This is a genomic window from Arthrobacter sp. NicSoilB8, assembly GCF_019977355.1.
Classification (GTDB): domain Bacteria; phylum Actinomycetota; class Actinomycetes; order Actinomycetales; family Micrococcaceae; genus Arthrobacter.
This window is the reverse complement of sequence record NZ_AP024655.1, coordinates 112,672-341,881: the sequence shown is the minus strand read 5'-3', so window position 1 is coordinate 341,881 and position 229,210 is coordinate 112,672. Positions and strand designations below refer to the sequence as shown.

207 protein-coding genes, 1 tRNA gene and 3 pseudogenes (2 of these 211 running past the window's edge) are annotated in these 229,210 nt (G+C 67.6%); 93 read left to right on the top strand and 118 right to left on the bottom strand.

Annotated elements, in window-relative coordinates; genetic code table 11:
• Positions 1–153 carry the 5' portion of a metal-sensitive transcriptional regulator gene (locus tag LDO15_RS01605; RefSeq protein WP_018774886.1) on the bottom strand. 105 nt of this gene lie to the left of the window's left edge, so the window shows 153 of its 258 coding nt (coding positions 1–153); its start codon is at positions 151–153; its stop codon lies off the left edge, out of view.
• 184 nt (positions 154–337) lie between these two features.
• Between LDO15_RS01605 and LDO15_RS01600 the strand changes: the two genes are divergently transcribed.
• The 5 genes from LDO15_RS01600 to LDO15_RS01580 all read left to right on the top strand — a co-directional run bounded on the left by LDO15_RS01600 (position 338) and on the right by LDO15_RS01580 (position 3,776).
• Positions 338–1,273, top strand: a complete 936-nt coding sequence (locus LDO15_RS01600; RefSeq protein WP_223983311.1) for an SGNH/GDSL hydrolase family protein — start codon at positions 338–340, stop codon at positions 1,271–1,273.
• Positions 1,274–1,325: 52 nt separating this feature from the next.
• Positions 1,326–1,535 carry a dodecin gene (locus LDO15_RS01595; RefSeq protein WP_223914666.1) on the top strand — a complete coding sequence of 70 codons (210 nt, stop codon included), beginning with the start codon at positions 1,326–1,328 and terminating at the stop codon, positions 1,533–1,535.
• A 98-nt stretch (positions 1,536–1,633) separates the two neighbouring features.
• The gene (locus LDO15_RS01590) at positions 1,634–2,605 is read left to right on the top strand and encodes an aldo/keto reductase (protein ID WP_223983309.1); all 972 of its coding nucleotides are present in this window, start codon (positions 1,634–1,636) and stop codon (positions 2,603–2,605) included.
• 241 nt (positions 2,606–2,846) lie between these two features.
• Positions 2,847–3,110 (top strand): GlsB/YeaQ/YmgE family stress response membrane protein, encoded by a 264-nt coding sequence (locus tag LDO15_RS01585; RefSeq protein WP_223983305.1) that lies wholly within the window; start codon positions 2,847–2,849, stop codon positions 3,108–3,110.
• 198 nt (positions 3,111–3,308) lie between these two features.
• A complete protein-coding gene (locus LDO15_RS01580) occupies positions 3,309–3,776 on the top strand; it encodes a hypothetical protein (RefSeq protein ID WP_223983302.1) in 468 nt (155 codons plus the stop codon).
• Between the two features lie 65 nt (positions 3,777–3,841).
• Here the strand turns inward: LDO15_RS01580 and LDO15_RS01575 are convergent, their stop codons facing one another.
• Complete coding sequence (locus LDO15_RS01575) at positions 3,842–4,687, bottom strand: putative protein N(5)-glutamine methyltransferase (protein WP_223983299.1); 846 nt, start codon at positions 4,685–4,687, stop codon at positions 3,842–3,844.
• Between the two features lie 300 nt (positions 4,688–4,987).
• Between LDO15_RS01575 and LDO15_RS01570 the strand changes: the two are divergent.
• Positions 4,988–6,077, top strand: a pseudogene (locus tag LDO15_RS01570) (IS110 family transposase); the annotation flags it as partial.
• A 78-nt stretch (positions 6,078–6,155) separates the two neighbouring features.
• Here the strand turns inward: LDO15_RS01570 and LDO15_RS23495 are convergent.
• The 3 genes from LDO15_RS23495 to LDO15_RS01555 form a co-directional block, all read right to left on the bottom strand.
• Positions 6,156–6,410 carry a winged helix-turn-helix domain-containing protein gene (locus LDO15_RS23495; protein WP_346655978.1) on the bottom strand — a complete coding sequence of 85 codons (255 nt, stop codon included), beginning with the start codon at positions 6,408–6,410 and terminating at the stop codon, positions 6,156–6,158.
• Positions 6,411–6,550: 140 nt separating this feature from the next.
• A complete protein-coding gene (locus LDO15_RS01560) occupies positions 6,551–6,889 on the bottom strand; it encodes a hypothetical protein (protein WP_223983294.1) in 339 nt (112 codons plus the stop codon).
• A 115-nt stretch (positions 6,890–7,004) separates the two neighbouring features.
• The gene (locus LDO15_RS01555) at positions 7,005–8,108 is read right to left on the bottom strand and encodes a TerC family protein (RefSeq protein WP_223983291.1); all 1,104 of its coding nucleotides are present in this window, start codon (positions 8,106–8,108) and stop codon (positions 7,005–7,007) included.
• A gap of 608 nt (positions 8,109–8,716) precedes the next feature.
• On the opposite strand from LDO15_RS01555, the pseudogene LDO15_RS01550 reads away from it, so the two are divergent.
• Positions 8,717–9,522, top strand: a pseudogene (locus LDO15_RS01550) (transposase).
• 317 nt (positions 9,523–9,839) lie between these two features.
• Here LDO15_RS01550 and LDO15_RS01545 read toward each other — a convergent pair.
• Both LDO15_RS01545 and LDO15_RS01540 read right to left on the bottom strand, forming a co-directional pair.
• The gene (locus LDO15_RS01545; RefSeq protein ID WP_223983288.1) at positions 9,840–10,259 is read right to left on the bottom strand and encodes a hypothetical protein; all 420 of its coding nucleotides are present in this window, start codon (positions 10,257–10,259) and stop codon (positions 9,840–9,842) included.
• Positions 10,260–11,261: 1,002 nt separating this feature from the next.
• Entirely contained in the window at positions 11,262–11,573 is a 312-nt protein-coding gene (locus LDO15_RS01540) for a hypothetical protein (protein ID WP_223983286.1), read from the bottom strand.
• Between the two features lie 496 nt (positions 11,574–12,069).
• Here LDO15_RS01540 and LDO15_RS01535 point away from each other — a divergent pair, with 496 nt between their 5' ends.
• Positions 12,070–12,681: a beta-propeller fold lactonase family protein gene (locus tag LDO15_RS01535; RefSeq protein WP_346656000.1), complete on the top strand. Its 612-nt coding sequence runs from the start codon at positions 12,070–12,072 to the stop codon at positions 12,679–12,681.
• A 115-nt stretch (positions 12,682–12,796) separates the two neighbouring features.
• Here LDO15_RS01535 and LDO15_RS01530 read toward each other — a convergent pair whose 3' ends face one another.
• The 4 genes from LDO15_RS01530 to LDO15_RS01515 all read right to left on the bottom strand — a co-directional run bounded on the left by LDO15_RS01530 (position 12,797) and on the right by LDO15_RS01515 (position 15,068).
• On the bottom strand, positions 12,797–13,756 hold the full coding sequence (locus LDO15_RS01530) for a serine/threonine-protein kinase (protein ID WP_223983283.1): 960 nt from the start codon (positions 13,754–13,756) through the stop codon (positions 12,797–12,799).
• The gene (locus LDO15_RS01525; protein ID WP_223983281.1) at positions 13,753–14,025 is read right to left on the bottom strand and encodes a hypothetical protein; all 273 of its coding nucleotides are present in this window, start codon (positions 14,023–14,025) and stop codon (positions 13,753–13,755) included. The genes LDO15_RS01530 and LDO15_RS01525 overlap by 4 nt, the downstream gene beginning before the upstream one ends.
• Positions 14,026–14,132: 107 nt before the next feature.
• Entirely contained in the window at positions 14,133–14,630 is a 498-nt protein-coding gene (locus tag LDO15_RS01520) for a MarR family transcriptional regulator (protein WP_223983278.1), read from the bottom strand.
• Positions 14,631–14,995: 365 nt separating this feature from the next.
• Positions 14,996–15,068: transfer RNA gene (locus tag LDO15_RS01515), tRNA-Lys, on the bottom strand.
• Positions 15,069–15,263: 195 nt separating this feature from the next.
• Here LDO15_RS01515 and LDO15_RS01510 point away from each other — a divergent pair.
• The 3 genes from LDO15_RS01510 (at position 15,264) to LDO15_RS01500 (ending at position 18,005) form a co-directional block, all read left to right on the top strand.
• Positions 15,264–15,917 (top strand): hypothetical protein, encoded by a 654-nt coding sequence (locus tag LDO15_RS01510; protein WP_223983275.1) that lies wholly within the window; start codon positions 15,264–15,266, stop codon positions 15,915–15,917.
• A gap of 452 nt (positions 15,918–16,369) precedes the next feature.
• Positions 16,370–16,987 carry a nuclease PIN gene (locus tag LDO15_RS01505; RefSeq protein ID WP_223983273.1) on the top strand — a complete coding sequence of 206 codons (618 nt, stop codon included), beginning with the start codon at positions 16,370–16,372 and terminating at the stop codon, positions 16,985–16,987.
• Between the two features lies 1 nt (position 16,988).
• Positions 16,989–18,005, top strand: coding sequence for an inorganic phosphate transporter (locus LDO15_RS01500; protein WP_223983271.1), 1,017 nt, complete (start codon positions 16,989–16,991; stop codon positions 18,003–18,005).
• A 13-nt stretch (positions 18,006–18,018) separates the two neighbouring features.
• Here LDO15_RS01500 and pstB read toward each other — a convergent pair whose 3' ends face one another.
• From pstB to pstS, 4 genes are all read right to left on the bottom strand, one after another.
• Complete coding sequence (gene pstB, locus LDO15_RS01495; protein ID WP_223983269.1) at positions 18,019–18,798, bottom strand: phosphate ABC transporter ATP-binding protein PstB; 780 nt, start codon at positions 18,796–18,798, stop codon at positions 18,019–18,021.
• Between the two features lie 48 nt (positions 18,799–18,846).
• A complete protein-coding gene (gene pstA, locus LDO15_RS01490; protein WP_223983267.1) occupies positions 18,847–19,956 on the bottom strand; it encodes a phosphate ABC transporter permease PstA in 1,110 nt (369 codons plus the stop codon).
• Positions 19,957–20,889 (bottom strand): phosphate ABC transporter permease subunit PstC, encoded by a 933-nt coding sequence (gene pstC, locus LDO15_RS01485; protein WP_223983265.1) that lies wholly within the window; start codon positions 20,887–20,889, stop codon positions 19,957–19,959.
• Between the two features lie 196 nt (positions 20,890–21,085).
• Positions 21,086–22,207 carry a phosphate ABC transporter substrate-binding protein PstS gene (gene pstS / locus LDO15_RS01480; protein WP_223983263.1) on the bottom strand — a complete coding sequence of 374 codons (1,122 nt, stop codon included), beginning with the start codon at positions 22,205–22,207 and terminating at the stop codon, positions 21,086–21,088.
• Positions 22,208–22,523: 316 nt separating this feature from the next.
• Between pstS and LDO15_RS01475 the strand changes: the two genes are divergently transcribed.
• From LDO15_RS01475 to LDO15_RS01450, 6 genes are all read left to right on the top strand, one after another.
• Positions 22,524–23,651: an FUSC family protein gene (locus LDO15_RS01475; protein WP_223983260.1), complete on the top strand. Its 1,128-nt coding sequence runs from the start codon at positions 22,524–22,526 to the stop codon at positions 23,649–23,651.
• Between the two features lie 65 nt (positions 23,652–23,716).
• Positions 23,717–25,090, top strand: a complete 1,374-nt coding sequence (gene radA / locus LDO15_RS01470; RefSeq protein WP_223983257.1) for a DNA repair protein RadA — start codon at positions 23,717–23,719, stop codon at positions 25,088–25,090.
• 235 nt (positions 25,091–25,325) lie between these two features.
• Positions 25,326–25,685, top strand: a complete 360-nt coding sequence (locus LDO15_RS01465) for an SHOCT domain-containing protein (protein ID WP_223983254.1) — start codon at positions 25,326–25,328, stop codon at positions 25,683–25,685.
• Positions 25,685–27,163 carry a multicopper oxidase family protein gene (locus LDO15_RS01460; RefSeq protein WP_223983251.1) on the top strand — a complete coding sequence of 493 codons (1,479 nt, stop codon included), beginning with the start codon at positions 25,685–25,687 and terminating at the stop codon, positions 27,161–27,163. Before LDO15_RS01465 ends, LDO15_RS01460 begins: the two co-directional genes overlap by 1 nt.
• An 87-nt stretch (positions 27,164–27,250) precedes the next feature.
• Complete coding sequence (locus tag LDO15_RS01455; RefSeq protein WP_223983249.1) at positions 27,251–29,413, top strand: copper-translocating P-type ATPase; 2,163 nt, start codon at positions 27,251–27,253, stop codon at positions 29,411–29,413.
• Between the two features lie 16 nt (positions 29,414–29,429).
• Positions 29,430–30,065: a methyltransferase domain-containing protein gene (locus LDO15_RS01450; RefSeq protein ID WP_223983247.1), complete on the top strand. Its 636-nt coding sequence runs from the start codon at positions 29,430–29,432 to the stop codon at positions 30,063–30,065.
• A gap of 107 nt (positions 30,066–30,172) precedes the next feature.
• Here the strand turns inward: LDO15_RS01450 and LDO15_RS01445 are convergent, their stop codons facing one another.
• Together LDO15_RS01445 and LDO15_RS01440 are read right to left on the bottom strand one after the other, a co-directional pair.
• Positions 30,173–31,426 (bottom strand): acyl-CoA desaturase, encoded by a 1,254-nt coding sequence (locus tag LDO15_RS01445; protein WP_223983245.1) that lies wholly within the window; start codon positions 31,424–31,426, stop codon positions 30,173–30,175.
• Positions 31,427–31,439: 13 nt separating this feature from the next.
• Positions 31,440–32,522, bottom strand: coding sequence for a ferredoxin reductase (locus LDO15_RS01440; protein WP_223983243.1), 1,083 nt, complete (start codon positions 32,520–32,522; stop codon positions 31,440–31,442).
• 97 nt (positions 32,523–32,619) lie between these two features.
• Between LDO15_RS01440 and LDO15_RS01435 the strand changes: the two genes are divergently transcribed.
• A complete protein-coding gene (locus LDO15_RS01435) occupies positions 32,620–33,828 on the top strand; it encodes a helix-turn-helix domain-containing protein (protein WP_223983241.1) in 1,209 nt (402 codons plus the stop codon).
• 99 nt (positions 33,829–33,927) lie between these two features.
• On the opposite strand, the gene LDO15_RS01430 is transcribed toward LDO15_RS01435, so the two are convergent.
• Together LDO15_RS01430 and LDO15_RS01425 are read right to left on the bottom strand one after the other, a co-directional pair.
• Positions 33,928–35,370 (bottom strand): GAF domain-containing serine/threonine-protein kinase, encoded by a 1,443-nt coding sequence (locus tag LDO15_RS01430; protein ID WP_223983239.1) that lies wholly within the window; start codon positions 35,368–35,370, stop codon positions 33,928–33,930.
• A gap of 162 nt (positions 35,371–35,532) precedes the next feature.
• A complete protein-coding gene (locus tag LDO15_RS01425) occupies positions 35,533–37,146 on the bottom strand; it encodes a peptide chain release factor 3 (RefSeq protein ID WP_223983237.1) in 1,614 nt (537 codons plus the stop codon).
• A 377-nt stretch (positions 37,147–37,523) separates the two neighbouring features.
• Here LDO15_RS01425 and disA point away from each other — a divergent pair, with 377 nt between their 5' ends.
• Complete coding sequence (gene disA, locus LDO15_RS01420; protein WP_223983233.1) at positions 37,524–38,600, top strand: DNA integrity scanning diadenylate cyclase DisA; 1,077 nt, start codon at positions 37,524–37,526, stop codon at positions 38,598–38,600.
• 53 nt (positions 38,601–38,653) lie between these two features.
• Here the strand turns inward: disA and LDO15_RS01415 are convergent, their stop codons facing one another.
• The gene (locus tag LDO15_RS01415) at positions 38,654–39,241 is read right to left on the bottom strand and encodes a hypothetical protein (protein ID WP_346655977.1); all 588 of its coding nucleotides are present in this window, start codon (positions 39,239–39,241) and stop codon (positions 38,654–38,656) included.
• A gap of 419 nt (positions 39,242–39,660) precedes the next feature.
• On the opposite strand from LDO15_RS01415, the gene LDO15_RS01410 reads away from it, so the two are divergent.
• Together LDO15_RS01410 and LDO15_RS01405 are read left to right on the top strand one after the other, a co-directional pair.
• Positions 39,661–40,497 carry an A/G-specific adenine glycosylase gene (locus LDO15_RS01410; protein WP_276572955.1) on the top strand — a complete coding sequence of 279 codons (837 nt, stop codon included), beginning with the start codon at positions 39,661–39,663 and terminating at the stop codon, positions 40,495–40,497.
• Between the two features lie 16 nt (positions 40,498–40,513).
• Positions 40,514–41,011 carry a hypothetical protein gene (locus LDO15_RS01405; RefSeq protein ID WP_223983227.1) on the top strand — a complete coding sequence of 166 codons (498 nt, stop codon included), beginning with the start codon at positions 40,514–40,516 and terminating at the stop codon, positions 41,009–41,011.
• A gap of 110 nt (positions 41,012–41,121) precedes the next feature.
• Here the strand turns inward: LDO15_RS01405 and dhaM are convergent, their stop codons facing one another.
• The 10 genes from dhaM to lysS form a co-directional block, all read right to left on the bottom strand.
• Positions 41,122–41,793 carry a dihydroxyacetone kinase phosphoryl donor subunit DhaM gene (gene dhaM, locus LDO15_RS01400; protein ID WP_223983224.1) on the bottom strand — a complete coding sequence of 224 codons (672 nt, stop codon included), beginning with the start codon at positions 41,791–41,793 and terminating at the stop codon, positions 41,122–41,124.
• Entirely contained in the window at positions 41,790–42,419 is a 630-nt protein-coding gene (gene dhaL / locus LDO15_RS01395) for a dihydroxyacetone kinase subunit DhaL (protein WP_223983221.1), read from the bottom strand. The genes dhaM and dhaL overlap by 4 nt, the downstream gene beginning before the upstream one ends.
• A gap of 2 nt (positions 42,420–42,421) precedes the next feature.
• On the bottom strand, positions 42,422–43,423 hold the full coding sequence (dhaK, locus tag LDO15_RS01390; protein ID WP_223983218.1) for a dihydroxyacetone kinase subunit DhaK: 1,002 nt from the start codon (positions 43,421–43,423) through the stop codon (positions 42,422–42,424).
• Between the two features lie 143 nt (positions 43,424–43,566).
• The gene (locus LDO15_RS01385) at positions 43,567–43,917 is read right to left on the bottom strand and encodes a hypothetical protein (RefSeq protein ID WP_223983214.1); all 351 of its coding nucleotides are present in this window, start codon (positions 43,915–43,917) and stop codon (positions 43,567–43,569) included.
• Between the two features lie 144 nt (positions 43,918–44,061).
• A complete protein-coding gene (locus tag LDO15_RS01380) occupies positions 44,062–44,571 on the bottom strand; it encodes an amino-acid N-acetyltransferase (protein ID WP_223987674.1) in 510 nt (169 codons plus the stop codon).
• Positions 44,572–44,710: 139 nt separating this feature from the next.
• Positions 44,711–46,834, bottom strand: coding sequence for a prolyl oligopeptidase family serine peptidase (locus tag LDO15_RS01375; protein WP_223983212.1), 2,124 nt, complete (start codon positions 46,832–46,834; stop codon positions 44,711–44,713).
• A gap of 233 nt (positions 46,835–47,067) precedes the next feature.
• A complete protein-coding gene (locus LDO15_RS01370) occupies positions 47,068–49,560 on the bottom strand; it encodes an ATP-dependent Clp protease ATP-binding subunit (protein WP_223983209.1) in 2,493 nt (830 codons plus the stop codon).
• A 387-nt stretch (positions 49,561–49,947) separates the two neighbouring features.
• Positions 49,948–50,274 carry an Lsr2 family protein gene (locus LDO15_RS01365; RefSeq protein ID WP_223983204.1) on the bottom strand — a complete coding sequence of 109 codons (327 nt, stop codon included), beginning with the start codon at positions 50,272–50,274 and terminating at the stop codon, positions 49,948–49,950.
• A 157-nt stretch (positions 50,275–50,431) separates the two neighbouring features.
• Positions 50,432–50,614: a hypothetical protein gene (locus LDO15_RS01360; RefSeq protein WP_223983201.1), complete on the bottom strand. Its 183-nt coding sequence runs from the start codon at positions 50,612–50,614 to the stop codon at positions 50,432–50,434.
• A 2-nt stretch (positions 50,615–50,616) separates the two neighbouring features.
• A complete protein-coding gene (gene lysS, locus LDO15_RS01355) occupies positions 50,617–52,149 on the bottom strand; it encodes a lysine--tRNA ligase (protein ID WP_223983199.1) in 1,533 nt (510 codons plus the stop codon).
• 131 nt (positions 52,150–52,280) lie between these two features.
• Between lysS and LDO15_RS01350 the strand changes: the two genes are divergently transcribed.
• The 3 genes from LDO15_RS01350 (at position 52,281) to LDO15_RS01340 (ending at position 54,941) form a co-directional block, all read left to right on the top strand.
• The gene (locus tag LDO15_RS01350; protein ID WP_223983196.1) at positions 52,281–53,327 is read left to right on the top strand and encodes an alpha/beta hydrolase; all 1,047 of its coding nucleotides are present in this window, start codon (positions 52,281–52,283) and stop codon (positions 53,325–53,327) included.
• 58 nt (positions 53,328–53,385) lie between these two features.
• On the top strand, positions 53,386–54,012 hold the full coding sequence (locus LDO15_RS01345) for a thymidine kinase (RefSeq protein WP_223983193.1): 627 nt from the start codon (positions 53,386–53,388) through the stop codon (positions 54,010–54,012).
• Positions 54,013–54,107: 95 nt separating this feature from the next.
• Positions 54,108–54,941 carry an alpha/beta hydrolase gene (locus LDO15_RS01340; RefSeq protein WP_223983190.1) on the top strand — a complete coding sequence of 278 codons (834 nt, stop codon included), beginning with the start codon at positions 54,108–54,110 and terminating at the stop codon, positions 54,939–54,941.
• A 100-nt stretch (positions 54,942–55,041) separates the two neighbouring features.
• Here LDO15_RS01340 and LDO15_RS01335 read toward each other — a convergent pair whose 3' ends face one another.
• From LDO15_RS01335 to dacB, 15 genes are all read right to left on the bottom strand, one after another.
• Positions 55,042–56,550: a DHA2 family efflux MFS transporter permease subunit gene (locus LDO15_RS01335; RefSeq protein WP_223983187.1), complete on the bottom strand. Its 1,509-nt coding sequence runs from the start codon at positions 56,548–56,550 to the stop codon at positions 55,042–55,044.
• A 219-nt stretch (positions 56,551–56,769) separates the two neighbouring features.
• Complete coding sequence (gene panC, locus LDO15_RS01330) at positions 56,770–57,672, bottom strand: pantoate--beta-alanine ligase (protein ID WP_223983184.1); 903 nt, start codon at positions 57,670–57,672, stop codon at positions 56,770–56,772.
• Position 57,673: 1 nt separating this feature from the next.
• A complete protein-coding gene (locus LDO15_RS01325; RefSeq protein WP_223983181.1) occupies positions 57,674–58,594 on the bottom strand; it encodes a DUF2520 domain-containing protein in 921 nt (306 codons plus the stop codon).
• A complete protein-coding gene (locus tag LDO15_RS01320; protein ID WP_223983178.1) occupies positions 58,587–60,338 on the bottom strand; it encodes a PH domain-containing protein in 1,752 nt (583 codons plus the stop codon). Before LDO15_RS01320 ends, LDO15_RS01325 begins: the two co-directional genes overlap by 8 nt.
• An 18-nt stretch (positions 60,339–60,356) precedes the next feature.
• Positions 60,357–60,869, bottom strand: coding sequence for a PH domain-containing protein (locus LDO15_RS01315; protein WP_223983175.1), 513 nt, complete (start codon positions 60,867–60,869; stop codon positions 60,357–60,359).
• On the bottom strand, positions 60,850–61,374 hold the full coding sequence (locus LDO15_RS01310; RefSeq protein ID WP_223983172.1) for a DUF3180 domain-containing protein: 525 nt from the start codon (positions 61,372–61,374) through the stop codon (positions 60,850–60,852). Before LDO15_RS01310 ends, LDO15_RS01315 begins: the two co-directional genes overlap by 20 nt.
• On the bottom strand, positions 61,371–61,925 hold the full coding sequence (gene folK / locus LDO15_RS01305; protein WP_223983169.1) for a 2-amino-4-hydroxy-6-hydroxymethyldihydropteridine diphosphokinase: 555 nt from the start codon (positions 61,923–61,925) through the stop codon (positions 61,371–61,373). Before folK ends, LDO15_RS01310 begins: the two co-directional genes overlap by 4 nt.
• Complete coding sequence (gene folB, locus LDO15_RS01300) at positions 61,922–62,281, bottom strand: dihydroneopterin aldolase (RefSeq protein WP_223983166.1); 360 nt, start codon at positions 62,279–62,281, stop codon at positions 61,922–61,924. The genes folK and folB overlap by 4 nt, the downstream gene beginning before the upstream one ends.
• Before the next feature lie 13 nt (positions 62,282–62,294).
• Positions 62,295–63,242, bottom strand: coding sequence for a dihydropteroate synthase (folP, locus tag LDO15_RS01295; RefSeq protein ID WP_223983162.1), 948 nt, complete (start codon positions 63,240–63,242; stop codon positions 62,295–62,297).
• An 11-nt stretch (positions 63,243–63,253) separates the two neighbouring features.
• A complete protein-coding gene (gene folE, locus LDO15_RS01290; RefSeq protein WP_223983159.1) occupies positions 63,254–63,898 on the bottom strand; it encodes a GTP cyclohydrolase I FolE in 645 nt (214 codons plus the stop codon).
• 9 nt (positions 63,899–63,907) lie between these two features.
• Positions 63,908–65,986, bottom strand: coding sequence for an ATP-dependent zinc metalloprotease FtsH (gene ftsH / locus LDO15_RS01285; protein WP_223983157.1), 2,079 nt, complete (start codon positions 65,984–65,986; stop codon positions 63,908–63,910).
• A gap of 197 nt (positions 65,987–66,183) precedes the next feature.
• On the bottom strand, positions 66,184–66,735 hold the full coding sequence (gene hpt, locus LDO15_RS01280) for a hypoxanthine phosphoribosyltransferase (protein WP_091255514.1): 552 nt from the start codon (positions 66,733–66,735) through the stop codon (positions 66,184–66,186).
• A 30-nt stretch (positions 66,736–66,765) separates the two neighbouring features.
• On the bottom strand, positions 66,766–67,803 hold the full coding sequence (gene tilS, locus LDO15_RS01275; RefSeq protein ID WP_223987671.1) for a tRNA lysidine(34) synthetase TilS: 1,038 nt from the start codon (positions 67,801–67,803) through the stop codon (positions 66,766–66,768).
• Between the two features lie 98 nt (positions 67,804–67,901).
• On the bottom strand, positions 67,902–69,119 hold the full coding sequence (locus LDO15_RS01270) for a zinc-dependent metalloprotease (protein WP_223983154.1): 1,218 nt from the start codon (positions 69,117–69,119) through the stop codon (positions 67,902–67,904).
• Between the two features lie 100 nt (positions 69,120–69,219).
• A complete protein-coding gene (gene dacB, locus LDO15_RS01265; RefSeq protein WP_223983152.1) occupies positions 69,220–70,716 on the bottom strand; it encodes a D-alanyl-D-alanine carboxypeptidase/D-alanyl-D-alanine-endopeptidase in 1,497 nt (498 codons plus the stop codon).
• A gap of 141 nt (positions 70,717–70,857) precedes the next feature.
• Here dacB and LDO15_RS01260 point away from each other — a divergent pair, with 141 nt between their 5' ends.
• The 3 genes from LDO15_RS01260 to LDO15_RS01250 all read left to right on the top strand — a co-directional run bounded on the left by LDO15_RS01260 (position 70,858) and on the right by LDO15_RS01250 (position 72,882).
• Positions 70,858–71,349, top strand: a complete 492-nt coding sequence (locus LDO15_RS01260) for an inorganic diphosphatase (RefSeq protein ID WP_223983150.1) — start codon at positions 70,858–70,860, stop codon at positions 71,347–71,349.
• A gap of 97 nt (positions 71,350–71,446) precedes the next feature.
• Entirely contained in the window at positions 71,447–72,202 is a 756-nt protein-coding gene (locus tag LDO15_RS01255) for a DUF429 domain-containing protein (protein ID WP_223983148.1), read from the top strand.
• Positions 72,203–72,282: 80 nt separating this feature from the next.
• Positions 72,283–72,882 (top strand): hypothetical protein, encoded by a 600-nt coding sequence (locus LDO15_RS01250; protein WP_223983146.1) that lies wholly within the window; start codon positions 72,283–72,285, stop codon positions 72,880–72,882.
• Positions 72,883–72,991: 109 nt separating this feature from the next.
• Here the strand turns inward: LDO15_RS01250 and LDO15_RS01245 are convergent, their stop codons facing one another.
• Positions 72,992–73,927 (bottom strand): HAD family hydrolase, encoded by a 936-nt coding sequence (locus tag LDO15_RS01245; protein WP_223983144.1) that lies wholly within the window; start codon positions 73,925–73,927, stop codon positions 72,992–72,994.
• A 162-nt stretch (positions 73,928–74,089) separates the two neighbouring features.
• The gene (serS, locus tag LDO15_RS01240; RefSeq protein WP_223983141.1) at positions 74,090–75,370 is read right to left on the bottom strand and encodes a serine--tRNA ligase; all 1,281 of its coding nucleotides are present in this window, start codon (positions 75,368–75,370) and stop codon (positions 74,090–74,092) included.
• A 78-nt stretch (positions 75,371–75,448) separates the two neighbouring features.
• Between serS and LDO15_RS01235 the strand changes: the two genes are divergently transcribed.
• Positions 75,449–76,513, top strand: a complete 1,065-nt coding sequence (locus tag LDO15_RS01235; protein ID WP_223983138.1) for a diacylglycerol kinase family protein — start codon at positions 75,449–75,451, stop codon at positions 76,511–76,513.
• 23 nt (positions 76,514–76,536) lie between these two features.
• Here the strand turns inward: LDO15_RS01235 and LDO15_RS01230 are convergent, their stop codons facing one another.
• From LDO15_RS01230 to LDO15_RS01220, 3 genes are all read right to left on the bottom strand, one after another.
• Positions 76,537–76,758 carry a hypothetical protein gene (locus LDO15_RS01230; RefSeq protein WP_091255530.1) on the bottom strand — a complete coding sequence of 74 codons (222 nt, stop codon included), beginning with the start codon at positions 76,756–76,758 and terminating at the stop codon, positions 76,537–76,539.
• A 94-nt stretch (positions 76,759–76,852) separates the two neighbouring features.
• Entirely contained in the window at positions 76,853–77,836 is a 984-nt protein-coding gene (gene pheA, locus LDO15_RS01225) for a prephenate dehydratase (RefSeq protein ID WP_223983135.1), read from the bottom strand.
• An 18-nt stretch (positions 77,837–77,854) separates the two neighbouring features.
• The gene (locus tag LDO15_RS01220; protein ID WP_223983132.1) at positions 77,855–78,181 is read right to left on the bottom strand and encodes a rhodanese-like domain-containing protein; all 327 of its coding nucleotides are present in this window, start codon (positions 78,179–78,181) and stop codon (positions 77,855–77,857) included.
• Positions 78,182–78,634: 453 nt separating this feature from the next.
• Between LDO15_RS01220 and LDO15_RS01215 the strand changes: the two genes are divergently transcribed.
• The 4 genes from LDO15_RS01215 to LDO15_RS01200 all read left to right on the top strand — a co-directional run bounded on the left by LDO15_RS01215 (position 78,635) and on the right by LDO15_RS01200 (position 84,120).
• On the top strand, positions 78,635–80,086 hold the full coding sequence (locus tag LDO15_RS01215) for an amidase (RefSeq protein ID WP_223983130.1): 1,452 nt from the start codon (positions 78,635–78,637) through the stop codon (positions 80,084–80,086).
• A 311-nt stretch (positions 80,087–80,397) separates the two neighbouring features.
• Positions 80,398–81,519 (top strand): alcohol dehydrogenase catalytic domain-containing protein, encoded by a 1,122-nt coding sequence (locus tag LDO15_RS01210; RefSeq protein WP_223983127.1) that lies wholly within the window; start codon positions 80,398–80,400, stop codon positions 81,517–81,519.
• 257 nt (positions 81,520–81,776) lie between these two features.
• The gene (locus LDO15_RS01205) at positions 81,777–83,246 is read left to right on the top strand and encodes a peptide MFS transporter (RefSeq protein ID WP_223983125.1); all 1,470 of its coding nucleotides are present in this window, start codon (positions 81,777–81,779) and stop codon (positions 83,244–83,246) included.
• A gap of 4 nt (positions 83,247–83,250) precedes the next feature.
• The gene (locus LDO15_RS01200; protein WP_223983123.1) at positions 83,251–84,120 is read left to right on the top strand and encodes a phosphotransferase; all 870 of its coding nucleotides are present in this window, start codon (positions 83,251–83,253) and stop codon (positions 84,118–84,120) included.
• Positions 84,121–84,142: 22 nt separating this feature from the next.
• On the opposite strand, the gene LDO15_RS01195 is transcribed toward LDO15_RS01200, so the two are convergent.
• Complete coding sequence (locus LDO15_RS01195; protein WP_223983120.1) at positions 84,143–84,763, bottom strand: DUF4190 domain-containing protein; 621 nt, start codon at positions 84,761–84,763, stop codon at positions 84,143–84,145.
• A 148-nt stretch (positions 84,764–84,911) separates the two neighbouring features.
• On the opposite strand from LDO15_RS01195, the gene pgm reads away from it, so the two are divergent.
• Positions 84,912–86,573, top strand: a complete 1,662-nt coding sequence (gene pgm / locus LDO15_RS01190) for a phosphoglucomutase (alpha-D-glucose-1,6-bisphosphate-dependent) (RefSeq protein WP_223983117.1) — start codon at positions 84,912–84,914, stop codon at positions 86,571–86,573.
• Here the strand turns inward: pgm and LDO15_RS01185 are convergent.
• The 4 genes from LDO15_RS01185 to LDO15_RS01170 all read right to left on the bottom strand — a co-directional run bounded on the left by LDO15_RS01185 (position 86,570) and on the right by LDO15_RS01170 (position 90,852).
• Positions 86,570–87,724, bottom strand: a complete 1,155-nt coding sequence (locus LDO15_RS01185; protein ID WP_223983114.1) for a GGDEF domain-containing protein — start codon at positions 87,722–87,724, stop codon at positions 86,570–86,572. The genes pgm and LDO15_RS01185 overlap by 4 nt on opposite strands.
• Before the next feature lie 163 nt (positions 87,725–87,887).
• On the bottom strand, positions 87,888–88,490 hold the full coding sequence (locus LDO15_RS01180; protein ID WP_223983111.1) for a 2'-5' RNA ligase family protein: 603 nt from the start codon (positions 88,488–88,490) through the stop codon (positions 87,888–87,890).
• A gap of 291 nt (positions 88,491–88,781) precedes the next feature.
• Positions 88,782–89,387, bottom strand: coding sequence for a malonic semialdehyde reductase (locus LDO15_RS01175; protein WP_223983108.1), 606 nt, complete (start codon positions 89,385–89,387; stop codon positions 88,782–88,784).
• Positions 89,388–89,571: 184 nt separating this feature from the next.
• The gene (locus LDO15_RS01170) at positions 89,572–90,852 is read right to left on the bottom strand and encodes an amidohydrolase (protein WP_223987669.1); all 1,281 of its coding nucleotides are present in this window, start codon (positions 90,850–90,852) and stop codon (positions 89,572–89,574) included.
• Positions 90,853–91,045: 193 nt separating this feature from the next.
• Between LDO15_RS01170 and LDO15_RS01165 the strand changes: the two genes are divergently transcribed.
• Positions 91,046–92,401: a solute carrier family 23 protein gene (locus LDO15_RS01165; protein ID WP_223983105.1), complete on the top strand. Its 1,356-nt coding sequence runs from the start codon at positions 91,046–91,048 to the stop codon at positions 92,399–92,401.
• 147 nt (positions 92,402–92,548) lie between these two features.
• On the opposite strand, the gene LDO15_RS01160 is transcribed toward LDO15_RS01165, so the two are convergent.
• Positions 92,549–93,052 (bottom strand): hypothetical protein, encoded by a 504-nt coding sequence (locus LDO15_RS01160; protein ID WP_223983102.1) that lies wholly within the window; start codon positions 93,050–93,052, stop codon positions 92,549–92,551.
• Between the two features lie 47 nt (positions 93,053–93,099).
• Positions 93,100–93,999 (bottom strand): SDR family oxidoreductase, encoded by a 900-nt coding sequence (locus LDO15_RS01155; protein ID WP_223983099.1) that lies wholly within the window; start codon positions 93,997–93,999, stop codon positions 93,100–93,102.
• Between the two features lie 229 nt (positions 94,000–94,228).
• Between LDO15_RS01155 and LDO15_RS01150 the strand changes: the two genes are divergently transcribed.
• Together LDO15_RS01150 and LDO15_RS01145 are read left to right on the top strand one after the other, a co-directional pair.
• Entirely contained in the window at positions 94,229–94,729 is a 501-nt protein-coding gene (locus tag LDO15_RS01150) for a DUF6328 family protein (protein ID WP_223983096.1), read from the top strand.
• Positions 94,726–95,436 carry a DUF6766 family protein gene (locus LDO15_RS01145; protein WP_346655976.1) on the top strand — a complete coding sequence of 237 codons (711 nt, stop codon included), beginning with the start codon at positions 94,726–94,728 and terminating at the stop codon, positions 95,434–95,436. The genes LDO15_RS01150 and LDO15_RS01145 overlap by 4 nt, the downstream gene beginning before the upstream one ends.
• A gap of 47 nt (positions 95,437–95,483) precedes the next feature.
• On the opposite strand, the gene LDO15_RS01140 is transcribed toward LDO15_RS01145, so the two are convergent.
• From LDO15_RS01140 to LDO15_RS01090, 11 genes are all read right to left on the bottom strand, one after another.
• Positions 95,484–96,608: a glycerate kinase gene (locus LDO15_RS01140; protein WP_223983093.1), complete on the bottom strand. Its 1,125-nt coding sequence runs from the start codon at positions 96,606–96,608 to the stop codon at positions 95,484–95,486.
• Positions 96,609–96,659: 51 nt separating this feature from the next.
• Positions 96,660–97,400 carry a glycerophosphodiester phosphodiesterase gene (locus LDO15_RS01135; protein ID WP_223987665.1) on the bottom strand — a complete coding sequence of 247 codons (741 nt, stop codon included), beginning with the start codon at positions 97,398–97,400 and terminating at the stop codon, positions 96,660–96,662.
• A gap of 288 nt (positions 97,401–97,688) precedes the next feature.
• A complete protein-coding gene (locus tag LDO15_RS01130; RefSeq protein WP_223987663.1) occupies positions 97,689–97,937 on the bottom strand; it encodes a hypothetical protein in 249 nt (82 codons plus the stop codon).
• Between the two features lie 130 nt (positions 97,938–98,067).
• Complete coding sequence (locus tag LDO15_RS01125; RefSeq protein WP_223983090.1) at positions 98,068–98,886, bottom strand: HAD family hydrolase; 819 nt, start codon at positions 98,884–98,886, stop codon at positions 98,068–98,070.
• Positions 98,887–99,025: 139 nt separating this feature from the next.
• Positions 99,026–99,559, bottom strand: a complete 534-nt coding sequence (locus tag LDO15_RS01120; protein WP_223983087.1) for a YbhB/YbcL family Raf kinase inhibitor-like protein — start codon at positions 99,557–99,559, stop codon at positions 99,026–99,028.
• Positions 99,560–99,597: 38 nt separating this feature from the next.
• Positions 99,598–100,623: a carbohydrate kinase gene (locus tag LDO15_RS01115; protein WP_223983084.1), complete on the bottom strand. Its 1,026-nt coding sequence runs from the start codon at positions 100,621–100,623 to the stop codon at positions 99,598–99,600.
• On the bottom strand, positions 100,592–100,813 hold the full coding sequence (locus LDO15_RS01110; protein ID WP_223983081.1) for a hypothetical protein: 222 nt from the start codon (positions 100,811–100,813) through the stop codon (positions 100,592–100,594). Before LDO15_RS01110 ends, LDO15_RS01115 begins: the two co-directional genes overlap by 32 nt.
• A gap of 30 nt (positions 100,814–100,843) precedes the next feature.
• On the bottom strand, positions 100,844–102,205 hold the full coding sequence (locus LDO15_RS01105) for an MBL fold metallo-hydrolase (RefSeq protein ID WP_223983078.1): 1,362 nt from the start codon (positions 102,203–102,205) through the stop codon (positions 100,844–100,846).
• Positions 102,206–102,234: 29 nt separating this feature from the next.
• Complete coding sequence (locus LDO15_RS01100; protein ID WP_223983075.1) at positions 102,235–102,537, bottom strand: rhodanese-like domain-containing protein; 303 nt, start codon at positions 102,535–102,537, stop codon at positions 102,235–102,237.
• 138 nt (positions 102,538–102,675) lie between these two features.
• Positions 102,676–104,046, bottom strand: coding sequence for a Na+/H+ antiporter NhaA (gene nhaA, locus LDO15_RS01095; RefSeq protein ID WP_223983072.1), 1,371 nt, complete (start codon positions 104,044–104,046; stop codon positions 102,676–102,678).
• 163 nt (positions 104,047–104,209) lie between these two features.
• On the bottom strand, positions 104,210–105,004 hold the full coding sequence (locus LDO15_RS01090) for an alpha/beta hydrolase (RefSeq protein WP_223987661.1): 795 nt from the start codon (positions 105,002–105,004) through the stop codon (positions 104,210–104,212).
• A gap of 255 nt (positions 105,005–105,259) precedes the next feature.
• Here LDO15_RS01090 and LDO15_RS01085 point away from each other — a divergent pair, with 255 nt between their 5' ends.
• Entirely contained in the window at positions 105,260–106,366 is a 1,107-nt protein-coding gene (locus tag LDO15_RS01085; RefSeq protein WP_223983069.1) for a (p)ppGpp synthetase, read from the top strand.
• Positions 106,367–106,507: 141 nt separating this feature from the next.
• Here the strand turns inward: LDO15_RS01085 and LDO15_RS01080 are convergent, their stop codons facing one another.
• A complete protein-coding gene (locus LDO15_RS01080; RefSeq protein WP_223983066.1) occupies positions 106,508–107,299 on the bottom strand; it encodes a TIM barrel protein in 792 nt (263 codons plus the stop codon).
• Positions 107,296–108,417, bottom strand: coding sequence for a Gfo/Idh/MocA family oxidoreductase (locus LDO15_RS01075; protein ID WP_223983063.1), 1,122 nt, complete (start codon positions 108,415–108,417; stop codon positions 107,296–107,298). The genes LDO15_RS01080 and LDO15_RS01075 overlap by 4 nt, the downstream gene beginning before the upstream one ends.
• Positions 108,418–108,527: 110 nt before the next feature.
• Between LDO15_RS01075 and LDO15_RS01070 the strand changes: the two genes are divergently transcribed.
• Complete coding sequence (locus LDO15_RS01070) at positions 108,528–109,523, top strand: LacI family DNA-binding transcriptional regulator (RefSeq protein ID WP_223983060.1); 996 nt, start codon at positions 108,528–108,530, stop codon at positions 109,521–109,523.
• 144 nt (positions 109,524–109,667) lie between these two features.
• On the opposite strand, the gene LDO15_RS01065 is transcribed toward LDO15_RS01070, so the two are convergent.
• A complete protein-coding gene (locus tag LDO15_RS01065; protein ID WP_223983058.1) occupies positions 109,668–111,191 on the bottom strand; it encodes a SulP family inorganic anion transporter in 1,524 nt (507 codons plus the stop codon).
• Positions 111,192–111,395: 204 nt separating this feature from the next.
• On the opposite strand from LDO15_RS01065, the gene LDO15_RS01060 reads away from it, so the two are divergent.
• Complete coding sequence (locus LDO15_RS01060) at positions 111,396–111,746, top strand: MerR family transcriptional regulator (protein WP_223983056.1); 351 nt, start codon at positions 111,396–111,398, stop codon at positions 111,744–111,746.
• Between the two features lie 96 nt (positions 111,747–111,842).
• Positions 111,843–112,910, top strand: a complete 1,068-nt coding sequence (locus LDO15_RS01055; RefSeq protein WP_223983054.1) for a bile acid:sodium symporter family protein — start codon at positions 111,843–111,845, stop codon at positions 112,908–112,910.
• A gap of 8 nt (positions 112,911–112,918) precedes the next feature.
• Here the strand turns inward: LDO15_RS01055 and LDO15_RS01050 are convergent, their stop codons facing one another.
• The 3 genes from LDO15_RS01050 to LDO15_RS01040 form a co-directional block, all read right to left on the bottom strand.
• Positions 112,919–113,494 carry a LacI family DNA-binding transcriptional regulator gene (locus tag LDO15_RS01050; protein ID WP_223983052.1) on the bottom strand — a complete coding sequence of 192 codons (576 nt, stop codon included), beginning with the start codon at positions 113,492–113,494 and terminating at the stop codon, positions 112,919–112,921.
• A gap of 145 nt (positions 113,495–113,639) precedes the next feature.
• Entirely contained in the window at positions 113,640–114,275 is a 636-nt protein-coding gene (locus tag LDO15_RS01045; RefSeq protein WP_223983050.1) for a GNAT family N-acetyltransferase, read from the bottom strand.
• Entirely contained in the window at positions 114,272–116,332 is a 2,061-nt protein-coding gene (locus LDO15_RS01040) for an FAD/NAD(P)-binding protein (RefSeq protein ID WP_223983048.1), read from the bottom strand. Before LDO15_RS01040 ends, LDO15_RS01045 begins: the two co-directional genes overlap by 4 nt.
• 246 nt (positions 116,333–116,578) lie before the next feature.
• Here LDO15_RS01040 and LDO15_RS01035 point away from each other — a divergent pair, with 246 nt between their 5' ends.
• From LDO15_RS01035 to LDO15_RS01005, 7 genes and pseudogenes are all read left to right on the top strand, one after another.
• A complete protein-coding gene (locus LDO15_RS01035) occupies positions 116,579–117,712 on the top strand; it encodes an amino acid ABC transporter permease (protein ID WP_223983046.1) in 1,134 nt (377 codons plus the stop codon).
• Positions 117,709–118,572: an amino acid ABC transporter ATP-binding protein gene (locus LDO15_RS01030; RefSeq protein ID WP_223983044.1), complete on the top strand. Its 864-nt coding sequence runs from the start codon at positions 117,709–117,711 to the stop codon at positions 118,570–118,572. The genes LDO15_RS01035 and LDO15_RS01030 overlap by 4 nt, the downstream gene beginning before the upstream one ends.
• Before the next feature lie 11 nt (positions 118,573–118,583).
• Positions 118,584–119,642 carry an ABC transporter substrate-binding protein gene (locus LDO15_RS01025; protein ID WP_223983042.1) on the top strand — a complete coding sequence of 353 codons (1,059 nt, stop codon included), beginning with the start codon at positions 118,584–118,586 and terminating at the stop codon, positions 119,640–119,642.
• A pseudogene (locus LDO15_RS01020) lies at positions 119,639–120,813 on the top strand (LLM class flavin-dependent oxidoreductase). The gene LDO15_RS01025 and the pseudogene LDO15_RS01020 overlap by 4 nt, the downstream one beginning before the upstream one ends.
• Entirely contained in the window at positions 120,797–121,717 is a 921-nt protein-coding gene (locus tag LDO15_RS01015) for a DUF1684 domain-containing protein (RefSeq protein ID WP_223983040.1), read from the top strand. The pseudogene LDO15_RS01020 and the gene LDO15_RS01015 overlap by 17 nt, the downstream one beginning before the upstream one ends.
• Entirely contained in the window at positions 121,714–122,880 is a 1,167-nt protein-coding gene (locus tag LDO15_RS01010; protein WP_223983038.1) for an LLM class flavin-dependent oxidoreductase, read from the top strand. The genes LDO15_RS01015 and LDO15_RS01010 overlap by 4 nt, the downstream gene beginning before the upstream one ends.
• A gap of 10 nt (positions 122,881–122,890) precedes the next feature.
• Entirely contained in the window at positions 122,891–124,351 is a 1,461-nt protein-coding gene (locus LDO15_RS01005) for an NtaA/DmoA family FMN-dependent monooxygenase (protein ID WP_223983036.1), read from the top strand.
• Between the two features lie 167 nt (positions 124,352–124,518).
• On the opposite strand, the gene LDO15_RS01000 is transcribed toward LDO15_RS01005, so the two are convergent.
• Complete coding sequence (locus LDO15_RS01000; protein ID WP_223983033.1) at positions 124,519–125,502, bottom strand: ABC transporter substrate-binding protein; 984 nt, start codon at positions 125,500–125,502, stop codon at positions 124,519–124,521.
• Positions 125,503–125,773: 271 nt separating this feature from the next.
• Here LDO15_RS01000 and LDO15_RS00995 point away from each other — a divergent pair, with 271 nt between their 5' ends.
• Positions 125,774–126,373: an SRPBCC family protein gene (locus LDO15_RS00995; protein WP_223983031.1), complete on the top strand. Its 600-nt coding sequence runs from the start codon at positions 125,774–125,776 to the stop codon at positions 126,371–126,373.
• Position 126,374: 1 nt separating this feature from the next.
• On the top strand, positions 126,375–126,977 hold the full coding sequence (locus LDO15_RS00990) for a hypothetical protein (protein ID WP_223983028.1): 603 nt from the start codon (positions 126,375–126,377) through the stop codon (positions 126,975–126,977).
• Positions 126,978–127,030: 53 nt separating this feature from the next.
• On the opposite strand, the gene LDO15_RS00985 is transcribed toward LDO15_RS00990, so the two are convergent.
• Positions 127,031–127,345, bottom strand: coding sequence for an antibiotic biosynthesis monooxygenase family protein (locus LDO15_RS00985; protein ID WP_223983025.1), 315 nt, complete (start codon positions 127,343–127,345; stop codon positions 127,031–127,033).
• 248 nt (positions 127,346–127,593) lie between these two features.
• Between LDO15_RS00985 and LDO15_RS00980 the strand changes: the two genes are divergently transcribed.
• From LDO15_RS00980 to LDO15_RS00970, 3 genes are all read left to right on the top strand, one after another.
• Positions 127,594–127,914 carry a GYD domain-containing protein gene (locus tag LDO15_RS00980; protein WP_223983021.1) on the top strand — a complete coding sequence of 107 codons (321 nt, stop codon included), beginning with the start codon at positions 127,594–127,596 and terminating at the stop codon, positions 127,912–127,914.
• A gap of 101 nt (positions 127,915–128,015) precedes the next feature.
• A complete protein-coding gene (locus tag LDO15_RS00975; RefSeq protein ID WP_223983020.1) occupies positions 128,016–128,306 on the top strand; it encodes a DUF4190 domain-containing protein in 291 nt (96 codons plus the stop codon).
• A gap of 107 nt (positions 128,307–128,413) precedes the next feature.
• The gene (locus tag LDO15_RS00970; protein ID WP_223983018.1) at positions 128,414–128,977 is read left to right on the top strand and encodes a hypothetical protein; all 564 of its coding nucleotides are present in this window, start codon (positions 128,414–128,416) and stop codon (positions 128,975–128,977) included.
• 127 nt (positions 128,978–129,104) lie between these two features.
• Here the strand turns inward: LDO15_RS00970 and LDO15_RS00965 are convergent, their stop codons facing one another.
• The 3 genes from LDO15_RS00965 to LDO15_RS00955 all read right to left on the bottom strand — a co-directional run bounded on the left by LDO15_RS00965 (position 129,105) and on the right by LDO15_RS00955 (position 131,184).
• Positions 129,105–129,461, bottom strand: coding sequence for a cupin domain-containing protein (locus tag LDO15_RS00965; protein WP_223983016.1), 357 nt, complete (start codon positions 129,459–129,461; stop codon positions 129,105–129,107).
• An 84-nt stretch (positions 129,462–129,545) separates the two neighbouring features.
• Positions 129,546–130,583 (bottom strand): helix-turn-helix domain-containing protein, encoded by a 1,038-nt coding sequence (locus LDO15_RS23335; protein WP_263428337.1) that lies wholly within the window; start codon positions 130,581–130,583, stop codon positions 129,546–129,548.
• 19 nt (positions 130,584–130,602) lie between these two features.
• Complete coding sequence (locus LDO15_RS00955; protein WP_223983014.1) at positions 130,603–131,184, bottom strand: recombinase family protein; 582 nt, start codon at positions 131,182–131,184, stop codon at positions 130,603–130,605.
• Between the two features lie 469 nt (positions 131,185–131,653).
• On the opposite strand from LDO15_RS00955, the gene LDO15_RS00950 reads away from it, so the two are divergent.
• From LDO15_RS00950 to LDO15_RS00920, 7 genes are all read left to right on the top strand, one after another.
• Positions 131,654–132,253, top strand: coding sequence for a hypothetical protein (locus LDO15_RS00950; protein WP_223983012.1), 600 nt, complete (start codon positions 131,654–131,656; stop codon positions 132,251–132,253).
• A gap of 9 nt (positions 132,254–132,262) precedes the next feature.
• Positions 132,263–132,577: a hypothetical protein gene (locus LDO15_RS00945; protein WP_223983010.1), complete on the top strand. Its 315-nt coding sequence runs from the start codon at positions 132,263–132,265 to the stop codon at positions 132,575–132,577.
• Positions 132,578–133,023: 446 nt separating this feature from the next.
• Entirely contained in the window at positions 133,024–133,611 is a 588-nt protein-coding gene (locus tag LDO15_RS00940; RefSeq protein ID WP_223983007.1) for a recombinase family protein, read from the top strand.
• On the top strand, positions 133,608–135,059 hold the full coding sequence (locus tag LDO15_RS00935) for a Mu transposase C-terminal domain-containing protein (RefSeq protein ID WP_223983004.1): 1,452 nt from the start codon (positions 133,608–133,610) through the stop codon (positions 135,057–135,059). Before LDO15_RS00940 ends, LDO15_RS00935 begins: the two co-directional genes overlap by 4 nt.
• Before the next feature lie 18 nt (positions 135,060–135,077).
• Positions 135,078–135,968 carry an AAA family ATPase gene (locus LDO15_RS00930; protein WP_223983002.1) on the top strand — a complete coding sequence of 297 codons (891 nt, stop codon included), beginning with the start codon at positions 135,078–135,080 and terminating at the stop codon, positions 135,966–135,968.
• Between the two features lie 452 nt (positions 135,969–136,420).
• Positions 136,421–141,205 carry a DUF6531 domain-containing protein gene (locus LDO15_RS00925; protein WP_223982999.1) on the top strand — a complete coding sequence of 1,595 codons (4,785 nt, stop codon included), beginning with the start codon at positions 136,421–136,423 and terminating at the stop codon, positions 141,203–141,205.
• Positions 141,202–141,573, top strand: coding sequence for a hypothetical protein (locus tag LDO15_RS00920; protein WP_223982996.1), 372 nt, complete (start codon positions 141,202–141,204; stop codon positions 141,571–141,573). The genes LDO15_RS00925 and LDO15_RS00920 overlap by 4 nt, the downstream gene beginning before the upstream one ends.
• A 65-nt stretch (positions 141,574–141,638) precedes the next feature.
• Here LDO15_RS00920 and LDO15_RS00915 read toward each other — a convergent pair whose 3' ends face one another.
• Positions 141,639–144,653 carry a Tn3 family transposase gene (locus tag LDO15_RS00915; RefSeq protein WP_223982993.1) on the bottom strand — a complete coding sequence of 1,005 codons (3,015 nt, stop codon included), beginning with the start codon at positions 144,651–144,653 and terminating at the stop codon, positions 141,639–141,641.
• Positions 144,654–144,956: 303 nt separating this feature from the next.
• Entirely contained in the window at positions 144,957–146,000 is a 1,044-nt protein-coding gene (locus LDO15_RS00910; protein ID WP_223982990.1) for an NAD(P)-dependent alcohol dehydrogenase, read from the bottom strand.
• A 144-nt stretch (positions 146,001–146,144) separates the two neighbouring features.
• Between LDO15_RS00910 and LDO15_RS00905 the strand changes: the two genes are divergently transcribed.
• On the top strand, positions 146,145–147,035 hold the full coding sequence (locus LDO15_RS00905; protein ID WP_223982986.1) for a helix-turn-helix transcriptional regulator: 891 nt from the start codon (positions 146,145–146,147) through the stop codon (positions 147,033–147,035).
• A gap of 57 nt (positions 147,036–147,092) precedes the next feature.
• Here LDO15_RS00905 and LDO15_RS00900 read toward each other — a convergent pair whose 3' ends face one another.
• The 14 genes from LDO15_RS00900 to LDO15_RS00835 form a co-directional block, all read right to left on the bottom strand.
• Positions 147,093–147,515, bottom strand: coding sequence for an STAS/SEC14 domain-containing protein (locus LDO15_RS00900; RefSeq protein WP_223982983.1), 423 nt, complete (start codon positions 147,513–147,515; stop codon positions 147,093–147,095).
• A gap of 680 nt (positions 147,516–148,195) precedes the next feature.
• Complete coding sequence (locus LDO15_RS00895) at positions 148,196–149,842, bottom strand: aldehyde dehydrogenase family protein (protein WP_223982980.1); 1,647 nt, start codon at positions 149,840–149,842, stop codon at positions 148,196–148,198.
• Complete coding sequence (locus LDO15_RS00890; protein WP_223982977.1) at positions 149,839–150,597, bottom strand: HD domain-containing protein; 759 nt, start codon at positions 150,595–150,597, stop codon at positions 149,839–149,841. The genes LDO15_RS00895 and LDO15_RS00890 overlap by 4 nt, the downstream gene beginning before the upstream one ends.
• 41 nt (positions 150,598–150,638) lie before the next feature.
• On the bottom strand, positions 150,639–151,976 hold the full coding sequence (locus LDO15_RS00885; protein ID WP_223982975.1) for an FAD-dependent oxidoreductase: 1,338 nt from the start codon (positions 151,974–151,976) through the stop codon (positions 150,639–150,641).
• Between the two features lie 2 nt (positions 151,977–151,978).
• On the bottom strand, positions 151,979–152,299 hold the full coding sequence (locus tag LDO15_RS00880) for a 2Fe-2S iron-sulfur cluster-binding protein (RefSeq protein WP_223982973.1): 321 nt from the start codon (positions 152,297–152,299) through the stop codon (positions 151,979–151,981).
• A gap of 49 nt (positions 152,300–152,348) precedes the next feature.
• Positions 152,349–153,170, bottom strand: a complete 822-nt coding sequence (locus LDO15_RS00875; protein WP_223982971.1) for an SDR family oxidoreductase — start codon at positions 153,168–153,170, stop codon at positions 152,349–152,351.
• On the bottom strand, positions 153,163–155,049 hold the full coding sequence (locus tag LDO15_RS00870) for a PEP-utilizing enzyme (RefSeq protein ID WP_223982969.1): 1,887 nt from the start codon (positions 155,047–155,049) through the stop codon (positions 153,163–153,165). Before LDO15_RS00870 ends, LDO15_RS00875 begins: the two co-directional genes overlap by 8 nt.
• A gap of 68 nt (positions 155,050–155,117) precedes the next feature.
• On the bottom strand, positions 155,118–156,302 hold the full coding sequence (locus tag LDO15_RS00865; RefSeq protein WP_223982967.1) for a PEP/pyruvate-binding domain-containing protein: 1,185 nt from the start codon (positions 156,300–156,302) through the stop codon (positions 155,118–155,120).
• Between the two features lie 5 nt (positions 156,303–156,307).
• The gene (locus tag LDO15_RS00860) at positions 156,308–157,585 is read right to left on the bottom strand and encodes a cytochrome P450 (protein WP_223982965.1); all 1,278 of its coding nucleotides are present in this window, start codon (positions 157,583–157,585) and stop codon (positions 156,308–156,310) included.
• Between the two features lie 151 nt (positions 157,586–157,736).
• Entirely contained in the window at positions 157,737–158,531 is a 795-nt protein-coding gene (locus LDO15_RS00855; protein ID WP_223987658.1) for an IclR family transcriptional regulator, read from the bottom strand.
• A gap of 795 nt (positions 158,532–159,326) precedes the next feature.
• Positions 159,327–160,448, bottom strand: a complete 1,122-nt coding sequence (locus tag LDO15_RS00850; RefSeq protein WP_223982963.1) for an ABC transporter ATP-binding protein — start codon at positions 160,446–160,448, stop codon at positions 159,327–159,329.
• Positions 160,449–160,457: 9 nt separating this feature from the next.
• Positions 160,458–161,285: an ABC transporter permease gene (locus tag LDO15_RS00845; RefSeq protein ID WP_223982960.1), complete on the bottom strand. Its 828-nt coding sequence runs from the start codon at positions 161,283–161,285 to the stop codon at positions 160,458–160,460.
• On the bottom strand, positions 161,272–162,159 hold the full coding sequence (locus LDO15_RS00840) for an ABC transporter permease (protein WP_223982957.1): 888 nt from the start codon (positions 162,157–162,159) through the stop codon (positions 161,272–161,274). Before LDO15_RS00840 ends, LDO15_RS00845 begins: the two co-directional genes overlap by 14 nt.
• 1 nt (position 162,160) lies before the next feature.
• Complete coding sequence (locus LDO15_RS00835) at positions 162,161–163,255, bottom strand: extracellular solute-binding protein (RefSeq protein WP_223982954.1); 1,095 nt, start codon at positions 163,253–163,255, stop codon at positions 162,161–162,163.
• A gap of 492 nt (positions 163,256–163,747) precedes the next feature.
• On the opposite strand from LDO15_RS00835, the gene LDO15_RS00830 reads away from it, so the two are divergent.
• Entirely contained in the window at positions 163,748–164,857 is a 1,110-nt protein-coding gene (locus tag LDO15_RS00830) for a M20/M25/M40 family metallo-hydrolase (protein ID WP_223982952.1), read from the top strand.
• Positions 164,858–164,942: 85 nt separating this feature from the next.
• On the opposite strand, the gene LDO15_RS00825 is transcribed toward LDO15_RS00830, so the two are convergent.
• Entirely contained in the window at positions 164,943–165,911 is a 969-nt protein-coding gene (locus LDO15_RS00825; RefSeq protein ID WP_223982950.1) for a polysaccharide deacetylase, read from the bottom strand.
• Between the two features lie 14 nt (positions 165,912–165,925).
• Positions 165,926–167,461, bottom strand: a complete 1,536-nt coding sequence (locus tag LDO15_RS00820) for a cytosine permease (RefSeq protein WP_223982948.1) — start codon at positions 167,459–167,461, stop codon at positions 165,926–165,928.
• Between the two features lie 106 nt (positions 167,462–167,567).
• Here LDO15_RS00820 and LDO15_RS00815 point away from each other — a divergent pair, with 106 nt between their 5' ends.
• Positions 167,568–169,109, top strand: coding sequence for a PucR family transcriptional regulator ligand-binding domain-containing protein (locus LDO15_RS00815; protein WP_223982946.1), 1,542 nt, complete (start codon positions 167,568–167,570; stop codon positions 169,107–169,109).
• 92 nt (positions 169,110–169,201) lie between these two features.
• Here the strand turns inward: LDO15_RS00815 and LDO15_RS00810 are convergent, their stop codons facing one another.
• The 4 genes from LDO15_RS00810 to LDO15_RS00795 all read right to left on the bottom strand — a co-directional run bounded on the left by LDO15_RS00810 (position 169,202) and on the right by LDO15_RS00795 (position 174,137).
• Positions 169,202–170,014: an IclR family transcriptional regulator gene (locus LDO15_RS00810; protein ID WP_223982944.1), complete on the bottom strand. Its 813-nt coding sequence runs from the start codon at positions 170,012–170,014 to the stop codon at positions 169,202–169,204.
• Positions 170,015–170,112: 98 nt separating this feature from the next.
• Entirely contained in the window at positions 170,113–171,369 is a 1,257-nt protein-coding gene (locus LDO15_RS00805; RefSeq protein WP_223982942.1) for an aminopeptidase P family protein, read from the bottom strand.
• Between the two features lie 62 nt (positions 171,370–171,431).
• Positions 171,432–172,841, bottom strand: coding sequence for an MFS transporter (locus tag LDO15_RS00800; RefSeq protein WP_223982940.1), 1,410 nt, complete (start codon positions 172,839–172,841; stop codon positions 171,432–171,434).
• 615 nt (positions 172,842–173,456) lie between these two features.
• Positions 173,457–174,137, bottom strand: a complete 681-nt coding sequence (locus tag LDO15_RS00795; RefSeq protein ID WP_223982936.1) for a GntR family transcriptional regulator — start codon at positions 174,135–174,137, stop codon at positions 173,457–173,459.
• A gap of 294 nt (positions 174,138–174,431) precedes the next feature.
• On the opposite strand from LDO15_RS00795, the gene LDO15_RS00790 reads away from it, so the two are divergent.
• The 5 genes from LDO15_RS00790 (at position 174,432) to LDO15_RS00770 (ending at position 180,430) form a co-directional block, all read left to right on the top strand.
• On the top strand, positions 174,432–175,787 hold the full coding sequence (locus LDO15_RS00790) for an MFS transporter (RefSeq protein ID WP_223982933.1): 1,356 nt from the start codon (positions 174,432–174,434) through the stop codon (positions 175,785–175,787).
• An 88-nt stretch (positions 175,788–175,875) separates the two neighbouring features.
• A complete protein-coding gene (locus tag LDO15_RS00785) occupies positions 175,876–177,261 on the top strand; it encodes an NAD(P)/FAD-dependent oxidoreductase (RefSeq protein ID WP_223982930.1) in 1,386 nt (461 codons plus the stop codon).
• Between the two features lie 114 nt (positions 177,262–177,375).
• Positions 177,376–178,269 carry a 4-hydroxy-tetrahydrodipicolinate synthase gene (gene dapA / locus LDO15_RS00780; RefSeq protein WP_223982928.1) on the top strand — a complete coding sequence of 298 codons (894 nt, stop codon included), beginning with the start codon at positions 177,376–177,378 and terminating at the stop codon, positions 178,267–178,269.
• Between the two features lie 74 nt (positions 178,270–178,343).
• Positions 178,344–179,852, top strand: a complete 1,509-nt coding sequence (locus tag LDO15_RS00775) for an aldehyde dehydrogenase family protein (RefSeq protein WP_223982925.1) — start codon at positions 178,344–178,346, stop codon at positions 179,850–179,852.
• A gap of 275 nt (positions 179,853–180,127) precedes the next feature.
• Positions 180,128–180,430: a DUF4193 domain-containing protein gene (locus LDO15_RS00770; protein ID WP_223982923.1), complete on the top strand. Its 303-nt coding sequence runs from the start codon at positions 180,128–180,130 to the stop codon at positions 180,428–180,430.
• Between the two features lie 109 nt (positions 180,431–180,539).
• Here the strand turns inward: LDO15_RS00770 and LDO15_RS00765 are convergent, their stop codons facing one another.
• Positions 180,540–180,878, bottom strand: coding sequence for a hypothetical protein (locus LDO15_RS00765; protein WP_223982920.1), 339 nt, complete (start codon positions 180,876–180,878; stop codon positions 180,540–180,542).
• Positions 180,879–181,024: 146 nt separating this feature from the next.
• Between LDO15_RS00765 and LDO15_RS00760 the strand changes: the two genes are divergently transcribed.
• Together LDO15_RS00760 and ppsA are read left to right on the top strand one after the other, a co-directional pair.
• Positions 181,025–181,843, top strand: coding sequence for a pyruvate, water dikinase regulatory protein (locus tag LDO15_RS00760; RefSeq protein WP_223982917.1), 819 nt, complete (start codon positions 181,025–181,027; stop codon positions 181,841–181,843).
• A gap of 151 nt (positions 181,844–181,994) precedes the next feature.
• Positions 181,995–184,400, top strand: coding sequence for a phosphoenolpyruvate synthase (ppsA, locus tag LDO15_RS00755; protein ID WP_223982915.1), 2,406 nt, complete (start codon positions 181,995–181,997; stop codon positions 184,398–184,400).
• A gap of 303 nt (positions 184,401–184,703) precedes the next feature.
• On the opposite strand, the gene LDO15_RS00750 is transcribed toward ppsA, so the two are convergent.
• The gene (locus LDO15_RS00750; protein ID WP_223982912.1) at positions 184,704–185,375 is read right to left on the bottom strand and encodes a GntR family transcriptional regulator; all 672 of its coding nucleotides are present in this window, start codon (positions 185,373–185,375) and stop codon (positions 184,704–184,706) included.
• 142 nt (positions 185,376–185,517) lie between these two features.
• Here LDO15_RS00750 and glyA point away from each other — a divergent pair, with 142 nt between their 5' ends.
• The 15 genes from glyA (at position 185,518) to LDO15_RS00675 (ending at position 204,393) form a co-directional block, all read left to right on the top strand.
• Positions 185,518–186,858 carry a serine hydroxymethyltransferase gene (glyA, locus tag LDO15_RS00745; protein ID WP_276572937.1) on the top strand — a complete coding sequence of 447 codons (1,341 nt, stop codon included), beginning with the start codon at positions 185,518–185,520 and terminating at the stop codon, positions 186,856–186,858.
• A complete protein-coding gene (locus tag LDO15_RS00740; protein ID WP_223982909.1) occupies positions 186,855–188,075 on the top strand; it encodes a sarcosine oxidase subunit beta family protein in 1,221 nt (406 codons plus the stop codon). The genes glyA and LDO15_RS00740 overlap by 4 nt, the downstream gene beginning before the upstream one ends.
• A 14-nt stretch (positions 188,076–188,089) precedes the next feature.
• Positions 188,090–188,419 (top strand): sarcosine oxidase subunit delta, encoded by a 330-nt coding sequence (locus LDO15_RS00735; protein ID WP_223982906.1) that lies wholly within the window; start codon positions 188,090–188,092, stop codon positions 188,417–188,419.
• Entirely contained in the window at positions 188,416–191,370 is a 2,955-nt protein-coding gene (locus LDO15_RS00730) for a sarcosine oxidase subunit alpha family protein (RefSeq protein WP_223982903.1), read from the top strand. The genes LDO15_RS00735 and LDO15_RS00730 overlap by 4 nt, the downstream gene beginning before the upstream one ends.
• A complete protein-coding gene (locus LDO15_RS00725; protein WP_223982900.1) occupies positions 191,363–191,998 on the top strand; it encodes a sarcosine oxidase subunit gamma family protein in 636 nt (211 codons plus the stop codon). Before LDO15_RS00730 ends, LDO15_RS00725 begins: the two co-directional genes overlap by 8 nt.
• Entirely contained in the window at positions 191,998–193,413 is a 1,416-nt protein-coding gene (locus tag LDO15_RS00720; protein WP_223982897.1) for an L-serine ammonia-lyase, read from the top strand. The genes LDO15_RS00725 and LDO15_RS00720 overlap by 1 nt, the downstream gene beginning before the upstream one ends.
• A gap of 2 nt (positions 193,414–193,415) precedes the next feature.
• Positions 193,416–194,291: a formyltetrahydrofolate deformylase gene (gene purU, locus LDO15_RS00715; protein ID WP_223982894.1), complete on the top strand. Its 876-nt coding sequence runs from the start codon at positions 193,416–193,418 to the stop codon at positions 194,289–194,291.
• Positions 194,292–194,774: 483 nt separating this feature from the next.
• Complete coding sequence (locus tag LDO15_RS00710) at positions 194,775–196,418, top strand: ABC transporter substrate-binding protein (protein WP_223982891.1); 1,644 nt, start codon at positions 194,775–194,777, stop codon at positions 196,416–196,418.
• A 176-nt stretch (positions 196,419–196,594) separates the two neighbouring features.
• A complete protein-coding gene (locus LDO15_RS00705; protein ID WP_263428408.1) occupies positions 196,595–197,500 on the top strand; it encodes an ABC transporter permease in 906 nt (301 codons plus the stop codon).
• A 3-nt stretch (positions 197,501–197,503) separates the two neighbouring features.
• Positions 197,504–199,618 carry a dipeptide/oligopeptide/nickel ABC transporter permease/ATP-binding protein gene (locus LDO15_RS00700; protein WP_223982886.1) on the top strand — a complete coding sequence of 705 codons (2,115 nt, stop codon included), beginning with the start codon at positions 197,504–197,506 and terminating at the stop codon, positions 199,616–199,618.
• Positions 199,615–200,421, top strand: coding sequence for an ATP-binding cassette domain-containing protein (locus LDO15_RS00695; RefSeq protein WP_223982884.1), 807 nt, complete (start codon positions 199,615–199,617; stop codon positions 200,419–200,421). Before LDO15_RS00700 ends, LDO15_RS00695 begins: the two co-directional genes overlap by 4 nt.
• 56 nt (positions 200,422–200,477) lie before the next feature.
• Complete coding sequence (locus LDO15_RS00690; RefSeq protein WP_223982882.1) at positions 200,478–201,407, top strand: dihydrodipicolinate synthase family protein; 930 nt, start codon at positions 200,478–200,480, stop codon at positions 201,405–201,407.
• 49 nt (positions 201,408–201,456) lie between these two features.
• Entirely contained in the window at positions 201,457–202,395 is a 939-nt protein-coding gene (locus LDO15_RS00685) for an ROK family protein (RefSeq protein WP_223982880.1), read from the top strand.
• A 52-nt stretch (positions 202,396–202,447) separates the two neighbouring features.
• Positions 202,448–203,134: an N-acetylmannosamine-6-phosphate 2-epimerase gene (locus LDO15_RS00680; RefSeq protein ID WP_223982852.1), complete on the top strand. Its 687-nt coding sequence runs from the start codon at positions 202,448–202,450 to the stop codon at positions 203,132–203,134.
• 11 nt (positions 203,135–203,145) lie between these two features.
• Positions 203,146–204,393 carry an amidohydrolase family protein gene (locus tag LDO15_RS00675; protein WP_223982850.1) on the top strand — a complete coding sequence of 416 codons (1,248 nt, stop codon included), beginning with the start codon at positions 203,146–203,148 and terminating at the stop codon, positions 204,391–204,393.
• Between the two features lie 88 nt (positions 204,394–204,481).
• Here the strand turns inward: LDO15_RS00675 and LDO15_RS00670 are convergent, their stop codons facing one another.
• The 3 genes from LDO15_RS00670 to LDO15_RS00660 all read right to left on the bottom strand — a co-directional run bounded on the left by LDO15_RS00670 (position 204,482) and on the right by LDO15_RS00660 (position 209,258).
• On the bottom strand, positions 204,482–205,264 hold the full coding sequence (locus LDO15_RS00670) for a glucosamine-6-phosphate deaminase (RefSeq protein WP_223982847.1): 783 nt from the start codon (positions 205,262–205,264) through the stop codon (positions 204,482–204,484).
• Positions 205,265–205,331: 67 nt separating this feature from the next.
• On the bottom strand, positions 205,332–206,063 hold the full coding sequence (locus LDO15_RS00665; protein ID WP_223982844.1) for a FadR/GntR family transcriptional regulator: 732 nt from the start codon (positions 206,061–206,063) through the stop codon (positions 205,332–205,334).
• A 231-nt stretch (positions 206,064–206,294) separates the two neighbouring features.
• Positions 206,295–209,258, bottom strand: a complete 2,964-nt coding sequence (locus LDO15_RS00660) for an exo-alpha-sialidase (RefSeq protein ID WP_223982841.1) — start codon at positions 209,256–209,258, stop codon at positions 206,295–206,297.
• 184 nt (positions 209,259–209,442) lie between these two features.
• On the opposite strand from LDO15_RS00660, the gene LDO15_RS00655 reads away from it, so the two are divergent.
• Positions 209,443–210,462 carry an acetylxylan esterase gene (locus LDO15_RS00655; protein WP_223982838.1) on the top strand — a complete coding sequence of 340 codons (1,020 nt, stop codon included), beginning with the start codon at positions 209,443–209,445 and terminating at the stop codon, positions 210,460–210,462.
• 63 nt (positions 210,463–210,525) lie between these two features.
• On the opposite strand, the gene LDO15_RS00650 is transcribed toward LDO15_RS00655, so the two are convergent.
• The gene (locus LDO15_RS00650) at positions 210,526–211,011 is read right to left on the bottom strand and encodes an Hsp20/alpha crystallin family protein (protein WP_223982835.1); all 486 of its coding nucleotides are present in this window, start codon (positions 211,009–211,011) and stop codon (positions 210,526–210,528) included.
• 186 nt (positions 211,012–211,197) lie between these two features.
• On the opposite strand from LDO15_RS00650, the gene LDO15_RS00645 reads away from it, so the two are divergent.
• Positions 211,198–211,791, top strand: a complete 594-nt coding sequence (locus LDO15_RS00645) for an NAD(P)H-dependent oxidoreductase (protein ID WP_223982832.1) — start codon at positions 211,198–211,200, stop codon at positions 211,789–211,791.
• A gap of 34 nt (positions 211,792–211,825) precedes the next feature.
• On the opposite strand, the gene LDO15_RS00640 is transcribed toward LDO15_RS00645, so the two are convergent.
• From LDO15_RS00640 to LDO15_RS00610, 6 genes are all read right to left on the bottom strand, one after another.
• Positions 211,826–212,644, bottom strand: coding sequence for a GAF domain-containing protein (locus LDO15_RS00640; protein ID WP_223982829.1), 819 nt, complete (start codon positions 212,642–212,644; stop codon positions 211,826–211,828).
• A 547-nt stretch (positions 212,645–213,191) separates the two neighbouring features.
• The gene (locus LDO15_RS00635; protein ID WP_223987652.1) at positions 213,192–213,692 is read right to left on the bottom strand and encodes an isochorismatase family protein; all 501 of its coding nucleotides are present in this window, start codon (positions 213,690–213,692) and stop codon (positions 213,192–213,194) included.
• A 35-nt stretch (positions 213,693–213,727) separates the two neighbouring features.
• Positions 213,728–215,254, bottom strand: coding sequence for an NAD-dependent succinate-semialdehyde dehydrogenase (locus LDO15_RS00630; RefSeq protein WP_223982826.1), 1,527 nt, complete (start codon positions 215,252–215,254; stop codon positions 213,728–213,730).
• A 32-nt stretch (positions 215,255–215,286) separates the two neighbouring features.
• The gene (locus LDO15_RS00625) at positions 215,287–215,751 is read right to left on the bottom strand and encodes a riboflavin kinase (RefSeq protein WP_223982823.1); all 465 of its coding nucleotides are present in this window, start codon (positions 215,749–215,751) and stop codon (positions 215,287–215,289) included.
• 598 nt (positions 215,752–216,349) lie between these two features.
• The gene (locus LDO15_RS00615; protein WP_223982818.1) at positions 216,350–217,780 is read right to left on the bottom strand and encodes a cytosine permease; all 1,431 of its coding nucleotides are present in this window, start codon (positions 217,778–217,780) and stop codon (positions 216,350–216,352) included.
• A gap of 101 nt (positions 217,781–217,881) precedes the next feature.
• Positions 217,882–218,820, bottom strand: a complete 939-nt coding sequence (locus LDO15_RS00610) for a flavin reductase (protein WP_223982815.1) — start codon at positions 218,818–218,820, stop codon at positions 217,882–217,884.
• A gap of 140 nt (positions 218,821–218,960) precedes the next feature.
• Between LDO15_RS00610 and LDO15_RS00605 the strand changes: the two genes are divergently transcribed.
• From LDO15_RS00605 to LDO15_RS00575, 7 genes are all read left to right on the top strand, one after another.
• A complete protein-coding gene (locus tag LDO15_RS00605) occupies positions 218,961–219,641 on the top strand; it encodes a GntR family transcriptional regulator (protein ID WP_223982812.1) in 681 nt (226 codons plus the stop codon).
• Positions 219,642–219,707: 66 nt separating this feature from the next.
• Complete coding sequence (locus LDO15_RS00600; RefSeq protein WP_223982809.1) at positions 219,708–220,316, top strand: amino acid synthesis family protein; 609 nt, start codon at positions 219,708–219,710, stop codon at positions 220,314–220,316.
• The gene (locus LDO15_RS00595; RefSeq protein WP_223982806.1) at positions 220,313–220,867 is read left to right on the top strand and encodes an amino acid synthesis family protein; all 555 of its coding nucleotides are present in this window, start codon (positions 220,313–220,315) and stop codon (positions 220,865–220,867) included. Before LDO15_RS00600 ends, LDO15_RS00595 begins: the two co-directional genes overlap by 4 nt.
• Positions 220,868–220,879: 12 nt before the next feature.
• Positions 220,880–221,617 (top strand): alpha/beta fold hydrolase, encoded by a 738-nt coding sequence (locus LDO15_RS00590; protein ID WP_223982803.1) that lies wholly within the window; start codon positions 220,880–220,882, stop codon positions 221,615–221,617.
• Entirely contained in the window at positions 221,607–223,094 is a 1,488-nt protein-coding gene (locus tag LDO15_RS00585; RefSeq protein WP_223982800.1) for an aldehyde dehydrogenase, read from the top strand. Before LDO15_RS00590 ends, LDO15_RS00585 begins: the two co-directional genes overlap by 11 nt.
• Before the next feature lie 5 nt (positions 223,095–223,099).
• Positions 223,100–223,357 (top strand): tautomerase family protein, encoded by a 258-nt coding sequence (locus LDO15_RS00580; RefSeq protein ID WP_223982797.1) that lies wholly within the window; start codon positions 223,100–223,102, stop codon positions 223,355–223,357.
• Positions 223,357–224,424 carry an LLM class flavin-dependent oxidoreductase gene (locus LDO15_RS00575; RefSeq protein WP_223982794.1) on the top strand — a complete coding sequence of 356 codons (1,068 nt, stop codon included), beginning with the start codon at positions 223,357–223,359 and terminating at the stop codon, positions 224,422–224,424. Before LDO15_RS00580 ends, LDO15_RS00575 begins: the two co-directional genes overlap by 1 nt.
• Positions 224,425–224,605: 181 nt before the next feature.
• On the opposite strand, the gene LDO15_RS00570 is transcribed toward LDO15_RS00575, so the two are convergent.
• From LDO15_RS00570 to LDO15_RS00550, 5 genes are all read right to left on the bottom strand, one after another.
• Positions 224,606–225,259, bottom strand: a complete 654-nt coding sequence (locus LDO15_RS00570) for an XRE family transcriptional regulator (protein ID WP_223982790.1) — start codon at positions 225,257–225,259, stop codon at positions 224,606–224,608.
• Between the two features lie 28 nt (positions 225,260–225,287).
• On the bottom strand, positions 225,288–226,544 hold the full coding sequence (locus tag LDO15_RS00565; protein WP_223982787.1) for an allantoate amidohydrolase: 1,257 nt from the start codon (positions 226,542–226,544) through the stop codon (positions 225,288–225,290).
• A 92-nt stretch (positions 226,545–226,636) separates the two neighbouring features.
• Positions 226,637–227,785 (bottom strand): FAD-dependent oxidoreductase, encoded by a 1,149-nt coding sequence (locus LDO15_RS00560; protein WP_223982785.1) that lies wholly within the window; start codon positions 227,783–227,785, stop codon positions 226,637–226,639.
• Positions 227,785–229,158, bottom strand: a complete 1,374-nt coding sequence (locus LDO15_RS00555) for an FMN-binding glutamate synthase family protein (protein WP_223982783.1) — start codon at positions 229,156–229,158, stop codon at positions 227,785–227,787. Before LDO15_RS00555 ends, LDO15_RS00560 begins: the two co-directional genes overlap by 1 nt.
• Positions 229,159–229,167: 9 nt before the next feature.
• A protein-coding gene (locus LDO15_RS00550) for a protein glxC (protein ID WP_223982781.1) crosses the window boundary here: on the bottom strand, positions 229,168–229,210 show its 3' end. 719 nt of this gene lie beyond the right edge of the window; only the last 43 of its 762 coding nucleotides appear in the window; its start codon lies off the right edge, out of view; it ends in the stop codon at positions 229,168–229,170.

The following is a 229,210-nucleotide window of genomic DNA, read 5'->3' as shown; positions in this document are numbered from 1 at the left end:
CTTGTCCAGGGCGCTCGAAACGGCGGCCAGCTGCGTCACGACACTCTTGCAGTCACGGCCCTCCTCGATCATCCGGGTCACCGCCGCGAGCTGCCCCTGGGCGCGGCGAAGCCGGTTGATGACAGGCTTCATGTCGGTGGGATCGAGTTCCATGGGTTCCTCCGGGATCGATGCGTCAGACTTAATATTATACCCCCCTGAGTATTCGAGCTGTCCCCGGCCGCGAGACGGGTCGGTACGGTTCGGCAAGCCCCGCAGCCCCCCGTGCGTCCGCCGGATGCCCGCTAGGGGCATAAGTACCTAGCGCGGCATGGATTATCGGCGTAATGCTGGTGATGTGAACGCCGCCAGGTTCCTTGAGCCGGGCGCCGGCCATACCGGCGCCAACATCCCCGCCGCGGGGCCGTGGCACCCGGGGGATCAGCATTCCGCGCGGGGGCGCCCTGCGGCCCGGCGGTCACAGCCTTGGAGCCGGTACGTCGCCATCGGGGATTCGTTCACGGCAGGCGTCGGCGACCCGGAACCGCTGAGTCCCGGCGGCATGCGGGGGTGGGCGGACCGCATTGCGGAAGAACTCGGCGGGGGCCGCGGCGAGTTCAGCTACGCCAACCTCGCCATCAGCGGCATGGTCATGCGCGACATCCTGGACCAGCAACTTGGGCCCGCCCTGAACCTGAAGCCGGACCTCGTCACACTCTCGGCCGGCGGCAACGATCTCGTGTTCCATCGCGGCGATCCGGACCGGCTGGCAGCCGCCCTCGATGACGCCGTGGCGGCACTCTCGGCCACCGGGGCGACGGTCGTCCTGTTCACCGGGCCGGACTGGGGCGAGACCCCCGTGTTTGGGCACATCCGGGGCAAGGTCGCGGTTTTCAATGAAAACATCCGCGTCATCGCCGCCCGGCACGACGGCGTCATCGCTGATTTGTGGGCACTGCGGCAGTTGAGCGATCCGCGGATGTGGGATCCGGACCGCCTGCACTTTTCGCCGCTGGGGCACCACACCATTGCCGCCATGGTCCTGGACACGCTCAGCGTGCCGCACCGCCTGCGGCCCCTGGAACCCAAGCCAATGCCGCCGGGCAGCTGGCGGGAAACCCGGGCCGGCGATCTGGCGTGGGTCGCGCATTACATGCTGCCGTGGATGGTGAGTCGGATCAGGCCGCGGGCCGACGCCTTTCCGCGGGAGGCCAAGCGCCCGCTGCCGGGGCCGCCGCCAGGGTTTGCCGGCCCCGGGCCCACGCCCCTAGTCCGGCCGGGTTCAGTCGGCTAGTCTGCAGGAACGGCCCGCAGCCGGGCATCGATGGCGATCATGAGGAGCGAAGTTGCCTAATCACACCTACAGCATTTCTGAAATTGTCGGAACCTCGAACGAGGGCGTCGATGCGGCCGTCCGGAACGGCATTGCGGAGGCCGCCAAGACCCTGCGGAACCTCGACTGGTTCGAAGTCAAGGAAATCCGCGGCCACCTTGAAAACGGGCAGGTCGCCGACTGGCAAGTCACCATCAAGCTCGGGTTCCGCCTGGAGCGCTAACGCCAGCCTCCGGAGCGGGGGCGGCACGCGCCGGCCCGGCGTCGGAGAAAACCGCAACGCGTCAGGACGGAGGAGGTCAGGACGGAGAGGAGCGCGTCATGCGCTACACGCATTTGGGCCGCTCCGGCCTGACAATCTCACGCCTGTGCCTCGGCACCATGAACTTCGGCCAGCAGACCGAGGAGGCTCAGGCCTTCGCCATCCTCGACACGGCGCAGGCTGCCGGCATCAATTTCATTGATACCGCCAATGTGTACGGCGGTTCGAGCCACCGCGGCTGGACGGAGGAAATCCTCGGCCGCTGGTTCGCCCAGGGTGGCGAGCGCCGTGAGCGCACGGTGCTCGCCACCAAACTGTTCGGCACCATGACGGACAGGCCCAACGAGTCGAAGCTCTCGGCGCTGCATATCCGCCGGGCGCTCGATGCCAGCCTGAAACGGCTGCAGACGGACTACATCGATCTCTACCAGTTCCATCACGTAGACCGGAACACGCCCTGGGAGGAGATCTGGCAGGCCGTCGAAGTCGCCGTCCAGCAAGGCAAGATCCTCTATTCCGGCAGCAGCAACTTCGCCGGCTGGCACATCGCGCGCGCCCAGGAAACGGCAGCCCGCCGCAACTACAACGGGCTGGTCAGCGAACAGTCGATCTACAACCTGCTGACCCGGGACCTGGAACTGGAAGTGATCCCTGCCGCCCAGCAGTACGGCCTGGGGATCCTTCCGTGGTCGCCGCTGCACGGCGGACTGCTGGGCGGGGTGCTGAAGCAGGAGCACGACGGCGTCCGGCGCACCACCGGGCGCGCCCTCGAGGCACTCAAATCGCACCAGAAACAGATCCGCCGATACGAGGACTTCGCCGAGGAACTGGGGCAGGAACCCGCGCACGTGGCGCTGGCGTGGCTGCTCCACCAGCCGGCCGTCTCCGCCCCGGTCATTGGTCCGCGGACCCTTGAGCAGCTCCAGGGAGCGATCGGCGCCCACAAACTGAAACTCGACGCCGGCGCCCTCAAGCGCCTTGACGAGATCTTCCCGGGCCACCGCACCGCCCCGGAAGACTACGCGTGGTGACCCAGGCCCGCGTGGGGCGAGCCCCCTGCGGCTGACCAATAACAATTGAACAACGTTCGCACGCGGCGCGAATTCGGTGGGAACTGTCCGGAGAAATCCGACTGTTTTAGCCGCTTTCCGCCGAAGCCCGCAGAGGGCCGGGTGGCCCTTTGATACTAAGCATGATTAGTATTAGGGCAGAAGGATGAAGCGCACCTGGCGATCCGGGTGCCTCCTCAATGAAAGAAGAAGGAACGATAAAATGGGTTTTTTCGCATTTCTGATTCTGGGCCTCATCGCCGGAGCAATCGCTAAGGCAATCCTCCCGGGCCGTCAGGGCGGTGGCCTCCTGATCACTCTGGTCCTGGGTGTCGTCGGCGCCCTGCTGGGCGGATTCATCGGCGGTGCACTGTTCGGTGTGGGCATCAACGAGTTCTTCTCGCTGTCGACCTGGCTTCTGGCCATCGGCGGTGCGATCATCGTCCTGCTTGTTTACGGCATGATCGCCAAGCGTTCGGCCCGCTAAAGCGGAGCTGACCGGAAACCGGTCCCGGGTATTTCCCGGGGCCGGTTTTTTCGCATAATTTAGACCGGCAGCGGTGCCACCACGGCCGCGAATTCCGTCCCCGGCCGCGGTCGGGCGAGTCCGCTTCGGCATCGTCTTTTCAGGCACGTCTTTTCAGCACGTCTTTTCAGGCACGTCTTCAAGGAACAGGAGCACACCATGAAGGGCAAACTTCTTTTCGGCGCCGGACTGGCCGCAGGCTACGTCCTGGGCTCACGGTCTGGCCGCGAAGCCTACGAAAAGCTCAAGTCCCGGACCGCCGGCTTCTGGCACAGCCAGCCGGTCCAGGACAAGCTCACCGCGGCCGCCGATGCGGTCAAGGACAAGGCCCCGGAGGTCTCCGAACAGCTCGGCGAGGCCGCCCGCCGCGCGGGCACGGTCATTGGCTCTGCCGTCCACCGCGATGGCGGTCGGGATAACCAGACCGGGAACAGAGCCGGGAACAAGACCGGGGGTGACGCCGCGGGCGCCTCCGGCGGAATCTCATCAAAGACGTCCATCCCGGTGGTCCCCGATGTCTCCTCCGACCCGGCACTCACCGACCAGGACGGACAGGACTGGTCGGACGAAGGCGGCGCCACCCCCGCCGGCCCCGCCACCAGTGTCGAGGCGGACAAGCGGCCCTGATCCGCCTGCAGGACCGCTGCAGCGTCATGGGTTAGGAAAAATGTAAGGGGCGGCCGTAGGAGCTCTCAGCCGGAAGGCGGGAGTTCGCCGGCCACCACCGTAGCGCCCAGTTCCTCGGAGCGCAGTACGCGGGCCGCCAGTCCGTGCCGGCGAAAAATACGGGCTGTCCGGGCGGCCTGCCGGCGGCTGGTCTCAATCAGCACGTGGCCGCCCGGCGCCAGCCATTGCCGCGCCTCCGCGGCGACCCGGCGCTGCACCTCCAGCCCGTCGGCACCGCCGTCGAGGCAGGCGCGCGGCTCATGCAGGCGCGCCTCTTGCGGCATGGTTTCGATGTCCGCCGACGGAACGTAGGGGGCATTTACGGCCAGCACCCGGACCCGGCCCCGGAGTTCCGCCGGGAGCGGAGTGTAGAGATCTCCTTCGTGGACCTCGCCGCGCAGCGGCAGGACGTTGGTGCGCGCACACGCCGCGGCTGCGGGATCTATGTCGGCGCAGTGGAGCTCGACAGGGCCGGCGAGCGCGGCCACCGCGGCGCCAACGGCACCGGACCCGCAGCAGAGATCGATCACGACCGGGGACCGGCGCCCCGGGCCGGCCGATTCCAGCCGCCCCGCATGCAGGCGCCATGCATTCAGGCGGGCCGCTGCCTGCCGGACGAGGAACTCCGTCCGGCGCCGCGGCACGAACACGCCGGCGTCGACGGCGATGCGGAGTCCGCAGAATTCCGCCCAGCCCAGAATGTGTTCAAGGGGCAGGCCGGCGACCCTTCGGCTGACCATCGCTTCGAGCGCCTCAGGCGTCGGGGCGGCGGCGATGAGCAGGCGGGCTTCGTCTTCGGCGAACACGCACCCGGCGGCCCGGAGCCGGACTGTGAGGGTTTCGTGCGGGAACTGCTGAGGGATTACTGGCATGGGAGCGCCTTTCGGTCTGGGGTCAGACGCCCTCACAGGGATCTAGCAGCGGCCGGCAGGCCGGCAGCGCCGGGAGGGCACCCGGTCTGGACTTGCGTGAATCGGACCCACCTCCCTCTGCCGCAATTGCTCGGATTCCCCATGCTACCGAAGGCTGAACGCCGCGCTGTGGTCGGACGCGCTGTGGTCAACCGAACTGTGGCCGGCCATGGGGCGGCGGTCCGGCCGGATGTTGTTAGGACGCTGCGCTACGGCGGTAGCCACGTCTTTCCGGTCCCCGGCTGGCAGGATGTCACCATGGAGTCTTTGCCCAACGACGAACCGGCCCTGCTCGAGCTCATCGCCACCGTCCTCAAACTCGGGGCCGGGGACGAGGTCCTCTGGGCGACGGACCTGAACCACGGCGGACCGGCGCTGCTGATCGCCCTGCTCGTCGCCCACGGACCGTGCACCACGCCTCCAAGCTCTACCGCGGAGACGGCAAAACGGACGCGAAAGACGCCGCCGTCATCGCCGACCAGGCCCGGATGCGCAAAGACCTCCAGCCCCTGCGCGCAGGGGACGAGATCAGCACCGTACTGCGGATCCTCACCGCCCGCCGGGCCGACAAATCCGCCGACCGGGTCCGGGCGATCAACCGCCTGCAGGCCCAACTGCTCGAATACTTCCCCGCGCTGGAGCGGGCCTTTGACTACAGCCGCTCCAAAGCCGCACTGTTGCTGCTGACCAAACACCGCATCCCGGACGGGATACGCCGCACCGGGCAGGCCAGGCTGCACGCCTGGCTGAAGAAACACGGCGCCCGCTCCTCGGCGGCCGTCGCTACTGCCGCCGTGGAGGCGGCGAAATCCCAGCACACCACCGTCCCGGCCCAGCACCTCGGGGAGGGATCGTCGCCGCCCTCGCCCGGGAAATCCTTGCCCTGAACGAGGAACTCGCCGCACTCGATGCGCTGATCAGCGAGAAGGTCACCGAGCACCGGCACACCGACGTGTTGTTGAGCATGCCAGGGTTCGGCCCCGTCCTCGCCGCCGAATTCCTTGGCGCCACCGGCGGGGACCTCACAGTCTTCGAGTCCGCGGACCGGTTCGCCGGCGTCGCCGGACTCGCCCCCGCCCCCAGGGACTCCGGGAGGATCACGAGTAACCACCACCGCCCCCGCCGCTACGACAGGCGGCTGCTGCGGGTCTTCTACCTCGCCGAGCTCTCGGCCCTGAAAAGCTGCCCCGCCTCCCGGACCTACTACGACCGAAAACACGCCGAAGGCAAGACCCACCTCCAGGCCATGCTCTCCCTGGCCCGGCGCCGGCTCAACGTCCTCCGGGCCATGCTCCGCGACGGCACCACCTACACCCCGGTCCCGGTCTCGACAGCCCGGCTGGCAGCCTGACAAGCGGCTACAGGCCGGTGAATGTGATCATTCGAATCCGCGAAATTAGGTTGCGGGATACCGTTTCCGGGGGCGGTCTTACGGTGGGGGTGAACTAATGTCCTGGGGTGGCTCCGCCGCGGTTGAGGGCGGGCGGGCTGCGAAGAGGCTGATCAGTCCGTCGACTTCCCTGGTTGCTGTGGCGGGGTGCCGGAAGTGCTGGTGGGGTTCTATGACGTAGCGGGTTCGTCGTCCGTCCCGGCTGCGGTGCAGGTATCCGCCGGCTTCGAGATCCTTGAGGATTTGCAGGGTCGATCGTGGTGTGATCCCGACCTTCTCAGCGATGTCTTTCACGCGGGCGTCTGGGTCTGTTGCCACCGCCAGAAGGACGTGGCCGTGGTTCGTGAGAAAGGTCCATGTTGGGCGCGAAGGTGTTGGCGGCGCTGCAGGAAGCGGTGGGTGCCGGCCACTTTCCGGACCCGGCGGCGGGATTGTCATGGTTTCTCCTCGCTGGCGTCTGCGATGGCGCCCGCATGCCTGTCGGGACGCAGGCGCTGCGTCTTCGTGATGATCGTTCCACCATCTTGCCTGATTGGAGTTACGAGGATGAAAGCGCGGATTCGCCGTGCGGCGGCCTTGATGCTTTTCAGCGAGACGCCACCGGTGGTCCCTGCTTGTGTGAAAAGACAGGGAACCGCCCGGACTTGGAAATCGCTGGCGGTACTTTCGAGCACCGCCCGGACCCGGGCAGCGATCGCCTCTGCGTCTGCAGTCTGCCGTATGGCTGCGAGCCGGTGGGTGAGGGGGCTGAGGCTGAATCCGGTCCGTTCCACGGGCACCAGGAGTATCAGGGGCCTGCCCTCCATTCTGGCCAGCGCCGCTGCGCGCCGCGCAGTCTCAGGGGCCCCTGCCCCGTCAAGTATCAGTGCCGCCACCGGGCGGACCGGTTCATCTTTCATGCGCGTCACCCTTTGCGGGTGAGTGCGGGGCCGCGTCTGATTTCCCGGCGTCGCCCTGTTGGGGTGGTGAGGGGGCTTTCGTGCCACGGCGTGTGCCCCATAGTGGTTCCAGGGTGGCGATCTCCTCGGGCGAGGCGGTTCCGAAGGGGGAGTGCGCCGGCCCCTCGGGAGCTTTGCGTTCCTGGCCGCGGGTGACCCAGAGACTGACGCCGATGGACACGGCGAGGATAGTGGCGATGACGGCCAGGGACAGCGGGGTGGGGATGTAGTAGACGTCGATTTTGAGGAGCATTTTGATGCCGACCCAGATCATGACGAGCGCGAGTCCGATCTTGAGGTAGATGAAGCGGTGGATCAGGTCAGCGAGCAGGAAGTACATGGCCCGCAGGCCCAGGATGGCGAAGGCGTTGGCGGTGAAGACCAGGAAGACTTCGTCGGTGACGGCGAAGATCGCGGGGATGGAGTCCACGGCGAAGATGATGTCCGTGACCTCGATGAGGACCAGCACCGCGAGCAGCGGGGTGGCCAGCAAGATGCCGTTTTTGCGGATCAGGAACCGCTGGCCGTGGAAGTCGTCAGTCATGGGCACGCGCCGGCGGAAGAGTCTCAGCGCCCGGGACTTTTCCGGGTCGAGATGGTCGTTGCGGTGGCGGATCATCCGGTAGCCGGTGATGAGCAGGAACGCCGCGAAGATGTACAGCACCCACCCGGCACTGGCAATGATCGCGGAGCCCGCCGCGATAAAGACGCCCCGGAAGATCAGGGCGCCCAGGACCCCGAAGAACAGGACCCGGTGCTGGTATTCGCGGGGGACGGCAAAGTACGTGAAGATGATCGCCCAGATAAACACGTTGTCCACTGCGAGGGACTTCTCGATCAGGTATCCGGCGAAGTACTGCTGGCCAAACTCCGCACCATAGACCTGCCATATCAGGACGCCGAAGCCAACACCGAAGGCGACCCAGACGGCGGACCAGAGCGCGGCTTCCCGGACACGGATGACGTGCGCTTTGCGGTGCGCGAACAGGTCCACGGCAAGCATCAGGACAATAAAGGCAAGAACGGCCAGCCAGACCCAAAAAGGAACATTCATCAGGGAGTACCCGCTTCCAGTCAGTTCAAACCAACTGGAGGTCTTTCCCGGTCCCGAGGGACCTGCCCCGCCGGACCGCTCAGGGTCGGCCGTACTGACGACGGGACATTCGGGGGATACTCCCCTCCACACAATTAGTGAAGCATACTTCATCTATTGCGGCAATGGGTCGTCGCTGGCCTTGCTAGCCCCGACGCCCCAGGGATTACTGCAGACTTACCGGCCAAGACAGAGGGGCGTGCTCGCAGGGCTCGCACCCGTTGGGGCGTCCGCTGGCGCGGCCGGCTGTTGGGTCCAGTGCTGTCCGTCGCAGGGCTCCGGCCTGCCCTGGTCCTGTCTTGTCTATGACGTCTTTTGGGTGCTGTCCTTATGGTGTTGACGGGTGCAGTTCCACGGCCGTTGTAGGGTCGTGGCTACCCGGGGGAGGCGGGTATGGCTTTGTTGCTGTGGCCGGACGACTCACGTCGTGACGGCTCCGGAGGATTGGCCGCCCGCCGCCCCGCGATGACCCGACCGCTGATTGAGAGACGCGACATGATCGCCGGATAAGGACACGACGGCGCGGTTATCTGCTGGGCCCTTCCCATCCAACGAACTGGAGGCTGTTCTTGGTGCACCTATGGGCCGGCATTGACGCCGGCAAAGCCCATCATCACTGCGTCGTGATCGACGCGGACGGAAACCGGCTCCTCTCACAGAAAATCCCCAACGATGAACCGGCCCTGCTCCAGCTTTTGGCCGGCGTCCTCGAGTTAGCCGGCGGGGACCCGGTAGTGTGGGCTACGGACCTGAACCACGTGGGACCGGGACTGCTGATCGCGATGCTCGTCGCCCACGGCCAGACCCTCCTTTATATTCCCGGCCGGACCGTGCACCACGCCTCCAACCTCTACCGCGGCGACGGCAAAACGGATGCCAAAGACGCGTTCGTGATCGCCGACCAGGCCAGGATGCGCCGTGACCTGCAGCCGCTGCGGGCTGCGGCTCCTGACCGCACGCCGGGCCGACAAATCCGCGGACCGGGTCCGGGCGATCAACCGGCTGCAGGCCCAACTGCTCGAATTCCTTGGCGCCACCGGCGGGGACCTCACAGTCTTCGAGTCCGCGGACCGGTTCGCCGGCGTCGCCGGACTCGCCCCCGCCCCCAGGGACTCCGGCAGGATCACGAGTAACCACCACCCCCCGCCGCTACGACAGGCGGCTGCTGCGGGTCTTCTACCTCGCCGGGCTCTCGGCCCTGAAAAGCTGCCCCGCCTCCCGGACCTACTACGACCGAAAACGCACCCAAGGAAAAACCCACCTCCAGGCCATGCTCTCCCTGGCCCGGCGCCGGCTCAACGTCCTCTGGGCCATGCTCCGCGACGGCACCACCTACACCCCAGTCCCCGCACGGATGCCGCCTGTGGCTGCCTGACCACGCCGGCTGAAGCTCGGAATCGGGTTTGAACCCCGACACGTCACGGGCAGGTCATCGATATGAACGGCCAGGCGGTCCCCACCACCCCGATGATGTGAGGGCGGGGCCGGTTCTGCGCGGACCTGCTCGCCCGCGACGTCCTTTACCCGCTCGCAAGGAGCGTGAGCAGCGCGGAGGGTTGCTGGATGATCTGTTCCGAGGGCATGGTCGAAGGTTGCACTCGGGTTCCCCAAGATCGGCGCAAACGCGCGCAGGCAGCGTCCATCAGCGCACCGGGAAGCCCGCCGATTTCGGCTGGGTGTCAGCCGAAACGCTCACGTGGTGGTTTTTCGGAGTGAACGAAGGAGTGAGCGATACACCTTCTCGTATTCCTCGTGCTGCACCAATTCGCCTTCGTCGGAACGGATCTTAGGAACACAGCCGACCCGTGTGGGTTCCTCTCGTTCCCTGAACTGGTGCCGGTACTGGATGTTGATCAGGCCGCTGAGCGAGAGTACGCCGGCCGCACGGCTGTCGACGTACTCCGACTCAAGTGGCTCGACCAGTTCCGGTGTAAGCGACGGGCTCCACAAGAAGTAGTACCACTGGCCATCGGTGGCTCTTCTCTCATCCAACTGTCCTGCTTCAACGACCCGAACCGCCTCGACGTAATGTTTGCCTTCCTTCAGCTTGGTAACGCCCAGTAGACGGTAGGGCGCCCACTCTTGCGGCAATGCCCCAATCGCGCGCTCCATTGAGTCCGCGGTAAGGCCTTCGACCTCGGCCGTGAGGCCCCGACCATCGCGATGCCACTTTCAGGGGAAGCCAGCGATCCACTTGTCATGGTTCGTACCTGAGGAAGAAGACGTGGTTGAAGTCTCCCGTCGATCGAAGGTCGTCCATCGCACGACGTTCGCGGGCGACCGGTATTCCACCCTTGGTCGTACGCCCCACTTGGACTGCAATCTGCTGATCGCCACGACTCATCACGAGATCAGGATAGCGAGACCCGTGTTTGGCTTCAGGGAGCGAACCACCGGAAACGATAGCCCAGGCTTCGCCACACAGGGTGAAGTTCTCTGCTTCGGGACTGGCGACCCAGACGGCTGCTGGGAACGCCACCGCAGCATGGGATCCGAGTTTAGCCGGTCCGTGCTTGCCACACGATCGCTCGGGCGCGACCGAGATACTCCTCTGGGGTCATCACGGATTCCTCGGCATAGTGGTGGGATACCCGGTCCAGATCTGGTTGTTCCGGGTGAGTACCTCGATCTCGACGCGTCACGAGTTCCGTTGACGAAGAAGTCGCCCGGCCGGTTTCCGGGCCGCCAGATGAGGGATGGATCAGTCGCGACGTCCGAGATCTCGTGCATAATCTTGTCATCAGACCAGCCGGCCGGGAACTAGGACTTGCCCGGGAACCCCGTTCCAGGTCGATGCCCTCCCCCAAAGGACCCATTCGGCCTTACCTCGCCATTGAGGATGTGACTTCGACGGCTTGCTGATGCAAGGTCTACGAACTCTTCAACGGTTTTTGAGGCTCTCCCGGCACCTCCCAGGGCCTTGATGCCGGTGGCGGCGCCCTTGATATGCACAAAGTCCGTCTACCCTCGGTGATGCGGGAAAGGCGGGGCCAGAGCCAGCCACGAGCCAAAGGGTATGTGCGACGACGAGCCGAATGAGCGCCCTTCAATCTGGCAAACCCTGGCCTCGGCGGTCTCGGACCAACTTCACGAAGTAGGCCCGGATTCTCTGCATCATGACACCGAGAACACTTCAAGCGTCTTCGGCCACACGACCACATAGCGATCTCCATCGGCCGGTCTGTAGGCCGCGCGTACGCCGGCCCATCTTGAATCAGGGCTCAGCAATTTCACCGCGTCCTGAAACGCTTCGAGTGGTCGGTCGGTGTGGACGAAAATGTTCATCTCGCCGGCGCCGAAGTCATGGCCGTCTACGAAGCCGTGGGCATCCGGGAGGTCTGCCTCGAGCCGATCCTCCATGGCGATGAGCGCGTCGAAGTCGGAATCCGAGGTAGCGGGCCACTGCAAAACGAGGATGTATTTCACTGCTGCCTACGAAGGGTATGGGGGTAGATGGAGACCTTTACCAATCTGCAGGACCCGCCGGCCCCACCACGACAGCGAGGAAGACCGCCAGCCACAGTTGTATCGCTGGCAACGGACGGGCTTGTCCGGCCGGCCCAATCGGCGGCGCAACAGCAGGGCGGAAAACGAAAGACAGAAGCGAACGCCGGACAGACTTCATCATCCTCGAGCTTTCTACGAAGCAGATACAAGCGATCCGGTTTCACGAAAGCTCGATCCCCCAAACGAGTAGTGCACACGACACTAAAACCCCCTCGTCCGCGCTGATCAAGAATCCTGGTCGATTGGCAGGGAAAACTGGATTGAGGCTGCGCCGCCCGACACCTCCACTTGTGTCTCAGATCTTCGGCGCCTGAAGTCGGGTCGCGAGGGTTAAAGCATCCGGCCCATAGCCACACACCCAGGAATCCCTTGACAACATCATTGAGACTCCTACGGACTCGACGCCGAGGGCACGATCCTGGACCGGGCCGCCGCCGCCCCGTCCCGCGACCCCTACGGCGGTTCGTCCGCCAGTGATGCCTCCACCAGTGATAGTTCCCCCGGTGGCGCTTCCGCAGGCCGAGAGCGGCCCAGCCGCGCCCATGCCGCGCTCATGCTTGCCGACGGCCGCGTGATGACCACCGACCTCGGTCACGACCTCCTGCGGATCTGGAATGTCCGCTCCGGACCGGTTCCGGGGCTGGTCCTGGATCACGAGGTGGTCCTGCCGGAGGGCAGCGGCCCCCGGCACCTGGTCCAGCACCCGGGCGGGCACGTCTTTGTCGTGACCGAATATTCAATCGAGGTGGCCGTGTCTCTGATGTCGCCGGCCTCCGGGGACTTCCGGCTTGGCTCCATCGGGCCGGCCACCGCCGGCGGCGCGCTGCCGGATGATTCAGCGGCGGAGATCGCGCTGGCGGCCGACGGCAGGCACGCCTATGCGGGCGTGCGCGGCTCGAACCGGGTCAGCGTGCTGGAGGTGGAGGACGGCGGCGCGTCGCTCCGCCCGGTGGCCGAGCCAGCCCAGCGGCGGCGACTGGCCCCGGCATCACTTGGTCCGGGACGGCTGGCTGCACGTCGCCCATGAACGGACCGGCGACGTCGTGTCGTTCCCGCTGGATCCGGAATCAGGGCTGCCGGCAGCCCTGCGGGCCGGCTCACGGTAGCGTCCCCAACCGCGCTGGTGCCGGCGCGTGCCGGGCTCACACCACAGAGTTGAGGGGCTGACGTCCTCGCACCGGAGGCGTCATCTTCAGGCCACCGAGGAATAGCCCGGCAGCCACGTCCCGCAGCGGCAGGGCAGGGCGGGGCAGCATCGCCGCAGCCGTCGCGGCGGCCTCTGCTGCCGTCGGCCGGTCGGCGGCGTCCATCGCCGTCATGGCCCCCAGCAACGACACCCAGCGGGGGCCCACCCCCTTTGGAATCACCGGCCCCCTCAGGGTCCGCGCCACCAGCGACTCGACCTGCGTTCCCGGAAAAGCCCTGGTTGCGGTCAGGCATTCCAGCAGAACCAGGCCCAAAGCATAGACATCCGTGGCAGGATCCGCCGGTCCCCCGCTGGCCTGCTGTGGACTCATGTAATGCACCGTACCCGTCGACGTTCCCGGCTCGAGCACCGTCCCTGCGGGGGCGGCAATACCGAAATCCGCAATCCGCACCGGGGACCTGCGCAGCGAGCTGAGCAGGATGTTGGCGGGCTTGATGTCCTGATGGACGATGCCGCTCGCGTGCACGTGGCCGAGGCCGGACAAAGCGGCCGCGGCCCAGCCGGCGACCTCGTCCGGGTCTCGGGGCCCGGCATGGATCCGCTCTGCCAGGTTCCCGCCGAAGGCAAATTCCTCCACGAGGAAGGGACGGCCCGCCCACGGGTGTCCGTCCGGGACACGGCCCGCCCCGAGGAACGAAACCACCGCCGGGTTGTCCAGTCTGGACAGTATCCGCGCTTCGTCGCGGATCCTGCTCGCGTGCCGGTCATCGGGCCCCTCGGCCACCTTGACGGCCACGGGGCGGTTGTCTGCGAGATCGGTGCCGCGGTACACGGTGGCGGTGGCGCCCCGGCCCAGGAGTTCGTGGATCAGGAAGGAGCCCTGCCCGCCAGCGGGCCGGCATGCCTGCAGAACACTGCCGGCCAAACCCGGCCGGGCCGTCGCGGGGGCGGTCAACGGCTGTACCAGTAGGCCGATGCCGGTCCGGCGCCCTGCTCGATGTCGTCCAGCTGGAACCCGCAGCGGCAGCGCCACAGGGCAGGGAGAGCCAAGGATCGATCAGCGGACCCGAACGAGTAGGAGGACATCGCCGCCGGCTCCGGGGAACGCCATTCCATGGGGGTGCCGCAGTGCTGCGGGGCCGGACCGGCAGAGGCCCGGGGCCGGACCATGTCCGGGAGGGGACTGCCGCCGGCGCCCCCGGGAAGGGTTGCGGATTCAGTCACGACGCCTACTCTCGTTTGTTAGCTGGAAACAAGTAGTAAGCATACATATAACTAGATGAACTAACTAGTTAAGCGAGTTAGTTATTTTGGCCGGGTGAGCGCAGGACCTAATGCCGCTCCTCGCTGATGGCCGCACTCATCCGGCGCAGGAACGTGATGACCACGCGGGCCTCGTCGGCGCTCATGGACTCGGCCACCTCCATCATCCGCCGGTGCATGTGGCCGAGGGTGGCGCGGACCTCGGAATCCGTCGCGACCGTCGGCACGATCACAAGCGCGCGCCGGTCGGTCGGATGCGGCTCGCGCCGGACATGCCCGCTGGCCACGAGCCGGTCGATGAGCGAGGTGGTGGAAGCGGTAGTGATCCCCAGGACGCGGCTGAGATCCTTGGGCCCTACCCGTTCACCGAGTGATTTGGCCCGCAACAAGTAACGCAAGGCCAGCAGGTCGGTCTCGCCCATCCCCATCGAGTCGCGGGTGGATCTCCTTGTCGCCACTTCCGAGGTCCGGTAGTCGCGGAGGGCCTGCAGGATGGCCGCAGGCGGATCCAGCCGATCATCGGGGCCGTACCAATACCCGGAGGCCGGGGCGCCATGGGAGTCCATCCGCCAAGCCTAGCGGAACTGATAAGTAGCCTGTCGTACTATCCGGGCAGGCTGCAGTCCGGCGCACGGGAGGGTTCCTCGGAACCCCGCAGAAGCAGCGGCGCCCGCGTCGAAGGCCGGTCCGGACAACGCCGCCCGCCGATGCGGGGCGCCTTTGGCCGCGCTTCCCGCCCTTGGGTCCGGCAGCTCAGGGTCCGGCAGCTCAGGGTCAGGTAGCCCGGGGGCCGGCGGTACGGCCGCCGGCACCCCGCTCATTTACACGCGTTCTTCTCCTACTAACCCCCAGCTCCGGGCGATCCAGGGCAAAAAAATCCCCGGCTTCCTGTTGCCAGGAAGCCGGGGATTTCCACTCTTCGCTAAAAGAGTGGGCCCTGTGGGGATCGAACCCACGACCCACGGATTAAAAGTCCGATGCTCTACCAACTGAGCTAAAGGCCCCAGCTGAAAGATTCCGCAGCCGCGGACAAATCCGTGGCTGCGGCGTGTTTCAGCCCAGTCCATTTCTGGACGATTAATACTGTACCCCAGACCGGGGCCGGGTTTTTCACGTTGCCCGGGACCGGCGTCTGTCCTTCCCTGCAGCAGCGCCAGCCGATCCTCGATTCCCCGGCAGCACTGGAGTAGCGTGGTGGCATGAGCGAGCAAGCAGGATCAAGCGCCCCCGGACCGCGGCACCACAAACCGAAACCCTTCGCGCCGATCGATTTCGAGCCGTTTGCCGGCGGGGCCGATCCCGCGCGCATCTCGGAAGCGGCCCATCTGGCCGCCCAGGCGCTGGTCCGACGCGGCCGTGACAGCGACGACCCCAAAGTCACCCGGCGGCTCGTGAAGCTCGCCGACGAGCAGGGCCTTGAGGCCATCGCCGAAATGTGGGCCGAAAGCCCTGCCCGGTCCCTCCCCGGCGCCCTTTGGCGCCTGTATGCCCTGCGGGCCGCCACCATCCAGGATCCCGAGCGGATCTCCGTGTATTTCAAGGCCGGCAAAGACAAGGCACAGGTTTCGCACGTCGTGGCCGGCGCCGCCGAACCGCCGGGCGCGGACGAGATGAAATCAATGGCGGACGCCATCCTCTCCGGGGCGTTCGACGGCGACTTTGACGTCGCGCTTGAACGATCCGCCGCGTTCTGCCGGGTGGTGGCCTTGGGCCAGGCAACCCTTGCCGACGGCGCGGAGCACAGCAACGAGAACCATGCCAGCAAGCTGACCCGCAACTCCCATCTTCTGGTCAAGACGGCGGAAGATCTTGAGCACGCCGCCAATGCGTGGCGGCTGGGCGAGCTGGACTAGCGGGCCACCCGGCATCCGCCCGGGCAACCAGGCAGTCCGCGGCGCAGCCGCGGGCCACCGGCCGGCACCGCCCGCGGGCACGCACGGCGGGGGCGGACTGTCAATGTTGACTTGAATGAACCTACGTAGAAAACTAAAAGCGGTGCCGAACCGCGAAACCCCCGGGCTTCAACATTTAGCCGCCTAGAGCGGCCTACCGCCGAGAGGCGTATCCGGTTCGGCACCATTTTCATGCCCTTTTGGGCCGTGCCTTGCCCGAGCACTGCCCTGCGTTCTGCCTGCGTTCTGGCCCGCGTTCGTAGCAGCGTTCTGGCCTGCGCCGTTATATCCGCGTCCGTCCCGTTCCGGCCCGGAGCTAACGGTAAAGTGATGCGTATGCGCTGGTCTCCGTCAAGTCACACGGCCGCCGTACTCAACCCGCGAAACTCTCCCCGGAAGACCGGTGACACCCTGTGAAGCTGCGCCTGTTCCCGCAGGAATCCGCCGGACTGAACCTGCTCTCCCAAATGGCGCGCCAGATCGTGCTGGCAACCGGAACGCTCTCGGAGATTCTCGGCGCCCCGGCCAGTGAGCATGCCCGGCTCGTGGAGGACATGCACAACCATGAGGCCAAATCGGCGGAGCTGCACTTTGCGCTCCTGACCCACATGCGGACCAGTTTCGTGAACGTGCTGCCCCGCGAGGACATGTACGCGCTGTCCCGGTACCTCAACGAGGCCATCGAGAAGCTCGATGCCGCCGCCGAGCTCGTGTCCCTGTACAAGCTGGAACGGCTGCCCAAACGCGCCGCGGACCAGCTGGAAATCATCAGCCGGCAGGCCGAACTCACGGTCGAGGCCATGCGGCAACTGGACAATCTGGACGACCTCGAGGACTACTGGATCGAAATCCTGCGTCTGGCAAAACGTGCCGAGCGCACGCACCGGGTCTGGGTCGCAGACATGCTGCGCGAGATGAAGTCAGCACAGTACGCGCGCAACCGCGACATCGCGAACCAACTCGTGGACGTCACGAAGGACATGCGCCGGGTCGCCACCCAGGTAGGCAGCATCATCGTCAAGGAATCCTGACGTGGTGATCTTCTTCTTTGCCCTGGTGCTCCTCTGCGCCGGGGCTTTCGCCTTCCTCAACGGCTTCAGGGACGCGTCCTCGTCGGTTGCCCTGGCCGTGCGCACCCGGGCACTGACCCCCACGGTGGCAGTGCTGCTGGCCAGCCTGTTCAACTTCATCGGCGCCGGGCTGAGCGCTGCCCTGGCGCTGGCCGTCAGCCAGGCGTGGCTGTCGCTGCCGCCGGGCACGAACGGCCTCACGATCCTGTTGGCCGGCCTGCTCAGTGCCATCCTTTGGGGCCTCTACATGTGGTGGCGGGGAATCCCGGCCTCTTCCACGCATGCCCTGGTCGGCGGCCTTGCCGGGGCTGGGGTCGCGAGCGTCGCCGTCGGGGGCCATCCGGTGACCGGCGTTGACGTTTCCCTCCTGTACCAGGTGGGCCTCCCGCTGCTGGTCTCACCGGTGATCGCCTACATCGGGGCGTACCTGCTGGTCTGGCCGGCCAGCTGGGCCGCCCGCTACACGCCGCCCAACGTCGTCAACACCCGCTCCCGGCGGGCCCAGGCCATTGCTGCCGGCGCCGTTGCCTTCGGCCACGGGCTGCAGGACGGCCAGCGCACCAGCGCGGTGGTAATCCTTGCGCTGCTGGCGGCCGGGCTCTCCGACGGCGGTTCCGTCCCTGCGTGGGTGGCGCTGCTGACGGCCGTTATGTTGGCGGCCGGGACCCTGGCAGGGGGCTGGCGGATTTCCTATACCATCGGCTACCGCCTGACCCGGATCGACCCCCTGCGCGGATTTGTGGCGCAGATGTACAGCTCGGTGATCCTGCTCGTGGGCGCGATCGGGCTGCACTGGCCCATCTCGACAACCCACACGGTGACCTCGGCGGCCCTGGGTGCCGGCGCCCACCAGAGCTTCCCGGGCACCAACCACCGGCTGGTGATCCGCATCCTGGCGTTCTGGGTCCTGACCCCGGTTGCCACTGGCGCCGCAGCGTTCGTCCTGCAGTTAGCGCTGTCGCCGCTCGCCAGAATGTAGGAGCGTTTCAGCCTTATCCGAAGCGGCCGGAGACGTAATCCTCGGTAGCTTTCTCGGTCGGGTTGCTGAAGATGGTCGCGGTGTCGCCGAACTCGATCAGCTTGCCCGGCTTGCCGGTACCGGCAATGTTGAAGAAGGCCGTCTTGTCCGAGACACGGGCCGCCTGCTGCATGTTGTGGGTCACGATCACCACGGTGTACTGGTCCTTGAGCTCATTGATGAGGTCCTCAATGGCCAGGGTGGAGATGGGATCCAAGGCGGAGCAAGGCTCGTCCATGAGGATCACCTGGGGCTCCACGGCGATGGCGCGGGCGATGCACAGGCGCTGCTGCTGCCCGCCGGACAGGCCCGAGCCGGGCTTGGCGAGGCGGTCCTTGACCTCGTTCCACAGGTTGGCGCCCTGCAGGGAACGCTCCACCAGGACATCGGCCTCGCCCTTGGAGATCTTCTTGTTGTTCAGCTTCACGCCGGCCAGCACGTTGTCCCGGATGGACATGGTGGGGAACGGGTTGGGGCGCTGGAACACCATGCCGATCTGGGAGCGGACCGTGACCGGGTCGACGCCGGGGCCGTACAGGTTGTCGCCGTCCAGCAGCACTTCACCTTCGACTCTCGCACCGGGAATGACCTCGTGCATGCGGTTCAGGGTGCGCAGGAAAGTGGACTTTCCGCAGCCCGAGGGGCCGATGAAGGCTGTGACTGACTTGGCGTCGATGTTGATGTTAACGCCTTCGACGGCCAGGAATTTGCTGTAGTAGACGTTCAGGTCCTTGACGTCGATGCGCTTAGACATGGTGTTCCTTCACTTGCTGGAGGTATGAACGGCGGGCGCGGCGGCGGCCTAGCGGCCGGCCTTGGGGGCGAACATGCGGGCAACCAGGCGGGCCAGGAGGTTCAGGAGCATCACCAGGATGATTAGCACCAGGGCCGCGCCCCAGGCCCGCTGGGAGGACGGGTCCGGGTTGGATGGCGAAGTGGGGTTCAGGATCTGGGTGTAGATGAACGTGGGCAGCGAGGCCATCCAGCCGCTGAACACGTTGGTGTTGATGGTGGTCGCGAACCCGGCGGTGACCAGGATCGGCGCCGTCTCGCCGATCACGCGGGCGATCGCCAGGGTGATGCCGGACGCGATGCCGGAGATCGCCGTCGGAAGGACGACTTTGAGGATGGTGCGCCACTTGCGGACGCCGAGGGCGTAGGCGGCCTCCCGGAGTTCGTTGGGCACGATTTTGAGCATTTCCTCGCTGGAGCGGACCACCACGGGGATCATCAGCACGGACAGCGCGACGGCGGCAACGGCGCCGGTCTTGGTGCCCGGCCCGACAATCGCAAAGAAGGCGGCCGCGGCGAACAGGCCCGCGACGATCGAGGGGATGCCGGTCATGACGTCCACGAAGAAGGTGATGGCGCGGGCCAGGGCGCGGTCCTCGCCGTATTCCACGAGGTAAATCGCCGTCATCAGACCCACCGGGACCGAGATGAGGGTTGCCAGCACCGTGATCAGCAGCGTGCCCATGATCGCGTGGTAGATCCCGCCCAGCAAGGGGGCGCCTTCCTCGACCGTCTTGTTGTCGAAGGCGCCGGTGACGCCGTTCATGGAGGTGGTGAGGAAGCCGGGGTCCAGCAGCCCGGGGAGCCCGTTCACCAGCACGGTCCAAATCACCGACACCAGGGGCAGCAGCGCGATCAGGAAGGATCCCACGACGAGGCACGTCGCCAACTTGTCCTTGGCCTTCCTGGAGCCTTCAACGACGAGGCTCCAGCCGACCAGCCCGGCGGCGAAGAGAATGGCGGAAACGAGTCCCCAGCCGAAGGCATTGAAGCCGATCAGCGCCAGGATCGCGGCTCCGAGGACCACCGCAACGGCGAGGACGATGTAGGGAGCGGCCTTGGGCAACTGGCCCTTGGTGAGGGCCGATCGCTTCCGGACCGGGGTCAGGGTGGAGGTCATTTAGTTGGCTCCCGAGAATTCTTTGTGCCGGGTGATGATCCAGCGGGCGATCATGTTAACGCACAGGGTGATGACGAACAGCACCAGGCCGGCGGCAATCAAGGTGCTGACCTTCAGGCCGCTGGCCTCGGGGAAGTTCAGGGCGATTTCGGCGGCGATGGTCTGGTTGCCGGACTGGATGAGGCTGGCGGTCAAGGCGCCGGAGGAAAGGACCAGCGCAACGGCCATGGTCTCGCCGAGCGCGCGGCCCAGGCCCAGCATCACGGCGCTGACGATTCCGGGACGGCCAAACGGCAGCACGGCCGTCCGGATCATTTCCCAGCGGGTGGCACCGAGCGCCAGCGCGGCCTCTTCGTGCAGCTTGGGGGTCTGCAGGAAAATCTCGCGGCTCAGGGAGGTGATGATCGGCAGCACCATGACGGCCAGCACGATCCCGGCCGTGAGGATGGTCTTGCCGGTGGCCGACGCCGGGCCCTGGAAGATCGGCAGCCAGCCCATGTTTTTGGCCAGCCAGTCGTAGGCCGGGGAGATTTCCTTGGCGAGGAACGCGACCCCCCAGGCGCCATAGACCACGGAGGGAATGGCGGCGAGCAGGTCGACTACGTAGCCGAGGCCCGAGGCGAGCTTTCGCGGCGCGTAGTGCGAGATGAACAGCGCAACGCCGATAGCGAGCGGGGTGGCAATCACCAAGGCGATCACGGCGGCAATGAGCGTGCCGATGACGAGCGGCCAGATGTAGGCGAAGAATCCTTCGCCGCCCTGGATCTTCTCCGGCGCGGCCGTGAGTGCCGGGAGGGACTGGACGATGAGGAACAGCGCCACACCGAAGAGCACGGCAAGGATCAGGCACCCTGCGGCCAGGGTGGCTGCAGAGAAGACTTTGTCTCCGGCGCGGCCTGCGTCCCGGGACGAGGTCAGGGAGGTGGTGGTCACTTCACGGTCCTTCGGTTTGGGTGGGGATTCGAACACCGGCTGCGGACGCCTCCGCGGCCCGCGTCCGGCAAGTCTTGATGCTTGGAACAAACGCGTCGGTTCCCTGCTCCGTGGCGGCCCCCGGTGGGGGCCGTTTCGGAACAGGGAACCTTCGTCAGGCTGGTGTTTCCACTATGCCTCGTGGCGCAGCGTATCCCTAGGCCTTGCCCTTGACGGCCTCGAGGGCGGTCTTTACCTTGGCCTGGAGAGCCGCGGACAGCGGCGCCGACTTAGCGGCATCGGCGGCGGCCTTCTGGCCGGCGTCGGACGCTGCGTAGCTGACAAAGGCCTTGACCAGGTCAGCGGTGGCCTGCGTGTCATAGCTGGTGCAGACGATGTGGTAGGACACCAGGACGATCGGGTAGGCGCCCGCAACCGTGGTGGTGCGGTCCAGCTTGATGGCGAGGTCGTTGGCGTTGCGGCCCTCGACCGGCTTGCCGGCGTCGACAGCCTTGGAAGCGGCCTCAGCTGAGATCTTCGTGAAGGAGTCGCCAACCTTGATCTGGGCGGTGCCGAGCTTGCCGCTCACGGCGGAGTCATCGGCGTAGGTCACGGCGCCGGGGGTGTCGGTGACGGTCTTGACGACGCCGGAGGTGCCCTTGGCGTTCTCGCCCTTCAGGCTCGCGGGCCAGACGCCGGCTGCCTTGTCGGTCCAGACCTCGGGCGCGACCGCGGACAGGTAGTCGGTGAAGTTCGTGGTGGTGCCGGAGTCATCCGAGCGGTTCACCGGGGTGACCTTGAGGTCCGGCAGCTGGACGCCCGGGTTCAGGGCCGCGATGGCGGGGTCGTTCCAGTTCGCGACCTGGCCGCGGAAGATCTTGGCAACGGTCGGAGCGTCGAGCTTGAGGTCCGTGATGCCGGGCACGTTGAAAGCCACGGCGATCGGGGAAATATAGACCGGGATGTCGAGGGCGCCGTCGGGACCGCACTTGTCCTTGGAGCTGGCGAGCTCTTCATCCTTGAGGTAGGCGTCGGAGCCGGCGAACTGAGCCGAGCCGTCGAGGATCGCCTTGCGTCCGGCGCCCGAACCGTCCGGGGAGTACTGCACAGTGGCACCCTGGTTCGCGGAAGCGAAGTTGGTCTTCCAGGCATCCATGGCTGCGCCCTGGGCGGAAGAACCGATGCCGGTCAGGGTGCCGGTGACCTTGGGACCCGAGGCGGACGGCGCGGCGGAAGTGGCCGTGTTGGTTGCGTTGTCCGAACCGCAAGCGGTCAGCGCGAGTGCGCCGGCGGCGATAACTGCGATAGCCGCGTTGCGGCCGAAGCGGAGTGCCTTCACTTAGATGTACCCCTTTCAGGGCTGTGCGTGCCGGGCCGGAGAAGGCCAGCAGGGATGCGTACGGTTTGTACCTTTACTGAAGGTAGGTGGCCCAAGTGAAGAGAATTGCGGTCCAAGGTGAACGGCCGGTTAACGACGCCGGACTATTGGCTTACATCTGCCGGGTGGCCATTGTGTTCTGTGCGTCACAGTCGTATCGGCGCAGCGTGCGATGGACGGCCCCGGGCGCAGGCGCGTGATGAAGGTCCCGCCGTTCCGGCCACGCTGCGTCCTGCCGTGAACGGCCGGGCCCGGGGCTGCAAATAGACTGGAGGACATGGCCTCCGCGACTGGACTTTCCGCAAGCGCACGATTCCTGCGCGGCCGCGTGCGCACCGGGTTTGTCCGGAGCCGGAACTCCCTGGTCCCGGCCGTCCAGATGACGGCTTGCGCCGTGAGCGCCTACGCGTTCGCCGAATATGTCCTGGGGCATTCCGGGCCGTTGTTTGCCGCCACGTCCTCGCTGATTGCCCTCGGCTTTTCCCGCGACCCCAGGTTGCGGCGCGTCATCGAGGTGGGCCTGGGCTGCACGATCGGAATCGTGGTCGGGGACCTCCTGCTGCACTGGCTGGGCTCCGGGATCTGGCAGGCCGCCGTCGTTCTCTTGTTTTCCATCCTGCTGGCCCGGTTCCTGGACAGCGGGACCATCTTCACCACCCAGCTGGGCCTGCAATCGGTGCTCGTGGTGCTCCTGCCCGCGCCGGCCGGCGGGCCGTTCACGCGCAGCATCGACGCCGTGGTGGGCGGGGTGTTCGCGCTCCTGGTGACCATCCTGGTGCCCAAGGACCCCCGCCGCGAACCCCGCAACGACGTCAAGAAGCTCCTCCACGAGCTCGCCGAAGTGCTGCGGGAATGCGCCTCGGCGCTGAGCTACAGCGATTCCACCCAGGCATGGCATGCGCTCATCCGCGGGCGGAACTGCCAGCCCCTCGTCGACGCCATGCGCCAGTCCCTGCGTTCCTCCGGCGAGGTGGCCACCCTGGCCCCCGCCTACCGGCGCCACCGGGATGAGCTGGACCAGATGGAGCAGTCGCTGGACTATATCGACCTCGCGCTGCGTAACAGCCGGGTCTTCGCCCGCCGCCTGACCAGCGCCATCAACCATGCAGCGCTCTCGGACGAGGCCACCCAGAACATCGCCGAGGTCCTGCAGGAGACCGCCGCGGCCGTCGACGAGCTCTCGCTGGGCCTGGCGGAGGTGCACGACGGCGCGCGCCGCGCCCACCTGCGGACCGCCCGTTCCGAGCTGCGGGAGATCGCCGGCCGCCTGCATCCCCGGATGCTCGACGTCCACCGGCTTGAGGGCGAAACGGTGGTCATGCTGTTCCGCCCGCTGATGGTGGACCTGCTCGAGGCCGCCGGCGTGGACTCCGGGGAAGCCCGGGACATCCTTCCCCCTCTCTAGGCGCCGGCCATCCCGGTCCCGCTCTGGTGGACGTGTTTGTCGGTGCCCCCAGATAGTGTGGACCAATGGCTACGAAGACTTCCCGGGGGCCGAAGGCACCCGGCTATAAATGCGCGGAATGCGGCTGGACGACGGCCAAGTGGGTGGGCCGCTGCGGCGAGTGCCAGGCCTGGGGCAGTGTTGAGGAGACCGGCAACGCCGTAGCGCGGACGACGGCGGCCACCATGGTCCTCGAACCGGCCCGCCGGATCGCCGAGATCGATGCCACCACGGCGGCGTTCCTGCCCACCGGCGTGGACGAACTCGACCGCGTGCTCGGCGGCGGCCTGGTGCCCGGCGCCGTGATCCTCCTCGCCGGCGAGCCCGGGGTGGGCAAGTCCACGCTGCTGCTGGACGTCGCGGCCAAATTCGCCCGCACCGCGCAGGATGTCCTGTACATCACCGGCGAGGAATCCGCCGCCCAGGTCAAGCTCCGCGCGGACCGGATCGATGCCGTGGCCGAATCCCTGTACCTCTCGGCCGAAACGGACCTCGGGCAGGCGCTGGGGCAGGTCGAGAAGCTTGAACCGCGGCTGCTAATCGTGGACTCCGTCCAGACCCTGAGCAGCGCCGACGTCGAAGGCAGCGCCGGCGGGGTGTCCCAGGTGCGCGAGGTTGCGGCCTCCCTGATCGCCGCGGCCAAGCGCCGCAACATGACCACGCTGCTGGTGGGGCACGTGACCAAGGACGGCTCGATCGCCGGGCCCCGCCTGCTGGAACACCTCGTGGATGTCGTCTGCCAGTTCGAGGGCGAACGGCACTCGAGGCTTCGGCTGCTGCGCGCCGTCAAGAACCGCTACGGACCCACCGACGACGTCGGCTGCTTCGACTTGAATGAGGACGGCATCACCGGCCTCGCCGATCCCAGCGGGCTGTTCGTCTCCCGGACCAAGGAGCCGGTCTCCGGAACCTGCATCACAGTCACATTGGAGGGCCGCCGGCCGCTGCTTGCCGAGGTCCAGGCGCTGCTCGCCGAGAGCGCCAGCTCGCAGCCCCGCCGGGCCACGAGCGGGCTGGACAGTTCGCGGGTGGCGATGCTGCTGGCTGTCCTGCAGCAGCGCGCCGGCACCCTGCTGAACAAGGACGACTCCTATGTGGCAACGGTCGGCGGGGTCAAGCTCAGCGAACCGGCCACGGACCTGGCTGTGGCCCTGGCCGTTGCTTCCGCGAAGGCGAGGAAACCGCTCCCGGAGCGGCTGATCGCCTTCGGCGAGGTGGGCCTGGCGGGTGAAGTCCGTCCGGTGCCCGGCATCAACCAGCGCATCCAGGAGGCGCACCGGCTCGGCTTCACCCACGCCGTGGTCCCGGCCAGCGCCAACGGGCACGGCCCGGTTCCGGCAGGCTTCTCCGTCCGGGAGGTCGGCCACCTGACTGAGGCATTAGGGCTGCTCATCAGCTGAGCCGCCAGGCCGTTGCCAAACTTGGCCCCGCCGGGGGCACACATGCGGCAGGCAGAGAGGCGACTTAGGACCCTACCCCGGCCGTCGCGGCGGACGCACGATGGGATGGTGGCCGCGGGGATGCGGGCGACGGATCTCACCGGCCCTGCGACCGACGCGACCCGGCCGAGCCGGCCGGCCCGCATCGGCCACGGCGTCCACGGCGGCCACGGCGGCCACGGCGAAGGGGTGCGACATGATGTGGGGTTACGGCTACGAGTTCGGCTGGATGTGGCTCTGGGGCGTGTTCCTGCTGGCCGGGATTGTGGTTCTGGTCATCCTGGCGATCCGGCTCCTGACCGGCGGCATCAGCCATGACGGCCCGGGCCGCGGCCATCTGCCCGGCCCGGGGCCTCAGGGGCAGTATCCGCCGCCCGGGCAGGGCACTCCTGCCGGCTCTTTCCCTCCTCCCCCGCCGTCTTCGCCGAATGCTCCGCCGATTTCTCCTCCCGGACGGTCCCAGGCCCGCATGATCCTTGACGAACGCTTTGCGCGGGGCGAGCTCACCGTCGAGCAGTACCGGGAGAATCTGAAGGTGCTCGGCGAGGAGCCCTAGTGCAGCCCCTTAGCCGCCGCAACGCGCTCCTTCTTGGCGGCCTTGGCGTGGCCGGAACCGCGGTGGGCGCCGCGGGGCTCGCCTGGACGCTGACGTCCCGCACCCCGCCCGTCACGGGGGCCGCACTGACTCACCCGGCCGAGCTGCGCAGCGCCGGCGGCACCCTGGCGCTCGAGTTGGAGGCGGCCCGGGGCCCGATGCAACTCGCCGGCCGGCCGGCTACGGCTCTGGGCTACAACGGAGGCAGTCCCGGCCCCACGCTGCGCCTGCGCGCCGGCGACGTTCTCCGCATCCGGCTGCGGAACCGCCTGGCCGAACCCACCAACCTCCATGTGCACGGGCTCCACGTGTCACCGCAGGGAAACGGTGACAACGTGTTTGTCGCGGTGGAGCCCGGCGCCAGCTTTGACTACGAATACCGGCTGCCGGCGGACCACCCGCCCGGCGTCTACTGGTACCACCCCCACCATCACGGGATGGTCGCGGACCAGATCTTCGGCGGCCTCTTCGGCGCCATCGTGGTCGAGGATGCCGACCCCCTTCCGGCCGCCATGGATCGCGTACTGGTGGTGTCCGACACGGACCTGGACCCCGCCGGAAACGTCCGGGGCGTTCCGCCGGCGGAGCGCATGGCCGGCCGGGAAGGCGGCCTGGTACTCGTCAACGGCCAAAGCAACCCCCTGATCAGCGCCCTTCCCGGCCAGCGGGAAAGGTGGCGGATGGTCAACGCCTGCGTGGCCCGCTACCTCCGGCTGCAATTGGACGGGCAGAGCACGCAGCTGCTCGCGATCGACTCCGGGCGCTTCCAGTCCCCGGCACCTGTGCACGAGGTGCTCCTGGCCCCGGGGAACCGGGCAGACCTCCTGGTAACCACGGTAGCGGGCGAGTCAGTTCTCCGGGCCGCCTACTATGACCGCGGCAGCATGCCCGGGATGATGGGCCGGGGTCCCGCCGGCGGGGACACGACGGGCCCTCGCCGGGGCGTCGCCCTGGCGACCCTCCAGGTTTCGGGTGAACCCGCCGCCGGCCCGGCCGCGCTGCCATCCCTCCCGGCCCCTGCAGACCTGCGCCGGGTCACCGTCGCCGCGCGCCGGCAGTTTCTGCTGGCGGCCGGCATGAGCCCGGGCGCGATGGGCGGAGCCGGCGCCGGGATGATGGCTTTCACCATCAACGGGCGGGAATTCGACGCGGCCAGGACCGACACCACAGTGGCGGCCGGCAGTGTGGAGGAGTGGACTGTGATCAATACCAGTCCCATGGACCACCCGTTCCACCTGCACGTCTGGCCCATGCAGCTGGTCTCGGTCAATGGCGATAGCCCCGCTTTACCGGCTTGGCAGGACGTGGTCAATGTGCCGGCGAACGGACGGGTGACCGTCCGAGTCGCCTTCAAGGACTTCACCGGAAAGTCCGCTTACCACTGCCACATCCTGGACCACGAGGACCTTGGAATGATGGGCGTCCTCGAGGTCCGCTGAATCAAAAACCTCTTGTGCCGAATACCCCCTGGGGGTATCTTAGGGGTAGCCGTACACACATGATTGACCATCCTCCAGGAGCACACCATGGAACACCGGCACAGCAGCCCGGCCGTCGACCGGCACAACGGCCACCACAGCCCGCACGCGGCGCCGCACGGCAGCCATCCCGCGCACCCGGCCGCCCCCGCGGCCGCAGTTTCGGCGAGAGATGACCACATGGTGCACAGCCACGGCCAGCATGCCGGGCACAGCGTCGCAATGTTCAGGGACAGGTTCTGGCTGACGCTGGCGATGGCCGTGCCGGTGCTCCTCTTCAGCCCCATGTTCGCGGATCTCCTGGGCTACGAGCCTCCCGCCTTTCCCGGCTCCGCCTGGATTCCGCCCGTGTTCGGCACGGCGATCTACGTGTACGGCGGCCGGCCGTTTCTCACGGGCGGCCTCAACGAACTGAGGACCCGCAAACCGGGCATGATGCTGCTGATCGCCATGGCCATCAGCGTCGCATTCGTCGCCTCCTGGGTGACCAGCCTGGGCCTCGGCGGCTTCAACCTCGACTTCTGGTGGGAGCTGGCACTGCTGGTACCCATCATGCTGCTGGGCCACTGGATCGAGATGCGCGCCCTCGGCTCTGCCCAAGGCGCACTGGATGCCCTGGCGGCGCTGCTGCCCGACGAGGCGGAACGGGTCACGGACGCCGGCATGGAGACTGTCAGCGTCTCCGAGCTCCGCGCCGGAGACACGATCCTGGTCCGACCCGGCGGCCGGATGCCGGCCGACGGTACGGTGAGCGATGGCCACGCCGAATTCGACGAATCGATGATCACCGGTGAATCGAAGACCGTCCTGCGAACACCCGGCGACCCTGTGGTGGCCGGTACGATCGCCACGGACAACTCCGTGCGGGTGCGGGTGTCGGCCATCGGCGAGGACACCGCCCTGGCCGGCATCCAGCGCCTTGTGGCCGAGGCGCAGGCGTCTTCCTCCCGGGCCCAGGCCCTCGCCGACAGGGCCGCGGCGTTCCTCTTCTACTTCGCCGCCGGCACCGGCGTCCTAACTTTCATCTTCTGGACTCTGATGGGCAGCGTCACCGACGCCGTCACCCGCACGGTGACCGTCCTGGTGATCGCCTGCCCCCACGCGCTCGGGCTTGCCATCCCGCTCGTCATTGCCATCTCCACCGAGCGGGCGGCCCGGGCGGGCGTCCTGATCAAAAACCGGATGGCGCTGGAGCGCATGCGGACTATCGACGTCGTGCTGTTCGACAAGACCGGGACCCTGACCAGGGGTGAGCCGGAACTCAGGGCGGTCGCCGCGGCCGCCGGCACGAGCATGGCCACGGAGGCCGGGCAGGACTCCGGGCAGAATACTGTTCTGGGGCTTGCCGCCGCCGTGGAGGCGGACAGCGAACATCCGGTGGCCCGCTCGATCGTCGCCGCCGCCCGGGGCCGGGGGCTGGAGATCCCGACGGCGGAGGGGTTCACCTCGCTGACCGGCCGCGGCGTGCGCGCCACGATCGATGGCCGCACTGTCCAGGTCGGCGGCCCGGCACTGCTCCGCGAGCTCGGTTTGCAGGAGCCGCAGGCTCTGGCCGTCGCCACCGGCGCGTGGCTGGAACGCGGCGCCGCTGTGCTCCACGTCGTGGACAGCGGCACCGTAGTGGGCGCGGTCAGCCTCGAGGATGCCGTGCGGCCCGAGTCCCGCCAGGCCGTCAGCGCCCTCCAGGCACGCGGCATCAAGGTGGCCATGATCACCGGCGACGCCCGGCAGGTGGCCCGGGCAGTAGCGGAAGAGCTCAAGATCGACGAGGTCTTCGCCGAGGTCCTCCCCGCCGACAAGGACAAGAAGGTTGCCGAACTGCAGCGCCGCGGACTGAAAGTGGCCATGGTGGGCGACGGCGTCAACGATTCCCCCGCGCTGGCACGGGCGGAGGTGGGGATCGCGATTGGCGGCGGCACGGATGTGGCAGTGGAGTCAGCCGGCGTGGTCCTGGCCGGCAACGATCCCCGGGCCGTGCTGTCGATGCTCGATCTGTCCAAGGCCAGCTACCGGAAGATGTGGCAAAATCTCGTGTGGGCCACCGGGTACAACGTCATCTCGGTGCCGCTGGCGGCCGGCGTCCTCGCCTTCGCGGGGATCGTCCTCTCCCCCGCCGCGGGCGCCGTGATGATGTCGGCGTCGACCATTGTTGTTGCACTGAATGCCCAACTGCTCCGCAGGCTCAAGCTCAACCCGGCCGCGGTCAGCTGAGCGGCCGGAGGCTCCCATGCCGCGAACCAACCGCCACGACACGTCGTTCGGAAGTTCCTATGCCCGCGCGGGTCCTCGGATGGATGCCCGCGGCGCAACGGAGCACCGCCGGCGCCTCGTCGAAGCGGCATACGGCGTCGTCGTCGAAATCGGGGCGGGCTACGGGGCCACCTTCCCGCACTACCCTGCCGCGGTGACGGGAGTGCTGGCCCTCGAACCGGACCCCACGCTCCGGGGGCTGGCACTGGCCGCCGCGCGCACGGCGCCGGTGCCTGTCACCGTGGAAGAGGGAGTGGCGGAATCGGTGCCGACGGCGGACGCCTCGGTCGACGTCGTCGTCTCCAGCTTGGTGCTGTGCAGCGTGGCTGACCAGTCTGTCGCCCTGGCGGAAGTGCTCCGGGTCCTGCGGCCCGGCGGCTTGCTGCTGTTCTATGAACACGTCCGCTCGGCGCACCGCGTGTTCGCCGCCGCCGAAGATCTGGTCACGCCGCTGTGGAGCCGGATGGCGGGCGGGTGCCACCCGAACCGCGACACCGTCGCCATGATTGCCGGGGCAGGCCTCACCGTGCGGGCCATGGAGCGCTTCGGATTTTCGGTTCTCCCCGGCAACCCGCGGCTGGCCCACGTCCTGGGCGTGGCGAGCAAGTCCTGAGCCCGCGGCGCGGCGGAAAGGCGAAGGCGCGACGCAAAAGGGGCGCCTGCCGCGATGGCAGACGCCCCTCCTCGTGGTTGCGGCCGGGCGGACCCGGCCCGGAGGGCCTAGGCCTTCTTGGGCGGCAGGGCCAGCCTGAAGATCTTGGCCCACGTGGAGCCGACCTGCTTCAGCAGCGGACCCGTGGTGTACGGCAGTCCGTAGCGCTTGCAGATCTCCTGCACCTTCGGCGCCACCTCGGCGTAGCGGTTCGACGGCAGGTCCGGGAACAGGTGGTGTTCAATCTGGTGCGAGAGGTTGCCGGTCATGAGGTGCATGAACTTGGAGCCGGAGATGTTGGCCGAGCCGATCATCTGCCGCACGTACCAGTCGCCGCGGGTCTCGCCCTCCACCATTTCCTCGGTGAAAGTGTCAGTGCCTTCGGGGAAGTGGCCACAGAAGATCACCGCGTGCGCCCACACATTGCGGACGGCGTTGGCGGTCAGGGTGCCGTAGAGGGCCTGCTTGCCGGACCCGGTCAGCATGGCGACGGCGGGCGTGGCGGCGTAGTCCTTGGTGAACTGCTTCAGGGCCTTGCGGCCGAGGGCCTTCAGGTCCTTGGTGAGCGCTTCCTTGGACTTCCTGCCCTCCTTGTAGTCCACGAGTTCGAGGTCGTAGATCGCGATGCCCCACTCGAAGATCGGTGCCAGCAGCGCGTTGTAGAGCGGGTTGCCCAGGTTGAACGGCGTCCATTCCTGCTCCGGATCCATCCGCAGCAGGTTGTATCCGATGTCGTTGTCCTTGCCGACCACATTTGTCCAGCGGTGGTGGAGGTCGTTGTGGGTGTGCTGCCAGGAGCGCGCGGGGGTGACGAAGTCCCATTCCCACGTGGTGGAGTGGATGTCCGGGTCCCGCATCCAGTCCCACTGGCCGTGCAGGATGTTGTGCCCAAGTTCCATGTTTTCGAGGATCTTGGCGAAGCTCAGCAGCGTGGTGCCGGCGATCCAGGCGGGCTTCTTGCGGCCCATCAGGAGCAGTGCACGGCCCGAGAGCTCCAGGCCGCGCTGGATCTTGATCATCCGCCGGATGTAGGCGGCGTCGGACGCGCCGCGCTTGCCGAGGATGTCGTCGCGGATGGCGTCGAGTTCGCGTCCCAGCTCCGCAACCTGCTCGTCGGAGAGGTGCGCGGCCGCGGGCGGGCGCAACAGCGGGCTGCCGGTTTCGGCGAGGGCACCGGGCCGCCTCTTCGCGGCCGTGCCTGCCTTAGCGGCGGCGCCGTTGGCTGAACCGTCCGTTAGTCCGTCTGTTAGTCCGTCGGTTAATCCGTCTGCGACGGGGGTGTCGTCTCCGGACAGATCCGGCTTGTTGGAAACAATCGTCATGCGGTGATACTCCTCAGAGGTCGAGGTTAACGGGGCCGGCGGCTGCCGACACGCACGTCTGGATTAGTTGGCCCGGCTCGCCGTGCACCTCACCGGTGCGAAGGTCACGGACGTGGCCTGCGCGCAGCGGGATGAGGCAGCTGTGGCAGATCCCCATGCGGCAGCCGCTGGGCATCAGGACCCCGGCGTCCTCGCCGACATCGAGCAGCGGGGTGTCGCCGTCGGCCTCGACCTCGCGGTCGGAGGCCTCAAAGGTGACCAGTCCGCCGTCGTGCCCGGCCCCGGCGGCGAGGCTGGTGGTGAAGCGTTCGATGGTCAAGGTGCCGGGCTTGTCCGCCGCGGCCGGCGGGGCGTCCACGGCTTCGGCTTCCCACAGCGCCTCGGTGTCGTTGAGGAATTCTTCCGGGCCGCACGCGTAGGCGGCGCGCTCGCGCCAGTCCGGGCAAAGCCGGTCCAGGTCCGCGGCAGAGGTGAAGTCCAGCCGCCCGCGCTCTCCGGTGAACCAGTGCGTGACGCGGAAGTTGGGGAACTGGTCGGAGAGCTCGGCGAGTTCCTCACGGAAGATGGCGTCCGCGGCGGTGCGGGCGGTGTGGATGAGGACGACGTCGGAGTCGGGCCGGTGCGGCACGAGGGTGCGGATCATCGACATCACCGGGGTGATGCCGCTGCCCGCCGTGAGCATGAGCAGCGGCCGGGGGTGCTCAGGCAGGACGAAGTCGCCCTGCGGAGGCGCGAGGAACAGGACGTCGCCCGGCTTGGTGTCGCGCACGAGGGCCCCGGAGACGGCGCCCATGTCGGTAACCGTGATTGCCGGGTCCTGCCCGGCGGGGGCACTGAGCGAATAGGACCGCCAGTGGCGGACGCCGTCGAGCTCGACGCCGATGCGGGCCCACTGGCCGGCAAGATGCGCTTGCCAGCCGCGGCCGGGACGGAAGAAAATGGTGGCGGAATCGGCCGTTTCTGGAACCACCCGGGTGACCACGCCGCGCAGTTGGCGGGCGGAGAACACGGGATTGAACAGCGACAGAATGTCTTCTGGAGCTAGGGGGGTGGTCAGTAGAGATGCGGCGCGCGCCAGCTTACGGAGCCGGATCATTCATCAAGCTTATGTCAGTTTGCGCCATACTTCTTCACCCAAGGCATACGATCGACTCTAGAAAACTATCCCACCGCAACAACTCCCTGGATTGTCCATGACCACTACCCCCGCCCGGGAGCCCGCCGGCCCCGCCCCCGCCTACGACCCTCCCTGGCTCGCCCTGCCGCGGGAGGTCAGCGACATGCTGCGTCCCAGGATGCCCGGCATTGTCGAGGCCATCATCGATGCCGTCCCGCAACTCGTTCCGGCGTACGCCAGGCCGATTGAGGGCCGGTTCGGCCGGGGCCTGCGAAGGGGCGTGGCCGCGGCCCTGGACCGTTTCCTGCAACTGCCCGGGACCCGGCTGCCGGCGTTGTCCGAGGAAAGCCGGGAACTCGTGGCCGGGCTGGGCAGCGGCGAGTTCCGGCAGGGCCGGAGCATGGACGCCCTGCTGAGCGCCTACCGGATGGGCGCCCGCGTGACATTCCGGGAAATGTCCAAGGTCTCGGTGGAACACCATCTGGGCCAGGCCGTCGTGGTGGATCTCGGCGAATCGATCCTCGCGTACATCGACGAGCTATCGGCAGTCAGCGCCGAGGCCTACGCCTTTGAACAGTCCGAACGCGCGGGCGCGGTGGACCGCCGGCGCACAGAGCTGCTGGACCTGCTCCTGCTCGGCCAGGCCGACGAGGCGGCCCTGCGCCAGACGGCGGCGATGGCGGACTGGTCCCTGCCGCAGCGCATGGCGGTGGTGACGCTTCCGCTGGACCGGGCTGCCGGGCTGCGGCTGCGCCTTGGGCCCGGAGCCCTGGTGATAGAGCGAGAGACCGACGTCGTTGCCCTGGTCCCGGCGCGGAAGTCCAAGTCCGCCCGGGAGGACCTGGACCGCGCCCTGAAAGGGCGCGGCGCCTCCGTGGGACCGGCCGGCGGCTGGGAAAGGGTTCCGGATTCGCTGCGGCTCGCCGTGCTGGCTGCCGCTGCCCTGCCTCCGCGCGAAGGGCCGGACGATCCTCCGATCTGGGCCGACGAGCACCTGGCCCAGGTGATTCTCGGAGCGGAGCCCTCGGCCATCACCGAGCTCGCCAACCGCCGGCTTGCTCCGCTGGAAGGGCTCCGTCCCGCGCAGCGGGAGCGGCTCGCGGAAACCCTGCTCTCCTGGCTGCGGCACTGGGGCCAGCGGGCCCCGGTGGCCGCCGAGCTCGGGATCCACCCGCAGACCGTGGGTTACCGGGCCGCGCAGTTGCGCGAACTCTTCGGCGACGCCCTCGAGGACCCGACGGCGCGCTTCGAACTTGAACTGGCCCTGCACGCCGGCCGGCGGTGAGCCGGCGGGAAGCCAAGCGCTGAGCCGGACGGTAAGCCCGGCAATGAGCCGGCCGGGAGCCGCCGGAAGCCCGGCAGTGAGCCGGCCGGGAGCCGCCGCTTACCCGGCGAGCGCCCGCCGGCTGTGGAGCCGCAGCTCCAGGTCATGCATCACGAGGGCCGCCAGGTCCTCCAGCGCCGAGGTGTCCTCATCGCTGAACTCGCGGGGCTCGCGGTCCAGGATGCAGAAGGTGCCCAAGTTGTAGCCGTCCGGGGTGCGCAGCGGGACTCCGGCGTAGAACTGCAGGCCGAACTCGCCTGCCACGAGCGGGTTGGACAGCGTCCGAGGATCCTTGGTGGCGTCCCGGACTACCCAGGCATCGCCCTGCATGATGGCGGAGGCGCACAGCCCGGGGTCGCGACCGATCGCAGTGACGTCGGTGCCGTGATGGGCCTTGAACCAGATGCGGTCATGGTCCACAACGCTGACGATCGCCACGGGCACCGAGAACATGCGTGCGGCCAGCGCCGCGATACGGTCGAAAGCGCCGTCTGCCGGGGTGTCCAGGATCCCGTACCGCCCGACGGCCTGCATGCGCCCCTCTTCATCGGTCAGTAGCGGGGCCGCGTTGCGGCGGTGGCGTCCGGCACCGTTGATGACTTCCTGGCGCAGGGCCAGCGACACCTCGCGGGCCGGCGGGCGGGCCGCCGGCTCCCGGTCCAGCATGGAGGTCAGCAGGGCCACCCACAGGGGCGCGAGCTCTTCGGGGATGTCCGGGTCGTGGAGCAGCCGGGCCAGGGCTGACTGGACCGGCGCGCCGGGGTACGCCCTCCGCCCGGTGAGGCCTTCCAGCAGAACCAGCCCCAGCGAATAGACGTCGCTGGCGGGACCGGCCGGTTCGCCCGCGGCCTGTTCGGGGCTGAGGTAGGCCGGGGTGCCGGAGCTGTCGTCAGGGTCCCCGCGGTGGCCTTCGCGGAGGGTGATGGCCACGCCGAAGTCACTGAGTTTGGCCCGGGGGCGCCGGTCCTCAACGCTGTAGTCCACGAGCAGGATGTTCGCCGGTTTGACGTCCCGGTGGATGATGCCGTGGTGGTGGATGTGAGCCAGTCCGTCGGCCAGATCGTGTCCGATCAGCGCCATGTGGGCCGCCGAGAGCGGGCCCTCGGCGGAGCGGCGGCGAAGGTCAGGGCCCCGGACCAGTTCCATCACGAGGTAGTCGAGCCGGCGGTTCGGGTCGCTGAGGTCCGCGCCGGCATCGAAAAGCGTCACGAGGGCGTGGTGGGCCATGCCCGCGAGAATCCGCACTTCGTCGTTTTGCCGGCGCGGCCGCCCTGAGTCCGCTGCCTCGTCGTCCGCCGCTTTGTCGCCCGCCACATTCTTGTCCGCAGCGTTCTTGTCCGCCGCGATCTCATACACAGCACCGTCGCGGAAGAGTTTGATTGCCACGTCGCGCCCCAGGACCTCGTCCGTGGCACGGTACACACTCGATTGGCTGCCCCGGCCGATGAGTTCTTCGATCCGGTAGCGCCCGCTGAGCAGGAACCCGGGGTCAACAGTTGTCAAAGGTCTACGTGGTCCCTCTAATGGGGCCCGCCGCTGGAATCGGGCGGATCAGTCCAACGCCGGAAACTGACCGGCGCCCGCATTATTAGCAAGGTTACTTATGATAACGCGGAAACCGGGTTCGGCAAGACGCGAAGGGGCCCTGCCCGCCAGCCTTTCGCGCTATTTGGCGGGGTTGTGGGTGCCGATCGGGACCAGGGTGAGGTCAGGGTGGTTCTTTTCGATCCGGCGCAGTGCCCAGACATCGTTGAACAGGGCAAGGTATTCCCCGTCGGACCGCAGGAGGACTTCGGCGCCGGGCACATTGGCCAGCGCCGGCATGGCGTCCGCGGTCGAGATCCGGGCAATGGAATACGGCAGGCGCTCCAGCCGCATGGGCGCGCTGAAGTCGTGGGCCATGCGGTCTTCGACCACCTCGAACTGCATCGGGCCGACGGCGGCAAGAACGGGCGCCTGGTCTCCGCGGATGTCGGAGCGGAGCACCTGAATGACGCCCTCGTGCTCGAGCTGCTCGATGCCGCGGCGGAACTGCTTGAACCGGCTTGGGTCCTTCGAGCGCGCCACCTGGAAGTGCTCCGGGGCGAACAGCGGGATCGCGGGGAACTCCACGGGCCGGTCCAGGAAGAGGCTGTCCCCCACGCGGAGGGAGGAGGCGTTCACGAGGCCCACCACATCGCCCGGGAAGGCCTCGTCGATCACCTCGCGTTCGCGGCCGAAGACCTGCTGGGCGTACTTCGTGGCGAAGGATTTTCCGGTCCGCCCCTGGGTGACCACCATGCCGCGCTCGAACATGCCGGAACAGACGCGGATGAAGGCAACGTGGTCGCGGTGCGCCTTGTTCATGCCGGCCTGGACCTTGAAGACGAACCCGGCGAACGGGGCGTCAACTGGGCGGGGATCGCCGTCGACGTCGGGCCGCGGGGCAGCGGGCGGGGCGAAGTCGACGAGGGCGTCGAGGATTTCCTTCACACCGAAGTTGAGCGCGGCCGAGCTGAAGAGGATCGGCGTCGCCTTGCCGGCGTGGAAGGCCTCGACGTCGAACGCCAGGTTGGATTCGATGACCAGCCCGGCCTCGTCCACGGCGTTGGACCAGTCCTCGCCCTGGCTGTCCGCGGCCTCGTCCGGGGTGAAGTACTCCGTGAGGGCAATGTTGGCGCCGGCGTTGTTGCGCTTGAACTGCGCGAAGCGGTCATTGCGCAGGTCCCAGACGCCGCGGAAGTCGCCCGAGATCCCCACGGCCCAGGTCAGCGGCATCGGCTGCAGCCCGGTACGCTCGGTGATCTCGTCCATGAGGGCCAAGGCGTCCAGGCCCGGCCGGTCCCACTTGTTGATGACGGTGATGATAGGCAGGTTGCGCTGTTTGCAGACCTCGAAGAGCTTCATGGTCTGGGTTTCGAGGCCCTTGGCGGCGTCGACCAGCATGACGGCGCAGTCCACGGCCGCCAGCACACGATAGGTGTCCTCGGAGAAGTCCGCGTGGCCGGGGGTGTCCAGGAGGTTGATGACGGTGTCCCGGTAGGCGAACTGCAGCGCGGCGGAGCTGATGGAGATGCCGCGGTCCTTTTCCATCTGCATCCAGTCCGAGACCGTCTCCTTGCGGTTGGCCTTGCCGCTGGAGGCGCCGGCAGTGCCGATCACCTTCGCGTGAAGTGCGAGGGCCTCCGTCAGGGTGGATTTGCCGGCGTCGGGGTGCGAAATGACCGCGAAAGTCCGGCGCCGGGCCGCCTGCTTGTGAATCTCCTGGACTCGGGCGGGGCTGAGGACTTCTTGAGACACGATGCTACTTTCGCTGCGGCTGTGGACGGGTCACGGCGCGGAGAACCCGCGGTACACCCAAGGATCCAAGTTTATCGCAGGCCGCACACCCCGCAGAAGCGGCCGCCATGGACGCGGCCATGGCGCCGCGGGAAACACCTGCAGGCTTCCGTTGAAACAGCCCCAAAATGCCCTCCGGGACAGGAGCCTCGGAGGCCGTTCCGGAGGCTCCCCGCGGCACGTCGCAATGGACCACTTTAAGGCTTGCCTGTGCGGAAGTGGGCCTGCTTTACCCCTATCATGGGGAGAGCGGGGAACTGAGTACTTTTGATCCTGCCGGTGGACCCTGGAAACCGGCATACCTGCAGGCGCCTGCCTGCACCTTTGAAGGGAAATCTATGGCTCGGAGCCCCGAAGATTCGCTCAAGGCGACTCTGGCCAGAGTGGCACCGGGCACCGCCCTCCGCGACGGCCTGGAGCGGATTCTCCGCGGACGGACCGGCGCGCTGATTGTGCTGGGCATCGACAGGACCATCGAGTCCATCTGTTCGGGCGGATTCGAGATCGGCATCGATTTCTCCCCCACCCGGCTGCGGGAACTGGCCAAGATGGACGGGGCCATAGTCTGCGACAAGGATGCCAGCAACATCCTTCGCGCAGCCGTTCAGCTCGTCCCGGACTCGAGCATCGAAACGCAGGAATCGGGCACCCGGCACCGCACCGCAGAACGCGTGGCAATCCAGACGGGTGTTCCGGTGATTTCGGTGAGCCAGTCGATGCAGATCATTGCACTGTACGTAAACGGGCTGCGCCACGTTCTGGAGGGCTCGGAGAAGGTCCTCGCCCGCGCCAACCAGGCCCTGGCAACCCTGGAACGCTACCGCTCGCGCCTGGACCAGGTGACCAGCTCGCTGTCCGCCCTGGAAATCGAGGCCATGGTGACCGTCCGCGACGTCGCGGTCACGCTTCAGCGCCAGGAAATGGTGCGCAGGATCTCCGAGGAAATCTCCCAGTACGTCCTGGAACTGGGCGAGGACGGCCGCCTGCTATCGCTGCAGCTGGACGAGCTCACCGTGGGCCGCGGCCCGGGCAGCGACGTCATCATCCGCGACTACTCCGGCCCGAACGCAACCGCAGAGGACATCGACAATGCCGTCAAGGCCCTCGTCAGCCTGGGCCCAACCGAGCTGATCGACCTCGGCAAGATCGCCGGGATCGTCGGCTTCGCCGGCGGCGAAGCCAACCTCGACGCCGTCGTGCAGCCGCGCGGCTACCGCCTTCTCTCCGGCCTCAAGGCCGTGCCGAAGGCCGTCGCGGACCGCCTGGTGGACCACTTTGGCGGCCTGCAGTTCCTGATGGCGGCCACGATTGATGACCTCATGACCGTGGACGGAATCGGTGACCAGCGCGCCAGGACCGTGCGGGAGGGCCTGAGCCGCATGGCCGAGGCAAGCCTGCTCGACCGCTTCCTCTAAACCGCGTCCGCTGCCCCGCAGCTGCCGACCTGCACCTGACTCTTCGGTCCCTATCAGTCCAGCTGGAACACGGCCTTGGGGCTGGTCTTGTTCGCCAGCCGGGCGGTGAAGACATAGTAGGCGCCGCCCGCCCCGGGCTTGACGTCGACGGGCTCGCAGCCCTGCACCGTGCGGTTGCGCTGCCACGGGAAGTTCGCCGTTTCGCTCTTGCCCGGAGCAATGGTCTTCATCAGGTCCGCGCTCTCCGCCTGGCAATCCTTGGAAGAGAAGATCCGGTCCGAGCCGCTGGTGATCATGTACTCCATCTGCGACGTCCCCATGTTGACCTCGCACGGCACCTTGTTGTTATTGGTCACCTTGAGGCTCAGCAGCGGCTTCTCACCCGCAGCGTAGCGGTCCTTGTCGGTGGAGGCGGTGACGATCACCAGATTCTGTTCACAGCCGTCGCCCGACGTTGGTGTGGGGGTGGCCGAGGGGTCTCCGGACGGCGAGGAACTAGCCGAGGCGGAGACTGCCGGTTCGCTCGCTGGCGCCATGCCGGCCCCGGTCGGTTGGCTCCCGGAGGGCTGGCCGCCGCTTATGGCGCTTGAGACGGCGACGAAGCCGCCGAAGGCCACCGCGATGACAAGCAGCAGGACCACGCCCGCAAACAGCCGGCGACGGCGGTAGACCGGGCTGAGCGGGGGCCGTCCGGGTTTGCGCGCGGATTGCCTTCCGCCGGAACCCTTCGGCCGCGAACCGCCCGTTCCTGAAGTGCCTTGCCTGACCATTCTTCTAGCCTAGAGAACCGCGCGGGCTATGGCGCCCGACCACGCCGCGGTACCCGCAGCCGTCCGGATCTCTTCCCCGGATCTACTACGCTGAATGGATCGAAACTCTAGCCCAAACCCCAGCAAGATCCGCCGTGGCACAGCCCGAACGCCGTCCGACTGAACCGCGAACCACAGTGCTGCCGGACGGCAGCGCGGATCTCCCTGTCCTCCACGCCGCCCTGGCCGGCTGGTTCGCGTCCAACGCGAGGGACCTGCCGTGGCGGGCCGCGGAGTGCACACCCTGGGGCGTGCTGGTCAGCGAGGTCATGCTCCAGCAGACGCCGGTGGTCCGGGTCCTGCCGGTCTGGGAGGAGTGGCTGCGCCGCTGGCCGGAGCCGTCCGACCTTGCCGGCGAACCTGCCGGCGAGGCAGTCCGGTCCTGGGGACGGCTCGGGTATCCCCGGCGCGCACTGCGCCTGCATGCGGCCGCCGTCGTCATCCGGGACAGCCACGACGGGACGGTCCCTGGCGCCTACGCGAAACTCCTGGAGCTCCCCGGCGTGGGCAGCTACACGGCGGCAGCTGTTGCGGCTTTCGCCTTCGGGCGCCGCGAAACGGTGGTGGACACCAATATCCGCCGGGTCCACGCGCGCCTGCTTCTGGGCGCGGCCCTGCCTTCGCCGGCCCTGACCGCGGCCGAAATGCGGCTCGCGGCGTCGCTGCTCCCGGAGGAGCCCGGCGCCTCGGTGCGCTGGAATGCCTCCGTCATGGAACTCGGCGCGACGGTCTGCACGGCGCGTGCCCCCAAGTGCGGGCAGTGCCCGGTCCGCGAGTCCTGCGCCTGGCTTGCCGCCGGCGAGCCGCCGCCGACCTATACGCCCAAGGGGCAGGCCTGGCATGGCACGGACCGGCAGGTGCGCGGCGCCGTGATGGCCGTCCTCCGGGTAGCGGAGGACCCCGTGGCCCCGGAGCTGTTCCACCGGGCCCCGGCGGACCTGGGCTTCGAACCGGAGGGAATCGGGATTCCGCTCGCGGCCCTGCACCGGCTCAATGCGGCTCCCGAGCAGCTCGAACGTGCGCTGGCCGGCCTGCTCGGAGATGGCCTCGCCGAGCTGCACCGGGGCGGCTTCCGGCTCCCGGCCTGAGGATCTACGCTGGAGCATGCGCAAGCTGGCGGCTGTGGCCGCGCTGGCCCTCACCGCCGTGCTGGCAACCTCATGCCGGCCGGTGACCGCCTGCCCGGCGATCGCCCAGGCACCGGTTGTATCGTTGACCGTGGACCGCGCCTACGCCCCGTCCGTGAAGGCGGTTCATCTCAGGGCGTGCCAGGACGGGCGCTGCAAGGAAGCGGACCTGGAGCTCATGCCGGGTAGCACCGCCGTGGACCAGGGCTGTGAACCCGGCCCCTCCGGCGGCGACGGCGTCTGCTCGGCCACCTCCTCCCCCGACGGAACTCTTACCGGCATGCTGATGATGGAGCCGTTGACCGCCAGCCGCATCGACGTGACGGCCACCGTAACGGACGCCGCCGGGCACCGCCTGCCGCCCCGGACCGCGGCCTTCAAGCCCCGCGTGGCGCACCCGTTCGGCGAGCAGTGCGGAAGCTTCATCACGGCTGGCGTGGTGCTCGACGCGGGAGGCCTTCGGCAGGCACCCTAGCCCCGGCCGAACGGCCCTGCGCGACTCTAAGCGGCTCCATGCAGCTCTAAGCGGCTCGCGCGGCCGGCAGGGGCAGCCGGCAGGCCGCATGCGGGCCGGGAGCCCGCGGCCTACGGCTCTCCGAACCCCGAGCCGACCAGTCGCTCCAGGTAGCCCACCGCTTTGGCGGCATCCGGGCCGCTGGCCTCCACGTGCAGGACGGTTCCCTTGCCGGCGGCCAGCATCATGAGCTCCGTCATAGAGGCGCCATCTGCGCCATTAACGGTGACATCGGCGTCCATACCGGACAGCCCGCCGGCGATCTTGGCCGCCGGCCGGGCATGCATGCCGGCCTGGTTGACGAGCTCGAAGTCCCCCGTGGCGTCCGGCGGCTGCCGGTGCACGTGTTCGGCCTCCGCGGGGTGGACCGGGGGCCGGTAGACGGCCTCGGCTGCGTCCTTCACCGCAGCCGCGTCGGCCCCCGTCTGAGCGGCCACCGCGGCCGCCACGAGGCCCTCCACCAGGGGTGCGTCCGCGAGCAGCACGGATTCCGGATCCGCCGCGAACTCCGCCGCTGACTCGGCCGTCATCACGGCGGATCCGAGGTCCGTGAGCACCACGACACCGTCGCCGGCTGCCTGCTCCAGCGCGGCCATGACCTTCTCCAGGCTCGTGCCGATCCGGCCGTCGTCGGTACCGCCGGCGGGGAGGATGAGGACGTCGGGCGCCATCTGTGCGGCGAGTTCGGCGGCGCCGTCCGCGATCTTGGCACTGTGCGAGACGACGACGAGCCGGACTGTCATTCGGCTGCTCCGGCCGCGGCACGCAGGATCAGTGCGCTGGAGACCGCTCCGGGGTCGCGGTGGCCGATGCTGCGCTCCCCCAGGTAGCTGGCACGGCCCTTGCGGGCGAGCATCGGATCGGTGGACACAGCGCCGGCCTCGGCCGCCTCCGCAGCGGCAATCAGCACCTTCCGGACGTCGCCGTCGTCTGCCGCAGCAGCAGCGGCCGCCTCGATCGCGGGCGTCCACGCGTCCACCATGGTCTTATCGCCTGACTCGGCCTTGCCGCGGACGACGATGCCGTCGCGGGCCGCCTGGAGGGCGGTGGCCAGGGTGGCGGCGTCGACGTCGGAGGTGTTGCCCAGCGCTGTGGCTGCCCGCAGGAATGCCGTGCCGTACAGCGGGCCGGCCGCCCCGCCCACCTTGGACATCAGCGTCATGGCCGTGAGCTTCAGGGCAGCACCCGGGGTTTCCGGCGGCGCCTCGGCGAGTTTGTCCATGACGGCCTTGAAGCCGCGGTCCATGTTCTCGCCGTGGTCAGAGTCGCCGATGGGCCGGTCCAGCTCGATCAGTTCCACCCGGTGCTCCGCCATGGCCTGCGCTGAAAGGGTCAACCAGCGCACGGCCCAGCCGACGTCCAGCCCCACAGTCAGACGCCCCAGCGAAGGGCCGGAGTGTGCACGGGGGCGTCCCAAAGCGAGGTCATTTCGTCATCGAGGCGCAGGATCGTGATGGAGCAGCCCTGCATTTCCAGGGAGGTGATGTAGTTGCCCACCAGGGAGCGTGCCACGGTGACGCCCTGCTCCGCCAGCCTCTGCGCGGCGCGGCGGTACACGATGTACAGCTCGCTCGCCGGGGTGCCGCCCATGCCGTTGACGAATAGGAGCACTTTGTCCCCGGAGTTCAGTCCGAGGTCGCTGACCACCGGGTCCAGGAGGCGGTCGGTGATGCCGTCGGCGTTTTCCATGGGAATCTTGTGCCGTCCCGGCTCGCCGTGGATGCCGATTCCGATCTCGATCTCGTTTTCCTCGAGCTCGAAACTGGGGACTCCCGCGTGCGGAACCGTGCAGGCGGACAATGCCATGCCCATGCTGCGCACGTTCTGGTTGACGCGGTCGCCGATCGCGGCGACGGCGTCCAGGTTGTCGCCGCGTTCGGCGGCCGCACCGGCGATCTTTTCGACCAGGACCGTTCCGCCGACGCCCCGGCGGCCGGCCGTGTATAGCGAGTCCTGCACGGCGACGTCGTCGTTGACCAGGACGGTGCGGACCTCGACGCCTTCTGCTTGCGCGAGTTCGGCCGCGGTTTCGAAGTTCAGGACGTCGCCGGTGTAGTTCTTGACGATGTGCACGACGCCGGCGCCTGAGTTCACGGCCAGCGTGGCCGGAAGGATCTGGTCCGGGGTGGGCGAGGTGAACACGGCGCCCGGAACGGCGGCGTCGAGCATGCCCATTCCCACGTAGCCGCCGTGCAGCGGCTCGTGCCCGCTGCCGCCGCCGGAGACGAGGCCGACTTTCCCTGCCACCGGCGCGTCCTTGCGCACGATGTACTTCGGGTCCGGGAAGACGGTCACGAGGTCGGCATGTGCAAGCCCGAACCCTTCCACTGACTCGTCGACCACGGCTTTGGGATCATTGATGAGCTTCTTCATGGCGGTGCTCCCTGGATGGTGTCCTGGCTGCTTGCTTAGACCCTACTACCGGGGCACTGCCGGCGGTAGGCTCCGGATTCCCCCGGCCGGCTGCCCGGGGCTGGGTGAAGCTGCTGTGGCGTGCGGTGGGTCCGGCCGGCGCGTCACGCCTGGCTGTCGGCCCACGCCGGGAAGTGCGGCCAGGCGTCGCCGCCCAGCCACGAGAACGGCGGTGCGGCGAGCCGGTTCTTGCGGGCACGGGTCGTGGCCGGCGGCCCCGGCGCGGCGGCCGTGCCCGGGTCTGCGGTTTGCCCGGCGCCGGTCACCCCCGTACCGGGCGACGAGTGGTTTGCTGTTTCCGGCAGCGGTACCTCCGGCGTCTCCGGTGCCTGGATCGGCGACGGTGCCGGGTTGCTGGCCGCTGCGCTGAGGACACCTGTGCTGTGGACAACTGCGCTGTTGACCACAGTGCCGGGCAAAGCGGAGAAATCGGGAAAAATTACGTCGTTATGCAATTTTTTGCCTCCGAAAGTGTGATGGCCCACCCCCTGAGCCGGCATCAGTTTATCCATCAATTTTATTGAATGGAAGACCCGGCCCCGGGGCGTTGCGGCGGACCGCGGTCGGCGGCCTGGGCAGGCCCGACAGCCTTGGCGCGCCTACAGCTCCTTGATCATCCGCGTGTTGCCCAGAGTGTTGGGCTTGACCCGGGCCAGGTCCAGGAACTCGGCCACGCCCTCGTCATGGGAGCGCAGGAGCTCCGAGTACACCACGGGGTCCACGGCGGTCTGGTCAGCCATGACTTCAAAGCCGTGCTTCTTGAAGAAGTCCACTTCAAAGGTCAGGCAGAAGACACGCGACACTCCCAGGTCCCGGGCGTCCTCGAGCAGCCGCTCCACGAGTGCGTGGCCCACGCCCTTGCCGCGCCAGGCATCCGAAGCCGCGAGCGTGCGCACCTCGGCGAGGTCTTCCCACATGACGTGCAGCGCTCCGCAGCCGATCACTTCCCCGTCGGCCGATTCGGCGATCCGGAATTCCTGCAGGCTTTCGTAGTAAGCAACCGTTTCCTTGGCCATGAGGATCCGCTGGTCGGCCAGCGGCGCCACCAAGGTCTTGATGGCAGCAACGTCGCCGGTGCGGGCAGGGCGGATGCGGATCGTTTCGGTCACGGTCTTAGTCCCAGTTTCGGTCACAGCCCAATCTTACGGGTGAGCTTGTCGCACCCCTGCCTTGGCCCAACTGGCTCGCAGCAGGGGCCGTTTTGAGCGTCCATAACGGCCCCTGCTGCGAGCCAGTTGGGCAGGGGGCTCAGAGGCCCAGTTCGTCCGGGACCGGCAGATCCTTGTCCAGCAGGTTCCTGGCCAGGAAGTGCTCCACCACGCCGTACCAGACCTTGGCGTGCTGCGGCTGCAGGACCCAGTGGTTCTCGTCCGGGAAGTACAGGAAGCGGTGGTCCGTCTCGCCGTTCGCGTCGGCCGCCAGCTGCGACTTGGCGAGCAGTTCGTACCAGAGCCGCAGGCCCTCGCCGATCGGCACGCGGTAGTCCTTGTCGCCGTGGATGACCAGCATGGGAGTCCGGATGTTTTCAACATGGTGATGCGGGGAGTTCGCCAGGGCCATCTCGGCCGTCATTTCCTTGAGCCAGTACTGCGCCGCGTCCGTAGTGGGGCCGAACTGGTCAAGGGCCCAGAGGCTGGCGTGCGTGACGATTGCCTTGAAGCGGTCCGTGTGCCCGGCGACCCAGTTGGCCATGTAGCCGCCGAAGGAGCCGCCCATGGCGGCCGTGCGGGTTTCGTCGATGTCCGGCCGCTGCACGACGGCGTCGGTGATGGTCATGAGGTCGGTGAAAGGGGCCTTGCCCCATTCCCCCCAGCCGCGCTGGATGTGCTCCTGGCCGTAGCCGGTGGAGAGGGCGGGGTCCGGCAGCAACACGGCGTACCCGCGGGCCACCAGCAGCCACGGGTTCCAGCGCCAGGTCCAGGCGTTCCAGGACCCCAGCGGTCCGCCGTGGATCCAGAGGAGCAGCGGCGCCGGGTTCGCGGCGGACGCATCGTCCGGCAGGGCCAGGTACGCGGGCACCCGGGCGCCGTCGGCCGCCGTCGTCTCCACACGCTCGAGCGTCCCCTTGCGCCGGGGGCGCTCCGCCGGTGCGGGCAGGCGGACTGCGCCGCCGCCGTCGAGGTCGATCCGCACGGGTTCTGCCGGGAATTCGTAGGAGCTGCGAAGCGCGTAGGCGCTGCGTCCGTCCGGTGCGACCACAACGTCGCTGTAGGCGGCGGCGTCGGCCGTCAGGCGGGTCACCCGGGCAGGTTCGCCGGGCTCCGCCGCCACACCGATCCGGAAGACCGGCGCGGCGCCGTCCTCGTCTGCGGTGACCAGCAGGGCAGATCCGTCCGGCAGCCAGGCGGCGGGGTGGGCCCATCGGTCCCAGTCGTGGGCCAGCGGCGTCAGCGCGCTGGCGCCTGCTGCCTGGCCGGCGACGTCGAGGAGGTGCAACTTGACCTGCGGGGCCGCGAACGGCGTGGTGTCGCTTTCGCTGACGACCACCAGGCTCCGGTTGTCCGGGCTGACGGGGCCCGGGAAATAGCTCATGCCTTCCGTGTCCAGCAGCACCGTCCGGGTGCCGGTGGCGACGTCGACGGCGACCAGCACGGAGCGTGAGTCGGCGTTCGCGAGCGGCTTCGTGAGGCTGCTGTAGATGGTCCTGCCGTCGGGGCTGATCACCGACGTGGCATCCCTGAGCCGGCTACCGGCGTCGGGGGTCAGGTTGCGGAGGTTCAGCGGCGGCGCGGCGTCGACCGTCGTCGGTTTTCCGCCCTCGAGCCGCTCTCCGGGTTCGACGGCGAACAGCCGCGGCTGCGCCGGGCCGAGGTCTGCGTCCCAGTATCGGACGGGGTAGCCGCTGTGCAGGATGGCGGCAACCTTGTTGTCCTTGCGGGCCTTGCGGCGCTCTTCGTCGTTGTCCTCGCCGGTGGAGCCGGCCAGGACCGAGGCCGCGACCACCAGGGTGTCGGCGTCCCTGGCGGCGAGGAGTCCGCTGATTCCGCCGGCGCGGGATAGCGCCACCCTGGCTTCGCCGCCGCCGGACGGGAGCATCCAGAGGGCGTTGACCGGATCTGCGTCGGGAGTCTCCGGGTCGGGACGGGCGGAGGTGAAGTAGAGGTCGCCGCTGCCGGCGAACACCGCGCCCGCCTCGCCCTTGGCGCTGCGCGTGATCCGGCGGGCCTGCTTGACGCCGTTCGGGTCCACCTCCCAGAGGGCGGTGCAGTATTCGGTGCCCTTGGCGCCGAGCGTCGCCACAGTAGTGACCAGCCGCGTCCCGTCCGGGCTCAGCGCCAAACCGCTCACTCTGGGGATTGCGAGGTAGTGGTCCAGGTCGTGGAAGGGGGTCTCGGGTTGTTCGCTCAGGGTCTCTGAGTCCTTGGCAGCCATGCACCGATTCAACACCTTTTGTGGCGCCCATCACAGCAAGTTCACTGAGAGTGAAACAGTGCTTTCAGACTCTGGGCTGCAGGCGCCGTCGGCGAGCGGTCACGCGGCAGGTGCCGCCGGCGTCGAGCAGGACGCGGGCCTTGAGCGGGACGCGGATGGCATAGCGGGACGCGGGTGGCACAGCAAAGGCCCCGCCCTCCGTTTCGGGAGAGCGGGGCCCTGGCCGTGAGTGCTTAGACGCTCGGAGCGATCTCCGGGATGCGCGGCTTGGCATTGCCGGCGAAGGTGAACTTTGCGTTGTCGCCCTCGCCTTCAACATCCACCACGACGATGTCGCCGGAGTGCAGCTCGCCGAAGAGGATCTTCTCGGAGAGCTGGTCCTCGATCTCGCGCTGGATGGTGCGGCGCAGCGGCCGGGCACCCATGGCGGGATCGTAACCGCGGGTCGCCAGGAGGATCTTGGCCGCGGGCGTGAGCTCGATGCCCATGTCCTTGTCCTTGAGGCGCTTCTCCAGCCGGGCGACGAACATGTCCACGATCTCGATGATCTCGTCCTGGGTCAGCTGCGGGAAGACCACAACGTCGTCAACACGGTTCAGGAACTCGGGACGGAAGTGCTGCTTGAGCTCCTCGGTGACGCGGGCCCGCATCCGGTTGTAGCCGGTCTGCGTGTCCGTGCCCGACTGGAAGCCGGTGGCGACGCTCTTGGAGATGTCCCGGGTGCCGAGGTTGGTGGTCATGATGATCACGGTGTTCTTGAAGTCCACCACGCGGCCCTGGGAGTCGGTCAGACGGCCGTCTTCCAGAATCTGCAGCAGCGAGTTGAAGAGATCGGCGTGCGCCTTCTCCACTTCGTCGAACAGAACAACGGAGAACGGACGACGGCGGACCTTTTCGGTCAGCTGGCCGCCCTCTTCGTAGCCCACGTAGCCCGGAGGGGCACCGAAGAGCCGCGACACGGTGTGCTTCTCCGAGTACTCGGACATGTCCAGCGTGATCAGGGCGTCCTCCTCGCCGAAGAGGAATTCGGCCAGGGCCTTGGCCAGCTCGGTCTTGCCGACGCCGGTGGGGCCGGCAAAGATGAACGAGCCGCCCGGACGCTTGGGGTCCTTCAGGCCTGCACGGGTGCGGCGGATCGCCTGGGACAGGGACCGAATGGCCTCGTCCTGGCCGACAACGCGCTTGTGCAGCTCATCTTCCATCTTCAGCAGTCGCGAGGACTCTTCCTCGGTCAGCTTGAAGACCGGGATGCCGGTGGAGTTCGCCAGCACCTCGGCGATGAGATCCTCATCCACCTCGGAGATGTCGTCCATGCCGCCGGTCTTCCACTGGCGTTCCTTCTCGGCACGCTCGGCAATGAGCTTCTGCTCCTTGTCGCGCAGCGAGGCGGCGCCTTCGAAGTCCTGCGCGTCAATCGCGGATTCCTTCTCCAGCTTCATGGCGGCGATTTTCTCGTCCATGATCTTGAGCTCCGGCGGGGCGGTCATCCGGCGGATGCGCAGCCGCGCGCCGGCCTCATCGATCAGGTCGATCGCCTTGTCCGGCAGGAAGCGGTCCGAGATGTAGCGTTCGGAGAGGCTGGCCGCCGAGGCGAGGGCGCCGTCGGTGATGGTGACGCGGTGGTGCGCCTCGTACCGGTCGCGCAGGCCCTTGAGGATCTCGATCGCGTGCGCGACGGAGGGCTCCTTGACCTGGATCGGCTGGAAACGGCGTTCCAGCGCCGCATCCTTCTCGATGTGCTTGCGGTACTCGTCCAGCGTGGTGGCACCGATGGTCTGGAGCTCGCCGCGGGCCAGCATGGGCTTCAGGATCGAGGCCGCGTCGATGGCGCCCTCGGCGGCACCGGCACCCACCAGGGTGTGGATCTCATCGATGAACAGGATGATGTCGCCGCGGGTGCGGATTTCCTTGAGGACCTTCTTGAGGCGCTCTTCGAAGTCACCACGGTAGCGGGAGCCGGCCACGAGAGACCCGAGGTCCAGCGTGTAGAGCTGCTTGTCCTTGATGGTTTCCGGGACATCGCCGCGGACGATCGCCTGGGCCAGGCCTTCGACGACGGCGGTCTTGCCGACGCCGGGCTCGCCGATCAGCACGGGATTGTTCTTGGTGCGGCGGGAAAGGACCTGCATGACGCGTTCCATTTCCGATTCGCGCCCGATCACGGGGTCCAGCTTGTTTTCGCGGGCAGCCTGGGTCAGGTTCCGGCCGAACTGGTCCAGGACGACGGACCCGGCAGGGGTTCCCTCGGCCTGGCTGGAGCCGACGCCGGCACCCGTGGATTCCTTGCCCTGGTAACCCGAGAGCAGCTGGATGACCTGCTGGCGGACCCGGTTGAGGTCGGCGCCGAGCTTGACCAGCACCTGGGCGGCCACGCCTTCACCCTCACGGATGAGGCCGAGCAGGATGTGCTCGGTGCCGATGTAGTTGTGGCCCAGCTGCAGGGCCTCGCGCAGCGAGAGCTCCAGCACCTTCTTGGCGCGCGGGGTGAAGGGGATGTGACCGGACGGGGCCTGCTGGCCCTGTCCGATGATCTCCTGCACCTGCTCGCGGACACCGTCGAGCGAAATGCTCAAGGATTCAAGGGCTTTGGCCGCAACACCTTCTCCCTCATGGATAAGACCCAAGAGGATGTGTTCGGTACCAATGTAATTGTGGTTCAGCATGCGTGCCTCTTCTTGGGCAAGCACAACTACGCGACGGGCACGGTCCGTAAATCGCTCAAACATTTCGCCACACTCCTAGCTACGACGTACTTTGATGCTACGTGGCCGGGTTCCAGATTTGGGGCTTGTTCGCCACAGGGGAAACCGGAGGGTTTGCGCACCCCGCTCCGATGCTGTCCGGATCCCCTCCCCGCCGGCCGGGAAGCCGCCGGGTGAGACGCCGCCGGGACAACGGCGAGGCGCCGGGAAGCGGGTCGGGACAACGATCGGGCCAATGCTCAGGTGCCCTGGTCGGCAACGGCGCCGCGGTCCGGGCCGCGGCCGGGAAAACCGGAGCCGGCGCACCGCCGTCGGTACGCCAATGCCCCCGCCATAAAGCGGGGGCATTGGCAATTGATGAGCAAACTTGATACCGGGCTTTGATACTGCGTCCTGGCGCGGAGTCTTGGGCTAGGAATTAGCCTTTTGGTAGGCTTCCTGAATTTCAGCCTGGATACGTCCGCGGCTGTTTACCGCATAGCCGTTGTCCCGCGCCCACTGACGGATCTGGGCAGAGTCCTGATTCCGTCCGCTGGAAATCTTGGTGCGCGTGGCGCGTCCGCTGGATGTCTTGCGTGCGTGCGCCACAAATCGCTCGACAGCGGAGCGCAGTTCCGAAGCGTTGCTTGACGACAGGTCTATTTCGTAGCTCACGCCGTCAAGGCCGAACCGGACTGTTTCGTCCGCGGATCCCCCATCCAGATCATCAACGAGGATGATTTTAACTTTCTGTGCCATAAAAGACTCTCTTTCCAAAAGGACGAGTGTTTAGAAAAGCAGGACGTATCTGTTAAAAAGTATCCTCCGCTTTACGGCAGGGAGTCAAAGCGCAAAACTCAGGCCAAAGGAAACCTACAGGTCGCAATAGGCGGCCTTTAGTTCTTTGCGGCGGGAATTAGCCCCCGACGGGCCCGGAATCCTGCTCCGGGGTGTGGGCTTCCGCTCGGGCGACCGCTTCGGCATGTGCGCGGGCTTCTGCCTGGCGCTCTGATTTGTCGGCATTGAATATGGATTTCATGGCAAACCAGAAAAGCAGGCCTACGACGATGGGGGGCAGCAATACGGCGATGTAGTCCATGCTCAGTGTCCTTCGGGCTTCAGCAGCGGGAAAAGGATCGTTTCGCGGATGCCGGCGCCGGTGAAGAGCATGACGAGGCGGTCGATGCCCAGGCCGATCCCACCCATGGGCGGCGCACCGTATTCGAGCGCGCGGAGGAAGTCCTCATCCAGCTGCATGGCCTCCACGTCGCCCGCGGCGGAGCGGCGGGACTGCTCGGTGAGGCGTTCGCGCTGGATCACCGGGTCGATCAGTTCGGAGAACGCCGTGCCACGCTCCATGCCGCCGATGATGAGGTCCCAGGCTTCGATCAGGCGGCCGTCCTCGCGGTGCTGGCGGGCCAGCGGCTGGGCGGACGGCGGATAGTCGTAGACGAACGTGGGGTTGAGCAGCGTGGGCTCCACGAGTTCACCGAAGAGTTCGACAACGAGCTTCTCGGCGTCCCAGGCGGCGTCGACCTTGACCTCGTGCTTGGCAGCCAGTTCCAGCAGGTCGGCCACCGGGGTGTCGGGAGTGACTTCCTGTCCAACGAATTCGGAAAGTCCCGGGTAGACCGCCATCCAGGCCCAGTCGCCGTCGAGGTTGATCTCCCCCGCCTCTGTCTGCAGGACCCGACCCACACCGGCGGCGTCGGCGGCATCGAGGATGATCTCCTTGATCCGGTCCGCCATGACGAACTGGTCCGCCCACGCCTCGTAGGACTCCAACGTGGTGAACTCGGGGCTGTGCGTGGAGTCCACTCCCTCGTTGCGGAAGACCCGGCCCATGTCGTAGACACGGTCGATCCCGCCGACCACCGTGCGCTTGAGGTAGAGCTCGGTGGCGATGCGCAGCGTCATCTTCTGGTCGAACGCGTTCATGTGCGTCTCGAAGGGGCGGGCCGTGGCGCCGCCGTGAACCAGCTGCAGCATGGGGGTTTCGACCTCGACGTAGCCCTGGCGGTGCAGGGTTTCGCGGATGGAGCGGGTGATCGCGGCGCGGGTGTAGACCATCTCGCGGGCTTCGTCGCGGACGATGAGGTCCACGTAGCGCTGGCGGACGCGGGTTTCCTCGTTCAGCCCGGCGTGCAGCACGGGCAGCGGGCGCAGTGCCTTCGAAGCCATGGTCCAGGAGTCGGCCATGACGGACAGCTCGCCGCGGCGTGAGGAGATGACCTCGCCCGTGATGAAGACGTGGTCGCCCAGGTCCACGAGGGACTTCCATTCCGCGAGCGCTTCCTCACCGATGTTGGCCAGGCTCAGCATGACCTGCAGCCGCACGGCCTTGCCGTCGAGGCCGCCCTCCTGGAGGGTGGCGAAGCAGAGCTTGCCCGTGTTGCGGATGAAGACAATGCGGCCGGTCACGCCGACGACGGCGCCGGTGGTTTCGTCGGGCTGCAGGTGGGCGTACTTCTCGCGGATTTCCGTGAGCGAGTGTGTACGCTCGACACCCACCGGATAAGCCTCGACGCCGCGTTCGATCAGCTTGGCGCGCTTCTCCATGCGGATGCGCGTCTGTTCGCTGGCGTCGTGCGGCTCGGCGGCTTGGATCGGGGCAGGGGTGTTTTGGGAAGTCACAATCCCCAAGTTTACCGTCGATTTCGGCCCGGTCGGGTCCGGGCAGGTCCCCGGCCGGTTCGGCCGGGGCGGCACCCGCGGATCCCACGGGCCGCGCGCGGGGGACGGGGTGCGGGAATAGACTCGGGGCTGTGGAGACGTGGACTGTGGGGACCGACGACGGCGAGGGGCACCTCGAGCTGCACACCATTCGCCCGGCGGCGCGTGAGCGGGGCGGATCCGCCGCAGCCGGCGCCGCAGCGGCCGCCCCGGCCCAAAGGCCGCGGGGGGAGGGAACCGGCGTCGTCGTCGTGCACGGCACGCTGGTCACCGATACGCTCTACCTCCCGTTCGCCCGAAGGATGGGCCGGCTGCTGGGCCAGCCGGTTCACTGCTACAACCGGCGCGGGCGCGCCGGTTCCTCACCCCAGCCCGCAGGGTATTCCGCCGCCACCGAGGTGGCCGACCTGGCAGCCGTGCTCCGCGAGACCGGCGCGAGCGACGTCGTGGCGCACAGCTATGGCGGGTTTGTGGCGCTGCAGGCCGCCCGGAGCGTGCCGATCCGCCGGATGGTGACCTACGACGCCGCCGTCAGCCTCGCCGGGAACCTCAGCCAACGCTGGCGGCCCGAGCTTGAGCGGTCCGTGGCCGCCGGGAAGCTTGACGAGGCCTGGGCCCATCTGGTGCAGGGACTGGAGACGGCGGGCCCGGTGTCCCGGCTGCCCCTGGGCGCGCTGCGCATGCTGAGCATCCTTTCGGCCCGGACCAGCCTGGGTGCCGAAATGCGGGAGCTGCTGCCCACGGCCGTTGCCGAGATGCGGGCCGTTCTGGATGCCGATGCCGAACTCGCCGATTTCGCCTCGATCACCACCCCTACACTCATGCTCAGCGGCGGCTGGAGCCCTGCATACTTCGCCGAGACGGGCCGTCAGCTCGCCGACGCAGTTCCCGCGCTGAGCTTCGCCGTCGTTCCCGGGCAGCTGCACGAAGGTCCCATCCGGCCGGGAAACCGGCTCGCCCTCCGGGCGGCACGGTTCCTACTCGGCGGTCCGGGCGCCGCGGCTCCGGCCCCCGGCCGCGGGACGGGTCTGACGGCCGGCCCGGCGGCGGGCTTCGCGGCAGGCGCCGCGGCCCGCGGAATGCCGGGCATCACCGGGCGTATCCCGGCCCGTCTGCGGCGGTCCTGGCCGGGACGCTGACGGACCGCTGACGCGGCCTGCCGCTAGAATCGGGGGCGACCCTTTCGAAAGGACCCCCTTGGCCAAGCTCTATTTCCGCTACGGCGCCATGAACTCCGGCAAGTCGACGGGGCTGCTGCAGGCGGCGTTCAACTATGAGGAACGCGGGCAGCGGGTTCTGCTGGCCAAGCCGGACGTCGACACCAAGGGCGATGCCGACGTCGTGTCCCGGCTCGGCATGACCCGCTCGGTGGACTTCCTGGTCCCTGCCGGCGCGTCGGCCCGCAAGCTTTTCACCGCCCAAGCCCACGGCGATGACCCCGACGCCCTGCTCCAGCACGTGGACACCGCGCCGGTGGCATGCCTGCTGGTGGACGAGGCACAGTTCCTGGAGCCGGAGCAGGTGGACGATCTGTTCCGGATCGCGGTCCTGGACAACGTCCCCGTCCTCGCCTACGGAATCCGCACCGACTTCCGGACGCGCGCCTTCCCGGGGTCCCTGCGGCTCCTGGAGATTGCGCACACGCTCGAAGAGCTCAAGACCATCTGCCGCTGCGGACGCAAGGCCATCTTCAACACCCGCCGGATCGGGGACCACGTGGTGTTCGACGGCGACCAGGTCGCGATCGACGGCCAGGACGTCTGGTACGAGTCGCTCTGCGGCGCCTGCTACCTCGAGGTCTCCGGCGGCCGGCTGGGCAACTAGCACCGCCTCCTGCTGCGCCGTTTACTGCACTGGTTACTGCACCGACTACTGCACTGCTTACTGCACCCGGGCGTGTGCTCGGCTAGGCTCGGATCATGACCCGCGAGAACATCAGAACCCCCGACGGCGGAACCATCGAGCTTTTCAGCACGGGCGCCGAGCTCGCCTCGGCGGGTTCGGGCATCGTCGTCGTGCCTGCCTCGATGGTGACGGCCGCCGACTACACCCGTTTCGCGCAGAAACTCAGCGCCTCGCTGGGCCGGCCGGTGCACACTTTCAACCGGCGCGGCCGGGGCTCGTCCTCCCCTCAGCCGGAGAACTACACCCTGGACGTGGACATCCACGACCTCGACGCCGTCATGAAGCACACGTCCAGCACGGATGTGTTCGGCCACAGCTTCGGCGGGGCGGTGGCCTTGCACGCGGCCCGCACACTGCCGGTGGAACGGCTGGCTGTGTACGACCCGGCCGTGTCCGTCAACCACAGTGTCACGGCGGACTGGACCCCCGAATACGAACGGGCGACGGCGGCCGGCGACGACGACCGCGCACTCGCCGTCCTGCTCAAGGGCCTGGAAACCGGCAGCGCACTGTCCCGGATGCCGCTGTCCATGCTGACGCTGGCGAACAAGCTCTCGGCCGGCACCCCGATTGGCAAGCAGCTGCGTGACCTCATGCAGACCGGTGTGCGCGAGATCAAGGCAATCATCGCCGCGGACATGCCGGCCGAACCGTTCCTGGAGCTGCCGCTGGAGACGCTGATTATTGTGGGCGAAAAGAGCCCGGCCTACTTCGGTGTCGCCTGCGCCCAGATCCACGACGTCCTCTCCGGCTCCAGCTACACGATCCTGCCGGGCATGGGCCACGACGGCGTCAACAAGGCACCGGACAAGCTGATCGCCGAACTCAGCGCGTTCTACGCAGGCTGACCCCCACCAGACACCGCCCACCAAGCAACGCGGGGTCACTTAGCGCCCATTCCGGACGTCCGGACCGGCGCTAAGTGACCCCGCGTTGCTGTTGCGTGGGTTAGTGGGCGGCGGGCTGTGCCGCGCCTTCGGTTTTGCGCATCATGGCGGACAGCACGACGGCGGCCACGGCTATGATTGCCGCCGTCAGGAACGCCGCCTGCATGCCGGCGACCATGCCCGAGGCAGCGGCCACGAAGGCGTAGATCGAGACCAGGAGCGCCGTGCCGGCGGCGCCGGCCACCTGCTGCAGCGTGCTCATGATGGCCGAACCATGTGAGTACAGGTGCGGGGGCAGCGGGTTCAGGCCGGTTGTGAAGGCGGGGGTGAACAAGAGCGCCAGGCCCAGGCTCAGTGTCACGTGCAGGGCGATGATCCACCCCACCGGTGACGCGGCATCCAGCCTGGAGAACTGCCAGAGCGACAGCACCATCATGACCGAGCCCGTCACTGTCAGCGGCAGGGGCCCGACCTTGTCGAACACGCGGCCGATAAAAGGCCCCAGCAGGCCCATGGCGAGGCCGCCGGGAAGCAGCACCAGACCGGTCTCGAGCGATTTCAGGCCGCGGATTTCCTGCAGGTACAGCGGCAGCAGGATCACCGCGCCGAACAGCGCGATCATGGCCACGACAAGCAGCAGGACGGACACCGTGAACATCCGGAAGCTGAAGGCACGCAGGTCCAGCAGGGGCCGGTCGCTCTTTTGGAGCTTCAGTTGGCGCAGGACGAAGACCGCCAGGGCCACCACGCCGACAGCCAGCGCCAGCACGGCCGGAGTGCGGGATCCGGCGTCGCCGCCGCCGATCTGGCTCAGGCCGTACACCAGTCCGCCGAACGCGGGAACCGTCAGCACCACCGAGAGGGCATCCAGCCGGGTCTTCTCGGTCTCACCGATGTTGGTGAGGTATCTGGCCCCGATGGCAAGTGCGGCAAGGGCGATCGGCAGCACGAAGACGAACATGAACCGCCAGGAAAAATGCTGGAGGATCAGGCCGGAAACCGTGGGGCCCAGCGCCGGCGCCACCGATATGGCGATGCTGACGTTGCCCATGACGGCGCCGCGGCGTTCCAGCGGCACGAGCGTGAGGATGGTGGTCATCAGAAGCGGCAGCATGATGGCCGTGCCGCCGGCCTGGACGATGCGGGCCAGCAGCAGGACCTCGAAGCCCGGCGCGACGGCTGCCAGCAGTGTGCCGCCGGAGAACAGCCCCATGGCCAGCATGAACACGGCGCGGGTGGACAGCCGCTGCAGGATGAACCCGGTGGTCGGAATGACCACGGCCATGGTGAGCATGAAGCCCGTGGACAGCCATTGCACGGTGGGCGCATCGACGTTGAGATCCACCATCAGGCGCTGCAGGGCCACGTTCATGATGGTCTCGTTGAGGATCACAACGAAGGTGGCCACCAGCAGCGTGACGATGATGGTGACGGACTCCCGGGACATCTTCACCGGCCCGGTGGCCACAGTGGGCGCGTTAGACGCGGGCGGCGTCGCCGGTCCTGCGATGGCGGGGGCAGCGCCCGGTCCGGCGGTGCCGGCGGCGTTGGAAGAGACGTCTGTTGACATGGGGATTCCCTCAGGGCGGTGGGTGTGGGTCCGGCGAGCGTCGGCGCTGCTGCAGGTTGCAACAGTCTAAGCCCCGCCCGAATTCCCTCCGCAAGCAAAATTCCGTCGCCGGACATGCAACGCGGGGTCAGATACGGCCCATGGTTGGGGGCAACATGGCCCGGATCTGACCCCGCGTTGCTTCTGCCGGCTGGGTCAGGCAGTCAGGATTTCAAGCAGTCAGGAGTTCAGGGGCGCGTTGTCGATGAGCCGGACGGGACCGACCTTGGCGGCAATGATCGCCAGCGCCTCGCCGCGGAAGGGGGTGTCCCTGCAGTTCTCCGCGAGGGGCTCCAGGGTCCGCGGGTCCACCACCTCGAAGTAGTCCAGTTCCACCAGCGGCTGGGAGCGGACCAGGGCCTGCGCGGATTCGATGTCCAGGGGCTCATGCGCGGCGGCGCGGTCCTCGATGAGCCGCAGAGCTCGGGAGAGGACCAGGGCGGCCTCGCGCTGGTCCGCGGAGAGGAAGCGGTTGCGGCTGGACAATGCCAGGCCGTCGGCTGAGCGAACGATGGGCACGGGCACGATCTCCACCGGGAAGTTCAGGTCTGCCACCATGCGCTGGACCAGCGCCAGCTGCTGCGCGTCCTTCTGGCCGAAGTAGGCGCGGTAGGCCGGCTGGCCGCCGCCGGGCAGGCCGGTCCCCGGGATGCCGTAGTGGAGCAGTTTCGCGACGACGGTCAGGGCGCCGTCAAAGTGCCCGGGCCGGGACGCGCCCTCCCACTTTTCGCCCAGGGGGCCCGCGGTGACCCGCACGAGCGGTTCCCCGCCGGGGTAGACCTCCTCGACGCCGGGCGCGAACGCCAGGTCCACGCCTTCGGCGTCGAGCAGGGCGAGGTCGGCTTCCAGGGTCCGGGGGTAGCGGTCCAGGTCCGCGGCTTCGCCAAACTGCAGGGGGTTGACGAAGATGCTGGCCACCACCACATCGTTCTGGGCGACGGCGGTCCTTGCCAGTTGGGCATGCCCCTCGTGCAGGGCGCCCATGGTGGGCACGAGCCCCTGGGACGTGCCGCCCTGCCGTGCCAGCAGCCGGGCGCTTGCGGCGCGGAGCTGGGCAGCCGTGGTGACGAGTTGGATTGCCATGTCAGGGTCCTTCCGGGGCGTGCGTCCCGTTCTGGTCGGGGCCGCCGAGCGCCTGTTCGATGCCGTGGAGTTGTTCCGGCTTCAAGAGCCCGCGGCTTCCTGCCCGGCGGGCTGTCGCCCGGGCCATGGCCAGGTACGCCTCAAGAATATCGCCGGCCGAGCCGCCGTCGTACTCGCGAAGGGCGCCGGCGTGCGCGGCAACCGTGCCGGCATCGCCCCGGGCAACCGGCCCGGTCAGGGCCGATTCGCCGGAGGCGAGCGCGTTCTCGAGCGTGGCGCGCAGCAGCGGGCCCAGCATCCGGTCCGGGGCGTCGACGCCGACTTCCCGGAGCAGCTGCGAGGCCTGTGCCACGAGCGTGACCAGGTGGTTCGAGCCGTGCGCGAGGGCCGCGTGGTAGAGGACCCGGTCGGCCTCTGCGATCGCGACAGGCTCGGCGCCCATTTCGACGACGAGGGCCTGGGCAATCGGCAGCATCGCGGCGTCGGCCGTGACGCCGAAGGTGCAGTCCAGAAGCCGCGTGAGGTCCAGGCTCATGCCGGTGAACGTCATGGCCGGGTGCAGCGCGAGCGGCACGGCGCCGGCGGCCCGGACCGGGTGCAGGATCCCGACGCCGAAGCGCCCCGAAGTGTGCGCCACGAGCTGGCCGGGCTGCCAGGCGCCGAGTTTGGCGAGCCCCTCCACGAGCGGGCCGAGGGCGTCATCCGGTACGGCGAGCAGGACCAGTTCGGCGCGCTCCACAATGTCCTGCACCTCCAGGACCGGGACCCCGGGCAGCAGTGTTTCGGCGCGTTCGCGGCTCGCGTCCGAAACGGCGGACACGCCGATGACGGCGTGCTCGGCTCCGCGCAGCGCCGCCCCCAGGACGGCACCGACCTTCCCTGCGCCGATGATCCCGACGCCGAGGCGTCCTGGTTTAGCCATGATGCGGGCCTTCCTGAGTGTGGTCTGCGGGGGGTGGGGCCGGCTCGATCGTCGGCTCCATCCAGTGTTCGCTCGTCTGGCGTTTGCGGGCGGCGCGGGCCCGGGCGGACTGGGCATCCAGCAGGTCCCGGGCCTCGTCGAGGCCGGCCTGGATAAGCCGCGGGGCGACCGGGCCTGCCGTGGTGTGCAGGACCAGGTCCGCCACCCGGAACCTCCGGGCGAGCGGCCCCTGTTCGAGCGCCATGGACTGGGTGCGCTGGTGCGGCACCACCACGAGGTTCCGCCACCACCGGCCGGACCTCAGGAGCAGTGCGGTCTCCGTCGCGGTGAAGCCGTTGCGCCGCCAGCCCAGCGGCGCAAGCAGCCGCGCCCGGCGCGGCGTGGTGACGAAGCCGCCGTCGGGGTCCTGGCCGGCTCCGTTGCTGGGTGTCCGGTTTCCTGGTGTTCCGGTTCCCGGCGTCCCGGCGTTAGGTATCCCGGAGGCGTCCGCGAGACCGCTGATTCCTGCCGTGAAGACGCCCACCGGATCCGTGGTTCCGGGATCCGGAAGCACGAGGGAGAGGATGGTCAGGACGTCGCCGAGGGATCCCACCGGGAGCAGCGTGGTCCGGGCCGAACCCTGCCCGGCGCTTCCCGCCAGGCCGTACCCGGCCACATTGACCTGGACCCGGTACCAGCCGAACATCCGCCACAGTGGCGGCTGGCTGACCTTCAGCGCCTGGATCCTGCCCGGGGGCACGGTCTGGGCCTGGGTGTCCAGCAGGCCGTACCGCAGCCGGATGCCGTCCCGTGACACGGCCGCGGTGAAGTTGTAGCCCTTGTTGAACGAGGACCAGTAGGCGGCGGCGAGGCCGATCGCGGCAGGAATCAGGAAGACCGTGAAATTCCGGTTCTCGGTGACGGCGGAGAGCAGCACGGAGGCGATGCCGCCGGCCACGATGGCCACGCTCTGTTCGCTCAGGAGCAGCGAGCCCATGAGGCGCGACGGCGGCACGGTCAGCACTGTCTGTTCCGGCGCCTCCGCGGCGGCCTCCGGTTGCCCCGGCTCCGGAGCCGAAGTCGGAGGCGAAGTCGAAGTCGGCGTCCGAGTGCCGGTCCCGGCGGCGGCGCCGGAGGCGCCGGCGAGAATTGTCGCGCGGAGCTGGCGGGCCTCGTCCGCCCGCAGATAGGCGAGGTGCACGGCGGATTCGCCGGCGTCGGCGACCTCGAACCTGAGCTCCGCCAGCCCGAAGATCCGTGCCAGAAATGGCTGGACGACGTCGATTGCCTGCACCCGGTCCAGCCTGGCCTGCCGTTGCTGCTTGAACAGGAAACCGGTGTTGACCCGCACGTAGCCCTCAGCCACCTGGTAGCGCGTGAAGTACCAGCTCAGGACAAAGCCGAGCACGGTCAGCAGGAGCAGCGCGCCGCCGCCAAGCAGCAGCCACGGTGCCCGCCCGGCGAACCGCTCGTCAAAGACCGGGCCGCCCTGAAGCAGGCGTTCGAACGTGTCGCGCCCAAAAAAGAACAGCATCGCAGCCAGCGCCACCCAGCCGTGGACAAACGGCGATGCCGGATGCACGCGCAGCCAGCCGGCGTCGCCGGTTCCCGCTGAACGCGTTCCGGTCCCGCGGGTTTCGCCGGTTCCCGCTGAACGGGTTCCGGTCCCGCGGGTTTCGCCGGTGCCGGCCATGGGGGTCACGTCAGCGCCGCTGCCGACCGCGGGCTCCCGGGCCGCCCCGGCACCCTCCGGTGTCAGCGCCATGCCGTCACGGCCTTCCCGTCACAGCCCGGCCAGCCGGGCTTCGCCGCGGGCGGAGAGCTGTTCGCGGAGCCGGGCTCCTTCGCTGGCGGGCAGGCCGGGGATCTCGGCATTGGTCCCGGCGGACGCGGTGTGAAGCTTCAGGGTGCACAGGCCCAGGGGACGCTCGACGGGCCCCACCGCGATGTCCACGTACTGCATCCGCCCGTAGGGGACCACGAGGGTGCGCTGGAAGAAGATGCCCCGGCGGATCAGGAGGTCGTCCTCACGCTCGGCGTAGCCGATCGAGCGCACCTGCCGGGGAATCAGCGCGAGCCGCCACAATGCCAGGAGCAGCCAGAGGGCGGGAACGGCAACGGCCAGCCAGACCGGCGGCCACGTCCACACGCCGGCCAGAACAAGGACCAGGGGAACGGACAACAAGGCAACCACGATCAGGTTTCCGAGCGCCCACTCCGCGAGGCGCACGGTCACGTACTTCGGTGACACCCGGAGCCAGTCGATGCCCGGAGGATCAATCGCCTCGGTACGCATATTCGCCTTCTGCCGTGGGCTTGTTGCGCTTTCCCGGCACGCCGTGCCCGGAATCGGCGTCGCCGTCCTCGGGCGGAATCCGGCAGAACCGCTCGACGACGAGCCCGACGATCACCATGATCAGCCCGCCGCCTGCCAGCGCGAGGGCCTGCCAGGTGATGTCGTGGCTACTGCGCAGGTTCCACAGCCGCAGCTGCTCCAAGATGATTCCCGCGTGCCAACCCAGCAGGACCGAGCCGGTGTAGGCGCAGGCCTGGGCCAGGACCAGGGTCCACGCCGCGAGGATGGGGTTGAGGATCTTCTTCTTCTTGCCGTTGCGCCAGCGGAGCACGCGGATGCCCAGCACCAAGGTGAGCACCACGATCACGCCCATGGTCAGCAGCCCCGTCAGCGGCAGCACCGGCGTGGCCAGGCTGTAGCGGCCGGCCAGCACGGTGGCCAACCAGCCGGCCGCCGCCAGGACCACCGCAATGGCCAGCAGGAGCAGGGGGTTGGTCAGCTTCACGGCCGCTCCACCGCACCGGAAACGCCGGTGGCGTCCGGGGCCGTGAGGCTCTGGAAACCGTCAAATGTCTCGAGGTCGGCGAAGTCGGCGGCTTTCGCGGCGAGGTCCGCGACGCGTTCACCGTTGAGCTCCGCCGCGGGATCGATCAGCGACCAGGGGTAGAGCACAAACGCCCGTTCCGCGGCCCGGGGGTGGGGCAGGGTGAGCTCGGGGTCGGAGCTGACGAGGTCCCCGTAGGTGATGATGTCCACGTCCAGGGTCCGCGGCCCCCACCGGACCTCGCGCACCCGCAGGTGCTTCTGTTCCACGGCGTGGCAGTGTTGCAGCAGTTCGCGCGGCGGCAGGGACGTCTCGACGGCGATCACCATGTTGAGGAAGTCCGGCTGGCCCGCGGGCCCGCCCACGGCCTTGGTCTGGACGATCGGCGAGATGGCCAGCAGGCGCACCTCCGGCGGGTCGACGAGGTCCGCGACGGCGGCGGACAGGGTGTCGTTGCGCTCCCCCAGGTTGCTGCCGAGCGCGATCACCGCGCGGGTGTAGAGCGGGCTCATGAACGCCTCCGGTGCACGCTGACGGCGACGTCGCCGAATTCGACCTCGATCGGGGCCTTGGGCTTGTGCACGGTGATGTCCACGGCGGCCACGGGAAATTTCTGCAGGATGTCCTCGGCGATCCGCACGGCCAGGGCCTCGATCAGGTTCAGCGGAACGCCGGTGATCCAGTCCCGGATGCAGCCGGCCACTTCGCCGTAGTGCGCAGTGTCCAGGACGTCGTCGGAGGCCGCGGCCTTGGTGAAGTCCAGGTGCAGCACGGCGTCAACGACGAACGGCTGGCCGTCGCGGCGCTCGAAGTCGAACACCCCGTGATGGCCGACGGCGGTGACGCCGGTCAGCGTGATCTGGTCCATGACGCCGGCCGGATCAGTCGGTGCCGGCGGCAGGACCGGGGGTTGCCGGGTGCGCCGGGGGTGCCATGCGGGCGGCGACCTTGACGGCGTCCAGGCTCGAACCGACGTCGTGCACGCGCACCGCCCAGGCACCGCGGAAAGCGCTGATGGCGGTCACGGCGGCGGTGGCCGCATCGCGTTCAACCGGCTGGGCGGCCTTGCCGGCGACGGTCAGGAGGCTGCCGAGGAAGCGCTTGCGGGAACCGGCGACGAGGACCTTGTGGCCCATGGCCTGCAGGACGTCCAAGTGCTGCAGGAGCTCCCAGTTCTGGGCATCGTTCTTGGCGAATCCCAGCCCCGGGTCCACAATGATCTGCTCCGGGGCGACGCCGGCGGCGTAGAGCTTGTCGCGGACACCGGAGAGTTCCGCGACGACGTCACGGGCGACATCCCGGTAGTCCGTCAGGGCGTTCATGGTGCTGGCGTCGCCGCGGCGGTGCGTCAGGATGTAGGGCGCCTTGGTGCGGGCGGCCAGTTCCGCCATTTCCGGCTCGATGGTCAGGCCCGAAACGTCATTGATGATCGCGGCGCCGGCATTCAGGGCGGCAGCCGCCGTCGCGGCGTGGGTAGTGTCGATGCTGACCAGGGCGCCGGCCTTGACCAGGGCCTCGATGACCGGCAGGACCCGGCGCTGTTCCTCGTCGACGCCGACCGGGGTGGCGCCCGGGCGGGTGGATTCGCCGCCGACGTCGATGATGTCCGCCCCGGCGTAGAACATCCGCAGACCCGCCGCGATCGCGGTGTCCGGTGTCGCGTGCGTGCCGCCGTCGCTGAAGGAATCAGGGGTGACGTTGAGGATTCCCATCACGAGGGTCCGGTCCGTGGGCAGGTCCTGGAACTTCGCCGCCGGGCGCGGTTTGCGCAGGACGGGCAGGGGCGAGGTTGCGGGGCCGGTGCCGGGGGCAGCAGCTAGGGAGTCCATAGTCTGTGTTCTTACCTTCCGAGTATGAGGCTCATGGCTTCGGCGCGGGTGGCCGGGTCGTGCAGTTGCCCGCGCACTGCGCTGGTGACGGTCTTGGCGCCGGGCTTGCGGATGCCCCGCATGGACATGCACAGGTGTTCGCACTCGACGACGACGATCGCGCCGCGCGGTTTGAGGTGGGTGACGAGGGCCTCGACGATCTGGGTGGTCAGGCGTTCCTGGACCTGCGGGCGTCGGGCGAACATGTCCACCACGCGGGCCAGCTTGCTCAGGCCCGTGACCTTGCCGTCATGGGAGGGGATGTAGCCGACATGGGCCACGCCGTGGAACGGCACCAGGTGGTGCTCACAGGTGGAGTAGAACGGGATGTCCTTGACCAGCACGAGTTCCTCGTGGTCGAGGTCGAACGTCGTGGCGAGGATCTCGGCGGGGTCGTGGTGCAGGCCGGCGAACATTTCCGCGTAGGCCTTGGCCACCCGCTTCGGGGTGTCCAGGAGTCCGCCGCGGTCCGGGTCCTCGCCGATGGCCAGCAGGATTTCCCGCACGGCCGCCTCGATCCGGGGACGGTCCACCTTGGATTTGGGATGATGGGCTTCCCCGTCCCCCGCCGAGGCAGCAGCGGGGGCGGGAACGTCGTCGTCGAAGTTAGAAGTCACAGAAGAAGCCTAGCCGGGAAGGCCGTCAGTCCCGATATCCGTAACACCGCCGCCAACACCGCCTTGGAAGGGTTCCTGACCGGGGACGCCCTGGGCATGCGGCGGCCGCGCGTCCAGGGGCTCTTCGAGCCGTGCCTGGGTGGCTTCCTCCTGCGCTTCGCGCTCCGCCTTTTCGCGCCGCGACTCCACCGGCCCGGCGGCCTGGACGGGGCGTGTCTCCTTCGAGAGCCACACTTCGCGGAAATCGCGCTTGCGGATGTTCTCGAAAACGTGTGCGATCTCGGCCTGGTTCAGCGTTTCGCGTTCGAGCAGTTCCAGCGCCAGCTGGTCCAGCACGTCCCGGTTCTCGGTGAGGATGGCGTAGGCCTCGTCATGCGCGCCGTCGATGAGGCGGCGCACCTCCTCGTCGACGATGTAGGCGATCTGGTCCGAGTAGTTGCGCTCGTGGCCGGCGTCGCGGCCCAGGAACGGCTCGCCGCCGCCCTGGCCGAGCCGGACGGAACCGACCCTTTCGCTCATGCCGAACTCGGTGACCATCTTCCGGGCGATTCCGGTGGCCTTCTCGATGTCGTTGGACGCGCCCGTGGACGGATCGTGGAAGACGAGTTCCTCTGCGACGCGGCCGCCCATGGCGTACGCCATCTGGTCGAGCAGCTCGTTGCGGGTGATGGAGTATTTGTCATTCTCCGGGACCACCATGGTGTAGCCCAAGGCACGGCCGCGGGGCAGGATGGTGATCTTGGTGACCGGGGCGGAGTTCCGCAGGGCCGCCGCGACCAGGGCGTGGCCGCCCTCGTGGTAGGCGGTGACCTTGCGTTCGTGTTCCTTCATGACCCGGCTGCGCTTCTGCGGGCCGGCCATCACGCGGTCGATCGCCTCGTCGAGTGCGCGGTCATCGATCAGGTTCGCGTTGGAGCGCGCCGTCAGCAGGGCGGCCTCGTTCAGGACGTTGGCCAGGTCCGCGCCCGTGTAGCCGGGGGTCTTCTTGGCAACAGCCTTGAGGTCGACGCCGGGAGCCATAGGCTTGCCCTTGGCGTGCACCTGCAGGATCTGGTCGCGGCCGATCAGGTCCGGGGCCTCCACCGAGATCTGCCGGTCGAAGCGGCCCGGGCGCAGCAGGGCCGGGTCCAGGACGTCGGGGCGGTTGGTGGCGGCAATCAGGATGACGTTGGTCTTGACGTCGAAGCCGTCCATTTCAACCAGCAGCTGGTTGAGGGTCTGCTCGCGCTCGTCGTTGCCGCCGCCGATGCCGGCGCCGCGGTGCCGGCCGACGGCGTCGATCTCATCGACGAAGATGATGGCCGGCGCGTTGGATTTGGCCTGTTCGAAGAGGTCGCGGACGCGGGAGGCGCCCACGCCGACGAACATTTCCACGAAGTCAGAGCCGGAGATGGAGAAGAAGGGCACGCCGGCCTCGCCGGCGACGGCGCGGGCCAGGAGGGTCTTGCCGGTGCCCGGAGGGCCGTAGAGCAGCACGCCCTTGGGGATCTTGGCGCCGACGGCCTGGAACTTGGCCGGCTCCTGCAGGAACTCCTTGATTTCCTCGAGTTCCTCGACGGCCTCATCGGCGCCGGCGACATCGCTGAAGGTCACCTGCGGCATGTCCTTGCTGACGAGCTTGGCCTTGGACTTGCCGAACTGCATGACCTTGGATCCGCCGCCCTGCATCCGGGAGAGCAGGAACCAGAACAGGACGCCGAGCAGCAGAACGGGCACCAGGAGGGAGAAGAGTCCGGAGAACCAGTTGTTTTCGAGCGGCTGGTCGGTGAAGCCGCCGGACGGTTTGGCGTCCGTGACCGCCTTGACGACGTCCTGGGCGCGGGCGTTGACAAAGTAGAACTGGACGTTCTTGCCCTTGTCCTGGCCGTCGATCTGCAGGTTGTCCTTCAGGACCAGGTCCACGCGGTTTTCGGCGTCGAAAATCTTGGCCTGTTCAACCTTGCCGGCGGAAGTCAGCAGTTCAAGGCCCTTGTCCGTGTCGATCCGGCTTGCGCCGCCGGGCGCCAGGGTGGCAAAGGCCAGCAGCAGCATGGCCACCACGACGACAATCCAGATCCCCGGGCCCTTGAAGAAACTCTTAGCTTTCATCTGTTCGGGGCTGGCCCCGTCCCTCCTGGTAGTGCTGCACGGCGACCGTTCTGCGCGCGTGTGGTGCTGCGTCAGGTTCTAGCTATACACCGTCGCACTAACTCACGCACGGTGAAGGGCAAAAGTTCCCTCTGGGCGTAGCGGGGCCCGGCGTCCTGCCGCCCGGGCCAGGGCGGGGGCGGCCCTGCGTGAACGATCTACTCGTAGACGTGCGGTGCCAGGGTGCCGACGAAGTCCAGGTTGCGGTACTTCTCGGCGTAGTCCAGTCCGTAGCCCACGACGAACTCGTTGGGAATGTCGTAGCCGACGTACTTGACGTCGATCTTGACCTTCGCGGCCGTCGGCTTGCGGAACGCCGTGCAGATTTCCACGGAGGCGGTGCCGCGGGATTCCAGGTTGGTCTTGAGCCAGGACAGCGTGAGGCCGGAGTCGATGATGTCCTCGACGATCAGGACGTCTTTGCCCATGAGGTCGGTGTCGAGGTCCTTCAGGATGCGGACCACACCGGAGGACTGGGTGCCGGAGCCGTAGGACGAGACTGCCATCCAGTCCATGGAGACGTGGCTGTGCAGTGCGCGGGCCAGGTCTGCCATGACCATGACGGCGCCCTTGAGGACGCCGACGATCAGGAGGTCGCGGCCCTCATAGTCCTTATCGATCTGCGCCGCGAGTTCCGTGATCCGTTGCTGGATCTGTTCCTTGGTGTAGAGAACGTGCTTGAGGTCTGCCTGGACGTCGTTTGAATCCACCAATGGCTCCTGTGTAGATGCGGGGTGCGACTATTTTCGGGGCGGCTGTTGAGGCCGGAATACAAGCTTCCCACAGCGTGCGGCTTCACGGGGAACACCGGCGGGGGCGGACGGCCGCTCCGCGAGGAGCTGCGCGAGTGAGAGCCGGTAGACGCTGACCGCGCCCGGAAGCTCCACCGGCCCGGCCGATCCCTGCCGGCGCAGCAGCGCTTCCGCCGCGAGGAGCCGCTGGTAGCTGGGCTGTTGACCGCCGACGGCGGCGGCGGCCTTGGCGATCACCCGGAACCTCACGGCCGGGGCCAGATCCCGCAGCGCGGCCTCCGGAAGGCTGATCTCCCCGCTGTCCTGCTGCCGGAGCCGGTCAAAGGTGTCGTTCGCCACGTCTTCCAGGTAATCGGCGTCGAGCTGCAGGATCGCGGCCGTGCGGGCGAGGGATTCGGCGACGCCGGGGCCGAGCTTGTCCTCCAGCAGGGGCAGCACTTCGACCCGGGTCCGGGAGCGCGCGTAGGCGGGATCCGCATTGGACGGGTCATGCCAGGGATCCAGGCCCTCCACCCGGCAGATCTCCAGTGTGTCCGCACGACGCAGGCCCAGGAAGGGGCGCAGGAGCCGGCCGCGGGAGGGCCGCATCCCGGCCAGGGACCGGGTGCCGGAGCCGCGCGCAAGTCCCAGCAGGACCTGTTCGGCCTGGTCATCGAGGGTATGGCCGAGCAGGATCGCTCCCGCACCGGCCTCGTCCGCGGCGGCCTCGAGGGCCGCGTGGCGGGCGTCCCGGGCAGCAGCCTCGGGGCCCATGCCGGTGGAGGCGACGTCGACAGTCCTGATCCGGACGGGAGAGAGCCCGAGGTCCTCAAGGGTCCGGGCCGTGGTGGCGGCGACCCCGGCCGAGCCCGGCTGCAGCTGGTGGTCCACGACGACGGCGCCGACGGCCACGGGGTGGCCGTCCACGTGGCCCCGGCGGGCGAAGTAGGCGGCGACGGCGGCGAGGGCCAGCGAGTCCGGGCCTCCGCTGCAGGCGACCAGGACACGTTCAGGGTAGCCGGCCCCGGCGAGGGCGTCCTGCAGCATTTTCCGTGCAGTGCCGACCACCGGCGCGAGGCGGCCGGGCCGGCGTCGCCCGCTGGAAACTGGCGCAGGACCGGCGGGGGTGCGGGCTGTCATGGCGGTTAGAGGCCCATCCGGTCGAGCCATAGCTTGGAGTCGTGGATCTCGGGCTCGGTGGGGAGGTGGTCGGCGGAGTCCCAGACTTTGTTGAAGCCTTCCATGCCGGCCGCGTCCACCACTTCCCGGACGAATTTGGAACCGTCGCTGTACTGGCGCATCTTGGCGTCGAGGCCGAGGAGACTGCGGATGAATTTTTCGATCAAGCCGCGGTCCTTGCCCCGGGCGTTGAACCGCTGCCGGATGGTCTTCACGGAGGGGACGATGCTGGCGTCCACGGCGTCCATCACCACGTTGGCGTGGCCTTCGAGCAGGCTCATGAGGGCAGTCAGGCGGGACAGCGCCGCCTTTTCCTCGGGGTTCTGGAGCAGGTCCAGGATGGCGCCCCGGCCGGGGGCCGCGCCGGGTGCTGCGCGGTCCTTCAGCGACTTGGCGGCCGCGGAGGCCCGTTCCATCAGGGAATCGACGTTGCCCAGCAGCTGGCCGCTGAGGTTTTCGATCTCGTCCAGCATGTGGTGCCGCAGCCACGGGGCGGCGGCGAACTGCACCCGGTGGGTTTGTTCGTGGAGGCAGACCCACAGCCGGAAGTCCGCGGGTTCGACGTTCAGTTCGCGTTCCACGGAGATGATGTTCGGCGCCACGAGCAGCAGGCGGCCGGCGGCGGGGGACGAGGAGTTTTCGGCCAGTGCGGAGAAGGGGTCGTACTGGCCGAGGACTTTGCTGGAGAGGAAGGCCAGGATGGCGCCGAGCTGGCTGCCGGTGATGGCCCCGCTGACGCTGGCGGCTCCGGGGGTGACGGACCCGCGGCCCTCGAGCATTTTCTCCATGGCCGGCCCGAGCATCACGGCGAAGCTTTGCGTGTTGGCCTTGGCCCATGAGGCGCGGTCCACCACCAGGACTTCGGAGTCGCGCAGGTCCCGGGCGGCGTCAAGGCCGGTGATGTGGTGGACGTGCGGCACGGAAATGTCCGCCATGAGCCGCAGGTTATCGACGGCGGAGCCGATCTCGGCGGCACTGAGGACGGGGCCGGCCGGCGTCAGGCGGGCCGCCGTGGACGCGGCAAGATCCCAGTTGATGAGACCCTGCGCCTGGACCGAGGTCCCGCGGGGTGTCTTTCGTGACTCGCCTGCTGTTCCCCGGACTGGCTGGCTCGATGGCTCGTTTGATGTCTGGCTTGATGTCTGGCTTGATGTCTCGCGCGCGGAGGACTCCATGTGGTCCATCAGATCACAGGGCTCCGACAATGCGCCTTAATTTTCGCTGACCGGCGAACCCGCCGGCGCGGCCCGGACAAGAACCGGGTTTCAAGCGGGCCGTTGATCGTCAGTGGCAGCCGCAGCCGGCAAGGACAGCGGCGGAGCGGTCCAGTGCGGCCTTGTTCGCGGCGCCGGGGGTCAGGCCGTTGCCCACGAAGGAAAAGACCAGTAGCCGTCCGTCGGCGTCGACGACGTAACCGCTGAGCGCAATGACCGTGTTCAGCGTCCCCGTCTTGGCGCGCACCAGCCCGGCGCCGGCGGCCGACGCCGCCTCCGTGTACCGGTCCCCCAGCGTGCCGGTGAGCCCGGCGACCGGGAACCCGGCAAGGGCGGCACGCAGCCGGGTGTCCGCCCCCGAGGTCATGGCCCGGACCGCGTCCGTGAGTTGCCGGGCCGAGACCCTGTTGGCCAGCGCCAGGCCGGAAACATCCGCGGCCCGGAGGCCCTCCGTGGGGACACCCATGTCCTGGACCTGCTGCAGCACGGCGGCCACGGCGTCGTCGCCGCTGCCGGGCCGGCCGGCGCCGAGGGCGGTCATCCGTCCCATGACCTCGGCGAGGTAGTTGTCCGAGGTCTGCAGCATGAGGTCCACCTGCTCCCCCACTGTGGCGGACTGGACCTCGGCCAGAACTTTGGGCCGGGCACCCTCCGGCGAGGCGCCGGGACGGACCCGGGCGACGCCGGGGGCCACGGACAGCCCCGCGGGCGCCGCGGCCTCGGTGAGCTTGGCGGCGAAAGCCTCGGCGGCGGTCATGGCGGCGTCCTGCGGGCGGGGACCGGTGGTCTTGGCGGGATCGAACCTGGCCGAGTTCAGCGCCAGCGGGTACAGCGGGGCCATCTCCCCGGCGGCGACGTCTTCGGGGCTCCACGCCTGGCTGAGTGCCGGGCCGCTGAAGAGGGAATCATCCAGCAGGACGCTCAGGGTGCCGGTGGCGCCGCCGTCGTTTTGGAGGGCGCGGACGGTGGCCTGGGCGAGCGTGGCGAGCCCGGCACGGCCCAGGACGGCGCCGGGATCGGATTCGCCGGCGGCCAGGAGGACATCGCCCCCGCCGGTCAGGACCACCGAGCCGGGCGTGGGCCCTGCCACTACCCGGGTGCTGAAGCGGCCGTCCGGGCCCAGGACACGCAGGGCGGCGCCGGCTGTGAGGAGCTTCATGTTCGACGCCGGAACGCGCGCCTCGTCGGCTGCGCGGTCAAAGAGCACCTGCCCCGTGGCGGCGTCCTGGACGATCCCGGTGAAGGTGCCGCCGCCGTCGGTCTTCAGGGTCTCGTTGAGCTTCGCGGCGAGCGCGGCGCCGGCGGGAACCGGTGCGGTGTCGCGGAGGGGTCCGATTCCGCCGGAATCGGGGCCGGGGGCGCTCAGCGTGGCGGGGACCTGCTGCCAGGGCGGGGTTGTTTGCGAGGCGTCCGAGGGACCGCCCGGGCCGAGCAGCGCCGGGGCGATGGCGATGCCGGCCGGCAGTGCCACTGCCACCACCAGGAGGGTTTGGAGCAGCAGTGCGAGGATTCCGCGAAGCCTGCCGGGCGCCGGTCCGGTGCCCGCGGCGCTGGTGCTCGGTTTCATGATGCTGCTGGTCCTTAGTCCTGAAATGTCCCCACTAGTTCCTGAAACCAGCGCCTCTCGCTATATCCTCAATAGTAGTCGGCGGCACCGACAGCACTTACGCGCGTGCCGCGCACCCCTGAATTCGTCAAGGAGCATTCCATGAAGCATGACGTGACTATCGAGATCCCCAAGGGATCGCGCGTCAAGTACGAAGTCGACCACGAGACCGGCCGCGTCCGCCTGGACCGCGTCCTGTTCACGTCGATGCAGTACCCCACCCACTACGGTTTCTTCGAGAACACCCTAGGTGAGGACGGAGATCCGCTGGACGCGCTGGTGCTCCTGCAGGACTTCGACCTCTACCCCGGCGTGATCGTGGAGTCCCGCCCGATCGGCGTCTTCAACATGACCGACGACGGCGGCGGCGACGCCAAGGTCCTGTGCGTTCCGACCGATGCCCGGTTCGACCACATTCAGGAAATCAGCGACGTCAGCGAATTCCTGATCAAGGAAATCGAGCACTTCTTCACCCGCTACAAGGACCTGGAGCCGGGCAAGTGGGTCAAGGCCGAGGGCTGGGGCGACCGCGCCGCGGCCGAAGCCGAGCTGGAAGCCTCCATCAAGCGCTACGTTCCGGCAGCCGGACACTGATCGCTCCTGCACTCCAACGCGGGGTCACTTACCGCCCATCCGGGCCTCCGGAACGGGCGGTAAGTGACCCCGCGTTTTTTTGCGTGCGGACGCAGCGGTGAGGACCCTCGGCGTCGACCTGGCTGCGGCCGCGAAGAAGACTGCGGTGGCCGTCATCGAGTGGGCCGACGGCGCGGCACGGCTGGCGCACTTGTCCCTGGACGTCGATGACGCGGAGATCGTCCGCCTCTTCGGTACAAGCGACATGACGGGAATCGACTGCCCCCTCGGCTGGCCCGACGCCTTCCTTCCCTTCATCGCGGGGCACCTGGCGTTCGACCCCGGGCCGGTCCTGGAATACGACGGGATCGAGGGCCGCCGGCTCCTCGCCTACCGGGACACCGACCGGTTCGTCACGGCCAAAACCGGCCTCATTCCGCTCAGCGTCTCCGCCGACCGTCTGGCTCATCCGGCCATGAGGTGCGCCGTGATCCAGGCCAAGATCGCCCGGGCCGCGGGACCGCAGGCTCGGGACGGCTCCGGTCGCCTCGCCGAGGTCTACCCGGCGGCATCCCTGAAAGGCTGGGGAATCCACGCCCGCGGCTACAAGGGGCGCGGGGCCCCGGAAGCCGAAGAGCTGTCCACGGCACTGGCGGACCTCACCCTGAAAGCCCCGTGGCTGGACCTGGCGGGCTTCCGGGCGGACCTGGCGGCGTCCGATGACATGTTCGATGCCGTCATCGCCTCGCTGACGGCCCGGGCAGTCGGCCTGGGACACACGCTGCGTCCGGACGCCGGCCACGCCGCGGCGGCCCTGAGCGAGGGCTGGATCCACCTGCCGAGCTGCCTGCTCTCCGCCCTCGCGGGCCCGTAGGCGCCACTGTTACGCCACTGGGGCGGCGGTCCCGCCGGCAACTTGCCCCCCAAGTGCCAACAGGTAGTGTGTGATCCAGAATGTTCACGCTGACCATCAATCAAACCGACAGCCGGCGCGACGGCGACCGCGTGCCGCAGCTCCTCAAAGACCTGCGGCACATCCCGGCGCGCCTCGATTTCGACCGTTCCGTGGAGGACGAGGTCCAGGGCATCCTGGACTGTCCGCATCAGGCGGTGGAGGCGGCCATGATCGCCCTGCGCAGCGGCAGCTGGTACGTGGGCATCGGGGTGGGCCCCGTGAATGAACCGCTGCCCAACCAGATCAAGGACGCCTCGGGCCACGGGCTCATCTATGCCCGGCGTGCCGTGGACCGCCTGCGGAACGGCAAAGACCGCGTCCGGGTGGCCGTGGAGGGCCCGCTGGCCGATCTCGCGGCGGAGGCGGAGGCCGTTCTGCGCCTCCTGGGCCACATTGTGCACGACCGGAGCCAGGCGGAATGGCGGGTGCTGGACCTGCTCACTCCCGGAGTGCGGGGCCAGCAGAAGGCCGTGGCAGAGGAACTCGGCATCACCACGCAGGCCGTGAGCAAGGCCGTGGCCCGGTCCCAGTGGAACGAAGAGCACGCGGCTCGTCCCGCGGCGGCCCGGCTCCTGGGCCTAATCCTCGACGTCCGCTAGGCCGCACGGTCCCGGGTCCGGGACAGGCCGCCTGATTCCGGACCCCTGCTTCCGGCCGACTTCTTCCGGCCGTCCGGCCGGCGTCCGGCGCCGACAGCCCGCCCTCCGCTTAGAGGAGGCTGCGGAGCACGTGGGCGGCGCCGTCGTCGTAGACCGACTTCGTGACTTCATCGGCGGCGGCAATGACCTCCACCGGGGCCTGGCCCATGGCCACGCCGCGGCGTGCCCATGTCAGCATCTCGATGTCATTGCGGCCGTCGCCGACGGCGATCGTACGGTGCGTTTCAATGCTGAGCCGGCTGCGGAGGTGCTCCAGCGCGCTGGCCTTCGTGACGCCGGCGGCGGCGATGTCCAGCCACGCCGTCCAGCCCACCGAATAGGTCACGCCGGCGAGCCCGATATGGCGGATCGCGGTGTTGAACTCTTCGGGGGTGTTTTCCGAGCTGAAAACCACCACGCGCACGGCGACGGCTTCCAGCATGGTCTGGAAGTCGACACCGACCGCTTCGACGCCGAAGCTGGCGTCCTGGAAGCGCTCCGTGGACAGGAAGTTGCCGTTCTCGTCCTCAAGGGCGTACTTGGCCGCGGGCAGCCGCTTGCGCAGGGCGCGGAGGGCCGGACCGGGGTCAAAGGTTGCCTTGTGGAGGACTTCGTAGCCGTCGGGCAGCCCGGAGTCGACGCGCAGGATCACCCCGCCGTTGGAGCACACGGCGTACCCGTTGTCGATCCCGATGTGCTCGATGACGGGCAGCGTGGCATTGAGCGAGCGGCCCGTCGCGATCATGACGTGGTGGCCGGCGGCCACCACGGCCTGGGCGGCCTCGCGGACCGGAACCGACATGTGGCCGTCGTGGTCCACCAGGGTGCCGTCGACGTCCAGGGCGATCATCAACTTGTCGCCGGTGCTGTTCCGGACGTTCTTGTTCCGGGTTGCCCTGGTTTGGGCTGCCGTGTTTTCGGTTGCGTTGGTTGCAGTTGCGTTGTTCTGGTATTCCGTGCGCCGGTCATCGTTGCCGGCGACTGAGGATTCAGTCATGGTTGTCATCTCACAAGTAGAGCAGACACCCCCGACGGCCGCTAGGACTCAGGCCACAGCAGGGCATGAACTTGCGGTAAACACCCACACTTTGTCCACAGTGTGAGTGTTTACCCGGCGGCCGACGTGTGCCTGAACGGTGGTCAGGGAAGAGCGGTCAGGGAAGAGTGGTCAGAGAACGGGGAACACCGTCATGCCGCCCAGGTACTTCTGCAGGGCAGCGGGGACATTGACCGAGCCGTCCGGGTTCTGGTGGTGCTCCAGAATGGCGACAATCCAGCGGGTGGTGGCCAGGGTGCCGTTGAGCGTGGCCACGGCCCGGGTGCCCTTGGGAGCACCGTCCTCATTCAGGACACGTTCGCGGATGTTCAGACGGCGGGCCTGGAAGGTGGTGCAGTTGGACGTCGAGGTCAGCTCCCGGTACGCGCCCTGGGTGGGGACCCAAGCCTCGCAGTCGAACTTCCGGGCCGCGGAGTTGCCCAGATCCCCCGCCGCGGTGTCAATCACGCGGTACGGGAGCTCGCATTTGGCCAGCATCTCCTCTTCCCACGCCAGGAGGCGGGCGTGCTCGGCTGCCGCCTCCTCAACCGTGGCGTAGATGAACATCTCGACCTTGTTGAACTGGTGGACCCGGATGATGCCGCGGGTGTCCTTGCCGTGCGAGCCGGCCTCGCGGCGGTAGCACGAGCTCTGGCCCGCGTAGCGGATGGGACCGCCGGACAAGTCCAGGATCTCGTCGGCATGGTAGCCGGCCAGGGCTACCTCGGAGGTGCCCACAAGGTAGAGGTCGTCTTCGGCCAGACGGTAGATCTCGGCATCGTGCTTGACGTCAAAACCGGTGCCCTGCATGGTCTCAGGGCGGACCAGGGTGGGCGTGATCATGGGCACGAACCCGGCGTCGATCGCCTGGTCCATGGCCATCTGGAGCAGCGCCATTTCCAGCCGGGCGCCCACGCCGCGCAGGAAGTAGAAGCGTGAGCCGGAGACCTTTGCCCCGCGTTCCATGTCGATCGCCCCGATCAGCTCGCCGATCTCCAGGTGGTCCTTCGGCTCGAAGTCGGGGAATTCGCGTGGCGTGCCGACCGTCTTGACCACAATGTAGTCATCCTCGCCGCCGGCCGGGACACCGTCCTCAATCAGGTTGGGGATGGTCCGGAGCAGCTCCTCCTGGGCCGTCTGGGCGACGTCGGCCTCGGCCGACGCGGCCTTGACGGAGGCAGCCAGAACCTTCACCTCGGCAAGGAGGGCCTGCTTCTCCTCGCCCTTGGCCTGCGCAACCTTCTTGCCGAAGGCGTTCTGTTCGGCCCGCAGGTTCTCGAACCGGATCAGCGCCGCGCGCCTGGCCGAGTCCGCAGCGATGATCGCGTCCACCGCGGCTTCGTCGGCGCCGCGGGCGCGCTGGCTGGCACGGAACTTGTCCGGATTGTCGCTGAGGTCTTTTACGTCGATCACCAGACAAGAGTATCCAATCCGGCCACCGATACCGGGCAATCCGGTCCCGGGGCGCTGGCGGGATACTGTTGGATCACAATGCGCGACTGGCTGCTCTACCTCGTCATCGCTGGGATCCTGGCGTTTGCCGTCTCCAGTTGGTGGGGGGTGCGCCGGCTGAAGGCCAAACACACCCGGCGTGCGGTGTGGGAGGAGACCCACAGCCCGGGCCTGGGCCGGCAGAAGGTCGCCGTGGTCCTGAATCCCATTAAAGCCAGGTCCGCCGAGGCCCGGAACCTCGTTGAATCCGCATGCGCCGAGGCGGGCTGGGAACCGCCCCGCATCTTTGAAACCACCGCCCAGGACCCGGGGTTCTCGCAGGCCCGGGCGGCGGTGGACTACGGGGCCGACGTCGTCCTGGCCGGCGGCGGCGACGGTACGGTGCGCGTCGTCGCCGAGGTCCTCGCCGGGACGGACACGGCGATGGGCCTGATTCCGCTCGGCACCGGCAACCTCCTGGCCCGCAATGTGCACCTGGAGGTCAACGATCTCCAGGGGAACGTGCAGGCGGCCTTGTTCGGGCACCAGCGGTTCATCGATACGGCACGGATGACCGTGGAGAATTCACGCACCGGGGAATCGGCGCAACACACGTTCCTGGTCATTGCGGGGATCGGAATGGACGCCGAGGTGGTCAGTGACACCTATGACGGCTTAAAGAAGGCCGTGGGCTGGCTCGCCTACACCGAGGCCGGAGTCCGGCACCTTCCGGGGCGCCGCAAGAAGGTCTCGATCGCGCTGGACGATCAGCCGGAGCAGTTCCGGAAGATCCGCAGCGTCCTGTTCGCGAACTGCGGCCTGATCCCCGGGGGAATCGACTTCATCCCGCAGGCGATGATCGATGACGGGATGCTCGACGTCGTGGTGATGAGCCCGCGCAGTGCAATCGGCTGGCTCGCGATGTATACAAAGATCGTGCTGAAGCACAAGAAGGATCTGCCGGTCATGACGTATTACCGGTCCGGCAAGATTACGATCCGGTGCCCCGAACCTATGCCTACCCAGGTCGACGGCGATCCTTCCGGCGAGGCCACGAAGGTCACCGTCCAGGTGGACCCGGGATCCCTGCTGGTCCGGGTCAAGGACGGCACCGAAGGCGGCTAGGCAGACGGCGGCGCGGTAGAGGCCTAGGCGCTGGCGGCCTTCTTCGCATCTGCTGCCTTCTTCGCGTCGGCGGCAGCCTTGGCGGCCCTGGCTTCGGACTGCTCCCGGATCATTGCCTGCTCCTCTTCGAAGCGCAGACGGTCCGCACGGTCGGCGTCGTCGCCGTCCCAGTCCTGGTTGTCAGCTGTCGGCTTGGGATTGACAATCATTCCCTGGCCGTCATTATCTGTGCTGGTGCCTGACATGACCCGCTCCCTCCGGTAGAGGACTTCCCCAATATGGATCAGGCAAGCATACGCACAGTTGGGAGGGGGCGGAAGTGCGCCGGATGGCATTTGCCTACGCTCTGGGCGAAGCCCCCGGCGTATATTCCGCAGCGGCAGATGCATCACCCAGTATGTCTTTCACCCAAGCATGCGCGGCCCGGAATGCCTGGTCGGAGGTGTGCGGCGCAACGATGGTCCGGTGGCCGTCAGCCCGCCGGTAGGACCCGAGAAAACGCGTGGCCGGGCTGATCCGGTGGAGACCCGCGAGTGCGTCGGCCACCCGGGCGTCGGCCACGTGGCCGTCGGCATCAATGCTGAAGAAGTAATGGCCCAGGTACTGGCCGGTCGGCCGGGATTCGATCCGGCTCAGGTTCACGCCGCGGGTGGCGAACTGGTCCAGGATCTCCATGAGGGCACCCGGCCGGTCTTCGGGCAGCGGCACCACCACGGTGGTCTTGTCTGCCCCGGTGCGGGCCGGGAGTTCGCCCGGGCGGCCCACCAGCACGAACCGGGTGACCGCTCCGGGGTTGTCGCCGATGTTTTCGGCGAGCACTTTCAGGCCCGGCTGCTCGGCGGCCACGATCGGGGCGCAGATCGCGGCGTCGTAGTGGGCGCCGCCGTCGTCCAGCAGGCCCATGGCGGCAGCGGCAGTGGAGGATCCGGGGATGTATTCTGCATTGGGAATATTTGCGTCCACCCAGAGCCTGCACTGGGCCCAGGCGTGGCCGTGGGTGGAGACCCGCCTGATGTCTCCGATCGCCACGCCCGGCTTGGCCACAAGGACGAAGCTGATGGGCACCAGGGCCTCGCGGATGATCCTGAGCTCCTGGCCGGTGGCGATGGCGTCGAGGGTGGCGGTGACGCCGCCCTCAACGGAGTTTTCGATCGGCACCATGGCCGCATCGGCCGAGCCGTCCCGCACCTTGTCCAGGGCCGTGTTCACATTTGACGACGGGATACGGATGGCGTCCGCCGCGCCCGGAACCTGCATCAGGGCCGCTTCGGTGAAGGTGCCTTCGGGGCCGAGGAATGTGTAGGTGACAGTTGGTGCGGGCATCAGTTCTTCCTTCTTCAGTTACAGGACGACCGGCTTGAGACCGTTGTCGGATACCAGCGGCATGCCGGTCTCGACCCACTGGTCCATGCCGCCGGCCACATTCATAGCGGAGTACCCCATGCCGACGAGCCACTGGGTGGCCCGGTAGGAGCGGCCCCCGGTGCGGCAGATGACATAGACGTCCTCGTCCGGGTCAAGCTCCTCGATCCGGGCCGGCAGCTGCTCCATCGGTATGTGCAGGGCGCCTTCGGCGTGGCCCGCGACCCATTCATAGTCCTCGCGGACATCAAGGATCCTCGCACCGTCGGGGATGCCAGACACGCTGACGCTCTGGAAGTCGCTCATGTTCGCCCTTTCCGCAGAATTCAAGGTCCGATCCCAGCGTATCCCCCGCCGCTGGCGGCACGCTCCTGCCGGCGGCAGGTTACGCTTCTGGAGTGCGCAACGGAGACATCATGCATGCCGAACACCCCGCGGAGCGGTCCACCCCCGGCCCCTTCCACGGCCCCTCCCGCCGCTCTTCCCGCGGGACATGCCCTCCCCCGGCAGCGAGCACTGGACATAAGGCCACAGTGTCCGCCCGCAGCCCCCAGCAATGGACATGCTCTCCGCCAGATGCCATCGCAGGGCGGATCCCCCTCGCCGCCCTCGCCGCCCTCGGCCGCTCCCGCGGGACATGCCCTCCCCCGGCGGCGAGCACTGGACACAAGGCCACAGTGTCCGCCCGCAGCGCCCAGCAATGGACATGTCCCCCGGCGGGAATCACCCGGCGCCGGGAGCGGCCGGAGTCCTGCTTCCTTGACTGAGATCCACGAGCTCTCCGCTGTCCAACTTCGCGAAGCACTGCATGCCGGCGAGCTTTCCGCCCGGCAGGCCACCGATCATTTCCTGGGCCGCATCGAGACCGACAACCCCCGCCTCGGGGCCTTCATCACCGTCACGGCGGACCAGGCGCGGAAGGACGCCGCCGCCGCGGACCGGATCCACGCCCTCCGCAGCCGGAACGGCGGCGCGTTGGCCCCGTTGCACGGCATGCCGCTGGCCTTCAAGGATCTGACGGATGTGGCGGGAGTCGTCACCACGCACGGGAGCGCGGCCTTGGAACGCAAACCGGCGCTCACCGACGGAGCCCTTCCCGCCGTGCTCAGGACCGCGGGGGTCATATCGCTGGGGAAGACGCAGGTCCCGGAGTTCGGCCTGACTGCCTACAGCGAGAACCGGATCGCCCCGCCGTCGCGCAATCCTTACGCGCTCAGCCGCGGTTCGGGCGGGTCCTCGGGCGGCAGCGCCGCCGCCGTGGCCGCGGGGCTGGTGCCGTTCGCGCCCGGATCCGACGGCGGCGGGTCCGTGCGGATTCCGGCAGCGGCCTGCGGGCTGGTCGGGCTGAAGCCCGGCCGCGGGCTCGTGCCCGCCGGGGAAAGCTCCGGCGATCCGGCCCAACTGGTGGTTGCCGGCCCGCTCGCCCGCACGGCCGACGATGCCGCCCTGTTGCTCGATGCCCTGGTTCCCGGCCCGGACGGGCACAGTCCGGACGCGCCGGGACCGGCGGCCGCCAGCTATCTCGAACTCGCCGCCAGGGAGCCGCGCCGGTTGCGGATCGGCGTAAGCCTGGACAGCCCGTGGCAGACGATTTTCCCTTTCACTCCGGACCCCGAGGCGCTGGATGCGCTGGCCGACGGCGTCGCCCGGCTGGAATCAGCCGGCCACGAGACGTCGGAGGCCGCGATCCGATATGACAACCGCTACCCGGACGCCTTCACCACAGCCTGGACAGCCGGCGTCGGGAGCGCGCGAATCGCACCCCAGCGCGAGGCGCTCCTGACCCCGCTCACCAGGACGTTCCGGCGGCGCGCGCAACAGCGCAGTGCCTCCAAACTCAACGAATCCCTCGGGTTCCTCCGGCAGTTCCAGCGGGACACGATCGCACAGTACGCCGGATGGGACCTCATATTGACGCCGGCCCTGGCACAGACACCGCGCCCCGTGGGCTGGTTCACGGGCGCGGCCCACGGCGGCGACTACTGGCCGGCCGCGGAATGGGCGGGCGACGCCGACGGTGACTACCGCAAACAATGCGAATACGCGCCGTGGTCGTCCATGGTGAACGTCTGCGGGCTGCCGGCCATCAGCATCCCGGTGCACTGGACTGGCGGCGCCCCGGGTTGCGGCCTGCCGATGGGCATCCAGCTCATCGGGCCGATGGGCTCCGAGGCGCTGCTGCTGCAGGTGGCTGCCCAACTGGGGTTCTGATATGCCTTCGCGCGGCCCTCGCCGGTGAGGACATGCCCGCTCGTCGCGCCGCCGGTGGGACATGTCCCGCGCTCCTTGGTGGACATGCTCATCCCTCGTGGCAAGGGGCGGGCACAATGCCATCCTGTCCATGCCTTCGCGCCATGAATGGGCATGTCCCCTCGACGGCCCGAAACCACGACGGCGGCGGGCAGCTTCCGCCCTCGGACCGCTCCCTCCGCCGTCAACGCTGTCAACGCTGTCCAATGGACGCTGGCTCCGGCCGGCGGCTATCGTTCACTCAAACCCGACCAGGCCGCGAAAGAGGATCGATGAAGATCACCGGTGCAGTACTTGAGGAAATCGGCCGTCCGCGCCCCTTCGCGGAGTCCAAGCCCATCAGCATCTCCGACCTGGAACTGGCGGCTCCGGGCCCCACCGAGATCCTCGTCCGGCTGGAGGCGGCCGGGGTCTGCCACTCGGACCTGAGCGTCGTTGACGGCAACCGGGTCCGGCCGGTGCCGATGCTGCTGGGCCACGAGGCGTCGGGCCGCATCGTCGAGGTCGGCTCCGGCGTCGACGATCTGCGGCCCGGACAACGCGTGGTCATGTCCTTCCTGCCCCGCTGCGAAAGCTGCGCGAACTGCGCCGAGGACGGCCGGCTGCCCTGCACGGCCGGCTCGCAGAGCAACAACGCAGGAACCCTGCTGCACGGGTCCCGGCACTTGAGCCGTGGCGGCGAGCCCGTCCACCATCATCTGGGCGTCTCGGGATTCGCCACCCATGCCGTGGTGGACCGAGCTTCCGCCGTGGCGGTGGACGACGACATCCCTGCCGACATCGCCGCTGTCCTGGGCTGCGCCGTGCTGACCGGCGGGGGCGCCGTGCTCAACGCGGCCCGGCCCCGCCCGCAGGACAGCATCATGATCGTCGGCCTCGGAGGGGTGGGCATGGCGGCGCTCATCACTGCCGTCTCCCAAGGCATCTCGCGGATCGTCGCCGTGGACACGCTGGCGGGGAAACTCGATCACGCCCGCCGCCTCGGCGCCCACGAAACGTACACCCCCCAGCAGGTCATCGACGGCGGGGTCAAGGCCAGGTACGTGATCGAGTGCGCCGGGAATCCGCGCGCCTTCGAAACCGCCTTCGCCGCCACCTCCCCCGGCGGGACCACCGTCACGGCCGGGTTGCCCTCCCCCGACGCCCGCGCCCAGCTGGCGCCGCTGACCATCACCGCCGAAGCCAGGACAATCGTGGGCAGCTACCTCGGCTCTGCGGTCCCGTCGCGGGACATCCCGCAGTACGCCCAGCTGTGGCGGGAGGGGAAACTGCCGGTGGAGGAGCTGATCTCGGACCGCATCGCCCTGGCCGACATCAACCGGGCCATGGACCAGCTGGCGGACGGCCACGCCATCCGGCAGGTCATCATGTTCGACGGCGTCGACCCCGCCTGAGGGTCGACGCCGGCCCCAGCCCGCCCTGTTGAAGCAACGCGGGGTCACTTAAGGCCCATAGCGGCACCTCACATGGGCCGCAAGTGACCCCGCGTTGGCTGTGAAGCAGACGCCGCAACGGAGTCCTCGGGGGCGTGCAGACGGGCGCCGGCACGCCCCCGGAATCTGCGGAAAATCCGGCGAAACACCGTCCGGGCTGCTTGCCCCGGGCCGCCGCGAATGTGACAATCCCGCTTCACAATGTCAGCATTAAGTAAATGAGCACAACTCATTTATCCAATCGCCCCGCTACAACGCCGGGCGATACCTCGTTTTTTGGCCACCCAAAGATGCTGGCCAGCCTCTTCTCCGTAGAAATGTGGGAGCGCTTCTCCTTCTACGGAATGCAGGGAATCCTGCTCTACTACATGTACTTCTCGGTCGAGAAGGGCGGCCTCGGGATTGAGCAGGGCCTGGCGGCCAGTCTCGTCGGTGCCTACGGCGGCGGCGTGTACCTGTCCACGATCCTGGGCGCATGGCTCGCGGACCGGCTGTTCGGGTCCGAGCGCGTGCTGTTCGGCGCGGCCATCATGATCATGGGCGGCCACATCGCCCTGGCCCTGGTGCCCGGCGTTCCCGGTCTCATCGCCGGCCTGGTGCTCGTGGGCGTCGGGTCCGGCGGCCTTAAGGCCAACGCCACAGCCCTCGTCGGCAGCCTTTACGGCGAGAAGGACGAACGCCGCGACGCCGGATTCTCCATCTTCTACATGGGCATCAACGCCGGCGCGCTGATCGGCCCCCTGGTCACCGGCTGGCTGCAGGAAAGCCAGGGCTTCCACTGGGGCTTCGGCGCTGCCGCCGTCGGCATGGCCGTGGGCCTGGTTGTCTACGCGCTGGGACGGAGCAAGCTCCCCGCCCAGAGCCACCGGGTCCCGAACCCCCTCCCCGATGCGCAGCGCAGGAAGTACGGCCTGATCTTTACCGGCATTGCCGTGGTCATTGCGGCGCTGTTCATCACGGGCACCATCAACGCCGAGAACCTGGCCACGTCCATGGCTTACGCCGCCATCGGCGCCTCGGTGATTTACTTCGCTCTGATCTTCAGCAGCAAGAAGGTCAACGCCACCGAACGCGGACGGGTGGCCGCGTTTATCCCGCTGTACATCGCCTCCGCCGCGTTCTGGGCGCTGTTCCAGCAGCAGTTCACTTTCATCGCCGTGTACTCGGAGGAGAAGCTGGACCGGAATGTCTTCGGCTGGGAGATGCCGGCCGCCTGGGTTCAGTCCATCAACCCGGTGTTCATCATCATCTTCGCCGGCATCATGGCGGCCCTGTGGACCCGGCTCGGCCGGAAACAGCCGGGCTCGGCACTGAAGTTCTCCATCGGCCTGTTCGTGATGGGCCTGGCCTTCCTGGCCTTCATCCCGCTGTCCGGCGACGGCAAGACCCCGCTGCTGGCCCTGGCGGGAATCCTGCTGCTGTTCACGCTGGCGGAACTGTTCCTGTCCCCCATCGGGCTGTCGGTGACCACCAAGCTGGCGCCGAAGGCCTTCCACACCCAGATGGTGGCGCTGTTCTTCCTGTCCGTGTCCCTGGGCACCACGCTGGCCGGCATCCTTTCCGGCCTGTACAACCCGGACGACGAGCTGCCCTACTTCATCGGGGTGGGCGGAACGGCCATCCTGCTGGCCGTAGGCATGGCAGCCGCCTCGCCGGCGATCAAGAAGCTCATGGGCGGCGTACGCTGACCCGATGAACCCCGCACATCGCGTTCCGGTTGCTTCGCGCGTCTACACCCCCGCCCCCGGCGAGGCGTCCGACGTCGAACTTATGCCGGCGGGCGATGTCACCGAAAGTGTGGTGCGGGTTGGCGGAACCATCCGCCGCCCGCACCAGCCGCAATCGCTCGCCGTGGGCGAGTACCTGGACTGGCTGGAGGACGCCGGTTTTGAAGGTTCCCCGCGCTTCCTCGGCCGCGACACGCAGGGCCGGGACGTCCTGACCTTTGTGCCCGGACAGTGTGCAGAGGCCCGGCCGGAATCCTGGGTGCAGTCCGAGGACCTGTTGGTCTCCGTGGCGCGCCTCGTGCGGCGGCTGCACACCGCGTCGGCTGGCTTCGTGCCGCACGCCCACCCGTTCCCGCGCAGTCCGTTTCCGCGCCGGCCGGTCCGGCCGAACCCCACCGATGCCGCCGGACTCATCTGCCATCTGGACGTCACACCGCAAAATGTGGTGGTCCGGGACGGCCTGGCCGCCGGGCTGGTGGATTTTGATCTCGCGGGGCCCTCCACCGCGCTGCACGATTCGTTCAACACCGCCATGCACTGGGTGCCGCTCCGCGACCCCGCCGACGCGTGGCCGGGCTGGGAGGACCGGGACCCGTTCCGCCGGCTGCGCATCTTCGCTGACGCCTACGGCTGGACGGAGCAGGAACGACGCCGCGTGCCGGATGCCGGGATCGAGGCCGCAGCGCTGAGTTGCGAGCGGATGCGGCACAACGCCGCGACCTTGGGCGGCGGATGGGCCCGGATGTGGCAGGACGGCGTGGGCGGCCTCATCAGCCGCCGGCGCGCCTGGCTGGAAGCGAACGTCCAGCCGCTCGTGGCGGCGCTGACACGCTGACCGGCTGGGCCGCCACGCTGTCCTAGACTCCGTAGCCGCTGTTTCGGGCGGCGCCGATGACCAGCCCGAAGATCACCAGCAAGAGAATGGTGATGGCGATGCCCACGTATCCCATCACCAGGCCGGCGATCGCCATGCCCCGGCCGGCCGGTTCGCGCCGCAGGGCCAGGTGCCCCAGGATGACCGCGGCCAATTGCGGGAGCAGGAAGAACCCGAATCCCACCAGCGCGGCGATGCCGCAGCACATGCTGGCGATGCTCAACGTCTTGGGCGCCGCCGGCACGCCATAGTAGGCGGGCTGGCCGTAGGCGTTGGGACTCCCCGGCTGGCCGTACTGCTGGCCGTACTGCTGGCCCGGCTGTCCGTACGGCTGGGAGGCCTGGCCGTAACCGGCTTGGCCGGAAGCATATGGCGTCCGGCCGGACTCGCCGTAGATCGGGGGGTAGGGGCTTGAGAACTGACCATGCTCGGGCTGCTGCGTCGCCGACGGGCCGGAGTCCTGGCTGGGTTTCTGGTTGGCGGGAGGTGCCTGCTGCGGCGAAACCCCCGGCTGGTGGTCCGGGAGGCGCAGCGTCGGCTGGTAGCCCTCAGGCATCTGGTCTTTGCCTTGCTCGTTTTTCCCTTGTTGTGGCTGTTCAGTCATGGCATGTCCCCTCAGAGAAGTCTCTGGGTCCAGAGTACCGCCGCCGGGTGGGGATGGGACCGGCCCGATCTGCGGCTTTGTTGCGTCACAGGACCGGGTTTGACGCGAAACCGTGTTGTGCGCCGCCGTCGTCTGGCATGCTGGTGCCATGGCTAGCCGCGCGGGCACAGTTGCCCAACCCCAAGACCTTGTTGACCTCACTGCGCTCCTGGATGCGTACTACGACGTTTCGCCGGACCTTACGGACCCGGGCCAGCGGGTGGCCTTCGGCACCTCCGGGCACCGGGGATCGAGCCTGAAGGCATCTTTCAACGAACCCCATATCCTCGCCATCACGCAGGCGATCGTGGAATACCGGGCGGGCCAGGGCATCACCGGACCCCTCTACATGGCGAAGGACACTCACGGCCTGAGCGAACCGGCGCAAAACTCTGCGCTCGAGGTGCTGGCGGCCAACGGCGTACATGTCCTCATCGACGCCCGGCACGGCTACACGCCCACGCCTGCCCTGAGCCACGCCATCCTGACGCACAACCGCAAGGCCGCCCCCGGCGCGCCGCAGGCCGACGGGATCGTGGTGACCCCCAGCCACAACCCTCCCGGCGACGGCGGATTCAAGTACAACCCCCCGCACGGCGGCCCGGCTGACACTGACGCCACCGGCTGGATCGCCAACCGCGCCAACGAGCTCCTCGAGAACGGCCTGCGCGGCGTCAAGCGGATCCCCGTCGCCGACGCCCTCGCCGCAGGGACCACAGGAAAGTTCGACTTCCTCAGCAGCTACGTGGACGACCTCCCCTCGGTGCTGGACCTGAACGCGATCCGCGAGGCCGGCGTCCGGATCGGCGCGGATCCCATGGGCGGGGCGTCCGTGGACTACTGGGGCGAGATCGGCGAACGCCACCACCTGAACCTCACGGTCGTGAACCCGACCGTTGACCCGCAGTGGGCCTTCATGACCCTGGACTGGGACGAGAAAATCCGGATGGACTGCTCCTCGCCGTCCGCGATGGCGTCGCTGATCAACAGGATGTCCGAAGGGGCGAAGTTCGACGTCGCCACCGGCAACGACGCCGACGCCGACAGGCACGGGATCGTTACACCTTTTGTTGATGGACAAGGGGGACTGATGAACCCCAACCACTACCTCGCCGTCGCCATCGACTACCTCTACCGGCATCGCACAGGCTGGAACCCGCAGTCCGTGATCGGCAAGACCCTCGTGTCCTCCTCGATCATCGACCGCGTGGCCCAGAGCCTGGGCCGCAAGCTCGTGGAGGTTCCCGTGGGCTTCAAGTGGTTCGTGCCCGGCCTGCTGTCCGGCGAGGGCGCTTTCGGCGGCGAGGAATCCGCGGGCGCGTCCTTTAACAAGATGGACGGCAGTGTCTGGACCACGGACAAGGACGGCATCCTGCTGGCGCTGCTCGCCTCGGAGATCACGGCCGTCACGGGCAAGTCGCCCTCACAGCTGTACAAGGGCCTCACGGACCAGTTCGGCGACCCCGTGTATGCCCGGATCGATGCCGCCGCCACTCGTGAGCAGAAGGCGGCGCTGGGCAAGCTCTCGCCGTCGGACGTCACCGCGACCGAACTGGCCGGCGAAACGATCACCGCCAAGCTGACCGAGGCGCCGGGCAACGGCGCCGCGATCGGCGGCCTGAAGGTGGTCACCGAAAACGCGTGGTTCGCGGCACGGCCCTCCGGTACGGAAGATGTCTACAAGATCTACGCCGAGTCCTTCAAGGGTGCCGAGCACCTCAAGCAGGTCCAGGCCGAGGCGAAGGCGCTGGTGGACGGGGTTATTTCCTAGTTTCCCCCGCTGACGGCCAACACGGCGCGGTCCCTGCCAAGCGTCTTTGCCTGGTAGAGGGCCGCGTCGGCCGAGGCCACCACTGCGTCGAGGCCGCCCGCTGCGTCATCGGTGGCCGCGATGCCGTAGCTCACGGTGGGCAAACGGGGAATGACGTCGGACCCGGACTGCTGGAGCCGGCTGCTGATGTCGGCCGCGATTTCCTGCGCCCGTTCCGGCGTGACGCCCGGCAGCAGGACGATGAATTCCTCGCCACCGTAGCGGCCCACGAGGTCGGTGGAGCGGACAGCCTTGACGCAGGCCCGGGCAAACGCCTGCAGTGCGGCGTCCCCGGCGGAGTGGCCGAACTCGTCGTTGATGGACTTGAAATGGTCCAGGTCCGCGAGGATGAGCGATGCCGTGGTTCCGGTCCGGTGCAGGCGGCCCAGCTCGTTCTCGGCGAGATCCAGGAAGGCCGAGCGGTTGAGCAGGCCCGTGAGGCCGTCCACGGTGGCCCGGGCGCGGAGATCACGGGTCTGCTGCTCGTAGCTCAGCTCGGCCATCGTGAAGGACGCGACCACGAGCGTTATGGTCGAGAAAACGGTCATGGGAGCCGACCCGAAGAAGGACGTGAAGACCGGCCCGTCCGGCCCGTCCGTCAGAAAGGCGCCGAGGCGGCCCACGTAGAAGGCGGCCAGGATGCCGGCGCCCATGGCCAGGGGACGGTGCACGCGCGAGTAGTCGCGCTCAAGCAGGAACAGCTCGCGGGAACCCAGCCCGATCAACGCGGCCATGAACGCCAGATACACCGGGCCTCCCGCCCAGATGTTGGTGGCCGGGTGATCCAGAAATGACACGACGGCGGTGGCAGCGGGGCCGGCCGCGAGGTACAGGAGCCGGGGTGAGGGGGCCCGCAGCGACCGGGAACCGGCCCAGATGCTGGCCGCGCCGGCGACCAGCAGGACGTTGCCGGACGGGTTCGCCCAGACCTGGTGCACCGTCCCGTCCAGCAAGTATGCGGCGTTTCCCGCGAGGAACAGCAGCAGGGCCGTGCACCACCAGCCGCTGTAGGCGGACCGGGTGCGCCGGTAGGTGATGAAGTAGAACAGCATGAGCAGCGTGAGGTCGACCAACGCCAGAGCGACCCGAAGTGTCGCGGTGTCAAGCATCATGTAGTGGCCCCCCGGTCCGCCAGTAATCTTGCCCGCTATGCGCAGCTTCGTCACTGAAGTTGACCCAAGTATGGCACCCACCGGCTGGAATGCATCGCGGCCGCCCGCGATATGACGCGCTGTTCCTCGTTCCGGGTTCTCTGTTCGGTTAACGTCCCGGCGCTTATGCCGGGCGCTGGGTCCACAGCTTGAGGATCCGCCGCGTGGCGTGGCCGCCGTCGGGTGCCATGTCCACCAGTGCAATCCGGTCCAGCGCGACGGCGTCGCCCGGGTGGAGCCGCTTGTCGCCGTGGTGGGAGACATGCGGCCGGAACCCTTCGAGGGTGTAGGCGAGCGTGGGAATCCTGCCGGGCAGCTCCTGCACGATCCTGACCAGCGCGTTGTGGAGGGATTGCAGCTGCTCGCTCGGTTCAATCAGGTTGACCGGGATGGACCCAGCCCGCCCGAACCCCGCTTCGCCGCCCACGATCACCTGGCTGCCCAGGGCCGCGGCCACAGGCTCCGCCATGAGCGCGGCGATCTTCCCGGCCAGGGGATCACCCGGGCCGGGCGCTGCGCTTGATCCGTCGGCGGGTTCGGGCGCCGGCTCGGCTGCCGCAGCGTCCGAAGTGGTTTCGGCCGGCACGCCGGCTGGTTCGCCGGCCTCCTGACGGGGTTCGGCGACGTCGAACTTCACCAGGGTGATGTGCAGCGGCCAGTCATCACGGGGAAACTCGAGCCCCTCGGTTACCGGCTCCACGAAGGCCACGGCGATCAGGTTCCGCATGGGAAAAGTGTGCCACGCCGCGGGCCCAACCACCGGTGAACGGTCCAGGGACAGGCCGGCCGGGCGGGCGGGAATGCACCGCGCCGGCGACCCGTGAGCGGACTAAAATGGGAAGTGGCCCTGGATGCGGGCCATGCGCTGAACCGCAGAATCGCAGCCCGTGTGCCTCCGGCCTGTCCCCCATGGTGCCGGAGGCACCTCCGCGGAACCACCCCGCCGGAGGCACCTCCGCGGAACGACCCTGCCGGAGGCAGCGGCACCTGACTTGGCACGGAACGGCGACGGATGCCCTTAGACGGTGCGGACGACGTCCTCGTAGGCGAACTTCGGCTTGGCCGCGCCCCAGGCGTCTGCCCCGGGCTGGCCGATGTTGACCACCAGGAAGCTCTTCTGGCTTCCATCGGGGAAGAATGCGGCGTCGATGGCGGCGAAATCCGCGCCCGTCATGGGACCGGCGGCGAGGCCGAGGGAGCGCACGGCGAGGATGAAGTAGCCGGCCTGCAGGTGGGCGTTGTTGTTGCCGGTGGCGGCGGCCAGGTCCGGAGCGGCGTCGTACATGGCCTTGGGGGCGTTGTAGCCGGGGAGGAAGTTGTCCCACTGGTCCTGCCAGGCGGTGTCATAGCTCAGCACGGCGACGAGTGGCGCGGATGCCGTCTTGGCGCGGTTTCCGGCGGAAAGTGCGTCTACGAGCGTGGCCCGGGCGTCGTCCGAGCGCACATAGGTGACGCGCAGCGGCTGGGAGTTGAAGGCGGTGGGTCCGAACTTGGTCAGTTCGTAGATGGCGCGGGCCTGCTCGTCGGTGACGTCGCCGGTGAAGGCGTTCGCCGTGCGGGCCTCGGCAAAGATGGCGTCCACCGCTGCGGCGTCGATTACTGCTTCTTCATGGGCGATTGTCATTCGCATCCCTTTCGCTGGGCCTGCTCACCGTCCGGCGGCGGGCATTTCTGCTGTCCCTAGGTGCAACGGAGGTCCGGGGCGCCTGCTTCCCGGCGCGCAGGGTGACGTCGCCCACAGCGGGAGCGGGCGGCGTGGTCCCAAGCGCAAAGACCCATCAGGCCAGGCAGGAGCAAGCGGCGGCCTCTTAGCGAACGGTGATCTCTCCGGCGAGATGGCCGGCGGCGAGGCCCGCGTGGACCCGGACTGCGTCAACCAGGCAGTCGTCGTCCGCATAAAACCCGGGGCTGTGATTGGGGAACAGCCCGCGGCCGCCCTCCACGGGCCGCAGCTGATCACCGTCGATCCGGGTGTCCTGGGCCCCGTAGCTGAGGTACGCGCCGCCGTAGGCGTTGACGAACTCCGACACGTCGTCATAGCCAAGCGTCACGGGCACTTCGACGATCCTCTCCGGGCCGACAATCCTGCCGAGGGCGGGCAGGATTGCATCAATCCACTCCGGCCGGTTGATGACTCCCGGAACAGATTGCAGGAACTCAACGTCGGCCGTGCAGCCGAAGGCTTCCGCCTGGTGGATGGCCAGCCGGCGCATCCCCTGCTGGACCACGCCCATGTCGGCATCGACGGTGCAGCGTATGGTTCCGAAGAGGCTGACGGTCTGCCCGATGATGTTGAACCGGCCGACGTCCTGGACGTGGCCGATGCTGACGGATGTCGCGTGCTGCGCGGGAACCTGCCGGTAGAGCTCGCCGACTCCGCCGACGATGCCTGCGGCCGCCGGCATCGGGTCAATCCCCATCCACGGGGTGGAGCCGTGCACCTGCCTTCCCGTGACGGTGACCCGCACGACGCAAGATGCCGCATATGAGATTCCGGCACGGTAGCCGACGACCCCAGCGGGCAGCGGCCCGACGTGCATGCCGAAAACCATGGTCGGCTCGGGGTCGGCCAGGGCTCCCGCCGTGAGCATGGCGCGGGCTCCGCCGGTCTCATCCAGCGGCGGCCCCTCCTCGGCGGGCTGGAAAATGAACAGTACAGTACCGGGCAGCCGATCGCGCATGTCCGCCAGCACCCCTGCCGCTGCAAGGACAACCGCGGTGTGACAGTCATGGCCGCACGCGTGCGCGACCGGGAAGGGCCCGCCGGGATAGCTCTCGTCCACGGTCGTCGACGCAAACTCCACGCCCGACGCCTCGGCCACCGGGAGCGCATCCATGTCCGCCCGCAGGGCCGCGACCCTCTCCCCCGGCAAACCACCGCGAAGGACTCCGACGACGCCGTGTCCGGCGATGCCCGTACGGACCTCGTCGAGACCGATCCAGCGGAGGTGTTCAGCGACCAGGGCGGCGGTCGCATTCTCCCGGTTGGAGAGCTCGGGATGCTGGTGGACCCAGTGGCGGAGCCGGATGAGCTCGTCGCGGCCCGCCCGGGCCAGTCGGTCAATCTGGGAGCCGAAGTCCGCTGACATCACCCGACAATCCTTCCACCGGCATTCCCGGAGTATGGCCCGGCCGTCCGGAAAACGCAACGGGCGCCGACGGCCACTCCTCATCCCCACTGCCGGACCTGTCCCGGCGCCGGGCGTGCCCGGCCTGCGCGGTAAAATTGCTCGGGAAGATTCCTTCCCCGCCCCGCCCCACATTTCTCTGAAAGGCTCCGGCATGAGCATGCTCGGCACCAAATGGAAGCTCCACGGCAACGGCAAGTCCGTCCGTCCCGGTGAGGTCGTCAGGCCGGATGAGCGGCTCACCTGGCCGCTGACCATCGGGATCGGGATGCAGCACGTGGTGGCCATGTTCGGCGCCACCTTCCTGGTCCCGATCATCACGGGCATGCCGCCGGCCACCACGCTGTTCTTCTCCGGCATCGGCACCCTGCTGTTCCTGGTCATCACGCAGGGCCGGGTGCCGAGCTACCTTGGTTCCAGCTTCGCGTTCATCGCACCGATCATGGCCTCCCAGCAGCAGTTCGGCATCCCCGGGGCGCTGGGCGGGGTGGTGCTGGCCGGCGCGACCCTCGCCGTCGTCGGCGCCGTGGTGCAGAAGTTCGGCGCCGGCTGGATCAACCGGGTCATGCCGCCGATCGTGACCGGTGCAATCGTGGCTTTGATCGGGCTGAACCTGGCGCCCGCCGCGAAGGCAAACTTCGACAAGGCCCCGGTGACCGCCTTCATCACGCTGGCCATCATCATCGTGGTCAGCGTGCTGTTCCGCGGCATGCTGGGACGGCTGAGCATCCTGGTGGGCGTCCTGGCCGGCTACCTTGTTGCCATGATCCGGGGCGAGGTGGACTTCTCCAAAATGGACGGTGCCGCGTGGGTTGGCCTGCCGCACTTCCAGACCCCCGAGTTCCACCTCGGCGTGGTGGGCCTCTTCGTACCGGTGGTGCTGGTGCTGGTGGCGGAGAACATCGGCCATGTGAAGTCCGTGTCGGCCATGACCGGCCAGAACCTCGACGGCGTGTCCGGCCGGGCGCTGCTGGCCGACGGTGCCGCCACCATGCTTGCCGGACTTGGCGGCGGGTCCGGGACCACCACGTACGCCGAGAACATCGGCGTCATGGCCGCCACCAAGGTGTACTCCACGGCGGCGTACTGGGTGGCCGGCGTCTTCGCAGTGGTGCTGAGCTTCTCGCCGAAGTTCGGCGAGCTCATTGCCACTGTCCCCGCCGGCGTCCTCGGTGGCGCGGCCACGATGCTGTACGGCATGATCGGCGTGCTGGGCGTGAAAATCTGGGTCCAGAACAAGGTGAATTTCTCCAACTCGATCAACCTGACCACGGCCGCCGTCGCCCTCATCGTCGGAATCGCCGACTACACCTGGACCATCGGTGACCTGAAGTTCACCGGGATCGCGCTGGGCTCGGCCGCGGCCCTGGTGATCTACCACGGCATGAAGGCGATCGCGAAGGCCCGCGGCACGGTGGCGGAGCCCGAAACCGAAGAGCCGGCTCCGCTCGCGGCCGTGACGGCGGCTGTCCGGGCTGCTGCGAAGCGCGCCCCGAAGAAACGCCGCTAGACGCAGCCCCGTCCGGCCGCAGTTCAACCCAACCGGCCGCCGTTCTCAACCAACGTCGAACCGAAAGGCCGGCGTCCGGCCGTGAAGTGGCAGGACGCCGGCCTTCGCCGCGTCCGGCGGCCTGCCCGTGAGAGTTCCGCCGGCGGTTTAGCCGGCGTCGAACGGCTCCTTGTCCCTGCCGTCCGGGGACTTCGTGTTCGGCAGGTCCGTGCCGGAACCGTCGGGCAGTCCGGCCGCATCCTGGCCGGACTCCGAGGAGAACGGCCGGCCGGCGTCGGGCTCCTCGGTGTTGGATGCGTCCATCTCGGCGTCGGTCGAGGGCACCTCGGCGTCGCGGCTCTCTGCCTCGAAACCGGTTCCGGTGCTGGCGTTCTCTGAACTCATCTGTTCCTCCGTTCCGCCGAAGCGTCCTGCGCCCGGCTCTCCTGCACTTTCCTGGTCTTCTGTGCCGAACTGGCTCAGGTCCGGCGCTCCAGCCGGATACGTCTCGCCGTCGGGATTGTCCTGGTTCAGCCCGGCGGCGTCGAAGGCCTCCTCCTCGCGGGGCTGGGCTACCGTTCTTTCATCGCCGAACGGCAGTTCCTTTTCGACGGTCGGAGTCCCGTAGCCGCCGGCTTCTTCGATGGGGCTCCGCTGGTTGTTCTGCGTCATGCCGTTCCTCCTGCGTTGCTGGGATGTGGAAGTGCGAAGTGTGCCGGTCAGAGGCCCTTGCCGCCGGTCACCGGAAGCACCGCGCCGGAAATGTAGGAGCCGTGGTCCGAGGCGAGCAGCACATACGCCGGCGCGAGTTCTGCGGGCTGGCCCGCGCGCTGCAGGGGCGTGTCCTGGCCGAAGGACGGGAGCTTGTCCGGCCACTCGGTCGCCGGGATGAGCGGCGTCCAGATGGGGCCCGGGGCCACGGCGTTGACCCTGATTCCCTTCGGTCCGAGTTCCTGCGCCAAGGCCTTGGTGAAGGCCACCTGCGCGGCTTTGGTCATGGCGTAGTCGATGAGTTCCGGCGACGGCTTGAAGGCCTGGATGGAGGCGGTGGTGATAATGGAGGCGCCGGCCTTGAGATGGGGCACCGCCGCGCGGGCCGTCCAGATCAGCGAATAGAGGTTGGTCTTGAAGACCCGGTCGAACTCCTCCGTCGGCAGCGACTCGAAGCTCTCGCGGTTCTTCTGATACGCCGCGTTCAGCACCAGGACGTCAAGCCGGCCGAACTCGGCCACCGCAGCGTTGACGATCGTCGCCGCGAAGTCCTCGCTGCGGCCGTCGCCGGGAAGCAGCAGTGCCCTCTGGCCCGCCTTCCGGATCCACGCGGCGGTGTCCTGCGCGTCCGCTTCCTCCGCCGGCAGGTAGGAAATCGCGACGTCGGCCCCCTCTCGGGCAAAGGCGATCGCCACAGCCTTGCCGATTCCGGAGTCCCCGCCGGTAATGAGGGCCGCTTTGCCGTTCAGCGCGCCGCTGCCGCGGTAGCTTTCCTCGCCGTGGTCCGGTTTGGGGTCCATGGGCGCGGTGAGGCCGGGCTGCTTCTGGACCTGCTCCGGGAACGGGCCCGCATGGTAGCCGGCCCGGGGATCGCGAGGCTGGTCCTGCTGTTTGCTTGAATCACTCATAGTCCACCTACCCAGCGTGTCGGTTGTCCAGGGATGGCCCCTCGGTCCCGTGCTGAGCTGACCTTCGAAACCGTCCCGGTGAAGTAAACAATTTCAACCATAGCCGCAAAATAGTCAGCAACCTTAGTACCGACTTGTTTTTTGGCAACGTTCAAGCCTACGTTGAGGGCGGGCCGCATGCTGCGGCTGGTTCAGGTTAGTTCGGTTGACTTCATGCTGAGGAGCACCCATGACAGGGCCGGTGGCACCACGGGATGACGGCAGGGACGAATCGGGCGCGGAGCGGATGGACCGCAACTGGGCGGAACTGCTGCAGGAACTGCGCGTGCTGCAGACCGGCGTCCAGATTCTCGCCGGCTTCCTGCTGACCCTTCCTTTCCAGTCCCGCTTCCAGAGCCTGGACGGGTACCAGATCAGCCTCTACCTCGCCAATGTGGTTGTCGCCGCCCTCACCACGGCCACGATCCTGTTGCCCGTGAGCGTGCACCGCCGCCTGTTCCGGCAGGGCCTGAAGGCCACCCTGGTGGCCAGCGCCGACACCATCACGAAGTTCTCCCTGACCGGCGTCGGGCTCCTGAGCGTCGGCACCACGTCCCTGATCTTCGACGTCACGATCGGCCGGGCGGCCGGCGTAATAGCCGGCCTCGGCCTGCTGTCCGTCCTCGTGCTTCTGCTGGTCCTGGTTCCGTCCGCGCTTCGCCGGAAGGGCCGTGCGGAGGACACCCGATGACGGGCCTTTCACAGGAGCGGCGCGGCGCAGGCACGGGAGGAACCATGGGTAAATGGGTCAAGGAACACGGACTGCTGCTGGCCAATATCGGCCTCTTTGTTGTGTTTTTCGGCGGCATGATCCTGAGCGGGGCGAGCACCTACAGCGAGGAGCAGCTGGCCCACGGCGAACCGGCCGTGAGCGTCCTGGGGTACCTGGGCACCGGCTCGTTCCTGGAGGCAACGTTCGAGAACTGGGAATCGGAATTCCTGCAGATGGGCATGTACGTCATCCTGACCGTCTTCCTGTTCCAGAAGGGGTCCTCGGAGTCCAAGCCCATGGGCCAGGCCGCCCCGCAGGATGAAGACCCGCGGCACGCGAAGCTCAAGGCGTCCACGCCGTGGCCTGTCCGGCGCGGCGGCTGGGTGCTCAAGCTCTACGAACACTCGCTCTCCATCATGTTCTTCCTGCTGTTCCTGGCCTCCTTCATCCTGCACGCTGTGGGCGGCGCGGACGACTACAACAGCGATCAGGAGGCGCACGGACAGCCGACAGTGACGGTGCTGGGCTACCTGGCGACGAGCCGGTTCTGGTTCGAGTCCTTCCAGAACTGGCAAAGTGAATTCCTGGCGGTGGCGGTCCTGGTGGGCGCCTCGGTGTACCTGCGCGAGAAGGGCTCGCCCGAGTCCAAACCCGTGGCCGAACCGCACTACGAAACCGGCGCCTGAACGGCACCCCGGCACCGGCCCGGCGTGCCCTAAGCGTCCTAAGCGCCTCAGGCGCCTTCCAGGACCTGGCTAGTGACCCAGGTCAGGTATTTGGCTGCGTTGGCGACGGCGTCGTCCGGGCTTGCGGCGACATCCAGCAGCTGGGCCGCGGCCACCACTCCGTGCCGGGCCAGGTCCTCCGGGGTGACGAGGATCCGGCCGGCCACCGCGATCACCGGAATGCCGCGGGCGTGGGCGGCGTCGGCGAGGGCGATCGGCGCCTTCCCGGCCAGCGACTGGCTGTCCATGGAGCCCTCCCCGGTGATAACGAGATCGGCGACCGCGAGTTTCTCGGCAAGTCCGGTGAGTCCGGCCACCAGCTCGAACCCGCCCTCCAGGGCGGCGGTGCTGAACGCCAGGAACGACGCCGGGAAGCCGCCGGCCGCCCCGGCGCCGGGGACGTTGACGTCCCGGCCCGTGGACTCGCGCAGGACCGAGGCCCAGTTGCGCAGGCCGGCATCGAGCAGCTCCACCGCATCGGCGTCGGCGCCTTTTTGCGGGCCGAACACGTGCGCCGCGCCGTCGCTGCCGTAGAGCGGGTTCTGCACGTCGACGGCGATCCTGAACTTCACCGCGGAAAGCCGCGGATCCAGGCCGCTGATGTCCACGGACGCGACGTCGGCGAGCGACCCGCCGCCAAGTGGCACCACGTTGCCGGCGGCGTCCAGAGGCTTGAGGCCGAGGGCCCGGAGTGCGCCGCTGCCGCCGTCGCTCATGGCCGAACCGCCCACGCCAAGGACGATTTCCGTGGCCCCGGCGTCCAGCGCGGCGGCGATCAGCTGGCCGCAGCCGTAACTGTGGGCGCGCAGGGCGTTGGCCGGTGTGGGCTCCATGTGCGCCAGCCCGGAGGCCTGCGCCGTTTCGATCACCGCGGTGGCCCCGCCGAAGGCGTCCTTGCGGATGGCCCACGCGGCACCGATCGGGGCCAGGATGGGGCCCACGACGGCGTTGAGCCGTTCCTCGTAGCCGGCCGCGACGGCCGCCTCGAGGGTCCCTTCGCCGCCGTCGGCCACCGGAAACTGGATGGCTTCGGCGTCGGGGTAGACGCGCAGGGCGCCTTCGGCAATGGCGGAGGCGGCTTCGGCGGCGGTGAGGGAGCCCTTGAATTTGTCCGGGGCGATAAGGATGCGCATGGCTCTATCCTGCCAGTCCGGCCGCCCCGGCTTGCTGACACGACGCGGCGTCTAGGTCCAGGTGCCGCGCTCCCTGAGGACCGCCTTGAGCAGGTCAGCACGGTCCGTGACGATCCCGTCGACGCCCAGGTCCAGCAGCCGGTGCATTTCCGCGGGCTCGTTGACGGTCCAGACGTGCACCTGCAGCCCGTGCCGGTGCGCCCTCCGGATGAAACCGGACGTCACCACGGTCACGGCGCCGTAGCGGACGGGGACCTGCAGGGCGTGGACCCCCTGCAGCGTCCGGCGCGCCACGAAGGTCATCAGCGGCACCGGCAGCACCGGGCCCAGCAGGACGAACACGGCGTTGGATACGGTGCCGGCCGAGCTCGCGGCGGGCCGGCTCAACCGTTTCAGCACTGCGCGCCGCCGCCGGTCCGAGAAGCTGGCCACCAGCACGCGGTCATGCAGCCCGTGGCGTTCGATCGCCGAGGCCAGGGTGGCCACGGAATTCCAGTCCTTGACGTCGATGTTGAGCCGGACGTCCGGGAAGGCCGCGACGAGCTCCTCGAACCGCGGGATCGGCTCGGTGCCGCCGATCCTGGCCCGGGCGACGGCGGCGGCCGGAAGGTCCGCGATCCGGCCCTGTTCCGCTGTGATCCGGTCCAGGGTTTTGTCGTGAAAGAGCACCAGCACGCCGTCTGCGGTCGTGTGGACGTCCGTCTCCAGGTGCCGGAACCCGAGGTCGACGGCGGCGCGGAACGCGGCCATCGAGTTCTCCAGCCCGTCCAGCGAGAAGCCCCGGTGGGCCATCGCCAGGGGTATCCCGGGGTTCCCCGGGGTCCGGCCGGGGCCGCTTTCCGGACCGCCGTCACTGTTCCCGTCAGGGCTGCGGTCAGAGAATCCGCGAGGGGCGAAGTACGGGTGCTGGTTGGTCACACCTGAAGCGTACCCCCGCCTTGACCCACCGGCGCGGGGCCGTCTCGGGGCGTCAGTCGGGGACGGCGCGGGGCCGCCGGCCGGGGCAGCAGTTGTGCGCGGCGATCGGCCGGAGGCGGGCGGCGCGGGCCGCGCGGGCCGCCGGCCGGGCGGGAGCGGGTGTCAGGAGTCGTGCGGGCGGATTTCGACGCCGTCGGAGCAGTGCAGCAGCGTGCGGCCGCGGCCGCCGTCGAGGTCCACCCAGACAACGCTGTGGTCCGCCGTCACTGCGTCCACGAGGCCGCCGGTCTCGAAGCCCGGGGCGAGCCTAACGCTGACGCGGTCGCCCCGGCGCAGCTGCCGCCAGTGCCGGTCCGGCTCCACGGGGTGCAGGGGTTGTTCGTCCGTTTTGTTGATGCGGTACTTGGCCATGATGTCCCCACTATCGGTCAAACGCTCTGTCGCGAGCCTTCAGCCTAGAAGGCCAAGGTGAACGCCAGTTGACCGCCCGCTGGGAATCCGGTGTCCGGCCGCGGCGGGGAGTCTTTCGCAGGGATGGATCTCAGTGCAGCCGCACGCCCAATGCGGCGAGCTTGGCCTCGAGGATCTGGGCCACGCCGTCGTCGTCGAACTGCGGTGCCTGCTGGCCGGCGGCGCGGATCGCCTCCGGGTGGCCGCTGGCCATCGCGTAGCCGTCGCCGGCCCAGCGGAGCATCTCGATGTCATTGGGCATGTCTCCGAAGGCCACCACGTCCGCGGCGCCGATGCCGAGGGAGGCCGCGTATTCGGCGAGGGTCACGGCCTTGTTGACGCCGGGAAGGGACAGTTCGAGCAGGGCCATGTTCGGCGCCGAGTGCGTCGCGGCGGCCAGATGGGCGACGGCGGGGGTCACTTCGGCCAGGAAATCGTCCGCCGTGCCCTCCCGGACGATCGCCAGGAACTTCACCACGGCGTCGTCGGCCGTGAGGGTGGTGTGCAGCGGGGCCGGCGTGAACTCGGCGAGCAGCCGGCTGGCGCCGTCGTCGAGGAACCCCGGTTCCAGATGGAAGCCGGTGAGGGTTTCGGCGGCAAACAGGGCGCCAGGGCGAAGCTGCCGGATGATGCGACGGGCCTCAAACACGGCGTCCAAGTCCAACGCGCGTGCCGAGAGCATGCGGTCCGCCTCGAGGTCCCAGACCACGGCGCCGTTGGAGCAGATGACGGTGCCGGCATGCCCGAGCTGGTCCTGTAGGGGGTGGAGCCAGCGCGGCGGGCGTCCGGTGACGAAGACCAGTTCCACCCCGGCGTCGCGGCAGGCGTGGAACGCGCGGACGGTCCGGTCACTGATTTTGCCGTCATGGCCGAGGATCGTTCCGTCGATGTCGCTTGCTACGAGCCGCATACTGCCAGTCTACGTTGGCCGCCGGGACTGCCGGGACTGTCGGGGTCGCCGGAGAGTGCCCGGTCTCGCCGTACCGCCCCCGCGAAAACGCGACTCGCCCACGAAGTCGACGGCAGGAGGCCGTGAAGTCTACGGCGGGCTAGCGCTGTTCGTAGTGCCCGGTCAGCCGGCCCCGACCCAGCGTGTGGCTGAAGAGTGCAAAGCCGAGGCTGGCCGGGCTGCCGTGCTTGCCGACGTCGAGCTTGTCGACGTCCACGGCGTGCACCACGATCAGGTAGCGGTGCGGGCCGTGCCCCTTGGGCGGAGCGGCACCCACATAGCCGGCGAATCCGGCGTCGTTCTTCAGCTGAAAGGCCCCGGGGGGAAGAGCAGCGCCGTCGCGGGACCCGGCGCCGGCGGGCAGTGACGTGACATTGGCCGGGATGTTGAGCACGGCCCAGTGCCAGAAGCCGCTGGCTGTAGGGGCATCGGGGTCGAAGACGGTCACGGCGAAGCTCTTTGTACCGGCCGGGGCGCCGCTCCAGCTCAGCTGCGGGGATTCGTCCCTGCCTCCGGCACCCATGACGCCGCTGCGCTGCGCCGGTGGAATGGTGCCGCCGTCGTCAAAGGACTCGCTGCTGACGTCGAAAGCGGGGACGTCGGGCAGAGGTGCGTAAGGATCGTGGGCTGTCATGGCTGCCTTTCCTGTACTGCCTGCTGGTCGTGGACTTCCTACTGTTCTTGTACTGCCTGTTCCCGCACAGCCTGTTCCTGAACTGTCTGTTCGCGCACTGCCGGGTGTGCTGTGCCGGTCCCCACGCTACCAACCTCCACGCGGGCCAGCTCGGCGCGCGTCGGCGGGTTGGCGCCGGCGCGGGACACGGTGACGGCGGCGGCGCGGGCAGCATGGGCGAGCAGGTCGCGGAGGCTTTCGGCAGAGAGTTCGCGCAGGGCCTTGCGGTTTTGCGCGCCGTCGAGGCCCAGGTCCACCACCCCGGACAACAGCGCCGCCATGAACGAATCCCCCGCCCCGACGGTATCCGCGACCTTAACCTCCGGCGCGGCGAACTGCGCAACACCCGCGGCGTTGATGCCCCAGGGGCCCTGGCCGCCGCGCGTCACCACCACCATGGCCGGCCCTTCCGAGCCGCCCAGCCCCAGCCACCGGCGGGCCGAGTCCAGCGGATCGGCACCCGGGTACAGCCATTCGAGGTCCTCGTCGGAGGCCTTCACGACGTCGGCGAGGGCCACAAACTTTTCCGCCTGTCCGCGGGCGTAATCCACGTCGGGGATGATGCTGGGACGGCAATTGGGGTCAAAGCTGATGGTGGCCGACGGGTGGGCGTGCTCGACGGCGGCAAGCACCTCGGCGGCGCCGGGCGCCAGCATGGTGGCGATGGAACCGGTGTGCAGCAGCGTGGTCCCCTGCAGCAGGAACGGCAGGCGCGCCGCAACCCCGGGAAGCTCCCAGGCGAGGTCGAACGTGTAGGTGGCGGCCCCGGCGTCGTCGATCAGCGCGGCGGCCACGCTGGTGGGCAGCGCGTCGGGCCCGACGGGGAGCAGCACGGAGCTCGACTTCAGGTGTGCGGCCAGGGCCTCGCCGTAGGCATCTCGACCGTAGCGGCCGATGAACTGGACCGGGTGGTCCAGCCGGGCCAGCCCCACCGCCACGTTGAGGGGACTGCCGCCGACATGGGCCTGGACGCCGGAGGAACGCTGGACGACATCAACCAGCCCCTCGCCAATTACTGTGAGCATGGTCATACTCTGCCAGAGAATCCGGTCCGGTGCCGTGTGTTGCCCGGCCGAGCCAGCACGTGACGTCGCCGGCCGCGGGGAGCCAGGGGTAGCAGCGGGCCGCGGTGACCGGCCGCTTGAGCAGGTCCGCCAGCATCAGCAGGTCCGCCAGCATCAGCAGGTCCGCCAGCATCAGCAGGTCCGCCAGCATCAGCAGGTCCGGCCAGATCCCAGGGAGCCGTCAGGCCGCGGTCGCGTCCAGTGCGATCCCGGCGGGCCCGGCGTCGTCGAACCTCGCGTCGATGTGGACCACGTCCCGGCCCGCGCGCTGCAGGAGGCTGGCGGCCACCCCGGCGCGGTAGCCGGACGTGCAGTGCACCCACAGTTTCCCGGCAGGAACGTCATCAAGGCGCAGCAGCAGTTCGTGCAGCGGCACGTTGACCGCGCCCGCCACCCGTGACGCGGCGAATTCGTCGGCCCGGCGCACGTCCAGGACGGTGTCCCCGGCGGCCCGGCCGGCCAGCACGCCGTCCCAGTCCACGCGGGGATACGAGGCGAGGACGGCCTGCGGGGCCAGCGCGTTGGGCTCGGTTCCGACGGCCGCGTCCGGGGATTCGATGCCGATCCGGGAGAGATCACGGATGGCTTTCTCAATGTCCTCCCGCGAGCCTACGAGGGTCAGCGGTTCACCCCACGGCAGCACCCAGCCCAGGTAGGTGGTGAAACTGGAGCCGGAACCGTACTCAAAGCTGACGCTGCCCTTAAGGTGGCTGTTGGCGAAAGCCACGCGCCGCCGCAGGTCCACCACCCACTCGCCGTCATCCAGCCGCCGGGTGAGCTCGGCGGCGTCGAGCGATTCGGGGACGGACAGGTCCGCCGGGGCCGGCCCCCGGACGTTGGCCGGACTCATGTGGGCGTAGTAGGAGGGGTGGTCCGTGAGGTTGGCGATGAGCTGGCGGACGAAGTGGTCCTCGTCCGGGTCCGTCAGGGCATGGTTGGCGGCGAGCTGCTCGCCGATCGTGGAGGACCGGGCACCGCTGGCCGGTCCAGAAGAGCAGAACGATCCGAACCCGTGCGTCGGGAACAGTGCGGCGTCGCGCCCCGCCTCAGCGACGAGGCGCCGGACCGAGGTGTACTGATCGTGGGTCAGGCCGACCGTGTCCGCATCGGCAACGAGGTCGGTGCGGCCCACCGAACCATAGAGCAGGCTGCCGCCGGAGAAGACGGCCTGCTTCTCGCCGTCGTCCACGATGTACGACATGTGGGTGTGGGTGTGCCCCGGAGTGGCGACCACCTTGACGGTGAGCGCGCCCACCCGGACCGTCTGGCCGTCGGTCACGGGGGTGCGCTCGAACGCCACGGGATCGGCGGCATTGACGAGATAGCTGGCGCGGTGGGCGCGGGCCAGGATCAGGCCGCCGGTGATGTAGTCATTGTGCAGGTGGGTTTCGGCCACGTGCGTGATGGCGACCCCGGCATCACGGGCGGCGGCCTCGATCCGGTCCGTGTCCCGCTGCGGGTCGATCGCCAGCGCCACCGAGCCGTCGTGGACCAGGTAGCTGCGGTCCCCGAGTTGCGGGGTCTCGATGACGATGACTTCCATGGTCCCTCCGTAAGCTCCGCCCGGTAGTGTCAGCCCCGGTTGACGGGGTGTCCCTCGTCCTGCCACTGCATGATCCCGCCGGTGACGTTGACGGCGTCGTATCCCTGGTCTTCCAGGTAGGTGGTGGCCTGGGCGCTGCGGCCGCCCGCGGCGCACATGACGTAGACCGTGCCGCTGGCCGGAACCTCGGCAAGGGACTGCACAAACCGTGAGAGCGGAATGCTCCTGGCGCCGGGGACGCGGACCGCCGCGTATTCGTCGTCCTCGCGGACATCGACGATTTCGGTGGCGTCGCCCAGGGCGGCCAGGTCCTTGACGGAGATGCTCTTCATGCCTGTTCCTTTCGAGGGCGCCGGACGGCCCGGCGCATATTCCAGCTAAATTATGATACCCCTTGGGGTATCAATCATGCTCCGGCCCGCGCTCCCGGCCCCATCCATAAATCTAGTCCCTCTAACGGGCCTGTCGACCTAGCCTGCTGGCGGGCCTGGCTGGCCTTGCTGGTAGACGTCCGGGATGCCGTCGTGGTCCGAGTCGATCTTTTCCTCTTCCTCCGCCCGGCGGTAGTGCGTGTTGCGGGCCCGGAGCACCGTCGTCGCGAGCAGCGCGGCGAGCAGCGAGGCCGCGAGGATGCCCACCTTGGCGTGGTCGTCATGGACGGTGCCCTGGCCGAAGCTCAGTTCGGCCACCAGCAGCGACACCGTGAAGCCGATGCCGGCCAGGATCGACAGGCCGAAGACGTCGATCCATTTGAAGGAGCCGTCCAGCCGGGCCCGCGTGGCCTTGGTGATGAGCCAGGTGATGCCGAGGATCCCGGCGGGCTTACCGAGGACCAGGGCCAGGATGATGCCCACGGCCACGGGGTCCGTCAGGGCGGTGCCGAGGCCCTGCAGGCCACCGACGGCCACCCCGGCGGAGAAAAACGCGAAGACCGGGACGGCGATTCCGGCCGAGATGGGGCGGAACCGGTGTTCGAAGATCTCCGCCAGGCCCGGCCCGGCTTCAGGGCCTCCGCTGGCCCGCGAGCGGATGACGGGAACCGCAAAGCCGAGCAGGACGCCGGCCACCGTGGCGTGGATGCCGGACGCGTGCACGAGCGCCCACGTGGCGGCGCCGAGCGGCAGCAGGATCACCCACGCGGCGATCCCGTGCGTGCCGAAGAACCGGCGGTATTTCTGCACCAGGAACGTATACAGTCCCAGCGGCAGCAGTGCCAGCAGGAGCGGCATGGGATGGAGCTCGCTCGTGTAGAAGATCGCGATGATGGTGATGGCCAGGAGGTCATCCACCACGGCCAGGGTCAGCAGGAAGATGCGCAGCGCGCTGGGAAGGTGGGAACCGATGATCGCCAGCACGGCGACGGCGAAGGCGATGTCGGTGGCGGTGGGGATCGCCCAGCCGCGCAGGGTCTCGCCACCGGAGGCGTTGACGGCCGCGTAGATTAGCGCGGGAACGGCCACGCCGCCCACGGCGGCGGCCACCGGAACCACGGATTTGCTCGGCTGGCGCAGGTCGCCCGCGACAAACTCGCGCTTGAGTTCAAGCCCGACCAGGAAGAAGAAGATGGCCAGCAGGCCGTCGGCGGCCCACGCCCCCAGCGTCAGGTCCAGGTGCCAGGGCTCGTAGCCGATGGTGAAGTCGCGCAGCGCGAAGTAGCTATCCGACGCCGGGGAGTTGGCCCAGATGAGCGCCACCAGTGCTGCGGCGACCAGCAGGGCCCCGCCGACGGTTTCCTTGCGGAGGATTTCGCCGATCCGCAGGGCCTCGGCGTAACTGCCGCGGCCGAAAACGCTGAGGCGAGGGGGTGCTGGGGGTGTGGGGGAAGGGGGCAAGGCGCTCATGGGGTCCTCAAAACGGGGTCGACGAAACTATGCCGACCAGACTTCCCGGCGCACCTTGGATCAGTCTATTCGCTTTCGCGGGCCGGGGATGGCGTCGGGACCCCCGGAGCCCGTTGGAACGGGCGGCCGCGGGCGGGCGGTCCGGGATGCCGGACTGGCCGCGTCAGGCCAGCAGTTGCTGCACGAGTTCGCGGCATTTCCGGTATGCGGGCGCCTTCGGATCAATGAGCGCAAAGTGGTCGCCCGGGACTTTCAGCAACTGGACGGGGGCGCCGGCTGCCTTGGCCGCCGCGGCGTAGGTTTCGGACTCGCTGACCGGCACGGTGTCATCCTCCGTGCCGTGGACCGCGTAGACGGGCACGCTCAGGGGTACCGCGCTCATCGGGTCCGCATACTTGTGCCGTTTGGGATATTTCTCCGACGAGCCGCCCAGGAAGTTGCTGACGGCGCCGTTGCTGAGGTTGAGCCGCTCGGCGGCCGCAAGGTTCAGTAGCCCCGACTGGCTGACGACGCCGGTCAGCTGCACCGCGCCGTCGTCGGCACGGCGGGTCAACTGACGGTCCGCGTCGGGGGCGCCGAGTCCGGCGAGCCTGCTGCGCCCCGCCGCCCAGACCGCTAGGTGGCCGCCGGCCGAGTGGCCCAGTGCAACCACCCGCTCGAGCCCGAGTCCGTGTTCTCCGGCGAGCTCGCCGAGCTTGTCGATTCCGGCCAGGACGTCGGCAAAGGTGTTGGGCCAGCCCCCGCCGTTGCCGGCCCGCCGGTACTCCAGGTTCCAGGCCGCCATGCCGTGCGCGGCGAGGTCCTTGGCCAGGGGCTCCCCGAGTTCCGCGCCGTACTGCGAACGCCAGTAACCGCCATGGATCACCACCACCACACCTTTGGGCGCAGCCACCTCCGGGAGGAAAAGCTCGCCCCACTGGCTGGCGTCCTCGCCATACTGGTATTTGTGCCTCTTCACAGCGTCCTCCTTGGGGCCCGGTGAACAGGCGGCGGTGACAGCCCCCAGGGTCACCGTCGCTGCGGCAGCGATCACATCGCGGCGCCGCATATCAGCCATGTCCTGAGCCTACAGTGGGCTCCGCGCGGCGCCGCGCAGGACAGGCCTTGCACGCCGGCCGGTGGCGCGGGCCTGCCGGACGCACGCGGGATGCCTGCGGTGCGGTGTCGGGAGTGCCTGCGGTGCGGTGTCGGGGGTGCGCCGTAAGCTGGACGCATGGCGAGCAACTGGGATCGTTTGGACGTGGGCCTGCGCGATTCCGTGCAGGAGAACGTGGAACTGTACGAGCGGGTCCGGCCTGCCCTGAAACTGGTCACCCGGGAGGTCCTGCTGAATCTGCGGACCATGCTCAAGGACACCGAGGTGACGCCGCTGTTCGTGACCGGCCGCACCAAGACCGTGGAGTCCTTCCGCGAGAAGATCTCGCGTACCGAAGAACCGCTGGAGCCGGGCGGGCCGCCCGTGCTGAAGTTCCCGGACCCGTTCCGGACCCTGAACGACATGGTGGGCATCCGCGTGATCACCAAGCTGCCGGCCGAAAACGCCGTGGTGGCCAACCTGATCAAGCGCCAGCGCCAGCTCTTTGACTGCCGCGGTGACCGTGAAAAGGACATCGGCTCGATCGAGTCCGGGACGTACGGCTACTCCAGCCGGCACCTGATCCTGCGGACCATCCAGAACGAGGCCGTCAAGGACTACCAGCAGGTCTTCAACCCGGACGTCCCGCCGAACGGCAGCTACTTCTTCGAGTGCCAGATCCGCACGGTGTTCGCCCACGCGTGGAGCGAGATTGAGCACGACATCCGCTTCAAGGCCGAGGATCCCCGGGCCTGGACGCCGCACTTCGACCGCCAGTTCACTGCCACGGCGGCCATGCTGGAGACCGTGGAAAGCGCGTTCTCGGACCTGCACGAGCGTTACGAGGAGGTCCGCAGTTACTGGGACGTGGAGGGGGAGGGTGCCGCGCCGCTGACGCCCAACCGGATCCGCGACGTCTGGCGGACCCTGTTGCCGCACGTGGACCGGAAGGTCGACGACGACTGGGGCTGGGCCGCGGAACTGATGGCAGCCCACGGGCTCAACCAGACCATGCAGCTCGCCGGGCTCCTCAGCGCCAACCGGATCACGGAGGTGCGTAAAGCCCTGGACCACCGCTACTCCCCCGGTCCGGACCGGCTGCTCGATGACCTGCTGCTGTGGCAGTACGGCACCGAGCACATCGACCTCACCGCCGAACCGGCCGACGCCGTCCCGCACCCCCGGCGCGACAGCCTCCTGCGGCGGCTCAAGCAGATTGAGCGGTACCGCCTCACGCAGGGGTAGGGGGACGCAGCCTGTCGCTGCGCGATCTCCCCACTTTTGAAGCAGCGACGCCGGAAATCACCGGCCGTTCGTCCCGACACGCGGGGCCGCAGCCCTCAAAAGTGGGGAAACTCCGGCACGACGGGAGCCCCGGCGCCGCGATCAGCCTTCGAATGCCGCCCGGAACGCGACCAGCGCGGCATCACCCGCGGCCAGTCCCTGCCCGCCGGCGGCACCGGCTTCAAGACCAATGACACCGGTGTAGCCGGCTTGCCGCAGAGCCGCCGCAACAGCACGGTAGTTGATCTCCCCGGTGCCGGGTTCGAACCGGCCGGGAACGTCTGCCACCTGGATCTCCCCCGTCCAGGGCAGCGCGGCCCGGACCAATTCGATCAGGTTCCCTTCCCCGATCTGGGCATGGTAGAGATCCAGCATCATCTTCACGTGCGGATGGTCGACCGCCGAGACCAGGGTCAGCGTGTCCTTGGCCCGGGCCAGCGGGATGCCTGGGTGGTCCAGGACGGTATTGAGGTTCTCGAGGGCAAACGTGACGCCGTGCGTCTCGCCCAGCACGGCCAGGCGTTCGAGTGTCCGCAGGCCGGTCAGCCACATTTGGCCCGTGGACCGGTACGTGGGCCGGACGGCGCGACCGCCTTCCCCGAGCTCGGCCGGGTGGACCACCATCCGCTCGACGCCGAGTTCCAGCGCGGTGGGAATCAGTTTTTCGGCCGAAGCCACCACCTCGTCGGCGCTTTCGGGGTCGATCAGGCTGCCGCCGAAGTAACCGCTCATCGAGGAGAAGCGGGCACCCGTGGCCGCGAGGGCGGAAATGTCCCGCCCTCGCGTATCCCAGAGTTCCACCTCGAAGCCCTGGCTGTGGATCCGCCGCACCCTCTCGATGAGCTCCAGCTCGCCATAGACCATCTCGGCGCAAACGGCCAGGCGGAAACTCATTCTCCCTGCCCTACGGCGTGGAGTGCGGTCTCGGCGGCCCGCAGTTCGGCGATCGAGGAAACCTCCACGGGAAGCCCGGTCTCGTTCGAACGGATCGCCGCGAGTGCCACGGCCAGGGCGTTGCGGGCGTCGGTCCCGCCGGGGCCCGGGGTTGCGGGGGCCGGCTGGTTCCCGCGGCGTGCTTTGACGGCGTCGACGAAGTGGGCCAGTTCCGCGGTGTAGGCGTCATGGAAGAGGTCCACGTTCAGCCGCACGGTGGAGGAGGCGATGCCGGCCGCGGTGTAGCTCGTCGCGCTGGACGCCTGGGGCCCGCCCGCAGTAACCATGCCCGCCGAGCCAAAGACTTCGCCGCGCACGTCGTAGCCGTACAGGGCGTTGAAATTGGCCTCGGCCACCGCGATGGCACCGTTGCTGTACGTCACCGTCACGACCGCCGTGTCCAGCAGTCCGCCGGCTTTCCGCTCAGGGGCGACCAGCGCGTCGGCGACCGCGTGGACCCGGACCGGAACGGCGCCCGGGTTCATCCAGTTCAGGGTGTCGAAATCGTGGATCAGGGTTTCCAGGAAGATGGTTCCCGGCGCAATCCGCTCGGGGGCGGCAAGGCCTGCCGCGGTGCCCGGATCCCGCGTCAGGGACCGGAGCAACTGGGGGACCCCCACGGCGCCGTCGTCAATCAGCTTCCGCGCGGCGGCGAAGTCGTTTGCATAGCGCCGGTTGAAGCCGAACTGAACAATGACGCCGGCAGCGTCGGCTGCATCAATGGCACCGTCCAACTCCTCAATAGTCCGGCCGCCCGGCTTCTCGCAGAACACGTCCTTCCCGGCCCCGGCCGCAGCAGCAATCAGGTCCGAATGGAACCGGGCCGGCGCGGCAACGAGGACCGCGTCAATGTCCGGATCATTCATCAGGTCTGCCGGGTCTGTGCTGATTTTGCGCACTCCCAGCCGGCCAGCGAGGGCTTCGACCGCGGGGAGCGCGGGATCGGCAATGGCCTCCAGACGGGCACCCGGAATCCGGTGCGCCACGGACTCGGCGTGGAACTTGCCAATCCAACCGGCGCCGATGAGTCCGACGCGGACGGGCCGGTCGTCGCTGACCGGGTGCTGCAGATAGCTCATTAAAAACTCCTAGCCTGGGTTATAGATCGTTCTAGTAGCTCCATGATGCACCTACTGCCGGCGATTGTCTAGAACGTTCTATAGACTGGTTGAAAAGCCAAGGAGCAAGAATGACCGAACAGCAGCGCCGCCCCACGCTCATGGACGTCGCCGAAGCCGCCGGCGTCTCACGCGCACTGGTGTCCATCGTGATGCGCGGCGCCCCGGGCGCCGCCGAGTCCACCCGCAAGAAGGTGCTCGAGGCGGCCCGGGAACTCGGCTACCGGCCGGACAGCCGGGCCCGGCTGTTGCGCAGCGCGCGGACCAGGCTTCTCGGGTTGAGCTTCTTCACGTCAGAGCCGTTCCACGCCGAGATCGTCGACGCCGCCTACGCGGGCGCCGCCGAACGGGGCTACGAAATCGCCTTGAGCGCGGTCGCCAGCGGCAGGCCGGAAACTCGCGCGGCGGAGGCACTTCTGGATATGGGCTGCGAGGCGCTGATCCTCATCTCCCCGACGCTGGGCAGCGAGGAGCTCGCCGGGTTTGCGCGCCGGGCGCCGGTCGTGAGCCTCCTGCGGGACGACGTCGGCGACCACGTGGACTCCGTCAGCAGCGACGACCACGCCGGCATCCGGCTGGCCATTGAACACCTCGCCGCCTTGGGGCACCAAAGCATTGTCCACGTCGACGGCGGGGAGGCAGTCTCGGCCGCCCAGCGCCGGGACGCCTTTCGCACCGAAATGCTCCGCCGGGGGCTGGAGCCTGTGGTGATTCCGGGCGGCCCCACCGAAGAGGACGGACTCCGGGCCGGCGTGCTCCTCCGGGACCACACCCCGTCCGCCGTCGTCGCCTTCAACGACAGGACCGCCCTCGGCGTGATCGAAGGCCTTCGCACCGCGGGGCTGCGCGTGCCGTCGGACGTGTCAGTGGTCGGTTACGACGACAGCCAGTTTGCCCGGCTGAGCTACGTGCAGCTGACGTCGGTCAGCCAGGACGCGCCCCTTCTTGCCACTGCGGCCGTGGACAGGGCGGTCGACCGGCTGGCCGGGGCCGACGCGCCGGCGCACCTGGTCAGGACACCGCACCTGGCGGTCCGCAACACCACCGCACCGGCGCCGGCAGGTTGACCCGGCCGCCGTCGCCCTCCGCCGCGGAGCCTCCCCACTATTGACGGCACGACGCCGGCAGTCCCCGGCGGTTCGGCGCAACACGCCGGCGTGAACCTCCAAAGGCGGGGAACCCGCTGCGCCGGGGACCCGGGAGCGCTCAGGCTAGTGCCCGGCGTCGAGCTTCCCTGCGAGCCGTTCGCGCATCAGGACGCTGGCGTCGTTCAGGCCGACAACGTCGACGCTCTTGCCGTGCTGGCGGTACTTCTCGGTGACGGCATCCAGCGCTGCGATCGTGGAGGCGTCCCACAGGTGGGAGTCGCGCATGTCGATGACCACATGCTCCGGATCCAGGGCGTACTCGAACTGGGTGTAGAGGTCATTCGAGGAGGCGAAGAACAGCTCCCCGTCCACCCGATACGTGGCGCGCGGGCCGCCGTCGTCCTCGGTCACTGAACGCTCCACGGTGACGAAGTGGGCCACGCGCCGGGCGAACAGGACCATGGCGACGAGCACGCCGACGCCGACGCCGATCGCCAGGTTGTGCGTGGCGACGGTGACAACCACCGTGGCCACCATCACGAGGGTCTCGCTCTTGGGCAGCGCTTTGAGAGTGGAGGGCCGGATGCTGTGCCAGTCGAAAGTGGCAACGGACACGAAGATCATGACGGCCACGAGGGCGGCCATCGGGATCAGCGAAACCACGCCGCCGAGCGCCACCACGAGGATGAGCAGGAAGACGCCGGCCAGGAACGTGGAGATCCGGGTGCGGGCTCCGGAGGCTTTGACGTTGATCATGGTCTGGCCGATCATGGCGCAGCCGCCCATCCCGCCGAAGCAGCCGGTGACGATGTTCGCCACGCCCTGGCCCCAGGCCTCGCGGGTCTTCGGGGAACGGGTATCCGTGATGTCGTCAACGAGTTTGGCCGTCATGAGCGATTCGAGCAGCCCCACGAAGGCCATGGCCAGGGCGTAGGGGAAGATGACCTGCAGAGTATCCAGGCTGAACGGCACATTCGGAATGAACAGGGACGGCAGCGATTCGGGCAGCTTCCCCTTGTCCCCCACCGTGGGAACGGCGACGGCGGCCGTCACCGTGATGAGCGTCAGGACCAGGATGGCCACGAGCGGGGCGGGGACCGCCTTGGTGAGCCTGGGCAGGCCGAAGACGATCAGCAGACCCAGCGCCGTGAGCGGGTAGACCAGCCAGGGGACGCCCATCAGCTCGGGCACCTGAGACATGAAGATCAGGATGGCCAGGGCGTTGACGAAGCCCACCATCACCGAGCGCGGGATGAAGCGCATCAGTTTGGCCACGCCGGAGCGGCCCAGGACGATCTGGAACACGCCGGCCAGGATCACCGCGGCCACGAGGTAGTCGAGTCCGTGGGACTTCACCAGCGGCGCTGTCACCAGGGCGACGGCGCCGGTGGCCGCCGAGATCATCGCGGGCCGTCCGCCGACGAAAGAGATGGTCACCGCCATCGTGAAGGACGCGAAGAGCCCGATCCGCGGATCCACGCCGGCGATGATCGAGAAGGCGATCGCCTCAGGAATCAGGGCCAGGGCGACGACGAGTCCGCCGAGGACCTCGGTCTTGAGCCGGCGCGGGGACATCAGGGCGCCACGGACCGACTGCAGCTGCTCGGGCGTGAAGGCGGGAGCATTCCCGGCGGTTTTGACGGCCATTGCTGGCTCCGTTCGTGGTCAAGAAGGCGCGACGACGCCTTCAGATTTCAAAGAAGTGGGACGCTGCGTCGCGCCGGACAAGGCAGGGAGCTCGCCGTGATGGGCTCACCCGCACATCAGACTCTACCCTAACGTGATGGTAGGGTTTGTCTCGAAGATCTGAGCGAGGGTCTTGGGGCGGCGACAACCGGGAGTACAGCAACTATGCACATTGGCGAACTCGCCGAACGGACCGGGCTGTCCCTGCGGACGATCCGGCACTACGACGACGTCGGACTCCTCCCCGCGACGTCCCGGACCGAGGGCGGCTTCCGGGTGTACTCCGAAGCCGACGCCGACCGCCTGATGCTGATCAAGCAGATGAAGCCGCTGGGCTTTTCCCTCGAGGAAATGGCCGAAATCCTGGCCCTGCTCGCCGGCGGCCCTGACACTCCGGCGTCCGCCGCGCGCCTCGCGGAGATCCTGGCGCAGGCGGCACACCAGCGCGCCAAGATGGCCCGCAACCTCGCACAGGCGGACGAGTTCATCGCCATGCTGGGCCGCTTCACCGCCTGAGCCTTCCTCGCCCTCGGGCCTTAAAAATCTGACATATTTGTCCGTCAGGTGGTCACGAAGTGGCCAGTCCGCGGACGCCGGTGGCACCATGCTTGGATGCTTGAGGCAACTAAAACCCCGAATACTGCCCGGGACGCCAGCGCTGCCGCTGATGTTCCGGCCAATCCAGCCCTCGCGGCCGAGGCCAAGATCGCCCGCATCGCGGTGACTGTCTTCCCGATCCTCGTTGTAGTGGCCGGAGTCGCCGGCTTCCTGTTCCCCGGGGCGTTCAAACCCCTTGCGCCCAGTGTGCCTTTCCTGCTGGGCATCATCATGTTCTGCATGGGCCTGACCCTGACCCCGCCCGATTTCGCCTCCGTGGTCAAGCGTCCCTGGGCGGTGGCCCTGGGTATCGTGGCGCACTACGTCATCATGCCGGGTGCCGGCTGGCTGATCGCCGTCGGCCTCCACCTCCAGCCGGAGCTTGCGGTGGGGCTGATCCTGGTGGGTTGCGCGCCGTCGGGCACTGCCTCCAACGTGATGGCGTTCCTCGCCAAGGGCGATGTCGCCCTGTCCGTGGCCGTCGCTTCGGTGTCCACCCTGATTGCCCCGATCGTGACGCCGCTGCTGGTGCTGTTCCTGGCTGGCTCGTACCTTAGCATCGACGCCGGCGGCATGGTCCAGGACATCGTCAAGACCGTCCTCCTGCCCGTCATAGCCGGCCTGCTGGCCCGCCTCTTCCTCCGCAGACTCGTGGCCAGGGTCCTGCCGGCACTGCCCTGGGCCTCCGCCGCGGTGATTTCACTGATCGTGGCGATCGTGGTGGCCGGCAGTGCCAGCAAGATCGTCGCCGCGGGCGGCATCGTGTTCCTCGCGGTGGTCCTGCACAACGGCTTCGGCCTGGGCCTGGGGTACCTGGCCGGCAAGCTGGGGCGCCTGGATGACAAGGCGCGCAGGGCCCTCGCCTTTGAGGTCGGGATGCAGAATTCCGGCCTGGCCGCCACGCTCGCCACGGCGCACTTCGGCGCGCTGGCCGCCCTGCCCTCTGCCGTTTTCTCCCTGTGGCACAACGTCTCCGGCGCGATCGTGGCGGCGTGGCTGGCCCGGCGCCCCCTCCGGGATTCCGCAACGCAGGACAAAGCACCGGAGGCCGCCGCGCCGGCAACCGCAACGCAGGACGCCTAGACGGGGACCTAGCTCCGGAGCCGGCCGAGCAGAACCGTGACGGCGCGCCCGGCCAGGACCTCCGGACTGTCCGTTCCGGCGGGGAGCACATCGTATCCGCCGTGAACCGCACGGCCCGCGTCCCCGGCGTCGTCGGCAATGAGCACCTGGGCCACGCCGCGGCCGGCGAGCTCCGCCATGGTCGCGGCGTCGCCGCCCGTCGCCGCCGTGCCCGTGCGGATCACGCCGTCGGCGCCGCCGGAGAGCATGAACTGCCGCCAGCCCCCGCCCAGCAGGATGACCGCCTGGTAGCCGTGCTCCGGCAGAATCCGGGCCAGCAGGGTGGCGAGGGCCCTGTCCCGCGGCTGTTCGAGGTCCGCGACGGCCACGGCCACCAGCTCCGTCCGGCCGCGCCGCATCCCGCGGGCGGCACGGTTGGCCACGTAGCCCAGTTCACTGACGGCGGCGTGCACCCGGTCCTGGGTGGCCTGGCTGATCCGGGTAGTGCCGCCCGAGCGGCCGGAAAGCACATAGGAGACGGTGGTCAGGGACACCCCGGCCGCCTCCGCGACGTCGCGGATGGTGGGCTTGGATCCATGCCGCACTGATGACTCCCGGGTGCTTCTCCGCCGTCTGGTGGCGGCTCCTGAAAACTTCGTCCTGGGGGTGAACCCCATATGGAACTCTAGCCCGAAGCACCGGTCCCCGGCCCGCGGCAGGCTACGCCCCGTCCAAGCAACGCGGGGTCACTTAGCGCCCATCCCGGGGCCCCGGATGGGCCGTATGTGACCCCGCGTTGGGGTTGGGGTTGGGGGTTGGGTTGGTGATGTCCTTGGTGAAGGCCAGTGGTCCGATGGTTTCGGGATCGGCGGAGAGATCGAACTGCGCTTCGTAGCCGGTGTTCAGGTAGAGGTGTTTCGCCTCCGGCTGGCGGGGGCCGGTGGTCAGGTAGACCTGCCGGTAGCCGCGGCGGGCTGCCAGCGCCTCCAGCTCGGCGAGGACAAGCCGGGCAAGTCCCCGGCGGCGATGGGCCGAATGCGTCCAGATCCGCTTGAACTCGGCTGTCCGCGGCCCGTGCCGGCGGAAGGCGCCGCCCGCCACGGATTCGCCGTTCTCCCGCACAATCAGGAGGGCCCCGCCCGGCGCGGCAAATTCCTTGGCCGGGTAGCGGCCGAGTTCCTCCGCGGCGGCTCCCCGGCCAAAGAGGTTGCCGTAGCGGGTGTCGTATTCGAGTGCGAGTTCATCCAGGAGCGGGCGGACCCTGGGATCGCTCATGGGAAGGTTGAGGACCGTCAACACGGAGGGATCCAAGGGCCGGGGGTCCACCGACTGGGACTCCACGGGCTGGACCTCCAAGGGCTGCGCCTGAAGTGGTGAGGGGGTCATGCCCGCTCCTTTCCGCGGGCGGCGGCCTGCGGCACCGCGTGTTCGTTGCTGAGGTGCCCGTTGCTGAGGTGCCCGTGGCTGCCCCGGCCCGCGTTCCCTCCGGCCAGCAGGTTCAGGATGCGCCGGGCCAGGGCGTCGTTTTCGCGGAACGGCGCGGCATTGCTGCCGGGCCGGGCGAAGGCGCCCGCACCCCATCCGGAGGTGCCGGGCCCGACGCCGAACAGCCGGCGCCGCCGCTCCCCGACCGGGCTGATCAGCTCGTTGTGGGCGGACACCAAGAGCCGTCCCGTCGCGTGGGTGCCGTCCGCGGTCAGGAGCTGCTGCTCGGTGCCGAGTCCTGAGGTGTGCAGTTGGCGCAGCAGCGGGTTCGCGGACCGGACCACCGACGGCGCCGGGAGCCGGGCCTCGATCAGGGCCGTCGCTGACACAGCGATCCCGGACTGGGCCGAGCGGGCGACGAACCGTCCCGAGTACTCCGCGGCGTCGATTTCGAGCCCCGGGCCGATGAACTGCAGTAGCCCGGCCCGGTGGATCGCCAGCATCTCCCGCAGCCTGCGCGGCGGCGGCCCGGAATCGATGAAGCTGAAGAAGCCGTGCCACCAGCCCTGGACCTCGCGCTGCGAGCGCGCGTTCAGCCGCTCGGAGGGCACCAGCCGGCTCAGGTCCATGTAGGACTTGAGCAGGGAACTGAACAGGGCCAGAGTCTCCGAATGGTCCGGCCCGGTGCGCAGCTCAAGGTCGCGGCCGATGTAGGCCGTCACCGCGGCCTGGACGTCGGCGGGGCCGGCGAAGACGCGGCCCGCGAAGGGATGGTCCAGCCGTTCGAGGTCCAGGTGGAGCCCGGTGTCCGGAACGGACTCGGTGACGAGCCGGTGGCGGTCCTGGCTGTACCAGTCCGCGGCGGAGAAGCGCTCGGCGAATTCCTGCCAGCCGATCCGGACCCGCTCCGGGTAGCCGGTGAAAAGCTCGCGGTAGTACGCGTAGCCCGCGTCCTTGGCGATCAGGGGCCAAAGCTGGGCGCGGAAGTCCAGCTCGCCGGGCGCACTCAGCAGCGCCCCGACAGCGTGGGCAGTGAAGAACGCGGGTTCCCCCGCTGCTTCGCCGCGCAGGGCAGAGGTGATCTTGGAGTGGTAGGGCACGCCGCGGCGGGAGCCTGCCCACAACCGCGGCTCGGCACCGGAGGGCAGGTAGCGCAGGCCGCCGTCGGGCAGCTCCTCGAACCGGCCGCCGCGGCCCTCCATGAGCAGGACCAGCAGGTCCACGAAAGCCAGGCCCATGCCGGAGACAATGACGTCCTGGCCGGCGGCGAGCGGCGAGTAGTCGACGTCGGTGGTGTAGCTGGGCGCCGCGTGGAACGCGCCGTGGCGGGCGGCAAAGCCGGCCCACGCAGCGGACTCGCGGTCCGGCAGTGAATCAGTGTGCCCCAGGGAGGCGACCACGACGTCGGCGTGCAGCACCGTGCCGCCGGCCAGCCGGACGCGGTAGCGTTCGCCGCCCTGTTCTCCGCCCTGTTCCCCGTCCTGTTCCGGGTCGCCCGCTCCCGGTTCTCCCGCGTCCGGACCGACGGCCACGCGTTCGACGGCGGACGCCGTGTCCCGGTGCACCGTGACGGTGGTGTCCGGGCCGAGGGCGTCGACGGAGCGGCGGAAGAACCATTCGAGGTAGACGCTCTGCAGCTGCCGGGTGGGGAACGTGGTGCCGGTGAGGGCACGGAGCTGGGCCCAAAGCTCCCCCGGGAGCTCCGGCACGTCTGCGATGGAGCCGTCCAGGACCCCCGCGGCCCACTCGGCCAGTCCCGGCCCCTCGACGGCGGGACCCTCGCACTGGACGGATGCGTCGGTGAACATCGTGACATCCCCCGCCGCGGAGTTGAGCATCAGTCCCGGATGCTGCTCATAGCGCCAGATCCTGCCGGACCCCGGAGTGTGCGGCTCCACCACGTGGATCTGGAGTGCGCCGGCGAGGAGCTCCGGCCGGTTGGCGCCCAGGCGTTCCAGCAGCCCGGCCGTCCGCGGGCCGCCGCCGATGAGAACCACGGATGGGGCATTCACTGGCATGGGGACCTCCTGCGGGTCTGGTTCGGAGCCCTCATGCTAGGCAGCCGAATCCTGGCCGGTCGAGGCGCCGGTCACGGCCGTTCACCCCGCGTAACGGGGCGTAAATCGAGGCAAGAATTCGTCGTGTGACGCAGTGCGAACCCGCGTGAACGCATGCAACTTCCCGCCTTGCCGGGTGATTTCGGCGGCCCCTAGATTGGCAGCCAACCGAACCCCACACAGCAAATGGAAGAAGCGAGGTGGCGCATGAGTTCAACAGCAACCCCGGTGGCGCAGTCCGCCCCGGAGCCGGCGTCCGCCGGCACCGAATCCGCACCCGGTACGGCCCACACCGGCCCAGCCGCCACCGGCCCCGGCGTCGCGGCGCCCGGCGAGGTCAGCGCCGGCAGTGGGAACGCCGCCGCCCCCGCGCCGACCGGAAGTGCCGCGCCGGCGGCCCGCAGGGCCGCCACCGACTACGCCGACTACCGGCTGGTACCCGCCCGCCACCCGTGGCGCTGGGTGGGGACGGCCGTCGTCGGCCTCGGCGTCGCCGGCATTGCCTTGTCCCTGGCCACCAACCCGCGCTGGGAGTGGGGCGTGGTGGCGCAGTGGTTCACCGCGCAGTCGATCGTGAACGGCCTGCTGGAGACCCTCAAGCTGACGGCGATCTCCGGGGCGCTCGGCTTCATCCTGGGGTTCGTCCTGGCCCTGATGCGGCTCTCCGCGTCCCCGCTGCTGGTCTCGGTGTCCTGGACGTTCTCCTGGATCTTCCGCTCCACCCCGCTGCTGGTGCAGATGCTGCTCTGGTACAACCTGGGCTACCTCTACGAGAAAATCAGCGTAGGCATCCCCTTCACGGACGTGCGCTTCTTCGAGGCGCAGACCACCACCCTGATCAGCCAGTTCGCCGCCGCGGTCCTCGGCCTGACCCTGAACCAGGCCGCCTATTCGGCCGAGATCATCCGCGGCGGCATCCTCTCCGTGGACCAGGGCCAGCTGGAGGCCGCGGCCGCGCTGGGCATCCCGGCCTGGCGGCGCTCCACCAGGATCGTCCTGCCCCAGGCCATGCGGGCCATCCTGCCCACCGCCTTCAACGAGGTGATCGGCCTGGTCAAGGGCACCTCGATCGTCTATGTCCTGGCCTACTCCGAGCTGTTCTACACCGTTCAGGTCATCTACAACCGGACCCAGCAGGTCCTGCCGCTGCTGCTCGTGGCCACCCTCTGGTACATCGTCATCACCTCGGTCCTGAGCGTCTTCCAGTACTACATCGAGCGGCACTACTCCAGGGGCGCCGTCCGCACGCTGCCCCTGACCCCGCTGCAGAAGGCCCGCAAATTCCTGGCCACGCATGCGCCCGCCACAAGGGAATCCACCCAGGAAAGGGGCACCCGATGAGCACCGCAGCCCTCACCGCCGCTGAAACCTCCGGCGCCACTGAAACAGCTGAGACGCGCCACGCCACACGCGGCCTTGTCGAGATCACCAAGGTCCGCAAGTCCTTCGGCGCCACGGAAGTCCTCAAGGGCATCACGCTGACGGTCGAGCCTGGCGGCGTCGCCGTGATCGTCGGCCCGTCCGGGTCCGGCAAGTCCACCCTTCTGCGCACCATCAACCATCTGGAAAAGGTCGACGCCGGGTTCATCGCCATCGACGGCACGCTGGTGGGCTACGAGGTCCGGGGCCATCGGCTCCACGAGCTCCGCGAAAAGGAGATCCTGAAGCAGCGCACCGAGATCGGCATGGTGTTCCAGAATTTCAACCTGTTCCCGCACCTGACCGCGCTGGAAAACGTCACCGAGGCACCCGTCGTCGCGCCGCGGGCCGGGAAACCCCGGCTTACCAAGGCCGAGGCCCGCGAACGCGGCCTTGAACTGCTGGACCGGGTGGGGTTGAAGGACCGGGCCGGCGCCTACCCGCGCCAGCTTTCCGGCGGCCAGCAGCAGCGCGTCGCGATCGCCCGGGCCCTGGCCCTGGACCCGAAGATCCTCCTCTTCGACGAGCCCACCTCGGCCCTGGACCCGGAACTGGTCAACGAGGTCCTGGACGTCATCCGCGAGCTTGCCAAGTCCGGCACCACGCTGGTCATCGTCACGCATGAGATGGGCTTCGCCCGCGACGTCGCCGACACGGTGGTGTTCATGGACCAGGGCCAGATTGTCGAGCAAGGCACACCCCAAGAGATTTTCACCAACCCGCGGGAAGAACGCACCCGGAGCTTCTTCTCCAAAGTGATCGAACCCGCTTTCAACATCTAAGGAACACCCCCATGGCAATCCGCACCGCCCTCCGCACCGTCCGCCCCGGCACTGGTCCCAGCCGGCGTGCGGCGCTTCCCGCCGTCGTCCTCATCGGCGCCCTGTCCGGCACGCTGGCGCTGAGCGCCTGCTCCGACCCCGGCGCCTCTGCCGCGTCAGGCGGGCAGCCGGCGACGACGGCGGCGCGCAACGGCGTCGTCTACAACACCTCGCCGGACCAGCAGCGGATCCGGGCGGCAAAGGACGCGGCCCTGGCCGCGGAAGTCCCCGCGCTGATCAGCAAGGACGGAAAGCTCACCGTCGCCACGACGGCGGGCGCGATCCCGCTCTCCTTCCACGCCACGGACGACAAGACCCCGATCGGCGTCGAGGTGGACCTGGCCCAGCTGGTCGCTGACAAGCTGGGCCTGGACCTGGATGTGCAGGTGACCTCGTGGGAGAACTGGCCGCTGAAGACCCAGTCCGGCGATTTCGAGGCCGTGTTCTCGAACGTGGGCATCAACGCCGCCCGCGTGAAGCTCTTCGACTTCTCCAGCTACCGGGCCGCGTACATGGGCTTCGAGGCCAAAAAGAGCTCCAGCTACACCATCAAAGGCTCCGATGACATCTCCGGCCTGAAGATTTCCGTGGGCTCGGGCACCAACCAGGAGAAGATCCTGATCGCCTGGAACAAGGAACTGGAGGCCAAAGGCAAGGCGCCGGCGCTGCTGCAGTACTACTCCTCCGACGCGGACACCATCCTGGCCCTGTCCTCAGGGCGCACCGACCTGAACCTCGCGCCCTACCCGTCCGTCACGTACCGCGAAAACACCCGCGAGGACCTCAAAGTGGTGGGCAAGGTCAACGCCGGCTGGCCGTCCGAGACCCTGGTCGCCGCCACCACGCTCAAAGGCAACGGCCTGGCCCCGGCCATCACGGACGCACTGAACTCCGCGATCAAGGACGGCTCCTACGCCAAGGTCCTGGACCGCTGGGGCCTCTCCGAGGAAGCCCTGCCCGAGTCCAAGACCGTCACCGAGGCCAACTTCGGGGCCCCGGCAGGGAAAACCGAAGCGGGGAAAACACAGTGAAGTTCCAGGTCCTCGACATCATCCCGCACCTGAAGAACCCCGTCACCGGTGAGATCGTTTCCACCGCTGACCGGCTCAACCAGGTGGTGGAAACGGCGCGCCGGGCCGAGGCGCTCGGCTACGACAGCTTCTCCGTGGGGGAACGCCACGCGGGCGAGTTCATCTCCTCCTCCCCACCACCGTGCTCGCCGCCATCGCCGCGGTCACGTCCAGGATCCGGCTGCAAAGCGGCGTGACCGTGCTGTCCGTACTGGACCCGGTGCGGGTCGCGGAGGACTATGCCACGATCGATCAGCTCAGCCGCGGTCGGCTGGAACTGGTCATCGGCAAGGGCAACGAGGTGCTGCAGTACCCGCTGTTCGGCCTGGACCTGGCGGATCAGTGGGAGCTCCTCGCCGAGAAATACGGCCTGCTCCGCCGGCTCTGGACCGAGGAGAACGTCACGTGGTCCGGGAGGTTCCGCACCGCGCTGACCGAGCCCACCACCACCACGCCGCGGCCCTTCGCCGGCGCGCCGCGGGTGTGGCACGGTTCCGCCACCAGCCTCACCTCGGCGGCCCTGGCGGCGCAATGGGGCGATCCGCTGTTCACGGCCAACGCGATCCAGCCGCGCGAAAACTACAAGGTGCTGATCGACCACTACCGGGAGGAATACGCACGGCACGGCCATGATCCCCGGCACCAGTACCTGGGCTCCGGCTCCGGGGCTGGCGGGGTGTTCATCGCGGACACCACGCAGGAGGCCAAGCGGCAGTTCGGCCCGGTCTACGAGGCCCTCACAACCGGCCGCAATGTTCCCGGCAACAACTCCCCCTACCGTGACATCGACCACGCCGTCGCCGAAGGTCCGGCCCTGGTGGGCAGCCCGGAGCAGGTGATCGACAAGATCCTCGGCTACCACGCCCTCTACGGCCACGACCTGCAGTCCATCGCCCTGCCCACCACACTGCCCTTCGACCAGCAGCTGGAAATCCTGGAGCGGTTCGCGCTCGAGGTCATTCCGGCCGTCCGCGCCGCCGCGCCGACCACCCTGTGGGCCGACGGCGATCCCTACGCCGGCCGCCCGGAAACCAGCCCCGCCGGGGCAACAGGGGCCACCGAACCCGATGCCGCAGCCCGCGTCACCGCCGACCACAACAGCCACAGGAGCTCCCATGTCTACACCCACTGACACCGACCACCGCTCCCCGGGCGCCGGCCAGGGCTCCCCAAGTGCCGGCCAGCCTGACCGCCGGAACATTCCCGACCGGGAGTTTGAAGCCGCGTGGGCGGACTGGCACGCCGCGCACGAACGCCACCGCGCCGACCCCCACGGCTTCCTCGCCGTCACCCACCTGCACTGGCTCGACGCAACGCCCGGCCGCCTGGACGGTGCGCCCGGCACGTGGAGCGTGGAGGACGACGCCGTCCGCCTTGTTTTGGAGGCACGCGAACGGGTCCTCCGCGACGGGCAGGAACTTAACCCCGGCGGCACCGGAGCCAGCGTGCTCCTCGGCCCGGTTCCCGAGCGCGAAGGGCTCACGCTGCGGGTGGAGGACGCCGGTGCCGGGCATACTGTGATCGAGCTCGCCAAGCGCGGCGGCCGCTATGTGGTGCGGCCGCGGCATCCGCTCAATCCCCTGCTCACCGGCTACCGCGGGACGCCCGTCTACGCACCGAACGCAGAATATTCCATTAAGGGAATATTCGTTCCGTTCGACGAACCGCGCCCCACCACGGTGGGTGCGGCGGTCGAAGGCATCCACCATGTCTACGAGGCACCGGGCGAGATCCGCTTCCGGCTGCACGGTGAGGACCTGAGCCTCACCACCTTCAACGGCCACGCACCGGGGACGTTGTCTGTCCTCTTCACGGACGCGACGTCGGGCAAGACCACGTACGCGGCCAACCGCACGCTCACCGTGCCGGCTCCGGGCGCCGACGGGACGGTATTGCTCGATTTCAACCGGGCCGTGAACCTGCCGTGCGCCTACACCGACCTCGCCACGTGCCCGCTGCCGCCCGCCGAGAACCGCCTGCCGGTGGCCATCGAAGCCGGCGAACAGATCCCTTACGAACGTCAGGACGCATCATGAACACCCTTCCCGCCAACCACGAGCCGCAGGGACGCGGCCTCCTGCTGCTGGACCTCGACGGCGCCGGCAGCCACCCGGCCGCGTGGCGGGTTGCCAGCACCGCGCCCGCCGCCGTGCTGGCCCCGGATCATCTTCGCGGCACCCTGCTGGCCGCCGAGTCTGCCGGGTTCCACGCGGCGACCCTGTCCGACGCCGGCCTGCCGGAGACCACGCTGCCGGACACTGCGGCCCGGCTCAACGCCCTGCAGCGCGCCGCGTTCGTCGGTCCCGTGACGCGGTCCCTCGCCCTGATCCCGGAAGTGGACACTGTCTACACCGAGCCGTTCCACATCTCCACCCAGCTGGCCAGCCTGGACTACGTGTCCGGCGGCCGGGCCGGCTGGCTCGTGGCCGCCTCAACCAGCGCGGCCGATGCCGCCGCCGTCGGACGGGACACCGTGCGCGGTGCGCGGCTCTCCCGGGAGGCCGGGGATTCGATCGAGGTCAGCCGCAGGCTCTGGGATTCCTGGGAGGACGACGCCGTGATCCGTGACGTCACCACCGGCCGCTATCTCGACGTCGACAAGCTGCACTACGTCGACGTCGACAACGGCAACTATTCGGTCAAGGGGCCCTCGATCATTCCCCGGCCGCTCCAGGGCCAGCTCCCGGTGCTGGCCCCGGCCGGTCTCCTGGACCCGGAGGAGGTCGCCGCCGGGGCGGCCGATGCGCTCCTGGTGTCGGCCCCGGCGCCCGAGCTCCTGGCCGCCGAGATCGCCGAGACGCGGGCCGGACTCGCCGCCGGCGGAAGCGGGCCGGCGCTGATCGCCGAGCTCGACGTCGTGCTGGACTCCCGCGGCCAGGCCGCCGCAGACCGGCTGGCCGTGCTGAACGGCCACGCCGCGTGGGAGAGTCCGCGGGCGCGTTTCGTCGGGTCGGCGGCTGAGCTGACCGAACTACTCGCCGGGGTTCTGGCCTGGGCCGACGGTGTCCGCCTGCACCCCGCCGTGCTGGAGGCGGATCTGGAGGAGCTGTCGCGGCTGGTCCTGCCGGAGCTGCGCCGCCGCGGGCTCCTGGCCCCCACCACCCCGGACGCCACCTTCCGCGAGCAGCTGGGGCTCGCGCGGCCCGCCAGCCGCTACGCCGCCGCATCCAGCGCCGCTGCCGCCGGCGCGGAAAACTAAGGAGACACTCATGAGCCACAGCACCCGCCCCGCCACCGAGTTCACCCCGTCCGGGCAGCTCCAGCTCGGCGTCTTCTTCCAGGGCGTCAACTCCGGGACCGTCTGGAAGGCGGCCGAGTCCGGCTCCCAGACGGACTTCGAATCGTTCCGGCGCATCGCCCAGACCGCCGAGCGCGGACTGTTCGCGGCGTTCTTCCTTGGCGAAGGCCTGCGGCTGCGCGAACACCTCGGCCGCCCGCACGCGCTCGATGTCGCCGGCCGGCCCGACGCGCAGACTGCCCTGGCCGCCCTCGCCGCGGTGACCACCAACATCGGCCTGGTCGCCACCCAGAACACCACGTACAACGACCCCGCGGACCTGGCCCACCGGCTTTCCACGCTGGACCTGCTCTCCAGCGGCCGCGCGGCCTGGAACATCGTGACCACGGACAACGCCTGGACCGGGGCCAACTTCCGCCGCGGCGGCTACCTGGACCACGCGGACCGGTATACCCACGCCGAGGCCTTCGTGGAAACCGCCAAGCGGATCTGGGACGCATGGGACGAGGACGCCATCGCAACCTCGGCTTCCTCGGCCCGCTGGTCGGCGGAGGGCGCGGCCCGGCGGGTGCGCCACAACGGCCGGCACTACACCGTGGACGTCGTCCCGCGGCTGCCGCGCAGCGCCCAGTACCGGCCGGTCCTGTTCCAGGCCGGCGATTCCCCCGAGGGCCGGGACTTCGCCGCCCGCCAGGCGGACGTCATCTTCTCCGCGCACCCGCAGCTGGACGATGCCCTGGATTTCCGCCGCGACATCGTGGAGCGCACGCTCCGCGCCGGCCGCGGCGCAAACGACGTGAAGATCATGCCCGCCAGCGAGTTCATCCTCGCCGCCACGCCGCAGGAAGCCCTCGAGAAGAAGGCCTGGGTCCGGAGCCTGCAGATCGGTCCGCAGCAGGCCATCGCGTATCTTGAGCAGTTCTGGGGCCGTGAGCTGCAGGGCTACGATCCCGACGGCCCGCTGCCGGACATCGACCCCGTGGTGGAGGAAACCTCGGAAACCCGCGGCAGCGGCTTCCACGGCGCCAAGGCCCGGCAGCTGGCGGACCAGTGGCGGGCCGAGGCCAAGGAAAAGGGCCTGTCCATCCGCCAGTTCGTCTCGGCCAAGACCAGCCGGGGCGATTCCACCTTCACCGGGTCCTACACCGAGGTCGCGGACCGGCTGGCCGAGTACGCCCGGACCGGCGCAGTGGACGGCTTCAACATCTCGCCGTGGCTGATCCCCACCGGGCTGGACGACATCGTCAACCACCTCGTCCCGGAGCTGCAGGAGCGCGGCGTGTACCCGACGCAGTACGCGGGAAGCACGCTGCGGGAGAACCTTGGCCTGGCCGCCCCGGTCCGCGCGGATGCCGGCAACGAGCCCGGCCCGGTCACCAGCCTAGATAAGGGCTCAGTCACCGGCTCTGTCACCAGCCCCGCCACGGCATAAGGCCCGGCGAGGCACAAGGAACCCCCGCCGGGGAATGCTTCCGGCGGGGGTTCCTTGGCTTTCTGCACCCTTTCAGACAAGCAACGCGGGGTCACATCGCGCCCATCCCGGAGGGGATTATGGGCGCGATGTGACCCCGCGTTGGTTTAAGCGGGTGAGGGGACGGGCTACTTCTTCGGCAGGCCCGCCGGGTTCAGCTCCGAGGTCGTGACGGCCTCCGCGGACAGTCCCCAGCGGTCCAGGATCTTGGCGTAACTGCCGTCCTGGATGAGGTGGTTCAGTCCGGCCTGGGCCGCGGCGGCGAAGCCGTTGTCCTTCTTGGTCGTGACGGCGATGCTGGCCTTCAGCGGCCAGCCGCCGTCCACCAGGCCCACAAGCTTGGTCTTGGCGTCGGTGGCCGCTTTGTAGGCTGCCGTGGCGTTGGGCCCGAATGTGAGGTCCGCCCGGCCGGACTGGAGGGCCAGCTGGGAGGCGGAGTCGTCGTCGAAATACTGGAACTCCACGGGCTTGAGGCCGTTCTTCTTGTTCTCCTCGTCCCAGCGCAGCAGGATGGCCTCCTGGTTGGTGCCGGAGCCCACAATCACGCGCTTGCCCGCGACATCCGGCGCCGATTCGACCTTGGTGATGCTGCTGCCGGCCGTGGCATAGAAGCCCAGCTTGTCCTCGCGGTAGCTGGCGAAGTCGAACTTGAGCTTGCGCTCCTCCGTGACGGTGACGTTGGAGAGCACGGCCTCGTACTTGCCGGACTCGACGCCGAGCGGCCAGTCAGCCCATGCGGTCGGGACGATGTCTGCCTCCAGGCCCAGCGACTCGGCGAGGGCGACGGCGATGTCCACCTCATTGCCCACCGGCGTCTTGTTGTCGGTCGCGTAGACGGCCAGCGGAGCGGCGAACGGGCTCACCGCCACGGTCAGCTTCCCGTCCTTCTTGATGGCGTCCGGGACGAGCTTGGCGGCCGCGGCGTCCGCCGTGACCTTGATGCGGTCCTGTTCCGGCGAGAGGTTGAACTGCTTGACACCGGAGGAGGACGACGGCGCCGCCGTAGTGCCGCCGGCAGCGGCGGCACCGGGATCGGAGCAGGCCGCGAGACCCAGGAGGGTGCTTGCCGCCAGGGCTACGGTGATGCCCGATTTGAACGAAAGACTGGACATGTTCTCCCCTTGAGAGTAGTTGTCAGAGGTGCTGGTGGCAGCAACTATCCGGGGCGTGGGAAAGCCGGTCAAAGCGCCGCGAAACCGGATGAAACCAAGGGATACAGGCGGTAACACCCGTTCATCCGGCGTCAGCGGACGGTCCCCGGAATCGCCCATTGTTACCGAAGATTGCCCTCCGTGACGTGGCGGGACGGAATTGTTCACGGCGGGCCTCAACTGGCCTAGCCTGCATAGAAGACCTGCAGGACGACAGCACGACACAGGAGGGGTGAACTTGTCAGTGAGCACGCCGCGCAACGCGCACCAGACCTCGCACCGGACCACGCACCGGCTCAGCATTAACGCCCCGGCGGACCTGGTGTTCAGCATGCTGCGCGACGCCTCGCATTGGCCCTACCTTGACGGCCTGACGGTCTACTCGGAGCGCGTCAGCGGCGACGACGCCACGCACGAGCTCCGCACCTCGGTGGTTTCCAACGGCGCGCTCAGTTCAAGCCACAGCTGGCGCGTCTTTGACGCGGCAAGCCACCGCGCCGAGTTCCAGCAGCTCGATCTGGAACCTCCGCTCCTGCAGCTCGGCGGCGACTGGGAAATCCGGCCCACGGACGGGCCCTCGGTGGTCACCCTGAACCACGGATTCGAGGTCGACGACGAGCACCTCGCCGAGCGGATCAACCAGATCATCGAGGACTACAGCCGGCGTGAACTCGAGGCGCTCCGGGCCAGCTGCGAACGGCTGTCCGTCCTGCTGCAGCACCACGCACCGCAGGGACAGCCTGCAGCCCGGTCCATCACTGAGCCCATTGCCGGGCCCGCAACCCAAGCCGCCGCTGAGCCCTCGACCCAGCCCGCCGCACAGGAGGCCTGATATGTCCGAGGACAGGTTCACGACGGAACGGGACAGCTTCGGCCGGCTCCTCGCGGACCGCGAGGTCTGGCGGCAGGCCGCCACCATCGCGGCGGCCGGCGAGCTGACCGCGCGCTGGCTGGAGGGCAACAGCCAGTACCAGCCGGGGGTCTTCTCCCCCGGGTTCGACGACGAGACCACGGCCATCGCCGGCGAGCTCGCCCGACTCAACCGCAACGGGCTCTTCACCAAGGAATCGCAGCCGGGCGTGCGGGTCGGCGGCCTCGCGCAACGCGCCTACGTGACAGCCTTCTGCAGCCCCGAGACGGCGATGGCACTGCTGGCGTTGTCCACCCGGACCGGACTCGTGACGGTCGCCCATGCCCCCGGGGAATCGAGCAGCGCCTCGATTCCGGTGACCGTGCAGGACGGCGCCGTCGTGACCGTGCTGGGTAGCAGCGAAGAGCCGGTGGCGGAAGACCAGCTCAGGGACTGGGCGGCCGAATCCAACGAGACCTTGGCCCTCGTCCTGGCCGATTCCTGGTACGTGGAAGTCTTCGATCCCATCTGGGGCCGGAACGATGTCCTGCTGCCCGCCGTCTTTGAGGCCCTGCAGGGCGAATAGCCCGCGGGTACGGCCGCCGACGTGCGGCCGGCGGCTCCCTGTCCCGCAGGATTTCACATATCGGTGGCATCCCAGCCGATGCTGGCCGCCTCGTCCAGGGTGCGCGACTCGAAGTGCTCCAGCATGTCCTTCATTGCGTCGACACTCTGCTTGAACAGGGCAGAATCCCGCCACTGCTCAATCTGTTCCAGGGATTCCCAGGGACCGGTGCTGATGAACCGGTTCTTGACGTCGCGGTCATGCATCAGCACGGCTTTGGCGTTGGGAAAATCCTCCTTCGTTTTCCTGGCCAGGTCCCGCCAGGCCTGCACAAAATCGTTCTCGCGGCCGGGATGCACCAGCCAGATTCCGAGTGTGTAAACCGACACGTCGAACCACCTCCATGCTCCGTACGGGGTTGATACGGCGATTATGTGCCCGTCCCCCGGCGGGCGGTAGGGCCGGATTGCCCGGACCCGCGTTTTGGGCCCGTCATTGGGCCGTTGTCCGGGCAGGCCGGAAGGCCTAGCATGTGGGCAGAGCCCCCACTCTGGGGGCCAGCCCCGGACCTTTCAGCGTTATGTTGCGGGCACACGTCAGAGTCCGATGTCCTGGGCGTCACAGGATAGGAACAGCCATGAGCAAATATCTGTTTGAAGCGAACTATGTTGGCGACGGAATCAAGGGCCTCATGCGTGAGGGCGGCACCAAGCGGCGCGATGCGGTGGTCGAGGCCCTCAAGTCGGCGGGCGGCTCACTCGAGAGCTTCTACTACGCGTTCGGGGACACCGACGTCGTGGGCGTCTTCGACATCCCCGATCAGGCCGACGCCGCAGCCCTGTCGCTCCTGATCAATTCCACGGGTTCCGTGAACCTGCGCCTGAAGCCGCTCATGACACCGGAGGACCTCGACGAGGCAGCCAAGAAGACGCCGTCGTACCGGGCCCCCGGGCAATAGCCGATCAACTCCCGCGTGGATTCTGACGGATCCCCTGACGTGGCCCTGGGGGCTAGACTCGTCGCAGCCACGTCGAATGGGCGACATCTAATGGGGGACTCGTGGGATTGCCTGAGCTGCACACGCGTCAGAGCACGCGCTATAACCGCCTTGCCGTTGCCTCGCTGGCCCTGGCCGCCCTGGCTGCGGTCGGCACCGTGGTCGCCGGCATGGCAATCCTCGCCGTCTTCGCCGTCGGAGCCGGCCATGTCTCTCTCAACCAGATCAGGCTGCGCCACGAACGGGGACGCGCTCTGGCACTCACTGCCCTCGTGATCGGCTACGGCCTCGCCTCCCTGGTCCTGGCTTCCACGGTGTACTTCGCTACCGTCTTCTCCGTTCAGCAGCAGTAGCCGACGCCGGCGCCGGGGTCAGTAGCCGACGGCGGCGGCAGGGTCAGTGACCGGCGGCACCGGCGCCGGTGGCGTGCTTGGCGGGCAGTTGCCAGTAGGCTCGGGGCATGTCACCGGGCACGCCACTCAGCAGGGGAACACCAGGGATGCGCGGCGCGGCGCTGCTGCTGGCCGTGGCGGGCGCTGCGGCCGGCCTGTCCGGGTGTGAATACGCGGATGACGTGACGGATCCGACGTCGGCCCCCACCGTGTCGTCGCGGCCGGCCCCGCCGGCTCCCCCGCCTGTGGACCCGGGTCTCGCGGAGGCCGAACAGCGCAACCTGGGCAAGCTGGAAGGAGTCCTCGGCACCCGGCCGGACGGGCTCGTCCTCGGCGGAGCGGGCGGGATTGGCGGCAGCGGATTCCGCATCTCGGCCGCAGCGGTGCCGAAGGGAACCTACACGCTCACCGCAGCCTGCATCGGCGCACCGACCGCGCTCTTGACGGTGTCCCAGGACGGCCTCCGGGGCGGGGGCAGAGCGGAGGTGAGCCTCGACTGCGGAACTGTTGAGACAACGCGGGTCGAACTGAGGGCCGGACCGGCGCAGATTCAGGGATTCCGTCCCGGGACCGATCCCGCCGCCGGCGAAGTGGCGGGTTTCTGGATGGTCCCGGCCGCACCGGGGTCCTAGCCGGCCTCACCCAAAACGGAGCTTCGCGCGGCTGCGGGGCCCGTCGCTTGACGGACGCCGCAGGTCTTCCAGGCTCAGTTCCCGGGCTCAGTTTCCGGGATTGCTTCCCGGGTTTTGCCCCCGGACGTTACTTGGCGCTGTTGTATTCCTCGTCGGTGACGAGGTCGCCCCACTCGGACTCCGCGCCGTCGGCGGGGGCTTCCCACATGGCGAGGTGGGTCATGAAGTGTTCCGGCGCGGCGCCATGCCAGTGCCATTCACCCGGCGGCGTGTAGACCGTGTCACCGGGGCGCATCACAACCACGTCTCCGCCGCGGGCCTGGACAAGCCCGACCCCCTCCGTGACGTGCAGGGTCTGCCCGACGGCGTGCGAGTGCCAGGCGGTGCGGGCGCACGGGGCAAAGTGCACCGCGTTGACGCGCATGCGGGAGGGTGCGGGCTGCGGGGCCGCGATGACGTCAAACCAGACGTCGCCGGTGAACATGGGGTCGCCGTAGTACTCGCCGAAAATCGGGCGGATATGGCTGACCGGCGGTAACCCGGCCGTTCAGCCGTGTCAGGTGCCTGGCTAGAGCGTGGCGAAGTCGGTGTGGGCCTGGTCAACGGCTTCGGGGTAGGTGAGGGACACCTCGCCGCCTGCTCCTCCGGTGGTTCCTGCGGGGGAGGTGACTTTGGTGAGGCTGTTGTTGGGATTGAACGTGCTGGTGGTGGTCTGCCCGAGCCCGTCGACGGTAGCGAGCCGGTTGTCGTGGCCGTCGAAGGTGGAGTCGGCGGTGTTCCCGTTCGGGTCGGCGGTCCTTGTCACCCGGGTCTTGGTGGGGTCCAGGGTGTAGGTGGTTGTCTTGCCGTTCCCGTCGGTGAAGTAGGCGAGGGTGGCGCCGGTGTTGTGGGTCACCGTGGTGGTGGCTGCGGCGGGTGAGCCGGAGCCGTAGGTGATGGTGGAGACCCAGGAGTCGGCCGCGTAGACAAGTGCTGTGGTGTTGTTCCGGCCGTCCTTGATGGAGGTCAGTTTGCCGTTGGTGTAGGTGAAGGTGGAGACCGCGTCGGTGATCTTGGACATCCTGCCCTCACCGCCGCCGTATTCGATGGTCACGGTCCGGTTCAGGGAGTTGTCGAGGACCTCGATGTCCAGGAGGGTGTGGTCGGCCTGCCACTGCTCGTTCGGGCGGCCGGCGGTTCGCCGGTAGACCAGCTCAAACGTGTCCCGGTAGGCGCTGTCGCCTTGATGGGCGAGTGTCTTCAGCCCGGGATCGATGCCGGCTACCAGCGCCCGGACGGTCGAGTAACTGGGGGCGGCGACGCCGCGTGCTGAGGCAATGTCGGTGATTCGGCGGTGGATGAACGCCACGGTCGGCGCGGGCCGGCGCAAGGCCAGGCCTTCCACCGCTTCGATGAGTTCTTGCGGGACCCCACGCCGTCCCTGGTCCGAGCGTGGCGCGCGTTGCAGGCTCGCCACGGTGCCGCCGTCGCGGTACCGGGACCGCCACCGGCGAAGAGTGCGGACCGGGATACCGGCCTCGGCGGCCAGCCGGGTGAGCGGAATGCCCTCATCGAGGTGCCGGCGCAGCAGGACAGCGCGGTCTTCGGCTGAGAACTGGGCCCGCAACTTCGCCGTTTCCTTTGACTTACCGCGCCGGGCTTGACGGGACGTCGGGAGGGGCCTGCAGATGGCGGTAAATCGTGGGCCGTGAAACCCCGAACGTGTCCGCGATTTCCTGCACCGTGTGCTCCTTCGAGTCATACATTGCCCGTGCCTGGGAAATCTTGGTCGCCGTCATCTTGAACTTCGGGCCGCCCTTGCGTCCGCGTGCGCGGGCAGCCGCGAGGCCGTCGTGGGTTCGCTCGACGATCAGGTCATGCTCAAACTCCGCGATCGCGGCGAGCATATGGAAGAACAGCCGCCCGCCGGGGGTCGTCGTATCAATTCCCTGCGAGAGAGCGCGCAGGCCGATCCCTCGCTGCTGCAGCTCGTCTGCGAGCTGTTTGAGGTTCCGCACCGAGCGGCCCAGCCGGTCCAGCTTGGTGACGACCAGGGTGTCCCCGTCCCGGACATACTCGAGCATCTGGTCAAGGGCAGGCCGTCGGGCAAGGACACCGGAGGCATGATCAACGAAGATCTTCCCGCACCCGGCCGCCTGCAGGGCGTCGGTTTGACTCTCGGGGTGCTGCTCCCTGGTTGATACACGCGCGTACCCGATCAAAGCCACACTCCAATGTAACGCAAACGTCGCCTCCGCTACATAGATCGCGGACACGGATCATGAGACAAGACTGTGATTCTCGGTGATAAATGGCGGCGTTTTCGCGGCGCTAGGTGTCGTCAGGCACTGCCTCTTCGCCCACCATGCCCTCCATGTAAGAGCACTGCCGGACCGCGACCGCGACAAGGAGAACACGCCCTACGCGCCTGCTGACAGGACTTTAAGCCCTAGCCTCGTCCCATCCGATCAGGAGATCTTAGAGGAACGCAATGTCCTTCAGAACGAGAGCCATGGCCGCCGCTCAATGATCTGGGTTCAGCAGCCCTCGACTGTTCCTTGCGAGTTATTCCTATGCCGAGGTTCACTGCTCCGGGCGAACTTCCAGACCCAAGTGGAGCCTCAGATGGCAATTCCGATCCAATCCACAATTGCCCGCCGCCGCGCTTTGCCGGCTGTCTGGCTGACCCGAACGGCCGTGGCCCTGTTCATCACAGCTTTGACCGTGGCATCGCTACCGTGGGGCGTTTCGCCAGCAGGGCAGGTTATCTGGGCTACTGTCGTCGTCGGCGGTTTTGCTCTCAGTGTCGTCGCGGCGGTCGCAGCCCAGGCGCGAAAACACCGCGTAATCCGAACGCGGCTTGGCTACTGGGCTCTTGCCTTCCTCATCCTTTCGGCGGCGATCATTGCTACCGCCTCGGTAGTCTTCTCGCCGGGCATGCAGGTGCCGGTCACCCCTGACGTGTTCATCTCCGCCGGCACCATTGCGCTCATCGTGGCAGCCGTTCTGGGCATCCTCGCGGCGTTCCGGGCTGACGGAGCAGCCATCCGCTTCCTTCCGACAACGCCCGCAGGGTGGTGGGCCGCGGCCTTCCTAACGGTCGGACTGGTTCTCGGGTTCAGCCCGTGGGCTGTCCTGACACCGGCGGCGATGGCCGCACCAGCTCTGGCCTTGGCGGCAATTATCAGTTACCGGGACCGCTCGGTACTGCCGGCCATCGCATTGGTCGCCGGCCCCGCGCAGCTGGCCTTCTTTGATCTCGCCTTTTTCATCAGTCTTTTTACACCCCACCCCTAGGCGCAAGACATGTCCCTGGCAATCACACCACGATCAGCATCCGGGCGCTGGAGCCTGCTCTTCGCAGCCATCACCGTGGCGGCGACCCTCATCGCATGGATCACACTTCTGCCCATGATGGACTACCCGTCCGCCACCTGGGTGTGGCTCGCCCTTGGCCAGGCATGCATGGGACCCGCAGCCGCCGCAGCAGCCCTCGGACTGGTCAGCATCATTCACCACAAGGAACGCTCAGTACTGACCTGGGCGACCACCTTGGGCGCCCTCGCGGCGGCGGTGGCGGCGGGCGTGATGATGTACTCCGTTGTCGCTGCATACCAGTAGGCCGCATGGTCTTTCCCGAGACACTTGCAGCGGGAGCCCGTCGGAGGTGACCCCGTCCACGATTCGAGAACCTCTCGGATGGAGGCCGTGAGGCAGTGGAGCTTGATAGCTACGCCCATGTCTCCCTCGTGTACCGTGCATGGGTCCCCTCCGGCCGGGGCCGGCGGGGAAAACCGCTGATTCAGGAGGCACTGTCATTCCGGCTCTAAATGCTTTCCGTATAACCCGCCCGAGAAACTGCCGGGTGAGGGCAACAAACGGACTCCGAGGCAGCTCTTAGCCGCTGGCGTCTTGAAAAACAACAGTTTTTTGAGACACGGACGTCACGTCCCGGAGGGTCGAAGGAATCGGCGTCGTGCCGGGCCGCCGCGTGTCTTGGAAAGGTGTCTCACCGTGAATCGTCTCAGGCGGGTGCCGGCCGGGGGTTTCTGAGGCACAATGGCCGGGTGAGACATCTTGGGTATACGCGGGTGAGTACGTCGGGCCAGGACGCGAAGTTGCAGCTCGACGCTCTTGTCGATGCCGGGGTGCAGAAGCGTGATGTGTTCGCTGACGTCACCTCCGGGAGCAAGACCGCTGTTGAGCGGCCTGGGATGAAGAAGCTCCTCGCGTATGTGGAGCCGGGCGATACCGTCGTGGTGTGGCGGGTGGACCGGCTCGGCCGGTCCTTGATCGATGTGTTGAACACGGTGAATCTGCTGCGGGAACGCGGCGTGAACTTGAGGTCCATTTCGGACGGGATTGACCCCACAACGACGTCGGGCCGGCTGATGCTGAACATGCTCGCGACCCTTGCCGAGTACGAGCGGGAGTTGATCGTCGAACGCGTGAACGCGGGCATCGCCGCGGCGAGGCAGGGCGGAACCCGGTTCGGCCGGCCCTTGTCCGACCCGCTCGTTATCGCCGACAAGCTCGCGATCGCCCAGGACGCACGCGCGAAGGGTCGCTCCGCTGAGGACGCGGCTCGACTCGTCGGCTGGAGCCGGGCGACGCTCTACCGCCACCGGCAGGCGGCCGAAGACCGCCGGTCATGAAGCATCGGCTGTCGGCCGAAGACCGTGCGGCGCTGCTCCGGCAGCACCTCGATGACGGTGTTCCCCTCGCCAGGATCTCCGGTGAGGCCGGCATCCCCCTCCGCACGCTACAACGGTGGTCGGCGGGATTCCGCGCCGGCGGCTCGGTTGCGGCCTTGGGCCGCCGGCCACGCTCGGACCGCGGGAGCCATTCGCTCCCGCCCGAAATCGTGGGTGCGATCGAAGGCCTCGCGCTCCGCCGGCCGGCGCCGACCATCGCGTTTATCCACCGGCGGATCGGTGACGTCGCGCTCGACCGCGGCCTTCCCGCCCCCGGGTACTCGACGGTCCGGGCGGTCGTTGTCGCCATCGATCCGGGACTGCGCACCATCGCGCTCGAAGGCGACACGGCGTACCGGGACCGGTTCGAGCTGGTCTACCGGCGCACCGCCAGACGCGCGAACGAGCAGTGGCAGTGCGACCACACCGAGCTGGACATCGAGATCGTCGACGCCGCCGGTGCCCGCGCACGCCCGTGGCTGACCGTCGTACTCGATGACTACTCCCGCGCCGTCGCCGGCTACACCGTCTTCACCGGTGCGCCGAACGCGCTCCAGACGGCACTGGCCCTTCACCAGGCCGTGCAGCGCAAGAAGCATCCGGCCTGGCCCGTCATGGGTCTGCCCGATCTCCTCTACAGCGATCACGGCGCCGATTTCACCAGCACCCACCTCGATCGCGTCTGCCTTGACACCCACATCCGCCTCATCCATTCCCTCCCCGGCGTGCCGCAGGGCCGCGGGAAGATCGAGCGGTTCTATCGCACCCTCACCGACGGGCTCCTGCCGCACCTGCCCGGCTTCATCCCGCACGGCACCCGCGGGACCCCGGTGACGGCACCGACGATGACCCTCGAACAGCTCGACACCGCGCTCGAGCGGTTCATCGTTGACGAGTACAACCAGCGCACGCACTCCGAAACCGGAGAGATCCCCACAGCACGTTGGCAGGCCGGCGGATGGATCCCCAGAATGCCAGCCCGGCCCGAGGACCTTGACCTTCTGCTCCTGACCGTCGCACACCAGCGCATCGTCCACCGCGACGGCATCCACTTCAATGGCCTGCGCTACCTGGACCTCACACTTTCCGCCTTCGTCGGCGAGAGCATCACCATCCGCTACGACCCCCGGGACATGGCCGAGATCCGCGTCTGGCACCAGGACACCTTCCTCTGCCGTGCCATCGCCCCGGAACTCGCCGCCGGAACTATCACCTTCAAGCAGCTCAAAGCGGCCAGATCAGCACGCAGGAACGAACTGAAGCAACAGCTGCGCACCAGACTCAGCCTCGCCGATGCCCTCCCCGCCGACGACCGCTACGCGCCGCCGGCACCCGCCAAACCTGCCGAAACCGGCGGGCAACCCGCGGATCCCAAACAGCACCGGCTCCGCACCTACGCCGAAGACTGACCCATGAGAGGAACGCCCATGACCGCCAAGGATGAGAATGACGACGGACGCCGCTTCCTCTTCAACAATCTCGGCGAAATTTCCGCCGCGCCGCCACCGGTCCCGTCCGACACGCCGGCACTTCTCATCACCAAGGAGCACCGGCGCTTCACCGAATTCGCCACCGCCGTGCGCACCAACCGCCACATCGGCGTCTGCTACGGGCCGCCCGGCGTCGGTAAAACCCTCTCCGCACGCGCCTACGCCGGCGCGACCGAATGGGAACAATGGCAACGGACCGGTCAAACCAACACCGAGCCCATCCCTGCCCGCGTGCTCGAAGCCAGAACAGCATTCTGGACCCCCACCGTGACCATCAGCCCCCGAGAGATCGACCGGCAACTACCCCGCACCTGCCAGAGAATCTCCTGGGCAGTCGAATACGCCCGGGACGGCAACATCGACGTCTTCGAGCACCGCGACTCCCGGGCATCCGGCCTGACCGAACTCCTCATCGTCGACGAGGCCGACCGGCTCAAACCCCCGGCGCTCGAGCAAGTCCGGGACTACTACGACCGCCACACCATGGGCGTCATCCTTATCGGCATGCCCGGCATCGAAAAACGCCTCGCCCGCTACCCCCAGCTCTACAGCCGCATCGGCTTCGCCCACCACTACCGGACCCTCAGCACCGAGGAACTGACCTTCGTCCTGGCAAACCGCTGGCAGGAACTCGGCCTGACCATCGACCCCCACGACTTCACCGACGCCGAAGCCATCGCCGCCGTCGCCCGCATCACCAACGGCAACTTCCGGCTCATCCAACGCCTCTTCACCCAGATCACGCGCATCCGCGACATCAACCAGCTCCACAGCATCACCAAGGAAGTCGTCGAAACAGCCCGCGAAACCCTGCTCATCGGCACCTGAACGCGCCAAATAGCGCCGCGAAATACGCGCCAAATACCGCGGAGGATTACAAGACAAGACACGCCGAAATCGAAAATACAGTCGCCGACAGTCTCACAATCCCACGTTCATGAGACGTGCCCCAAGGCCGATCGATCGCAATGTTGTGACTTTTAGTCGAGAACGACGCTTAAATCGCACTTCACGACGGTGGTTTCGTGGTGCCGTTTGGCATCCCATGGACAGTCCCACAGTCCTAGCAATCGATCAAGGTGCTTGATCGGCGTTGACGAGGGGGTTTAGTGTCTTGTGCATTACTCGTTTGGGGGATCGGGCTTTCGTGATAGTGGATCGCTTGTATCTGCTTCGTAGAAAGCTCGAGGATGATGAGGTCTGTCCGGCGTTCGCTCCTGCCTTTCGTTTTCCGCCCTGCTGTTGCGCCGCCGATTAGGCCGGCCGGACAAGCCCGTCCGTTGCCAGCGATACAACTGTGGCTGGCGGTCTTCCTCGCTGTCGCGGTGGGGCCGGCGGGTCTTGTTGGTGTTGCGGGACCGTTGCCTGCGGCGAGGGCCGCGACGGTCTTCTCTAGCCAGACGCTGTCCTCGGATACGGTGTGGACGGCTTCGGGGTCGCCGTACTGGGTCCAGGGCACGCTAAAGGTCGCCGCCGGGGTAAGGCTCACGATCGAACCCGGCGTGGTGGTCAAGCTCGGGAATTCCAGCAACCAGACCGCGACACTGCAGATCGACGGCCAGTTGATCGCACGTGGTACCGCCGCGGCGCCGATCGTGTTCACCTCGGCCAAGGACGACTCGGTCGCCGGGGATACAAACGGCGACGGGCCAGCGTCAACTCCGGGCAAAGGAGACTGGCAGACAATCCGTCTGACGAACAGCGCTGCGCCTCAGTCCGTGATTGACCGGGCCTACTTCCAGTATGGAGGGTATGGGACAGGTGGGCTTTGCGGTCCCTCGGCGGAGCTGACCGTTTCCGCGGGTGCATCCTTATCGGTGACGAACAGCGATTTTCGGCAATCCCCGTTCTCGGGTGGGACAGTGAATTCCGGGGCCGGGGACGTCCGGGTCGCCAATAACAGGTTCTATGAGGGCAACTGCGGCGTCACCGCTGACAGCAGCGGTGCCTTCACTGACAACGTCTTCGAGAGCAGTCTTACCGGGTATTCGGCGCGGTTCCTTTCCCCGTCGGCCGTTAAGTTCTACGACAATTACGCCGCCAAGGCAATCTACGCCGGCGCCACACCGGGGCCCACCCGGCAGCAGCTGGACATGCAGGGAAACACGCTGATCGGCGGGGCGCTGGATCAGCCGTCAAACCAGGACCCCCAGGACCTGAGCAACAACTGGTGGGGCCACGTCCTGGAAGACCCGCCAAAAGGCTGCTTTGATTTCAACACCACGTACATTCCGGCGATGAAATACGCGCTCGATTCCGGCAGCCCATGCGGGCAGCAGGGCAAGCTGTCCATCACAGGCTACTTCACGACAGTCACGCCGGCATTGACGGAGGCCCCGCCGATGCCGTCTGCTGGCGTTACGGGTGTGGGAACCTATGCCGGATCCGTCGATGACGGCCAGGTGTATGGTCCCGACGGGGGCTCGGAGTTCGCAGCTGCGCCGGTCGGTTCGCAAGCCGACCCGGTGAACACCGCGATCGGTGCCCTGACACATACCGAGTCCGACCTTGGCCTTGCCTCGAAAACCGGGAACCTCACCCTGAACCGCTTCTACACCTCCACGGACTCTGCTGAGGGGCCGTTCGGGCGGGGCTGGAGCCTGGGCTACGACATCCGCCTGACCGTGCAGGGCACCGAGGCAGTGCTGAAGGCCGGCAGCGGCCAGCGCATCAAATTCACCCAGAACCCCGACGGCAGCTACACCGCGCCGACGGGAGGGATGGCCGGCCTGGTCCGCAACCAGGACGGGACGTTCGCGGTGACGACCCGGTCCGGGCTGGTGCATTCCTTCGACACTGACGGGCGGCTGACGGCACTGGTCGACGGCCAGGGCCGCGGCCCGAACTATGCCTACGACGGCGGCGGCCGGCTGACCCAGGTCACCGACGGAACCCGGTCCATTACCTTCACCTGGGACACCGCCGCGGAGCGGATCACCGGCGCCCAAACCTCGGCCGGGCAGGCCGTGACCTACAGCTACACGAACGGGCTGCTGACCGGGGCCACCAACGCCCTCGGCGGCACCACCACCTACAGCTACGATGCCGGGAGCCGGCTGACGGAGGTCAAGGCCCCCTCGGGGCGCACGATCGTCAAGACGGGCTATGACCTGCTCTCCGGGCGTGTGGCCGATCAATGGGATGGACTGAACAACCACAGCGCCTTCGCCTGGGAGGCGGCGACCTCGACCGCGACCATGACGGACCCGCGCGGCGGGGTGTGGAAGGACGTCTACGCGGGGAACGTGCTGCAGCGCCGGGTCGATCCGGTGGGAAACACCACCGATTACGAGTACGACACCCAGCTGCGGTTGATCGCCACCCACGGCCCTGACGGGGTGCGCAACGCCATCAATTACACGGCCGCCGGGGACGTGAAGTCCTTCCAGGGCACCACGCAGACGGTCAGATCTGACTACAACACCGCGCACCTGCCCACCACCACGACCAACGCCCGCGGCTACTCCAGCACCCGGGGATACGACGCGGCGAACAACCTCACGCAGCTGACCAGGCCCAACCCGGCCGGCGGAAGCATGACCGCGTCCTTCGCCTACGACGCGGCCGGGAACGTCACCTCGGCGACGGACCCGCTGGGAAACACCGGCACCTTCGAATACAGCGCGGACGGGGACCCCACCAAGTCCGTCTCCCCGCTGGGCTCGGTGACCTCCATGGGCTACGACACCGCCGGCCGGGTGACCGGCGTGGTCTCCCCCAGGGGCAACGCCCCGGGTGCGGACCCAAACCAGTTCACCTGGCGCTACGAGTACGACGCGCTCGGCCGAACGGTAAAGGCGACCAACCCGGCAGGCCAGTTCGAAACCGTCGAATATGACGCCGACGGGCAGGTCACCAAGGCCACCGACACCGCCGGCCGCTCCACGACCTACCAATATGACGCCGCCGGGCAGGTCACCTCCGTGCAGGGCCCGGACCTGACTGTTCCGCCCACGGCGACGGCCTATGACGCCAACGGCAACATCACCGCCATGACCGACACCCTGGGCCGGAGTACAACCTTCCAGTACGACGCCGCCAACCGGGCCACCAGCGTCACGAACCCGCTGGGCACCTACACCCTCACCTACACGAAGCGGAACCAGATCGCCAGCATTAAGGACCCGCAGAACGCCGTCACCACGTACACCTACGACGCCGCCGGCAGGCTCACCAAGACCGATGCGCCCGGCAATGATGGCGACGTCACCTACACCTACGACGCCAACGGCAACCGAGCCTCGATGGTGGACCCGAACGGCACCACCACCTACACCTACGACTCCCTCGACCGGCTCACCACCGTCACCCGCGCCGGACGGACCTTCACCCTCGCCTACGACGCCGGCTCCCGACTCACCGGGCTCACCAGCCCCGACGGGGCAGTCACCGGCTACACCTACGACGCTGACGGCAGAGTCACCCAGGTCAAGAACGGCGCCACCGTCGTCGCGGCCTACACCCACGACCCGGAGGGCAACACCCTCACCGTCACCCGCGCCGACGGATCCACAGCCACCCACACCTACGACACGCTCGGCAGGCTCACCCGGATCACCGACGCCACCACCGCCGCGACCCTGCTGGATGAAACCTACGCCTACGACGCCGCCGACAACCCGGCCAGCATCACACGCCCCGACGGCACCACCGACACCTTCAGCTACGACACCCTCGACCGGCTCACCAAAGCCTGCTACACCACCGCCTGCGCCACCAGCACCGAAATCCTGGAATGGACCTACGACCACGCCGGGAACATCCTCACCGAGAACCGCAACGGCCAAACCACCACTCACAGCTACAACACCAAGGGACAGCGCACCCAGACCACAGCCCCCGGCGGCACCACCAACTACACCTACGACACCAAAGGCCAGGCACTCACCGCCGGGACGACCTCCTTCACCTACACCAAGGGCGGACGCACCGCCACAGCCACCACGGCCGCGGGAACCACGAGCTACAAGTACGACGGCGACGGACGGCGGCTCAGCGCCACCCTCGGCACCACGAAAACCAGCTTCGAATGGGACCCGTTCTACCGGCTGACCAATGAACTGGATACCAATGGCGCCCTCCTCCGGCACTACACCAACGGCGACCAGCCCCTCACCGTCAACGACGCCGCCGGATCAGCCGCGTACCTGCACCCGGACCGGCTCGGCTCCATCCGCGCCGTCACCGACGCCACCGGGACAGTCACCTCCGCCGGTGCGTGGGAACCCTACGGCCGGCCCCGGGCCACCGGCCCGAACAACCCCAACGCACCCCCGCTGGGCTGGCTCGGCCAATACCAGGACCCCACCGGCCTCACCCACCTGCGCGCCCGCCAATACGACCCCGCCGTGGGCATGTTCCTCGCACCCGACCCTGCCGCGTCCACCAGCACCTCCGGAACCTACACCTACGCCGCAGCCAACCCGCTGAGGTACATCGACACCACCGGCCTGTTCTCGTGGGATGACGTCCTCAACAACGTCCAGGACGTCAGCGGCATCGTCTCCGACGTCGCAGGCGTGGTCGCCATCGTGGCGGCCTGCACCGGCGTCGGAGCGCCCGTTGCGGCCATTGCCGCAGGCATATCCATCGCCGCCGGCGCAGTCCACGCCGGAACCAAAGCCATCCAGGCCTACAACACGTGCAACACCGGCAAAGGCTCCTGCGGCGACGCGGTTGCCGAGGCGCTCCTCTCGGCTGCAGCTATTCCCCCCGGCGGCAGGCTCATCAAAGGCGCAGCGGCCGGAGCCAAGGCCCTAAAAGGTGCCGGAACAGCCGCAAAGGGCGCCGACGAGGCTCTCGCTGGGGTTGACGATGTCCTCAACGGGTTGTCGAAGGGGCGGCAGTCGACTGTCCGAACAGTCCGCTCGGATGCCGAACTCCAGGACGTGCACGGCACACTGTCTCGCGGCGGCACGCCCATCGAGGTCCCCGGCTACAAGGGTTCATGGATTGAACGTCCCGATGGCGTCCGCATCGGTCTCCGTGACGCTTCTAAGAGCGGCGGACGCACCATCGATATTAGGTATCCAGACGGCACGATTCGGAAGGTACACACCAAATGACAACTCCGGAGAGCGCTCGGACCCTTGCTGAGGATCTCCTCGCGAGAGCAAGTGACGATTGGGTCACGGCAGCGGAAGTTATCGATCTCGCCCGGAGATCAGGGCTCGAAGACCCCGAGGACCTTCGCGACCTCTCCGTGGGTCTGATAGCTCGACTTGTGGTGACCGGACTCCTTATCCCGGGTGAGTACGACGGCTCTGTCCACCGCCCATGGGAGTGCAGCACCGCCCAAGCGATTGCGCGCATCGCAGAGGATTGGAGCGCCCGGACTGATCCGTTCGTGATGCCAGGAGAGATCGTCTGGCTGGACACGACACCAGAGGGTCAGCGCCTCGGCGATGCGGTTCTTCGGAGGGAATCCGAATGACCGGAGGTGACGCCGCGACGCCGTCGGCTAAGCAGCCCCCGCGCCGCCCGGCCGGGCCCCTGGTGTCAGAAGAGGGTGTCGCGCACACGCAACGGCCGGTATCCGGTCGGTCCCAGCTGAGCCAGCTCGCCCTCGATGTCCACGTCGATGGATCCGAAGAAGTTGACGTTCTCGCTGTGCGCCGGGGAGATGTGCGCGAGGACTTCGTCGTCGATGCGCCGCCCGGCCTGCCGCATCGAATCCACCGCCAAGCCGTAATACTCCGTCGTCCAGGCCACCACGGCGTTGGTGACCAGCGTCAGGCACCACGCCTGCTCCGTCTGCTGCTCCAGGTGCCGCGCCCGGACGGCGCCCTCGTGGGCGTAGAGCAGGTCCCGTTTGAGTGCGTGCAGCGACTCGCCCTTATTCAGCTGGCGGGAAATCTTGCGCCGGTAGGCAGGGTCGGCGAGGTAGCGCGCGGCGTAGATGGTGCGGCGCAGCGCCCCGTATTCCTTCAGCGCCGCCGCCAGCGCGTTCTGCCTCCCGGACGCCGACAGCTTGCCGACCAGCAGTGACGCCGTGGCGTGCCCGAACTTCAGCGACCCGGCCAGCCGGAGCAGGTCGTCGTAGTGCTCGGCGATCAGGTCGGTGTTCAGCTTGCGGGTCAGCAGAGGCCCGGTGTTCGGATAGTCTGCCTCGACTTGAGCTCGGGGTCCGGCACGGTGGAGGGTGATCTTGCCCAGGTCCCGGATGCGGGGCGAGAGTTGGAGTCCGAGCAGGTCGAACAGGGCGAAATTGACCAACGTCACCCCATGCGTGTCCGTCGCGTGCTCGGTGATGGGAATGTCGGTCGCGTTCCCCAGGATTTCGTCGAGGACGTAATGGGCCTCGCGTTTCGTGGCGACGATGACCTTCGTGCCATAGATGGTGTGCTGGTCGGTCACGTGCGTGTACGTCGAGAGCCCTTCGTTCGCGAAATACCTACTGAGAGCCCTGGCAGTGACGGACTTGCCGCGGGTCGGGAAGCGCTGGCCGTCCGATGAGGACAGTGTTCCGGTGCCGAACACCGGGGTCAGCGGTAGCCGTTGGTGGTAGTCGATGAGCGCCAGGTTCGCCGCGCGCAGCGTCTCCTCCCGTACATACCACTCGGCAGTCCAGGCCAGCACGTCGTAGGAGATGCCGCACGCGTGGGCCATCCGTGTCAGGCCGAGGTTGGTGGAGTGGCTGATCAGCACCGCGATCAGGTTCCGCTTCAACTCCGGGCTGCGCGCCTGCTTGCCGCCGGCGTGGGTGAAGCAGTCCAGGTAGCCGGTCCGTTTGTCCAGCTCGATCAACAACGACACGATCGGCGCGAACGGCAGCATCTCGGTCAGCTCCGCCTTCAACGCCGTCGCCTCGGCCGGGACGTCCTCGGCGGTCAACGGCGAGATCACCAGGTCACCGGCTTCGTCCAGGCGGACCGGCCCGTCCCCGCCGGCCAGCACCTCCTCCAGCTCGCCGAGCGCCTCACCCAGCTCGTCCTCCGCCGCGGCCAGCGCACGGGCGGGGTCGGCCGGCTTACCCGCCAGCTGGCAGAACTCGGCGCGCTGGTTGGCCCACTTGTCGGCGGTCAGCAGGTAGGCGGCCGGGTCAGAGTAGCGGCGCGAGCCCGGCACGAACACGTCCCCGGTCCGCAGTCCGTCGCGCAGGGCCAGCAGCGTGCACAGCTCCCAGTAGTGCCGGTAGGCGCTGCTGTTGCCGGACGCGGCTGCGGTCTCCAGGTAGCCGCGCCACCGCGCGGGCACGAACCCGGTCGGCGCGTCGGCCGGGACGCGGCGGGCCCCGGTGGCGTTGAGTCCGCGCAGGATCTCCACAGCCTCGAGCAGCCCGGTCGCGGCGGTGCCGCCGCCGAACGTCACCGCGGCAAGGACCTGCGGGGTGAACTGCCGCAGATACCCGTAGGAGCCGTCCAAGGCCGCGAGGAGCCCGTGATCGCGCGGCAATCGCGGGTCGGCCTGCGCCACCGCGGATCGCAGACGGGCCCACCCAATCCGATCACCACGGATCAGCCCACCGACCTCCTCGTCCGCCACGGCCGGGTCTGTGACGATGGCCAGCAGGTCATCCAGCAGCGCCTGCCGGTCCTCCCCGGCCTTGCCCCGCTCGGCAAGCGCCTCGCGCATCTTCCGCCCGGCCTTGCTCTCCCGCGCGGAAATGGCCTGGTCAAACAGCTGCACGACCTCATCGAGCACATCGGCCGCCGACTGCGCCAACACCGTAAGCAGGATCGGGTAACGGCGCTGCGGATCGCGCCGCTCCAGCGCCTGCGCGGTCAACCGGCGCCCGACCGTGGCCAGGAACCGGCGCCGCTCCGCGGGCAGCACCGACAGGTCCAGGGTGTCCGCGCCCAAGCCACGCAGAAACTCCAGCTTGGCGACCTCAGCTTTCACCGCAGCCGGGGACGCCTCGACAGGGCCCGTCGACAGCCACCGCAACCGGGTCATACCGATCTCCGGGTCGGTCACCAGCAGCTCGTCCAACGCGACGCACCGGGCATCGGTAAACTCACGCGCCAACCGGTCGAACGTCTCCCGCTGAGCCTCGGCGCGAGCATGCGCAACCCGCTCGACCACGGTCACCGGCCCAGGCCGGATCACCCGCGCCGAGATCAAGTACTCGCATCCCAGCCGGAACAACAACGTCGGTGAGTCATGCTCCAACGACCGAGCCAGCAGGAACTCATCCAGCTCCTTGAGCTCCATCGTCGTCGGCAGCCGCCAGCCCAGATACTTTGCGACCAGCCGCAGATGCTCGGTCCGGGTCTTCGCCCGCCGCCCGTAAGACTGCAACTCGTCCGGGTCGACACCGAGCTGGTCAGCCAGCCGGGCCACCGCCACCAGCGGCGCCGAAGACACCTTGTCCGGCACGAACCCCAGCCACGGCAACGTACACAACGCCACCGCCAAACCGAGCCGGTCAGCCGGTCCACGCCCCCGGCCGGGATCAACGAACGCAACATCCGCCGGGGTCAGGGTGAAGAACCGGAACAACTCGTCCCGGCCGATCTCCGGGAACCCCCGAAGCCGATCCAGCTCCCCATCCGCGAACACCTGCGTAGCCAAGAACGACCTCCAACGAGCCACAGATTCCCAGCTCAGAAGCCTACCTCAGCCATATCCGCCCGATTTTCGGCGAGTACTACGGCGACCCCAACATGTGCGCCGGTCCCTTGACGCTTGGCTTCTTGACTCGGAGTTCCACTGTCATTCCTCACAGGGTGTCGGTTCGGTGTTGCTTTGCCGGCGGCCGGGGCCGCGCCCCCGGCAGCTCGCCGTCGTGCTTCGGCATCTTCGTCCGGGGGCGCGGCCCGCCGCCCCGGCCAGGAGTTCTGGCCCGGGGTCCTAACTCAGGTCCTAGCTCGGGTCCTAGCTCAGGGTCGCGGTGTCGATCACGAAGCGGTAGCGGACGTCCGAGGCCAGGACACGCTCGTAGGCGTCGTTGATCTTGCCGGCCGGGATGACCTCGATCTCGGCGCCCAGGCCGTGCTCGGCGCAGAAGTTGAGCATTTCCTGGGTTTCCCTGATTCCGCCGATCATGGAGCCGGCGAAGGAGCGGCGTCCCATGATGAGGGCGAACGCGTTGACCGGGAGCGGTTCGGCCGGTGCGCCGACGTTGACCAGGGCGCCGTCAAGGGTCAGCAGCTGGAGGTAGGAGCTGATATCGATCTTGGCGCTGACCGTGTTGATGATCAGGTCGAAGGTGCCGGCCAGGTCCGTGAAGGTGTTTTCGTCGCTGGTGGCGTAGTAGTGGTCCGCGCCCAGCTTCAGTCCGTCTTCCTGCTTCTTCAGCGACTGCGAGAGGACCGTGACCTCGGCGCCCATGGCGTGGGCGATCTTGACGGCCATGTGGCCCAGACCGCCCAGCCCGACGATCGCGACCTTCTTGCCCGGTCCGGCGCCCCAGTGGTTCAGCGGGGAGTAGGTGGTGATTCCGGCGCAGAGGAGGGGCGCGGCGACGTCGAGCTCGATGCCCTCGGGGATGGTGACCACGAAGTCCTCGGTCACCACCACATGGGTGGAGTAGCCGCCCTGGGTGATGGTGCCGTCGCGGTCCGCGGCACCGTAGGTGCCGGTGTTGCCGGCCAGGCAGTACTGCTCCTCGCCGGCCCGGCAGTTGACGCACTCGCCGCAGGAATTGACCATGCAGCCGACGCCGACCCGGTCCCCGACCTTGTGCTTGGTGACGGCGGAGCCGGTCTCGGCGACGATCCCGGCGATTTCATGGCCGGGGACCAGCGGGTAGGACTGCGGACCCCAGTCGCCGCGGACGGTGTGGATATCCGAATGGCAGATCCCGGCGTACTTGATCTCGATCAGGACGTCGTGCGGGCCCACGTCGCGGCGCTCAACGGTGGTGGGGACGAGCGGCTCAGTCACGGACGGGGATGCGTAAGCATTGACGGTAAGCAATGAATCTCCTGCTTGTTGGTCGTTGGGGGTTGTTCAACGGAACACCATCCATCAAACCCGTTTCCACCAAGCTGAGGGAGTCCCTGCTGATAGGGGTACTGGCAGGGTCTCCCTTAGAGAGCCGTAAGGCCTAACGTTGAGGGCATGGATAATCGAGACGCGACCCGCGAATTCCTTGCCTCGCGCCGGGCGAAGATCACCCCGGAGCAATCGGGGCTGCCGGTCTACGGTGCCAAACGCCGGGTGCCGGGGCTGCGCCGCGGTGAGGTCGCCATGCTGGCCGGCGTCAGCGTCGAGTATTACACCCGGCTGGAGCGGGGAAACCTGTCCGGCGTTTCCGAGGGCGTGCTGGAAGCTGTGGCGAAGGCCCTGCAACTCGACGACGCCGAACGGGCGCACCTTTTCGATCTGGCCCGGGCAGCGGCCCCGGGCAGCCTGACCCGCCGTCGTCCCCGTCCTGCCGAATCTGTCCGGCGGAGCATTCAGCTGACGCTGAACGCCATCACCAACGCGCCCGCCTTTGTCCGGAATGGGCGCATGGACATCCTCGCGGCCAACCCGCTCGGTTACGCCCTCTATTCGGACATGTACGCGGGGCCTGGCCGGCCGGCCAACCATGCCCGGTTCATCTTCCTGGACTCCCGTTCGCACAGCTTCTACCCGGACTGGGCGCGTGCGGCGAACGACACCGTCGCGATCCTGCGCACCGAGGCCGGCCGGGACCCCTACGACCGCGGGCTGACCGACCTTGTCGGCGAACTCTCGACCAGGAGCGACGAATTCCGCACCCTCTGGGCCGCGCACAATGTCCGCCTGCATTACACCGGGCTCAAGCACCTCCGCCACCCGGTGGTCGGGGACCTCCACCTGATGTACGAGGCACTGGATATCTCGGCCGACGCCGGGCTGTCCCTGCTGGTCTACAACGCCGAGCCCGGTTCCGCTTCCGAGGACGCTCTGCGGCTCCTGGCAAGCTGGGCTTCGACCAATCTCCAGATCAAGGAAACCGAGGCCGCCGCGGCTGATAAGGCGTAACCGTCACCGGTGCTGTCAGGCCGAGGCTGTCAGGTCAGGGCCGTCACGTCAGGGCCGTCAGGTCAGGGCGGAGATGCCGTCCGGATAGCCCTCGGGCCGGCTGCCGCCGCCGGCGGCGAAATTGTTCAGCCATGCCATGGCGTCGTCCCTGGACGTGAAGAATTCGTGGGGATACCGGGTGTGCCGCTTCATTGCCGCCGCGACTACGCGATCCACGGTGCTGGATCCGAGCACCGCAATCGCCAGGACCCCTGCAGTCTGGGCGAACTCGTATCTGGCGGCCGCGCTGATCTCCACGTCCGTCATTTCAGAGAGCATTGGCATCGGGGTTCCCCCGGTGATCTGCTCGACGGCCCGCATGGCCTCCTTGGCGTCGTGGACGTCGACAACGGAGCCGGGCTGCCAGACCGATGTGATGATGCCCGCGCTGACGCTCAGCACGTTCTTTCCGTGAGCTGCGGTAATGTGTCCTGGCATCATTGTGACCATTCTAGGGCCGGCCGTATTCAGGCCGGGCTTTGGGGTCCGGTGCGCGTGGCGGACCGCAACAGTGCCTGGCTCCGGCGCCCTCGCGCCTTCCCTCATGCCCGCGCCTATGCCCGCGCGGGACATGCTCCCCGGTGCTGCCAGGCAATGAGCATGTCCCCACAGAGTGATTGCCTGTCCCGAACATGCTCCCCGGCGTTGCCCACCAATGAGCATGTCCCCTTTCCGGTCAGGACATGTTCCACGGCGCGGCCCAGGAAGGAACATATTGCGCTTATGTCCACTGCTTGGCACCAGAGAAGGACATGTCCCGTGGCCCCTGGTTCCGCGGAACTGAGACCGCACGGTGTTTGGCTCCATCCGTGGCATCAAGCCGTCCGGCTGAGGACTGGCCCTCATTGGCCACGGCGCCCCTGGGGACATGCACCGCGCTGTCGCTCAGCAGCGGACATGTCCCGCGGCCCCGTTGGCACATGCCCCGCGCTGCGCCTGAGCGATGGACATAGTGGGCTTATGCCCATCCCTGGGCGCCGGAGGAGGGCATGTCCCGCAGCCCCGTTGGCACATGCCCCGCGCTGCGCCTGAGCGATGGACATAGTGGGCTTATGCCCATCCCTGGGCGCCGGAGGAGGGCATGTCCCGCGGCCCCGGTGTCACCGTGTCGAGCCGCCCGGTCAAACCTTCCGGTGGATCGACTTGTAGCTCAGGTAGGCGTTCAGGCCCTCGGTGCCATACTCGGTGCCCAGGCCGGAGTCGTGCCGGCCGCCGAATGGTGCGGCATGGTTTGAGGCAAAGAAATTGATGCCCACCGATCCTGTGTCCATCCGGTCCGCCACAGCCAGCGCCGCGGCCGGGTCCTGCCCGAACACGAGCCCGCCCAGGCCGAACTCGGTGTTGTTCGCCAGCGCCACCGCCTCATCAACGCTGCCGTCGGCGTCGTCGTACTTCAGGATGCAGATCACCGGGCCGAAGATCTCCTCGCGGGAGATCCTCATGTCCGGCGTGACGTCGGCGAACACGGTAGGTTCCACGAAGTACCCGCCCTCGAGCCCACCGCCCAGGGCCGCCGCCCGGCCCCCGGTGGTGGCGCGGGCGCCTTCGGCCAGTCCCGACTCCACATATTCCAGCACGGTCCGGTACTGCGATTCCGTGGCACACGGACCAAACACCGTGCCGGGGTCCAGCGGGTCCCCCTGCTTCCCGGCAGCGATGGTGGCGGTCACCATATCCACCACTTCCTCGTAACGGCTCGCCGGGGCCAGGATGCGGGTGGAGATGTAGCAGGTCTGCCCGGTGTTGCGCATGGACGAACGGATCAGGACCTTGGACATGGCGTCCAGATCGGCGTCCGGCATCACGATCGCGCTCGACTTCCCGCCCAGTTCCAGGGTGACAGGGCGCAGCAGTTCCCCGCAGGCGGCCGCGATCTTCCGGCCTACCGGCGTCGAACCTGTGAAGGCCACCTTGTCCACGCCAGGGTGCTTCACCAGCGCGTCGCCCAGCCGTCCGGAGCCGGTGACCAGGTTGACCACGCCGGCCGGAACTCCGGCAGCGGCCACGGCGTCGATGATCACGCGGAGCGACAGCGGCGTGGGCGACGCCGGTTTGATCACCACGGTGCACCCGGCCAGCAGCGCCGGGGCGAGTTTGATGACAACGAGGTTGATGGGGAAGTTCCATGGCGCGATCAGCGCGCACACGCCGATCGGGTCACGCCGCACCACGGATTCACCGCCGCCGCGCGGGAAGGCGCGCACATCCTCGCGCTCCAGGTAGCCGGCGAGCGTGGCGAAGTAGCGGAAGATGCCCGCGGCATTCGCTGCCGCCCCCGAGGATTCGGAGACGGGCGAACCGTTTTCCCGAGTGTTGGTCAGCGAGAGGTCCTCCGCGCGCTTTTCCACTTCCTCGGCGATGCGCAGCAGATAGGCGGCACGCTCGGACGGTGCCAGCCGCGGCCACTCCCCTTCGAAGGCTCGCCGGGCGGACGCGACGGCGGCGTCCACGTCCTCGGCGGTGCCGTCCGGGACGGAGCCCCACACTTCGCCGGTGGCGGGGTCGGTGACCGGGTTGCGGCCGGTGCCGCGGGCTGCTGTCCAGGCTCCGTCGATGAAGACGCTGTCCACGTGGGTGTGCGGCAGGGTGAGCGCGGCGCGCGCTGCCATGGCGGGAGCGGACGACGGCGGCGCTTCCGCCGCCTCCCCCGATGCCGGGACCCCGGCAGGCGTCCCGGCAGGCGTCCCGGCCTTGGTCCCGGCCTTGGTCCCGGCCTGGCTCTCCGCCGGGGCCCCACCGGAGGTGCCTGCGTGGTGCGTGGCGGTCATCGGATCACCGCCGTCTTGAGCAGGGCCGTGGAGCGGCCCAGGTCCGCGACGGCCATGTCACGGGCCGCCTCGGTGATGAGTTCCGGCACGATTTCCGCGGCCAGCCTGTCCGTGTACGTGGCCGGGTCCATCCCGAACCAGGATGAGGCAAGCGCGATCCCGGCCTGGTCGAAGCGCCACAGCCGGTCCGCATCCCGCATCAGCGCGTCTTCCAGGGAGTGGGCCACGGGGCGGGTGTCGTGGCCGTCGATGATGTCGCAGACGCGCTCCACGAACTCGGCAGGGTAGCCCAGGCCGGGGAGGACCCGGCGGGTCACCTCGCAGCCCTTCTTTTCGTGTTCGTAGCGGATGGCGGCCTTGCGCCAGTCGCCGGCGAAGCCTTCGGAGATGATCCGGGATTCGTCCACGTGGGCCCAGCCGGTGTCGTGCAGCAGCGTGGCCACGCGGACAAGTTCGGCGTCGGCGTCGGGGTAGGCCCGGCAGAGCCGCTCGGCGAAGGCGAGGGAAATCGGCAGGTGGATGTCGTTGCCGCGGGTCCGGGTCTCCTGCACCACGGCCCGCCACACTCCGTCGAGTTCCTCGAGTGCTGCCGGCGTCGTGGCGATCGGCGAGGTGTCCACCGGTCCCGCTGCCGGAACGGGCCGGTCCGGGTACGCTGCGGCAAATGCTTCAGCCGCCGGATGGGCAGCGGCGGCAGCCGTGGTCGCGGCGGCGCCTCCGCCGGCATCGGCAACCGGGGTCTTGGGGGTGGTCATAATGCTCCTTCGGGGGCGGCAGACTTAATGCCTGAGTGCAGTTAGCTGTCTGTCGTGATCGTCTTGAGGGGTGTGGCCGCATCGGCAGCAGCCTCGGCAGGGATGTTCTGGCCTTTGGCCAGGGCGTTCTTCACGGCCATGAAGTCCAGCGGCGCATTGACGCAGTCCGCGGCGATGACCTGGCCGTGGCGGTAGTAGAGGACGCTGAATTTCCCGCGTTCCTCGTCGCGCCGGAGGACGGTCCGGTCGTAGCCGTTGCACAGTCCGGCGATCTGCAGCTTGAGGTCCGCCTGGTTGGACCAGAACCACGGAATGCCGGCATATTCCTCCCGCCGGCCGGTGAGCGAATACGCGGCCACCTTGGCGTGCTCGATCGCGTTGTTGACGCTTTCGAGCCGGATCCGCTCTCCCGGTGCGGAGCCGGGCACCGGGTTGGGCATGTTGGCGCAGTCGCCGATCGCCACCGTGGTGCCGTCGGAGGCCAGCGCAAAGCGGTCCACCACGATCCCGTTGTCGACCGTCAGCCCGAGCTGTTCGGCCAGTTGGGTATTGGGGATGACGCCGATCCCGATCAGCACGATCTGCGCGGGCAGCACGGTGCCGTCCTCGAGTTCGACGCCGGCCACCGCCGGGCGCCGCTCCCCCGGGGCGTCGTTCGCGATGAAGCGCCTGGCGCTCACGCTGAGCCGGATGTCCAGGCCGCGGGAGCGGTGCGCCTGCAGGAAGTACTGGGCCGTTTCCTCGCCGACGGCGCGGCCGACGAGCCGCGGGCCGAACTCCAGGACGGTGACGTTCTTGCCCATTTTCTGCAGGCTGGACGCGGCCTCGAGGCCGATGAATCCGCCGCCGATCACCACCACATCGCTGGCATCGCCCACCCGCGCCTTGAGCGCCAGGGCGTCGTCGGCATTGCGCAGGTACAGCACGCCGTCGAGGTCCCCGCCCTCGATCTCCAGTTTCCGGGCGCGGGCACCCACGGTGAGGGCCAGGCGCTTGAAGGGGAACTGTTTGCCGGAGGAAGAATGCGCGGTTCCGGAGCCGTCCGTGTTCTTGTCGATCCGGACGATGAATTCGCCCTTGACCAGGTCCACGTTGTGTTCGGCCCAGTATTCGTTCGAGCGGAAGATCAGCGATTCGCTCTCCACGGTGCCCTGCAGGAACTCCTTGGACAGGGCGGGGCGCTGGTAGGGCCGGTGGTCCTCGTCGCCGAGCAAGGTGATGTGCTCGTCGAAGCCGAGCGCCCGCAGGGATACCGCGAGCTGGACGCCGGACTGGCTCGCCCCGATGATCAGCAGGCCGGTGCGGGCCGGCGTGCTCGAAGGCGTTGCGCCCTCGGCCTGGGCGGCGGGGGCCGCCTGCTCAACCGCGTTGGTGCTCACGGCTACACCTGGGTTTCCGGGGTGGTGACGAACAGTTCGAGCTCGTCCGTGAGGCGGAGCTGGCAGGACAGCCGCGAGTTGTCCTCGCGGTCCACGGCCGTGCCGTAGAGCATCTCGTCCTCCATGTCCTCCATCGGCGGGAGCTGCGCGAGGCAGTCCTCGCGGACGAAGACGTGGCAGGTGGCGCAGGACAGCGAGCCGCCGCATTCGGCGACGATGCCGGGGACGCCGTTGCGCACCGCGGTTTCCATGACGGAGTCGCCGGTGTTGCCCTGAACGTCGCGGACAGCGCCCTCGGCGTCGGTGAAATGAACCGTTGGCATTGGTCCTCCTTGGGGTTGAAGCGGAAAGGTGGGTGGGTACGGGGTGCGGTCAGATGAACTGGCGGCCGCCGTCGACCACCATGGTCTGGCCCGTGTAGTAGGAACTGTCCGGCCCGGCCAGGAAAAGCGCCGCGCCCACAATGTCCTCCGGCTGGCTGGCCCGCTTGATGGCGCCGCGGTCCACACCGTAGTTCTCGGCGTTCTCCATCAGCCCGTAGCTGGCCTCGGTGAGGGTGAAGCCGGGCGCGATCGCGTTGACCGTGATCCCCCGGCGGCCCAGTTCCTTCGCCATCACCCGGGTCAGGGCCACCACGCCGCCTTTGGAGGCGACGTAGTGCAGCCACTGTTCCGAGCCGCTGAAGATCGTGGCGCTGGAGAGGTTGATGACGCGCCCGCCCTCGGGCAGGTACGGGCTGGCCGCCCGGGTCACGAGCCAGGGTCCCTTGAGGTTCACGTTCATCACCAGGTCCCATTCGGCCGGATCGATGTCCTCGAACGGGCTGCGGGTCACCCCCGCGTACACGGCGGCGTTGTTGAGCACGACGTCGATGCTCCCGTTGCCGAAGTCCGCGCAGCTTTTCGCGAGGGTCTCGGTGGAGTCGACGCTGGTGACGTCGGCGTGGAAGGCTGCCGCGTCGGCCCCGGCATCCAGGACAAGTTTGGCGGTTTCCTCGGCGCCCTGGACGTTGACGTCGGCTACCGCCACGCGGTAGCCGCGGCGGGCGAAGCCGAGCGCGAACGCCCGGCCCAGCCCGCCGGCGGCACCGGTGATCAGGACAGTGCGGGCGGGCCGGCCCGCTTGGCTTGTCTGCCCGGGGCCGTCATATTCCGCAGCGGACATATTCGAGGGAAGCGTGTTCGGATCAGACATGGCTGTGGCTGTGCGCCCCGGGTCCGGCGACCTGCAGCTCCGGTTCCCCGGCATCGGGAATCAGCGCATCGAGGATCTGGACCGTGCCCTTGGTGCCGTCCACCCGCAGCCGCTGGCCGGTCTTGATGGTGGTGGACGCCGAGCCGGTGCCCGTCACGGCCGGCAGCCCGTATTCGCGGCAGACGATCGCCGCGTGGCTCATCATGCCGCCGATGTCCGTGACCGTGGCCTTGATCTTGCCGAAGATCGGGCCCCAGGACGGCGCCGTGACCGTGGCGACCAGGATCTCGCCCTGCTGGACCTCGGAGAGCTGGTCCGCGTCGGTGACAACACGGGCCAGGCCTTCCACGACGCCGGGCGAGGCCGCCATGCCGCGCAGGCCGCCGCCCTCCACTTCAACACCTGCGCCCAGCCACTGCTGGACCTGCTCGGTGGTGATGCCCCAGAGCATCCGGGTGAAGGGTTCGGTGATGGATGCCGGCGGGGTGTTCAGCGCCGGGGCCGGCCGGGCGGTCTTGAGCGCATCCACGATCCCGCGGCGGCGTTCAATCTCCGCCGGCCAGTAGTCCGGACCGATCGGCTTGGCGCCGACGCCCCAGCCGGTGACGAGGTCAAACAGCGCGTCACGGACCTCGTTGCGTCCGAGGTAGAGCAGGTCGTCCGGTTCGGTCCAGAAACCCTCGGCCTGCATCATGCGGCTGAGCTCACGGATCTTGCGCCAGAAGACGCCCATGGTCCAGTGCTCGATGTAGAAGTTGTGGTTCTCCACGTACGGGTAGGCCGTGGCGGCGAGCCCGCGCTTGGCGTCGAAGAGGGCCTGGTTTTCGCCTTCCAGCAGGTCGCGGTATTCCTCGATGATGCGGTCGCGTTCGGCGATCAGGGCCTCGACCGGGCGCATGATTTCCTGGCCCTCGTCCACCCGGCGGATGTAGTCCGCGATGTAGCCGAGCGGGATTTCCTGGTGTTCGTTCCAGTACTTGTCGTGGCCGTAGAAGCCGTTGCCCACGGTGAAGTTGAACCAGGGGTCCTTGGCGGCCTCGTACTGGGCGGTCCACCGGTCCCCGCCGGGGGCGGCGGCGATGGCAGCCAGGGTGGCGTGGACGTCGTCGGTGTTCCCGAAATGGGTCTGCAGCTTCAGTTCGACGGCGAGTTTGGCCAGCTGCTTGAGCTCGTCGTCCGGGCGGAAGAGCTCCATGTCGACGCCCTGGACCATGGTGGCGATGGACTGGTCCGGGATGTTGGGGAAGACCTGCTTGCAGAAGTTGAAGAAATCCAGGTAGGCGATGTAACCCAGGTTGAGGAACTCGAAGTGGTACTGCCAGTTCTGGTAGGCCAGCTGGATGAGCCGGTCGTAGCTTTCCAGGAGCTTCTCGGAGCCGTCCTTGCCCTTGCCGGAGAGGATGTCCTCCATGGGGACCATGTCCGGGAGCCTGGGGAAGGAGATGGTTTCCATCTCGTCGATGGTGCCCTTGACCTTCACGTGCCACTGCTTGAGGAGCTGGTCCCAGTTCTGGAAGTAGTGGCCCACGCGCTGTTCGAACAGGGGCACTCGGGCGGCGATCCGGTCTTCCGGCACGGGGATGGGCGACATGTAGAGGTAGCCCAGGTGGACGCGGAACTCGATGCCGTTGGCGTTGGGGATCATCAGGTGCCGGGCGTTGTACTGGCCCAGGCACTTGACCGCGAACTCGCCGCCGATCGTCTCGAAGGGCTTGAATACGGTGGGCCAGTGCTGGCTGTCGCAGAACCAGAACTTGGCATCCTCCTGCTCCTTGAGCTTGTCCTGGAAGACCAGATAGTACGGGTAGATCTTTTCCCAGCCCTCGGCCCCGGCGGGAACCGGAAGCTCGGAGGGCTTGGGGAAGGACTTCAGGGACATGGCGGTCCTTTCAATACGGGCTCGGCGTTGGGCCTGGGTGACGGAGCGGACTAGCGGGTCAAAACTGTTTAGAAGGACGGCTTCAGCAGCGAGGCTGTGATGCTGCCGAGGTTGAAGCCGCCGGTTGAGGGCGGGGGCGTCGACGACGGTGTGGCGCCTGGCGCCGTCGTGGATGCGGGCACGGCCGCAGGAGTCGCGGGGCTGAGTCCGCTGAAATAGCCGCCGGCGCCCGAGGGCACCGTTTGCTTGACCGCCGCCGGCTTCGAGGAGTGCACGGTTTCCGGGCGGGACTGCAGCAGGAGCAGGTTCTCGCCGTCGGGCAGGTCCGCGTCGAGGGCCCATTCGATGTCCTGCGGGCACTTGTAGTGCTTCTCCGCGCGCTTGGCCATCTGCGCGACGGCGGTGAGCTCGGCGTCGGTGAGGCTGCGCCGGCCGCGCCGTTCGGCGTCGACCTCCCGCTCCACGAGGCGGCCGGCACCGGCGTCCGGGACGAGTTCGGCGTGCTTGTCGCCAAGGTGTTCGGAGACAACGGTCAGCGTGACCTTGTCCAGCATGATGTTGTCCGGCGTGACCTGGCCGGAAACCACCATCTCCCCCACGCCGTAGGAGGAGTCGATAGTGATCTTGGAGCGGTCGCCGTTGGTGGGGTCCATGGTGATGGCGACGCCCGAGACGCGGGCGTTGACCATCTTCTGCACCACGACCGCCATCGAGAGGCCCTCGTTCGGGATGTTGTTCTTGAGCCGGTAGATGATGGCGCGGGAGGTGAAGAGCGAGGCCCAGCACTGGCGGATGTGCTCGGTGACGGCCTTGACGCCGTCGAGCCAGAGGTAGGTGTCCTGCTGGCCGGCGAAGGAGGCGTCCGGGAGGTCCTCGGCGGTGGCGCTGGAGCGCACGGCCACCGGGACGGGATCCTCGAAGCGGGACATCAGGGACTCGTAGGCGGTGACGGTGAGCTCGCGCAGGGCCTGGGGCACCGGGCGGGAGCGGATGTCCTCGCGGATCGCGGCGGAGACCCTGTCCACCTGGCCCATGTCCTCGGGGTCCAGTCCAGCGAGGAGCTGGTGGATATCCCGGGTGATGCCGGCTTCCTCCATGAAGGCGTCGAACTGGGCCGTGGTGACCACGAAGCCGGGCGGGACGGGCATGCCGGCGGACGTCATGGTGACCAGGGAGGCGCCCTTGCCGCCGAGGTTTTCGAGTTTCGGTTCGATGCCGCCGTCGAAGAACTGGACGTATTCGTTGCTGTGCATATTTCTCAGGCCTTCCAGCTGACGGGGACGGTCTCGGGGACGCGGAACGAGAGGTTCTCACGGAAGGAGATGGCTTCCGGGTTCTCCAGCTGCAGTTCCGGGGCGAGCCGGGCCACTTCCTCGAGCGCGATTTTGGCCTGAAGCTTGGCGAGCATGTTGCCCAGGCAGTAGTGGATGCCAAACCCGAAGGACAGGTGCTCGCGGGCGTTGGGGCGGGTGATGTCGAAGTCCTCGCCGGCGTCGAACTTGTTCTCATCGCGGTTGGCGGAGCCCATCAGGAGCAGCAGCTGCGCGCCCTCCTCGATCGCGACGCCGCCGACCTCGGCGTCCTTGAGGGCCTTGCGGCGCCAGCCGACGATCGAGCCGGCGTAGCGCAGGACCTCGTCGATGGCGGCGGGGATCTTCTTCGGGTCCTCCACCAGCTGCTTCCACTGCTCGGGCCGGGCCAGGAGTTCGCGGAGGGCATTGGAGATCAGGGTGGTGGTGGTCTCGTGGCCGGCGAAGAGCAGGCTGTAGAGGACGGAGGCGATCTCGTGGTCGGAGATTTCCGCGCCGTCCTGCTGCGCTTTGACCAGGTCCGCGGTGAGGTTGTCGCCGCCGTCCTCGTGGGCCACCCGGACCAGGCGGAGGCATTCCTGCCAGTACTCCACGAGGTTGTGGGCGTGCGGGACCTGTTCCTCGTCGGTGAGGTCGCCCCACGTCATGGCGGCGCGGGAATCGCTCCAGCGCTTGAAGGTGTCCACCTGGGAGACGTCGGCGCCGATCAGGGTGAGGATGGTGATGGTGGGGACGTCGTAGGCGAGGTCCTTGACCATGTCGCCGCGGTGTTCCGGCCGGGCCAGCATCTTTTCGAGCAGCCCGACGACGTTCTGCCGGATGAAGGGTTCGAGCGCCTTGTAGCGGCGGGGCGTGAAGGCCTTCTGGACCACGGCGCGGATGCGGGTGTGCTCCGGCGGGCGCCGGGCGGACAGGCCCGAGTAGGCGGTGAAGCCGCCGTCGTCCATGATCTTCCTTGCCGCGGCGCCGCGTTCGCGGACGGGCGCCTGGGCGTTTTCGCTGGAGAAGGTCTCCCAGTCTTCGAAGACGGCCTTGATGTCGTCATAGCGGGAGACGACGTAAAGGCCGATCCGCTCGTCGAACATCACGGGCTGCTCGGCCCGGAGTTCGGCGTAGGCGGGGAAGGGATCCTTCATCTGGAACGGCTCGTAGCCGTGGTGCCCCGCGGGGGCTTCGGCGCCGTGTCCGAAGGGACAGCGGCCGGCCGTTTCAGTCGACGATGACATCTAGGCTCCTTGGTTTTCCGGTCCCGCCGGCAGCGGCAGTGCATGCCGGGGGTTCTGTTCACCAGTGTGGCCCCCATCACCCCGAAATGGCAGGGATTACTTCCACTGAGCGGAAGCCAGTTGGAGAAGGTCCGGCGCCGCCGTGGGCGGTTCAGTCCGTTCCCGCGACATGGCTGCCCAGCAGCGTTTCCAGCGGGATCCGGGCCGTGGCGCGCTCGATCTGCGCCGCGATGCCCCTCAGGACCGGCAAATGCCGGGTCAACGTGCCGGCTTGGCTGGTCGGCAGCACCAGGCCAATGGCGGCGCCGATCCTGCCGGTGTGGAAGACCGGAACGGCGATGGAGCAGGACCCCAGCCGGACTTCCTCGAGGGTGGTGGCATACCCCTGCTCCCGGATCTGGGTGAGTTCGGCGGCCAGCTTCTTGGGGTCAACGTGGGTGTGCGCGGTGTGCCGCTCGAGCTGCCGGTTCAGATAGGCGTCGCGCACCCAGTCCTCCTCGAAGGCCAGGATGACCTTCCCGACGGCGGTCGCGTGCATGGGCAGCCGGCCGCCGACCCGGGAGGCCCGCGGCACCCGCTTGGAGCCGTAGACGCGGTCGATGTACAGCACTTCGTGGCCGGCCCGGACGGCCAGGTGCGCAGTTTCGCCGGTGAGTGAGAACAGGTCCTGGACGTAGGGCCGGGCCGCGTCGCGCAGCTGGCGCCCCGTATTCTGGGCGAGCTCCCAGAGGCGGATGCCCAACTGGTAGCGGCCGTTGGGCTCGCGGGAAAGGAAGCCCGAGTCGGTGAGCTCGCTGACCAGCCGGTGCGCGGTGCTCAGCGGGAGGCCGGACTTTTCGGCGATGTCGGTCAGGCTGAGGGCGCCCCGTGACTTTTCAAAGGCTTCCAGGATGGCCAGGACCTTCGAGGTCACCGTCCTGCCGGGTTCGCGGCTGCCGCCGGCCATCGTGACCTCCTCGTCGCGGGCGTCGGGCCTGCTCTTGGCCGTCAAGGGCCGAGTGGCCGCCCGGAATCGAGTGTAGTCCGCAGGCCGCCGCCCCCGCCTGCGCTTACCGGTGGACATGCCCCGCGCTGCGCCTGAGCAGTGGACATGCCCCGCGCCCCCTTTGGGACATGCTCCGCGCTGCGCCTCAGGGATGGACATAATGGGCTTATGCCCAACCCTGGACGCCACAGGAGGGCATGCCCCGCGGCCCCCTCGGCCGGGTGGAGCGCACATGCCCCGCGCTGCGCCTCAGGGATGGACATAATGGGCTTATGCCCAACCCTGGACGCCACAGGAGGGCATGCCCCGCGGCCCCCTCGGCCGGGTGGAGCGCACATGCCCCGCGCTGCGCCTCAGGGATGGACATAATGGGCTTATGCCCAACCCTGGATGCCACAGGAGGGCATGTCCCGCGGCCCCCTGGGCCGGGTGGTGCGCACATGAGGACCGCACATTGTCGGGACCTGTCCGTGAAATCAAGCCCTGTGGCTGAAGCCAAGCATTGTCCGGTCATTCGCCATGGCGCCCCCTTGGGACATGCCCCGTGCCGCCCCTGAGCTGCGGACATGCCCTGTGCCGCCTTTGGGACATGCCCCGTGGTGGGCCTCAGGGATGGACATAGTGGGCATATGTCCATCCCTGGGCGCCAAAGGAGGGCATGTCCCCCGGGAGATCTCAGGGCCGGCCCTGAACCCGCGTACAGCCCCTGCGACCGGCCTCTACAGCCCTGCCCTTAGCCCCTGCCTGCCCCCGGAATCAGGACTCCAGAACCAGCAGCTGGGCCTTGTCTGCATCCCAGCCCACCCACAGCTCCTCGGCTGGCAGGATGCCGGCGCCCTTGTCGGAGCTCAGCTCACGAAGCTGGAGTTCGTGGCCGCCGGCCGTGAGGCGGTGGCGGACCGTGGCGCCCAGATTCGTGGACGACACCAGGGTCGCTGCGCATCCGTTGTCCGCCGTGGCCCGCGTTTTGAATTTGAGGTGCTCCGGGCGGATGGAGACGGCGTAGTTCTCGCCGCTTGCACCGCGGTCCCGGACCTTTGCCAGGCCAAGTCCGCCCAGGTCAACCAGTGCTTCCTCGCCGTTCCGCTCCACAATGGTGCAGGGAATCAGGTTGGTGTCGCCGAGGAAGCTGGCCACCCAGTCCGTGAGGGGGTGGTTGTAGACTTCCTCGGGCGGCCCTGACTGGATGATCTTCCCGTCCCTCATCACCACAATCCGGTCCGACATGGCCATGGCCTCGTCCTGGTCATGGGTCACGAACAGTACGGAGATGCCCAGACTCTTCTGCAGGGTTTTGATCTCTTCCTGCATCTGCTCACGCAGTCGCTTGTCCAGGGCAGCCATCGGCTCGTCCAGGAGCAGTGCGGCCGGGTTGAAGACCAGCGCCCGGGCCAGCGCCACCCGCTGCTGCTGCCCGCCGGAGAGCTGGCGGGGCTTGCGGTCGCCCATCGCGCCAAGGCCCACTCGGTCCAGCGCGTCCGAGGCACGCTGCCGCCGTTCCGCGCTCGGAACCTTCCTCATCCGCAGAGCGAATTCCACGTTTTCAAGGGCGCTCATGTGCGGGAACAGGGCGTAGTTCTGGAACACGACGCCGAGATTCCGGTCCCGCGGCGGCAGCGTGTCCACCGGCCTGCCGTCGATCAGGACTGAGCCGGCGGTATGCCCTTCAAACCCGGCCACCATCATCATCGTTGTGGTCTTGCCGGAGCCGCTGGGACCCAGCAGAGTGACGAACTCGCCGGGCTGAACGGTCAGGTCCAGCTCGTCCACGGCAACCACGTCGCCGTAGCTCTTGCTGACCCGGCGGAGCTCAATGGCTCCCTGCGCGGCACGTCCGGACTGCGGAATAGCACCGGCGGATATTACTGATGCGGTCATCGACTTTCCTTACGTTTGTGTTGACACGGCCAGGGGCAGCATCCGGGCTGAAGAGCGGCGCTTGAGGACAAACATGACCTGGAGAAGAAGACCGATGGTGGCCACGCTGACCAGCAGGGCGGACGACACGGCGATCTTCGGGGTTAGGTTGAACTGGATGTCCGTGAACATTTTCACCGGCAAGGTGGTGGCCCCCGGGGACTGCATGAACAGCGACATCACGGTCTCGTCAATGGACACGGAGAACGCGAAAAGTGCCCCCGAGATCAGTCCCGGCAGGATGACAGGCAGATACACGTGGCGGAGAACCGAGAGGGCGCCTGCCCCGAGGCTCTGCGCCGACCGGACCAGCGCGGGATTGAGCCCGGCGAGGCTGGCCCGCGTGGTCAGGTAGACGTACGGAGTTGCAATCACGGCGTGCGCCAGGCCGATGGGAATGATGCTGCCCACCATGCCGACGGAGATGAAGAACTGGTAGAACGCCAGCGCCAGCACCACGGTCGGCACGATCATCGGCGCCAGGATCAGGCCCACCACGGCGGACTGGCCCGGGAACTTCCGCCCGTGCAGCCCGATCGCGGCGGTGGCGCCCAGCAGCACACCGATCACGACGGCGATCCCCGCGGACTGGAGGCTGGCCGTCAGTGCCGAGGTCCATGCCGCGTCCGCGAAGAATCCTGCCACCGCAGCGAAGGAAATCCCCTCCGGCGGGAACGTGATGTAGCGGCTGTCGTTGAGCGCCACCGGCACCACAATCGCCGTCGGAATCACGAGGAAGAGGAAGACCGGGATGGACAGCAGCACCAGGAGACGGTGCTGCGGGTTAGTTGTCTTCATGCTGGCCCCCTGCCTTGAGCACGCGCTGGTAGACGGCCACGAGGATGCTGACCATGACCGTCAGGATGACAGCCAGCGCAGCGGCGCCGGAGAAGTCCGTGAGCTGCCGGGCGTAGTAGTCGATCTGGTTGGCGATCATCATGTCGCCGGGTCCACCCATGACCACGGGCGTGATGAAGAAGCCCGTACTGATGATGAAAACCAACAGCCCGGCCGCGGAGATGCCGGGCACGCTCAGCGGAAGGGTGATCCTGCGGAAGACGGATCCTTCCCGGGCGCCCAGCGACCGCGCCGCGAGCCCCAGCCTGTCATCGATGGATGTCAGCGAGGAGAAGATCGGGAACACCGCATACGGCAGGAGGCAGTGCACCATGCCCACGATCACGGCGAACCGGTTGTGTAGCAGCGGGATCGGCGCATCCGTCAGTCCGATGCCCTGCAGGAAAGCGTTGACCAGCCCGTTGTCCTGCAGCAGGACCGCCCAGGCGAAGTTCTTCACCAGGATTCCGGTCCAGAACGGCAGGAGTACGACGGCGAACAGGATCACCCGGGCGACGTTCCCGGCACGCCAGAGAACCATGGCGATGATGTAGCCCAGGACCACCGTGACGACGGTGCTGGCCAGGCTGATGGTCAGGGTATTGAGCAGCGCGCGCATCACCAGCGGGTCCTCGAGGACCCGCTGGTAGGCGCTGTCGGCGAAGCTTGCGCCGACCAGTTTTCCCAGCGGGGTCAGGAACAGCACGACGTCGAAGGCAAGGATCGGTGCCAGCAGCAGCCACCAGCTGCTGCGCCGCCGTCGGGATGTTGTTTCAACGGAAGGAGGGGAATCCCGGCCGCGGGGCCGCGACCCCGCCAAGGTTGCGTTGCTCATGTCAGCTGGCCTGCCAGAGCTTGAACTGCTGCTCGGTCTTCTTCAGGTTCTGCGACCACCATTTGTCGTCGCGGACCAGGATCTTGTCCGCGAGCAGGGGGCTGGTGGGAAGCGTGTCGGCGATGTCCTTCGGCAGCTTGGAGAGCGCCGGAATGTTGGCCAGGGTCAGGTTGGTGACCTTGTCGAACGCGGCGCCGGCCTCGGCGTCGTTGGACATGAAGTTCATCAGCTTGAAGGCTGCTTCCTTGTTCTTGGCGCCCTTCGGCACCACGAAGTAGTCGCCGGCCAGGACGGCGTTTTCGGCGGAGAAGTTCAGTTTCGCGCCGTCGTTGCGGGCTGCGTTGATCCGGTTGTTGAAGCTGGTGGAGAGCGAGACCTCGCCGGAGGTGAGCTGCTGGATGGGCTCCTGGTTGGCAGCGTGGTAGAGCAGCCGGTCCTTGCCCGGGTGCTGGCCCAGGACCCGCAGGGCCCGGTCGACGTCGAGGGGGTAGATCTTGTCGAACGGGACACCGTCGGCCAGCAGGGCCGCCTCCAGGACGGAGCTGTCGGAAAGCTGGTTGTACACCGAGCGCTTGGTGCTGTACTTGCCCTGGTCGAAGAACTGCGCCCAGTCCTTCGGGGCCTGGGCATCCGGAATGACCTTCTGGTCCCACGCCATGACAAACAGGAAGCTCAGGTACTTGATGCCGTATTCGGCCTTCGCATAGCCGGGCAGGCCCTTGTCACTGATGATGTCGTAGTCGAACTTCTCCAGTAGCCCCTCGGCCACGGCCACCTCATACTCCGGCGCCGTGATTTCCACGAGGTCCCACTGCACGTCACCGGACTGAACCTGGGCCTTGAGCGCGGCCAGGCTGGTGTTGGCCAGCAGTGTCGTCTGGATCCCCGACTGCTTGGAGAACGGGTCCAGGATCGTCTGGGTCAGCTGGTCGTTGTACGAGCCGCCATAGGACGTGACCGTCACCGTCTTGTTGGCCGCGGCGCTTTCGGCGGGCTTGGCCCCGCAGCCGGAGAGCGCCAGGCCCGCAAACGGCGTCAACGCTGCCGCTTTGAGGAGCTGCCTGCGGTCAAAGGGCGTGGAACGGAGTGCTGTCATGGGGGAAATGCCTCTCATGTACGCGGGCACGCCGGAAGAAGACGTGCCGGAGTGCGAGTGCGGGTGCGGTGCGGGTGCGGTGCTGGTGGCGCAGGGAATTGCGAAGAAGTGACGGCGGCGGTTCGCGCACACCATCCATTCCACCTGGAGATCTCGAAACCGCCTTCCGGCGGCTTTTCGGTTTCGCAACTCTAACTGTGAAGTTGCTCACTAGTCAACAGTTGTATTGCTTTAAGAAACTATGGATTTTCGGGCCCTCACGCCGCCCCTTTGCAGCCGGGCTTTCGGGAGTTCCGGCGCCGATATACACAGCAGATTCACAGCCGACACGCCATTGAAGATCCAGCCTGAAGGCCGACAATAATTCGACCTGATAGGAGTATTGCCGGGCGATGGTGGCCGCGATTTACTGGAGCGTCAGTGGTGGGCGTCGTGACCGATCGAGCCGAGAGCAAACGAACGTGTACCGACTAATGATTGGGGCGCCACGGCATGATCACCCTGCGAAAACACGTACTTCCCTCGGTTCTCGCCGTCGTTCTGCTCTCGGCGTCGGCCTGCACCTCCGGCTCACCGGCTGACCCACCGGCCGGCTCCCCGTCCAGTGCCGCGGCGAGCAAATCCGCCAAGCCGGCCAAGTCCGCCATTCCCAAAGCTTCTGTGCAGCCGGTGGAGCCTGTGAGCACGGTGGATGCGCGCACGGTGCTGGCGGCTTTCAAGTCCCGGGGCATGGTGGATCATTTGAAGGCCCTGCAGCGTATTGCCGATGCCAACGGCGGGACCCGCGCCTCCGGCACGTCCGGGTATGAGGAATCGGCCAGGTACGTCGAGGAGCAGCTGCGCGCGGCCGGGTACTCACCGGTCCGGCAGACCTTCTCCTTCAGGGGCGAGGGCCGGGGCAAGCCGAGGGTGGAGTCCTTCAACATCCTGGCCGATACCGGGGGCAGCCCCGGGCACACCGTGGTGGTCGGCGCGCACCTGGACTCCGTGAAGGAGGGCCCGGGCATCAACGACAACGGCAGCGGGGTCGCGGCGGTCCTGGAGACCGCGCGGTGGATGAAGGAGGCCGGGATCACCCCGGCCAACCGGGTCCGGTTCGCGTTCTGGGGCGGCGAGGAGGACGGCCTGTACGGCTCCCAGCACTACGTCGACGCGCTGAGCCAGGCCGAGATCGGCCAGACCGCGGCGAACCTGAACGTGGACATGGCGGCCTCGCCCAACGGGGTGCGGTCCGTCCACGACGGGGACGGCACGGATTTCGGCCACGCCGGACCGGCCGGGTCCAAGGCGATCGAGGACGTCCTCTTCCGCTTCTTCAAGGAGAACTCGCTCACGGCCGAGACCACGCCCTTTGACGGCGGCTCCGACTACGATGCCTTCCTCTCCGCGGGCATCCCCGGCGGCGGGCTGTTCACCGGGGATGAGAAGAAGAAGACCCAGGCCCAGGCCCAGTCCTTCGGCGGCGCGGCCGGAAAGGTCCTCGATCCCTGCTACCACGAGGCCTGCGACACCATCGCCAACACCAACGCGGAACTGCTCCAGGAAATGTCGGGCGCCCTGGCCTACGCCACCGTCGCCTACGCCATGGCCAAGCCCCTCTAGACACGCAAAGTCCCCGGCACTGCCGCCTGCTGACGAGGGCAACACCGGGGACCTGTACTGCATATTTGCGAAACGCGGCCTGGCCTCAGATCCGGGCCGGCCGGGCGGCGGTTGCCTGGGGCTGCCGCACGGCCGCCGGAGTGAACCGTGCGCCGGTGTCCGGGAATGCGGGCACCTCAATGCGGGCGTGACTGTGGATTTCCTGGACGGAGTCCCGGGTGTGCTGGGCGATCTTCTCCATGGTGGTGACCCACATGCCGTCCATGGACTTGACCCGGTCAATCAGCTGCTCCAGGGCGACGGCCTTGGACGGCCGGCCGGAGATGAACGGGTGGTTGGTCAGGACGAAGCAGCTTCCCGCGGCGTGGTGCGCCTCGGCCTCCAGCGTCCACATCTCGAGCACCTTGGCCGGGCTTTCAATGACCCCGCTTCCGGTGACGCCGGGGTAGAAGGCGTACTGCTCCCAGTCGTCCAGGGCCCAGTCGACGGGGATCTCCACGAGGTTGCGGGGGTCGCCCTCGGCGACGCTGAAGCGGTAGGGGGCGTCGCCGTCGAGCAGGCTTGAATCATAGAGGAATCCTCGGTCGGCCAGGAGCGTTGCGGAGTGCCAGTTGAGCTCCCACCACGGCGCCCGGAAGCCCGTCGGCCGGACGCCGGCGGCCTTGGCCAGCGCATCCAGGCCCCGGTCCAGGTACCGCGCCTCCACGGCGGCGTCGATGCCCTGCATCGGTTCGTGCAGGTATCCGTGGTGGGCAATCTCGTGGCCGCCGTCCGCTATCCGGCGGACGACGTCCGGGTAGCATTCGGCGGTGAAGCCGGGGACAAAGAACGTCGCCTGGATGTCCTGGCGCTCCAGGATCTGCAGGATCCGCGGGACGGCGACCTTTGGCCCGTACGACTGGTGCGTCATGAGTGACATGCGCCGGGTGCTCTGCGGGTCATGGGCGATGGTGCAGGATTCGGCGTCGACATCGAAGGTGAAGGATGCCGCGGCGCGGTGGCCCTCGGGCCAGGTCATGGGATGGGCGGTGTCGGCGAAGGCGGGGAAGTTCACGGGTCGGTCTCCTGCTAAAGGGCGGCGCGGGTGGTTGACGGGACCGGAAGATCGGTCGCGTGAGGTGTGGACACCTCGATGGTCTGTTCGCTGGGGGCCTGAATATCAAGGAACTTGCGGTGGAACCGCGGTCCGAGGACGGCATAGGCTGCGGCGCTTGAGAGTCCCCCGGCGAGCCAGGACAGATCCCATCCGCCCAGGGCGACGGCAACGGGTCCCTGCATTGCCGGCACCAGCCCGTACATGAACAGCCAGGTGGAGAAGATGCCGATGAGCAGGGAGGCGATGCCTGCCGGGTTCACGCCTGGCAGGCGCTTGGTGCCGACGGCGTCGAAGAGCCTGGACGGGTTGCCGGGCCAGCGCTTTTCGATCCAGAAGTAGTGGACCAGCATGACCCCGCCCCAGGCGGCCACCCAGGCGACCAGCCCGATCAGCCAGGCATCCAGCACGGAGGCGAAGTCCTCCTGGAAGATGAAGAAGATCACGGCTGCCAGGGAGAAGACGCCGACGAACAGGTTCAGTTTGCGCCTGCTGATGGAGATGTCCAGTGCCTGTGTGGCGACGGAGAAGGTGTAGATGTTCAGGATGTTGGTGGCGATCGGGCCGTGCAGCACCATGAGCAGCACGGGAAGGGCCAGCGCGCCGAAGTTCAGGACGATGAGTTTTCCGGGATCAATCTCACCCGTATTGGTGGCCAGGCTGGCCCCCAGGATGCCCAGCCAGACGACGGGGATGAACTGGCCCAGTACCGAGGCGAGGTAGACCTTGTGCTTGGGCACCGAGGTGCTGACGAAGCGGGAGTAGTCTGCGGCGTAGGTGAACCAGGTGATGCCCCAGCCGATGCCGATGGCCGTCATGACGGCGCTCATCGCGGCGATGCGTTCGGAGCCTTCCAGGATGTGACCTGCAGGGCCGGCGTAGGTCCAGTTGATCTGCATACCGAACCAGGCCACGGCCGACATCACGGTCAGGATGATGATGGTTGGCGGGACGGTCCATTTCTCGAACGCGGCGATCGCCTTGTAGCCGAACCAGGCAATGGCCACCTGGGTCGCCATGATGAAGGTGGCGATGCCGATCTTCCACGCATAGTTGTGGGCCTCCGGGTCAACCCAGCCCAGGGTTCCGAACAGCGCCATGACCAGATCCAGGATGATCCAGGTGTTGACTGCGCACCAGCCGATCACCAGGAGGGCCTGAATGCCCGCCGGCAGGTAGTTTCCGCGCCGGCCGAAGGCGGCGCGGGCCAGCACCATGCCGGTCGCTCCGGTCTTTTGGCCCAGGAGGACAAAGCACCCGAAGAGCAGCATGCCGATCAGGTTTCCAAGGACAAGAACGGTGACCGTGTCAGCGAACCCCAGGCCGAGCTGGATGCCGAGCGCTCCAAGCACCCAGTTGATCGGGGCGAGGTTGGCGCCGGCCCAGATCCAGAACTGGCCGGAGACCTTACGGGTCCGCTCTGATTCGGGGATGGGGTGAAGCCACGCTTCGTGGTCTTCGCTGGCCGCTGGTGCGGTGCTGGCCGGAACCATGGGGGTATTTTCACGCATTGGAGCCTCCGTGAGCGATTGGGATGCTTCAAGATTATGTGGCCCATGCCACATCCGCCTATATATGATGTGTCTAGTTAATAATCGCCCTATACGACGGAGTGTCATGTCCATTCGTCTTCAAGACGCCCTCAACCACCCGACGCTGGCGGCCGCTGATCCCGTGGTCCGCGCGGCCAGCGGCCGTGCTGCCCGGACCCAGCTCCGGTGGGTGCACTCCAGCGAGATTCTCGACATCGCGCCCCTGCTGGATGGCGGGGAACTTTTGCTGACGGGAGGGGAAGCCCTCGCCCTCGCCTCTGAGGACCGGAGGGTCACGTACATCCACCAGCTTGCAGAACGGGGCGTGGCGGCCCTGGCCATCGAAACCGGCGTCGCCCTTCCGTCACTGCCTTCCTTGATGGTGGCGGCGGCCGAGGCGGCAGGGCTTCCCCTGATCGAGCTACGCAAGGTGGTGCCGTTTGTCAGCGCAATGCAGGCCATCAACTCGTCACTGGTCAGCGAGTCGGTTTCCCAATTGCGGCGGGCCGACGAAGCCAGCCACGCGATGGCCGTTGAGCTGGCACATGGCGGCAGCCTGGACCGGATTCTTGCCGTGCTCGCCGGGATCACGCACGCCGAGGTGGCCCTGACATCCATAACGGGTGCGACGCTGGCCAGCGCGGGGCCCGGGAACACCAGTACCGGCGACACGGCCGCCAGCCCTGTCCCCGCGCCGCAAGATCATGCCCGTCTGATCCGGATCGACGTGCCGGTGCGCGGGATCCTTGCGGCGCAGCTGGTGCTCCGGGTCCCGGCGGACGAGGACGAAAACCTGACGCGGACGGCCGGAAAACGCTCCGTGGACATCCTGGCCCTGGCCATGATGCAGCGGATGTCGCCCGGGCTGCGGGAGGTTGCGGGTGCAGCCTTGATCCGGGCGGTCGATTCCGGCAGCCAGCCGTGGAGGCTTCAACAGCTGGCCTCGGCCGCCGGAATTCCGGCCTCCGGCCCGCTGGTTGCCGTGGTGATCCGCTCGGATATCTCGCAACAGGTACGGACGTCTGTGGAACAGTTCCTGGCCCGGGCAGCGAGGTCCCATGCCACGTACGTCGATAACGCGGAGCTTCTGGCAGTTGCCGGCTTGGCCGACGACGCACCGGAAGAAGGCCGGAAGAGGCTCCTGACAGAGCTGCTGGAGCTTCCGGTCATTACGCTCGCCGCCGTGGGGCCCCTCGTGCCCGGAATTTCGGACGCCCCGTGGTCAATGTCCGAAGCCAAGCTAACCCTGAAATTGGCCGGCTCCCCGGAGCCGTCCCCGGCGGGCAGCGGTGGCAGGCACCTTCCGGTGGTCGACGCGGAGGCATTCGCAGTGGAACGCCTCGCCGTTCAATCTCTGGATCCCGATCAGCGGCGGACCTTTGTGCGCCAGCAACTGGGCGCACTCCTGGATCATGATGCGCAACGCCATTCGCGGCTTCTCGACACGCTGGCAGTGTGGATGGATTCGGGGTGCAACACGGCGCACGCAGCCAGGGAGCTGCACGTGGAACGGCAGTCCATGCACCAACGGCTGCGGCGGATCTTCGAGCTGTGCGGCGGCGACCCACGCACCACGGGCCGGCTGGCGGCACTGCATTTGGCCGCCCGGCTGGCGCGGCTCAGCTAAGCCGGGGCCCGGCTCAGTTGGGGGCGAGGCCCGGCTCAGCCGACCGCGAGGCCCGGCTCAGCCCACGGCGGAGCCCGGCCAAGGCGGGTGCGTCAGGCCTGGCCCTGGGGGGCGCGGCCGCCCAGGCGAGTGGTGATTTTGCGGGCCGCGGCGGCGGATGCCTCGCCCAGGCTTTGCAGCCGTTCCCGTGAGACGCGGAACCGCGGCGCCGAGATCAGGACGGCCGCCACGATATCGCCGCGATGGTCGTAGACGGGGGCGGCCACGCCCACTTCGTCAATGGAGGATTCGCCGTAGTTGATGGCCCAGCCGCGGGCCGCCACATCCTTGAGCTTGATCTGGTAGCCGTCCAGGCCGGCGTCGTCGAGTCCCGGATAGCTGATCGCGCCGCCGCGCAGGAGGGTGCGGACGCGTTCGGCGGGCGCGGCGGACAGGAAGACCTGCACGGAGGCGCTCATGGCGTCCGTATAGCGGGCTCCCAGCGGGGTGGTGTGCTTGATCTGGTGGTGGCTGGCGATCTGTTCCACGCACATCGACTCGGCGCCGTTCCACACCATGAGGGCGCTGGTTTCGCCGGTCTGTTCGGTGAGTTCGCGCAGGACCGGGTAGGCGACGCGCCGTTCTTCCAGCTCGGCCAGAAGCGGTCCGGCGACGGCGATCAGCCCCAGCCCCAGCCGGAAGCGGCGGGTTTCCGGGTCCCGTTCCACCAGGTGTTCCTGCTCGAAGGTGGCCAGGATCCGGGAAACGGTGCTCTTGTGCAGGCCCACACGGCTGGCGATCTCGGTGACTCCGAGCAGCGGTTCATCGGCGGTGAACGTTCGCAGCACGGCGATGGCGTTAACGATGACGGAGGTGCCCTTGGTGTCGCCGTTTCCGGTGGTCTCGGGAGATTCTGCTGGGGTCATGGTGTCTACCATCATTCCGCATGAGGGCCGAAAAGCGGCGCCACGGTGGACGTGGCGCCGCTTCAGCTATCCGTCCCCTGTCAGGGGGCGTGGACCGGCTAGGCGCCCACGATGTTGTATTCCGGGCCGAAGGGGAACTTCGTGATGTTCTCGGCTCCGTCCTCACCGACCACCAGGATGTCGTGCTCGCGGTAGCCGCCGGCGCCCGGCTGGCCGTCCAGGACCGTGATCATGGGTTCCATGGACACCACCATGCCCGGCTCGAGCACGGTGTCGATGTCCTCGCGGAGTTCCAGCCCGGCCTCGCGGCCGTAGTAGTGGCTCAGGACGCCGAAGGAGTGTCCGTAGCCGAACGTCCGGTTGGCGAGCAGTCCGTGGCCCACGTAGATCTCGTTCAGTTCCGCAGCGATATCCTTGCAGACAGCCCCGGGCTTGATGAGCTCGAGGCCGCGCTTGTGGACCTCCACGTTGATGTTCCACAGCTCCAGGGAGCGGGCGTCGGGTTCGCCGTAGAACAGGGTGCGCTCCAGGGCGGTGTAGTAGCCGGAGGTCATCGGGAAGCAGTTCAGGGACAGGATGTCGTGTTCCTGGATCTTCCGCGTGGTGGCCCAGTTGTGGGCGCCGTCGGTGTTGATGCCGGACTGGAACCACACCCAGGTATCGCGGATTTCCGAATCCGGGAAGGTCCGGGCGATTTCGTGGACCATGGCTTCGGTGCCGATCAGGGCGACCTCATATTCGGTGATGCCGGCGGTGATGGCGTTGCGGATGGCTTCGCCGCCCAGGTCGCCGATGCGGGCTCCGTGCTTGATCACTTCGATCTCTTCGGCCGATTTGATCATCCGCTGGCGCATCGCGGCCTGGGCCACGTCCACCAGGGTGGCCGATGCAAACGCCGCCTGGATCTTGTTCCGGTTGTCCAGCGGGAGGGAATCGTCCTCGACGCCGAGCCGGCGGGGGTTGATGCCGCGGGTGCGCAGCGCCTCCTGGATGGCGAAGATGTAGTTGTCCCGGCGCCAGTCGGTGTAGACCACGTTGTCGCCATAGCTGCGCCGCCACGGCATGCCGGCGTCGATGTTGGCCGTGACGGTCACGGTGTCGTCCTTGGTGACCACCATGGCGTAGGACCGGCCGAAGTAGGTGAAGAGGAAGTCGGAGTAGTACTTGATGGAGTGGTAGCTGGTCAGGACGACGGCGTCGAGTTCCTTCTCGGCCATGATCCGGCGCAGTCCGCCGAGCCGGCGCTCAAATTCGGCGTTGGAGAAGGTCAGCTTTTCCTTCTTCCCGTTGTGCAGGACTTTCAAACGCTCCAGTTCGGCGATGGACGAGGCGTTGTCGGAAGTGGTGATGGTCATGGTGGGTGGTGCCTTTCTGCGGTTCGGTTTCTTAGGAGGGAAGATGTGGGCGTCGGCCGGGGCTACTCGTGGCGCAGCGGTTCCTTGCTGGTTTCACGGGAGAGGACGACGGCGATCAGGGAAACGGCTGCGGCGCCGGCCAGGTACCAGGCCGGAGCCAGTTCATTGGCCGTTGCGGCGATCAGGAGGGTTGCCATGAACGGCGCGGTGCCGCCGAAGAGGGCGTTGGAGAGGTTGAAGCTGACGGCGAAACCGCTGTAGCGGACGCGGGTGGGGAACATTTCCGCCAGGAAGCTCGGGAGCGTGCCGTCATTGAGCGTGAGCATGCCGCCCAGCAGGATCTGGACCAGGACGATCACCAGGAAGTTCCCGGTGCCCAGCAGGGCGAAGGCCGGCACGGTCAGCACGATGAAGCTCAGGGATGCGGCGATGAGTACCTTTTTCCGGCCGTAACGGTCCGAGAGCATCCCGGTCAGGAAAATGAAACCGATGTACGTGACCAGCGCGATGGTGGTGGCCAGGAAGGATTCGGCCGCGCCGAGACCCAGTTCCGAGGACAGGTAGGTCGGCATGTAGCTGAGGATCACGTAGAACCCGACGGCGTTGAGCAGCACGGCTCCGACGGCCTTCAGCAGCAGCCGCCAGTGCTTCCGGAAGAGGCTGGACACCGGGGCCTTGACGGCGTGGTCCTCCTCTGCCAGTTCGCGGAACACCGGGGTGTCTTCGAGTTTGGTGCGGATGTATCGTCCGATCAGGCCCATCGGGGCTGCGAGCAGGAACGGCAGGCGCCACCCCCAGCTTTGCATCGCCTCGGCGCTGAGCATGATGGTGAGCAGGCCTGCGAGCAGGGAACCGAGCAGCAGGCCTGCGGCCGTGCTGGCCGGAACCACCGCCGCGTACAGGCCGCGCTTGTTGGCCGGGGCGTATTCGACCAGGAAGGCGGACGCGCCGGCGTATTCCCCGGAGGCGGAGAAGCCCTGGACAACGCGCACCACGAGCAGAAGGATCGGGGCCCAGATGCCGATCGAGTTGAACCCCGGGATAAGGGCGATGCAGAACGTCGCACCGGACATGATCAGGATTGACAGGGACAGCGCGGTACGGCGCCCCACCCGGTCGCCAATGTGGCCCCAGACGAAGCCGCCGAGCGGCCGGACCAGGAACGAGATGGCGAACAGGGCGAAAGTTAGCAGGAGCGCGGTCTGGGGATTGGACTCGGGGAAGAAGACCGCGGCGATTGTCGCGGCCAGGTAGCCGTAAACGGCGTAGTCGAACCATTCGACGAAGTTACCGATGAAGCTGGCGGCGACGACCCGCCGTCGGGTTTCCTTGCTGACTGCGGGATCGTGGCCGCCAGGGGCCGCATGGCCGCTCAACGTGGTTTGTCCCGAGGAAGTACTGCCATGCCCGCTATTCGACTCCGGGCCGGTCTGCCCCGCAAGAGTGGCGGGGGAGGAAGTTTCGTTACTCATGTGTCCACCAAAGTGTTTTGGAGTTGCATTCACTGCAACGCTGTTGCACCAGATTAGGCGTGACGCATGACACAGTCAATGCTTTTTTGTTTCCGGCACGTGAATTAATCCGATGAGGATACGGCGGACAGCCCGGCAAACGGGGCCATCAGGCCTCGGACCTGCAGTTGCATTCAGTGAGACTTCGTTGCATTCAGACGGCCCGGCGCGGATCAGCTTGTGAAAAGCTTGGGCCGGGGGCTTCAACGGTTTCCCCGGAAGCAACGCGATGGCAGACTTGGTGAACTATCGAATGACTGGGGGGATCCACGTCAGGAGATCGCCATGAACATTCTGGTACGCACGCACACTTCCGGCCGCCGAGGGGCGGGCAAGCCATGATGGCCGGGTGGGCCTACCTCATGGCGGGGATCATGACAGTCGACTCGCTCCTGCTCGGACTGCTCCTGATGAACGTGAGGTGGCCGATGATGAACGTGAGGTGGCCAAGGCGCCGGAAGAAAAAGAGCTGAGGCTCGACGCGCCCTCCGTTCGGCGACGCGGAGAATACCTGACGCGCCCGTATTCGGGTGTCGGTGGGTATTTTGCGCATCGCAGGGTACGAAGCGCGTCCGGCTAGCCCGCGCTCTGCGCCGCCAGCCGTGCTTTGATGCGCTCAGAGGCATCGAGGAGTGATGCCTCGTTGACGGAACCGGCGGCGTCGGCGTCGTTTTTCCGTGCGGCGGCGATCAGGTCCTGCTGATACCGCCACAGGGAGTCATCCCCTTCGGTATCCAGGGAACCCTGGGCGCCGACGATCTTGTATGCCCGGCAGTGCTGCCAGAGCGTGCGGATCATCTGGACGAGCACCGGGTTTCCCGCAGCCTCGTAGAGGATGCTCAGCATGGCCTCGTCATGATCCAGCAGCGCAATGACCCTGCGCTCGGTAATGGCCGAGCGCATTAGCTCATATTCGGCCTGCATCTTGTCGCAATCCTGAGCGGTGACCCGCTGGCTTCCGAGCCGCGCGGCCTCCGTCTCCAACAGCCGGCGGACGTCGTAGACATGGATCAGCTCCTCCAGCGTGAGGCTCTTCACGACGGCGCCCTTGTGCGGCTCCCGCTCGGCCAGGCCCGCTTCCTCAAGACGCCGGATCGCCTCGCGAACAGGCATGACACTGGTTCCGACCTGCTCGGCAAGATCGCGCACCCTCAACCTGGCCCCGGCGGGAAGATCGCCGTTGAGGATTGCCTCATGAATCATCGCGTAGACCTGATCGGTCAACAGGGTTGGGACTACGCGCTTGGATATGACCACAGATCAAATATAGCCTCCCTCTGCGCGCTGGCGCCTCCCCCGCCATCCCGCCGGGGGTTCGGATCGGAAAAAAGTTCAGACTCACCTCTTGTGTGATTTGTGATCACATCCTACAGTGGTTTATGTCACACAAGCTGCTGACAGCCCCTCCTAAGACTCGGCGGGGAAAGGTTCGCAAGTTCTACGCATGCCGGTCGTTCGTTGCCAATGACGACTGCGTTCAGCCGGGAAACGGCACCAATACTCCCCAGGGCCCGCTAAGACCGGTCCGTCCCAGTTCCGAAAGGAATGCAAATGTCCCACGTCGTTGATGACGCTCCCCTATCGTCTTTCCATAAGAAACTGGCCCTTTACTCGTCCGGGGGCCCGTTCGTCGACGGATACATCCTCAGCATCGTCGGCGTCGCCATGATTCAGATCACCCCGCAATTCGACCTCTCGGCGGCGCAGCAGGGGATGGTGGGGGCCGCGGCCCTGGTTGGCATCTTCTTCGGCGCGTTCCTCGGCGGCTGGCTGACCGACAAGTTCGGCCGGCACCTGCTGTTCACCGTCGACCTCATTGCCCTTGTGGCTTGTTCCGTCGCCCAGGCGTTTGTGAACGACCCGTTCTGGCTGATCGTTCTGCGCCTCCTCATAGGATTCGCGGTGGGCGCCGACTATCCCATTGCAACCTCGCTGCTGGCGGAATTCACCCCGAGCCGCTGGCGTGGTCCCCTGCTCGGCGCCTTTGTCACCATGTGGTTCGTCGGTGCCGCCGTCGCTTACATCGTGGGCCAGTTCCTGCTCACGTTCGAGGACGGCTGGCGCTGGATGCTTGCCAGCTCGGCCATCCCGGCCCTCATCATCGTCTTGCTTCGCATGGGTACACCTGAGTCGCCCCGCTGGCTGGCCAAGGTGGGGCGGACTGACGAAGCCAACCAGGTGCTCCAGCGCGTCTACGGCCCGAACGTCACGCTGGCCGACCTCCCCGAGGAAACCGGCAAGAACGTCCGCGTCTCGGAACTCCTCACCTCCGGCTACGGCAAGCGCATGGCCTTCATCACCATTTTCTGGACCTGCTCCATCGTCCCGCTCTTTGCCGTCTACGCCTTCGGGCCGGCGATCCTCGGAGCCCTCAAACTTGGCGGCGACCTGGCACACATCGGGTCTGCGGCCATCACCGTGATGTTCCTGGTCGGCTGCCTGATCGCGGTGGCACTCGTCAACAGGATGGGCCGGCGGCCGCTGATCATCCACAGCTTCTTGTGGAGCGGCCTGGCGCTTCTGGGTCTGGGACTGTTCCCGCAGAGCGACCCGTGGATCATCATGGCCCTCTTCGCCGCCTACGCCATCTTCATCGGCGGCACCCAGATCATGCAGTGGGTCTACCCCAACGAACTGTTTCCCACCGAAGTCAGGGGTTCCGCAGTGGGCCTGGCCTCGTCGCTGAGCCGCATTGGCGCGGCCGTTGGAACCTTCCTGGTGCCCATGGCCCTGACAACCCTGGGGATCGGCACCACGATGATCATCGCCGCGGTGGTCACCCTCATCGGCCTCGCCGTATCCATCGCTTGGGCTCCTGAAACCCGCGGCCTGACCCTGGGCCAGGCCGCGGCACTGGACGGCAACGTCGCCGTGGCCCCGCTGGCCAGGAACGGCGCCGAGAAGTAGGTCCTCTCCCGTAAGTTTCCGGCGGAGCCGCCACGACGGGCGGCCCCGCCGGGCGTCAACAAAATCATCAGTGAAGGAAGAACAGATCATGAAAGACGTAGTTATCGTCGGTGGCGGTCTCGCCGGGCTCTCGGCGGCGTGGCGGCTGCGGCACTGGGACGCGGTGGTGCTGGAGTCCGGGGACCGGGTGGGCGGGCGGATCCGTTCGGAGCGCCGGGGTGCCTACTGGTTGAACTGGGGAGGGCATGTTTTTGCCGGGGCCGGGTCGTCCACGGACGCCCTGCTCAATGAGGTCGGTGTGACGGCCGTTCAGATTCCCGGGTCCCTTCAGGCCTTGTCGATGAACGGCAAGTTCATTCGCAAGGGACACATCGCCACGTACCCGTTCCGGATCCCGATGTCCCTGCCATCGCGCATCGACACCCTGCGGGCCGGTCTGAAGGTCGTCAGCGGCGTCGCCAAGTACACGTCCGTCGTGCGGAAGCGTTCGGGGGAATCCGGTGCCATGCGGCAGCAGCGCATCTATGACTTCGAGAACGACAGCTCGTTCCTGGACTTCATTGGAAACCTCTCGGACGACGCGGCAGCCCTGTTCAAGACCACTGTCACCCGCTCCGCCGGTGACATGGACCAGATCTCGGCCGGCGCCGGCATCGGGTATTTCAGCCTGGTCCTGGGCATCGGCCAGGGGCTCAGCCAGGGCATCGTCGGCGGCCCGTCCACGCTGACCGAATCGATCGCGGTCTCCCTGGGCGACCGCGTCCGGCTCGGCGCCACCGTCCGGGAGGTCGTGCACAAGAAGGACTCCGTGCTCGTCCGGTACAGCCAGGGCGGCGCCGACCATGAGGTCGAAGCCCGCACCGTCATCCTGGCCACCACCGCCGATGTGTCGCACAAAATTGGTGTGGACCTGCCGGAGGACCTGCGCGGCGCGCTCGGCCAGATCAAGTACGGCCCGCACGTCAGCACCGCCTTCCTGACCAACGAGACCTCGGCACGGCCCTGGGACGACATCTATGCCATCGCGGCCCCGAAGCGCTCGTTCGCGATCGCCCTGAACCAGGCGAGCATCGTGCGCGGGTCCGAGTCGGTGCGCAAGCCCGGGGGCAGCTTCATGACGTTCTCACCGGCCGCCCTGGGCCGGGCCCTGCTGGAGAAGACCGACGAGGAAGTCATCGCCACCCACCTGACCGATCTGGACCAGGTCCTCGGCCACGGCTTCGCGGACAGCGTCGTCGAGGCCAAGACCGACCGGTGGAAGGTTGCCTCCCCCTACTGCTTCCCGGGCCGGGCCAAGCTCCAGTCCACGCTCATGCGCGGCACCGACCGCGTCTTCCTGGCCGGCGACTATCTCGGAACCCTCTACACCGAAAGCTCCATCACCACCGGGTTCTCGGCAGCACAGGAAGCCGCCAGCCTGCTGGCCACGCACCGCCAGGCCCCTCCCCATTCCGGCCTGATGGTCGTCGCCTGACCCTCCCGGCACAAACCCCTCCCGGCACAAACCCCTCCCTGCACAGGCCTCCCCGTGCACAGGCCCCTCCCTCTCCTGATCGGGCCCCACGTACTTAAGTAAAGGAAACACCTGATGTCCCACGCTCTCCGCGGCGTCCTCACCGCACTGTCCACCCCCTTCAACCAGGACGAAACCCTCGACGTCCAGACCCTGCGCCGCATCGTGGACCGCTCCATCGACGCCGGCGTCGACGGCGTCGTCGCGGCCGGGTCCACCGGCGAAGTCGGCGCCCTGTCCTCCGAGGAGCGCCTGCTGCTCATCGAGACCGTCATCAAGCAGGCCAACGGCCGCGTCCCGGTCATCGCCAACACCGGCGCCACCTCCACCGCCGAAGCCATCCGCCTGTCCCAGGCCGCCGAGAAGCTGGGCGCCGACGTCCTCATGCTGATCACGCCCTACTACGAGCCGCTGTCCCTGGAGGAGACCGTCACCTACATCAAGGACGTGGCCCGGTCCGTCACGATCCCGGTCATGCTCTACAACATCCCGGCCGTGACCGGCGTCAACCTGGACCCCGCCACCGTCCGTGCACTGGCCGAGGACGTGGAGAACATCCGCTACATCAAGGACTCCAGCGCCAACTGGGAACAGGCACTCCAGCTGATCCACCACCACTCGGACGTCATCGGCACCTTCATCGGCTGGGACGTCTACCTCTACAGCGCCCTCGTCGAGGGCGCAGCCGGCGTCATGGCCGGCACCGCCAACGTCGTACCCCACGAAATCGTCGACGTCAGCCGCCGCATCGCCGACGGCGACCTGCAAGGCGCCCTGGAACAATGGAAGCAGGTCTACCCGGTCATCGACGCCCTCCTCTCCGTGCCATTCATCCCCGCCGTCAAGACCGGCCTGACCCTCCAGGGCCTCCCCGCCGGCAAACCCCGCCGCCCTACCGCCGAACTCAGCACCGAGGACCATGCCCGGATCCAACACGCCCTGTCCGCCCTCTACCAGAACGTGGCGTAGCGGATGGGCCACGTCGCCGCACAGTTGCACATCGCGCAGTTTCAGGCAGCACCCACGCAGGGGAGGTAGAAGATATGTCCATTTCGGTCAGCAACCCGACACAGATCCGCCGGTCCCCGGCGCCCGGCACGCTCATCACGCCCGAGGAACTCGCACCGGCCGGGCACTTCGTTGACGGCGCCTTCCGGGCCGGCAGCTCAGGCGCCGTTACCGACGTCGTGGACCCCTGCAACGGGGAGCCGATCACTGCAGTCGCCGACGGCACGGTCGAGGAAGTCGACGCCGCAGTGGCGTCCGCCGTGGCTGCCAAAAGGCAGTGGGGGCAGCTTGTCCCCAAGGAACGCTCGGAAATCCTGCACCGGATCGCCGACTGCCTCAGCGAACACTCCGACCTGCTTGCCCGGATTGAATCAGCGAACACCGGAAAACCGCTCATGGTTTCCGAAGACGACGTCGCCGGCACCATCGACACCTTCCGGTTCATGGCAGGCGCCCTCCGCGCCACCACCTCGATGGCCGCCGGAACCTATGCCCCGGATCACCTGTCGCTGATCCTCCGGGAGCCGCTGGGCGTCGTGGGGGTCGTCACCCCCTGGAATTACCCGCTGCTGATGGGAGCATGGAAGATCGCGCCCATCCTCGCCGCAGGAAACACCCTAGTGCTCAAGCCGTCCGAGCAGACTCCGTTGACCACGCTCAAATTCGCCGAGCTGGTGGCCGACATCCTTCCGCCCGGCGTGTTCAATGTCGTCACCGGCCGCGGCTCGGTCGTGGGGGCCCGCCTCTCCGAGCACCCGGACGTGGACATGATCGCCCTCACCGGGTCGGTCAACAGCGGCCGGGCCGTGGCCCGGGGCGCCGCGGAGTCCCTCAAGCGGGTCCATCTGGAGCTGGGCGGCAAGGCTCCGGTCATCATCTTCCCCGACGCCGACCTACCCGCCGCCGCCGCGGCCCTGCGAACGGCCGGCTACTGGAATTCGGGGCAGGAATGCGGGGCCGCATGCCGGATCCTGGTCCACGAATCCGTTGCCGAGCGCTTCACCGAACTGCTGGTCCAGGAAGTACGCACGCTGGTGGTCGGCGAGCCGGGGGCGGGGCCGGAGGTCGAGATCGGCCCCCTGACGTCCAAGGGACATTTCGATCGGGTCCTCGGCTACCTCGAACGGGCCCGGCGGGATGGAATCCGTACCGCCGTTGGCGGCTCCGCGATTGACGGCCCGGGCTACTTTATTGCCCCCACCGTGCTGGTGGACGTCCCTGACGGGGCCGAATGCTCACGGGAGGAGATCTTCGGCCCGGTCGTCACGGTCGAGACCTTTGCCGGCGAAGAAGAAGCAATCACCCGCGCCAACGACGTACCGTTTGGTCTCGCCGCCTCCGTCTGGACTGAAGACGCCCGGCGCAGCCACGACGTCGCATCAAAGATCGACGCCGGAACGGTCTGGGTAAATTCGCACCTCATTCTCGCCAACGAAGTCCCCTGGGGCGGATTCAAGGGCTCCGGCTACGGGCGGGATCTGTCCGTCTACGCCCTCGACGACTACTCCCGCACCAAGCACGTCATGCATAACCGCGGACGCTGACGGCAAGGGAGCGCCGGCAACAGGAACCAGGAGCCATTGAAGGCCTGCCCGGCACGCCGGGCAGGCCTTCAGGACATCACGTGATCCCGGAGACGGGCCGCCGGGCCGCCACCGGGGAAATCCCGGCGGGCAAATCCCTCGACCCGGGAAATCCCGGGCAGGGGAAATCCCGGGCAGGAAAGTACGGGTTCGGGGAATTCCGGAGCCCTGATGTACGTTGCAGTTCCGTCGGACAAAAACGTCAGACAAGAACTTCAGAGAAGAGAATGACTTCAGTGGCAACTGATTACGACGAAGTACGTTCCGACGTCAAGGAATCGCAGGAGCGCTCCCTGGAGGCGCTGCAGTCCGCCAATGCCCCGGATGCCCGCAGCGTTGCTCGCGAGCTGGACGAATCTGATGCACTGGACGAGGCCATGACCCCCGGCGGAGAGTTCGTCGCCGAGGAACTGATCGTTCAGGTCATCCCCCAGGCTCAGGACGAGTTCACGTGCTATTCCTGTTTCCTGGTGCGGCACCGGTCCCAGCTCGCGCGCGAAAAGGACGGCCACTCGTACTGCACCGAGTGCGAGGGATAAGACTGGGAAGGACAAGACGCAGCCCGGACGGCTGCGGGCGCAGCTTCTGACTTCTGCGCAGTCCTGATCCGGCGCAGTCCTGATCCGGCGGCGCCGATAAGGAGATGCCCTAGGCGTCGTCCGCCCGCTGATCGCCCTTATGGCTCCGCAGGTTCTCCTGCACCTTGCCGAACAAATCCTTGATGGTCGACTCCGTATTGGTGAGCATGTCCGGCTGGACGTAGACCTGCTGGGCGGGAGGCAGGCTGAAGTGGGACGGCAGGCCACCCGTGCCGTCCACCCCTGCAAGCGCAATGGTCACGCCGCCCTCCTTGCGCGCAATCGCGCCGATCCGGCCGAAGACCACGGTAAATTCGTCCGGCTGGAAGCTCACGGTCAGCCCGACATGTGTCCGGTTGAGGTCGCTTGCCGCGACGGCCTTCTCGTTGCCGGTACCTGCATAGCTCATGTCCATCTCCTGCGACAGTTGGTGGCGTTGGTGGCGTTGTACGCGAGCAGTCTACGTCCGTGTCCGGAGACCGGGTAGGGACCGCGTTGACTCTCAGCAAAGATGCCCGATACCGGACCGGGGCCGCTCTAGTGGAGAATTCGTTCATGACCAATGACGATCGTCGGCCTGTCTACTTCCTTTCGGACAGTACGGGCATCACCGCAGAGACACTCGGCAACACCTTGCTGACGCAGTTCCCCGCAAACAATTTTGACCGCATCACGGTCCCGTTCATCACCACAGCCGAACAGGCAAGGTCCGTCGTCAAGACCATCGACGGCCTCGCCGCCACCGGCCTGCAGCCGATCGTCTTTTCCACCGCGGTCAGCAGCGATATCCGGCAGACCCTGGCGACGTGCAAGGGAATCATCGTGGACCTCATCGGGACGCATGTCGGACAGCTGGAGCACGCCCTCGGCACCCCGGCGAGCGGGGAGCCGGGGCGGGCGCACGGCCTCGGGAACGCGGAGCGGTATCAGTCCCGGATGGCCGCCGTGGAGTACGCCATGGAGCACGACGACGGCCAGAGCCTGCGGGCGCTCGAAAAGGCCCAGGTCATCCTGGTGGCGCCGTCGCGTTGCGGCAAGACGCCCACCACCATGTATCTGGCACTGCAGCACGGCATCTTCGCTGCGAACTTCCCGCTGGTGGATGAAGACTTCCAACGGGAAGGGCTCCCCAAGCCGCTGAGGCCCTTTGTTGAGAAGTGTTTCGGCCTCTCCTCCAACCCCCTGCGCCTGAGCCAGATCCGCACCGAACGGCGCCGCGGCTCACCGTACGCGTCGCTGCGGCAGTGCGGCTTCGAGTTGCGCAGCGCCGAGCAGCTGTATGTCTCCCATAGGATTCCGTACCTGAATTCGGCCACGGTGTCCGTGGAGGAAATGGCGGCCACCATCCTGCAGCGGATGAACCTCAAGCATTAGGGAAAAATTTCACAAATAAGGTGTGGCGCACGTCATGTGGAAAGAGCGCCGGAGACCTGTCACTGTGGACAGGACTTGCGCCCATCAACCGGCCATCGCCGCGAGCGGGGCGTCGCACGTGCATGCCATCATCTGCAAAGGAGCAGTAACTATGACGACAGACATCCTGTGGTTCTCAGAACTCGGACTCAAGGACCTGGACCGGGTGGGCGGAAAGAACGCCTCCCTCGGTGAGATGGTACAGAATCTGACCTCTGCCGGGGTCCAGGTCCCGGACGGCTTCGCCACCACCGCGGATGCCTACCGCAGCTTCCTGGCGGATTCCGGCCTGGACCAGAAGATCGCCGACCGGCTGGTCGGCCTGGACACCGATGACGTGACCGCCCTCGCCTCGGCAGGACAGGAAATCCGGGCCCTCATGCGCGAGACGCCCTTCCTGCCGGACTTTGAAGCACAGATCCGGAACTCCTACCAGCAGCTGGTGGACAAGCACGGCGGTTCCGAGGACCTCTCCTGGGCCGTCCGCTCCAGCGCTACCGCGGAAGACCTTCCCGATGCCTCCTTCGCCGGGCAGCAGGAAACCTTCCTGAACGTCCGCGGCATCGAAAACATCCTGATCGCCATCAAGGACGTGTTCGCGTCCCTCTACAACGACCGGGCGATCGCCTACCGCGTGCACCACAAGTTCGAACATGCCGAGGTGGCGCTCTCGGCCGGCATCCAGCGCATGGTGCGCTCCGACGTCGGGGCCTCCGGCGTCATGTTCACCATGGACACCGAATCCGGGTTCCAGGACGCCGTGTTCGTCACGTCCTCCTACGGCCTCGGCGAGGCGGTCGTCCAGGGCGCCGTCAATCCCGACGAGTTCTACGTCTACAAACCCGCGCTGCAAGCTGGCCGGCCCGCCATCCTTAAGCGCGGACTGGGCGAGAAGGCCCTCCAGATGACCTACACGACCAGCCGCGAAATCGGTCGCACCATCGACTTCGTGCCGGTTGAGGCCTCCTTGCGGAACCGCTTCAGCCTCAGCGACGACGACGTCGAGCAGCTCGCCCGGCACGCCGTCGCCATCGAGAAGCACTACGGCCGCCCCATGGACATCGAGTGGGGCAAGGACGGGATCGACGGCGGCTTGTACATCCTGCAGGCGCGCCCGGAGACCGTGCAGTCCCGCCGGGCCACCGGCAGCCTGAGCCGTTTCCGGCTCAACGGGACCGGCCGGGTGCTGGCCGAGGGCCGCGCCATCGGCCAGCGCATCGGTGCCGGCCGCGTCCGCATCCTCACCGCGATCGACCAGATGGCCGCCTTCGAAACCGGCGATGTCCTCGTCGCGGACATGACCGACCCGGACTGGGAACCGATCATGAAGCGTGCCTCCGCCATCGTGACCAACCGCGGCGGTCGCACGTGCCACGCGGCCATCATTGCCCGGGAGCTGGGGATTCCTGCCGTCGTCGGCACCGGGGACGCCACGGACGCCCTCTCCGACGGCCTCGAGGTGACCGTCTCCTGTGCCGACGGTGAGACCGGCGTGATCTACGAGGGGATCCTGGACTTCAGCGTCGAGGAAACCGAGATCACCCAGCTTCCCGAGGCCCCCGTCAAGGTCATGATGAATGTCGGCACCCCGGAGCAGGCATTCACTTTCGCGCAGCTGCCCAACCATGGAGTGGGCCTGGCCCGGCTCGAATTCATCATCAACCGCCAGATCGGCATCCACCCCAAGGCGCTGCTGAACCTGGACAGCCAGCCGGCGGACATCGCCGCGGAAATCCGTGAGCGGATCGCCGCGTACGACAGCCCGCGCGAGTACTACATCAAGCGCCTGGCCGAAGGCGTGGCCACCATCGCGGCGGCCTTCGCCCCGGAGCCGGTGATCGTGCGCATGTCCGACTTCAAGTCCAACGAGTACGCCAACCTGGTCGGCGGACCCGCCTACGAGCCGCACGAGGAGAACCCGATGATCGGCTTCCGCGGCGCCTCCCGGTACCTGGAACCGTCCTTCCGGGACTGCTTCGACCTCGAGTGCGAGGCCCTGTCCTTCGTCCGCAACGAGATGGGTCTGACCAACGTCAAGCTGATGATCCCGTTCGTGCGCACCGTGGACGAGGCCAGCGGCGTCATCGACCTGCTCGCGGAGAACGGCCTGCGCCGGGGCGAAAACGGCCTAGAGGTCATCATGATGTGCGAACTGCCGTCCAACGCGTTGCTGGCCGATGAGTTCCTGGACTACTTCGACGGCTTCTCCATCGGCTCCAACGACATGACCCAGCTAACCCTGGGCCTTGACCGGGACTCCGCGATCGTCGCCGGCAGCTTCGACGAGCGCAACCTCGCCGTCAAGAAGCTCCTCAGCATGGCCATCAAGGCCTGCAAGGCACGTGGCAAATATGTGGGCATCTGCGGCCAGGGTCCCAGCGACCACACCGACTTCGCCGAGTGGCTGGTTGAGGAAGGCATCGATTCCGTCTCCTTGAACCCCGACACCGTGGTGGACACCTGGCTCCGGCTCGCCGGCGCGGCCGTCGAGGCAGGGGTCGGCGCCGAGGCAAACTGACCGCCGTCACCGACGCAAAGACGGCAGGCAGGAGGGTGGGGAGGGACGGGCCGACGTTTAGTCCATTCGGTATTTTTTCCGGTGGAATAGCGTGCATCGTGTCGGCGCGTCTCCCCTGACCGCTCAGACGCAAGGAGCCTCCGTGAGCCTTCCGATCAACCGACGGACCAGGCAGCTCCGGGTGAACAGCCGGGCCGGAGCCCCGGCAAGGGTGCCGCCTGGGGCGGCTGATGGGGATCAGGGCAGCACTGTTCGGACCGGGCCGGTGACACAGGCGACGGCCGGTGGTACAGGCGACGTCGGTTAGAGCACCTTCCGGATGGTCTCTTCGAAGCTCGTGACGTGGTGCAGGGCAAGCTCGCCGGCCTTGTCCGCGTCGCCTTCGGCCACCGCCTGGAGCAGCTCGACGTGCTCGGTGATGTGCCCGCTGACCGAGGGCACCTTGTCCAGAACCAGGCACCAGATCCGCGTGGCCAGGTTGTCGTAGCGGATCAGGGTGTCCTCCAGGTGCGGGTTGGCCGCGGCGCGGTAGATCAGCCGGTGCACCGTCAGGTCGTAGCGCATCAGCTCCCGGGACTCCGCGGGGCTCGGGTCCAGTTCCGCAATGGTTTTGGCAACGTCCAGCAATTCGCGGCGCATGGCGGCATTTGCCCGCACTGCCGCGCGGCGTGCAGCCAGCGGCTCCAGTAGTTCCCGGATTTCCGAGACATCGGCCAGTTCCGTGAAGTCCACCGTGGTGGCAAAAGTTCCCCGGCGCGGATAGGAAACCACCAGGTGGTCCACTTCCAACCGCTTGATGGCCTCGCGTACGGGAGTGCGGCCGAAACCGAGCTCGGCGGCCAACTGCCCGTCATTGATGGGTTCGCCCGGCCGGATTTCGAGCATGATCAGCTTGTCCCGCAGCTGCCGGTAGGCAGATTCCGCTTGGGAGAGGGCCGCTTCCCCTGCAGGCGGCAGGACGGTCAGTGCATTCACAGCTCGACTCCGTTCTCGGATTCCCGGCAGAAGCTCGCTTCCACTTGGCTCCGGCTATTGACTCTGGTGTGATTCCAATCATACCATTGTCATCACACTGATATATCAGTCACAGCAACAGTGGTATTTCAAAGGAGTAAACGTGGTTGAGCAGTTGAACGAGCGACTTTCTGTAGTCGATCCCGAGGTCGAGCAGGCCGTGGCCAGGGAGCTGAAGCGCCAGCAGTCCACCCTTGAGATGATTGCGTCGGAGAACTTCGCCCCCGCCGGGGTCATGGAGGCGCAGGGTTCGGTGCTGACTAACAAGTACGCCGAGGGTTACCCGGGCAAGCGCTACTACGGTGGCTGCGAGCACGTCGACGTGATCGAACAGCTCGCCATCGACCGGGTGAAGGCCCTGTTCGGCGCGGAGGCGGCGAATGTCCAGCCCCACTCGGGCGCGCAGGCCAACGCCGCCGCCATGTTCGCCCTCCTGGAACCGGGCGACACCATCATGGGCCTGGCCCTGGCCCACGGCGGCCACCTCACCCACGGCATGCGCATCAATTTCTCCGGCAAGCTCTACAACGTGGTCCCCTACCACGTGAGCGAGCACGACCACCTGGTGGATATGGCCGAAGTCGAGGCCCTGGCCCTCGAGCACCGGCCCAAAATGATCGTGGCCGGCTGGTCCGCCTACTCCCGGCAGCTGGATTTCGCCGAGTTCCGGCGCATCGCCGACCTCGTGGGCGCCTACCTGATGGTGGACATGGCACACTTCGCCGGGCTCGTGGCCGCAGGGCTCCACCCGAACCCGGTCCCCTACGCCGACGTCGTCACCACCACCACGCACAAGACCCTCGGCGGTCCGCGCGGCGGCGTGATCCTGAGCAAGGAGGAGTACGCGCGCAAGATCAACAGCGCCGTATTCCCCGGCCAGCAGGGCGGCCCGCTGGAACACGTGATCGCGGCCAAGGCCGTTGCCTTCAAGATCGCAGCGTCCCCCGAGTTCAAGGAGCGCCAGGACCGCACGCTCGAAGGGGCCAAGATTCTCGCGGCCCGGCTCCTGAAGGACGACGTCGCGGCGGCCGGGATCTCCGTGGTCAACGGCGGCACCGATGTGCACCTGGTCCTGGTGGACCTGCGGAATTCCGAACTCGACGGGCAGCAGGCCGAGGACCGGCTGCACCGGATCGGGATCACCGTCAACCGCAACGCCGTCCCGTTCGACCCCCGCCCGCCCATGGTCTCCTCCGGGCTGCGGATCGGCACCCCCGCCCTCGCCACCCGCGGCTTCGGCGCCGCGGAGTTCACCGAAGTGGCCGACATCATCGCCTCCGCCCTGATTTCACAGGGACCAGGGAACCAGCTCAGCGACCAGACCGCCGCTGAACTGCGCGGACGCGTCAGCGCCCTGGCGGCACAATTCCCCCTCTACCCGCACCTTGGCACCGACACGGCGGCAACCGGCCTTGAGGCAGAACTGATTGGAGCAGCACAATGACCACCGAACACCTGCCGGAGCACCCGGACTTCCTCTGGCGCAATCCGGACCCCAAGTCCTCCTACGACGCCGTGATTGTGGGCGGCGGCGGGCACGGCCTGGCGACGGCATATTACCTGGCCAAGAACCACGGGATGACCAACATCGCTATCCTGGAAAAGGGCTGGCTCGCCGGCGGCAACATGGCCCGGAACACCACCATCATCCGCTCCAACTACCTCTGGGACGAGAGCGCGGCGATCTACGAGACCGCCCTGAAGCTCTGGGAGATCCTGCCGGAGGAACTCGACTACGACTTCCTGTTCAGCCAGCGCGGCGTCATGAACCTGGCCCACACCCTGGGCGACGTCCGCGAAAGCATCCGCCGCGTGGGAGCCAACAAACTCAACGGCGTCGACGCCGAGTGGCTGGACCCGCAGCAGGTCAAGGAACTCTGCCCCATCCTGAACATCAACGACAACATCCGCTACCCCGTGATGGGCGCCACCTACCAGCCGCGCGCCGGCATCGCCAAGCACGACCACGTCGCGTGGGCGTTCGCCCGCAAATGCGACGAGCTCGGCGTGGACATCATCCAGAACTGCGAAGTCACCGGATTCCTGAAGGAAGGAAACCGGGTGGTGGGCGTCAAGACCACCCGCGGCACCATCCACACCGAAAAAGTCGGCCTCTGCGCCGCCGGACACAGCTCGGTCCTGGCGGAAATGGCCGGGTTCCGGCTCCCCATCCAGTCCCACCCGCTCCAGGCCCTGGTGTCCGAACTCCACGAGCCCGTCCACCCCACCGTGGTCATGTCGAACCACGTCCACGTCTACGTCTCCCAGGCCCACAAGGGCGAACTGGTGATGGGCGCCGGCGTGGACTCCTACAACGGCTACGGCCAGCGCGGCTCCTTCCACGTGATCGAGCACCAGATGGCCGCCGCCGTCGAACTCTTCCCGATCTTCGCCCGGGCCCACGTGCTCCGGACCTGGGGCGGGATCGTGGACACCACACTGGACGCCTCCCCGATCGTGGGCACCACCCCGGTGGAGAACATGTTCGTCAACTGCGGCTGGGGCACCGGCGGCTTCAAGGGCACACCGGCTGCCGGGCTGACGTTCGCGCACACCATCGCCACCGGAGAACCGCACACACTCAACAAGCCCTTCTCACTCGAGCGCTTCGAAACCGGCGCCCTGATCGATGAACACGGCGCCGCCGCCGTGGCCCACTAGAAAGAGGTAAGGACATGCTCCTGATTTCCTGCCCCAACTGCGGTCCCCGCGACGAGACCGAGTTCCACTACGGCGGCCAGGCCCACGTGGCCTACCCCGAAAACCCGGCAGAGCTCACCGACCGCGAATGGGCCGAGTACCTGTTCTACCGCGACAACACCAAGGGTGCCTTCGCCGAACGCTGGCTGCACAGCACCGGGTGCCGGCAATGGTTCAACATGCTCCGCGATACCGTCACCTACGACATCCAGGCCATCTACCCGATGGGGCAACTGCGTCCCGCCACAGCGCCCACCGCCCCCTCCGTCACCAGCCCCGTTTCCCCGGAAGGAGCCGTCAAATGACCGCTCAGCCGCAGCCCGCGCGTCTTAGCACCGGCGGACGCATCGACCGCAGCGTCACCTGGCGCTTCACCCTGGACGGCCGTGAGTACACGGGCCACCCCGGCGACACCCTCGCCTCCGCCCTGCTGGCCAACGGCCGGCTGACCGCTGGCAATTCCCTCTACGAGGACCGTCCGCGCGGCATCATGTCCGCCGGCGTCGAGGAATCCAACGCCCTGGTCAAGATCGCCGCCCGGTTCCCGGGCCACGTGGCCGAATCCATGCTCCCGGCCACCACGGTGTCCCTCGTGGACGGCCTCAGCGCCGAACTGCTCAACGGACTGGGCAAGCTGGACCCGGCCGAGGACCGCGCCGAGTACGACAAGAAGTACGTCCACACCGACGTCCTCGTGGTCGGCGGTGGCCCCGCAGGCCTGGCCGCAGCGCGTGAAGCCGTCCGCTCCGGCGCCCGGGTCATCCTCATCGACGACCAGCCCGAACTCGGCGGCTCGCTGCTCTCCGGCTCCACCGATCCGGCCCTCGCGGACACCATCGAAGGACAGCCCGCCCTGGACTGGGTGGCCAATGTTGAAGCCGAACTGATCTCCGCGGCCGAGTGCACGGTCCTGAACCGCACCACGGCCTTCGGCGCCTACGACTCCAACTACGTCATCGCGGCCCAGAACCGCACGGACCACCTCCTGACCCCGGCCGCCCCCGGAGTGTCCCGCCAGCGGATTTGGCACATCCGTGCCAACCAGGTCATCCTGGCCCCGGGCGCCCACGAACGCCCGCTGGTCTTTGAAAATAACGACCGCCCCGGCATCATGCTCGCCTCCGCGGTCCGCACCTACCTCAACCGCTACGCCGTCGCCGCAGGTTCCCGCGTGGTCATCAGCACCACCAACGACAGCGCCTACGCCCTGGCCGCGGATCTCCGCGCCGCCGGCATCAAGGTCGAAGCGGTCGTGGACGCCCGTGCCAAGCTGAGCGAAACGGCCGCGGCAGCCTCCGCCGCCGGCACAAGGGTGCTGATCGGCAGCGCCGTCGCCGACACCACCGCCGCGGATTCCGGCGACGGCCGGCTCGTCGGCGTCACCATCCGAAGCATCAACGACGCCGGCGAACTCACCTCAGGCGTCGAACACCTCGCCTGCGACCTCCTGGCCGTCTCCGGGGGCTGGTCACCAGTGGTGCATCTGCACTCCCAGCGCCAGGGCAGGCTCCGCTGGGACGACGACCTCGCGGCCTTCGTTCCCAACAGCGTGGTGCCCAACCAGCAGGTGGCCGGCTCCGGCCGCGGCAGCTTCAAGCTCGGCGACTGCGTGGCCGAAGGCATTTCCGCCGGGGCCGCGGCAGTCATCGCCGCCGGCTTCGACTCCGACGCAAAGCCGGAAACGCCGGCGCCGCCGCGCGCCTCCGCCCCGACCCGCCAGCTCTGGCTTGTCCCCGGACAAAAGGGCGGCCCGGAGGAGTGGCACCACCACTTCGTCGACTTCCAGCGCGACCAGACCGTAGCCGACGTCCTGCGCTCCACCGGGGCCGGCATGCGCTCGGTGGAACACGTCAAGCGCTACACCTCCATCAGCACCGCCAACGACCAGGGCAAGACCTCCGGGGTGAACGCCATCGGCGTGATCGCGGCGGCCCTCCGCACGGCCGGCGAAGCGTCCCGCGGCATCGGCGAAATCGGCACCACCACCTACCGCGCCCCCTTCGCCCCCGTGGCGTTCGCCGCCCTGGCCGGACGCCAGCGCGGCGAACTGTTCGACCCCGCCCGCCTGACCTCCATCCACCCGTGGCATGTCGCCCAGGGCGCGCTCTTCGAGGACGTCGGCCAGTGGAAGCGCCCCTGGTACTACCCGCAGGGCGGCGAGGACATGGACACCGCGGTCCTGCGCGAGTGCGCCGCCGTCCGGGAATCCGTGGGCTTCATGGACGCCACCACCCTGGGCAAGATCGAAATCCGGGGCAAGGACGCCGGCGAGTTCCTGAACCGGATCTACACCAACGCATTCAAGAAGCTGGCACCGGGCTCGGCCCGCTACGGCGTCATGTGCACCCCGGACGGGATGATCTTCGACGACGGCGTGACCCTGCGCCTGGATGAGGACCGGTTCTTCATGACCACCACCACCGGCGGTGCGGCCAAGGTGCTGGACTGGCTGGAGGAATGGCTGCAGACCGAATGGCCGGAACTGGACGTGCACTGCACCTCCGTCACGGAGCAGTGGTCCACGATCGCCGTCGTCGGACCGAAATCCCGGGCCGTCATTGCCAAACTGGCTCCGGAACTGGCAGCCGACGGCGGCCTCGACGCCGAGGCCTTCCCGTTCATGACCTTCCGCGAGACCACCCTGGCCTCCGGCATCCAGGCCCGGATCTGCCGGATCTCGTTCTCCGGCGAACTGGCCTACGAAATCAACGTCCCGTCCTGGTACGGGCTGAGCACCTGGGAAGCCGTGGCGGCGGCCGGGGCGGAGTTCAACATCACCCCGTACGGCACCGAAACCATGCACGTGCTGCGCGCCGAGAAGGGCTACCCGATCGTCGGCCAGGACACCGACGGGACCGTGACCCCGCAGGACGCCGGCATGGAATGGGTGGTGTCCAAGGTCAAGGACTTCATCGGCAAGCGCTCTTACGCCCGTAAGGATGCCGGCCGCACCGACCGCAAGCACCTGGTCAGCGTCCTCCCCGTGGACGGCACCATCCGGCTCCCCGAGGGCACCCAACTGGTGGAGCAGGGCATCACCGTCAATCCCGCTTACGGCCCCGTCCCCATGCAGGGCTTCGTGACCTCGAGCTACCACAGCGCCGCACTGGGCAGGTCGTTTGCCCTGGCCCTGATCAAGAACGGCCGCAACCGCATCGGCGAAACCCTCGTGGCCGCCGCCGGCGACCAGCTTGTGGACGTAGTCATCGCAGAAACCGTACTTTTTGACTCCGAAGGGACCCGCAAAGATGGCTGACACAGCAGCACTCAAAAATTCCAAGAAGATCCAGACCCTCCGGAGGAGCCCGGCGCACCTCCTGGGCGCGGCCTTTGAAACGGGATCCGTGGCGGACGTCGTGGAGCTGCGCGAGGTGCCGTTCCTGACCATGGCCGGGATCCGGGTCGACCCTGCCGGCGACGCCGGCGAGCGGCTGGGCACCCTCACGGGAGGCCTGCCGTCCGCGTCCGGGGAGGTCCGCAGCAGCGGCGACACCGCGGCACTGTGGCTGGGTCCGGCAGAATTCCTGCTCGTGGCCCCCGCCGAATCCCACGAAAGCCTGGGCGGCGAGCTCCCCCGGACGCTGATCGCGGCACTCGGCGACGCCGAGGGCCAGGTGGTGGACCTCTCCGCCAACCGCACCACGCTCGAACTCACCGGCCCCCGGGCACGGGCTGTGCTGGAAAAGGGCTGCGCCCTGGACCTGCACCCGCGCGTCCTGAAGGCCGGGACGGCCCTATCCACGGAAATCGGCGGCATCCCCGCCATCCTGTGGAAGACCGCGGACGAGACCTACCGGATCTTCCCGCGGGCATCCTTTGCGGAGTTCCTGGGCCGCTGGCTCCTGGACGCCATGCGCGAATTTGCGACTCCTGAGGTCCCCTGATGGCGCTCAGCGTCCTGGACCTGTTTTCTGTTGGCATCGGGCCGTCCTCCTCCCACACGGTCGGCCCGATGCGGGCAGCCAAGCTTTTCGCCGACGGGCTCAAGAGCGACGGGCAGCTGATGTCAACTGCGCGGGTGCAGGCCGAGCTGTTCGGGTCCCTGGGTGCCACCGGCCGGGGGCACGGTTCGGACAAGGCCGTCGTCCTGGGCCTTCAGGGCCAGGACCCCGAGACCGTGGACACCGGCACTGCCGATGACCAGGTGGCGGCCGCGGCCCTGGACGCGGAACTGCGGATCGGCGGGCACCACCGGGTGGACTTCAACTGGGACGAGGACGTGGTCCTGCACCGCCGCAAGTCGCTGCCGGCCCACCCCAACGGCATGACCTTCCGGGCGCTGGACCACGCCGGGGCAGTGCTGCAGGAACGCAGCTACTACTCGATCGGCGGCGGCTTTGTGGTCGACGGCAATGCCCAGGGCGTGCACCAGGTGGTGGCCGACGACACGGTGCTGCCCTACCCGTTCACCACGGCCAATGAACTCCTGGAGATCTGCCGGCGCGAGGACATGTCCATCTCCGACGTCATGCTCGCCAATGAGCTCGTCTGGCGTAGCGAGGCCGAACTCCGGGAAAAGCTCCTGGCGCTGTGGGCCGTCATGCGCCAGTGTGTGGACAACGGCTGCGCGGCCGAGGGCATCCTGCCCGGCGGGCTGAACGTCAAGCGCCGTGCCCCGTCCCTGTTCCGGACGCTGGCGGCCACCGCCGTCAGCGCCGGGAACCAGGCCCGGACCCCGGCCCTGGCCCAGGTGCCCGCCGACCCGCTGCTCGCCATGGAATGGGTGAACCTGTTCGCCCTGGCCGTGAACGAGGAAAATGCCGCGGGCGGAAGGATCGTCACGGCCCCCACCAACGGCGCCGCCGGAATCGTCCCGGCCGTGCTGCACTATTACGTCAAGTTCGTCCCCGGGGCCGACGACGACGGCGTCGTCCGCTTCCTCCTGGCGGCAGCCGCCGTCGGGATCCTGTTCAAGATCAACGCCTCCATCTCCGGGGCCGAGGTCGGCTGCCAGGGTGAAGTCGGATCGGCTTGCTCCATGGCGGCGGCGGGACTCTGCGAAGTGCTGGGCGGGACCCCGGAACAGGTGGAAAACGCCGCCGAAGTCGGGATTGAACACAACCTCGGCCTGACCTGCGACCCCGTCGGCGGGCTGGTGCAGATCCCCTGCATCGAACGCAACGCCATCGCCAGCGTCAAAGCCATCAACGCCGCCCGCCTGTGCCTCCACGGCGACGGCAGCCACAAAGTCTCGCTGGACAAAGCCATCAAGACCATGCGTGAAACAGGAGCCGACATGAAAACCAAGTACAAGGAAACCTCCCGCGGGGGACTCGCCGTGAACGTCGTGGAGTGCTGACCATGGCCGACGACCAGACCACCGCCACTGTGGAGCACATCCTGACCCTCGACTGCCCGGAGACGCGCGGGATCGTCCACGCCGTGTCGGGATTCCTGCTGGACCAGGGCTGCGACATCCTGGAAAGCAAGCAGTTCGACTCACAGCTGGACGGCCATTTCTTCATGCGGCTCCACTTCGCCTCGGCCGGCGACCAAACAACGCTGGATACCCTCCAGGAGGCGTTCGTTCCGGTCGCCGAAAAATTCGGCATGCGCTGGGAGCTGCGGCGGCACGGCAGCAAGCGGCGGGTCCTGATCATGGTCTCGAAATTCGAGCACTGCCTCAACGATCTGCTGTACCGCGCACGCACCGGTGAACTGCCCATCGAGATCGTCGGCGTTGTCTCGAACCATCCCGACCACCGGCGGACCGTCGAATGGCACGGCATCCCGTTCTTCCATGTGCCCATCACCCCGGACACCAAGCCCGCGGCCGAACAGCGGCTCCTGGAACTGATCGACCGGATGGACGTGGAACTGGTGGTCCTGGCCCGTTACATGCAGGTCCTCAGCGACAACCTCACCCGGCAGCTGGATGGCCGCGCCATCAACATCCATCACTCCTTCCTGCCCAGCTTCAAGGGCGCGAAGCCCTACCACCAGGCACACGCCCGGGGCGTGAAGACGGTGGGCGCCACCGCCCACTATGTCAACGCGGAGCTGGACGAGGGGCCCATCATCTCCCAGCAGGTGGTGGAAGTGGATCACACCTTCGGGCCCGACGACCTCGTGGCCGCCGGACGCGATACCGAGTGCAAGGCGCTCTCCAGCGCCGTCCGCTGGCACTGCGAGGGACGCGTCATCCTCCAGGGCAACAGGACCGTGGTGCTGCGTTAGCTGTGACCCTGCGGAGGTCGGAGCCTCCCCAGCTTTACGGCCTCTGCGACACGACCCGCCGCTGTCCCGGGAGGGCACGCCGCCGGAACCCGGCAAAGGTGGGAAAATCCGGCCGCAGCCAGTGTGCGGGCCGAATGGATGTGGCATGAATGAGGCGAGGACCTCCGGTGTCGAATTGGGCTACTACGCTCAGCCGATCACCAGGGAGGTCCTCGCCTGATGCCGTTAACGACCGCGCGGAGTTTCCCCACCTTGGCCGCTGCTTCGCCGTGACGCGCCACCGTCCTGACGGGCACGCCGCCGGAACCCGGCAAAGGTGGGAACATCCGGCCGCGCCGCGCTCCCTCTTCGGCCAGGAATGCTGCCCTGGCGCGCTCCGCCGCCGCTCCACCGCCGCTTGACGAGGCGGTGTGATGGCCCTTACAGTTCTTCTAAGCATCGGACGTCCTACATCCGATAAATACTCGAATGGTGAGGCAATTCATGAGCAAGACAATTAAAAACTTGCCGCTGGTCAATGACGCCAGCCGCCGGAGCTTCCTCAAGCTGTCGGGCGCCCTGGGCGTTGCCGCGGCTTTCACCACTTCCCTCGCCGCCTGCGGTGGGGCCGCCAGCACGACGACGGGAGCGGCCGCCAACACCGCGCCGATCAACAAGGACCTCATCATCGAGGCGGGCATCTCCTACGCTCTCTCCACCGGCTTTGACCCGCTGTCCAGCTCCGGGGCCACCCCGCTGGCCGCCAACCTGCACGTCTACGAGGGCCTGGTGGAACTTCACCCCGCCACCCGCGAGCCGTACAACGCCCTCGCCGCGGCCGACCCCAAGATGGTCAACGCCACCGCCTACCAGGTCACACTGCGCGACGCCGCCAAGTTCCACAACGGCACCCCAGTCACAGCCGAGGACGTCGTGTTCTCCTTCAGCCGCGTCATGGATCCTGCCAACAAGTCGCTGTTCTCGCAGTTCATCCCTTTCATCAAGGACGTCAAGGCCGTCGACGCGAAGACCGTCGAGTTCTCGCTGAAGTATGCCTTCCCCGCTTTCGCCTCGCGCATCTCGGTCGTCAAGATCGTGCCCAAGGCACTCGCCAACTTCCCGCTCGGCTCCGATCAGCTCAAGGCGTTCGACGCCAAGCCCGTCGGCACCGGCCCCTACAAGCTGGTCTCCGCCGTCAAGGACGACAAAATCGTGTTCGAGGCGAACCCCGACTACAACGGCCCGATGCCCGCCCTGGCCAAGGGAATGACCTGGCTCCTGCTCTCCGACGCCGCCGCCCGCGTCACGGCGATGCAGTCCGGCCGCGTACAAGCCATCGAGGACGTTCCGTACCTGGACATCGAGGGGCTGAAGTCCAAGGCCACAGTGGAATCCGTCCAGTCCTTCGGGATGCTGTTCCTCATGTTCAACTGCGCCAAGGCCCCGTTCGACAACAAGCTGGTCCGACAGGCCCTGCACTACGGTCTGGACAAGGACTCCATCATCAAGAAGGCCCTGTTCGGCAATGCCAAGGCCTCCAGCTCCTACTTCCAGGAAGGCCACCCGGACTACGTCAAGGCCAAGAACGTCTACGGCTACGACCCCAACAAGGCAGAGGACCTGCTGAAGCAGGCCGGCGTCACGAACCTGGAATTCGAGCTCCTGACCACGGACACCGCATGGGTCAAGGATGTGGCCCCGCTGATGCTGGAATCCTGGAACAAGATCCCCGGCGTCAAAGTCACCCTGAAGAACCTCCAGTCCGGCGCTTTGTACACGGACCGGGTGGGGAAGGCAGATTTCTCCGTCGTCGCCGCCCCGGGGGATCCGTCCGTCTTCGGAAACGACGCCGATCTGCTGCTGAGCTGGTTCTACGCCGGCGACACGTGGATGAAGGGCCGGGCCTACTGGGCCTCCACCCCGGAACGGGCCACGCTCGTTGACCTCATGTCGAAGGCCGGCCAGTCCGCCCCGGCAGAGGCGAAGAAACTGACCGGCGATATCGTGGATCTGGTGTCCGAGGAGCTGCCCCTGTACCCGATCTTCCACCGCCAGCTGCCCAGCGCCTGGGATGCGAAGAAGCTCAGCGGCTTCAAGCCGCTGCCGACCACCGGCATCGGCCTCGTGGGCGTCGGCCGCACCGCCTAATTCACGCCAATCGGCATCTTGCCAACCGCCGGTCCGGGCGGGTCCCCGACCCGTCCGGACCGGCATGCCCTGTCACCCGTGCCCGCTGAGGCCGCGACACCCTTCCACGAATTCCGGAGACAACATTGGTCACAATATTGCGTCTGCTGGGCCGCAGGCTTGCGGCGCTGCCCCTGATGATCCTGGGCATTACCCTGCTGGTGTTCCTTGTCCTGCAGGCCGCCCCCGGTGACCAAGCGAGCAGCGCCCTCGGCGACGGGGCAAGCGAGGAAGCCAAGGAACAGTACCGCCAGAGCAACGGGCTCACCGATCCGCTGGTCCTGCAGTATTTTCGGTTCCTGGGTAAGCTGCTCCAGTTCGATCTCGGGGTAACCACCCCGCCGGCGAAATCCGTGGCCGACATGATCGCTGCGGCCTTCCCGCTGACTCTTCAGCTCACGTTTCTGGGGGTGCTGATCGCCGTCGTCGTGTCCTTGCCGTTCGGCATCGCCGGTGCCCTGTACCGGGACAAGTGGCCGGACCAGATGGTCCGGGTCTTCTCCATCGCCGCCGTGGCAACACCGTCGTTCTGGCTCGGCATCCTGCTCATCCAGTGGTTCGCGCTCGGCGCTAACGCTTCCTTCCCCTCGGGCGGCATCGCGACGCCGGAATCGGGCGTCGGCGGGTGGCTGAACTCCATGACGCTCCCGGCCCTGGCTCTCGGCATCCCGGTGTCGGCCTCGCTGATCCGCGTGATCCGCACCTCGATGGTCGAGGAACTTGACCGGGACTACGTCCGCACCGCGATCGGCAACGGCGTGCCCTACCGGGAAGTCGTGTCCCGCAACGTGCTCCGCAATGCCCTGGTCACCCCGGTGACAGTGCTGGGGCTCCGGATCGGCTACCTCTTGGGCGGCGCCGTCGTGATCGAAATGATCTTTGCCCTGCCCGGCATGGGCCAGTTGATCCTCAACGGCATCACCAACCTCGACGTCAACCTGGTGCAGGGCGTGGTCCTGACCATCTCCGTCACCTTCGTGCTCGTGAACATCGCCGTCGACCTTCTGTATCTGCTCATCAACCCCCGAATCAGGACGGTCTGACCCATGCGCAGCAAACTCGCTGAACGCCTCAGCGCCCCGGGAGTCCGGTTCAAGGCCCTCCCCTGGAGCTCCCGGCTCGCCCTCGTCTTCCTGGTGGCTATCACCCTCGCCGCCGTCTTTGCGCCCGTCATCGCCCCGCATGATCCGTTGGAATCCTTCATTCCGGCGACGCCGCCGGGAGGTGAGAACCTGTTCGGCACCGACCGGCTGGGCCGCGATATCTTCTCGCGCCTGCTCTACGGTGCCCAGTCCTCCCTGATGATCGGCCTCGGCGCGGTGGCGCTGGCCGTCCTCGCCGGCGCACTGCTCGGCTCCCTCGCCGCGACCTCCGGCAAGGGCGTCAACGAGGTCATCATGCGGCTCATGGACATCCTCATGGCCTTCCCCGGCATCGCGCTGGCCGCCGTGCTGCTGGCCGTCTTCGGCAACACCGTGCCCACCATCATCGTGGCCATCGCGGTGATCTACACCCCCCAGCTCGCCCGGGTGGTCCGCGCCAACGTGCTCTCCCAGTACGGCGAAGACTACGTCCGGGCCGCCCGCGTGATCGGCGCCGGCCGCTCCTACATCCTGCTCAAGCACATCGTCCGCAACACCGCGGCCCCGGTCCTGGTCTTCGCCACGGTGATGGTCGCGGACGCGATCATCCTGGAGGCCTCGCTGTCCTTCCTCGGCGCCGGCGTCCAGGATCCCGCACCGTCGTGGGGCAACGTAATCTCCTACGGCCGCAACCTCGTGCTCTCCGGCGGCTGGTGGGCCACCACCTTTGCCGGCCTGACCATCCTGCTCACGGTGCTCGCCCTGAACATCCTGGCCGAGGGGCTCACGGACGCCATGGTCAACCCCAAGCTCCGCAAGGCTCCCGTGGTGAAGGACGACGACGGCATCTCCTCCCCCGTCGCCGCCGTCGACGCCGAGATCGGCACGTCCGTGGCCCAGGGCTCAGTGGCGGAGCAACATGAGCTCGACGGCGTCCGCGACGCCGCAGGCGACGCGGTGCCGGAGGCCGGATACCCGCAGGGGACGGACGCGGAATCCGTCAGCCGCCACGCCCTGCTGGACGGCTCGCTGGACAGAGAGCTGAAGCTCCTGACCGCCGTCGAGGCCGCCCGCACCGACCGTCTCCCACAGGTCCCGGACACTGCCCGCACGGTCCTCGAAGTCAAGAACCTCACCATCCGCTTCCCCGGCCGCTTCGGCGACACCGCGATCGTGGACAACGTCTCCTTCAGCGTCCGCGAGGGGGAAACCATGGGCCTCGTGGGTGAATCCGGCTGCGGCAAGTCCATCACCTCGCTCGCCATCATGGGCCTGCTGCCCAAGACCGCCAAGATCTCCGGCTCCATCACGTTCGACGGCAAAGAACTGCTGGACGCCACCACCGGCAACAGCAGTGCCAAAGCCTACGAGGGGCTCCGCGGCCAGCAGATCGCCATGGTCTACCAGGACGCGCTGAGCTCGCTCAACCCCTCCATGAAGATCAAGGACCAGCTCCAGCAGCTCACCCGCCGCGGCGGCCGGAAGACTCCCGCCGAACTCCTCGAACTGGTCAAACTGGATCCTGTGCGCACGCTGGCCAGCTACCCGCACGAACTCTCCGGTGGCCAGCGCCAGCGCGTCCTGATCGCCATGGCGCTCTCCCGCTCCCCCCGGATCGTCGTCGCGGACGAGCCCACCACCGCACTGGACGTGACGGTGCAACAGCAGGTGGTTGAACTGCTCAATGAGCTGCGCGAACAGCTGGGCTTCGCCATGGTGTTCGTCAGCCACGACCTCGCCCTGGTGGCCTCGCTCGCCCACCGCATCACCGTGATGTATGCCGGGCAGGTGGTGGAATCAGCCCAGGCGTCCGCGCTGCTGCAGAACCGGCAGCACGAATACACCCGCGGCCTGCTCGGCGCCGTGCTGTCCATCGAGGCTGACGCCGAGCGGCTGCACCAGATCCCCGGCACCGTGCCCTCGCCCCGGGACTTCGCCGTCGGCGACAGGTTCGCGGCCCGTTCCCTGCGGCCTGACGCCGACCCCGACCAGCGGCTCATCCTGACGGCTGTGGAATCCGCAGGTGGCGGAGACAGCGACCACTACTGGGCCAGCCACCTTAAGGAGGACGCTAAGTGAACACCTCAACCGGCAAGCCCGTGATCGAACTGAAGAACGTCAAGGTCCACCACCGGGCCCGTACCGGCGGCCTGTTCCGCCCCAACATGGTCAAGGCCGTCAATGGCGTGAACTTCACCATCAGCCGCGGCGAGACCGTGGGCATCGTGGGCGAATCCGGCTGCGGCAAGTCCACCCTGGCCTCCGTCCTGGTGGGGCTGCAGGCGCCCACCTCGGGTGAGGTGCTGTTCCACGGCAAGCCCGCCATCAAGCGCAACGCCTCCCTGCGCAGGGAATTCGGCCGCGCCGTGTCGGTAGTCTTCCAGGACCCGTCGACGGCGCTGAACCCCCGGATGACCATCCAGGACATCCTCACCGACCCCCTCCAGATCCACGGGATCGGAACGGCGGCCACCCGGGCGGCGAAGGTCAAGGACCTCCTGGCCCTCGTCGGACTGCCCTACTCCGCCGCCGAGGTCACGCCCTCGCAGGTCTCCGGCGGCCAGCGCCAGCGCGTTGCCATCGCCCGGGCTCTCGCGTTGGACCCGGACATCATCGTGGCAGATGAGCCGACCTCGGCGCTGGACGTCTCGGTCCGGGCACAGGTGCTGAACCTGCTCTCGGACCTTAAGACCCGGCTGAACCTCGGCATGGTCTTCATCTCCCACGACATCCAGACCGTCCGCTACGTCTCGGACCGGATCTGCGTCATGTACTTCGGCGAAATCGTCGAAGAGGGACCCGCCGGACAGGTCTTCGACAACCCGGTCAACGCCTACACGAAGAAACTGCTCGGCGCCGCACCCAGCCTGCTGCACCCCTGATTCCCGCACCTTTCCTGCACCTTTCCCAGCTCAACAAACCATCATTGGAGTTACCTGTGCCTACCCAATTCCAGGGCGTCATTCCCCCCGTCGTCACCCCCCGCCACGCCGATGGCAGCATCGACACCGACTCGCTGAAGAACCTCACGCGGCACCTTCTCGACGGCGGCGTGTCCGGCCTCTTCGTCCTGGGCTCCTCCGGCGAGGTCCCCTACCTGAGCAACGCCGAGCGCGAACTCGTCGTCAGCACCATCGCGGCCGAGAATGCTGCTGCTGGCGCGGCGAGCGTCCCGCTGATCGTCGGCGCCAACGAGCAGACCACCAACCGCGTCATCGAGGAAGCCCGAAAGGTGATCGATCTCGGCGCCGACGCGATCGTCGTAACGTCGATGTACTACGCGATCGGCAACGCGGAGGAGACGGAAACCCACTTCCGCGCCATCCACGACGCCGTCAGCACACCGATCTTCGCCTACGACGTCCCCGTCCGCACCCACTTCAAGCTCCCCACGGACCTGCTGGTCCGGCTCGGCCGGGAGGGCGTGATCGCCGGCGTCAAGGACTCCTCCGGTGACGACGTCGGGTTCCGCCAGCTCCTGCTGGCCGCCCGCGACATCCCCAACTTCGACATCTTCACGGGCCACGAGGTCGTGGTCGACGGGGCCCTCCTCGGCGGAGCCCAGGGCGTTGTCCCGGGCCTGGGCAACGTGGACCCCCGCGGCTACCGGAACCTCATGGACGCCGCGGCCGCCGGAGACTGGGCCAAGGCCGCCGCCGAGCAGGACCGCCTCGCCGACCTCTTCGAGATCGTCTACACGCCCGGCGGCCGGGTCTCCGGCGGCGCGGCCGGGCTCGGCGCCTTCAAGACCGCCCTCCAGCTCATGGGCATCATTGAATCCAACACCATGAGCACCCCCATGCCGTCCCTGAACGAGGACGAGACCACCGCCATCAAGGTCATCCTCGAACGCAACGGCCTGCTCTAGGCTCCGGCCGGCACGGGCAGCGGCAAGAAACACCGGACTGAGGAGGAACATGGCGCACGCGATTGGCGTCGATCTCGGCGGCACCAAGACGGCGGCTGGAGTGGTCACCGGGGACGGCGAACTGCTGTTCTCGGAGACGGCTCCGACCCCCAACCGTGACGGTGGCGGGGCCGTCCTGGACGCCACCGCGGCGCTCATTTCCCGACTCAGGGTGCGGGCGCAGGCGGAAGGCATCGCCATCGCCGGGGTGGGCGTGGGCTCGGCCGGGGTGATCGACGCCGGGCACGGATCAGTGGTTTCCGCGACAGACGCCATCCGCGGCTGGGCCGGGACGGCGCTGACAGACGGCCTGGCCCGGCGGCTGTCGGTGTCACCCGGCGCAGTCCGCGCAGTGAACGACGTTCACGCCCACGCGCTCGGTGAATCCTGGCGCGGGGCAGCGGCCGGGACCGCGAGCATGCTACTGATCGCCTTCGGGACCGGCGTGGGCGGCAGCCTGGTGCTGGCCGGCCAGCCGGTCCTGGGCCACCGGTACGTCGGCGGCCACGTCGGACACGTCGCCTCCCCCTACGCGTACGCGGACGGCAAGGCTTTGCCTTGTTCCTGCGGCGGCTCCGGCCATGTGGAGGCCGCCGCCTCCGGGCCGGCCATCCACGCCGCGTTCCTCCGTCTGGGCGGATCTCCCGCCGTCGCGGACACCCGCGCGGTGTTTGCACTGGCCCGCGACGGCGATCCCGCAGCCTCCCGCGCCATCCGCACTGCCGCCGAGGCCGCCGGCCAGTCCGCCGGGGGCCTGGTCAACGTCCTGGACCCCGAGGTCCTGGTGGTCACCGGGGGCCTGGCCGATGCCGGCGACCTCTGGTGGAACCCCATGAAGGCCGCCCTGCGCCGGGAGCTGCTGGACCCGCTGGTCCACGTGCCGGTCCTGCGGGCCACGCTGGAAAACTCCGCGGCCATCGTCGGCGCCGCGAGGCTAGTCTTCAACTGAACGCACCTGTCCGCCAACGCCGTACCACAGATAAACACAGAAAACAGGCACCATGCTCCTGACCCCCGAGGGCCTCGAATCCCTCCGCTCCCAGCTCATCGTTTCCTGCCAGGCCTACCCCGGCGAGCCGATGCGGGATCCCCGCACCACCGCGCAGCTCGCGGCTTCGGCCGTCATCGGCGGCGCCGCGGCCGTCCGGGTCCAGGGCCTCGCCGATGTCCAGCACACCCGCGCCGCCGTCGAGGTCCCGGTCATCGGGCTCTGGAAGGACGGCCACGACGGCGTCTTCATCACGCCGACGCTACGTCATGCCCTCGCGGTGGCCAATGCCGGAGCCCACGTCGTGGCCATCGACGGCACCCGCCGGCGGCGCCCCGACCGCCTGAGCCTGGCCGAGACGGTGGCCGGGATCCGGGCCGGCTCCCATGCTCTGATCATGGCCGATTGCGGCTCCTACGACGACGCGGCGGCCGCCGTCGACGCCGGGGCCGACCTGATCGGCACCACCCTGGCCGGCTACACCGGGGAACGCCCGAAAACCCACGGCCCCGACCTGGCCCTGCTGGAACAGATCGCCGCCGCCGGCCTCGGCAAACCGCTCATCGCCGAAGGCCGCATCCACACACCGGACCAGGCCCGCCAGGCTCTCGACGCTGGCGCATTCGCGGTCGTCGTCGGCACCGCCATCACCCACCCGGCCACCATCAGCGGCTGGTTCGCCGCCGCCCTGCACTCCTGAGGACAATCCCGATGCCAGAATCCCGCGAAACCGTCGCCGCCCCCCGCTACCTCCTGCGGGGCAGCCTCCTCACCGACGGCACCTGCAGCCCGGACTCCGTGGTGGCGGTGACAGGCGGCAGGATCGCCTATGCGGGGCCCGGCAACGGCTTTGACGCCGCACAGTTTCCAGGTGCGGAGGAGCTCCCCCTGCCGCCGGGCAGCTTGCTGCTTCCCGGACTCATTGACCTCCACTGCCATGGCGCCGCGGGCGGCGGCTTTCCGACCGGCGATGACCGGGCGTGCCGGCAGGCCGTGGACTTCCTGCACCGCAACGGCACCACCAGCCTGCTGGCCAGCCTGGTCACCGCCCCGGGCGATGAGCTGCTTAGGTCGCTTGGCGTCCTGAAAGTTCTGGCGGACGAGGGCCTCATCGCGGGCGTCCACTCTGAGGGGCCCTTCCTCTCCCACACCCGCTGCGGCGCACAGGACTCCCGCTGGCTCCGGGACCCGGATCATGAACTGCTCCGGGACATGCTGGCGGCCGCCGGCGGGACTTTGCAGACCATGACCTACGCTCCCGAGCTGCCGGGCGCGAACGAACTGCTCCGGACACTCACGGACCACGGCGTCACCCCCTCGCTGGGCCACACCGACGCCGACGCCCCTCTGACGGCCGCGTCGCTGGCGGAGGCCGCGCGCCTCATCGGCGGCGCCGCAGCGGACGGGGGCTTCGGGCCGCATGCCCGGCCCACGGTGACCCACCTGTTCAACGGCATGCCGCCGCTGCACCACCGCAGTCCCGGACCGGCCGCCGCGTGCCTGCGGCTGGCAGCCGCGGGCACGGCCGTGGTCGAGCTCGTCGGCGACGGAGTCCATCTCGACCCGGAGACGGTGCGGATGGTGTTTGACCTGGTCGGGGCCGCGGGCATCGCGCTGGTGACGGACTCCATGGCGGCCACCGGGCTGCCCGACGGCGACTACGAGCTCGGCTCCTCGGAGGTGGTGGTGCACGACGGCGTGGCCACCTTGAGGAGCAACGGCGCCCTCGCCGGAGGCACGGCAACCCTGCTGGAGGTGATCCGTGCCACGATCGCGGCGGGAGTGAGTGCTGCCGACGCCGTGATGGCGGCGACCCTGGTTCCTGCCCGTGTCCTGGGCCTGGAAACCGAGATCGGAGGCCTCCGGGTGGGCCTGCGCGCCGACGTTGTCGCCGTCGACGCGGGCTTCGAACTGGTAACCGTCCTGCGCGGCGGCCGGATCCTGGGCAACCGCTCCTGAGCCCGTTTGCGGAGCCGGCGCGGCAGGGTTCCTGTTCTGGCGTCGTTGGGTGCCAGGGCCGGTGCCGCCCCGGAGGGCGGCACCCTTCCTAGGCGACGGCTGCTCCCGCGCGCACCTTGACTGTTCCCGCCCCGCGGACGGATCCTGCCGGGACGTCCGCGAGCCGTACTGCTGCAGCCTCGTCCGCGACCACCGTCACGTGCGGGTGCAGCTGCAGTACCGAAGCCGGGCATTCCGGCGAAACCGGACCGGTAAGGGCCTCGCGGAGGATCGCGGCCTTGTCCGCCCCGTTGACCACCAGCAGGAGTTGCCGGGCTTCGAGAATTGTCCCCAGGCCCTGGGTGATGCACCGCTCCGGGACGTCTTCGGGGCTGTCGAAATAGCGGGCATTCGCATGGCGTGTGCGTTCGGTCAGCACTTCCACCCGGGTCCGGGAGTCCAGGGCGGATCCCGGTTCGTTGAAGGCCAGATGCCCGTTGTGTCCGATCCCGAGAATTTGGACGTCAATCCCGCCGGCAGCAGCGATCGCACGGTCGTAGTCCCGCGCCGCCTCGTCGGGATTCCCGGCACCGCCATCGGGGACAAAGACTTTGGCGGGGTCGAGGTGCAGCCGTTCTGTCACCTCACGGCGCACAACCTCGGCATAGCCCTCGGGATGGCCGGCCGGCAGCCCGACATACTCATCCAGCGCGAAGCCGCGGACACCGGACATGTCCAGCCGGTGGCCGGCCAGGGCCTCATACACCGGCAGGGGTGAGCCTCCGGTGGCCAGGCCGAGGACGGCGTCGGGTCTGCTGCGAATCACGGCTGCCAGGATGCCGGCGGCAACTGCCCCGGTTCCCTCGGCGTCGGGCACGACAAAGATTTCCATCACGAGAGGCGCTTTCTGTGGTTCTTGATGCGTCGCAGCCCGCCGGCACGGGCGGCCGATGGCCTGCCTAGCGGGCCGCGACGTCCTTGAGTTTTTGGCGGATGCCGTCGAAGTGACGCTGCAGACGTTCGGAGGCCAGCGTCTTGTCCTTGTCGGCAACGGCCTCGTAGATTTCCCGGTGGACGCGGGCCAGTTCCGGGAGGTCGACCGGACCGGATCCCAGAGCCTGATGGATCTGCCGATAGACCTTCCAGAAGACATCCATGAGGTCGATCAGCAGCTCGTTGTTCAGGGGTGCATAGAGTCCACGGTGGAACTCGGCGTCCAGTTCGGCAAAGGCTTGCCCGCTGTCCGCTGCTGCTTCCATCTGTTCCAGGGTGCCGCGGAGCTCGCTGAGGTGCTGGTCGGTCATGAGTTCGATGGCGGATCCGATCAGGCCTGATTCGAGCGCCTGCCGCACGTCGATGAGCTCCATCGCTTCCTCGCCCCGGTGCCGAAGCGACAACCGCCCGCGGAAAGCCAGGCCGTCGGTCAGTGCGCTGAAGTTGTTGGGGGCGACAAACATGCCAAAGCCGTGGCGGATCTCGATCACACCCAGCGCCTGAAGTACCTTCAGTGACTCCCGCACGGTGTTGCGTCCGACGCCCAGGACTGCGGAGAGCTCGCTTTCGGTGGGCAGTGCGTCTCCAACATCCAGCCCCTGTTCTAGGATGAGGTCCATTACGCGGGTTTGCAGCGCGTGGGACCTGAGCTGAGCGCTGAAACGGGCCGGCGACACTGCTCGGGATTCGATGCTCACGACACTCTCCTTCCGGACGCAGCCGGGGTCGGCCACTGTTAGTCCCAGCCTACAGGAGATGGGACGTCCAATGTCTCATTTGCGTCGAGATATATTGCATCGAAATAATTTCCGGCCGGGCGGACTCGGCGGATCGTCCGACACGGCGCAGGGCGGCGGGTCCCGCGGTTCAGACGGGCTCCGCCATCCCTCCTGCGCCGTTCGGGGCGCAGGAGGGATGCAAGCTTCCCGTTAGGGCTGCTGACCCTTTGGCGTTACCTGGAGCCGGTCGAACGTGACCTGCCGTCCGAGTGAATCGAGGACCACGACGTCGTCGCGGCCGTTCTTCAGCTCGTCCGGCACAATGAATTCAACCGTGTTGTCCGCCCCGGGGAACATCCAGCCGAGCCGATCGAGGCTCTTGTTGAGGTAGACGAAATACCACTGGCCGTGCTCGAGGTTTCGGAGCGTCACTTTCTGCCCTGTCCGGTACCTCGCTTCGGTGCCTAGGTCCGTCGGGGCCGTCAGGCCGTCGAGATCCTGGGTTTGGGGCTCCGGGATGGTCTCTGGCCGGGGCGGTTGTGCGAGCAGGGCGAGGGACGCCCTCGTAACCCTGACCTCAACAGTCTTTGCCCCGTTCGTGGCTGTTGCGGTGAAGGTCGCGGCGGCGACTTCCCCGGCGGAGACCTCGGCGGCGGTCAGGATGTGCTCCCGGGTCCGCACGAGGGTGGCGCCGGCGGCGAACAGCGGCTCGGCCACACCCATCTCCGGCGCATCCAGCCCGGTCAGCCCCACGTTTCCGGCATTGCCCAGCGCGTAGGTGAAGGTGACCGTCTCTCCCGGAGTGGCGTAGCCGTCGTGGTTGGAGTCGTCCCACGCGGCAGTGGCCGTACCTTCAAGCCGTGCATTCCTGGCCACCAGGTCCACCTCCCCGCCGTCTACTTCGACAGCTTTCGGGCTCTGTCCGGATGCCGTCAGTGTCCACGAAGTCAGGGGCACGAAGAAGCCCTGGTCCACTTCGGCCTGGGTCGCAATGTGACGCGGGGTATTGCAGCTGTATTTGCCGGCCGGTGCAAGGCTGCGCCACCGGCAGTTGCCGGCTCCTTCAGGAACCAGCGGCGAAAAGTTCCCCGCGGTCGGCGTGACGGTTGTGGTGAGCGGGCCGGTGTTCGCAACAGTGAAGGTGTACGGCACCTGGTCCCCTGCCGCGTAGGGCTGCACGGCAAGGTCCCTGCCCGCATCGCCGCGCTGTCCGGTGATGTCAACAGCGGACAGACCGTCCCGCAGGGCGACGTTGGAGCCTTTGAACACCACCGCTTGGGTCAACGACGGCGTACCGGACGCTGTCACCGTGAAGGTCGCCTGTGGCGCGAAGTAGCCGCGCGAGATCTCTTCAGCCGTCAGGGTGTGCCTGGCCGTGGTGCAGGTGTAGCTGGAGCCGGCGGGGAGATTGTTATACCGGCAGTTTGGCGCGGCCGGCGGGAGGTATCCCGTTTCGAAGGTGCCGCCGGTGGGGACGGCGTTTGAGGTCACGGTGCCGGTGTTTCTAATGGCGAATGAATAGGCCAGCACGTCGCCGGCGCTGTACGGCGAACTGCTGACATCGCGGTCCGGGGCTGTCCCGGTGATGTTCAGCCCAAGCTGCTGAGCCTGTGGCGCCGTCGCGACGAAGGTGGACCGTGCAACCTTGCCGTCAGCGGCGGTGAATGCCGCGTCGAGATTCTGCGCGCCGGCGGCCCCCGCAGGGGCGGTCAGGTTCACGCTGACCGTCGCCGATGCGCCGGGGGCGACGTCGGGCACAGGCACCGTGGTTGCCGACCATCCCTCGGGGGTGAAGATTGTCGCGGATCCGCCGGAGAGCACCGTGCTTTCCTGGTTGGTCACCGTCACCTCGACGGCTTTGCCCGCACCGGGGGTCACGGTCTGGGCATCGACGCCGACAGGCGCACAGATGTAGTTGAGCCACTCGTCGTTGAACTTGGCGAAGGCAATGTTGTCGGTGTAGTTGGCCTCGTACAGCACGCCGAACTGTCCGCTCTCCATGCGGGTGACCGTGGAATAGGCAGAGAACCCCGCGTGGATGCTGCGGACACCGGGCCACGTCGCACCGTCGTCGCACGAGACCCTGGCGGAAACGTTTTCGCGGGCTGACCTGGAATTGGCGTTGGTGAAGATCAGCTTCCTGGCGTCAGCTGATCCTGCCGGGGCGTCGGGGAACATCCGGGCGATCGACCCGTTGTTGGCAGGGTCCGGAAGTTCGGTGTCCGGGGTGACCGCGCCGTAAGTAGCTCCGCCGTCGTTGGAGATGGCGACTTTTCGGTATCCTCCGTTGGCACTGTCGCGGGAGTTGAGCATCACCCGGCCGTCCGAAAGCTCCACCGTCTTGTTCTCGTCCATCGCGGCACCCACGGGGGCGCCCTTCTGCCAGGTGGCGCCGTGATCATCCGAAAAGACGCTATAGGCCTGGAACGCCTGCGTGCCGTTGGCCTGCTGAACCTGCCCGGAGTACTGCTGGATGAGGCGGCCCTTATAGGCCCCATACCTGAGCTGAATCCCCTCCCCCGAGGCGGCGAAGTTGGCCCGGACATCCCCGGGCTGAGGGTTGCTTCGGCTCGTTCCGGGCTTCGTCACATTTGTGATGAGCCGTGGAGAACTCCAGGTCTGGCCGCCATCGTCCGACTCCACAACTGCAGAGGAGATCACCGAGCGGTCGGCGTCATCATTGCCGAATACGCTGCCGCCGAAGCCCTGGTCCTTTGAATAGACGAAAAAAGCGAACACCTTTTCGGCTTCCGCGTCGTAAACGAACGATGGGTCGCTGTAGCCGAACTTTGGGCCCGTCGCATCGCCGACATGCCCCGCGGCAATGACTTGAAGCGGACCCCAAGTCTGGCCGCCGTCCGTGCTCCGTCGCTGAACGATTGAATTCGGGTTGGGCGCATCGGCGGAACTCCCCGGCCGCCCGTCCCAGGCAGCCAGAACGACTCCGCCGCCCAGGTAAGTCAGCGCCGGGATTCGATAGAAGAAATTGCTCGGTGTGCGGTCCGCGGCGATGTTCGATTCGGAAAATGCGCCCGGACCGGCGCTCGGCGTGTTTGGTGCGATGGGAACGGCGCTTGCCGGGAGACCGGCTCCGGCGATCAGGCCAACTCCAAGGACGCCGGCGAGGGCACATGATCCCAGTCGGGCAATGCGGGCTTTCGTGCGTGGCTTCACATCTGACCTCTTAGTGGTAGGGGACTTATCGGCGTTCACCGAACAGGACCGCAAGGCATCCGACATTCGATATAGAACGTCCTACAACCATAGTGTGCAGTGACTCACATATCCACCATGGGAAAATCTAGAGATCGGACGTAGGATCACCATCGGATTGTTCGCCCCTCATGCTGGAGACCTCATGCCCCTCTTTGACCTGCCACTGGAGCAGTTGCGCACGTACACCTCTGCCGCCGTCGAACCCGACGACTTCGACGACTTCTGGGACCGGACCATTGCCGAAGCCCGGGATTTGCCGCTTGACGCCGTTTACGTGCCGGTGGAAAACCATCTGAGCGTCATCGACAGTTTTGACGTCTCATTTGCGGGCTTCGAAGGTGCGCGGATCAAGGGCTGGCTGCATTTGCCGGCACACCGGGAGGCGGGCCGCGCGCTGCCGGTGGTAGTGCAGTACATCGGCTATTCCGGCGGGCGGGGCCTGGTTCAGCAGGACACGAAGTGGGCGCAGGCCGGGTATGCGCAGTTCATCATGGACAACCGAGGCCAGGGCTACGGCGGCATTGTGGGCGAAACACCGGATCCGCATGCCTCGGCCGGGGAGGTTGCCTACGCCGGGCTCATGACCCGCGGAATCGCATCCCGGGACGACTACTACTACCGCCGCGTCTTCGTTGACGCCTTCCGGGCCATTGAGGCCGCGCAGTCTCATCCCGCGGTGGATGCGTCCAAAGTGCTGCTCGCAGGCCTGAGCCAGGGTGGAGGTTTGGCCATTGCCGCCGCCGGGCTGGCGGCCGGGCGCTTGGACGGAATCTTGTGCACCATGGCCGACGTGCCGTTCCTGCAGGATTTCCCCCGCGCCATCGACATTGCCCCGCGAGGCCCTTACCCCGAAATTGCGAGCTTCCTGGCCAGGCACCGGAACCTCTACGAGCCGGCGCTTGCTGTCCTGAACTACTTCGACGGCGTGCATCTGGGCGGCCGCGCCGCGGCGCCGGCACTCTTCTCGGCAGCGCTCATGGACGATGTATGCCCGCCATCGACGGTCTTTGCGGCCTTCAACGCCTATGGCACAAGGAGGGCCGCGCCGGAGGCTGTCCCGGCGAAGGCCATTGAGGTCTACCGCTTCAACAACCACGAGGGCGGGCAGGAACATCACTGGGTCAGCCAGCTTCGCTACGTGGCGGAGCTGCTGGGACGCTGAAGGCGGCCCCGATCAGCCCCGCGAGGGACACCCCAGGGCTGACTGGCGGGCGGACTAGCGTGGCTATTCGCGGGTGATGGGGAGCTTGGTCGTCTTGGGCTCTGCCAGCGCCTGCGCCGGCACAGGCGTGCGGACTTCGAGGACGCCGTCCTTGTAGGTGGCTTTGATGTCTTCCTCCTTCACATCCTGCGGCAGCGGCAGGGTGCGCAGGAACGAGCCGTAGCGGAACTCGGACCGGTAGCTGTCCTTGCCCTTCTCCTCTTTTTCTTCCTTGCGTTCGGCGCGGATCTGGAGGGCCCCGTCAACCACCGAGACGTCGATGTCCTTGTCCGGATCCAGGCCCGGCGCCTCGGCCCGGATAACCAGCGTGTTGCCGTCGAGGAACTCCTCGACGCGGATCGGCATCGGCTGGTTTTCCTCCTGGAACATCCGGTCCATGGCGTCCCACAAGTCCGACGGTGACCTGCGGAACAAATCAACCGGACTCGTGCGGGATCTGTCCGGCCAGCGGCTGGAATGGAACGGTGACCACTTGTGCAATTCAGACATGACAGATCTTCCTGTTGGTTGCGCTTGGGTGCCCGAGACGGGCTGATACGTCCAGTAGACGCCCGCGGACGCGGCCCGGGCAGGGACCAAAGACCCGTGCCGGACGGCGGCTGCTGCGGAAGTTTCGTGCCGTCCGGGTTGTTGTAGATAAGTGGGCTGAGAACTACCTCCGGAAAGGAGCCCGCGATGATTCGCATCGCTATAGTGCTTGGAAGCACCCGGCCCGGGCGCCTCGGAACGGCAGTCGCCGGCTGGGTGAAGTCCCGGGCATCAGAACGCGGCGATGCCACCTTTGATGTCCTCGACATCGCAGACTTCCGCCTCCCGCTGCTCGACGAGCCGCTGCCGCCCTCCTTCGGCCGATACAGCCACGCGCATACCAAGGCGTGGTCCGAGGCTGTCGACGGGTTTGACGGCTACATCTTCGTCACCGGCGAGTACAACCACTCCATCCCCGGGGCGCTGAAGAACGCCCTGGACTACCTGTACAAAGAGTGGAACAACAAGGCGGCAGGGTTCGTCAGCTACGGAAGCAGCGGCGGCATCCGCGCCGTCGAACACCTGCGGGCGGTGGCCGGAGAGCTGCAGATGGCGGATGTCCGGGCCCAGGTCGCGCTGCCCTTTGCCACTGAGTTCGAGAACTACCGCACCTTCCTTCCCACAGCGGCCGCGGAGAAGAGCCTGCAGATCCTGTTCGGCCAGGTGATCGCCTGGGCCGGGGCCCTGAAGACCCTCCGCCCGGACCGGGCCCGCGGCGATGACCCCGGTGTCGCCGCCTGACGCGTTCCGGCAGCCCGGGTGACCCGGCGTTGGCCTAAGCCGGGGTCTCTGCTCTCCGACGCCGTCGACGGGCGGGGGGTGCGTCCCCGGCGTGGGGTGCCGGGATTTGAGGGCTGGGAGGGGACCCTCCCGGGCTTTGACCGGAATCGGGCACGAGGACTCGGACCGCGCCCTCGGCTGCTTCCCGGGCACCGCCGCTCGCGGCGCTCCGAAGGTAGTCAAGCGCCCCCTCTTCACTGAACCCGAAGTCCCTCACCAGGGTCCGCAACGCCAGCCCCGCCAGCACCCGGGAAAGCTGCGCCGAGGACAGCTCGGCACTCGCCCCGGACCGGAGCGCCAGCTGTTGGACCAGACCCAGCGTCCGGGAGACCTCACGGGCCAGACGCGCCGCCGCCGTGATGTCCGCGCTGGTGAAGACATGCGGCCACGGTGCATACAGGTTCACGGCGGCACGGAAAACTTGTGGAGGGACCAGCGGGAAGGAGAGGAGCGACCCTACTCCCTCGGCCGCGGCGGCGCTGGCATAGCCGGGCCAGCGGCGTTCCAGGGAGGTGTCCCCCACAGACACAAACTCCCCGTTGCGCACCGCCGTGCGGGCCGGCCCGTCATCGAAGGACCGCTGTGCCTCATCCGCGGCGCGCGCCGGTGCGCTTCCCGCGGTCAGGGTGAGGGTCTCCCCGGACCGGAGAAAGGTGATCGCCCAGCTGATCCCCCGGCCCGGACCGCCGATGTCGTCAACGAGCCCGCTCACGACCTCGCTGAGGTAGGCGCCGATGTCCGGGTTGTTGAAGTGCGTTTCCCAGAAAGGGGCGTGAGGATCCTGCCTGCTGTCTGTTGCCGTTCCTTGGGTCATGTTCCACGCTCGAGATCAAAGCACGCAGCTCACTGCTGAACCGATGAAAACAGCATACGTCCGAGGGGACACCGCCGCGCCGCCCAATCTGCCGGCCCAATGTGCCGCAGAATCTGCCGCCGCCGAAGGTTCCCCTTAAGGGCCGCGCCGCGGCGGCCCAGGGAAGTTCAAACGTCCTGCCCTGGACCGCCTGCCCCGGCTTCAACACCAGTCGCGGACGACCCGTCCGCCGTGGCACCACTATTTATACCCGCGTTCGCCCGGTCCCAAAAGAGCCATTGTGCCTGTAGCGGCCCGCTGCCGGACCATCAACGATGCGGGCCGCATGGGTGTGCTCCGGATCCTGCTTCCAGGACGCACAGTTGACTGACATTTGAGCTGGCCCTACGATTTCCACAGGCGCCCCGATGCAACCCCCAATGGCATTGGGGCGCTTCCATGCCCGCGGCCGGATTGCCCAAGCCGCCTGCCGAGAGTGAAGACGGGGAGTCAGCGGCGTCCGCCGTGGCGGGCCGTCGCGCGTTGCCGCCGATTCGCAGGGAGGCGGTCACCTAGGGACGGTGTCGCTATTGACGACGTTGATCATTGGGGACAGTAGCTCCAGAAGGCTTAGCGCCTGGTCATGCGCAGCGTCGCTCTGGCCGGCGCACGCGTCTCCGACCACCGTCACGTACCGACCTGCATCCGCGGCACCCAGGGCGGTAGCGAGGATGCAACAGTCGGTTGCCACACCGGTGAGGATGATCTCCTCCCCGACGGGAATCCGTTCTGCCAACTCTTGACCCCATTTAGAGAACGTCGGGAGGTCTACGGAGCCTGTGGCCTCGATGCCTGGAAGCTCTATATCCCAGATCGGATCATCGGGATCCAGGCGCATGCTGTGCCAGCGGTCATAGTAAGAGGACCACGAGCCGTTTTCCGCGGGGTCGGGGATAAAGCGTGTGATGATGGGCTCCAGTCCGGAGGCTGCCAGGCGCGCGATGGTTCGGGCGGCCTCGTCGTACCGAGGAATGTGCCATTCCCCCGTTTGGCGGAAGGCGCGTTGCATGTCAATCACGACGAGGTGACGCTTTGCCCTGCCCGTCATGATTTCTGGTCTTCCCGGCCGGCGTATGGGTCTGCGATGCCGATGTATTGGGTGGTGGTGTATTCGGCGATGCCTTCCGTGCCGCCTTCGCGGCCCAGGCCGGACTGCTTGACGCCGCCGAAGGGGGCGGCAGCGTTGGAGATGACACCGGCGTTGAACCCGACCATGCCGAATTCGATCTGCTCAGCAACCCGTAGGAGCCGGTTGAAGTCGCGGCTGTAGAGGTAGGAGGCGAGTCCGTATTCGCTGGCGTTGGCGAGCCGGATGGCGTCCTCTTCGGTGGCGAAGGTGGTCACGGGGGCTACGGGTCCGAAGATTTCCTGGCGCAGGATCTCGGCGTCGTTCGGCACGTTGGCGAGCACGGTGGGCGGGTAGAAGTACCCGGCACCCTCTTCCGGCGCGCCGCCGGTGACGGCGGTTGCCCCGGCATCGACGGCGGCACTCACCAGCGCGTGCACGTCGTCGCGGGCGCCGGCGTCGATGAGCGGGCCCACCTGGGTGGTCGGTTCGGTTCCGCGGCCGGTGGTCAGGGCGCTCATGGCGGCGGCGAATTTCCGGGTGAATTCCTGTGCCACGGATGCCTGGACCAGGAAGCGGTTGGCAGCAGTGCAGGCCTCGCCCATGTTCCGCATCTTGGCGGCCATCGCGCCTTCCACTGCCTTGTCCAGGTCCGCGTCCTCGAACACGATGAACGGGGCGTTGCCGCCGAGCTCCATGGAGGTGCGCAGGACATTCTGTGCGGCGTCGGCCATCAGGCGTTTGCCCACCGGCGTGGAGCCGGTGAAGGAGACCTTGCGCAGCCGCGGATCGGCCAGCAGCGGCCCGGAGATCCCGGCGGCACTGGCGGAGGCCACGACATTCAGGACCCCGGCGGGCAGGCCGGCGTCGAGCATGGTCTGGGCGAACAGTTGTGAGGTCAGCGGCGTGAGCTTGGCGGGCTTGAGCACCATGGTGCAGCCCGCGGCGACGGCGGGCGCGACCTTGCGGGTGGCCATGGCGAGCGGGAAGTTCCAGGGGGTGATGAGCAGGCAGGGTCCTACCGGTTTGTGCTGGACCAGGATCTTGTTCTTGCCTTCGGGGGTGGTGAGGTAGCGGCCGTAGTCGCGGACCGTTTCTTCGGAGAACCAGCGCAGGAATTCGGCACCGTAGGCGACTTCGCCACGGGCTTCGGCCAGTGGCTTGCCCATTTCCAGGGTCATCAGCAGGGCGAAGTCCTCGGCGCGCTCGGTGACCAGGTCAAAGGCGCGGCGCAGAATTTCGGCCCGTTCCCGGGGCGCGGTCCGGGCCCAGGAGGCCTGGACCTTGTCGGCGGCGTCGAGGGCGGCGACGGCGTCCGCGCTGGTGGCGGAGGCGAGGGTGGCGAGGACCTCCCCGGTGGCGGGATCGTGGACATCGAACGTGCCGCCGTCGGACGCGTCACGCCATTGCCCGTTGATGAGGAGGCCGGTGGGGACGGAGGCGAGGAGCTGTGCTTCATGCTCGGTGGTCACGATCTCGGTGGTCGTGGTGTTTCCTTCAGCCACTTAGGGCTCCTTCCAAAGGCTTCATGGATTGATCATTGTGCGGCAGCCAACGTCCGGGGCAGTTGCTCAGGCCACAACGCGGCGCCGCCCTCGTGGTGCGTTTCTGGCGGGACGAGCCAGGGATAGTGCTTTTGCGCCCAGTTCCGCGTTGCTGCGACGTCGCGGCGCAGTTGCGCGGCCAGGGCGTCAATACTTGGGAACGCTTGTTGGTCCCGCAGCTTGACGGCCAGGGCGACAGTCAGTTTCTGTCCGTAGAGGTCGTCGTTGAAGTCCAGGAGATGGGCTTCGAGCAGCCTGTTTCCCTCCTGGGCGTAAAAGGTCCGCCGTCGTCCGACGGAAACTGCCGCGACGCTGGACTTTCCGGAGTCGGTCCGGATCACGGCGGCCCATACCCCGTCCTCGATCTGGTCGTCGGAGAGCTGGATGTTGGCGGTAGGGAACCCGAGTGTCCTGCCTCGTTCGTCCCCGTGTTCGACGATGCCTTGAATGACCGTCATAATCTTGCTCCGTGATTGTGCCGCGCACCGGCCGCCTCGAGGACCTGATCCAGCCATGCCACCCGATTGCTGAACCGCCGGACCTTCGACGGCGCCGCCCAGCGGAAATCGTCATGTTCGTCATTGATGGTCAATTTGCGTCGCGAGGTAGCCGCTGTGAAGGTGTGCACCAGCCATGGGCTGCCCCTGTGGTCTGTTAGCAGGAGCGGTTCGCCCTGCCGGAAATCGGTTAGGTCGTTCTGGGTAAGCCCTGTTTCCTCACGAAGTTCCGTGATGGCTTGCCCTTCCGGAGAGGTTCCAGGCTCGAGGTAGCCGGTGATGCAATGCCAGCGCCCGCGGTCATGTCCGACGGACTGGCTTCGCCTGAAGAGGGCTATTCGTCCGTGTCTCTGGACGACCACAGCCACTACCGCACGGGGTTGGGTTTGTGCGGGTGAATGTGCCTGTCCGCTTGCCCGTAACAGCGTTGCGCTACTCATGGTGCTCCTCGTCCGGCTCGATCGTTGTGGGGCAGGTGGGGTTGTACCGCATGGCCCCCGGCAGTCCGGGGCGGTGCCTGGACCGGTGGCTCCCCGCGTCCGCGGGGAGCCACCGGGCTTTAGAGGGTCTGTCCGGCGCTGCTGCGGTCGAGCATTTCGTGTCCCGAGAGGCGCTGGCGCCGGTGGGTGGCGAAGTAGACACCCACCGCGACGGCGGCCCCGACATAGTAGGAGAGGTCTCCGATCTGGGGGAACGCCGCTGCGATCGGACCGGTGTAGATCGAGGACATCCAGAACGGCGATGAGAGGACGACGCCCGCGGCCCAGGCCACGAAGCCCCACTCGAACTTCCTGCTCTTGTCGAAGAGTTCGCGGAGACCTCGTTCAGTGCGGCGTCCTCCGAAAAGGTAGTCGCACACGAGGACCGCTACGTACGGGGCAATGCAGTAGGCGGTCAGGTTGAGGAACGCGGTGAAACCTGCGTTGAACCCTTCCTGGCCGAACAAAGCGACGAGGTAGGAGGCGACACAGATGACCACGACGGCGGTGTGGCGTTTGACGGGCACTCCCATGGTCTGGATGGATATCGCGCCGCCGTAGACGTTCAGAAAGTTTTGGGTGAAGGAAGACAATGCGACGACGCCCAGTCCGACGGCGGCCCAGGGTCCCATGACCTCTTTAAGGGCGCCGATGCTGTCGGACGCGGTGGTGGTGGATCCGAGGAGGGTCCCAAGGATTCCCATCCAGACCAGGGTGATGAAGTTTCCGAGCATGGTGGCCTGGCTGGCACCGCGCCTGTTGCCGGGCGTGTTGGGGAGGTAGCGGGAGTAATCGGATGCGAATGGCATCCAGGCGACGATGAAGGAGAAGAACCATCCAAAGAAGATGATCCATCCGCCAATGCCGTCAAAGCCCGGGGCGGATTCATTGACAACGTTGACGATGCGTCCGTTGGCAGCGGCAACGATGGTGATGAAGGCGAAGCCGATCACCAGAACGAAGGACAGGATGCGCTGGAGGAAGTGGATCAGGTTGTATCCGATGACCGCTACGCCGAGCTGGATGCCCATGAGAATAAGCGACGAGAGCCAGAACGGAATGCCGGTCAACAGCGAGATGGCCTGTCCGCCGAGAATGACGGTCACGGCGGCCCAGCCAATGCCGGCGAAGACATTCACATAGGCGACCGGGAACAGGTTGCCGATGAATCCGAGAGGTCCTCGGCCCTGCATCTGCTGCGGGACGCCCAGCCGGACGCCCATGGCCGACAGGTATCCCATTCCTGCCGAGGAGGTCACGCCGGCGAGGACAATCGCCAGGGCGGCGGCCCAGAAGGGCAGGCCGAAGTAGGCGGCGCTGAAGCCGAGGACGACGATGGGGAAGTTCATGCCTGCCGCGAACCAGAGGAAGAACTGCGAGCGGGGCTTGCCGTGGCGTTCCACGTCGGGGATGTGTTCAATGCCGTAAGGCTCGATTTTGGTGAGGCTGTTGCGGTAGCCGCGGTCTTCGGCGACACTGTTTTCGGCAGCGCGCATGGTGTCTTCGCTCATTTTTGTCCTAAAGTTGGATGCGCACCCTGGTGCGCTGCTTGCGAGCAGATTGGGTCGGCGCGGCTGGTTTCCTGTCCGAGGGTGGTCAGCCGCGCCGGAACTTAGAGTTCGGTGAGGTCTGCGCCGTCATAGAAATGCCCGGCTTTGTAGACCATGGGTGCCGTGTTGTCGATCTCGGCGTGCCGGACCCGGCAGATAAAGACGGTATGGGTCTTTGCTTGGAATCGTTCCTGAATTTCAGCCTCGAGGGATGCGGCCGAGCCGTCCAGGAGCGGGCTACCTTTCGGGCCCTCGTGCCAGTCGAGCTCCGCAAACTTGTCCGGGGCCTTGGAAGCGAAGACCCGGACTGTATCCTTCTGTCCCGTGCCCAGGATGTTGATGCCGAGGTGGCTCGAGGAGAACAGCGCCGGATAGGTGCTGGAGGTCTTCTGGACACAGACGAGCACGAGTGGTGGCTCGACGGAGACTGAGCAGTAGGAATTCGCGGCCAGTCCTTTGGGGGTTTCGCCTTCCTTGGTGGTGACCACGGTGACGCCGGTGATGAACTGGCGGTTGAACGCTTTCATCAAGTCCGCGTCGAGCTCCGGGAAGTCGTTGCCCTCTCCAACCTCTTGTGCGGCTATTCCGCGCAGCGGGCGAATCCCGAGGCCGGCCAGCAGCTCGCCGCCGTCCCACGTCACGGTTTCCTTCGTGATCTTCCCGTCTTTGAGGATCAGGATGTTCGAGCCCCTGGTCTGAACGGTAAGCCCCGTTGCCGGGACACCGAGGTATTCGTGGGTGTGGGTGCCCGTGGACGTCCAGAAGACGGCCACCGTTTCCGCACTCTCTACGATGTCATCGATGGTCGTGCGCAAGTCCGGGAAAGCTTCCCTCACTGCGGCGATCTCGGTTTTGAGACCAGTGATGTCGACGGTTGCGCCTGTCGCCTTACTGGTGCGCGTGTAGTCAGCCGCCACGAGACCGTCGAGGGCATCTAAGTCGCCCCTGTCCCAAGCCGCGAGCCAGGCTGACGTGATCAGCGGTTCAAGTGTCTGTTGCATACCAATGACCGTAAGGCAGGTCACATGATCGCGTCAACAGAAACCTTGTAAAACCCTTAAATAGCGGCGATTCTGGGTCATTGCCAATGGCACCCTCCGGCTCTTGACTCTCTTCTTGCATGCAACATAAGCTGTCATGCATGCAAGAAGAAATGATGCTCAGTGTTGAAGCAGACGAGCGGAAGGGCCTCCTCGAAAAAATCCGGGGGCTCGTGTTGGGAGGTGATTTTCCTCCCGGCGCAGTGCTGCCGGAGGCTTTCCTCGCCCAGGAATTCGAAGTCAGCCGGACTCCGGTAAGGGAAGCACTCAAGCAGCTTCAGAATGAGGGACTGGTGGAGATCCGGCCGAAGGTGGGAACCTTCGTCCGCGAGCCGACCCACAGGGAGATCATCGAACTGTTCCAGCTAAAGGAGTCCCTCGAGGGGCTCGCCGCATCGCTGCTCGCCCGCCGCGGCGAAACGCCCGAGCTGTCTGCCCTTCGTCTGAACCTCGAAGACTCCGAGGCCGCCGTCCTCACGAACGACAGCGAGGCCTATGCCCGGCTGGTACACGAGTTTCACTGGACCATCGTCCGGGGCTCGGACAATCTCAAACTTGCCGAGCACTATGAGCGACTCATGAACCAACTCGCCTACCACCGGCTGGTCCTGCGCACTATTGAGCACCCGGGCAGGATCGCAGCCTCCACCCGCGAGCACCGCGCCGTCCTCGAAATGATCGAAAACAAAGACCCCTTCGGCGCCGAAACCGCCATGAGGAACCACGTCCATGCCTCGTCCCGAGAGGCCCTCACCGAACCGGCGCAGTCGCTCCGGAACTGAACCAACCACGAAAGGAAGCCATGCGCTTCTCCATTTTTCACGCGGGGCCAATTAAGGGGCCAACTAATGGGTGACCAGGGCTCGGGCATCCGCAAGATCGTCTTTTACAGCGAGGAGATCCTGCTGGAGAACGGCCTGTCCCCCTCAGTTCCCGCAGTCCGTGCCACGGCAGCGGCCGTGGTCTCCAACCCCTGGCTGGGCGGAAAGCCCACCGATGACCTGAACGAGGAAGTCGTTCAGCTAGCCCCCGTGCTGGCACGCAGGCTCACCGAGGTGCTCACGAAGGAACTCGGGGGCGTGGACGCAATCCAGGCCTTCGGTAAAGCGGCGATTGTCGGCACCGACGGAGAGATTGAACACGGCGCGGCCCTCATCCACACACCGTTCTTCGGCAACCTCGTGCGGGAGTATTTCGACGGCGAATCGATCATCTGCTTCGCCGATGACCGGGCCGACGCCGGCGCCTCACTCGTCGTGCCCCTCTGGCACAAGAACGCTGCCGCCACCCGCACGCACTACCAGACCATCACCGCGCGGATCAGCGACGCACCCCGGCCCGGAGAAATCGTCGTCGTAGTAGGCGCATCAACCGGACCCCGCCCGCACTCGCGCATCGGGGACCGACTCACCGACCCCGTCGTCAAAGCAGACACCCTAGGAGAACTAATTTCATGAGCATCCGCAAAATCGTTACCCTGACCGAAGACATCCTCATCGAGGGCGGCCGGGACGTCACGCCGAACGCTCGCGTCGCCGTCGTCGCGGCCATTATCAAAAACCCCTGGGCCGGAAAGGGGTTCGTCGAGGATCTCTCCACCGGAATCGACGGCAACGCCTCAGACATCGGCGCGCTACTCGCCCCCCGCGTGCTCGAAGCCCTCGGCGCCCCCGCCGAAGCGTACGGCAAAGCTGCCATCGTGGGCCTGAACGGTGAAATCGAGCATGGTTCCGGCCTGATCCACACCCTTGCCTTCGGAAACCATTTCCGTGACGCCGCGAATGCCACCACACTTTTGCCGGCCGTGGAAAAGCGCGGGCCGGCGGGTGTTGTGTTTGATATTCCGCTCAAGCACATCACCGACGCGACCATCCGCTCCCATCACCAGAGCATCGAGGTCCGGATCAATGACGCACCGCACGCCGACGAGATCGTGATCGCCCTCGCCGCCGCGGCTCAGGGTCGCCCGCAGCAGCGCCTCGCGGCGTTCGCCACCGAAACGAAGTAGGTGACCGTCGTCGTGAGCCGCGCCCGCATAGCACTGATCCACGGCGTCGGCCTCGACGGGTCGATGTGGGGGCCCCTGCGCGAATTCCTCGAACCGGAATACGACATTCAGGTCCTCGAACTCCTTGGGCACGGGACCCGGGAGGCTGCGCCCGAAGACGTGACCCTGGCCGGGCTCGCGGCGGACGTCGCGGAGCGCCTCGAGCCGGGCACCCACGTGGTGGGGTTCTCACTCGGTGCCCTCGTCGCGCAGCATCTGGCCCGGTTCCGGCCCGACCTGGTTGCCTCCCTGGTCTCCGTCGCATCGGTGTGCGACCGTACGGAGCAGGAGCACGCTGCGGTGATGATGCGCCTCGCCTCAGCGCAATCGGACTTTCCCGCGACGGTGGAGGCCTCCATCCTCAGGTGGTACCCGGAAGGCTCCCCCGTTCCGGCGGAACTGGTCGAGTCGACGAGGGAAGTCCTGCTTCGTAACGATCCCCGATCCTTCCTGGCCTGCTATCGCGTCTTCGCAACCGCAGATGCGGAAATAGCACCGGAACTCCCCCGGATCACCGTCCCCTCCCATGCCGTGACCGGTGAACTGGACCCGGGGTCGACCCCGGAAATGAGTGCCCGGCTGGCCGCGGCCGTCCCCGGCTGCACGTACTCCGTCATCAGCGGGGCCCGCCACATGATGCCGGTGGAGCGTCCCCAAGAGCTCGCCAACACCCTCACTGCTTTCTTCAAGGAGCATTCACATGTCGACTGATCGCCGCTACGAGCACTTCATCAACGGGGACTGGGTTCCCCCGTCATCCGGGGAGTACTTCGAAAGCACCAACCCGGCCACCCTGGACGTTCTCTACCGGGCCGCACGCGGTAACGAAGCCGACGTCGAGCGGGCAGTGTCATCCGCGGCGGCCGCCTTCGAAAACCCCGCATGGCGGGACCTCAGCCAGACAAAGCGCGGGCACCTTCTCCGGCGCCTGGGCGATCTCGTGGGCGAGCACGCGGACGAACTCGCCCGCATGGAATCCGAAGACAACGGCAAGCTTCTTCGGGAAATGCGCGCCCAGCTGACGGCGATGCCTGAGTATTACTACTACTACGCCGGGCTTGCCGACAAGATCCAGGGCGACACCATCCCGGGGTCCAGCCGGGCCATGCTGAACTACACACTCCGGGAACCCCTCGGGGTCGTGGGAGCCATCACGCCATGGAACTCGCCGCTGACGCTGACCACCAGCAAGCTGGCCCCCGCCCTCGCGACGGGCAACACCATTGTGATCAAACCGTCCGAATACACCTCTGCCACCGTTCTGCGCTTGGCCGCTCTGGCCGCCGAGGCCGGATTCCCGCCCGGTGTCATCAATGTCGTCACCGGCTTCGGCGCAGAAGCTGGGGCCGCACTCGTCGATGACCGCCGCTTGGCCAAAATCTCCTTTACCGGCAGCACCGCCACCGGCGCCCGCATTGCCTCCTCAACCGCATCCCGCTTCATCGGCTCAACGCTGGAACTGGGCGGAAAATCCCCGAACATCGTCTTCGCCGACGCCGACATAGCCAATGCATCCATGGGTGTGGTGGCCGGCATCTTCGCCGCGGCCGGCCAGACCTGCATCGCAGGCAGCCGCGTGTTCGCGCACAAATCCGTGTACGACGAACTGCTCGAACGGGTCGCCACCCGCGCCAGGAGCATCGTCATCGGAGACCCGCTCCTTGACGCCACCGAACTCGGACCGCTGGCCTTCCAGGACCAGCGGGACAAGGTCGCCAGCTACGTCGATCTCGGCGTCTCCGAAGGTGCGACCGTCCTGACCGGCGGCGGGCGTCCAAACACCGGCCTCGATGGCTACTTCTTCGAGCCCACCGTCCTGACCGATGTGGACAATTCAATGCGCGTGGTCAGGGAGGAGATTTTCGGGCCTGTCGCCGCGGTCATGCCGTTTGAAACGGAGGAGGAGGTGCTCCGCCTGGCGAACGACACCACCTACGGTCTGGCCGCCGGAATCTGGACCACCAACCTCTCCCGGGCCCACCGCATGGCCAGCCGTCTGGAGGCCGGCACCGTCTGGGTCAACACCTACCGCACCATGTCGCCCCAATCACCCCGGGAAGGCTTCAAAACCAGCGGCGTCGGAGTCGAACACGGCATCGAGAGCATCCGTGAATACACCAGGGTCAAGAGTGTCTGGATCAACACGGACGAGTCGCCCCTTGCCGACCCCTTCGTGATGAGGAGCTGAACACATTGCCCCTTATCGAAGTCTCCATCGCCCGGGGCCGGACCCCGGAGCAGCTCCGCTCGCTCATCAGCGAGCTTCACCTGGCCGCCGAACGCTCAGTGGGCGCGGCACCCGAAAACACCACCGTAATTATCCGTGAAATCGAACATGAACACTGGTCCCGCGGCAACCAAACCATCGCCGAACGCAACACAGCAGCCTTGGAAGCAGCACCCATCAACGAGGCGTCGGCAAACACCGCCGCCGAACGAAGGAGTCACTAATGCGCTTTTCCCTCTTCGCTCATATGGAGCGCTGGGACGAGACCGTCTCACACCGCGAATGCTTCGAGAACCTGACGGAGCTCGCCCTGATCGCGGAGGCCGGAGGGTTCAGTACCGTCTGGATTGGTGAGCACCACTCGATGGAGTACACCATCTCTCCCAGCCCCATGCCCCAGCTTGCATACTTGGCCGCGCGCACGTCGCGCATCCGTCTGGGTGCCGGAACGATCATCGCGCCCTTCTGGAACCCGCTGCGCGTAGCCGGGGAGACGGCGCTCCTGGACGTCATCAGCAACGGCCGCATGGAGGTGGGACTGGCACGTGGTGCTTACCAGTTCGAGTTCGACCGCCTCATGGGCGGCATGTCTGCAGTTGATGGCGGCAAACACCTGCGCGAGCTCGTCCCGGCCGTGCGCGCGCTCTGGGAAGGCGACTATGCCCACGACGGCGAGGTCTGGCAGTTCCCGACCTCGACCAGCGTGCCCAAGCCTCTGCAGAAGCCGACCCCGCCCATGTGGATCGCCGCCCGCGACATCTCCTCGCACGAGTTCGCCGTTGCCAACGGCTGCAATGTGATGGTGACGCCGCTGATGAAGGGCGACGAGGAAGTCGAAGACCTTGCGCACAAGTTCGACACCGCTGTGGAGAACAACCCCGGTGTCCCCCGCCCGGACCTGATGGTGCTCCGCCACACGCACGTCCACGCCGCAGACGAGCCCGACGGATGGCGACGTCCGGCCGAGGGCATCCAGAAGTTCTACCGGACGTTCGATGCCTGGTTCGGAAACAAGACCACTCCGAAGAACGGCTTCCTCGAGCCCAGCCCTGCGGAGAAGTTCGCCGACCGCCCGGAGTTCACACCTGAGGCCCTCCACCACACGGCAATGATCGGGACGCCTGACGAAGTGATCGAGCGGCTCCGCCACTACGAGGCACTCGGCGTCACCGAATTCAGCATCTGGGCCGACAACAGCCTGACCCATGAAGAGAAAAAGCGTTCGCTCGAACTTTTCATCGAGCACGTCGTGCCGGCCTTCCAGGAGCAGACCGCCACAGCGGCACGCTGACCTCAACTGGTGACTGAGCCACGACGATGGCTCCCTGCGCTGCAGGCTGGACGCCGGTTCCTGGATGACTGGGACGGTTCCAGCCTGCAGTGCGCTATGCCCTGGGCGCGGCCAGAGCGAACCTCCTGCTTCCTGAGGAACTGTGCGAGCGGAGATGCTCCAAGAAGGTAACCCGGCGGCTCTATCGTGCCGATATGGCCAGGAACTGGATGGGCAGATCCAGCAGCTCGAGCGGACCGTGGGGTCCTTCGCCGTCAAGCAGGAGCGAGTCACCGGCCTCCATGGCGTATTCGTAGGCGCCGTGGCCATAGACCATCTTGCCGGTGAGCATGTAGATGAATTCCGTGCCCGGGTGCTGGAACAAAGGAAACACGTCCGAGGCGTTCGTCAGAGTGACGAGCGTTGGCTCGATGGCATCGGTCCGGCCCTTCAGCGTGCCAAGCACCCGGTACTCGTGGCCGTGCTGGGTCCCGCTGCGTATGGTCAGGCTGCCCTGGCCGTTCTTAGTGAACGTGGCGTCCCGGTCGGTGTCCGCCCCGCGGAACAGCGCCGTGACCGGGATTTTCAGTCCGTCTGCCAGCCGCTGCAAGGTAGTCAGCGAGCAGGAGGTGCTGGCTGTTTCAATCTTCGAGATCATCGCCTTGGACAAGCCGGTCCGTGCGGCCAGCTCCGCAGAGGACAGACCGTTCGCGGTCCGGTAGCGGCGGACCTGCCCGGCGATGATGCGTTCGAGCTTGCCCGGCCCTTCTTCCGTGCCCGACGCCGGCCCGGCCCCTGTTTCCCCGGCCCCGGTTTCTGAGGGCTGGGCGGTGAAGGGGTTGGCGTTGTTGGTCATGGAGCCATCATAGGCGGGGGCCAGGGCCCTATCCGATCACCTGCGCTGTGCCCAGCAGGCCCGCCAAGGCATCGGCCAACGCAGCGGCGCCTTTCTCGGCGTCGTCGTCCTCGACGAGCTCGTCCGGCGAGTGGGATATGCCGGTGGGGTTCCGCACGAACAGCATGGCGGTGGGGATATGTCCGGTGAGAACACCGGCGTCGTGACCGGCACCGGTGTCCAGCACCGGTGCGCCGGGTAGCAGCGTCTGCAGCTGGTTGCGCAGCCCGGTGTCGAAGTGAACGGTGGGGCTCAGCGATTCCGTGCCGAAGCTGACTGTGCACCCTTCTTCGGCGGCGATCACCTGGGCGTTGAGGTGGATGGACTCCGCCAGGGCGGCGGTGATCTCGTCCCGCGGGTGCCGCAGATCGATCCACAGGTCCACCCGGGAGGCGATCACGTTGGTGCCTCCCGGCACCGGCTGGAGCCGGCCCACCGTGGCCCGGGCGTCACGATAGTTCTTGGCTGTGTCCCGAATGCCGATCATGATCTTCGCGGCGGCGATCATGGGATCCTTACGGTCCCCCATCAGGGTGGTTCCGGCATGGTTGCCTTGACCGTTCACGGAGAGTTTCCACCGCCCGTGCCCCAGGATGGAGGACCCGATCGCAACCGGCTGGTGAAGATCCACCAGCCCCCTTCCCTGTTCGACATGGAGTTCGACAAATACGCCCAGCTGCTGCAGGGTCTTGCGGTCGGCTCCGATGAACCGCGGGTCCTGTCCGCCGGCGGCGGCGACGTCGGCGTAGGTGTTCCCGTCCGGGTCCTTCAGGTTGCGGGCTTTGTCGGCGTCGATGGCTCCCGTCAGCAGCCGCGAACCCAGGCACGCGACACCGAAGCGGGAGCCTTCCTCTTCCGGGAACACCGCGATGGCCAACGGCCTGCGCGGGCGCAGGCCCCGGCTCTTGAGGATATCGACGGCGATCAGTGCCGACGCTACGCCCAGAGGCCCGTCGAACTCGCCCCCGCCCGGAACGGAATCCAGATGGCTGCCCGTCACGACCGCGTCCCGGCGGGCGCCGGTTGCCGTGTCCCACCACGCCCAAAGAATGCCGTTCCGGTCGGTGCCGACGTCCAGCCCGCGCCGGGCAGCCTGCTCGGCGAACCAGTGACGGAGATCGGTTTCCGCCGTTGAGAAGACCGGCCGCGAGTAGCCGCCGCGCGTTTTGTCCCGGCCGATGCCGGAGATGTCCCGCAGGAGGCCGGATACGGTGGCGGTTGCCGTTGGTGTCGCCGAAGTGGTCACGGGATGGTCCGTTCTGTTGCTCGAGGGATTTTCACGGGTAGGCGGAGCGAAGCGGTTCAGCGGGCGCTGACCGGTTATTTGGCGCTGACCGGCTAAGTGGCGCCGATCCGGGCGGTGGCCGGGCGGAAGCGTGGGGGCACGCCGCCGGTGCCGGTGGCGAGGTCGGCCGCCCACTGTCCGATCAGCGGCGCGAACTTGGCGCCGTGTCCCGAACACGGGGAGAGAACCGTGATTCCCTCTGCCCGGTCGATGAGGAAATCCTCGTTCGGGGTGTTCGTGAACAGGCACGTGGCTTCCGCGTACGGCTCGGGGTCGAGTCCGGGGAGGTACTTTTTCACGTAGTCCACCACCCGGCCGCGGTTGGCGGGGTCCACAATTCCGGTCTGCCTGGCAGCTGACGGAATGAACTTTCCGCCGTTGTACTCCGCCACCTTTTGCCCGGCGAAGCCCGCGTCCCGGCCGCCCGGAAGCCCGTAGGTCTGAATGTCGGCGCTCTTGTGGATGAAGGTCGGCCAGGCGGCCACACTGCCGGAGAACTCGCGGTAGCGGAAATGGTAGGCCTGTTCCTGCCGGACCGTGATCTCCGGCAGGCCGGCCAGGAACCCGGCCGGCACCGGGAGCCGGCCCAGCAGCTGCGGCAGCCAGCCGCCGGCGCTGATGATCACGTTGCCGGCAGTGATTTCCTTCCCCCCGGCAGAGGCCAGCCGGTAACCGCCGCTGGTCTTTGTCACGCTGGTGACGTCCCAGCCTGTCAGGAGCCGGGCGCCGTGCCGCACCGCCTGGCCGGCCATCGCGTGGACCGCACTCTCGGCGTCGATCACTCCGGCACCGGGGTGCCAGAGGACGGGGGTGTCGAAGGAGAACTGGGGCCAGCGGGACCTGGCGTCGGCGGCGCTGAGGAGTTCGTGCTCCACTCCGGCGTCCGCGAGGACCCGGGCGAGAACCTCGGGCTGCCGATCGGGCCCGTAGTCCACGGCGCCGAAGGGACTGATCAGCGCCTGGCCGCTGGCCCGGTCGAGGTCGTCCCACAGGGCCTTGGACTCGATGACTGCCCGGGTGTAGAACTCGTCCGGGTAGGCGTAGCGGAAGATCCGGGCCGAGCCGTGCGAGCTCCCGTCGTGGCTGGCCGGGACGGTGCGTTCCAGGATCGTGACGTCGTGGCCGCGTGAGGCCAGCTGCCAGGCCGTGGCGGCGCCGGCCAGGCCTGCGCCGACCACGACATATTCAGATGATTCGGTCATCACTTGGCTCCCGGGATCCAGCTCGTGCCGGCCAGCGGCACGCGGGCCATGGCGGATGCTTCGATGGTGAGGGCCACGAGGTCTTCGGGTTCGAGGTTGTGCAGGTGGGACTTGCCGCAGGCGCGGGCGATGGTCTGGGCTTCCATGGTCAGGACGCGGAGATAGTTGGCCAGGCGGCGTCCGCCCGCGATCGGGTCGAGCCGGGAGGACAGTTCGGGGTCCTGGGTGGTGATGCCGGCGGGGTCGCGGCCGTCCTGGAAGTCGTCGTAGAAGCCCGCGGCGGAGCCGAGCGCGGCGTATTCGGCGGCGTAGCGGGGATCGTTGTCGCCTAGGGCGATCAGCGCCGCGGTGCCGATCGCGACGGCGTCGGCGCCCAGGGCCATGGCCTTGGCGACGTCGGCGCCGGTGCGGATGCCGCCGGAGACGATGAGCTGGACCTTCCGGTGCAGGCCGAGTTCCTGGAGGGCCTGGACGGCTTGCGGGATGGCGGCCAGGGTGGGGATGCCGACGTTTTCGATGAAGACCTGCTGCGTGGCGGCGGTGCCGCCTTGCATTCCGTCGACGACGACGACGTCGGCTCCGGCCTTCACGGCCAGGGCGGTGTCGTAGTAGGGGCGGGAGGCGCCGATCTTGACGTAGATGGGGGTTTTCCAGTCGGTGATTTCGCGCAGTTCGCCGATCTTGATTTCGAGGTCGTCGGGGCCGGTCCAGTCCGGGTGGCGGCTGGCGGAGCGCTGGTCGATACCGACGGGCAGGGTGCGCATTCCGGCGACGCGTTCGGTGATTTTCTGTCCCAGCAGCATGCCGCCGCCGCCGGGCTTGGCGCCCTGGCCGAGCACGATCTCGATCGCATCGGCCTTGCGGAGGTCGTCCGGGTTCATCCCGTAGCGGGACGGGAGGTATTGGTAGACGAGGTGCTTGGACTGGCCGCGCTCCTCGGGAGTCATGCCGCCGTCGCCGGTGGTGGTGGAGGTGCCCACTTCGCTGGCGCCGCGGCCCAGGGCCTCCTTGGCGTTGGCTGACAGGGCGCCGAAGCTCATGCCGGCGATGGTCACGGGGGTCTGCAGGTGCAGCGGCCGGCTTGCGTGGCGGTCGCCGAGGATGACGTCGGTGTCGCACTTTTCGCGGTAGCCCTCGAGCGGGTAGCGGGACATGGACGCCCCCAGGAACAGCAGGTCATCGAAGTGCGGGACCTTCCGCTTGGCCCCCCAGCCGCGGATGTCGTAGACGCCGGTGGCGGCGGCCCGCTGGATGTCCGCGATGGTGGCGCGGTCGAAGGTTGCCGATTCGCGCAGGCCCAGCTCTTCGGTGTGCTGTGCAGGGGTGAGGTGGGCGGGGGAAACCGTGTCCTGGGGCAGTGAGGTGATGGTCATGGAGTGTCCTTAGTACGACGTCGAGTTGTGGACGCTGAAGTGGTAGAGGTTC

Coding starts and splice junctions, on each gene's coding strand:
- LDO15_RS01590 (WP_223983309.1), top strand. CDS start 1,634: ATGCGCTACACGCATTTGGGCCGCTCCGGCCTGACAATCTCACGCCTG.
- LDO15_RS01585 (WP_223983305.1), top strand. CDS start 2,847: ATGGGTTTTTTCGCATTTCTGATTCTGGGCCTCATCGCCGGAGCAATC.
- LDO15_RS01580 (WP_223983302.1), top strand. CDS start 3,309: ATGAAGGGCAAACTTCTTTTCGGCGCCGGACTGGCCGCAGGCTACGTC.
- LDO15_RS01575 (WP_223983299.1), bottom strand. CDS start 4,687: ATGCCAGTAATCCCTCAGCAGTTCCCGCACGAAACCCTCACAGTCCGG.
- LDO15_RS01555 (WP_223983291.1), bottom strand. CDS start 8,108: ATGAATGTTCCTTTTTGGGTCTGGCTGGCCGTTCTTGCCTTTATTGTC.
- LDO15_RS01545 (WP_223983288.1), bottom strand. CDS start 10,259: ATGGAGCGCGCGATTGGGGCATTGCCGCAAGAGTGGGCGCCCTACCGT.
- LDO15_RS01520 (WP_223983278.1), bottom strand. CDS start 14,630: ATGGACTCCCATGGCGCCCCGGCCTCCGGGTATTGGTACGGCCCCGAT.
- LDO15_RS01510 (WP_223983275.1), top strand. CDS start 15,264: ATGAGCGAGCAAGCAGGATCAAGCGCCCCCGGACCGCGGCACCACAAA.
- pstB (WP_223983269.1), bottom strand. CDS start 18,798: ATGTCTAAGCGCATCGACGTCAAGGACCTGAACGTCTACTACAGCAAA.
- pstA (WP_223983267.1), bottom strand. CDS start 19,956: ATGACCTCCACCCTGACCCCGGTCCGGAAGCGATCGGCCCTCACCAAG.
- LDO15_RS01475 (WP_223983260.1), top strand. CDS start 22,524: ATGGCCTCCGCGACTGGACTTTCCGCAAGCGCACGATTCCTGCGCGGC.
- radA (WP_223983257.1), top strand. CDS start 23,717: ATGGCTACGAAGACTTCCCGGGGGCCGAAGGCACCCGGCTATAAATGC.
- LDO15_RS01465 (WP_223983254.1), top strand. CDS start 25,326: ATGATGTGGGGTTACGGCTACGAGTTCGGCTGGATGTGGCTCTGGGGC.
- LDO15_RS01455 (WP_223983249.1), top strand. CDS start 27,251: ATGGAACACCGGCACAGCAGCCCGGCCGTCGACCGGCACAACGGCCAC.
- LDO15_RS01450 (WP_223983247.1), top strand. CDS start 29,430: ATGCCGCGAACCAACCGCCACGACACGTCGTTCGGAAGTTCCTATGCC.
- LDO15_RS01445 (WP_223983245.1), bottom strand. CDS start 31,426: ATGACGATTGTTTCCAACAAGCCGGATCTGTCCGGAGACGACACCCCC.
- LDO15_RS01440 (WP_223983243.1), bottom strand. CDS start 32,522: ATGATCCGGCTCCGTAAGCTGGCGCGCGCCGCATCTCTACTGACCACC.
- LDO15_RS01435 (WP_223983241.1), top strand. CDS start 32,620: ATGACCACTACCCCCGCCCGGGAGCCCGCCGGCCCCGCCCCCGCCTAC.
- disA (WP_223983233.1), top strand. CDS start 37,524: ATGGCTCGGAGCCCCGAAGATTCGCTCAAGGCGACTCTGGCCAGAGTG.
- LDO15_RS01405 (WP_223983227.1), top strand. CDS start 40,514: ATGCGCAAGCTGGCGGCTGTGGCCGCGCTGGCCCTCACCGCCGTGCTG.
- dhaM (WP_223983224.1), bottom strand. CDS start 41,793: ATGACAGTCCGGCTCGTCGTCGTCTCGCACAGTGCCAAGATCGCGGAC.
- dhaK (WP_223983218.1), bottom strand. CDS start 43,423: ATGAAGAAGCTCATCAATGATCCCAAAGCCGTGGTCGACGAGTCAGTG.
- LDO15_RS01375 (WP_223983212.1), bottom strand. CDS start 46,834: ATGGCTGCCAAGGACTCAGAGACCCTGAGCGAACAACCCGAGACCCCC.
- LDO15_RS01370 (WP_223983209.1), bottom strand. CDS start 49,560: ATGTTTGAGCGATTTACGGACCGTGCCCGTCGCGTAGTTGTGCTTGCC.
- LDO15_RS01365 (WP_223983204.1), bottom strand. CDS start 50,274: ATGGCACAGAAAGTTAAAATCATCCTCGTTGATGATCTGGATGGGGGA.
- LDO15_RS01360 (WP_223983201.1), bottom strand. CDS start 50,614: ATGGACTACATCGCCGTATTGCTGCCCCCCATCGTCGTAGGCCTGCTT.
- LDO15_RS01340 (WP_223983190.1), top strand. CDS start 54,108: ATGACCCGCGAGAACATCAGAACCCCCGACGGCGGAACCATCGAGCTT.
- LDO15_RS01335 (WP_223983187.1), bottom strand. CDS start 56,550: ATGTCAACAGACGTCTCTTCCAACGCCGCCGGCACCGCCGGACCGGGC.
- panC (WP_223983184.1), bottom strand. CDS start 57,672: ATGGCAATCCAACTCGTCACCACGGCTGCCCAGCTCCGCGCCGCAAGC.
- LDO15_RS01325 (WP_223983181.1), bottom strand. CDS start 58,594: ATGGCTAAACCAGGACGCCTCGGCGTCGGGATCATCGGCGCAGGGAAG.
- LDO15_RS01320 (WP_223983178.1), bottom strand. CDS start 60,338: ATGGCGCTGACACCGGAGGGTGCCGGGGCGGCCCGGGAGCCCGCGGTC.
- LDO15_RS01315 (WP_223983175.1), bottom strand. CDS start 60,869: ATGCGTACCGAGGCGATTGATCCTCCGGGCATCGACTGGCTCCGGGTG.
- folK (WP_223983169.1), bottom strand. CDS start 61,925: ATGAGCCCGCTCTACACCCGCGCGGTGATCGCGCTCGGCAGCAACCTG.
- folB (WP_223983166.1), bottom strand. CDS start 62,281: ATGGACCAGATCACGCTGACCGGCGTCACCGCCGTCGGCCATCACGGG.
- folP (WP_223983162.1), bottom strand. CDS start 63,242: ATGGACTCCCTAGCTGCTGCCCCCGGCACCGGCCCCGCAACCTCGCCC.
- ftsH (WP_223983157.1), bottom strand. CDS start 65,986: ATGAAAGCTAAGAGTTTCTTCAAGGGCCCGGGGATCTGGATTGTCGTC.
- tilS (WP_223987671.1), bottom strand. CDS start 67,803: ATGCTGCAGGACGCCCTCGCCGGGGCCGGCTACCCTGAACGTGTCCTG.
- LDO15_RS01270 (WP_223983154.1), bottom strand. CDS start 69,119: ATGGACCACATGGAGTCCTCCGCGCGCGAGACATCAAGCCAGACATCA.
- dacB (WP_223983152.1), bottom strand. CDS start 70,716: ATGAAACCGAGCACCAGCGCCGCGGGCACCGGACCGGCGCCCGGCAGG.
- LDO15_RS01260 (WP_223983150.1), top strand. CDS start 70,858: ATGAAGCATGACGTGACTATCGAGATCCCCAAGGGATCGCGCGTCAAG.
- LDO15_RS01250 (WP_223983146.1), top strand. CDS start 72,283: ATGTTCACGCTGACCATCAATCAAACCGACAGCCGGCGCGACGGCGAC.
- LDO15_RS01245 (WP_223983144.1), bottom strand. CDS start 73,927: ATGACAACCATGACTGAATCCTCAGTCGCCGGCAACGATGACCGGCGC.
- LDO15_RS01235 (WP_223983138.1), top strand. CDS start 75,449: ATGCGCGACTGGCTGCTCTACCTCGTCATCGCTGGGATCCTGGCGTTT.
- LDO15_RS01230 (WP_091255530.1), bottom strand. CDS start 76,758: ATGTCAGGCACCAGCACAGATAATGACGGCCAGGGAATGATTGTCAAT.
- pheA (WP_223983135.1), bottom strand. CDS start 77,836: ATGCCCGCACCAACTGTCACCTACACATTCCTCGGCCCCGAAGGCACC.
- LDO15_RS01220 (WP_223983132.1), bottom strand. CDS start 78,181: ATGAGCGACTTCCAGAGCGTCAGCGTGTCTGGCATCCCCGACGGTGCG.
- LDO15_RS01210 (WP_223983127.1), top strand. CDS start 80,398: ATGAAGATCACCGGTGCAGTACTTGAGGAAATCGGCCGTCCGCGCCCC.
- LDO15_RS01205 (WP_223983125.1), top strand. CDS start 81,777: ATGAGCACAACTCATTTATCCAATCGCCCCGCTACAACGCCGGGCGAT.
- LDO15_RS01200 (WP_223983123.1), top strand. CDS start 83,251: ATGAACCCCGCACATCGCGTTCCGGTTGCTTCGCGCGTCTACACCCCC.
- LDO15_RS01195 (WP_223983120.1), bottom strand. CDS start 84,763: ATGACTGAACAGCCACAACAAGGGAAAAACGAGCAAGGCAAAGACCAG.
- pgm (WP_223983117.1), top strand. CDS start 84,912: ATGGCTAGCCGCGCGGGCACAGTTGCCCAACCCCAAGACCTTGTTGAC.
- LDO15_RS01185 (WP_223983114.1), bottom strand. CDS start 87,724: ATGATGCTTGACACCGCGACACTTCGGGTCGCTCTGGCGTTGGTCGAC.
- LDO15_RS01180 (WP_223983111.1), bottom strand. CDS start 88,490: ATGCGGAACCTGATCGCCGTGGCCTTCGTGGAGCCGGTAACCGAGGGG.
- LDO15_RS01175 (WP_223983108.1), bottom strand. CDS start 89,387: ATGACAATCGCCCATGAAGAAGCAGTAATCGACGCCGCAGCGGTGGAC.
- LDO15_RS01170 (WP_223987669.1), bottom strand. CDS start 90,852: ATGTCAGCGGACTTCGGCTCCCAGATTGACCGACTGGCCCGGGCGGGC.
- LDO15_RS01165 (WP_223983105.1), top strand. CDS start 91,046: ATGAGCATGCTCGGCACCAAATGGAAGCTCCACGGCAACGGCAAGTCC.
- LDO15_RS01160 (WP_223983102.1), bottom strand. CDS start 93,052: ATGACGCAGAACAACCAGCGGAGCCCCATCGAAGAAGCCGGCGGCTAC.
- LDO15_RS01155 (WP_223983099.1), bottom strand. CDS start 93,999: ATGAGTGATTCAAGCAAACAGCAGGACCAGCCTCGCGATCCCCGGGCC.
- LDO15_RS01150 (WP_223983096.1), top strand. CDS start 94,229: ATGACAGGGCCGGTGGCACCACGGGATGACGGCAGGGACGAATCGGGC.
- LDO15_RS01145 (WP_346655976.1), top strand. CDS start 94,726: ATGACGGGCCTTTCACAGGAGCGGCGCGGCGCAGGCACGGGAGGAACC.
- LDO15_RS01140 (WP_223983093.1), bottom strand. CDS start 96,608: ATGCGCATCCTTATCGCCCCGGACAAATTCAAGGGCTCCCTCACCGCC.
- LDO15_RS01135 (WP_223987665.1), bottom strand. CDS start 97,400: ATGGCCCACCGGGGCTTCTCGCTGGACGGGCTGGAGAACTCGATGGCC.
- LDO15_RS01130 (WP_223987663.1), bottom strand. CDS start 97,937: ATGGCCAAGTACCGCATCAACAAAACGGACGAACAACCCCTGCACCCC.
- LDO15_RS01125 (WP_223983090.1), bottom strand. CDS start 98,886: ATGCGGCTCGTAGCAAGCGACATCGACGGAACGATCCTCGGCCATGAC.
- LDO15_RS01120 (WP_223983087.1), bottom strand. CDS start 99,559: ATGACAGCCCACGATCCTTACGCACCTCTGCCCGACGTCCCCGCTTTC.
- LDO15_RS01115 (WP_223983084.1), bottom strand. CDS start 100,623: ATGCTCACAGTAATTGGCGAGGGGCTGGTTGATGTCGTCCAGCGTTCC.
- LDO15_RS01110 (WP_223983081.1), bottom strand. CDS start 100,813: ATGCTGGCGGACCTGCTGATGCTGGCGGACCTGCTGATGCTGGCGGAC.
- LDO15_RS01105 (WP_223983078.1), bottom strand. CDS start 102,205: ATGGAAGTCATCGTCATCGAGACCCCGCAACTCGGGGACCGCAGCTAC.
- LDO15_RS01100 (WP_223983075.1), bottom strand. CDS start 102,537: ATGAAGAGCATCTCCGTCAAGGACCTGGCCGCCCTGGGCGACGCCACC.
- nhaA (WP_223983072.1), bottom strand. CDS start 104,046: ATGAGCGCCTTGCCCCCTTCCCCCACACCCCCAGCACCCCCTCGCCTC.
- LDO15_RS01085 (WP_223983069.1), top strand. CDS start 105,260: ATGGCGAGCAACTGGGATCGTTTGGACGTGGGCCTGCGCGATTCCGTG.
- LDO15_RS01080 (WP_223983066.1), bottom strand. CDS start 107,299: ATGAGTTTCCGCCTGGCCGTTTGCGCCGAGATGGTCTATGGCGAGCTG.
- LDO15_RS01075 (WP_223983063.1), bottom strand. CDS start 108,417: ATGAGCTATCTGCAGCACCCGGTCAGCGACGACCGGCCCGTCCGCGTC.
- LDO15_RS01070 (WP_223983060.1), top strand. CDS start 108,528: ATGACCGAACAGCAGCGCCGCCCCACGCTCATGGACGTCGCCGAAGCC.
- LDO15_RS01065 (WP_223983058.1), bottom strand. CDS start 111,191: ATGGCCGTCAAAACCGCCGGGAATGCTCCCGCCTTCACGCCCGAGCAG.
- LDO15_RS01060 (WP_223983056.1), top strand. CDS start 111,396: ATGCACATTGGCGAACTCGCCGAACGGACCGGGCTGTCCCTGCGGACG.
- LDO15_RS01055 (WP_223983054.1), top strand. CDS start 111,843: ATGCTTGAGGCAACTAAAACCCCGAATACTGCCCGGGACGCCAGCGCT.
- LDO15_RS01045 (WP_223983050.1), bottom strand. CDS start 114,275: ATGACCCCCTCACCACTTCAGGCGCAGCCCTTGGAGGTCCAGCCCGTG.
- LDO15_RS01040 (WP_223983048.1), bottom strand. CDS start 116,332: ATGCCAGTGAATGCCCCATCCGTGGTTCTCATCGGCGGCGGCCCGCGG.
- LDO15_RS01035 (WP_223983046.1), top strand. CDS start 116,579: ATGAGTTCAACAGCAACCCCGGTGGCGCAGTCCGCCCCGGAGCCGGCG.
- LDO15_RS01030 (WP_223983044.1), top strand. CDS start 117,709: ATGAGCACCGCAGCCCTCACCGCCGCTGAAACCTCCGGCGCCACTGAA.
- LDO15_RS01025 (WP_223983042.1), top strand. CDS start 118,584: ATGGCAATCCGCACCGCCCTCCGCACCGTCCGCCCCGGCACTGGTCCC.
- LDO15_RS01015 (WP_223983040.1), top strand. CDS start 120,797: ATGTCTACACCCACTGACACCGACCACCGCTCCCCGGGCGCCGGCCAG.
- LDO15_RS01010 (WP_223983038.1), top strand. CDS start 121,714: ATGAACACCCTTCCCGCCAACCACGAGCCGCAGGGACGCGGCCTCCTG.
- LDO15_RS01005 (WP_223983036.1), top strand. CDS start 122,891: ATGAGCCACAGCACCCGCCCCGCCACCGAGTTCACCCCGTCCGGGCAG.
- LDO15_RS01000 (WP_223983033.1), bottom strand. CDS start 125,502: ATGTCCAGTCTTTCGTTCAAATCGGGCATCACCGTAGCCCTGGCGGCA.
- LDO15_RS00990 (WP_223983028.1), top strand. CDS start 126,375: ATGTCCGAGGACAGGTTCACGACGGAACGGGACAGCTTCGGCCGGCTC.
- LDO15_RS00980 (WP_223983021.1), top strand. CDS start 127,594: ATGAGCAAATATCTGTTTGAAGCGAACTATGTTGGCGACGGAATCAAG.
- LDO15_RS00970 (WP_223983018.1), top strand. CDS start 128,414: ATGTCACCGGGCACGCCACTCAGCAGGGGAACACCAGGGATGCGCGGC.
- LDO15_RS00965 (WP_223983016.1), bottom strand. CDS start 129,461: ATGTTCACCGGCGACGTCTGGTTTGACGTCATCGCGGCCCCGCAGCCC.
- LDO15_RS00945 (WP_223983010.1), top strand. CDS start 132,263: ATGTCCCTGGCAATCACACCACGATCAGCATCCGGGCGCTGGAGCCTG.
- LDO15_RS00935 (WP_223983004.1), top strand. CDS start 133,608: ATGAAGCATCGGCTGTCGGCCGAAGACCGTGCGGCGCTGCTCCGGCAG.
- LDO15_RS00930 (WP_223983002.1), top strand. CDS start 135,078: ATGACCGCCAAGGATGAGAATGACGACGGACGCCGCTTCCTCTTCAAC.
- LDO15_RS00920 (WP_223982996.1), top strand. CDS start 141,202: ATGACAACTCCGGAGAGCGCTCGGACCCTTGCTGAGGATCTCCTCGCG.
- LDO15_RS00905 (WP_223982986.1), top strand. CDS start 146,145: ATGGATAATCGAGACGCGACCCGCGAATTCCTTGCCTCGCGCCGGGCG.
- LDO15_RS00900 (WP_223982983.1), bottom strand. CDS start 147,515: ATGATGCCAGGACACATTACCGCAGCTCACGGAAAGAACGTGCTGAGC.
- LDO15_RS00895 (WP_223982980.1), bottom strand. CDS start 149,842: ATGACCGCCACGCACCACGCAGGCACCTCCGGTGGGGCCCCGGCGGAG.
- LDO15_RS00890 (WP_223982977.1), bottom strand. CDS start 150,597: ATGACCACCCCCAAGACCCCGGTTGCCGATGCCGGCGGAGGCGCCGCC.
- LDO15_RS00880 (WP_223982973.1), bottom strand. CDS start 152,299: ATGCCAACGGTTCATTTCACCGACGCCGAGGGCGCTGTCCGCGACGTT.
- LDO15_RS00875 (WP_223982971.1), bottom strand. CDS start 153,170: ATGTCTGATCCGAACACGCTTCCCTCGAATATGTCCGCTGCGGAATAT.
- LDO15_RS00870 (WP_223982969.1), bottom strand. CDS start 155,049: ATGTCCCTGAAGTCCTTCCCCAAGCCCTCCGAGCTTCCGGTTCCCGCC.
- LDO15_RS00865 (WP_223982967.1), bottom strand. CDS start 156,302: ATGCACAGCAACGAATACGTCCAGTTCTTCGACGGCGGCATCGAACCG.
- LDO15_RS00860 (WP_223982965.1), bottom strand. CDS start 157,585: ATGTCATCGTCGACTGAAACGGCCGGCCGCTGTCCCTTCGGACACGGC.
- LDO15_RS00855 (WP_223987658.1), bottom strand. CDS start 158,531: ATGGCCGGCGGCAGCCGCGAACCCGGCAGGACGGTGACCTCGAAGGTC.
- LDO15_RS00850 (WP_223982963.1), bottom strand. CDS start 160,448: ATGACCGCATCAGTAATATCCGCCGGTGCTATTCCGCAGTCCGGACGT.
- LDO15_RS00845 (WP_223982960.1), bottom strand. CDS start 161,285: ATGAAGACAACTAACCCGCAGCACCGTCTCCTGGTGCTGCTGTCCATC.
- LDO15_RS00840 (WP_223982957.1), bottom strand. CDS start 162,159: ATGAGCAACGCAACCTTGGCGGGGTCGCGGCCCCGCGGCCGGGATTCC.
- LDO15_RS00835 (WP_223982954.1), bottom strand. CDS start 163,255: ATGACAGCACTCCGTTCCACGCCCTTTGACCGCAGGCAGCTCCTCAAA.
- LDO15_RS00830 (WP_223982952.1), top strand. CDS start 163,748: ATGATCACCCTGCGAAAACACGTACTTCCCTCGGTTCTCGCCGTCGTT.
- LDO15_RS00820 (WP_223982948.1), bottom strand. CDS start 167,461: ATGCGTGAAAATACCCCCATGGTTCCGGCCAGCACCGCACCAGCGGCC.
- LDO15_RS00815 (WP_223982946.1), top strand. CDS start 167,568: ATGTCCATTCGTCTTCAAGACGCCCTCAACCACCCGACGCTGGCGGCC.
- LDO15_RS00810 (WP_223982944.1), bottom strand. CDS start 170,014: ATGACCCCAGCAGAATCTCCCGAGACCACCGGAAACGGCGACACCAAG.
- LDO15_RS00805 (WP_223982942.1), bottom strand. CDS start 171,369: ATGACCATCACCACTTCCGACAACGCCTCGTCCATCGCCGAACTGGAG.
- LDO15_RS00800 (WP_223982940.1), bottom strand. CDS start 172,841: ATGAGTAACGAAACTTCCTCCCCCGCCACTCTTGCGGGGCAGACCGGC.
- LDO15_RS00790 (WP_223982933.1), top strand. CDS start 174,432: ATGTCCCACGTCGTTGATGACGCTCCCCTATCGTCTTTCCATAAGAAA.
- LDO15_RS00785 (WP_223982930.1), top strand. CDS start 175,876: ATGAAAGACGTAGTTATCGTCGGTGGCGGTCTCGCCGGGCTCTCGGCG.
- dapA (WP_223982928.1), top strand. CDS start 177,376: ATGTCCCACGCTCTCCGCGGCGTCCTCACCGCACTGTCCACCCCCTTC.
- LDO15_RS00775 (WP_223982925.1), top strand. CDS start 178,344: ATGTCCATTTCGGTCAGCAACCCGACACAGATCCGCCGGTCCCCGGCG.
- LDO15_RS00765 (WP_223982920.1), bottom strand. CDS start 180,878: ATGAGCTATGCAGGTACCGGCAACGAGAAGGCCGTCGCGGCAAGCGAC.
- LDO15_RS00760 (WP_223982917.1), top strand. CDS start 181,025: ATGACCAATGACGATCGTCGGCCTGTCTACTTCCTTTCGGACAGTACG.
- ppsA (WP_223982915.1), top strand. CDS start 181,995: ATGACGACAGACATCCTGTGGTTCTCAGAACTCGGACTCAAGGACCTG.
- LDO15_RS00740 (WP_223982909.1), top strand. CDS start 186,855: ATGACCACCGAACACCTGCCGGAGCACCCGGACTTCCTCTGGCGCAAT.
- LDO15_RS00735 (WP_223982906.1), top strand. CDS start 188,090: ATGCTCCTGATTTCCTGCCCCAACTGCGGTCCCCGCGACGAGACCGAG.
- LDO15_RS00730 (WP_223982903.1), top strand. CDS start 188,416: ATGACCGCTCAGCCGCAGCCCGCGCGTCTTAGCACCGGCGGACGCATC.
- LDO15_RS00725 (WP_223982900.1), top strand. CDS start 191,363: ATGGCTGACACAGCAGCACTCAAAAATTCCAAGAAGATCCAGACCCTC.
- LDO15_RS00720 (WP_223982897.1), top strand. CDS start 191,998: ATGGCGCTCAGCGTCCTGGACCTGTTTTCTGTTGGCATCGGGCCGTCC.
- purU (WP_223982894.1), top strand. CDS start 193,416: ATGGCCGACGACCAGACCACCGCCACTGTGGAGCACATCCTGACCCTC.
- LDO15_RS00710 (WP_223982891.1), top strand. CDS start 194,775: ATGAGCAAGACAATTAAAAACTTGCCGCTGGTCAATGACGCCAGCCGC.
- LDO15_RS00705 (WP_263428408.1), top strand. CDS start 196,595: ATGATCCTGGGCATTACCCTGCTGGTGTTCCTTGTCCTGCAGGCCGCC.
- LDO15_RS00700 (WP_223982886.1), top strand. CDS start 197,504: ATGCGCAGCAAACTCGCTGAACGCCTCAGCGCCCCGGGAGTCCGGTTC.
- LDO15_RS00685 (WP_223982880.1), top strand. CDS start 201,457: ATGGCGCACGCGATTGGCGTCGATCTCGGCGGCACCAAGACGGCGGCT.
- LDO15_RS00680 (WP_223982852.1), top strand. CDS start 202,448: ATGCTCCTGACCCCCGAGGGCCTCGAATCCCTCCGCTCCCAGCTCATC.
- LDO15_RS00675 (WP_223982850.1), top strand. CDS start 203,146: ATGCCAGAATCCCGCGAAACCGTCGCCGCCCCCCGCTACCTCCTGCGG.
- LDO15_RS00670 (WP_223982847.1), bottom strand. CDS start 205,264: ATGGAAATCTTTGTCGTGCCCGACGCCGAGGGAACCGGGGCAGTTGCC.
- LDO15_RS00655 (WP_223982838.1), top strand. CDS start 209,443: ATGCCCCTCTTTGACCTGCCACTGGAGCAGTTGCGCACGTACACCTCT.
- LDO15_RS00650 (WP_223982835.1), bottom strand. CDS start 211,011: ATGTCTGAATTGCACAAGTGGTCACCGTTCCATTCCAGCCGCTGGCCG.
- LDO15_RS00645 (WP_223982832.1), top strand. CDS start 211,198: ATGATTCGCATCGCTATAGTGCTTGGAAGCACCCGGCCCGGGCGCCTC.
- LDO15_RS00640 (WP_223982829.1), bottom strand. CDS start 212,644: ATGACCCAAGGAACGGCAACAGACAGCAGGCAGGATCCTCACGCCCCT.
- LDO15_RS00635 (WP_223987652.1), bottom strand. CDS start 213,692: ATGCAACGCGCCTTCCGCCAAACGGGGGAATGGCACATTCCTCGGTAC.
- LDO15_RS00625 (WP_223982823.1), bottom strand. CDS start 215,751: ATGACGGTCATTCAAGGCATCGTCGAACACGGGGACGAACGAGGCAGG.
- LDO15_RS00615 (WP_223982818.1), bottom strand. CDS start 217,780: ATGAGCGAAGACACCATGCGCGCTGCCGAAAACAGTGTCGCCGAAGAC.
- LDO15_RS00610 (WP_223982815.1), bottom strand. CDS start 218,820: ATGCAACAGACACTTGAACCGCTGATCACGTCAGCCTGGCTCGCGGCT.
- LDO15_RS00605 (WP_223982812.1), top strand. CDS start 218,961: ATGCAAGAAGAAATGATGCTCAGTGTTGAAGCAGACGAGCGGAAGGGC.
- LDO15_RS00600 (WP_223982809.1), top strand. CDS start 219,708: ATGGGTGACCAGGGCTCGGGCATCCGCAAGATCGTCTTTTACAGCGAG.
- LDO15_RS00595 (WP_223982806.1), top strand. CDS start 220,313: ATGAGCATCCGCAAAATCGTTACCCTGACCGAAGACATCCTCATCGAG.
- LDO15_RS00585 (WP_223982800.1), top strand. CDS start 221,607: ATGTCGACTGATCGCCGCTACGAGCACTTCATCAACGGGGACTGGGTT.
- LDO15_RS00575 (WP_223982794.1), top strand. CDS start 223,357: ATGCGCTTTTCCCTCTTCGCTCATATGGAGCGCTGGGACGAGACCGTC.
- LDO15_RS00570 (WP_223982790.1), bottom strand. CDS start 225,259: ATGACCAACAACGCCAACCCCTTCACCGCCCAGCCCTCAGAAACCGGG.
- LDO15_RS00560 (WP_223982785.1), bottom strand. CDS start 227,785: ATGACCGAATCATCTGAATATGTCGTGGTCGGCGCAGGCCTGGCCGGC.
- LDO15_RS00555 (WP_223982783.1), bottom strand. CDS start 229,158: ATGACCATCACCTCACTGCCCCAGGACACGGTTTCCCCCGCCCACCTC.